This is a genomic window from Emticicia sp. C21 (genome assembly GCF_003418935.1).
Taxonomy (GTDB): Bacteria; Bacteroidota; Bacteroidia; order Cytophagales; family Spirosomataceae; genus Emticicia.
Genome location: NZ_QVMT01000014.1, coordinates 1 through 167,238, shown reverse-complemented (window position 1 = coordinate 167,238; position 167,238 = coordinate 1). Strand labels below are relative to the sequence as shown.

Annotated in this window: 138 protein-coding genes and 13 tRNA genes; 78 read left to right on the top strand and 73 right to left on the bottom strand. The window is 38.0% G+C overall.

Going from position 1 to position 167,238, the window contains the following annotated elements; genetic code table 11:
• Positions 1 to 442: 442 nt before the first annotated feature.
• Positions 443 to 514, bottom strand: a tRNA-Glu gene (locus D0T08_RS24065).
• 179 nt (positions 515 to 693) lie between these two features.
• On the opposite strand from D0T08_RS24065, the gene D0T08_RS24060 reads away from it, so the two are divergent.
• Positions 694 to 3,192 carry a M14 metallopeptidase family protein gene (locus tag D0T08_RS24060; protein ID WP_116985303.1) on the top strand — a complete coding sequence of 833 codons (2,499 nt, stop codon included), beginning with the start codon at positions 694 to 696 and terminating at the stop codon, positions 3,190 to 3,192.
• A gap of 29 nt (positions 3,193 to 3,221) precedes the next feature.
• Complete coding sequence (locus D0T08_RS24055) at positions 3,222 to 4,157, top strand: sugar phosphate isomerase/epimerase (RefSeq protein WP_116985302.1); 936 nt, start codon at positions 3,222 to 3,224, stop codon at positions 4,155 to 4,157.
• Positions 4,158 to 4,203: 46 nt separating this feature from the next.
• On the opposite strand, the gene D0T08_RS24050 is transcribed toward D0T08_RS24055, so the two are convergent.
• The 3 genes from D0T08_RS24050 to D0T08_RS24040 all read right to left on the bottom strand — a co-directional run bounded on the left by D0T08_RS24050 (position 4,204) and on the right by D0T08_RS24040 (position 7,408).
• Positions 4,204 to 5,313 (bottom strand): PepSY domain-containing protein, encoded by a 1,110-nt coding sequence (locus tag D0T08_RS24050; protein WP_116985301.1) that lies wholly within the window; start codon positions 5,311 to 5,313, stop codon positions 4,204 to 4,206.
• Between the two features lie 118 nt (positions 5,314 to 5,431).
• Positions 5,432 to 6,472, bottom strand: a complete 1,041-nt coding sequence (locus D0T08_RS24045) for a strictosidine synthase family protein (protein ID WP_116985300.1) — start codon at positions 6,470 to 6,472, stop codon at positions 5,432 to 5,434.
• Positions 6,473 to 6,511: 39 nt separating this feature from the next.
• The gene (locus tag D0T08_RS24040; RefSeq protein WP_116985299.1) at positions 6,512 to 7,408 is read right to left on the bottom strand and encodes a hydroxypyruvate isomerase family protein; all 897 of its coding nucleotides are present in this window, start codon (positions 7,406 to 7,408) and stop codon (positions 6,512 to 6,514) included.
• A gap of 79 nt (positions 7,409 to 7,487) precedes the next feature.
• On the opposite strand from D0T08_RS24040, the gene D0T08_RS24035 reads away from it, so the two are divergent.
• The gene (locus D0T08_RS24035) at positions 7,488 to 8,336 is read left to right on the top strand and encodes a family 16 glycosylhydrolase (protein ID WP_116985298.1); all 849 of its coding nucleotides are present in this window, start codon (positions 7,488 to 7,490) and stop codon (positions 8,334 to 8,336) included.
• 491 nt (positions 8,337 to 8,827) lie between these two features.
• Here the strand turns inward: D0T08_RS24035 and D0T08_RS24025 are convergent, their stop codons facing one another.
• The 3 genes from D0T08_RS24025 to D0T08_RS24015 are packed head-to-tail and all read right to left on the bottom strand — an operon-like array spanning position 8,828 to position 12,667.
• Positions 8,828 to 9,472: a response regulator transcription factor gene (locus D0T08_RS24025; protein WP_116985296.1), complete on the bottom strand. Its 645-nt coding sequence runs from the start codon at positions 9,470 to 9,472 to the stop codon at positions 8,828 to 8,830.
• Positions 9,469 to 11,430, bottom strand: coding sequence for a 7TM-DISM domain-containing protein (locus tag D0T08_RS24020; RefSeq protein ID WP_116985295.1), 1,962 nt, complete (start codon positions 11,428 to 11,430; stop codon positions 9,469 to 9,471). The genes D0T08_RS24025 and D0T08_RS24020 overlap by 4 nt, the downstream gene beginning before the upstream one ends.
• 1 nt (position 11,431) lies before the next feature.
• Positions 11,432 to 12,667 (bottom strand): nucleoside recognition domain-containing protein, encoded by a 1,236-nt coding sequence (locus tag D0T08_RS24015; protein ID WP_116985294.1) that lies wholly within the window; start codon positions 12,665 to 12,667, stop codon positions 11,432 to 11,434.
• A gap of 106 nt (positions 12,668 to 12,773) precedes the next feature.
• Here D0T08_RS24015 and D0T08_RS24010 point away from each other — a divergent pair, with 106 nt between their 5' ends.
• The 8 genes from D0T08_RS24010 to glmS all read left to right on the top strand — a co-directional run bounded on the left by D0T08_RS24010 (position 12,774) and on the right by glmS (position 21,249).
• Positions 12,774 to 13,544 carry a M15 family metallopeptidase gene (locus tag D0T08_RS24010; protein WP_116985293.1) on the top strand — a complete coding sequence of 257 codons (771 nt, stop codon included), beginning with the start codon at positions 12,774 to 12,776 and terminating at the stop codon, positions 13,542 to 13,544.
• A gap of 38 nt (positions 13,545 to 13,582) precedes the next feature.
• On the top strand, positions 13,583 to 14,161 hold the full coding sequence (locus tag D0T08_RS24005; protein WP_116985292.1) for a Crp/Fnr family transcriptional regulator: 579 nt from the start codon (positions 13,583 to 13,585) through the stop codon (positions 14,159 to 14,161).
• A 162-nt stretch (positions 14,162 to 14,323) separates the two neighbouring features.
• Positions 14,324 to 15,262 carry a ring-cleaving dioxygenase gene (locus D0T08_RS24000; protein WP_116985291.1) on the top strand — a complete coding sequence of 313 codons (939 nt, stop codon included), beginning with the start codon at positions 14,324 to 14,326 and terminating at the stop codon, positions 15,260 to 15,262.
• Between the two features lie 18 nt (positions 15,263 to 15,280).
• Positions 15,281 to 15,919 (top strand): alpha/beta hydrolase, encoded by a 639-nt coding sequence (locus D0T08_RS23995; protein ID WP_116985290.1) that lies wholly within the window; start codon positions 15,281 to 15,283, stop codon positions 15,917 to 15,919.
• 82 nt (positions 15,920 to 16,001) lie between these two features.
• A complete protein-coding gene (locus D0T08_RS23990; RefSeq protein WP_116985289.1) occupies positions 16,002 to 16,817 on the top strand; it encodes a glutaminyl-peptide cyclotransferase in 816 nt (271 codons plus the stop codon).
• Between the two features lie 205 nt (positions 16,818 to 17,022).
• On the top strand, positions 17,023 to 17,832 hold the full coding sequence (locus D0T08_RS23985) for a glycogen/starch synthase (protein WP_116985288.1): 810 nt from the start codon (positions 17,023 to 17,025) through the stop codon (positions 17,830 to 17,832).
• Entirely contained in the window at positions 17,741 to 19,216 is a 1,476-nt protein-coding gene (locus D0T08_RS23980) for a DUF4270 family protein (RefSeq protein ID WP_116985287.1), read from the top strand. Before D0T08_RS23985 ends, D0T08_RS23980 begins: the two co-directional genes overlap by 92 nt.
• A gap of 194 nt (positions 19,217 to 19,410) precedes the next feature.
• Positions 19,411 to 21,249, top strand: coding sequence for a glutamine--fructose-6-phosphate transaminase (isomerizing) (glmS, locus tag D0T08_RS23975; RefSeq protein ID WP_116985286.1), 1,839 nt, complete (start codon positions 19,411 to 19,413; stop codon positions 21,247 to 21,249).
• 98 nt (positions 21,250 to 21,347) lie between these two features.
• Here glmS and D0T08_RS23970 read toward each other — a convergent pair whose 3' ends face one another.
• On the bottom strand, positions 21,348 to 21,854 hold the full coding sequence (locus D0T08_RS23970) for a GbsR/MarR family transcriptional regulator (protein ID WP_116985285.1): 507 nt from the start codon (positions 21,852 to 21,854) through the stop codon (positions 21,348 to 21,350).
• A gap of 329 nt (positions 21,855 to 22,183) precedes the next feature.
• On the opposite strand from D0T08_RS23970, the gene D0T08_RS23965 reads away from it, so the two are divergent.
• The 3 genes from D0T08_RS23965 to D0T08_RS23955 all read left to right on the top strand — a co-directional run bounded on the left by D0T08_RS23965 (position 22,184) and on the right by D0T08_RS23955 (position 25,444).
• The gene (locus tag D0T08_RS23965) at positions 22,184 to 23,557 is read left to right on the top strand and encodes an aminopeptidase P family protein (RefSeq protein ID WP_116985284.1); all 1,374 of its coding nucleotides are present in this window, start codon (positions 22,184 to 22,186) and stop codon (positions 23,555 to 23,557) included.
• Between the two features lie 52 nt (positions 23,558 to 23,609).
• A complete protein-coding gene (locus D0T08_RS23960) occupies positions 23,610 to 24,863 on the top strand; it encodes an acetylxylan esterase (RefSeq protein ID WP_116985307.1) in 1,254 nt (417 codons plus the stop codon).
• Between the two features lie 350 nt (positions 24,864 to 25,213).
• Entirely contained in the window at positions 25,214 to 25,444 is a 231-nt protein-coding gene (locus tag D0T08_RS23955; protein ID WP_116985283.1) for a hypothetical protein, read from the top strand.
• Between the two features lie 70 nt (positions 25,445 to 25,514).
• Here the strand turns inward: D0T08_RS23955 and D0T08_RS23950 are convergent, their stop codons facing one another.
• A complete protein-coding gene (locus D0T08_RS23950) occupies positions 25,515 to 26,030 on the bottom strand; it encodes a hypothetical protein (protein WP_116985282.1) in 516 nt (171 codons plus the stop codon).
• A gap of 501 nt (positions 26,031 to 26,531) precedes the next feature.
• On the opposite strand from D0T08_RS23950, the gene D0T08_RS23945 reads away from it, so the two are divergent.
• Positions 26,532 to 27,785, top strand: coding sequence for a nucleoside permease (locus D0T08_RS23945; protein WP_116985281.1), 1,254 nt, complete (start codon positions 26,532 to 26,534; stop codon positions 27,783 to 27,785).
• Positions 27,786 to 27,868: 83 nt separating this feature from the next.
• On the opposite strand, the gene D0T08_RS23940 is transcribed toward D0T08_RS23945, so the two are convergent.
• The gene (locus D0T08_RS23940; protein WP_116985280.1) at positions 27,869 to 29,338 is read right to left on the bottom strand and encodes a sodium:solute symporter; all 1,470 of its coding nucleotides are present in this window, start codon (positions 29,336 to 29,338) and stop codon (positions 27,869 to 27,871) included.
• 205 nt (positions 29,339 to 29,543) lie between these two features.
• Here D0T08_RS23940 and D0T08_RS23935 point away from each other — a divergent pair, with 205 nt between their 5' ends.
• The 9 genes from D0T08_RS23935 to D0T08_RS23895 all read left to right on the top strand — a co-directional run bounded on the left by D0T08_RS23935 (position 29,544) and on the right by D0T08_RS23895 (position 39,178).
• Entirely contained in the window at positions 29,544 to 29,837 is a 294-nt protein-coding gene (locus tag D0T08_RS23935) for an ATP-dependent Clp protease adaptor ClpS (protein WP_116985279.1), read from the top strand.
• A gap of 74 nt (positions 29,838 to 29,911) precedes the next feature.
• On the top strand, positions 29,912 to 30,526 hold the full coding sequence (gene recR, locus D0T08_RS23930; protein WP_116985278.1) for a recombination mediator RecR: 615 nt from the start codon (positions 29,912 to 29,914) through the stop codon (positions 30,524 to 30,526).
• 38 nt (positions 30,527 to 30,564) lie between these two features.
• Positions 30,565 to 31,260 (top strand): phosphoribosylanthranilate isomerase, encoded by a 696-nt coding sequence (locus tag D0T08_RS23925; RefSeq protein WP_116985277.1) that lies wholly within the window; start codon positions 30,565 to 30,567, stop codon positions 31,258 to 31,260.
• 67 nt (positions 31,261 to 31,327) lie between these two features.
• On the top strand, positions 31,328 to 32,023 hold the full coding sequence (locus tag D0T08_RS23920) for a superoxide dismutase (protein ID WP_116985276.1): 696 nt from the start codon (positions 31,328 to 31,330) through the stop codon (positions 32,021 to 32,023).
• Positions 32,024 to 32,157: 134 nt separating this feature from the next.
• On the top strand, positions 32,158 to 34,749 hold the full coding sequence (locus D0T08_RS23915; protein WP_116985275.1) for a DNA gyrase/topoisomerase IV subunit A: 2,592 nt from the start codon (positions 32,158 to 32,160) through the stop codon (positions 34,747 to 34,749).
• Positions 34,750 to 34,844: 95 nt separating this feature from the next.
• Positions 34,845 to 35,741, top strand: a complete 897-nt coding sequence (locus D0T08_RS23910) for a DUF6454 family protein (protein ID WP_116985274.1) — start codon at positions 34,845 to 34,847, stop codon at positions 35,739 to 35,741.
• Between the two features lie 133 nt (positions 35,742 to 35,874).
• Positions 35,875 to 36,660, top strand: a complete 786-nt coding sequence (locus D0T08_RS23905; protein WP_147322841.1) for a LexA family transcriptional regulator — start codon at positions 35,875 to 35,877, stop codon at positions 36,658 to 36,660.
• A 124-nt stretch (positions 36,661 to 36,784) separates the two neighbouring features.
• Complete coding sequence (locus tag D0T08_RS23900; RefSeq protein ID WP_116985272.1) at positions 36,785 to 36,967, top strand: hypothetical protein; 183 nt, start codon at positions 36,785 to 36,787, stop codon at positions 36,965 to 36,967.
• A gap of 354 nt (positions 36,968 to 37,321) precedes the next feature.
• The gene (locus D0T08_RS23895; RefSeq protein ID WP_116985271.1) at positions 37,322 to 39,178 is read left to right on the top strand and encodes a penicillin-binding protein 2; all 1,857 of its coding nucleotides are present in this window, start codon (positions 37,322 to 37,324) and stop codon (positions 39,176 to 39,178) included.
• A gap of 47 nt (positions 39,179 to 39,225) precedes the next feature.
• Here the strand turns inward: D0T08_RS23895 and D0T08_RS23890 are convergent, their stop codons facing one another.
• The gene (locus tag D0T08_RS23890; RefSeq protein WP_116985270.1) at positions 39,226 to 40,107 is read right to left on the bottom strand and encodes a PIG-L deacetylase family protein; all 882 of its coding nucleotides are present in this window, start codon (positions 40,105 to 40,107) and stop codon (positions 39,226 to 39,228) included.
• 59 nt (positions 40,108 to 40,166) lie between these two features.
• On the opposite strand from D0T08_RS23890, the gene D0T08_RS23885 reads away from it, so the two are divergent.
• The 4 genes from D0T08_RS23885 to D0T08_RS23870 all read left to right on the top strand — a co-directional run bounded on the left by D0T08_RS23885 (position 40,167) and on the right by D0T08_RS23870 (position 43,591).
• Entirely contained in the window at positions 40,167 to 40,922 is a 756-nt protein-coding gene (locus tag D0T08_RS23885; protein WP_229239040.1) for a carbohydrate-binding family 9-like protein, read from the top strand.
• 114 nt (positions 40,923 to 41,036) lie between these two features.
• Complete coding sequence (locus D0T08_RS23880; protein ID WP_116985269.1) at positions 41,037 to 41,543, top strand: hypothetical protein; 507 nt, start codon at positions 41,037 to 41,039, stop codon at positions 41,541 to 41,543.
• 96 nt (positions 41,544 to 41,639) lie between these two features.
• Positions 41,640 to 42,263 (top strand): hypothetical protein, encoded by a 624-nt coding sequence (locus D0T08_RS23875; protein ID WP_116985268.1) that lies wholly within the window; start codon positions 41,640 to 41,642, stop codon positions 42,261 to 42,263.
• The gene (locus D0T08_RS23870) at positions 42,251 to 43,591 is read left to right on the top strand and encodes a hypothetical protein (RefSeq protein WP_116985267.1); all 1,341 of its coding nucleotides are present in this window, start codon (positions 42,251 to 42,253) and stop codon (positions 43,589 to 43,591) included. Before D0T08_RS23875 ends, D0T08_RS23870 begins: the two co-directional genes overlap by 13 nt.
• 3 nt (positions 43,592 to 43,594) lie before the next feature.
• Here D0T08_RS23870 and D0T08_RS23865 read toward each other — a convergent pair whose 3' ends face one another.
• Both D0T08_RS23865 and dinB read right to left on the bottom strand, forming a co-directional pair.
• Complete coding sequence (locus D0T08_RS23865) at positions 43,595 to 46,582, bottom strand: DNA polymerase III subunit alpha (protein ID WP_116985266.1); 2,988 nt, start codon at positions 46,580 to 46,582, stop codon at positions 43,595 to 43,597.
• 27 nt (positions 46,583 to 46,609) lie between these two features.
• Positions 46,610 to 47,800, bottom strand: coding sequence for a DNA polymerase IV (gene dinB / locus D0T08_RS23860; RefSeq protein ID WP_116985305.1), 1,191 nt, complete (start codon positions 47,798 to 47,800; stop codon positions 46,610 to 46,612).
• A 93-nt stretch (positions 47,801 to 47,893) separates the two neighbouring features.
• Between dinB and D0T08_RS23855 the strand changes: the two genes are divergently transcribed.
• Positions 47,894 to 48,688 carry a LexA family transcriptional regulator gene (locus D0T08_RS23855; protein WP_229239039.1) on the top strand — a complete coding sequence of 265 codons (795 nt, stop codon included), beginning with the start codon at positions 47,894 to 47,896 and terminating at the stop codon, positions 48,686 to 48,688.
• A 99-nt stretch (positions 48,689 to 48,787) separates the two neighbouring features.
• Here the strand turns inward: D0T08_RS23855 and D0T08_RS23850 are convergent, their stop codons facing one another.
• From D0T08_RS23850 to D0T08_RS23835, 4 genes are all read right to left on the bottom strand, one after another.
• Positions 48,788 to 52,141 (bottom strand): ThuA domain-containing protein, encoded by a 3,354-nt coding sequence (locus tag D0T08_RS23850; protein WP_116985265.1) that lies wholly within the window; start codon positions 52,139 to 52,141, stop codon positions 48,788 to 48,790.
• A gap of 150 nt (positions 52,142 to 52,291) precedes the next feature.
• On the bottom strand, positions 52,292 to 52,444 hold the full coding sequence (locus D0T08_RS27665; protein ID WP_158561339.1) for a hypothetical protein: 153 nt from the start codon (positions 52,442 to 52,444) through the stop codon (positions 52,292 to 52,294).
• Positions 52,445 to 52,744: 300 nt separating this feature from the next.
• Positions 52,745 to 55,192: a glycosyl hydrolase family 95 catalytic domain-containing protein gene (locus D0T08_RS23840; RefSeq protein ID WP_116985263.1), complete on the bottom strand. Its 2,448-nt coding sequence runs from the start codon at positions 55,190 to 55,192 to the stop codon at positions 52,745 to 52,747.
• A gap of 175 nt (positions 55,193 to 55,367) precedes the next feature.
• The gene (locus tag D0T08_RS23835; RefSeq protein ID WP_116985262.1) at positions 55,368 to 56,105 is read right to left on the bottom strand and encodes a sulfite exporter TauE/SafE family protein; all 738 of its coding nucleotides are present in this window, start codon (positions 56,103 to 56,105) and stop codon (positions 55,368 to 55,370) included.
• A 141-nt stretch (positions 56,106 to 56,246) separates the two neighbouring features.
• Here D0T08_RS23835 and D0T08_RS23830 point away from each other — a divergent pair, with 141 nt between their 5' ends.
• Positions 56,247 to 57,062, top strand: coding sequence for a mechanosensitive ion channel family protein (locus D0T08_RS23830; protein WP_116985261.1), 816 nt, complete (start codon positions 56,247 to 56,249; stop codon positions 57,060 to 57,062).
• Between the two features lie 50 nt (positions 57,063 to 57,112).
• Here the strand turns inward: D0T08_RS23830 and D0T08_RS23825 are convergent, their stop codons facing one another.
• From D0T08_RS23825 to D0T08_RS23815, 3 genes are all read right to left on the bottom strand, one after another.
• Complete coding sequence (locus tag D0T08_RS23825) at positions 57,113 to 57,313, bottom strand: hypothetical protein (RefSeq protein WP_116985260.1); 201 nt, start codon at positions 57,311 to 57,313, stop codon at positions 57,113 to 57,115.
• 143 nt (positions 57,314 to 57,456) lie between these two features.
• Complete coding sequence (locus D0T08_RS23820) at positions 57,457 to 58,830, bottom strand: cell wall metabolism sensor histidine kinase WalK (RefSeq protein WP_116985259.1); 1,374 nt, start codon at positions 58,828 to 58,830, stop codon at positions 57,457 to 57,459.
• Positions 58,827 to 59,519, bottom strand: a complete 693-nt coding sequence (locus D0T08_RS23815) for a response regulator transcription factor (RefSeq protein WP_116985258.1) — start codon at positions 59,517 to 59,519, stop codon at positions 58,827 to 58,829. The genes D0T08_RS23820 and D0T08_RS23815 overlap by 4 nt, the downstream gene beginning before the upstream one ends.
• A gap of 487 nt (positions 59,520 to 60,006) precedes the next feature.
• On the opposite strand from D0T08_RS23815, the gene D0T08_RS23810 reads away from it, so the two are divergent.
• Positions 60,007 to 60,921, top strand: a complete 915-nt coding sequence (locus tag D0T08_RS23810; protein ID WP_116985257.1) for a hypothetical protein — start codon at positions 60,007 to 60,009, stop codon at positions 60,919 to 60,921.
• A gap of 101 nt (positions 60,922 to 61,022) precedes the next feature.
• On the opposite strand, the gene D0T08_RS23805 is transcribed toward D0T08_RS23810, so the two are convergent.
• Positions 61,023 to 62,375, bottom strand: a complete 1,353-nt coding sequence (locus tag D0T08_RS23805; protein ID WP_116985256.1) for a M24 family metallopeptidase — start codon at positions 62,373 to 62,375, stop codon at positions 61,023 to 61,025.
• A 145-nt stretch (positions 62,376 to 62,520) separates the two neighbouring features.
• Here D0T08_RS23805 and D0T08_RS23800 point away from each other — a divergent pair, with 145 nt between their 5' ends.
• The 7 genes from D0T08_RS23800 to D0T08_RS23770 all read left to right on the top strand — a co-directional run bounded on the left by D0T08_RS23800 (position 62,521) and on the right by D0T08_RS23770 (position 72,762).
• Entirely contained in the window at positions 62,521 to 64,911 is a 2,391-nt protein-coding gene (locus D0T08_RS23800; RefSeq protein ID WP_116985255.1) for a TonB-dependent receptor, read from the top strand.
• 171 nt (positions 64,912 to 65,082) lie between these two features.
• Entirely contained in the window at positions 65,083 to 66,099 is a 1,017-nt protein-coding gene (locus D0T08_RS23795) for a DUF4249 domain-containing protein (RefSeq protein ID WP_158561338.1), read from the top strand.
• A 106-nt stretch (positions 66,100 to 66,205) separates the two neighbouring features.
• On the top strand, positions 66,206 to 67,276 hold the full coding sequence (locus D0T08_RS23790; RefSeq protein WP_229239038.1) for a DUF4249 domain-containing protein: 1,071 nt from the start codon (positions 66,206 to 66,208) through the stop codon (positions 67,274 to 67,276).
• A gap of 26 nt (positions 67,277 to 67,302) precedes the next feature.
• A complete protein-coding gene (locus tag D0T08_RS23785; RefSeq protein WP_116985252.1) occupies positions 67,303 to 68,433 on the top strand; it encodes a DUF4249 domain-containing protein in 1,131 nt (376 codons plus the stop codon).
• A 25-nt stretch (positions 68,434 to 68,458) separates the two neighbouring features.
• Positions 68,459 to 69,616: a DUF4249 domain-containing protein gene (locus D0T08_RS23780; protein ID WP_116985251.1), complete on the top strand. Its 1,158-nt coding sequence runs from the start codon at positions 68,459 to 68,461 to the stop codon at positions 69,614 to 69,616.
• Positions 69,617 to 69,730: 114 nt separating this feature from the next.
• Complete coding sequence (locus tag D0T08_RS23775; RefSeq protein WP_116985250.1) at positions 69,731 to 72,118, top strand: TonB-dependent receptor domain-containing protein; 2,388 nt, start codon at positions 69,731 to 69,733, stop codon at positions 72,116 to 72,118.
• A gap of 125 nt (positions 72,119 to 72,243) precedes the next feature.
• A complete protein-coding gene (locus D0T08_RS23770; protein WP_116985249.1) occupies positions 72,244 to 72,762 on the top strand; it encodes a hypothetical protein in 519 nt (172 codons plus the stop codon).
• A gap of 29 nt (positions 72,763 to 72,791) precedes the next feature.
• Here the strand turns inward: D0T08_RS23770 and D0T08_RS23765 are convergent, their stop codons facing one another.
• Positions 72,792 to 73,751: a ComEA family DNA-binding protein gene (locus D0T08_RS23765; protein ID WP_116985248.1), complete on the bottom strand. Its 960-nt coding sequence runs from the start codon at positions 73,749 to 73,751 to the stop codon at positions 72,792 to 72,794.
• A gap of 119 nt (positions 73,752 to 73,870) precedes the next feature.
• Here D0T08_RS23765 and D0T08_RS23760 point away from each other — a divergent pair, with 119 nt between their 5' ends.
• Positions 73,871 to 75,358, top strand: a complete 1,488-nt coding sequence (locus D0T08_RS23760) for a glycine--tRNA ligase (RefSeq protein ID WP_116985247.1) — start codon at positions 73,871 to 73,873, stop codon at positions 75,356 to 75,358.
• Between the two features lie 333 nt (positions 75,359 to 75,691).
• On the opposite strand, the gene D0T08_RS23755 is transcribed toward D0T08_RS23760, so the two are convergent.
• Positions 75,692 to 76,657, bottom strand: coding sequence for a hypothetical protein (locus D0T08_RS23755; RefSeq protein ID WP_116985246.1), 966 nt, complete (start codon positions 76,655 to 76,657; stop codon positions 75,692 to 75,694).
• A 292-nt stretch (positions 76,658 to 76,949) separates the two neighbouring features.
• Between D0T08_RS23755 and D0T08_RS23750 the strand changes: the two genes are divergently transcribed.
• Positions 76,950 to 78,383, top strand: a complete 1,434-nt coding sequence (locus D0T08_RS23750; RefSeq protein WP_116985245.1) for a sensor histidine kinase — start codon at positions 76,950 to 76,952, stop codon at positions 78,381 to 78,383.
• A gap of 107 nt (positions 78,384 to 78,490) precedes the next feature.
• Here the strand turns inward: D0T08_RS23750 and D0T08_RS23745 are convergent, their stop codons facing one another.
• Both D0T08_RS23745 and D0T08_RS23740 read right to left on the bottom strand, forming a co-directional pair.
• Positions 78,491 to 78,958, bottom strand: a complete 468-nt coding sequence (locus D0T08_RS23745) for a hypothetical protein (protein ID WP_116985244.1) — start codon at positions 78,956 to 78,958, stop codon at positions 78,491 to 78,493.
• A 516-nt stretch (positions 78,959 to 79,474) separates the two neighbouring features.
• A complete protein-coding gene (locus D0T08_RS23740) occupies positions 79,475 to 80,452 on the bottom strand; it encodes a DUF4382 domain-containing protein (protein ID WP_116985243.1) in 978 nt (325 codons plus the stop codon).
• Positions 80,453 to 80,752: 300 nt separating this feature from the next.
• On the opposite strand from D0T08_RS23740, the gene D0T08_RS23735 reads away from it, so the two are divergent.
• Positions 80,753 to 81,238, top strand: a complete 486-nt coding sequence (locus D0T08_RS23735) for a hypothetical protein (RefSeq protein WP_116985242.1) — start codon at positions 80,753 to 80,755, stop codon at positions 81,236 to 81,238.
• A gap of 37 nt (positions 81,239 to 81,275) precedes the next feature.
• Here D0T08_RS23735 and chrA read toward each other — a convergent pair whose 3' ends face one another.
• Complete coding sequence (chrA, locus tag D0T08_RS23730) at positions 81,276 to 82,457, bottom strand: chromate efflux transporter (protein WP_116985241.1); 1,182 nt, start codon at positions 82,455 to 82,457, stop codon at positions 81,276 to 81,278.
• 98 nt (positions 82,458 to 82,555) lie between these two features.
• A complete protein-coding gene (locus D0T08_RS23725) occupies positions 82,556 to 83,512 on the bottom strand; it encodes an isopenicillin N synthase family oxygenase (RefSeq protein WP_116985240.1) in 957 nt (318 codons plus the stop codon).
• A gap of 166 nt (positions 83,513 to 83,678) precedes the next feature.
• Between D0T08_RS23725 and rpe the strand changes: the two genes are divergently transcribed.
• Both rpe and D0T08_RS23715 read left to right on the top strand, forming a co-directional pair.
• Positions 83,679 to 84,347, top strand: coding sequence for a ribulose-phosphate 3-epimerase (gene rpe, locus D0T08_RS23720; protein ID WP_116985239.1), 669 nt, complete (start codon positions 83,679 to 83,681; stop codon positions 84,345 to 84,347).
• A 15-nt stretch (positions 84,348 to 84,362) separates the two neighbouring features.
• The gene (locus D0T08_RS23715; RefSeq protein WP_116985238.1) at positions 84,363 to 86,105 is read left to right on the top strand and encodes a glycosyltransferase family 39 protein; all 1,743 of its coding nucleotides are present in this window, start codon (positions 84,363 to 84,365) and stop codon (positions 86,103 to 86,105) included.
• Positions 86,106 to 86,156: 51 nt separating this feature from the next.
• Here the strand turns inward: D0T08_RS23715 and D0T08_RS23710 are convergent, their stop codons facing one another.
• Both D0T08_RS23710 and D0T08_RS23705 read right to left on the bottom strand, forming a co-directional pair.
• Positions 86,157 to 88,343 carry a DPP IV N-terminal domain-containing protein gene (locus tag D0T08_RS23710; protein ID WP_116985237.1) on the bottom strand — a complete coding sequence of 729 codons (2,187 nt, stop codon included), beginning with the start codon at positions 88,341 to 88,343 and terminating at the stop codon, positions 86,157 to 86,159.
• Between the two features lie 243 nt (positions 88,344 to 88,586).
• Complete coding sequence (locus tag D0T08_RS23705) at positions 88,587 to 89,462, bottom strand: DMT family transporter (protein WP_116985236.1); 876 nt, start codon at positions 89,460 to 89,462, stop codon at positions 88,587 to 88,589.
• Between the two features lie 210 nt (positions 89,463 to 89,672).
• Between D0T08_RS23705 and D0T08_RS23700 the strand changes: the two genes are divergently transcribed.
• Entirely contained in the window at positions 89,673 to 90,047 is a 375-nt protein-coding gene (locus D0T08_RS23700) for a hypothetical protein (RefSeq protein WP_116985235.1), read from the top strand.
• Between the two features lie 33 nt (positions 90,048 to 90,080).
• Here the strand turns inward: D0T08_RS23700 and D0T08_RS23695 are convergent, their stop codons facing one another.
• Entirely contained in the window at positions 90,081 to 91,211 is a 1,131-nt protein-coding gene (locus D0T08_RS23695) for a VCBS repeat-containing protein (protein ID WP_116985234.1), read from the bottom strand.
• An 87-nt stretch (positions 91,212 to 91,298) separates the two neighbouring features.
• Positions 91,299 to 91,736 carry an SRPBCC domain-containing protein gene (locus D0T08_RS23690; protein WP_116985233.1) on the bottom strand — a complete coding sequence of 146 codons (438 nt, stop codon included), beginning with the start codon at positions 91,734 to 91,736 and terminating at the stop codon, positions 91,299 to 91,301.
• A 362-nt stretch (positions 91,737 to 92,098) separates the two neighbouring features.
• On the opposite strand from D0T08_RS23690, the gene D0T08_RS23685 reads away from it, so the two are divergent.
• From D0T08_RS23685 to D0T08_RS23675, 3 genes are all read left to right on the top strand, one after another.
• Positions 92,099 to 92,395 carry a hypothetical protein gene (locus D0T08_RS23685; RefSeq protein ID WP_116985232.1) on the top strand — a complete coding sequence of 99 codons (297 nt, stop codon included), beginning with the start codon at positions 92,099 to 92,101 and terminating at the stop codon, positions 92,393 to 92,395.
• A 385-nt stretch (positions 92,396 to 92,780) separates the two neighbouring features.
• Complete coding sequence (locus D0T08_RS23680) at positions 92,781 to 94,904, top strand: 3-coathanger stack domain-containing protein (RefSeq protein WP_116985231.1); 2,124 nt, start codon at positions 92,781 to 92,783, stop codon at positions 94,902 to 94,904.
• 87 nt (positions 94,905 to 94,991) lie between these two features.
• Positions 94,992 to 95,546 carry a hypothetical protein gene (locus D0T08_RS23675; RefSeq protein ID WP_116985230.1) on the top strand — a complete coding sequence of 185 codons (555 nt, stop codon included), beginning with the start codon at positions 94,992 to 94,994 and terminating at the stop codon, positions 95,544 to 95,546.
• Positions 95,547 to 95,780: 234 nt separating this feature from the next.
• Here D0T08_RS23675 and D0T08_RS23670 read toward each other — a convergent pair whose 3' ends face one another.
• The gene (locus tag D0T08_RS23670; protein WP_116985229.1) at positions 95,781 to 96,437 is read right to left on the bottom strand and encodes a murein L,D-transpeptidase catalytic domain-containing protein; all 657 of its coding nucleotides are present in this window, start codon (positions 96,435 to 96,437) and stop codon (positions 95,781 to 95,783) included.
• Positions 96,438 to 97,413: 976 nt separating this feature from the next.
• On the opposite strand from D0T08_RS23670, the gene D0T08_RS23665 reads away from it, so the two are divergent.
• Both D0T08_RS23665 and D0T08_RS23660 read left to right on the top strand, forming a co-directional pair.
• Positions 97,414 to 98,118: an IS1 family transposase gene (locus tag D0T08_RS23665; RefSeq protein ID WP_116985228.1), complete on the top strand. Its 705-nt coding sequence runs from the start codon at positions 97,414 to 97,416 to the stop codon at positions 98,116 to 98,118.
• A 126-nt stretch (positions 98,119 to 98,244) separates the two neighbouring features.
• The gene (locus D0T08_RS23660; protein ID WP_116985227.1) at positions 98,245 to 100,707 is read left to right on the top strand and encodes an ABC transporter permease; all 2,463 of its coding nucleotides are present in this window, start codon (positions 98,245 to 98,247) and stop codon (positions 100,705 to 100,707) included.
• Positions 100,708 to 100,947: 240 nt separating this feature from the next.
• Here D0T08_RS23660 and D0T08_RS23655 read toward each other — a convergent pair.
• The 4 genes from D0T08_RS23655 to D0T08_RS23640 form a co-directional block, all read right to left on the bottom strand.
• Positions 100,948 to 101,021 (bottom strand) — tRNA-Arg (locus tag D0T08_RS23655).
• A 59-nt stretch (positions 101,022 to 101,080) separates the two neighbouring features.
• Entirely contained in the window at positions 101,081 to 101,386 is a 306-nt protein-coding gene (gene nuoK / locus D0T08_RS23650; protein ID WP_116985226.1) for an NADH-quinone oxidoreductase subunit NuoK, read from the bottom strand.
• Between the two features lie 102 nt (positions 101,387 to 101,488).
• On the bottom strand, positions 101,489 to 102,028 hold the full coding sequence (locus D0T08_RS23645) for an NADH-quinone oxidoreductase subunit J (RefSeq protein ID WP_229239037.1): 540 nt from the start codon (positions 102,026 to 102,028) through the stop codon (positions 101,489 to 101,491).
• 16 nt (positions 102,029 to 102,044) lie between these two features.
• Positions 102,045 to 103,370 (bottom strand): 4Fe-4S dicluster domain-containing protein, encoded by a 1,326-nt coding sequence (locus D0T08_RS23640; RefSeq protein WP_229239036.1) that lies wholly within the window; start codon positions 103,368 to 103,370, stop codon positions 102,045 to 102,047.
• A gap of 262 nt (positions 103,371 to 103,632) precedes the next feature.
• Here D0T08_RS23640 and D0T08_RS23635 point away from each other — a divergent pair, with 262 nt between their 5' ends.
• Positions 103,633 to 105,267: an NAD(P)/FAD-dependent oxidoreductase gene (locus tag D0T08_RS23635; protein WP_116985223.1), complete on the top strand. Its 1,635-nt coding sequence runs from the start codon at positions 103,633 to 103,635 to the stop codon at positions 105,265 to 105,267.
• Between the two features lie 59 nt (positions 105,268 to 105,326).
• A complete protein-coding gene (locus D0T08_RS23630) occupies positions 105,327 to 105,956 on the top strand; it encodes a CoA pyrophosphatase (RefSeq protein ID WP_116985222.1) in 630 nt (209 codons plus the stop codon).
• Positions 105,957 to 105,972: 16 nt separating this feature from the next.
• Here D0T08_RS23630 and D0T08_RS23625 read toward each other — a convergent pair whose 3' ends face one another.
• The 19 genes from D0T08_RS23625 to D0T08_RS23545 all read right to left on the bottom strand — a co-directional run bounded on the left by D0T08_RS23625 (position 105,973) and on the right by D0T08_RS23545 (position 119,026).
• A complete protein-coding gene (locus D0T08_RS23625; RefSeq protein WP_116985221.1) occupies positions 105,973 to 107,499 on the bottom strand; it encodes an RtcB family protein in 1,527 nt (508 codons plus the stop codon).
• A gap of 49 nt (positions 107,500 to 107,548) precedes the next feature.
• The gene (locus D0T08_RS23620) at positions 107,549 to 108,643 is read right to left on the bottom strand and encodes a slipin family protein (RefSeq protein WP_116985220.1); all 1,095 of its coding nucleotides are present in this window, start codon (positions 108,641 to 108,643) and stop codon (positions 107,549 to 107,551) included.
• A gap of 474 nt (positions 108,644 to 109,117) precedes the next feature.
• Positions 109,118 to 109,189: transfer RNA gene (locus D0T08_RS23615), tRNA-Asp, on the bottom strand.
• Positions 109,190 to 109,242: 53 nt separating this feature from the next.
• On the bottom strand, positions 109,243 to 110,763 hold the full coding sequence (locus tag D0T08_RS23610) for a TROVE domain-containing protein (protein WP_116985219.1): 1,521 nt from the start codon (positions 110,761 to 110,763) through the stop codon (positions 109,243 to 109,245).
• Positions 110,764 to 110,837: 74 nt separating this feature from the next.
• Positions 110,838 to 110,909, bottom strand: a tRNA-Met gene (locus D0T08_RS23605).
• A gap of 136 nt (positions 110,910 to 111,045) precedes the next feature.
• A tRNA-Arg gene (locus tag D0T08_RS23600) sits at positions 111,046 to 111,118 on the bottom strand.
• Positions 111,119 to 111,138: 20 nt separating this feature from the next.
• Positions 111,139 to 111,210: transfer RNA gene (locus D0T08_RS23595), tRNA-Ile, on the bottom strand.
• A 73-nt stretch (positions 111,211 to 111,283) separates the two neighbouring features.
• Positions 111,284 to 111,357 (bottom strand) — tRNA-Lys (locus D0T08_RS23590).
• Between the two features lie 117 nt (positions 111,358 to 111,474).
• Positions 111,475 to 111,547: transfer RNA gene (locus tag D0T08_RS23585), tRNA-Asn, on the bottom strand.
• Between the two features lie 190 nt (positions 111,548 to 111,737).
• Positions 111,738 to 111,810 (bottom strand) — tRNA-His (locus D0T08_RS27660).
• A gap of 157 nt (positions 111,811 to 111,967) precedes the next feature.
• The gene (locus D0T08_RS23580) at positions 111,968 to 112,282 is read right to left on the bottom strand and encodes a hypothetical protein (RefSeq protein WP_116985218.1); all 315 of its coding nucleotides are present in this window, start codon (positions 112,280 to 112,282) and stop codon (positions 111,968 to 111,970) included.
• A 685-nt stretch (positions 112,283 to 112,967) separates the two neighbouring features.
• Positions 112,968 to 113,474, bottom strand: coding sequence for an endonuclease V (locus D0T08_RS23575; protein WP_116985217.1), 507 nt, complete (start codon positions 113,472 to 113,474; stop codon positions 112,968 to 112,970).
• Between the two features lie 209 nt (positions 113,475 to 113,683).
• Positions 113,684 to 113,759: transfer RNA gene (locus D0T08_RS23570), tRNA-Phe, on the bottom strand.
• A gap of 202 nt (positions 113,760 to 113,961) precedes the next feature.
• Positions 113,962 to 114,058: transfer RNA gene (locus D0T08_RS27655), tRNA-Tyr, on the bottom strand.
• A gap of 39 nt (positions 114,059 to 114,097) precedes the next feature.
• Positions 114,098 to 114,171, bottom strand: a tRNA-Leu gene (locus D0T08_RS23565).
• A gap of 241 nt (positions 114,172 to 114,412) precedes the next feature.
• Positions 114,413 to 115,081, bottom strand: coding sequence for a hypothetical protein (locus D0T08_RS23560; RefSeq protein ID WP_116985216.1), 669 nt, complete (start codon positions 115,079 to 115,081; stop codon positions 114,413 to 114,415).
• A gap of 19 nt (positions 115,082 to 115,100) precedes the next feature.
• The gene (locus D0T08_RS23555; protein WP_116985215.1) at positions 115,101 to 116,117 is read right to left on the bottom strand and encodes an RNA ligase (ATP); all 1,017 of its coding nucleotides are present in this window, start codon (positions 116,115 to 116,117) and stop codon (positions 115,101 to 115,103) included.
• Positions 116,118 to 116,135: 18 nt separating this feature from the next.
• Positions 116,136 to 117,434 carry a PcfJ domain-containing protein gene (locus D0T08_RS23550; RefSeq protein WP_116985214.1) on the bottom strand — a complete coding sequence of 433 codons (1,299 nt, stop codon included), beginning with the start codon at positions 117,432 to 117,434 and terminating at the stop codon, positions 116,136 to 116,138.
• A gap of 917 nt (positions 117,435 to 118,351) precedes the next feature.
• The gene (locus D0T08_RS23545; RefSeq protein ID WP_116985213.1) at positions 118,352 to 119,026 is read right to left on the bottom strand and encodes a ClpP family protease; all 675 of its coding nucleotides are present in this window, start codon (positions 119,024 to 119,026) and stop codon (positions 118,352 to 118,354) included.
• Between the two features lie 325 nt (positions 119,027 to 119,351).
• Between D0T08_RS23545 and D0T08_RS23540 the strand changes: the two genes are divergently transcribed.
• The 5 genes from D0T08_RS23540 (at position 119,352) to D0T08_RS23520 (ending at position 124,294) form a co-directional block, all read left to right on the top strand.
• Entirely contained in the window at positions 119,352 to 119,756 is a 405-nt protein-coding gene (locus D0T08_RS23540; RefSeq protein WP_116985212.1) for a helix-turn-helix domain-containing protein, read from the top strand.
• A 90-nt stretch (positions 119,757 to 119,846) separates the two neighbouring features.
• Positions 119,847 to 121,451, top strand: a complete 1,605-nt coding sequence (locus tag D0T08_RS23535; protein ID WP_116985211.1) for a sensor histidine kinase — start codon at positions 119,847 to 119,849, stop codon at positions 121,449 to 121,451.
• A gap of 21 nt (positions 121,452 to 121,472) precedes the next feature.
• Positions 121,473 to 123,017 (top strand): serine hydrolase, encoded by a 1,545-nt coding sequence (locus D0T08_RS23530; protein ID WP_116985210.1) that lies wholly within the window; start codon positions 121,473 to 121,475, stop codon positions 123,015 to 123,017.
• Positions 123,018 to 123,072: 55 nt separating this feature from the next.
• Positions 123,073 to 123,762 (top strand): LytTR family DNA-binding domain-containing protein, encoded by a 690-nt coding sequence (locus tag D0T08_RS23525; protein WP_116985209.1) that lies wholly within the window; start codon positions 123,073 to 123,075, stop codon positions 123,760 to 123,762.
• A gap of 148 nt (positions 123,763 to 123,910) precedes the next feature.
• The gene (locus D0T08_RS23520) at positions 123,911 to 124,294 is read left to right on the top strand and encodes a DoxX family protein (RefSeq protein ID WP_116985208.1); all 384 of its coding nucleotides are present in this window, start codon (positions 123,911 to 123,913) and stop codon (positions 124,292 to 124,294) included.
• Between the two features lie 8 nt (positions 124,295 to 124,302).
• Here the strand turns inward: D0T08_RS23520 and D0T08_RS23515 are convergent, their stop codons facing one another.
• Positions 124,303 to 124,650 carry a ribonuclease P protein component gene (locus tag D0T08_RS23515; RefSeq protein WP_116985207.1) on the bottom strand — a complete coding sequence of 116 codons (348 nt, stop codon included), beginning with the start codon at positions 124,648 to 124,650 and terminating at the stop codon, positions 124,303 to 124,305.
• Positions 124,651 to 124,773: 123 nt separating this feature from the next.
• The gene (gene rpmH, locus D0T08_RS23510) at positions 124,774 to 124,929 is read right to left on the bottom strand and encodes a 50S ribosomal protein L34 (RefSeq protein WP_116985206.1); all 156 of its coding nucleotides are present in this window, start codon (positions 124,927 to 124,929) and stop codon (positions 124,774 to 124,776) included.
• Between the two features lie 113 nt (positions 124,930 to 125,042).
• On the opposite strand from rpmH, the gene D0T08_RS23505 reads away from it, so the two are divergent.
• From D0T08_RS23505 to gpmI, 5 genes are all read left to right on the top strand, one after another.
• Positions 125,043 to 126,464, top strand: a complete 1,422-nt coding sequence (locus tag D0T08_RS23505; protein ID WP_116985205.1) for a M61 family metallopeptidase — start codon at positions 125,043 to 125,045, stop codon at positions 126,462 to 126,464.
• Between the two features lie 62 nt (positions 126,465 to 126,526).
• Complete coding sequence (locus tag D0T08_RS23500; protein WP_116985204.1) at positions 126,527 to 128,173, top strand: amidohydrolase; 1,647 nt, start codon at positions 126,527 to 126,529, stop codon at positions 128,171 to 128,173.
• 82 nt (positions 128,174 to 128,255) lie between these two features.
• Positions 128,256 to 128,762 carry a low molecular weight protein-tyrosine-phosphatase gene (locus D0T08_RS23495; RefSeq protein WP_116985203.1) on the top strand — a complete coding sequence of 169 codons (507 nt, stop codon included), beginning with the start codon at positions 128,256 to 128,258 and terminating at the stop codon, positions 128,760 to 128,762.
• Positions 128,763 to 128,871: 109 nt separating this feature from the next.
• A complete protein-coding gene (locus D0T08_RS23490; protein WP_116985202.1) occupies positions 128,872 to 129,414 on the top strand; it encodes a hypothetical protein in 543 nt (180 codons plus the stop codon).
• A 110-nt stretch (positions 129,415 to 129,524) separates the two neighbouring features.
• Entirely contained in the window at positions 129,525 to 131,063 is a 1,539-nt protein-coding gene (gene gpmI, locus D0T08_RS23485; RefSeq protein WP_116985201.1) for a 2,3-bisphosphoglycerate-independent phosphoglycerate mutase, read from the top strand.
• Positions 131,064 to 131,105: 42 nt separating this feature from the next.
• Here the strand turns inward: gpmI and D0T08_RS23480 are convergent, their stop codons facing one another.
• The 4 genes from D0T08_RS23480 to D0T08_RS23460 all read right to left on the bottom strand — a co-directional run bounded on the left by D0T08_RS23480 (position 131,106) and on the right by D0T08_RS23460 (position 136,124).
• On the bottom strand, positions 131,106 to 133,898 hold the full coding sequence (locus D0T08_RS23480; RefSeq protein ID WP_116985200.1) for a T9SS type A sorting domain-containing protein: 2,793 nt from the start codon (positions 133,896 to 133,898) through the stop codon (positions 131,106 to 131,108).
• A gap of 269 nt (positions 133,899 to 134,167) precedes the next feature.
• Positions 134,168 to 134,374 carry a hypothetical protein gene (locus D0T08_RS23475; protein ID WP_116985199.1) on the bottom strand — a complete coding sequence of 69 codons (207 nt, stop codon included), beginning with the start codon at positions 134,372 to 134,374 and terminating at the stop codon, positions 134,168 to 134,170.
• Between the two features lie 186 nt (positions 134,375 to 134,560).
• Positions 134,561 to 135,904: a trigger factor gene (locus tag D0T08_RS23465; RefSeq protein ID WP_116985197.1), complete on the bottom strand. Its 1,344-nt coding sequence runs from the start codon at positions 135,902 to 135,904 to the stop codon at positions 134,561 to 134,563.
• Between the two features lie 138 nt (positions 135,905 to 136,042).
• Positions 136,043 to 136,124, bottom strand: a tRNA-Leu gene (locus D0T08_RS23460).
• Positions 136,125 to 136,340: 216 nt separating this feature from the next.
• Here D0T08_RS23460 and D0T08_RS23455 point away from each other — a divergent pair.
• Both D0T08_RS23455 and D0T08_RS23450 read left to right on the top strand, forming a co-directional pair.
• On the top strand, positions 136,341 to 138,620 hold the full coding sequence (locus D0T08_RS23455; protein WP_116985196.1) for a bifunctional (p)ppGpp synthetase/guanosine-3',5'-bis(diphosphate) 3'-pyrophosphohydrolase: 2,280 nt from the start codon (positions 136,341 to 136,343) through the stop codon (positions 138,618 to 138,620).
• 33 nt (positions 138,621 to 138,653) lie between these two features.
• Positions 138,654 to 139,172, top strand: coding sequence for a hypothetical protein (locus D0T08_RS23450; protein ID WP_116985195.1), 519 nt, complete (start codon positions 138,654 to 138,656; stop codon positions 139,170 to 139,172).
• A gap of 114 nt (positions 139,173 to 139,286) precedes the next feature.
• On the opposite strand, the gene D0T08_RS23445 is transcribed toward D0T08_RS23450, so the two are convergent.
• Positions 139,287 to 140,324: an SGNH/GDSL hydrolase family protein gene (locus D0T08_RS23445; RefSeq protein ID WP_116985194.1), complete on the bottom strand. Its 1,038-nt coding sequence runs from the start codon at positions 140,322 to 140,324 to the stop codon at positions 139,287 to 139,289.
• A 165-nt stretch (positions 140,325 to 140,489) separates the two neighbouring features.
• On the opposite strand from D0T08_RS23445, the gene D0T08_RS23440 reads away from it, so the two are divergent.
• From D0T08_RS23440 to D0T08_RS23405, 9 genes are all read left to right on the top strand, one after another.
• The gene (locus D0T08_RS23440; RefSeq protein ID WP_116985193.1) at positions 140,490 to 142,355 is read left to right on the top strand and encodes a carbamoyltransferase; all 1,866 of its coding nucleotides are present in this window, start codon (positions 140,490 to 140,492) and stop codon (positions 142,353 to 142,355) included.
• A 62-nt stretch (positions 142,356 to 142,417) separates the two neighbouring features.
• Positions 142,418 to 142,567 (top strand): DUF5989 family protein, encoded by a 150-nt coding sequence (locus tag D0T08_RS28110; RefSeq protein WP_255413528.1) that lies wholly within the window; start codon positions 142,418 to 142,420, stop codon positions 142,565 to 142,567.
• A 3-nt stretch (positions 142,568 to 142,570) separates the two neighbouring features.
• Complete coding sequence (locus D0T08_RS23435; RefSeq protein WP_116985192.1) at positions 142,571 to 142,936, top strand: SxtJ family membrane protein; 366 nt, start codon at positions 142,571 to 142,573, stop codon at positions 142,934 to 142,936.
• Positions 142,937 to 143,086: 150 nt separating this feature from the next.
• Entirely contained in the window at positions 143,087 to 143,548 is a 462-nt protein-coding gene (locus D0T08_RS23430; RefSeq protein WP_116985191.1) for a Fur family transcriptional regulator, read from the top strand.
• Between the two features lie 43 nt (positions 143,549 to 143,591).
• Positions 143,592 to 144,872, top strand: coding sequence for an adenylosuccinate synthase (locus D0T08_RS23425; protein WP_116985190.1), 1,281 nt, complete (start codon positions 143,592 to 143,594; stop codon positions 144,870 to 144,872).
• A gap of 52 nt (positions 144,873 to 144,924) precedes the next feature.
• Positions 144,925 to 145,503, top strand: a complete 579-nt coding sequence (locus D0T08_RS23420) for a DNA polymerase III subunit psi (protein ID WP_116985189.1) — start codon at positions 144,925 to 144,927, stop codon at positions 145,501 to 145,503.
• Between the two features lie 227 nt (positions 145,504 to 145,730).
• A complete protein-coding gene (groES, locus tag D0T08_RS23415) occupies positions 145,731 to 146,006 on the top strand; it encodes a co-chaperone GroES (protein ID WP_101725194.1) in 276 nt (91 codons plus the stop codon).
• A gap of 121 nt (positions 146,007 to 146,127) precedes the next feature.
• Positions 146,128 to 147,762 carry a chaperonin GroEL gene (gene groL / locus D0T08_RS23410; protein ID WP_116985188.1) on the top strand — a complete coding sequence of 545 codons (1,635 nt, stop codon included), beginning with the start codon at positions 146,128 to 146,130 and terminating at the stop codon, positions 147,760 to 147,762.
• An 87-nt stretch (positions 147,763 to 147,849) separates the two neighbouring features.
• Positions 147,850 to 148,728, top strand: a complete 879-nt coding sequence (locus D0T08_RS23405) for a serine protease (RefSeq protein ID WP_116985187.1) — start codon at positions 147,850 to 147,852, stop codon at positions 148,726 to 148,728.
• Positions 148,729 to 148,794: 66 nt separating this feature from the next.
• On the opposite strand, the gene D0T08_RS23400 is transcribed toward D0T08_RS23405, so the two are convergent.
• The gene (locus tag D0T08_RS23400) at positions 148,795 to 149,787 is read right to left on the bottom strand and encodes an MBL fold metallo-hydrolase (RefSeq protein ID WP_116985186.1); all 993 of its coding nucleotides are present in this window, start codon (positions 149,785 to 149,787) and stop codon (positions 148,795 to 148,797) included.
• A gap of 418 nt (positions 149,788 to 150,205) precedes the next feature.
• Between D0T08_RS23400 and D0T08_RS23395 the strand changes: the two genes are divergently transcribed.
• Positions 150,206 to 151,195, top strand: coding sequence for a YhdH/YhfP family quinone oxidoreductase (locus tag D0T08_RS23395; RefSeq protein WP_116985185.1), 990 nt, complete (start codon positions 150,206 to 150,208; stop codon positions 151,193 to 151,195).
• 55 nt (positions 151,196 to 151,250) lie between these two features.
• Here D0T08_RS23395 and D0T08_RS23390 read toward each other — a convergent pair whose 3' ends face one another.
• Both D0T08_RS23390 and D0T08_RS23385 read right to left on the bottom strand, forming a co-directional pair.
• Positions 151,251 to 152,612 carry a M20/M25/M40 family metallo-hydrolase gene (locus D0T08_RS23390; protein ID WP_116985184.1) on the bottom strand — a complete coding sequence of 454 codons (1,362 nt, stop codon included), beginning with the start codon at positions 152,610 to 152,612 and terminating at the stop codon, positions 151,251 to 151,253.
• A gap of 128 nt (positions 152,613 to 152,740) precedes the next feature.
• Complete coding sequence (locus D0T08_RS23385) at positions 152,741 to 152,962, bottom strand: PspC domain-containing protein (RefSeq protein ID WP_116985183.1); 222 nt, start codon at positions 152,960 to 152,962, stop codon at positions 152,741 to 152,743.
• Positions 152,963 to 153,179: 217 nt separating this feature from the next.
• Between D0T08_RS23385 and D0T08_RS23380 the strand changes: the two genes are divergently transcribed.
• The 5 genes from D0T08_RS23380 to D0T08_RS23360 all read left to right on the top strand — a co-directional run bounded on the left by D0T08_RS23380 (position 153,180) and on the right by D0T08_RS23360 (position 156,244).
• On the top strand, positions 153,180 to 153,374 hold the full coding sequence (locus D0T08_RS23380) for a cold-shock protein (protein ID WP_116985182.1): 195 nt from the start codon (positions 153,180 to 153,182) through the stop codon (positions 153,372 to 153,374).
• 232 nt (positions 153,375 to 153,606) lie between these two features.
• A complete protein-coding gene (locus D0T08_RS23375; RefSeq protein WP_116985181.1) occupies positions 153,607 to 154,089 on the top strand; it encodes a hypothetical protein in 483 nt (160 codons plus the stop codon).
• Positions 154,090 to 154,121: 32 nt separating this feature from the next.
• The gene (locus D0T08_RS23370; RefSeq protein WP_147322839.1) at positions 154,122 to 154,799 is read left to right on the top strand and encodes a hypothetical protein; all 678 of its coding nucleotides are present in this window, start codon (positions 154,122 to 154,124) and stop codon (positions 154,797 to 154,799) included.
• Positions 154,792 to 155,592 carry a sensor histidine kinase gene (locus tag D0T08_RS23365; protein ID WP_116985179.1) on the top strand — a complete coding sequence of 267 codons (801 nt, stop codon included), beginning with the start codon at positions 154,792 to 154,794 and terminating at the stop codon, positions 155,590 to 155,592. Before D0T08_RS23370 ends, D0T08_RS23365 begins: the two co-directional genes overlap by 8 nt.
• A gap of 1 nt (position 155,593) precedes the next feature.
• On the top strand, positions 155,594 to 156,244 hold the full coding sequence (locus tag D0T08_RS23360; protein ID WP_116985178.1) for a response regulator transcription factor: 651 nt from the start codon (positions 155,594 to 155,596) through the stop codon (positions 156,242 to 156,244).
• On the opposite strand, the gene D0T08_RS23355 is transcribed toward D0T08_RS23360, so the two are convergent.
• From D0T08_RS23355 to D0T08_RS23320, 8 genes are all read right to left on the bottom strand, one after another.
• Positions 156,245 to 156,637, bottom strand: coding sequence for a RidA family protein (locus tag D0T08_RS23355; protein ID WP_116985177.1), 393 nt, complete (start codon positions 156,635 to 156,637; stop codon positions 156,245 to 156,247).
• A gap of 71 nt (positions 156,638 to 156,708) precedes the next feature.
• The gene (locus D0T08_RS23350; protein ID WP_147322838.1) at positions 156,709 to 157,980 is read right to left on the bottom strand and encodes a 3-coathanger stack domain-containing protein; all 1,272 of its coding nucleotides are present in this window, start codon (positions 157,978 to 157,980) and stop codon (positions 156,709 to 156,711) included.
• 117 nt (positions 157,981 to 158,097) lie between these two features.
• Positions 158,098 to 158,409 (bottom strand): LytTR family DNA-binding domain-containing protein, encoded by a 312-nt coding sequence (locus D0T08_RS23345; protein ID WP_116985175.1) that lies wholly within the window; start codon positions 158,407 to 158,409, stop codon positions 158,098 to 158,100.
• Entirely contained in the window at positions 158,406 to 159,980 is a 1,575-nt protein-coding gene (locus D0T08_RS23340) for a DUF1559 domain-containing protein (RefSeq protein ID WP_116985174.1), read from the bottom strand. Before D0T08_RS23340 ends, D0T08_RS23345 begins: the two co-directional genes overlap by 4 nt.
• Before the next feature lie 93 nt (positions 159,981 to 160,073).
• A complete protein-coding gene (locus D0T08_RS23335) occupies positions 160,074 to 160,838 on the bottom strand; it encodes a hypothetical protein (RefSeq protein ID WP_147322837.1) in 765 nt (254 codons plus the stop codon).
• 99 nt (positions 160,839 to 160,937) lie between these two features.
• A complete protein-coding gene (locus D0T08_RS23330; RefSeq protein ID WP_116985172.1) occupies positions 160,938 to 161,576 on the bottom strand; it encodes a response regulator transcription factor in 639 nt (212 codons plus the stop codon).
• Positions 161,577 to 161,664: 88 nt separating this feature from the next.
• Positions 161,665 to 165,417 carry a 7TM diverse intracellular signaling domain-containing protein gene (locus D0T08_RS23325; protein WP_116985171.1) on the bottom strand — a complete coding sequence of 1,251 codons (3,753 nt, stop codon included), beginning with the start codon at positions 165,415 to 165,417 and terminating at the stop codon, positions 161,665 to 161,667.
• A gap of 207 nt (positions 165,418 to 165,624) precedes the next feature.
• Positions 165,625 to 167,076 carry a TlpA family protein disulfide reductase gene (locus D0T08_RS23320; protein ID WP_116985170.1) on the bottom strand — a complete coding sequence of 484 codons (1,452 nt, stop codon included), beginning with the start codon at positions 167,074 to 167,076 and terminating at the stop codon, positions 165,625 to 165,627.
• Positions 167,077 to 167,238 lie beyond the last annotated feature (162 nt).

The window sequence follows — 167,238 nt, the reverse complement described above, 5'->3', positions numbered from 1 at the left end:
AGTTAATTATTTTTTTCGTTAATTTGAGCATGGTTGATTCGTGTTTTGATTGTTTTGTCGTGATTACAAACTTAACACTTGTCAACCTTATTTATTTCTACCTAATTAACTTTAGACAACTTCTTTATCTATAAACCTATAAAACAAACGATACTCTGGTTAATTTTATTTTCGTATACTTAATTAGACGCTTGCTATTGACCTGAGTCACAAGTCAAAAAATTCTTTAAAAAAGTTCTTTTCTGACAATGTTATTTTTTTAAAAAATTTTTTAAAAAAAGTTTCTAAAAAAAATGCTTGATAATTTTTCAGGAGAAGAATTTCTTCGAAAAATTTGCTTTACAATGTTTAATATTTTTGCACAACAGTTAAACATTTTAAAATAAAAGCCTGACAATCGATTGATTATCAGGCTTTTACGATTTTTCGCAGAGCGATTTAGTGACCCTAAGGGGAATCGAACCCCTGTTTAATCCGTGAAAGGGACTTGTCCTAACCGCTAGACGATAGGGCCGGCTGGTTCCATTTATCGTCTGCGTTTGTAAATCGTGGTGCAAAAGTACAGCTTTTATTTTACAATGCAATACTCACTCAAAAAAAAACCAAAAAATTTTCAAAAACTTTTTTCTCGCCCGTTTTCAAATTGAAAAATCTTATATTTGAAAAATATTAAAAACCCATCCGTGATCACACATGAAAAAAGTTCACTTGTTTATTTTCTTCTTCATTAACATTCTATTTGCGAATGCCCAAAACACTAAAACCCCAGATGAATTTCTTGGTTATAAATTAGGAACAAAATTTAGTTTTCATCACCGCATTGTAGATTACGCCCGCTATGTAGCGGCACAGAATCCGACACAAGTAAAGATTTTTGACTATGGCACCACTTTCGAAGGTCGCCCTCTTGTATTAGTAGCTGTTGCTACACCTGAAAACTTATCAAAATTAGATGAAATACGCACTTCTAATCTTAAAAGCATTGGTTTGCTAGAAGGTAAGCCAACTACGAAAGTACCTGCCATTGCGTGGTTAAGTTATAATGTACATGGCAATGAGGCTGTAAGTTCAGAAGCGGTGATGCAGGTATTATATGAGTTGGTTAATAAGAGTAATTCAACTACACAAAATATCCTAAAAAATACGGTCGTTCTCTTAGACCCTTGTATCAACCCTGATGGCCGTGACAGATATGCGCAATGGTACAATAGGGTATCAAACCAAAGTTTTAATGCCACACCTTTTGCCGTTGAGCATAATGAGCCCTGGCCGGGTGGGCGTTTTAACCACTATCTGTTTGACCCGAACCGTGACTGGGCATGGCAAACACAGGAGATTTCGCAGCAACGCCTGAAAATCTATAACCAGTGGATGCCACATCTGCATGCTGATTTTCACGAAATGGGACCAAATTCTCCTTATTATTTTCCACCATCAGCTCGTCCTTATCATGAAGATCTGACAGCATGGCAAAGAGAGTTTCAACAAACGATTGGCGAATACAACAAAAAATATTTCGATAAAAACTACTGGTTGTATTTCTCTAAGGAAAACTATGATTTGCTTTATCCAAGTTATGGAGATACGTATCCATCATATAATGGAGCCATTGGTATGACCTATGAGCAAGGTGGTGGCGGCCGCGCCGGTATCGCAATTGCCAAAGAAGATGGAGATACCCTGACATTATCTTACCGTATCTCCCACCATTTCTCGGCTAGTTTGGCCACTTTGGAAGCGATTTCATCAAGAGCCGATAAAACGGTTGAAGAGTTTGTGAAGTTTTTTGAACGGAATAAGAATAATCCGGTAGGTACGTATAAATCGTTTGTTTTGAAAAGTAAAGGAAATGAGGCGAAAGTAAAAGCTTTGACTGGGTTATTGGATAAGCTGCAAATCAATTATAGTTATGCCAGCAAAGAATCTTCGGCTTCCGGTTTTGGCTATCAGAGCCTGAAAGATGAGAGCTTTAAGGTAGAGGCAAATGATTTGGTGATTAGCACCCATCAGCCTAAAGGCACATTTGTTAAGATTTTATTTGAGCCTAAAACAACATTAGAAGACTCTTTAACTTATGATATAACAGCCTGGGGTTTACCTTATGCTTATGGTCTAAAAGCGTTTGCTACTAAAGAAAAACTGTCAGTGGGCAATCCGCAATCAAGCAATACAATTCCTGTATTGACTGTTGAGGGCAAACCTTATGCCTATGTAGCATCTTATAGTTCGTTTGAAGATGTAAAATTCCTGTCACAGATTTTAGCAAAAGGTATTAAAGTGCGTTTCAATGAAAATCCTTTCGAAATGAGTGGTAGAAAGTTTGACGTGGGCTCTATCATAATTACCCGAACCAATAATTTAAGAATGGGTGATGAATTTGATAAAATCATTCAAACAGCAGCTAAAAATTTGAATATCAATTTATTGGCCACTAATTCAGGAATGGTTAGCACGGGTAATGACTTTGGTTCTGGTTCAGTAAACGTCTTAAAGAATCCTCGAGTAGCTGTTATTTCGGGTGATGGAGTCTCTCCTACTGCGTTTGGTGAGGTATGGCATTTCTTCGAGCAACAAATTAATTATCCGATTACTGTTATCGAAGGCTCTACATTCGGACGCGTGCCTCTTGACCAACTGGATGTATTGATTTTGGCTGACGGAAGTTATGATAGAATTTTTGGCAATGGTGATGCCCTGAAAAAATGGATTCAAGGGGGCGGGAAGGTGATTGCCATGGAAGGTGCGACAGGGTATTTTGCAGATAAGGATGGTTTTGGTTTGAAACGCAAAAAAGACAGTTCAGATAAAGATAAACCTGAATTAAAAACTTATAACACCAGAGAGCGCGAAAGTATTTCGGAGCAAGTGGTTGGGGCCATTTACAAAGTAGATATAGACAAAACACACCCATTGGGCTATGGTACTGATGGTAGTTATTATTTATTGGCTCGTGATCCTTATAATTTTGAATACATAAAAGACGGTTGGAATGTGGGCTATCTGAAAGACAATAGTTATGTAACAGGATTTGTAGGTCAAAAAGCCAAAGATAAAATGAAGAACACCTTAGTTTTTGGTGTGCAGGATTTGGGAAGAGGAAAAATTGTGTATCTGGCAGACGACCCTATTTTCAGAGGTTTCTGGTATAGTGGTAAGTTGATTTTTGGCAATGCAGTATTTTTAGTGTATTAACATAACCTGATTTATTATTCTATCTAACCATGCATTCAACCCGACGTTCATTTCTAAAAAATGCGGTAGTAGGCAGCGCAGCCGTTTGCGCACCTGCTTTGGCCCAGGCACAACCTGTTGCTCCTGCTGCGGCAGCCGGCAAAATTAAACTAAGTGTATCCAGCTATTCTTACTGGCACTTTAAGGGAGAGAAATTTCCGATTGAGAAAGTAATTGATGAAGCAGCTAAATTAGGACTGGAAGGCATTGATGTATTACACCGCCAGATGGCTGGAGAAGACAATGCTTATTTGCAAAAACTAAAAAAACATGCTTTTGTGAATGGCATTGCCATGACTTGTCTTTCTATCCACCAGGGTTTTGTTAATCCTGATAAAGCTGAGTTGAAAAAACATATTGACCATACCAATCATTGTATTGAATTAGCCTACAAAATGGGTATTCCTTGTATGCGTTTGAATACCGGTCGTTGGGGTACTATCAAATCATTTGATGATTTTATGGCAAAACGTGGTATTGAGCCTGCACTTCCGGGATATACCGAAGATGAAGCTTTCAAATGGTGTATTGACAGTATTCAACAATGTTTGAAAAAAGCAGAAGAATGTGGGGTGTTATTAGCCCTTGAAAACCACTGGGGCCTTGGCTCAACACCTGAGGGTATGCTTCGTATAAAAAATGCGATTGATTCTCCATGGTTAGGTTTATTAATGGATACAGGTAATTTTCTTGAAAATCCGTACGATAAATTGCAGAAAATTGCTCCGCAAACCAACTTTGTGCAAGCCAAAACCTATTATGGTGGCGGTGTTTGGTACTCATTAGACCTGGACTACAAACGTATTGCGGATATTCTGAAAAAAGTAAATTACCAAGGGTATGTTTCAATCGAATTTGAAGGCAATGAAGACCCAAATACAGGGGTAAAGAAAAGTGTAGATTTATTAAGAAGCGTTTTATATTAATCCGCTTGTTTATATTGAGCGTTCGCAGGAGAAATTTTGTGGACGCTTATTTTTTTGCCTGAGTGGCAAGTTTGTGTCTTTTCCTGCGTCTTCGCCAAAGTAAAAAGCCTGTAATTGATAAAAAGCCGGGTGTAAGACCAATAATCACATAAATTACCTTAATGATTACTCCCCCATAACTACCAATGTGCAAAGAATAAAAAGTAGATTCTATTTTATTCCAAAGGGTTTCATCAGTAATACGATTAATACTTATTAGCTCGCCTGTTTGAGGATTAAATTGAATAGAATTACTGCCTGCCCAGATAGGTGCTTCACCTTTAATTGCTCCTCTTACAAAAAATTTCTTATTGGGTTGTGTTGGTAAGTAGACATATTGCGGGATTAAATCAGACATATGAATAAATGCTTGCTGATATAAAGAATCTAAAGAATGTTTTGCTAAAGCATTAGGCTTAGTGAGTATCATTTCATTGGCCCATACTTTGGGTTCGAAAGCAAATAGATTGAGCCAGAAGCCTGTAAAAGCAATAATGATATTGAAAAATAATGCCCATACACCAACAATCCGGTGTAAATCTGAGGTGACTGTTCGCCAGCTTTTGCGATTGATTTTTATGCGGAAGGTTAATACCTGAATAACGTGCTTTTTGTAAATAATAAGGCCTGTAATAATCGATATAATTATAGAAACTCCTAAGAGTGCCACAAAGGCTGCACCTGGAACACCTACTTGTATGCTAAAATGATACTGATAAATCCATTCAATGGCGCTTGGGGTCAGATTTTGTAATTCTCCTTCTCTTAAAATTTTACCTGTAAATGGGTCATAAGTAATGAGCCCTAAATCGTAACTTGTGATGCGGGCATCATTGAGATATAGTCTAAAGTTATAGGCTTTATTGGGCGCATCGTCAGGATTTATCCAGGCAATTCCTTCAATGGCCGGATAGCGCTTGGTAATGTCTTTATAGAAATAATCGAGAGGTAGTCTTTTTTGCTGTTGTTGAACAGTGAGCAGTTCTTTATTTGCCAAATCATCAATTTCATTTCTGAATACTAAGGCCGAACCACTGAGTCCTAACAAAATCAAAAAGAAGCCATTAATCAGCCCGAGCCAACTATGTATTCTAAAAAGCTGACGATTTAATTTCATATTCTTTGGAGTGTCAGCGACTGAAACGGTACGCCGCCGCGGTCGTCGTCTAAGATAACAAAGGTCTTTTACTATGCATGCGGACTCAAGTCCACATTTGTTAATCAAATATACTTCATTACTTACGCCAGGAACAAAGCAGAACTTTATCTCCGAAAACACTTCCAATCAACATTTTATTTCGCCACACTGCTCCAACACTTGAACCTGAAAGAGGATTTCCATCATTTAGATAAATACTTTCAACCATTGGTTTCTCATTTTCAAAAGAAATTTTAACCACTTCTGATGGGGATAATTTTGAATGGTCTTTAGAGTGTGCTAAAAAGGCCAGCAGTTTTGGGTGGCAACCTACCCATAAATCGCCTGATTCATCTAATTCTATATTATCTGCCCCATTGACAGCGATTTCACTATTTTCTTTCAAACTGCCGGAAGCAATGTCTCTTTCAAAGACTTTGATTTTCTTACCAGTTGTGGCTGCCACGAATAATTTCTTCCCATCCTGACTTATATTTATACCGTTAGCGTATAAAAAGCCATCGGCCTTTATACTGGCTTTGCTCCCATCAAAATAGCACACATTACCCATTGGTATTTGCAATAAATCCTTTTTAGAACGCCATGATGATTTCTTTTCGTCATGGTCGTTTGTTAGGTAAAATTGCCTTTCTCCTACTCCAACAATATCATTCGGGCTAATAAATAATTCATGAGTGATAGTTTCTTTATGAATCAGCGTACTATCAGTAAATTGGAAAATTTCAATCGAGGTATTTAGATTTCTATGGTGATTAACCACAAAAAGTAATTTAGCTCCATCAGGTGTTTGGTATAAACTGATTCCATGGGGATGGAAATCGTTAAAAGGAAGATTTTGTGTTAGTTTTACAGGTTTTGGCTCATCTTCCTTAAGATTTAATACATAAATACCGCCATTAGGCGCATTTTCAGTAAATGTACTTGAAGAAATCAAGGCTAATCCAGTTGCTTTATCAATGGTTATATCTTCCGCTCCACTGAAACCCATTATTTCGGTTACTTTACCGGCAAAATGCGGTTCTATTTTTGTAAAAAAACCAGAATTCCATACAATTTTAAGAACAAAAGCTATTATCAATATTACTACGCCTAAGGTAATTTTTAGCCAGAGTTTCATTGGGTAAGAGTTTAAAGTTTAGATTATCAGCAGGCAATTCTACACATCACAAATCTCCACTCCCTGTTTCAATGAAGCTATTTTATCCGGGCGGGCAGGAATAAACTCTTGTGCTACAAAACCTTTATAGCCTGTGTCGACAATGGCTTCCATAATAGCAGGGTAAAATAATTCTTGTGTTTTGTCAATTTCATGTCTGCCCGGTACACCGCCTGTATGATAATGGGCTATGTATTTCTGGTTTTCTTTGATTGTTCTGATTACATCGCCTTCCATAATCTGCATATGATAGATGTCGTAAAGCAATTTAAAATTATCGGCATCAATCATTTTGCATAATTCTATACCCCAGTGGGTGTGGTCGCACATATAGTCTTTATGGTCAATTTTGCTATTTAATAGCTCCATTACTAATACCACTTTTTTACTTTCGGCATATGATAAAATTCTTTTCAAGCCCTCTGCGCAGTTTTTCATGCCCTGCTCATCAGTAATGGTTGCATCCCTATTACCGGAAAAGCAAATCAAATTGGTAAAACCTGCTTTGGCTGTTTCATCAATCAGGTATTTATGCCATTTTTCCAGGCCATCGTGATGCTCTTTTTTATTCCAGCCTTTCACAATTCCCCAATCGTTTGAGGTACTTGAAACCATCGCACAAGTCAAACCATGTTTTTTAACTGTTGCAAATTCTTCCGGTTTCAAGAGTTCAATGGATTCTAAACCGATACTTTTGGCTGATTTGCAGAGATCTTCTAGGGGTATGGAATCGTAGCACCACTTACAGACTGAATGATTAATTTTTCCTTTGAGGTCTGCCCCCATTCCGATGTCGGCGGCATCAATTCGGGAAGCAACTACTCCGGCTACAGCAACAGTAGCGGCTCCTCCAACAATTTTTTTCATAGCATTACGGCGAGAGTTTGAATTTTCCATACTTTTGGAAAGTATTTAAAATATAAGAGGTTGAATATACACAAATGTATAAAATCACTCTTTTAATCTATTCTTCCATATGAAAAAATTATTTGCATTCAGTTTTAGCCTGTCAATTCTGGCTTTGTACATTTCCTGTCAGAAAATCCAGGAAAACGATTCAGTACTAAATCCTCCTAAATACGTGATTGATGATTCGAAGCCTGTCTGGGCTGATGAATTCAACTATACCGGATTACCTGATCCAGCTAAGTGGGGTTATAATATTGGCGGGCACGGTTGGGGAAATCAGGAAAAACAATACTATACCAAAGATGCCAAAAATGCCCGTGTAGAAAACGGTGTGTTGATTATTGAGGCAAGAAAAGAAAAAATGGAAAACAACGATTATACTTCTGCCCGATTAGTCACTAAAAACAAAGCAGATTTTTTGTATGGCCGATTTGAGTTCAAGGCCAAACTTCCGAAAGGCAGAGGTACCTGGCCTGCAGGTTGGATGTTAGCCACTGAAAAAACCTATGGAGCCAGTGATTGGCCCGATAATGGTGAGATTGATATTATTGAGCATGTGGGCTTTGACCAGGATCGTATTCATGGCAATATTCATACGAAGGCTTTTAACCATACTATTAAAACCAATAAAGGAAATAATGTGGTAGTGCCAGGGGTATCTGATGATTTTCATATTTATGCCTGTGAATGGACACCAGATGCCATTAGTATTGAGATTGACGGCAATAAATACTTTACGTTTCCGAAGCAAAGTAATTATGGATGGGCAGAATGGCCTTTCGATAAGAAATTTCACATGATACTAAACATAGCTGTTGGTGGAGGCTGGGGTGGACAAAAAGGGATTGATGATAGTATTTTCCCTCAACGAATGGAGGTAGACTATGTAAGAGTCTACCAAGGAGTAAAAAAATAGATGGTATATGGTGGATAAGCGGGAAAAGCACTTAAGACGGCGTATTATCAATACGCAACTTGATGAAATAAGAAAAGCAAGAATCAGATGACTCTTGCTTTTGCTCTCGTCAAACTGCTGTTGATTATTAAAATCATCGAGCCGTTGGCTTTGGCGAACGGGCCGGTGATTTTATGGCTTATTGCCTTACGCTTTACACGCATTTACTGCAATTATAGCAATAAAAATCATCACGACAACAATTTCATCAAAATATTCGTAAAAAATCTTCTTCATACTCCTTTACTTTTTGATAAATGACCGAAATTTCCGAAAAAAGGTTGGAACTCAAGTATTATTTATTTGTTAAGTTAAGGTAGTCATCAGAAGGATATATTCATGGCTATAACAAGTGCGTGTTTACAATGCAAATATCGTAAAGGGCATGTTACCTGCCAATACCCATTTCAGGGTATTTTTAAAAAATGTTATCCGTACTGGTACGTATTAGGTTAAATTAACTTCCTTTCAACGGCATATTTTATTAAGCCGACGATGGTTTTTGTGTTGGTTTTGCGGTAAATATTTTTTCTATGCGTCTCTACCGTTCTTTCCGAAATATATAATTGTTTGGCAATATCGGCATTAGAAAACTCTTGGGCAATCAGTTTCAGGATTTCAATTTCACGATCTGTTAACCGATACGTTTCTTCTTCCGAATCATTTCTGTTAGCCAGGCTTCTCAGAATCTCGTTTGACACCTCCCGACTAAAATATACATTTCCTTTAGAAACTTCATTTATCGCTTCAATCAGTTCTCCTCTACCAATGGTTTTCAGAATAAAGCCTGATATACCGGCGTCCATTAAATCATGTACAATCGATACATCATAAGAAACAGATAATGCTAATACTTTAATCTCAGGAAATTCTTTCTTGACTTTTTGTGTCAACTCAATCCCCGTCATTTTAGGCATATACAAGTCCGTCAGTAAAATATCTACCGGATTATGCGCTAAATACGACAAGGCAATCTTACCATCTAAAAGCTTGTTAACCACCTCAAAATTATCGACATCCTGAAGCATGGCCTCGATGCCATCTATCAGTATCTGATGATCGTCAACAATTAAAATTTTGAGTTTGGCGGCAGTCATTTAGAGTTAATCAGGGGAATTTCAACAATTACACTTGTCCCTCTCCCGATTGCGGAATCAAAATTAACACTTCCATTTAAATATTCCACTCTAGTTGCCACATTTTTAATTCCAATTCCGTGATTTTTGACATCCTCCGTATCAAATCCTTTTCCATTATCTTCTACTACCAGGACCAGCTCATGTTCATGTTTTACTAGTTCTATACTTACTTTGGTAGCTTCAGCATGACGAATAATATTACTCAAAATCTCCTGCACTATCCTGTACATCATGGTTTCAATCTTCTCACTCAGCCTTTCTTTAATACCAATAATTTGCAAATCTATCTGTAAAACCCCTAACGCATTGATTTTGTTTACGAATTGTTTTAAGGCAGTAGACAATCCTAATTTAGTCAATGCACCGGGCATCATATTATGAGATATTTCTCTGATTTCTTTGATACTTTCCTCTAATAAATCTAGAGAATTCTGGATATGCTCATTTTCAACCTGCTTCTTCGCCAAAAAATTACCCAGGGCCATTCGGGCTGCGGCTAGCATCTGTCCGATTCCGTCGTGTAAATCGCGGGCTATTCTTACGCGCTCTCTGTCTTCCGCTTCCAAAATAGCCTCTGTTCGTTGTTGTTGGGCTAATGTTTTCTCTAGGAAAAGCCTTTCTGCAGTATCCTGCATAGCCTTTAAACGATAGGCCAGCAATACCATTAATACGACAATCTCTGCAATAAATGCTCCGGCAAAATATTCGATTTCAACCAGTCGGCTACCATTGAGTATTTCATAATTGCTTAAAGATGAATGGAATACAATAGTAGCAATAGGCAGATTGGCAAGCAGGAAATAGAAGGATTCTTTGGCAAAGTGCTGAATCATGATACAATAGATTGCCCCAAAGATTACATAAAACGTAGGAAACCAGAAAATCACACTCAAAATATTACTAACCAAAGCGCTATGCGAATGAAAGAGGGTATCTTTCATGATAAGATGGTCTATATATAAAAAAAGTAACATGGCGGTTAGCGTAGCAATCAGGCCCCATGTCATATAATTAAAAAAGGAGGTTTTCAATAACTCCCATTGAAGATATTTTCGGATAAATAATAAACCTGAAATCAGAAAAAGTAGTGAACAAACATACCTCATCCGGTTACCTGCTACCCCAAAAGACCCGTCGACATAAAAACGTATGAAATACCCTTGTGAAGTACATATAAACCCCAGTGCCATTAAGACATACAAACTATAATAAAAATAGAGCATGTCTTTAAAGGCAAACAATAACAGGAAAGAGAAAAAAACCACAAATAATAAGATACCCGTTACAAATCCCCAAGTATGGTAGTCAGCAGAATAATAGTAGTAATCAAAAGCATTTCGTTCCCAGACTGTTACCGGCACCCAGATTGAACCTACTTCTTTACGGAGTTTCAGATAACAGGTAATCTCCTGATTAGCCTTTAGTGCAATAGGAAAAATAAAATTCCGATGTTTAACAGGTCTGTCTAACTGGGGAGTGTCCCATGATAGGTATTGCACATTCAATATTTTGTTATCTTCAACTGCATAGAATCTTCCTTCATCATAAAGAGGCGTAGGTAAATCTATAACAAAGGTCTGATTGATATTCGTTGAATTTTTCAACTGAAATTTAAACCAGTAGGGGTTTCCTTTTGCCCAGAATGTAGGCGCATTGCCAAAAGCTCTTTTAAATTTAAAGTTTTTCGGAAACTCCAATATCTTCTCTAAAGTAAGCGCATTGCTTTTATCTTGCAGGTAAAACAAGCCTGCTGTCAGGCTTTGCTTCTGCCAGTTGCCATCATATTCGACTTTAACACTAGTTGTATCCTGCGCTAATAGCCTGAAACTAATAGCAGCTACTATAATGAAACAAATAAGTCTTTTTACCAGAACATTGGATTGATATAACCTTAAAATGGCTGGTAATCCCATCATATTAATAAAAGAAAATATACGATACAATAATGCCCGTTACTACTCCGGCTAAATCTGCTAATAGTCCTGCCACTAAAGTATAGCGGGTATGCTTGATACTGACAGAACCAAAATATAAAGCCAATATATATAGTATGGTATCAGAACAAGCCTGAAATACGCAAGCTAACCGGCCAACAAAAGAATCGGCACCATAGGTTTTCATGGCATCAATCATCATAGCTCTTGAGCCACTACCGCTTAGCGGGTGCATAAGCGCTGTTGGTAAGGCATCAGTAAAATCGGTGTTCATACCTGTTAAGCCAAATACCCATTTCATACCATCTACTATATAAGTTAATGCACCGCAATTACGAAAAACGCTAATGGCAACCAACATCCCAACCAGATAGGGCATTACTTTTATTGAAGTCTCAAAACCATTCTTAGCGCCATCAATAAAGGCGGAGAATACATCTACCTTTTTATAGAGGGCACCCCCAATAAAGCCCACAATAAAAATAAAGAGTATCATATTGCTTACTACTTTAGAAGTAGTTTCAATTTCTTCTTTCGAAAGACGGGCAAAATACCAGATTACAAAGCCGATGAAAGCAGTTACGCCTAGTAACCAGGATAATAAAGTTTTATCAAAGAAATTGATGCGTTGCTTGATACCCACAAATAACATTCCGGTAAGGGTAGCTACATAAACTGATATTAAGGCGGGAATAAAAATATCAGATGGATCGGCGGCATTGTAGATGGCTCTTTGTGCCATAATACTTAAAGGTATTAACACCGGACCAGCACTATGTAACACCATGAACATAATCTGGGCATTGGTGGCAGTATCCTTATTGGGGTTGAGTTCCTGCAGACTTTGCATGGCTTTTAAACCAAAAGGGGTTGCGGCATTATCTAAACCCAACATATTAGCTGAGAAATTCATAATCATTTGTCCATTGGCCGGGTGGTCTTTGGGCACTTCCGGAAAGAGTTTGCTGAAAAATGGCCCGATTATTCTGGCCAATCTTCTGATGACCCCAGCCTCCTCTCCCACTTTCAGAATTCCCAGGAAAAAAGTCATGACACCTGCCAATGGTAATGCTATATCCATCACTGCCAGTTTAGCAGAATCGAACATGCCATCCACTATCAATTTGAATATCTCGGTGTCTCCGGTAAATATGAGTTTGATAAGCGCAATGACAAATGCAATGATAAAAAATGCTACCCAAATGTAGTTTAATGCCATAAATTTGAGATTTTAGGGTTAGATTTGTCGGCATGATAAAGTAAACCGATAGTAATCTGATAGGTTTTCTGTCAAAAGACCAAATTTACACAAACAAATCATTTCTATGACAAAACTAGGGCTAATTTTAGGAATCTCAAGTATTACGCTCCTGCTGGCGGGCTGTACCTCACAAACCTCAACCGAAAATGCTGATAGTATAAAGGTAGATTCAACCCAGATTCTAAAGGATACTGTTACGATGACAACAGAGGAAAAAATTCCAGAATTAGAACAAAGAATGATAGACCAGGGGCTGGTTAATCTCCAGACTATTGACTCTACCATTATGGTTGAGTTGAAATATTCAACTACCGATAATTTTGTTCATACAGATGTATATGGCGATCTAACGCGCGCCTATATGCAGCAAAAGCCTGCCGAAATGTTGGCTAAGGCCAGTAAAATCTTACAAAGCAAGTATCCTAATTATAGATTGTTGGTTTATGATAGTTCAAGACCATTGACTATCCAACGTAAATTCTGGGAATTGTTAGATACCATTCCCCCTGTAAAAAGAGCTGATTTTGTTGCTAATCCTGATGAAGGTTCTATTCATAATTTTGGTTCGGCTGTTGATTTAACAGTTTATGATGTAACCAACCAAAAGCCACTAGACATGGGTACTAAATATGATTATTTCGGTGATCTGGCCTACCCGATTTATGAAGACCAGATGTTGAAAGAGGGAAGACTGACCAAAGAACAAATTGCCAACAGATTGGTCTTGCGCAATGCGATGGAAAAAGCAGGGTACATGCGTATAGATAGTGAGTGGTGGCATTTTAATGCAATATCCCGTGCGAAAGCCAAAGAATTATACAAGATTATTGAATAAGAGTATAAATCCATAATCTTCCAAAGAATCTAAAATTCATGTTTGAAGAGATTAACGCCTATATAAATCAATATACACTTTGTGACGTTGAGGAAGTAAAGTTTTTCAACTCCTTGCTTCAACATAAAATTATTGGTAAAAAGACATTTTTATTGCAAGAGGGAGAAATATGCAAATTTGAAGCTTTTATCAAAAAGGGTTGCATTCGTACCTATTATATAGACCACAAGGGAGCAGAAGTAACTCTACAGTTTGCTATTGAAAACTGGTGGGTGAGTGATATAGCCAGTTTTCATGAGCAAAAGCCCAGCCGCATGTTCATTGAAACATTGGAAGACTGCGAATTACTTCTGTTAACGCCTGAAACTAAAGAAAAACTTTTGGTACAGGTACCTAAATTTGAAAGAATGTTCAGATTGATGGTGCAACGCAATCTCACCCGTCTGCAGGAACGTTTATTCCAGACCATTGCTACGACCGCCGTCGAAAAATACCTTGATTTTATAGAACGCTACCCGACTATTCCGCAAAGAGTAGCGCAACATTATATTGCTTCTTATTTAGGTTTCTCTCCTGAGTTTTTGAGTAAGGTCAGGACTAAATTGGCGAAGAAGTAATAGCACCTTGATTTTTTCTTCCTAATATTTTCAAATTTTTCATTTCTTGTCCTAGTTCAATGTTTTTGATTTTTCAGGAGTGCAACTTTGTATCATCAAATCAACAACAACAGTGTTGAAATTTGAGATAAAGCATTTTTGAATTCTAAAATAATTATGACAATGGAAAATAAAATCTTAGGTATCCACCACATTACAGCCATCGCCGGTGATGCCAAACGCAATTTCAACTTTTATACAAAAGTTTTAGGTTTACGTTTCATTAAAAGAACCGTAAACTTTGACGACCCTCAGACTTATCACTTCTATTTTGGTGATGAAGAAGGTAGCCCTGGAACTATTCTTACTTTCTTTCCATGGGGAAGTGCTGTAAGACAAGGGAAACGTGGGGCTGGTATGGCTACTGAAATTGGTTATGCAGTGCCAGAAGGCAGCCTGAATTTCTGGGTTGAGCGTTTCAAAAAATACAATGTGATATATAACAAACCATCTGAAAGGTTCGGTGAAAAATATTTGACTTTCCTGGACCCTGATGGTTTGAAGCTGGAATTGATTGTTCCAAAAACATCTGATACCAGAAAGCCTTATGAAACCGAAGAGGTAAAAGCAGATGTAGCTACCAGAGGTTTTTATAATACCACTATCACACTTAATGATATTAAACCGACTGCCATGGTATTAACAGAGGTATTTGGTTATAAACTGATAGAGCAAGAAGCTAATCGCTACCGATATGCAACTGATGCTGTTGCGACTGCCAATATTATTGATTTGGTAGAATTGCCTAATGAAGCAAGGGGTGTTGGGGCCGGCGGTACAGTGCACCATATAGCATTTAGAGTGAAAGATGATGCTACCCAAATGGAGTTCCATGATAAAATCGAGAAATTAGGTTTTCATATTACACCTCAGATAGACCGTAATTATTTTCATTCACTTTATTTCAGAGAACCAGGTGGCGTATTATTTGAAATAGCTACGGATAATCCGGGCTTTACAGTTGATGAACCTTTGGAAGAATTAGGTACTAATTTGAAACTACCTGCTCAGTATGAGCCTCGTAGAAAACAGATAGAAGAGCATTTAGTAAAATTGGATTAATATAAGGAGGAATAAATAATGGATTTTCAAGCATTAAAATATATTTACCAGCCAGCTAAAAATGCAGGATCAAATACTCTTTTGCTCCTGCATGGAACTGGTGGAGACGAACGGGATTTACTCCCAATAGCGGATGAATTTGGCGATGATTTCAATATTTTAAGTCTCAGGGGGAATGTATCAGAGAATGGGATGCCGCGTTTTTTTAAACGCCTTGGGATGGGCATATTTGATGAGCAGGATTTAACCTTTCGTACGCACGAAATGGTTGACTTTATTAAAGGATTGGCCGAAAAAGAAGGATTTGATAGTACTAAGATTATTGCCTTAGGCTACTCAAACGGTGCTAATATAGCAGGAAGTACTTTAGTTTTATATCCGGATTTTCTGGCAGCGGCTATATTGTACCGGCCAATGCAGCCTTTTAAAGAAATCAAAGCTGATGTAAAAAACACGACTTATACTCCTGTCTTTATGAGCAATGGCCTGGTTGATCCAACCGTTAAGCAGGCCGATACAGTAAAATACGTAAATATTTTAAAAGACGCAGGGTTTGATGTAGCTAATTATAATCTGTCAACGGGTCATAATCTTACCAGAGAAGATCTGCGACTCTCGGTTGACTGGTATAAACAGCACTTTGTTAATAATCGTTAAAAAGTAAGGGGATAATAGCCAGAGTATAGTATAGGGTTGAAATAGTTTTTTTAGATTTGCGGAAAGATTTCTAAACCTAATCATGATAAAGAAACTTCTCGGAACTTATATTCTGGCTATTATCCTTTTTTCTTGCAATAATACTGAAAAATCAAGCGAAACTACCAACAAAACTGCGAGTGTTCCTTCCATTCCTTTTAAACTCGTTAATTCTTTTCCTCACGATACCACAGCTTTTACAGAAGGTCTTTTAGTGCATAACAATCAGGTATTTGAAAGTACAGGCTCTCCAGATGAGTTATCTGAAACTTCATCTGTCATTGGGATTCTTGACTTAAAGACTGGGAAATTAGATAAAAAAGTACATCTGGATAAATCTAAATATTTTGGTGAGGGTATTGCTATTCTGAATGATAAAATTTATCAGCTTACTTATCGGACAAAGACTGGTTTTGTTTATGATTTGAAGACGTTTAAAAAGATAAAAGATTTTAGTTTCAGTAATAATGAAGGTTGGGGGCTAACGACTGATGGCACCTCCTTAATTATGAGCGATGGTACATATAACCTTACTTATTTAGACCCGAATACACTATCGGTTATCAAGACACTACCTGTAAGAGAGAATGGTTATGCCAAAGAGCAGATAAACGAATTGGAGTATATAAAAGGGTTTATTTATGCCAATATCTGGCAAACCAACGAAATTATTAAAATTGACCCGGCTACAGGAAATGTGATAGCCAAAATGGACTTAGGTACAGTAGCAGCAGATGCCCGAACGCATCACGCCAAATCGCTGGAGATGAATGGCATCGCATTTGACTCTACTACCAACAAAGTATATATTACTGGAAAGATGTGGCCCAAAGTTTATGAAATAGACTTTAGCCACTGATGAATTTTAATGTGGTTTCGGGATTTTCCGAATATGCCCAAAACTAGAAGCAGGAGGCTATTTTATGTTTACCAATCGGAACGTAAAAGTAATTTATAATGGGTAATGATTTGTTTTTGAAAGATTTTATTACAAATTGTTAGTTTTTTTCGTATCTTTGCATAACTTTTTTGGAAGACACTCCCAATAAATTATTTTTATCGATATGCGTAAACTTCGTATTCTGTACGTTGCAAGTGAAATAAATCCCTTCCTTCAAGTTTCAGAAGTAGCAGAATTTCTTCGTAAACTTCCGCAAGCCATGCAAGAAAAAGGCATGGAAATCCGAATCCTGATTCCACGTTTTGGTTCAATCAATGAACGTAAAAACCGTCTTCATGAAGTAGTAAGACTATCTGGAATCAATATTTCGGTCGGAGAAGATGAAAAACCTTTGATTATCAAAGTGGCTTCTATCCCGAGTGCAAAATTGCAGGTTTATTTTTTAGATAATGAAGACTATTTCAACAGAAAATACGTTTTCTTAGATAAAGAGGGAAGTTTCTACGATGACAACGACGAAAGAACAATCTTTTTCTGTAAGGGAGTTTTGGAAACTGTGAAAAAACTCGGATGGGCTCCAGACATCGTACATTGCACAGATTGGATGACAGCTCTGATTCCACTGTATCTTAAAACAACTTATAAAAACGACCCCGTTTTTAAAGATACAAAATCAGTCTTTACTATTTATAATAACGCTTTTGAACATAAGTTCGACGAGGATATTCTGGAGAAAGCAAAAGCTATGGACGTTTCAGACGAAGCACTGGCTCATTTGCGTTCGGCAGACTTTGAAGGATTCATCAAAATTGGTTGTCAATATGCCGACTCGGTAGTAAAAGCTAACGAGGATATGAACGAAAAATTAAGTACATTATTGAATGAAATTAAAGCTAACAAAATTGAAGCAGGTATCGAAGACGACGACGTTACAGAAACGTACTTTAATCTTTACACAGAACTCGTTCCTTAAAAATAGCTGGAATTTCACACTTAAGATGCGGAACGTAGCCATTATGCTACTTTCCGCTTTCTTTTTCTCGTGTGAAGACCCTATCAATATTGCCGTTGATACCCCATCTACCGGAGGTCAGTTTTCCACCACTTTTACAGATACACTTACAGTGACCCGGTCAACTGTTATGATTGATTCTGTTGTGACTTCTGAACAAACTGGAGCCGTTGTAGGGCATTACAAAGACCCTGTTTTTGGAGATGTCTCAGCAACCATATTTACAGAGATAACCTTACCCTATGATCCAACTTCAGGTACATATTACCCTTTTGCTATAACAACATCTGACTCATTGACCTCGGTATATGATTCTATGTATGTGTATCTGGTGCATAATGGTTTTTCTTACGGAGACTCTACCAAACCCATTACACTTAATCTCCACCGTTTAACTCAGGATTTTGTTAAGAACAAAAAATATCTTAATGATGAAGCCCTGACTTATAACCCTACTCCGTTAGCGACCCAGGTGCTTACTTATAAAGATTTTAAACGTGCTACAGTAAGCACAACCGATAGTTTGATTAAGTTTAAAGTACCTGATGCAATTGGAAGAGAAATTTTTGCGCTGGCTAACAAACCAGAAGGGCGAGATATAGATAAATTCACAGCTGCCGTGAAAGGATTTGCCTTTACTGTCAACCAAAATGCATCGACAGTTTATGGTCTTTCGCTTACTGCTGGCACAAGTTATCCGTTGGTTTACTATCATGCCCCGGGAGACACTGTGGCAAAAGGCCTTTATTTATCATTCCTTGGCGGGCGTTTCAGTAATATTAAAAGTGACAGACAAGGGACTGTCTTACAAGATATTAAACAGTTCCAGTCAATTCCATCGACGGCTACCGGTAATAAAACCTATATTCAGACAGGTGCAGGTATTACTACTAAAATGAGTTTCCCGACACTTACCAATTTATTAAAGAATGGAAGTAACAATGTAGCCATTAATAAAGCAGAGTTAATTCTGGAACCAGACTTAGATCAGGTCACGGGTAATTTCTTTCCTCCTATTCAGATTGCTTTAGTTGAAATAGGAAAAGACAACCGTTTGAAAAAAACCAATAATCTGGAAGATTTTGTGGCGCTTGATGTGGCTTCGGGCACTCAATATGTGTCTGATTACAGTAAGACTAACAATAACTATAAGTTTAATTTTACTTCGTATATACAAGAGCTATTGAACAATCGCAAAACAACAGACGGTATTGCTATTGTGCCAAGTATATTGAGTACAAATTCTAGTACTGGAGCAACTACTATTGGTATCTATAATAATAATGTAGCCAGAGCGGTTTTCAAAAACATTAAATTGAATGTCTATTACTCAGGTAAAAGATAAAATTGTATAGTTGAAAGATAATATCATATAGTTTTTTTGAAGAAATGAGGAGACCGAAATCTCCTCTTTTTTATTTGTTTGTTGTATTTTTTTCATAAATTTGAATAATTATGAAGTCAATTATTGGACTTTTTTAATTAAAAACTTCTTTATTCATAGAAAACTAACATTCTACTTAAAACTTTTCAAAAACTATGTGTGGAATCGTCGCTTACGTAGGGCATCGCGAAGCTGCTCCTCTTATTATCAAAGGCCTTAAAAGATTAGAGTACCGAGGTTATGACAGCTCAGGTATAGCCTTACTCAATGGTCATGGACTCAAAGTCTACAAGAAAAAAGGCAAAGTTTCAGATCTAGAAGCCGAATTAAAAGACAAAGAGTTATTAGCACGCATTGGTATTGGCCACACACGTTGGGCTACTCACGGCGAACCTAATGACATAAATGCCCACCCTCACTATTCAACCAATAGAAAATTAGCGATTATCCATAATGGAATCATAGAGAACTATGCCTCTATCAAGCAAAGTTTAATTAATAAAGGCTATAAATTTGAGAGTGCCACCGATACAGAGGTGCTGATCAAATTCATTGAAGATATTCAGGTTAATATGTATTGCAATCTGGAAGAAGCAGTCAGAATTGCACTTCATGAAATTGTAGGGGCATACGCTATTGTTATTATAGATGAAGAAAACCCTACTCAACTCATAGCTGCCCGTAAAGGAAGTCCGCTGGTAATTGGTGTGGGTGATAACGAATTCTTCTTTGCTTCTGATGCTACTCCTATTATTGAATATACTAAAGAAGTAGTTTATTTGGATGATTACGAAATTGCTATCGTAAAAGATAACGAACTGGTAATTAAAAACTTAGCGAATGAAGATATTGCTCCTTATGTAGAAACGGTTGAACTGGAATTAGAAGCCATTGAAAAAGGCGGATATGACCACTTCATGTTGAAAGAAATCTTTGAGCAACCTCGCTCAATTGCTGATTCAATGAGAGGCCGTATCAATCTCGACAATGCCAGCTTACTATTAGGTGGTTTAAGAGATTATTTAGATAAAATAGCTAAAACAGATAGAATTGTCATAGTAGCCTGTGGAACCTCTTGGCATGCAGGCTTGGTAGGTGAATACCTTTTTGAAGAATTAGCCCGTGTGAATGTAGAAGTTGAATACGCTTCTGAGTTCCGTTATAGAAATCCGATTATCAAAGAGGGTGATATCGTAATTGCCATTTCTCAATCAGGTGAAACTGCTGATACAATGGCCGCATTGGAATTAGCAAAATCAAAAGGTGCTATTATTTTAGGTGTTTGTAACGTGGTAGGTTCATCTATTGCACGTATCACACACGCTGGGGTTTATACCCATGCAGGCCCGGAAATCGGGGTAGCCAGTACCAAAGCCTTTACTGCTCAGGTAACTGTTTTAAGTTTGATTGCGATTGCAACAGCACATAAAAAAGGCACCATCAGTCAGGATTTATATCGTGAATTACTTTTTGGTTTAGATGCTATCCCGGCTAAAGTTGAAAAAATTCTGAAAAGCGCTGAGAAAATCAAAGACATATCTAAGCTTTTCACTTTTGCTTCTAACTTCATTTTCTTAGGTCGTGGGTTGAACTTCCCTGTAGCCTTGGAGGGTGCATTAAAGCTCAAAGAAATTTCGTATATCCATGCAGAAGGATATCCTGCCGCAGAAATGAAACATGGCCCTATTGCCCTGATTGATGAAGATATGCCTGTAGTGTTTATTGCTACAAAAGATGCTTCTTATGAGAAAATTGTCTCGAATATACAGGAAGTAAAGGCGCGTAAAGGCCGTGTAATTGCTATCGTGACTGAGGGCGATACGTTGATTCCTAAAATGGTAGATTTTGTAGTAGAGGTACCAATCACCAACGATTTATTGCTTCCTTTGCTTACTTCTATTCCTTTGCAGTTAATTTCTTACTATATCGCTGTATTAAGAGGTAGAAATGTAGACCAGCCGCGAAATCTGGCTAAATCGGTAACTGTGGAGTAAGATTAGATGAAAATAGAAAGCAGTAATCGTCTATCTATGAGATGATTACTGCTTAAATCAAAAACTCCAAAAAAACATGGCTCCGAAGAGCAGTAAACTTATCTGTTAAAAACCTTAATAAAACTGCTTACCAGCCAGTTTTCATCGGCTTTCAATAACGAGGTAAGTGTGTTATCAGCAAATACTGATACTGTACTAATATCATTCACAATTTTCAAGAACTCTTCTTTTTCAGCAGTATCGGGTTTTATCCCGTCTTTCAAATCTTGCATCGCGTCAATTAATGGTCCGATTTCACGGCGGCGACGTTCTTTAGCAATCTGCTTGGCGACTTTCCAGATATCCTTTTCCGCTATGAAATACTCTTTCCGTTCACCCGGAAGAAGTTGCTTGTAAATCAGGCCCCAATCCATTAAATCTCGTAGGTTCATATTTACATTCCCCCTTGAAATCTGTAATTCTGACATAATTTCATCGGCATTCATAGATTTAGGCGCAAGCAAAAGTAGTGAGTGTATCTGTGCCATCGTGCGGTTAATACCCCACTGAGTGGCAAGTGTACCCCACGTATGGATAAACTTGTCCTTTGCCTCTTTTAACTCCATAAAACATTCTTTTTTTATAATTTTATATTTGCACGTAAGCGTTATTGTTTCAAAGTAAAATAAGAATTTTGAATTTTCAAAATATTTTGAAAAAAATAACACAAAAACTACGCCAGTCTTTTTCTGGGCATAACTAATTGATTAGCAATTATTTACATTATTAAATAATAAAGAACATCGGGCAAAATTTTACCCGATGTTTGGAATTCGGGAGGAAATAAGACAGATAGTTCAAAAACTACAAACGAAAAACCTTAAATTATTGGTATTAAATCTTATAACTTTCGGAGTAATTTCGCTTATTTCGTGTTCAAAAAAATCAGCAAACAATGTTCTCTACGCAGACCTATATCGAAAGACGTAATACCCTGAAACGCACTATTGGAAGTGGATTGATTTTAATCATGGGCAACGAAGAATCACCCATGAATTATCATGATAATACTTATCGCTACCGTCAGGATAGTAATTTTTTATATTACTTTGGCATCAGTCTTGCCAATCTGGCAGCGGTGATAGATGTAGATTCGGGTGAGGAAATTATTTTTGGAGATGAATTTTCGATGGACGATATTATCTGGGTCGGTCCACAACCAACCTTAGCTGACCAAGCCCGCAAGGTAGGCGTTTATCGTACAGAGGCTTATTCAAAACTAGCTCATAAACTGGCTAAAGCCAAGAGAGTACATTTTACGCCTCCTTACCGGTACGAAAACAAGTTTAAACTAAGCGAATGGTTAGGCATCCCAGTAAGCCAATTAAAAGAAAAGGCATCCACAGACCTTATTAAAGCCATTATAGCGCAACGTGCTCATAAATCGACTGAGGAAATTGTGCAAATCGAAGAAGCAGTGAATATCTGCCGCGAAATGCATATAGCTGCCATGCGTGAAACCAGAGCAGGACGAAAAGAGTATGAAATCGCTGCTATTATACATGGTAAGGCACTAGAATTAGGGGGAGAACTTGCTTATCCTATCATATTCAGTGTGAATGGACAAACCCTGCATAACCATTATCATGGCAATACCATGACTGAGGGAAGATTAGCCTTGAATGATTCGGGGGCTGAGAATAGGATGTTCTATGCAGGTGATATTACACGTACAATACCGGTCGGCAAGAAGTTTACAGCAAAGCAAAAGGAAATTTATAATATAGTGTTAAAAATGGAATTGAGTGCCATAGCTGCACTTAAGCCTGGTATTCAATACAAAGAGGTTCATTTATTAGCTAACAGGATATTATTAGAAGGTTTAAGTGACTTAGGTTTTATTAAAGGCAATATTGATGAAATGTTGAATGAGGGTGTGCAAGGATTATTTATGCCACACGGTCTAGGGCATGCCATCGGCTTAGATGTACATGATATGGAAGATTTGGGAGAAAACTTTGTAGGCTATCGGGACGGATTAGAAAGAAGTACCCAATTAGGATTAAAATCGCTCAGAATGGCCAAAGAATTAGAGGAGGGATATGTAATTACGGTAGAGCCAGGGCTCTATTTTATACCAGAATTAATTGACAAATGGAAATCTGAGAAAAAATTCACCAATTTTATTAATTATGAGAAATTAGAGCAGTATAAAGACTTTGGTGGCGTACGTATTGAAGATAACTGCCTGATAACTGCCGACGGCCAAAAGACCTTAGGAAAACCTATTCCGAAGACTATTGAAGAAGTTGAAGATTTGAAAAATTAATATTTATTAAGGCGCATTTCTACGAAGAATGTGCTTTATTTTTTATAACCCTATGAAAAAACTCATCTTTATTCTATCCCTAATCTCACAAAGCATGCTTGCTCAAAATGTTAATTACGATGAGGCTAAAATACCTCCTTATACCCTACCGGATATTATGACAGGTGTGGATGGTAAAAAAATTACCACTACTCAACAATGGGAAGCCAATCGGCCTGCCTTACTTCAGCTTTTTACTGAGAATGTATATGGCCCTACCCCTGCTATTGCAACAAAATTTCATTCTAAATTACTCGAAACAAATAGTAATGCTTTGGGCGGGAAAGCTATTCGTAAACAAGTATTAATCACTTTCGATGATTATCCGCAATTAAAAGGAATTAATATTCTGCTTTATATCCCTAAAAATGTCGCCAAACCTCCGGTATTTGTCGGGTTGAATTTCGAAGGAAATCATTCTATCGGGGATGATCCTGCTGTTTTTATTACTCAAAACTGGATGGTTGATTTCCAGAAGAACTCGGAAAGGGTAAAAGATAATAAAGCCTTAGAGGCATCAAGAGGTAAGGCAGTGGTAGAAACCTGGGCTGCTGAAATGATAATCGAGAAGGGGTTCGCCATAGCAACTGCTTATTATGGGGATATTGAACCTGACCATACAGAGGGCTGGAAATCAGGTTTGCGAGGCGCTATTGGTATGACAGACGACCAAAAATGGAGTGCCATGGGTGCATGGGCCTGGCAATTGAGCCGGATGATGGACTATTTAGAAACAGATGCCCATATAAATAGCAAAAAAGCTATAGTTGTTGGTCACTCAAGGCTGGGTAAAGCAGCTTTCTGGGCGGCAGCACAAGACCAACGTTTTGCCGCTTTTATCTCTAATGAATCGGGTGAAGGCGGAGCAGCTCTTAAAAGACGTTGGTACGGCGAAACGCACGAAATTATTAATGATAAATTCCCTCATTGGTTTTCGGGTAAATACAAAACCTATGGTGGTAATATTCAATCTCTTCCTTTTGACCAGCATCAGTTATTTGGTCTGATTGCTCCGCGTCCGGTTTATGTAACCAGTGCTGAAGGCGACCAATGGGCAGACCCTAATGGGCAATTTCTTTCGTTGAAAAATGCCGAGCATGTTTTTGCCCTGTATGGCAAAAAAGGATTAGGTGCTGATACTCATCCATCCCTTAATCAGCCTGTCGGCAGCCATATCCGCTATCATTACCGCACAGGCAAGCATGATATGAATGCTTATGACTGGGAGCAATATCTGAAATTTGCCAGAGAGGTGGTTAGTAATTAAACTAGTGAGTGGCGAAAACTAGTCTATTGGTTTGTATGATAGCTTTTTTCACACAATTCGATAGACTAAAATGTTCTTCGAAACTAGTTGTTTTTTTATAACATCTGGGCAAAAATGGCTTGACCACGACCTTCGACTCCAATCAGGCATCTGGTCACGAGCTTAAAAAAGTCGAACAAAAAAACCGAAAGACTCTTAAATCGGTGCCTGACCGAAGTCGAAGGCACGATTGTCCAAGAGTCTACGCCGGTTAACTCACTAAATTCCCTATAACAGTACGATTATATCGAAAATCTTCCTGAACGCTTGGAAACCATAAGATTACATCGGAAATTTAGAGCCACCCAGTCTTGGATAATAATTCATATGTATTTTTAGAGGGTATGAAGGTATTAATCACTCAAACGGAGTCGAAAAAGGTTACCAATATGGAGGGAACCTTTTTGAATGAGAACGGCGATGGTTCCCCATTAAAAGATAAAACTTTCGAGGTGAAGATAACTACTAAGGCAGGTATTGACCAAATCAATAAACTGATTGACAGGCAATTCGAAATCTACTTAGAAAAGTGTGGTATTTAAGCGTCTTTGATTTTATATTGCTTATTCAAAATTGCTTAGTGACGAAGGTTAATTTCTCTGGTCCTCGTCATTATTTTATAGATATACCTAAACTTACCCCTCCTCTTAATTCAAATTTCCCTACAGCGTAAGAGGGTGTAACATTTGCTCTAAGGAAAATAACTCTTGGATGTGGAGGAATATCAAAAATTACCTGCTGCCTAATTCCCAAAATAAAGTAGCTGTAATGTCTTGTATCACCATTAGGATAGGCTCCAAAAGTATAACCAAGACCCGTTTCACCAAAAAATTCTGATGCAATTCTTGAGGGTGCAGACTTGCATTTTACATACACTCTATTGAAAACACGTTTACGAAGATTATTTAAAAGAAAATCGTAGGTAGCTGATATAGGAAATGAAGCCCCTGCTCCGTTATTAACATTGAATCTGCTTATGCCACCACCCGGAAGGAAGCCAATCCCTCCTCTGATGCTCAAAAAGCTAGTTCTCCAACGAACTGGCAGGTATTCATAATTGACAGATAAGATCGGACTCGTTGCGAAAGTTTCGACCATAATTGCCGATGTATATCGGGTACGATACATGAGTTGCCCCTGGCTATTATTGAAAAATAGCAAAAGAAATATAATGGATAAGAAATATTTCACCAGATTAATTAGGAATAACTTTCATTCAAAGTAAGATAAAAACATACCAAAATGTGCTCAATTCAAGAAAATTTGTTTAATTCACGGCTGAACTCTTAAAAATAAACACAAAAAAAGAATTCTTAGGTACAAATCATCAACTAACTGTATTAAAAATTAATAAAAATACCTAAACTCTATATGGAACGCTTTTCAGGAATTATCGGAATCTTTCTCATTCTAAAAAGAACCTCTCAGCTATCAAGCTCTTAAAAGGCTATTTTTTAAAAAACGGCAAGTGTTGGTTTTTATTGCAACTCACACTTTCCATGCATATTTCAAATAATCATGATTTGCTTTGCTTGCCCAAAAATAAGCAGTGTTTATTAATAACAAACTTTTTCAGCAAATCTTATTTTACCAATTAACCTTTAACAAATAACCAAAAACAATTTTAAAATGAGTATCAGGTTCAGGCTTATCATTATGAATTTTCTTCAGTTTTTTATCTGGGCTTGTTGGCTCCTTACGATAGGTGCCTATTGGTTCCAGAATAAAGGCTGGTCGGGAGCAGAATTCGGAGCAATTTTTTCTACGATGGGTATAGCCTCTCTTTTCATGCCAACGCTAACTGGAATTATTGCAGATAAATGGGTGAGTGCCGAAAAATTATATGCAATTCTACATTTACTAGGTGCTGCGGCACTAATCTATATTCCTGAGGTAAACAATCCTAGTGATTTCTTCTGGGTTATTTTGTTAGTGGTTATCTTTTATATGCCCACTTTAGCGCTCTCTAATTCTATTGCTTATACTATCTTAACCAGAACTCAAACCGATATAGTCGATGATTTTCCTCCTATCAGGGTATGGGGTACAGTTGGTTTTGTAGTTGCTCTTTGGGTAGTTAGTCTTACACATAATGAAACCTCGGCCAATCAGTTTTATATCGCAGCCGGAGCAGCTATAACATTGGCTATTTATTCATTTACCTTGCCTAATTGTCCGCCATTAGCAAAGGAAACAGATAAAAAGACTTTCGGTGAATTGCTTGGCCTGAATGCTTTTCTTTTGTTTAAAGACAGTAAAATTGCTTTGTTTTTTATCTTCTCTATGTTTCTGGGAGCTGCATTACAATTAACCAATGCCTATGGTGATACCTTTTTACATGATTTCGCCACAGCAGATGCCTACAAAGATACAATAGCCGTTAAGTATCCGGCCATTATCATGTCTATCTCTCAGATTTCAGAGACCTTATTTATTCTGGCTATTCCGTTCTTCTTAAAAAGATTTGGTATTAAACAGGTAATGCTTTTCAGTATGATTGCCTGGGTATTGCGTTTTGGCCTTTTTGCTTATGGGAACCCCGGAAGTGGTTTATGGATGATTATTTTGTCATGTATTGTATATGGAATGGCTTTTGATTTCTTTAATATCTCAGGCTCGTTGTTTATTGAAACTTATACAAGTCCGAAAATACGTGCAAGCGCGCAAGGTTTATTTATGATGATGGTGAATGGTTTTGGCGCAGTTTCAGGAAGCTTAATCAGTGGATTTATTATTCAGGCATACTTTACCCAAGCTGATGGCACTAAAGAGTGGCCTGGTATCTGGTTGACATTTGCGGCTTATTCGTTAGTAGTAGCGGTGCTTTTTGCTGTATTGTTCAAGCATAAGCACGAGAAGAATATAGAAGTTCGAAAACACTGACACATACTTAAATTAATCATTCGTTCAAATACAAAGAAGCGAGATATAGAATATCCATACCTCGCTTCTTTATTTATGGCTAATTAAGCTAAAACATTCTCTTTCACCTCTTTTGCTTTATTGCTTGAGAATATCCACAAACCTACAAAGGTGATAAACCCATTGAGCATAAGTTTAGAGAACCCAAATTCAAATTCAAATAATTGAATGCTAAGTTCTTCTACAAGATATGTCAGGATTGGAGAAGCAATACAAATAAAAGGCACAAACTTATCAATAACCGGACGTCTGTTATATAAGCCGAAAGCAAATAAACCTAATAAAGGACCATAAGTATAACCCGCAATATTAAATACCGCCGAGATTACCTCCTGACTATTCAAGGCTTTGAAAATCACAATTACGATGATAAATACGCCAGTAAAGCCAATGTGTGTCCACTGTTTTAATTTTTGTCTTTCTTTTTCCGAACGGTTCTCAAATTTCAGGAAGTCAACACAGAAAGAGGTAGTAAGCGCCGTAAGTGCTGAGTCTGAACTAGCATAGGTAGCAGCTGTAATACCTAATAAGAAGGTAACTGCAGCCAAAGTACCAAAGTGATTCCCCAAGGCTAATGATGGATACAAATCATCTGTTTTAGCAGGAATCGGGAAACCCATTTGCTCTGAGTATACATATAGTAATACTCCTAAGCTTAAGAAAAGCAGGTTGACAAATACTAATACCACATAAAACCAGAACATATTTTTCTGTGCCTCGCCAATGCTTTTGCATGTAAGATTTTTCTGCATTAAATCCTGGTCAAGCCCAGTCATGGTCATGGCAATGAATGCCCCCGATAAAAAGTCTTTTACGAAGTGGTGTTTATTAGCCCAGTCCCATACAAAAATCTTAGAATATGGGCTTTCCGTAACTGATGTTATCACCTCCCCTGCTGACAGGTTTAGCTGCTTGGCAATCAAATAAATAGTCAATACGAGGGCTGTAAGCAAGAAGAAAGTTTGCAGGGTATCTGTAATAATAATGGTTTTTACACCACCCTTGAAAGTATAAACAAAGATAAGAGCCATAGCAATTAATACCGTCAACTCAAACGGCACACCTAAGTCTTCAAAAATGGCTAGTTGTAATACCTGCACCGCTACATACATTCTTACAGCAGAACCGACCGTGCGAGAAAGTAAGAAAAAAGCAGAACCTGTTTTATAAGACCAGAAGCCGAATCGTTTTTCGAGATAGCCATAAATAGAAATCAGGTTAAGCCTGTAGTACATGGGCATCAATATAGTAGCAATTACCCAATAACCTACGGCGTAGCCTAAAACCACCTGAAAATAAGAAAATTGGATTTTTCCAACAGCACCAGGTACAGAAACGAACGTTACGCCCGAAATTGATGTTCCTATCATACCGAATGCCACTAAATACCACGGCGATTGGCGGTTGGCAGTAAAAAAAGTGTTGGTGTCGGCGCCTCGGGCAGTATAGATAGAAATGGCAATCAGCACTAAAAAATAAATGACGAGAATGGTTAGGGCAAGCGTAGAACTCATGGGTGCCAGGGTTTATTAGTTTGTTTCAATTTGGTTCAAATATCAAAACTTTTTTCGCTATAACAAAACGACTCTTTGCGAAAAATGAATTAACTTAGCATAAAAATAAGCGAAATAAGTATCATTAATACCTGTTATTTTCGTTATTAATTGTATCATCAATCAACAAATTTTGTCAAATATTAAAATTAGTAAAAGTATAGAAATGGCAACATTACCGAATCCTGAAGTTGAAGTCATAGAGGAAGTAATCGAAGATATTGAGGCTATTAAATTGTGGGAACTGGTTGTATATAATGATGAAGTAAATACCTTCGACCATGTGATTGAAACTTTAATTGAGGTTTGTCAGCATTCTCCTGAGCAAGCAGAGCAATGCACCCTTATTATCCATTATAAAGGCCAATGTGGCGTAAAATCAGGAGATTTTGAAGAATTGGCTCCGATGAGAAATGAAATTTGCAGAAGAAAAATATCAGCCGAAATTATGCTGAAATAAGGTTTTTCTTCCACAGGAAAATTGTATTAAATCCATTACAATAATATCAATTACACCAAAAGGTCAGAATAACGTTGAACTTCCCCTCGAAACTAATAGAAGACGCTGTCGTTGAAATCTCAAAGCTCCCTGGTATTGGAAAAAAATCTGCCTTGAGACTGGTTTTGCATTTATTAAAAAGAGAAGAAACCCAGACGCAGCTTTTAGCCGATGCGCTGATAGCCATGCGCACCAAAACGACGTTTTGCCGTAAATGTCATAATATTTCGGACGACGAATTGTGTCAGATATGCAGTTCGCCCCGCCGCGACCAGAACATTATTTGCGTAGTAGAAGATACTCGTGATGTACTGGCTATCGAAAACACGGCGCAATACCGAGGCTTATATCATGTCTTAGGTGGAATTATCTCACCATTGATGGGTGTTGGTCCTAATGACCTATACATTGACTCTCTGCTGAAACGTATTGAACAAGCCGACGAGAATGAAAAAGTGCAGGAGGTAATTCTTGCCCTTAGCCCAACGATGGAGGGTGATACTACGGCTTTTTATCTACAAAAAAAACTGAAAGCATATCCCGTTAAAATAAGTACCATTGCCCGTGGTATCCCGATTGGAGGAGACCTGGAATATACTGATGAAGTAACCCTTGGCAGAAGTATTCTTAGCCGGATAGCTTATGATTAGCATTTCTCAAAAGTGCTACCTTTTATTTTCACAACCATATGACGAATCAAGAAAAAATTGATGCTTTTCCTAAGCCGAAAAGCTTTCCACGCATTAAAATCTGTTGTATTAACAGCATTCAGGAAGCAAGAGATGCCATCAGTTTCGGTGCATCTGCTTTAGGTTTAGTAGCTAAAATGCCAAGCGGCCCCGGCCCTATTGCTGATGAGCTAATCCGGGAGATTGTAGCTACTATCCCACCGCCTATTGCTTCTTTTTTATTAACCAGCCGTACAGATACCAAGGCAATAATTGAGCATCAGAAGTCAGTCAACAGCAATGTCATTCAGATTGTTGATGCTATTGCTTCCGGTACTTACGAAGATTTCAAAAAGGAGATACCTGCTATCAAAATTGTACAGGTGATTCATGTGGTCGATGAAAAAAGTGTTGACGAAGCGCTGTCTTGTGCTGAACAAGTTGATGCACTCTTACTGGACTCCGGCAACCCTACACTTGCAGTAAAAGAATTAGGCGGAACAGGGCGCGTACATAACTGGGCGTTAAGTCGGAAAATCGTTGAGCAATCAAAAGTTCCGGTGTTTCTGGCTGGTGGCTTGAAAGCCGAAAATATAAGGGAAGCTATCGAAAGTGTACAACCCTATGGTTTGGATTTATGCAGCAGTGTTCGAACAAACGGACAGTTGGATTTGTTTAAATTAGAAACGTTTTTTAATGAAGTTTATAAAATATAAGTCTTTATATTTGCCGAGTTAAATTTAATCCAACTGATAGCTTTTTATCATAAATCCCTGCATAAACATGAACAGAAAAGATTTCATCAAAGCCTTTGTCGGAAGCTCTTTTTTATTGAAAATGGGTGATGTATTTGCAAAACCTGTTAGCTTCGAAGGCATGTATACATTAGCTCCTCTTCCTTACGCTAACGACGCACTTGAACCACATATCGACAAAATGACAATGGAAATTCACCATGATCGTCACCATAAAGCATATGTAGATAATCTGAATAAAGCTATTGCCGGTACAGATATGGAAAAAGTACCTTTGGCGCAATTGATAAAAGATATAAGCAAATATCCTGTTGCTGTCAGAAACAATGGCGGTGGTCATTGGAACCATACATTTTTCTGGCAAATCATGGGGCCAAAAGGTGGTGGCGCTCCAAGCGGCAAATTAGCTACTGCTATCAATAGTGCTTTTGGCAGCTTCGATAAAATGAAAGAAGAATTTGCCAAAGCTGCTACCACTCGTTTCGGCTCAGGCTGGGCGTGGGTAATTGTTGGCCCTGATAAAAAACTAAAAATTACTTCTACGCCAAACCAGGATAACCCGTTAATGGATGTAGCCACTGATAAAGGAACGCCTATTCTGGCTATCGACGTTTGGGAACATGCGTATTACCTGAAATACCAGAACAAACGCGCCGATTATATCAACGCATTCTGGAATGTAGTAAACTGGGATAAGGTGAGCACAAATTTTGATGCTGCCTGAAAATAGCAGAACTTATATAAAAAAAACAGGAAAGGATTTACTGAAAGTAAGTCCTTTTTTGCATATTATAGGTAGATATATGGTATTTTTTTGTTATATTTGCTATAAAATAATGCTTTCTTGTATTGACTCCCATGAGTGACCAAAACCCTAAGTACGATCCGCTTCAACAAAAAGAAGTTATTGATGATATGTTTGAGAACTGGTTTCTCGACTATGCCTCTTATGTAATTCTAGAGCGTGCTGTACCAGCCATCGAAGATGGTCTGAAACCGGTACAGCGACGTGTAATGCACGCCCTTAAAGAAATGGACGATGGTCGCTTTAATAAAGTAGCCAACGTTATCGGCTCTACCATGCAATTCCACCCGCATGGCGATGCGTCTATCGGAGATGCTATCGTTTCAATGGGGCAAAAAAATCTTTTATTAGATACCCAGGGAAACTGGGGAGATATACGAACCGGAGATGGTGCTGCTGCTCCTCGTTATATTGAGGTAAGGCTATCGAAATTTGCCAACGATGTCTTGTTTAACGAAGATACTACCGAATGGCAGATGTCTTATGACGGCCGTAAACGTGAGCCCATTAATCTTCCGGCAAAATTCCCTTTGCTATTAGTACAAGGCGTTGAGGGCATCGCCGTTGGTCTTTCAACCAAGATATTGCCGCACAACTTTATTGAAGTATGCGAAGCCTCTATTGCTTACCTTAAAAAAGAAAATTTTCAGTTATTCCCTGATTTCCTGACCGGTGGAATGATTGATGTAAATACTTATAATGATGGTGCCAGAGGTGGAAAGGTAAAAGTAAGAGCCAGAATTGTAGAGGCAGATAAAAAGACGTTAATCATTAAGGAAATTCCGTTTGGTACTACTACCACTAGCTTGATTGAGTCTATCATTAAAGCGAATGATGGAGGTAAAATCAAAATAAAGAAAGTAGAAGATAATACAGCGAAAGAGGTATCTATTATTGTACACTTAGCGCCAAATACCTCACCTGATATTACTATTGATGCACTTTATGCTTTTACCGAGTGTGAAGTTTCAATCTCTCCGAACGCCTGTGTGATTATTGACGAAAAACCACATTTCGTGACTATCAGCGAAATCCTCCGTCAGTCTACCAATCAGACTATGCATTTGCTGAAACGCGAGTTGGAAATTAAGAAACATGAGTTGAAAGAGAAATTGCTGTATAGTTCATTAGAGAAAATCTTCATCGAAAACCGCATCTATCGTGATATTGAAGAGTGCGAAACTTTTGAGGCAGTAATCCAGACCATAGACAAAGGTTTAGACCCTTTCAAGAAAGATTTTTACAGAGAAATTGTAGAAGAAGACATCCTGCGTTTGTGCGAAATCAAAATCAAGCGTATTTCTAAATATGACTCTTTCAAGGCTGATGAATTAATGCGTCGTCTGGAACAGGAGTTGGCAGAGGTTGAAGATAATTTATTGAATCTGGTTCGCTATACCATCAGTTTCTTTAAAGACCTGTTGAAAAAATACGGCAAAGGACGTGAGCGCAGAACCGAGATAAGACAATTTGAGGCCGTGCAGGCAACGGTTGTAGCTGCCAATAATCAGAAATTGTATGTTGACCGTGAGGGAGGTTTCATTGGGTATGGGCTCAAAAAAGATGAATATATTATGGATTGCTCTGATATTGATGATATTATTGCCTTCAAACGTGATGGAAAGTATGTCATCACTAAAATCCAGGAAAAGGTATTCGTCGGTAAAGACATTATCTATTGCTCGGTTTTCCGTAAAAATGATGAACGTAAAATCTACAACGTTATCTATTCTGATGGTAAATCAGGTGCTTCTTATGCCAAACGTTTCTTTGTAACAGGTATTACCCGTGATAAAGAATACGATGTATCAATGGGTCATCCAAAATCGAAAGTCCTGTATTTTACTGCTAACGATAATGGTGAAGCCGAGACTGTCTTCGTTAATCTGACTGCCAATTCAACTGCTAAGAAAAAACAACTGGATTGGGATTTTGCGCCATTAGCTATCAAAAACAGAAGTTCGATGGGGAATCTCATTACTAAATTCCCAGTCAAAAAAGTAGTCCTTAAATCAGCAGGTAAATCTACTTTAGGAGGAGTTGACATCTGGTTCGATGCAGTTATTGGTAAACTGAACAGAGATGAACATGGTGTATATTTAGGCAACTTTGGTTCAGAAGACAGGATATTGGTTCTCTATAAGGATGGTCAGTATGAGTTGACTAATTTTGAGTTAACCAATCGCTATGAACCAAGAGAAATCTCAAAAGTAGTGAAGTTCTCCCCTGATAGGGTTATCTCCTGTTTATACTTTGAAGGAGAAAACAAAACCTTTTATATCAAGCGATTTAAAATTGAGACAACTACGATTGATAAGAAGTTTTTGTTTATCACTGATACCAAAAACTCTCGTTTATTAGCCGTAAGTACTGATAAATATCCACGTATGTCGCTCAAAACCAAAGCTGATAAAAAAGCACCTATCGAAACACAGGCTATCAATATCGATGAATTTGTAGAGGTAAGAGGCTGGAAAGCCATTGGACAGAAATTGAATGTCTACGATGTAGTAGAAGTAAAAATGCTAGACCCGAAACCTGAAGAAGTAGAAGTAAAACAGGAAACAGAACCAGTATCTGAAGGGCAGATTGAAACCCAACAGGAAGCAGCAGATAATTCTGACAATCAATTAGCTTTATTTTAATATTGCGTATACAATAATTTAATGATACAAATAAGGGGAAATTCGTTTTCCCCTTTTATATTTCTGCTCATATCAACTACCTATTCGCCAAAGCTATGCGCTACCTATTATTTGCAACGCTCTTACTTTCTCATTTACTTATACAAGCACAGACACTTGTAGATAAAATAAAGAAACTCCGGTATGATACGGAATGGCAACAGGTAGCCGCTATCCCTTTACAATTCTCGACGTATCATCCACAAGGCATGGTCAAGATTGGAGAGTTTTTCTATATGAGTTCGGTTGAAATAATCAAACGTCCGGGAAATGGAGAGCCTGGCGAAGGTGTCGGGCATTTATTTAAAATGGATTCTACAGGTAAGCTTTTAGCACAGATTACTTTAGGAGAAGGTACGATGTATCACCCCGGTGGCATTGATTATGATGGCAAACATATATGGGTTCCGGTAGCAGAATATCGTCCCAATAGTCAGGCTATTATTTATAAAATTGACCCACATATGATGCAGTCAAACGAGGTATTTCGTTTTAAAGAGCACATTGGCGGCATTATTCATAATACTGATGCTAATACGCTTTTCGGCGTTAGCTGGGGTTCAAGAAATTTTTATCAGTGGAAACTCAATACTAAAGGTCAAACAATTAATACCAATGCGTCTCCAGAAGATTTACGTATCATAAATCCGTCATTTTATATAGATTATCAGGATTGCCACTATTTAGGTAAAGACATGGTGCTTTGCTCTGGCCTCCAACGATACAGTAATAATAACCAGACTATCCGTTTGGGTGGTTTCGACCTTATCAGTTTAAAAGATTATCGTCCTATCCATCAGACTCCTATCCGTTTATGGTCTCCTACAGGCTTGCCTATGACCAGTAATCCATTTTGGGTAGAATCTATTGCCGAAAAAATCAGAGCCTACTTTGTACCTGAAGATGATAAGGCGTCTACCCTTTTCATTTATGATGCTATTTTAAAGCCATAAACGGGCTGATAACCTCCTCAATATTAAGTTATTATAAAAATTCAAAAATAATTTCCAAAAAATTTGGTAGTTTACAAGTTTGTCTTTACAATTGCCGAAGATTTCGGCAAGAGAATCCGAAAGTATCGGCACAATGAAAAATAGTACAACTAAAACGTTACTTGCTTTTAATATTGCTCACTTGAGAAAATTAAAAGAATTAAGCCAGGGAGCTTTGGCAGAGGCACTGAGTGTTCCGAGAACCACGTTGGGTTCATGGGAAGAAGGGAAATCATCTCCTACCATTGAGGGATTAACAGCTCTAGCCAAGTTCTTTGAAGTGTCGATTGATACATTGGTAACAATGGATCTCACATCAGTAACAGACCTGAAAAGCCTGCTTGAAATAGGCGGCAGACGAGTGCTGTTTCCGATGACTGTTGATAAAGAGGGGAATGATATGATTGAGTTAGTGCCTGTAAAAGCATCGGCAGGGTATCTGACAGGCTACAGCAATCCTGAATTTATTCAGGCGTTACCACGTATCTCTCTGCCATATATCGCTAATGGAAAATATAGGGGTTTTCCGATTATCGGAGATTCCATGCCACCACTAGAAAAGGGCGCGTTTGTAATAGGTAAATACCTCGAAAATATTTCAGAGATAAAAGATGGTAAAACTTATGTGATACTCACCCAGAATGATGGGCTGGTTTATAAAAGAATACATCGATTTAATATGAAAGACGGGCATCTGATGCTCCACTCTGACAACGCTTATTATATGCCGTACAAACTGCCATTTGAAGAAATTTTTGAAATATGGGAGTTTGTTTGTAGCATCAATCCTACAGACAGACAACCAAGTGATTTACTTTTTTCAGTCTTACAGAGTATCCAACACGATGTACAGACGATAAAGCTAAACATGAAGTTGTAAGCTATATCGATAGTAAGGGACTCTAGAACTGCTGTTTGATTATTAAAAAGTAGTTTGAATTTTAATGGTTCAAACTACTTTCAAAAACTTTTCCTAATAACTAACATTTAAAAATAAACCTAAAATGCAAACCGCTAAATTTCTAAGCATGAGAATTTATGAATATATGGCCGAAGGAATCGACTTCAAGATGCACGATTTCCTGCCAGCCACTAATAAAAAACAAGCCTTGAAAAAAGTGAGGTCAACGATTGCCAAGATGGGCTATCAGAAACCAACTTCGCTTAACTTAATTCCTGTTAAGTAAAAAACAATTTTATGATTGAACCCCAAAATACCTTTAGAAGAGTCAATGTAGAGAAATAGCTCAATCCACATAACACTTTTTTAATTCAGAACAATAACAACTGTCTTTCATAGCTGCTAGCTATTTCTCTTCACTCTTCAGTTTTCTTCCTTAGCTAATTATATCTTTATCTATACTTAATTTACCAAGTCTATACGTATTCTGGGTGCTTATTGCTTGCTTATACCCAAACAGCCCTACAATGCTGTATATGAGCGATTTGGCCAGATTTTGAAAATATTCTTGCATTTTATACAAGAATATTAGCCAAAACTTAGTTAAATTCGTGGTGTGCTTTAAAATCCTTATTAACGAATGCTTGAGAATCGCAAACAAATTATCCTTTTCTTCTTCTTTACTGTACTCATGATTTATGCCGTGAGGCTACTATATCTACAGGTAATTGATGACAAATATCGGTCTTTAGGTTCTACTAATGCTATCAGACGTGACGTGCAGATTCCGTTGCGTGGACAAATCTACGACAGGAATGGTAAGTTATTGGTGGCAAACGTAGAGGTATATGATATGTACGTAACTCCGCGTAAACTAAAACCCTTAGATACGCTTACATTCTGCCGTTTATTTGGTATCACCCGTCAGTATTTCGACAGTACTATGCGTATAGCTAAAGAATATTCCGTCAATCGGGCTTCTTTATTCCTGAGACAGTTATCGAAAGAAGACTATGCGAAAGTAGCCGATGCTATGGTTAACTTTTCAGGTTTTCATTTTGAGCAATCTTTTTTCCGTACATATCCAGCCCACACAATGGCCAATGCCCTTGGTTACATTGGAGAGTTGTCTAAAAAGCAATATGAAGATCAGGGAGAAGTAAAATATTATAGAAAAGGTGATTATATCGGCTTAACGGGTCTTGAAAAAGAATATGAAATGGACTTGCGAGGGCAACGGGGAATCAGGTTTACGATGGTGAATGTAAAAGGTGAAGATAAAGGTTCTTATGGCAATGGACAGTTTGATACACTAGCCGTAATTGGTAAAAACCTTTATTCAACCATTGATATGGAGGTGCAACAATTGGCCGATAGTCTTTTCCAGAATAAAGTGGGTGGTGTGGTAGCTATAGAACCTAATACTGGTGAAATCCTGACTTTAGGGTCTTATCCTACCTATGATCCTAATGAACTTTCAGGCAGACTTTTCTCTGCTAAATTCAGAGAATTATCTTTGAATCCTGATAAACCTTTACTGAATCGGGTAACTAACTCTTTTTATCGTCCGGGTTCGACTTTCAAATTGGTACAATCGGCTGTGGCTTTAGAATTAGGAGTCATCACTCCTAATACTTCATTTACGGGTTTCCCCTCTCCTATGGCTTGTCACGGACACTCGGGTTTCCATACAGCTAATCTGCATAATGCTATTCAGAACTCGTGCAATCCTTATTTCTTCAATGTATTCAAGAAGATTATTGGGAATAATGATATTTCTAATCCTTTTATTTCGGCGCGTGATGGCCTTTCGGTATGGCATACGATGATGGAGAAATTTGGTTTTGGAATAAAACTAGGCATTGATTTGCCGGGTGAAAAAGCCGGCCTATTGCCAAGTGTAGAGCGCTATGATAAAGTATACGGCAAAAATCAATGGAAATTCTCTAACATCTACTCATTAAGTATCGGTGAAGGAGAATTGGGTGTGAATGTATTGAAATTAGCTAATTTATGTGCTGCTTTGGCTAACCATGGCTATTGGGTAACCCCTCACTTAGTAAAAGGGATTGGCACAACTAAAGGAGGCGTAAAACCAGATTTAGTAAAGGTACATAAAACAGATATTGACCCTGGCTATTTTATACCTGTGGTTGATGGGATGTACGATGTGGTTGAGCATGGTACAGGCCGTGTAGCTCGTATAGAGGGTCTTGAAGTTTGTGGTAAGACAGGTACTTCGCAAAACAAAAAAGGTGGTGACCACTCACTGTTCATTGCTTTTGCTCCACGTGTGAATCCTAAGATTGCTATTGCTGTAGTGGTAGAGAATGGTATCTGGGGAGCAAGAGCAGCTGCGCCTATTGCCTCTTTGCTAATTGAAAAATATATTAAACGAGATATTAAGCGTAAAGAATACGTAGAGCAGATTATGAATACCAGCTACCGGACAATGGCAGGGCGAGCGCAACAATCCGGAGGAACACCAGAGAATTAATATTCTAAATAAAAATACCCCTTTTCGAGGGGTATTTTTATTATAGACTAATTAGAAAGTTTTAGCATCGGAAATAATCTCCTTATATCATCATCGGTAGGTCTTGATCCGTACTCACAGATTTCGAAAAATTCGGCATGTTTTACATTAGCTGCATAATTCTTACCATACCATTTTTCCAATGAAGTTCTTGCTTCTGCCGAGATAGGTACAGCTCTGGTTTTAGCCAACCATGCTTTTCTTTCTGCATCACTCTTAGGCACTTGGTCTAAATAGCCTCCTATCCAGGGTAACCATTCGTATACCTGTGAAACATGGGCATCAAGCGCATAGATTTTCTGCTCATAAACAGCAGATATATCAACCACTACATCTGGTCTAAATGGATTTGGTCTTTGAAAATTGTCATGAAAATACATGAAAACAGGGTTCTTTTTCAAAGGTGGGGTATCAGCTGCTACGTTAGGCACGCCTACCATATAGGCTGCATCTTGTACCAAAATACCTGTATATCTATGATCAGGGTGATAATCGTTCGGTCTCGGGGCAATTACTACATCTGCTCCCCACTCTCTGATTTTACGGATAATCTGCAATCTGACATTCAGATTTGGTAGCAACTCTCCATCATGATTATCTAATACATCATATTCTACACCAAATCTTTTGCCTGCTTCTTTGGCTTCGGCAAATCTTCTTTTGGCTAACATACCACCTCCCTCACTCTGATGTCCGGCATCACCATTAGTTACTGCCACAAATTTGACAGCATGGCCCATTTTTGAAAATAAGATACCTATTCCCCCTGCATCTAAATCGCAGTCGTCGGGATGGGCGCCAATCATAATAATTCTGAGGGATTTCTGTGTTTGGCTATACGCCATGGAACTTACCAGCAGAAAGGCTAGTAAAAATATACGTTTGAACATAAGTAGGTTGTTTAAAGGTTGAAATTGTTTAATAACTGATAAAAATATAATATTTTCGCATGGTTTACAATCTATTCAATCGACAAAATACACAGGCACTTATGAATACTATGCGTTCTTTTTTCTTCATACTATTTTTACTCTGTATTGGCATAACAACAAAGGCGCAACAGAACTCTGATACTGGCAAATTAACAGTTCTGAAAACAGCTGATTTTGAAGTAGATGGTAAAGCTACAAATACTAATTGGGCTAAAACCAATTGGGTGTCCTTGCCACAGCGCAGAAAGGATGGAAAAGTTTATGCAACGGATGCCAAAGTATTGTATTCAGATTCAGGAGTATATTTCCTGTTTCATTGTCAGGATTCCTTGATTACTTCTACTATGAAAGAAGATTTTGCTAATTTGTATTTAGAAGATGTGGTAGAAGTATTTCTCTGGACAGACGAAAGCATGCCTATTTATTTTGAATACGAGTTATCGCCTTATAATTATGAGTTGCCGATTCTGGTGCCTAATATGAAAGGTACATTTTTAGGTTGGCGCCCATGGCATTATGAAGGAGACAGAAAAACCCGCCATGCGGCCTATATTGAAACTAAAAACAATGCTATAGTAGGTTGGAATGCGGAGTTTTTTATTCCTTATACCCTATTGAAGCCTCTGAACAACGTCCCACCCAAAAAAGGAACACAGTGGAGAGCCAATATGTATCGGATAGATTACGACAAGAAGAGTTCGGCGTGGTCGTGGCAACTGACAAGAACTAATTTTCATGATTTTGAGAAGTTTGGTACTTTTATTTTTGACTGACAGCTAAATTCATCAATGCCTCTGCACGATAGTCAGGTCTTTCATCCGATTATCAGATAGTGTTATTTGTTTTCCTGAAAAATCTTTTACATTTGCCCAAAATAGAACGTAACGATGACTTTACAACAACTTTTTCAGCGAATTGGCGAAAACCCGAGTTTCTTGCTTTTCTACTTCCTGATTATTCCTGTAGCAGCCATTGTAGCAGGCTTTTTAGGCAAAGGTGAGGGACATCTTTCTCCCTGGAAATACCTTTATGCCGCTCTTATTTATCTGGTAAGTGTACCGGGTATTTTTGCAGTTGCTCTTAATATCTACTTTTTCCTGTTCCAAAAGGGAGATGTGATGCAGACCGACGTATATATGCAGATTCTGCCTATTGTCGTGATGCTTATTACTATATTCCTTATCCGTAGAAATGTTAATCTGGCACTTATACCAGGCTTTGATAAGATTTCGGGTTTATGGTTTATGCTCTTTGCCACTATGTTTCTGATGTGGTTGTTAGAGAAAATACATATTGTTGTTTTTTCATATCTACCTTTCCAATATCTGTTGGGGATTTTTGTAGTGCTTTTTGTTCTGATTTATATAGGTTGGCGACGCTTTGTAGCCAAGTAAGATTTTGCCTCACGCTTTTATATGAGAAGCGTAAGGCTTTAAACTTTTGCTAGTCAATACCAGTTAAATCATTGTTTTTAGCAACATAAACTGCTTATGGGAAAACCTGACTTTCAACAAGCGCTTAAAGACAATGATAAACCTGCTTCATCCAGTAAAGTACTTCTGCTATTGGCCATAAATCTTATTGGTATAGGTATTATCTTTATTTTGCCTAAAAACGTTTCTTTTATCCAATTTAAGATACAAAGTTTTTATAATACCAAAGCACGTTTAGGTAACGACTTGGATAGTGCTGCCCGATATAATCTTATCTATGCTAAAGAATGTGCCATTATCAATTTACTGGATTCAGTGATGAAAGAAGATGATATTTTTCTCTTACCTCCACAATATTATCTGGTAGAAAATGCATATAACCCCAAAAACCATATAGACCCTTACACCTGGACATATCCCAGTAAATTCAAGAATCTTGCGATGAATAAAGTGCGTTTTGTGGAAATTACTTATCCTGATTCTTTATTACAAAAAGCCACACATACATTTCTGGCCACTAGAAAAAAAGGGTTTCAACTGGTCAACTTAAATGACTCCTCTGTAGCACAAAAAGAAGCAATTATTAAGAAATTGAAGGTCTATCAGCCTTTTGGCTTTTTTATACCTCAAACAGCGGTTGATTATCTAAAACAGAAAAATAAGAAACCATGGAAACCCTAGCCATTCTGTCACATATCATTACCGGAGCAGGGTTATTGAGTATCTTCCGGCTAAAAAGGCATCTGGTTGCTTTTGTCGCATTGGCTCTTTTGTTAGGTATTGCTATCGCTTCATTTATTCCTTTTTTCTTAGAATTCGTCCATATTAACATCAATAAGATTTCCGTTTTAAGTGGGTTAATGGTATCAGTAGTGATAGGTGTCACTGGTTGTATAATCAATAGAAACTTTCTGGTAGAATTAGTTAGGATTGACAATCTGAAAATTAGACTTTATGAGATTCCTTTCTTCCTAATTACAGCTTATTTTATGTATATCAGTATTTGGAAATGTTACTTCTATCCAAATATTCCTTTTGATACCATTGTTGGGCCAGAATTGATAGCAAAAGCTACTTTTTATGAGGGTACGCTCCAAAATAGTATTTATACTGATTTCCTTACCAAAACTTATCCTCTAAGCAATCAGCCCTATTATGCGCCCTTTATTATGCTGATGCAGCTTATTTATCTATGTTTGGGCTCATTATTTGGCAAGGTCTGGCTCTCGTGTATGGTATTGGCGTTTTTCTTATACTTTTATTTCGAACTCAGCTATTACATCCACCCCATACTGGCAGGTTGGCTGCTGATATTCCTATGGTTTATGCCAGAACTCTATTCTTATACCTATTTAGTACAGACTGATTATCCGAACGCTATATTTCTCTTTATTGCTTTTACCTGCCTATACCGGTATTATTTGGATGAAATACCTAAGCAAGCCGATTTCTGGCTATCAAGTATATTTTTTGCCTTTGCCTGCTGGACTCGCACCGAAACCATTCTTTTCCTACCTGTAGTATTATTGTTTTTACACAGACAAAAATTCATTCAAAATGCCATAGCTTATAGTATTTTCCCTGTAGTTTTATTCATTAGTTGGAATTACCTCTTCGTAGGCATCATGGTACCGAAAGCTATTCCTTTAGGCAAAATTCTTCTTGATTTTAATCATTATTTCTCTCGGGGTTGGACAACTCTGGTTGGTACACACAAGATTATGTTTGACATAGCTTACTGGAACTATAGCTTTATTCTGTTTTTTATACTTCTGCTCATCAACATTGGCTTATACAGAACCAGAACCGAACTGCTCAAACTAAGCTGGGTAATGGGTATGCACATTATCTTTATGCTCATTGTACTACATATTGAAGGCGCCAACATCCCTTTTACTTTCAGACGAGGGTTCTTCAAAATTATCTTTCTCACCTTGTTTTATGCAGGTACTAGTCAATTGTTGATTAATATTTCGAGGTGGATTGAACGAATGGTGGGCGCTAGATAAACCTTAATCAGTTACCAAAAAACCTAATGAAGCATCAGATATAGGCTCTGATACACTTCTTGGGTCAGGCTTTAATTCAACTTTTCGCATCGACTCTATATTTATTGAATAGAATCCGAAATCTTCAACCACTTTGCCACTCAGATAATATATCCCTGAGCCCCGGAGCGGATGTTTTTCTAAAGAATAAGGAAAATGGACAGTATCAAAAAACTTACCTGCTAAATCATAGAAGTAACCAAAACCCATCAATTGTCCATTTTTTGTTCTTATAGATTTCCATGTTACCAGATAACCATATAAGCCTATCTCCTTATCAAACATTTCATGCAGATTATCTGAGGTGGGGGTATTTTCCAACGGTTCTGCGCATAGTTCAAATGGTGAACTAATCGTAAAATCCAGAAACTCAATCTCATCATAGATATCTTCCAGGGGGTCAAATGATAAAGTCGGCAGGTTTGTCTCGGGTTCCAGATATTCAAATAAGGCTTCCTTATAGACCGAGGGTTTATAATTGTTATGCAGCAATAAATGTGCTTCCCATAATAATTCTTTCTTCGACACTCCAAAACTTCTGAAAGCCCCTAGTCTGATTAATACAATGAGTTGCTCCAATCCTACCTCAACACGATGAGCAAAATCAGAAAATGACACAAATCGGCCATTTTTCTGTCTTTCATGCATGACCCTTTCTACAATTTTTACTTCAAGGCTCTTGACATGTACCCAACCGAGCCAGATGGTTTTTCCTTTAATGCGGGTCAGAAACTGGCTTTCGTTAATATCGGGCACTTCGATTATAGCCCCCGAACGCCTGGCTTCATGTATATAAAATTCGGTTCGGTAAAATCCTCCGAAATTATTGATAACTGCCGTAATAAATTCCAAAGGGAAGTATGTTTTCAAAAAAAGACTCTGATAACTCTCTACTGCATAAGAGGCCGAATGAGCCTTAGAAAAACTATACCCCGCAAAGCTTTCCACTTGCCGCCATACCTCTTTTGCCAGTTCGTCGCTATATCCTTTAGCTTTACAATTGATAAACCATTTGCCTACTATTTTTTCAAACTCCATCCTCGCCCTATATTTACCCGACATGGCACGCCTGAGCATATCAGATTCTCCCAAAGTCATACCGGCAAACCCATTTGCTACTTTTATTACATCTTCCTGGTAAATCATTACCCCATACGTATCTTCTAATAATTCTTTCATTTTTGGATGCAGATAGTCAATATTATATGGATTATGGTGTCGCTCTATATAGGCTTTCATCATACCGCTACTTGCTACGCCGGGCCGTATGATAGAGCTAGCCGCCACTAATGTCAGATAATTATCACACCTGAGCTTCCACATTAACTGCCTCATAGCCGGAGACTCCACGTAAAAACAGCCCATAGTTTCATTGCTTTGTAGCTTTTTCCGTACGTTCTCATCTTCCTTGAACTTTTCTACCTGATGGATGTCAATATTAATCCCGTGATTTTCGCGTACTATATCAACTGCCATTTTTATATGCCCTAAGCCTCGTTGAGAGAGTATATCGAATTTCGAAAAGCCTATTTCCTCGGCTATATACATATCCCACTGGCATATCGGAAAACCCTTGGGCATAGGCTGCAAGGCCGTATAATTATATAATGATTCCTCTGAAACAAGAATACCTCCCGCATGGATTGATAAATTCTGAGGAAAATCGTCCATTAGGGGAGCATATTTCAGAATATATCTCATATACTCATTCTCCTGTGCCTTATCGGGGTATCTCAGATAGGTGTCTACTTCTGTTTTGGGTAAGCCGAATACTTTCGCAAGCTCCCGTATAGCCGAGTTGCGCTGAAAAGTATTATAAGTAGCCAACAGACAGACATGCTCCTTACCATATCTTTTAAAAAAATACTCAATAATTTCATTGCGTTCATCCCAGCTGAAATCTATGTCAAAATCAGGGGGTGAAGTTCTTTCCGGATTGATAAATCTTTCGAAAAACAGGTTTAACTCAATCGGGTCAACATCTGTAATACCCATACAGTAAGCCACAATTGAATTAGCTCCGGACCCTCTGCCTACATGAAAATAACCCCTGTTTTTTGCATAATTAATAATATCCCAGGTCATGAGGAAATACGCCTCAAAATTCATCCTTTTTATAATATCCAGTTCATTTTCTATCCGCCTGAGAACTTCCTTATCAGATATGTCGTATCTTTTAACTGCCCCATCCAATGTAAGTTTACGGAGCAAAGCAGCATCAGTTTCTTTACTATCGGTAAATACTCGCTTGTTCTTATCAGTCTTAGCATTAAACTCAAAATTACATGCGTTCATCACCGACTCTGTATTTCTTAAGAAAAACTGACAATTGCTGAATTTTTTAAGTAGAACAGGCATATCAAAAAACACCTCATCAGGACAGGCCTCTTGGCTTTTAGACAATTTGCTTAATAAGACATTTTTGCCAATGGCTCTCAGCAAACGGTGTAAATTATAAGTAAGTTTATCATGAAAAGTGACCGACTGCATCACCAAAACTTTCTGAATAGCGGCATGTTTCTGATATTTAAAAAGCTTGGTTATTTCCCAGAACCGTACTCCGATGTACTCGTGTGCATCAAGGGTTGGGTTTGATTCGAAATGATTAACAGAATAAATAGTAAAGCTATTTTTAAATGGTGGCGCTTTTTGCGGAAATGGCTTGCCAGAATCTAGATAGCCGGATAAAAACTTATTGATTTCATACAGTCCTTTCTGTTTTTTTGCCAATGCAATGTATTTCAAATCATCACCGTTTCTGAACTCCACACCAACAATAGGTGTTATGTCGGCATTTTTACATTCCTTTATAAAGTCAAATATGCCTGATACATTATTAATATCTGTAAGAGCGAGCCTCTTGCATCCGGCAACTTTAGCTTTTGCAACCAGATCTTTTATACTAAGTGTCCCGTAATTGAGACTAAAATAACTGTGGCAGTTTAGATACATTATAGTATAGATTTGGATATTAAGTAATTATTGAGTCAATGCTAAGTGCTTCGCTTTAACGATAGAAGGTTTACTTACCTGCATGCCATTAGCCCTACCAATTATTTTTTCGCCGTGCTTATGTTTTACTTTATCCATGGCCTGATGCAAGGCGGCAAACTTGGAGGAGTTATCGAACAGGTTTATCTGAGAGTAGCCTTGTACCAGTTTGCTCAGGCGCACACCTATCAATCTGATGAGCAATCGCTTATCGTACAGATTATCAAATAAATCCATTACCTTTTCAATAATTATCTGGTCATCAGAAGTATAAAAGACATGCGTTTGGCGTGTATAGGTATCAAAATTTGAGTAGCGGATTTTTACAGTAATAGTGCCGGCACATTTTACCTGGTGCCGCAAATCAAAAGTCAGACTTTCTACCATGAAAACTAAAATTGATTTAAGCTTGACGGTATCCGTAGTGTCTTTGTCGAAAGTCATTTCTTTTGAAAATGACTTCTGGTCATGGTAAGGCACGATAGGTGTATCGTCAATACCATTAGCCCGCTCCCAGAATAATTTTCCGTGCTTACCAAATACTGCTTCCAATAATTTTACGGGCATTGCTGCCAGCGTGCCAATGTTCTGTATACCCATTGTGCGCAGTGTTTTGGCCGTAGTATTACCAATCATGGGAAGCTTATTAATGGTCAGAGGTTTCAGAAACATACTTTCATAGCCTGTCAGCACCTGCATTTTTCCGTTAGGTTTTGCTTCATTGGTAGCCACTTTGCTGACGGTCTTACTAGTACTAAGACCAAAGGTGATATTAAGCTTCGTTTCTTTAGCAATTCTTGTTTTAATTTCTTTGGCCCATTTATAGCAACCAAAGAATTTCTCCATGCCTGTAAAATCACAGTAGAACTCATCTATACTGGCTTTTTCCAGTACAGGTACCGATTCGCTTATAATTTCGGTAACAGCATCCGAAAACTCCGTGTATGAGTGGTGGTCACCTCTCACAAATATGGCATCGGGGCATAAGCGTTTCGCTAATTGTGAAGACATAGCAGAGTGCACACCAAATTGGCGGGCTTCGTAGCTGGCAGAGGCTACTACACCTCGTTCGCTCGAGCCTCCCACAACAACAGGTTTACCAATAAGTGAGGGATTTTTCAGTCTTTCGACGGATACAAAAAAGGAATCAAGGTCATAGTGAACTATGGCTTTTTCCATGGGCGTATTCATATGTGGATAAATATTTATTGGGATTCTGCAATAAATGTATGTACATTTTGTGTAGTATTGTCTCAACAAATTGTGTAGTTTATGGAAAATCAATTAGTGAATCAGCTAAAAATAGCCAGAAACATCAAATTACTAAGGCTTGGCCGGGGGCTTACTCAAGAGCAACTGGCCGATGCACTTGTTATTCCGAGTACTCGTTATGCCAATTATGAGCAAGGTACGAGGGCGATTCCTATCGATACACTATCCGCTATCTCCTCCTATTTTCATATTGCTTTAGATGCCCTGGTGAAGTCAGACTTAAGCAAGGTTGATTTAAAAGGTTTAATGAAAGTAGGCGGAAACCGATTGTTGTTCCCGATTCTGATTAAAGACGATGGAAAGTTTGAAAGCATTGAAGTAGTACCTGTCAAAGCTTCGGCAGGATACTTAAGTGGTTATGCTGACCCCGAATTTATAGAGACGCTTCCCAAGGCGTCTTTGCCGTTTATAGGCATCGGCACACACAGAGGTTTCCCGCTTACAGGAGATTCCATGCTACCCATACCCGACGGCTCTATTATTATAGGGAAATTTGTAGAAGAAATAGCTGATATAAAAAACGGCCGAACATATATCGTCGTTTCAACCACAGGCATTGTCTATAAGCGCGTGTATATAAAAGCAGAGGAGAATATATTGTCGCTGGTTTCTGACAATAAAATTTATAGTGCTTATGAAATGCCTTTTGAAAACATAATTGAATTATGGGAGTTTAGATGTTTTATCAGTACTAAAGAGTATTCAGCCGATGAATATTCTTTAGAAAATCTCTTTCAGCATATGCATGGTATTACCAGAGGAATTGAAGAACTCAAACAGAAGATTATTGGATAAGCTAAATTTTGAAAATTTGATTCAGATATATCTCCCAGATAGCAAAAAGGGTACTTACATTAAATGACAAGTACCCTTTTATTATTTCTTAAAAAGGAATCAATCCACAAACTCAATGGTATTTACGCCAAACAGTGGTTTGCCTTCTGCTTTCGGATTTTTGAATACAAAATAAATATTTTGTACGCCTGCCACATCAACCTTGATTTTTAGCGGGTTCATATTTGCCTCCTGTACGTCAGCAATACCTACTACAGTTCCGGTTGGTGAGCCTAATCTTACTTCCATAGTTCCACCTACAGTCGTACCTTGTTGCGAGAATGCACCAATGATAATAGTCTTAATACCTGTCAGGTCAATATCTTTGAAAGCTATGTAGCTGTCGTTCTCAGAAGCTATAGCTAACTCACCTCCCAATTGTTCAACATTAAATTTCGCTACGCCTTTCGATTCGTCGTAAGTAACGGCTTTAATCTTAGGGCTACGTAAAGCTAAAGATTGAGAAGTACTCAACGGGCCGATTACCTTTCCACCTTTGTCGGTATAAGTAGCCTGAATGATATAAGCTCCCTCTTTTTTACCTTTATGTGCCGAAGCTTCATAAGCCCCTGTAACCGGTTGAGAAGCTTTGCGGGTATCGTTCAATGAAAGAATGTAATCAACCATATCTCTTGCCTCTGACATCGGTATCTGCGGGTGAGCAGCCATGGCTTGTTCGCCCCATACACCACCACCACCTTTGATAACTTTCTCAGCTAACTGGTTGATAGCCGTTTGTCCACGACGGTATTTCTTCGCTACGTCCATATAAGCAGGTCCGATAGATTTTTTATCTATAGCATGACAGGCTTTACAGTCGCTTAAATCAATCAGACGTTTACCTGCGGCAAAGTTCATGTTTTCTTTATGTCCTTGCTCCAACATGGTTTTGTCGTATCCTTCCAGATAGTTGATATTTACCACTACATCTTCAGGATCGATACCTTTAGCTAAAGTACCGTCTTCTTTATCGGTTACTTTTACATCATAATTGATTTTATCTCTATCGAAGAAGAAAGTCTTGTTACCTTTCACAGAGATGTTTACGGTAGGCAGAGCATTTCCTACTTTAACTATAGTACTTTGCGATGATTTGTTTCCGGCTGCATCTGTTACGGTCAATACCACATTATATTCACCTGGTTTGGTAAAGGTAAATTTCGGATTTGGTTGTGTATTTACAGGCAAGCCTTTGCCAAAATTCCATGAGTATTTCATGGCATCTTTGTCATAATCTAAAGTTCCGGCAGATGAGAAAGCTACTGCCAATGGCGCAGCCCCTGCTTTTTTATCAGCTGCCAGGGCAATTACAGGTTTTCTGTTACCCGGATTGTATTCAATCACCGATAAAGTAGCATCTTCATTTTGAGCAAACCAGTTCATACCATAATCCAGCACAAACAAACGACCATCTTTAGAGAAAGCCATGTCCATCGGGTGTGCAAATTTAGTGCCTGGCATAAAACGCTCCATTCCCTGGTAATTACCTTCTTTATCCATACTTACCAGATAAATCCAGTCGCGCATCCACTCGTAAGCAAAGAATTTACCATCAAAATAACTTGGGAAACGCTTAGGATTCTTAGTATAATCTTCTGAATAATACACTGGGCCGGCCATCGGATTCGCTCCCCCCTTACCAAATTCAGGATACAGTTTCGATACGCCATATCCGTAGTAAAGCCACGCTTTAGTAGCAGGCATCAATTCTCTTAAACCTGTGTTATTTGGCGAATCATTGATAGGTTTTGCGGCATCATATTTCTCACCTGATTCTTTTTTAGCAAAATCATAGTGATTATAAGCGAAGTTATCGCCAGTGAAGATAGGCCAGCCAAAGAAGCCCGGTTTACGTGCCTGGTTAAATTCCACAATACCGTCAGGACCACGTTTAGGATCAGCTTTTCCGGCATCCGGGCCTACATCACCCCAGTATAAGTAACCATTACGCTTGTCAACCGCAATTCTGTAAGGGTTACGCATACCCATCGCATAGATTTCCGGACGCGTTTTTTCTGTTCCAGCCGGATATAAGTTACCTTCAGGAATAGTATAAGTACCATTATCCTGTGGTTTGATTCTCAATACTTTTCCGCGTAAATCGTTGGTATTACCTGATGAACGAAGCGCATCCCAACCTTCACGACCCGGCCCGAAATCGATTGGTGCAAAGCCTTCAGAAGCAAACGGGTTGGTATCATCACCAGTTGAAAGGAAAAGATTTCCTTTACCATCCCAGTCAATTGAACCACCTGTATGGCAACATTCATCACGTTTTACATACACACGCAATAATACTTTTTCTGACGACATCACAATCGTATCTTTCTTATCATCATACTCAAATCTTGCCAGGAAGTTATCTTTCGTTACTTCGCGGGTTTCATCTGGTGTATAGTATAAATAAATCCAGTGGTTTTTCTCGTAATTCGGGTCAGCACCGATACCCATTAAACCATATTCAAATTTGGTATATACAGGCATTTGTCCGGCTACTTTCACTTTTTTGGTAGTTGGATTCCAGACTTTCAGAGCACCCTTACGCTCTACAAACAATACTTTACCATTAGGTAAAACTGTTAATTCTGTTGGCTCATTCAGGTTGCTTGCCAGAGTAATACGCTCAAAACGATTTTCCTCCGGTGCACGTACTGAACGGGCTTTAGTATAATCCAGTTTGGTAGCCATTGCCCATTTCAAACCCTGCCAGAAATGCTCTGTAATCAATGGTTCGCTGAAAGTTTCAGGCGTATGACCATAGTTTGAATAAAAAGCTTTACCACCATCAAACTCATGGTACCATGCCATTGGGTGGAACTCGCCCATTTTACCCATTTCGTAGCTGCTTTCGTCTACTCTTACAATAAACTTCAGAATGTCTTTTTTCAAAGATTTGAAATCATAAAACTCGTCGGTTTTTTCAAAAGTATCAGGAAAATGTGCCGAAGCGGGGAAAGTTTTATCAAGGGTAATCATTTTACCTTTCTGCACGTTTGACACTCTACCACCCGGGTGGCTGGCAAAATATCCGCCCATTAAATCGTTGTACCAAGGCCAGTTATATTCGGTATCAGAAGCCGCGTGGATACCTACATAGCCACCGCCTGCCTGAATATAGCGTTCGAAATCAGCCTGCTGCGCCGGATTCAATACGTCTCCAGTAGTACTTAAAAATACAACAGCAGCATAATTTTTCAGATTGGCTTCATTAAACTTTGAGGCATCGGTAGTGGTATCAACACCAATAGCTTGTTTTCTACCTAATTCGATAAAAAACTGATTGCCCTCTTTGATAGAATTGTGGTGAAAACCTTTGGTTAAAGAAAAAACTAATATTCTTCTTTGTTGTGCAAATGTGCTTGCAGTGGCAAAGAAGAGTAATAAAATAAGGATAGGATTAAACTGTCTTTTCATTAGATTAATGAATATTTTGTATAAAAAACAAAGGTAATTAAAAAGCGAGCAATAAGTGTCACCCAGACATTAAAAAGTATTTTTTTAAGATTATATAGGAGAATTTATCGAATAATGTCTCTTAATTATCCAAAAAATATTGAGAAAAAATTAGATAATAAAGACGATATTTAAAAAGGTTCCTACCATATAGGGAACCTTTTCCAATTCTCCCTGAGTGGGCGTTACTCTGACCATTTTTCGGTCATAGAGGTCGTCAAACAAAAAGGTAGTCACCGTAGCGTCTACCTTTTCTGATGCCATCTAAGTGAAATTATTGATGTTAGCTTCCAAAAGGTTCCCACCATATTGGTAACCTTTTCTGAACTGGTAACCTTTTCCGATTCCGCTTGATTGGCTGGTAGTTTGACACATTCCCAAACTACCTGTCCAGGTCTATAATCAGTTATACCTCTTCCATCTAAATTGGCTTTCTTGTTCTTTTCTTCACCCATTGTGACAATTGTTCTATGGATTTTAATTTAATAAATTTCCGACTTAGGATTGTCTTATCAAAGAGTTTGGGGCGATTTTCGGTAAAATCAAACTGTTGGACAAAAATTATCACTTCCCAGCCATCAATACATAAGTCTTCCCAGCCTGCGTGGGTAAATCATAAACAATAGTCTCCTTAATAAAACTGGCATCTACATTGGCTTTGGGGGATACCAATGGCTCCTTGATAGCCGCTATCTGGAAGAATGGGTTTGAGTTCTTTCCATTGGCTTTTTTCATAGGTACATTGGTTTTTAACGAATGGCTCACGCGCAAGCGACAGTTCCCTCCTATCTTAGATTTAATGATTAACTCTGTTATTCTGCCGTTTTTCCAGGCCATTTTTACAATCTCAAAACCGCCTCTGGCTTTTAAACCACTTACACTACCCTCAGTCCATCTATCGGGCAATGCAGGTAATAACTGAATAGCGCCATCATGACTTTGCATCAGCATTTCGGCAATTCCGGCGGTGCAGCCGAAGTTGCCATCAATCTGGAATGGCGGGTGTGCATCAAATAGATTATCGTAAGTACCTCCTCCCTGTCGACCAGGTACTTCGGCAGGTGATAACTGGTCGGTAATCAGTTTATAGGCCCGATTCCCATCTAACAACCTTGCCCACCAGTTCACTTTCCAACCCATCGACCAACCTGTTGAGACATCACCTCTGTAAATCAAAGAAGTGCGGGCTGCCGCAAATAAATCAGGATGCTGATAAGGCGAAACCTGATTCGATGGGAATAGTCCGTATAAGTGTGAAATATGGCGATGCTGGTCTTTTGGGTCATCCAGGTCTTCCATCCACTCCTGCAACTGATTGTGTTGTCCTATCTGCATCGGAGGTATTTGCTGCAATTTAGTCTTAATCTGATTGGCAAAATCGGCATCAATTTTCAGCACTTTTGCGGCAGTGATAGCATTGGAAAATACATCAAATACCAACTGATTATCCATAGTAGCACCTGCCGCAATAGAAGACTTCGGACGACCCGCAGGTGAATTTTCAGGTGAACTACTTGGGGTTACTACCAGCCATTGGTGTATAGGTTCAGGCACCAGAAAATCATGATAAAATGTAGCAATGCCTTTCAGAATCGGATAATATTTTTGTAAAAAGGCTTTATCCCCACTATACAAATAATGTTGCCATACATGTTGGCTCAACCATGCCCCACCCATCGGCCACATGCCCCAGAAAGCCCCATCTACTGCGCCATTAATCCGCCATAAGTCGGTATTATGATGCGCCACCCAGCCATTGGTATTGTACATCGTTCGGGCAGTTTCAACACCTGTTTCTGATAATTCCCTCACCATATCGAATAATGGCTCGTGCATTTCAGTCAGATTGGTAAGCTCAGCAGGCCAGTAATTCATCTCGGTATTGATATTAATAGTATATTTACTATCCCAGGGTGGATTAACCCTATCGTTCCAGATGCCTTGCAAATTGGCAGGCTGTCCACCAGGACGAGAAGAAGAAATCAATAAATAACGCCCAAACTGAAAATACAGTGATACAAAACTCGGGTCCTCCCCTTGCGCAAAGGCTTTCAGGCGCTCGTCAGTTGGCAATTTAGCCGCCTCGGTTGTACCCAAATCTAATTTTACCCGTTTGAAAAAACCCTGATATTCTTTTATATGATTATTGAATAAAGTGCCATAAGGCATTTTTTCAGTTCTGGCTATATAATCTTCGGCTCTTTTATTTTCGTCTCCACTCACATCGTGGTAATTCACGAAATTGGTAGCAATAGATACTAATAGTGTTACGGCTGAAGCATTATCAATGGTAATACTGGTATCCCCTCTGGTGGTTCGCCCGTCATTAGGTAGTATTTTGGTGATAGTTCTGAAGCGTACTTCACCTTTCACACCCTCATGATCTTTCCCCATACCCGATAGTGATAATTGATTACGCAGGGTAGTGACTGCCGTTTTAAAAGGGCTATTCATTGACAAGGTAAAAGACAAACTCTTCGGCTTATTGGCATTCAGGCGAATGACCATTACCTGGTCAGGAATCGAGATAAAAGTAGTGCGGGTATATTTCACACCATTAGCCTGATAAGTTGTGGTTTGAATGGCCTGCTCAATGTCCAATTCCCTGCGATAATTAGTATAATTTTCATGGTTCTGAAAATCCAATTGAATATTGCCAATGGGCAAAAACATCTGTCCATGATTCTTTTTAGCGATGATATGCTTCTGCGCTAAATCCTGTGCTTCCTGACTTTTTCCCTCAAAAATCAATTGTCGGATAGCAGATAAATTAGCTGAAGCCTCCGGATTATCATTTCTACTCGGCCCCCCTGACCAGAAAGACGACTCATTCATTTGCAGGGTTTCGTGAGCTACATTCCCATAGACCATGGCCCCTACCCGTCCGTTGCCTAAGGGTAAAGCATTCGTCCATTTACTATTAGCAGGTTGTTTATACCAGAGTTTAAGATTGGTTTGCTGGGCTCGTACAGCCGTAGAAAACACCAGAAAAAGGAAGATTATTCTGTGCATACAGTAAGTCAAAAGGGTTAAGGAATGGTTGTAATACGCTTACAGCGAAGTATTATTCAGAAGCAAATATAGTATTCCTATGGAAAGATAATAATATCTTCCATAGTTTTCTGCTGAATTTCCAATTACATATTCCTATTCACTCATTCGCCATTCACGATTAGCTATTGTGATTTCAAGTCAAAAACAGCTTCATACAAGCAATTATCAACCCAAAGGCTAAAAAATAACGAAGCGTAGGAATATCAAATCGCTGGCTGCCAAAATAAGACCCTAGCAAGCCCCCGACAATAGTTGCAGCCACTGCCCATTGCAAATCTGGCGTGAGGTGGATACCTCCTTTTGATAATTGCCCGTATAAACCGGAAAGAGAGTTTACGAAGATAAATAAAGCCGATACAGCCGCTGTTTCTTTGAGTTTTGCCCAACGCATCAACAACATTAAAGGACTTAAAATAATACCCCCACCAATGCCTATCATACCTGATAGCAAGCCTATAGCTGCACCCGATAGTAAAGCTGCCCATAATGGCACAGGCCGATGAGGCGTTTCTTCGGTACGAAACTGATACAACAAACGGGCAATAGAGATGAATATACAAGCAGCTAATATCTTTTTATAAATACTATCAGGCAATGTCATAGTCCCCCCTAAATAAGCCATCGGGATACTTGCGAGTGCAAAGGGTAGAAACAAATTGATTTTAAAATGTCCTGCCCGATAAAACCCGATAAATGAAAATAAAGACACTGCCAGATTCATAACCAGAGCCGACGATTTCATCATAGAGGGCGCAATTCCGACCAATGCCATTACAGCCAGATACCCACTTGCTCCCCCATGCCCTACCGACGAATACAAAAAAGCTACAATAGCCAGAAGAAAAAGTAAAAGATAAAAGTAAGCTTCCATATATATTAGGCAGGGTCGTTATATTTTGACAAATATAACGTAATTAAACATTTTATACCAAAGAGTAGTTAGCTTGCTATACTCAATTAGTAATTCAGGACATGTTCTTTTAACTTTGCATCATTACCAATATCCACAAATATGCCAAAAGGATTCTTCCTTGACTTTTTTCATTCGGTGAGTATTATTGTTATTCTCATCGTCGCATTAGCGCTCTCACAACTGGCACGTAAAGCACTCAACCGATATGCCAGAGCAACCTCTCGTAACATCCGAATCAATGCTACTACTTTCAGTTTTCTGAAAAATGCGATAAGCTTTGTCATTTTTGCTGTAGCCATTATTCTGGTTATTCATCTGATTCCGGGTCTGGAAAAACTGGCTACTACCCTGTGGGCAAGTGCGGGTATTTTGTCAGTCGTGATAGGTCTGGCTACGCAACAAACTTTTGGTAATATAGTCAGCGGTATTTTCATTGTGATTTATAAACCTTTCCGTATTGGCGATGCTATTCAGTTGCCTAATGGTCAGAACGGCATTGTAGAAGACATTACTTTACAATTTACAGTCATTAATAATGCCGAAAACCGACACATCATTGTGCCGAACTCAGTTATTACCAGAGATTATGTGATCAACTCAACCATTATTGATGATAAAGTTTGCAATCAGATTGATGTAAAGATTGTCACAAAAGATATTGACCGGGCAATGGCTTTATTGAAAGAAATTGCCGTCAGTCACTCTGATTTTTACGATGCTTCTATTGTAGCAGTAAATGATGATACATTTCCAAAGATAACGCCTGTTCTGGTACAGGTGATTGACTTATCCGATTCGTGGATTACCTTAAGACTGAGCGTGTGGTGCAAATCTTCGTCTAAAGCCTTTGCTATGAAATCTGACCTATTGCTGGCCATCAAAAAAAGGTTTGAGGCCGAGGGAATTAAAATATAAAAATAAGGGCCACTCGATGAGTAGCCCTTGGGTTTCGTTTCAAAAGGCGGTCAGGCAGCTTTTTTTGCTTTTTTATGATGATGTTTTTTTGAATTGTCTGCTACTTTTTGCTCGTTCTTGGCATCTTTCTTCTCTACTACTTTAGCGTTTTTTTCCTTGGGGTTTTGTTGTTTTTTACCTCCTTTGGCAAATGTAACAGGGGCGAAAAGTATAGCAACTGCTAAGGCTGCTAATAAAACTGACTTTCTCATGTTTCTGATAGTTTAAAATTGTAAGGACTATTCACCTGACACCGGCGAACTTTCTGATACAAATTTCAACCATAGCCATTAAAACTAATACAAGTCAAAATTAAATGCAGGTTAAATGTTGCTTATCAGGATTAAAATCTTGCCTAATTACTATCTGCATTCGGTAACTGCACAGTCACTTTAGTACCCTCGTTTAATGCGCTCTGAATACTTATTTTGCCCTTGTGAAGTTCTACAATTTTACTACAAACCGAGAGCCCTATACCGAAGCCGGAGATATTCAGCGCATTTTTGGAACGATAGAAAGGCTCAAAAATCGATTCCAGATCTTCTTTCGGTATACCCATACCTTCGTCTTTAATCGTAACGATGGTATAAGCCTTATTAAAATCGATAATTACCTCTGCCTGTTGCATAGGCGAATATTTGCAGGCATTATCTATCAGGTTGATAAAAGTCGTTTTCAATAAAGCTTCATTACCAAAAACGATAATAGAATTTTCGTCTTCGGGTTCTTGTGCATATTTTACGGTAACACGATATTCAGGCTTACTTAGGCCTAATTCATCCTGAGCCTGAAATATAATATCATCAATACGCACTTCACCAAAGTTGATTAATGGCGACTTAAACGGACGAACAATCTGCAATAAATCGTTTGAGAGATTTATGAGGCGATTAATATCATGGCGGATATTCTGCAGAATACCTTTGTGTTGTTCAATAGTCAGATTCTCTTCGAGACTAATTTCTACCTCCGATTTTAAAGCGGCTAAAGGGGTACGCAATTCATGAGATGCATGAGACACAAAGCTCTTTTGTAGCTCAAACGACTGCTCTAAGCGAGACAGCATTTTGTTAAAAGCTGCAGCTAATAAGCCTATTTCGTTCTTGTTATCGTGCCCCTCAATACGTTGCCGAAGGTTATTAGCCGTAATGGTACTTATTTTACTGATAAATGCATTAACAGGTTTCAGTGCTCCACCAGCGAAGAAAATGCCTAATAAAATAGTAACTATAATACCTGCTACTAAACCTACAATCAACGTATCGCGTAGATTCTTTAATTTACTCTTTCCGAATTTATCAAATGCCGAAGCTAATATGACAAAGTGTTGGTGATCTGAATTATAAACCAACCCTAAGGATTCATTTTCACCATTCGAGAACTCCAGATATTTAGCTTGCCTTACCCTATCTAACAAAGAAGCGTCGTAATCAATGACGATGTCGTCGATATTACTGTATAAGAGTTCATCTTTATCCGAAAAAATCAGAATCTTCTCGTCATGCAGCGTAGTAAGTGTGTGCTTATCGATAATTCTTAATAAAGCCTTATCAATTTCATCTACTTTAATGAAAAAAGAAGCAGTAGTAAGCGCCTTGTTTTTAAGACGCTCCATAAATTCTTCTTCTCTATAGGTAGACGATTGCTGATAGATGATCCATGAAAACAACGATAATAAACTCGCAACAATAATTGAAAACTGAATCGCTATTTTGGTTTGTATTTTCATGCACTTTCTCTAATCATGTACCCTAGACCCGGGCGGGTATGAATCAGTTTAGGTTCAAAGCCTTTATCAATTTTACGGCGTAGAATATTGATATATACCTCAATTACATTCGTACCAGTATCAAAATGAATATCCCATACATTGGTTGCAATTTCGGGTTTAGAGATGATTCTGCCCTGATTTCTCACCAGGAATAACAGAAAATCGTATTCACGGGCAGTTAATCTTATCTCATGCCCTGCTCGTTTCACTAATTTACTGTCAAGAAAAATTTCAAGGTCTGCAATCTTCACTACATTCCCTACATTTTCAGGTTCAGGGTTATTATGTCTTAATGCTACCAATACTCTATGATATAGCTCTCTGAAATCGAAAGGTTTTACAATATAGTCGTCTGCTCCTGATTCAAAACCCTCTATTTTGTCCTCTATTTCGCTCATGGCCGTCAGCATCAGTATCGGTAGATTGGGCTTAAACGACCGGATACTTTTGCATACTTCAAAACCATTCATTTCGGGCAGGTTAATATCCAGAATGATTAAGTCAAAGTCTACCGACTCTGCGCGTCTTAGCCCCAAAGTACCATTATAAGCTACTTCTATTTCAAAACCTTTATTTGTTAATCCTCGTGTCAGTAGTTGAGCGATTCGCTGGTCGTCTTCAACTACTAAGATTTTTTTTGCCGACATTCCGTTCACAATCTTAAAAAATTATTCAATTTTTAGTTTGTAGATTTGTACTATTTTACTGATTAAAACAGATATTTCTCACGAATCAATCAGCATTTTAACACTTACATTTACTCAAAGATACGAATCTAAAAGCACTGTTTTCAGTCATTTATCTTTTTTTAATAAATTACTAAGTAATAATTAAGCTGTATTTCAAGGTCAAAAAAGATTTATGGTTTAAACTTGTACTACACTTAAAAGTCTTAATAGTAATTCAAAAAAACCTAAAAACATCTCTATTTTAAATCTCTGAAAATACCCTGATAAACTGGCATAAGCAGTATTTTGTTATACATAAGCTAAAATTAACCAAATAAATTACTGCTTCAATAAAAAATACCCTTAAATTATTATCTTGCTACGTATATTCCTTTTTAAAGTACCGATTCGCAATTACCTTTGCTTTTCTATTGATTTTTAAACTTTCCTAAACTATCTATTCTAAATGGACCAACAACCCACAGAACATCAAACACGTACCTATGCGGCTGGTATCAGTATTTTACTCCTGCTTTCTCTATTATGGGGTGGCTACCAATGGAGAATCGGAGGTACGCTCAAAAAAGAAAATGAAGTCCTGACTAAACGCACCGACTCCCTGAAAGTAGTAAGGGACAATCTTCAAAAAGAACTGGAAGGCATATCGTCACAGTTGGAAGCCGCTACGGCTCAAAACCAGAGCATGTCTGCCTCACTTACAAGTATCAACGAGAAATTAGCCGAAAAAGACAAGGCGCTGAATCGTCTGCAAAAAGACAATCAATCTATAGGCACTTTACGAAAACAGGTAAATGAGTTAAAAAACCTGAAAGAATCGCTTAGTAACGAGTTGGCTAGTGTTAAGCAGGAAAACGCGCGCTTAAGGGCAGATAATTCAAGACTTACTCAGGAAAATGCAGATTTAAGAAGACTCAATAGCGATAAAAATGTTAACACCTTTTTGCCGAAAGAGGAAGAAGAATCTTCTGCTTCGCTCTTGGGGGCTAATGCCTTTCGGGTAGATGTAATGAACCGCAAAGAAAAACTGATAGTAAAAGGCCGTAGGGCAAGAGAAGTAGCTATTATGTTCGATTTGCCAGAAGGTGCCAAAGGAGGAGAAGACGAAATTGTATACTTAAGTGTAAAAGATATTACTCAGAAACCTTTGAAAGACTCGAAAGCCAAGCAGGTGAATGTAAACATAAAAGGTGTAATGAATCCGGTGACGGTGCACCTGACTAAAGCCGTAGATTTTACCAGAAACCCTCAACGGGTTAATTTGAAATATAAATTAGATGAAAAATTGAAAGCAGGCGTGTATGTGGCAGAACTTTTCACCGAAAAATTATTCGTTGGCAAAGTTGAGTTCCGGTTAAGATAATTGCCTGCCGATAGAATTATCAAGCCCTTTTAGCTTTGGGATTTATATTGATAAAATAGGTAAAGATTGCCATTATCTTTACCTATTTCTTTTGTAGTCGCTTACTTTACATTACTTAAAACCCTCGGAATCGGAAGAATTTCTGTCTGACGGCCATCTATATATCGGAAGCCTTTTTCATCAAAAAAACCGTCTTCTTCCAACATAATTCTGATAGGTTTCTTCCATTCAGCCAAATCAACTGATACATTGAGTTCAATTGAATAAGCTGTATTAAAATTAAGAGGATAATCACCGCTGCCTATAGTTTTCCCTTGATTATCCCACATACCAATGGTTGGCCCGGCGGCATGTCCATGATTCCCAATCGGGTGTGTATAAATCGTGCCCCGTAAACCCTCCTTCTTCGATTGTTCCAATGCTTTCGCCAGAATCTCGTTACCTGTTAAACCAGCTTTGAAATTATCTGTCAGGTTGTTTTGTAGTTGGTTGCCTTGCTTAAACGCTTCTTTAAGATAATCAGGTATATCTGTTTCGCCCGGCTTTAATATATAGGCATGTTGCTGTTGGTCGGTATTCAGGCGCAGGTAGGTAATACCAAAATCACAATGCAATAAATCGCCTGGCATAATTACCTGTTTTTGCGGACGTTTTGAAAATGTGCGCAGATGATCAAAATTCTCAGGGTCAAATCGTTGGATATCAACTGTCGGATGAAACCAGGTTTCCAAGCCTAAATCAGTTACTCTCTGGCGCATCCACCATACCACATCGTCGGTTGTGGTAATACCCGGTTGGATAACTTTATCTGAAAAGGCTTCCTGAATAATATCATGCGAAATGCGGCATATCTGCTGATAGATAATCATCTCCCGCTCCGTACGTGTTTCAAGCCAGTTTACCGCCAGATTAGCCGCAGACACTATCTTACTCTGAAATTCAGCAGGCAATTTCTCCATCAATTCTTTCTGCTCTGTATAAGTCAGGGCGTCAGCATGGGCATAATACTTTGAAAAATTCAGTCCGATTTTCCTGGGATTCTTTTCCTTGATTACTTTTATCAAAGCATCCCACTGGTCAGGGTTTGTATTCAAGTCCCATTCACCTTTCAGCAAATTACCTACATCATAGCGAGCAATAGCCAGGCGTTCAACACCCTCCTTTGCGCCTTTATCAAAGAAAACCATAATGGTACGTCTTCTTGCCGAAAGCCATACGGATGGCAACATGGTTTTCATAACCGGGTCTTCGTTATATTCTCTCGAAATCAGTACCCACATATCAATCCCCTCTTTCCGCATCAATTGAGGTAAAAGATTGGTCATTCTGTCTTCCAGAATCTCGTCGATGACAGTCGCACGTTCGCGTTCTGATAAAATACGAGGAATAGACGTTTGGGCAAAAGCAGTAGAAATAGCAAAGTAACAAAAGGCAAGCAATAAAAATCTTTTCATGAGGCAGGTAGCTTAGTTTAGGGACCTAAATATAAACCTCATTCACTAAAAATCATTGACGAATTGAACATTTTTATACAATTCCGCTCATAGTTCTACTAATTCATATTATTTGAATATATTTGTTTAAACCTAATCCAATCCTATGAAATTAAGCTTTACTTTACTATTAACTTTATTTAGTTTATCCATACTCTTCGCACAAAACAAAACCCAGGTAGTAAGAGGGAGTGTCATTGATCGCATTACCCGTCAGCCTATTGTCGGAGCATCTGTTCAGATTACAAGCACAACTCAAGGCGCTATTAGTGATGCTTCGGGTCTTTTTTCCATTCCAAATGTCGCTATTGGCCGTCGTTCCGTTAAATGCAGTTCTATTGGCTACGAGACTTATTCAAGCGAAGAATTTATCTTAAACTCTGCTAAAGAAGTAGTGTTAACCATTGAACTAAGCGAAGCCACTGGCGATTTACAGGAGGTAAAAATAACCGCTTCACAAAACACCAGCCGCCCAGTAAACGATTTGGCATTTGTAAGTGCAAGATCATTTACAGTGGAAGAAACCGAACGGATTCCGGCATCAGTGAATGACCCGGGACGGATGGCATTAGCATATCCGGGGGTAAAGGCTGGTAGAGACGAAAATGAAAACAAAATAGTCGTACGTGGCAACTCGCCTTTTGGTATTTTATGGCGTTTAGAGGGGATTGATGTCCCCAATCCTAATCACTTTGCACAACCGGGTTCAGGTGGGGGTGGTATTACCGTTTTTAGCGCACAATTATTAAGCCGTTCTGATTTCTTCACAGGTGGTATGCCTCCCGAATATGGCAATGCTATCGCAGGCGCATTCGACATACGATTCAGAGAAGGTAACCAGCAAAAACGAGAATACAGAACCAAGATTGGTTTATTAGGGTTAGATTTCTCTACCGAAGGGCCGATTGCCAAAGGTCGTTCTTCTTATCTGATCAATTATCGTTATTCGACTTTGGGCCTATTAAGCCAGATGGGCTTTTATCTGGTTGGCGAAAGAGTATCGAATCTCTTTCAGGACTTATCGTTCAATGTGGCTTTTCATAGTAAAGATGGTAAGAAAACTACTACCCTATTTGGCTTAGGCGGACTAAGCACTGAGCATTATTTTCCAGTTGAAGACCCTGAAAAGCGGGTACTAGGCAAAGCTGATAACTGGGAAGACAGAATAAGACCTGCCAATATGGGAGCTATAGGGCTGACTCATAGCAGCAATATCAACGAAAAATCATCGATTAAATATGTAGTGGCCGTGATTGGCAGTTCTATCAAGCGTTTCTCTGATACGCTTAGCTTAAAAGATGAACGATTCAGATATGATACACAGGCATACAAAGAGTTTCGTCTGGCAGGTGCGGTGGCTTATAACTATAAATTCAGCAATAAAACCCGCTTGAAAACCGGAGCCATTCTGAACTATATTGATTTTGATTTTTTTAAAGAAACTGCTGCCCGAAAATCAGTTAGTGATGTTAATCAACCAAACGCAGGCAGACAGGTTTCAGTAAATGGCAGTGGTAGTACCCAGACAGCCCAAGCTTATGCACAGATAGTACAGAATTTAGGCAAAGGCCTGACCTTAAATGCGGGTCTTCATCTGATGCACCTGTTTCTGAATAATACTTCTTCTGTAGAGCCTCGGCTATCCCTACAATATCGCTCACCAAATGCGCATACCTTTAGTTTTGCTTATGGTTTGTATAGCCAGTTACTACCTATGAGCGCTTATTTTTATACCCGAAAAGATACAGTAGCAGGAGTAATCAGCGAATCGAAACCTAATAAGAGTTTATCATTCCCAAGGTCAAATCATTTTATTTTAAGTTACAATTATGTAACCCCAAGCCTTTGGAAATTCTCGGCAGAGGCTTACTATCAGCTATTAAATAAAGTTCCGGTAGAACCTAAGTCCGGGTCAGGTTATTGGATGCTTAACTTCGCTGATAATTTCCCTGAGTCTGCGGTAGTCAGTAAAGGCAGAGGTAGAAATTATGGAATCGATTTGTCTGTAGAAAGATTCTTCTCAAAAAAATACTATTTGGTATTGACCGGCTCCCTGTTTGATGCTCGATACCAAACCATCGATGGTCAATGGTATAATTCTGCATTCAATGATAAATTCAGCACAGCTATTACCTTTGGCCGTGAGTTTGTGTTTAAGAATGGTTCGGTCTTTCAGATTGGTGGACGGTCAATCTTTAATGGCGGTTTCAGATACACTCCTCTAGATGTCACAGCGTCTGCTAAAGAAAAAACGTATATCATGTTAAAAGGGGCAGACTACTCCTTGCAGGCGCCTGCTTATTTCCGGCTTGATGGAAGAGTTTCTTATCGTACCAATCGCCAGAAATATGCAACAGTGGTATCGCTGGATGTGCAGAATACTACCAACAAAATAAACGTAACTAGTGTGCAGTATAATAGTGTTGAAAACCGATTAGAGACCCGTAAAACCGGAAATGGTTTTGTACCTGTATTGAGTTTCCAGATAGACTTTTAATCACAACTATACAAAACCCGCTTTTCAACGCTATATTTAGCCATTTCATCTATTAAATATCCTTAGGACACATTTTAATTTCTAATCTGTCTTTGAATAATTATATTTGTCAATATTACAATTTATTTAGTCTATCTCTCCTCTTGAATGCAACTGTTCTCAAAAATATCTGTGATTTCACTCGTACTATTGGCAAGTGCTTGTGTAGTTCCGTTTGAGATGGATGTGCAAAGTGAAAAGAAGTATATGGTAATTGAAGGTACTTTGACAGATATCGATACCGACCAGACGATTAATATTCATGAAACCTACAATTTCAAAAAAAATACTTACAATGCACCCTTATTAAATCTGAAAGTTGAAGTGAGAGTAAATGACTCTGAAATCATTCATCTCAATGAAAAAGGGAATGGCATTTATGCACTCCCTGCTTTATTCCGCATACATCCTGGTAATACCTATCAATTACGCATACAGAAACCAGATGGCACTGTTTATGAATCAAGTAAAGAAAAAACGACACAGGTGCCTGCTATCGACCGGATTTTTGATGAGTTTGAAGTAACAGGCATTAAAGGCGACTTTAAGGATCTTCCTGCCAACTATATCTATTTAGATTTCAAGGATAATCCTGATGAAAAGGATTTTTATACCTGGACATGGCAATTGTGGGAGCGACAATACTATTGCTATACCAACTATTATGATTTCTCGTGTGATAGCGAGTGTTGGGAAATACTTTATAATAAAGATTTTAATGTTTTCAGCGACATCTATTCCAACGGTAAAAACACGATTGGAAAGCTGGTCAGTAAGATACCTTTTTATTCGACTGATGGCGCACTTCTTGAACTTAAGCAGCAGGCAGTATCCGAACAGGTATATCAGTATTTTAAATTGGTAAGTGAGCAGTCGCAAAACAGTGGCACATTGGTTGATACACCTCCTGCAGCTATTGTAGGGAATGTACGAAATATAAATGATTCTACCGAACCTGTAGCAGGGGTATTTTCTGTAGCAAGTACAGTAAAACAGAAATATTGGCTAGACCGTAAAAATGGACATGGAAAGGCTTCACCGATTGGAATTTTAGGCCGTATGCCTGTTCCGGCACCAAATGCCCGGCCCTATCCATGTATTGACGGCCCCGGTCGTACCCCCTTTAAACCGGAAGGCTGGATTTATTAACCATACAACTATCAATAAAATTTCCATCTGACTAATGAGTATAAAAACAAAGTGGTTTATTCTTATAATAGGTTTGTGGGTATGTTCGTGTGTTGAACCTTTTGAAATGAGTTTTCCGCAGGGTAAAAAAATCCTGACTGTAGATGCTACCATTACTGATGTAGATGAAGAACAGATTTTTACAATAACTGAATCTGAAAGCCGGAATAGTGTGGTTTATTCTTTTCCTGTCAGACAGGCTAAAGTTGAAGTAATAGTGAATAAGACAGAACGGATATTATTGACGGAAAAGACTCCGGGCATTTATGTCCTCCCGCGATCATTTAAGGTAATAGTAGGTAATACCTATCAGCTTTTTTTTGAGAAATCAGACGGGACTAAATATCAGTCGGGTGAAGAGGTAATGACCAGCGTGGCAGAGATTGATAGAGTATACGATGAATTTAGGATGGAAGGTCAGAATACAGAAGTCGGTTATGATCCTGCATCGTATGTATATTTAGATACTACAGACCCAGCCAATGAAAAAAATAACTATGTATGGACCTGGCGTCTATGGGAGAAGCAGATTATCTGCAAGTCTTGTGTAGGTGGGAGATACTTTACTTCACCTCCTCCGTTGGGTCAATGTGTCAGTGAAGAAAAATATAAGGACGTTCCTTATTTTGATTACGCCTGTGATGGTAAGTGTTGGGATATATTCTACAATACGACTATAAATGTATTCAGCGATATCTATAGCAACGGAAAAACTATTAAGGATAGATTAATAGCAAAAATACCTTATTATTCATCCGAGGGGGCATTGCTTGAGATTAAGCAGCAATCTGTTACGCCATCAGCTTACAGATATTTGAAACTACTAGCTGATCAGGGGCAAAATACCGGTAGCCTAGTAGATACGCCTCCGACAGCAGTCATTGGCAATATCAGAAATTTAGCTGATTCAGGGGAGGAGGTTGCTGGTTTTTTTAGGGTATCAGGTGTGCGCACTTTTAAATACTGGTTAGACAGGGCAAGTGCGAGAGAAACCAAAGCCATTCCAACAGGTATAATAGGACATCAGATTTATTATGAACCTAATTCATTACCGCCTGATCCACCCAGACCACCCATGGCACCTTGCGTACCGGGTAAGTATCGGACAAATGTAAGACCACAAGGTTGGATTGAATAATATTAAACCCAATTAAAATTAATAAAATGCTCAGAAGCAAAAGTTTCCTACTCCTATTGTGTATTTGTATACTATTTTATGCCTGTGTTGAACCTTTTGAGTTAGAAAGACAGAAAGAAACAAAAATACTAACAATTGATGCCACAATTACCGATTTAGCCGATGAGCAGACAGTAAAAATTACAGAATCTTATAGTAGTAGTAATGTTGTTTTTGAAATACCTGTTACGAATGCGAAAGTGGAAATTGTAATTAATAATAATGAAAGAGTGCCTCTCTACGAAAAAACCAAAGGGGTTTATGCTTTACCTATTTCGTTTCATACAAGAGTAGGCGAAAAGTATAAACTGGTTTTTGAGAAAGAAGACGGAACAAAATATGAATCAACTGAAGAACGCCAGAGTGAAGTATCTGATATTACTAAGGTCTACAACGAGTTCAAAATCGATGGAATTGAATCAAATACAGGAGATAAGCCTGCCTTTTATGTGTATTTAGATACTAATGACCCTGCCAACGAAAAGAACAACTATATGTGGTCATGGAAGCTGTGGGAAAATCAGAATGTTTGTATGACCTGTGTTGGAGGCAGGTATTTTACTACTCCTGCTCCTGCACGTTGCAGAATGGAGGCTGCTTTTTCTGAAGTAACATATGACTATGGCTGCAGTGAGGCTTGCTACCAGATATTTTATAACCCTGACCTGAATGTTTATAGTGATGTTTTTTCAAACGGTCAACCGATTATAGGTAGGCTGATAGGGAAAATTCCATACTATTCTAATACTGGCGCTCTGCTTGAAATCAAACAGCAATCTATTTCATCATCAGCTTATCAATATATGAAACTATTGGCTAATCAGGTACAGAATAATGGTAGCCTCGTAGATACTCCTCCCGCAGCTATTATTGGTAATGTAAAAAATGTAGCAAAGTCTGACGAACCTGTTGCAGGTTTCTTTATGGTAACGAGCGTTCGTTCGGTAAAATATTGGTTAGATAAGAAAAATGCAAGTGTTCTGGCATCACCTATAGGTGTTGTTGACCATCCTGTTAACTTTGAACCTTCAGCCGGAGACCCCAGACGCCCCCCGCAGGCTCCTTGCGAAGAAAGTAGAGTTCGGACGCGTTTTAAGCCTGATGGTTGGGTAAATTAGTGGAAATAAATAAAAAACTTTAGAAATGACCAGAATTAAAGGTCTTGTTTCTCTTTCGGTAATTCTGTGGGTTTGCTCATGTATAGAGCCATTTCCTTTAACTTTTAATGGGAACAAAGTTATTTTTACAGTTGAGGCTACTCTTACAGACATTGACGAACCTCAGAAAATTAAAATATTTGAGTCTATTTCTTATGAGCGAAATACCTATGCCTTGCCCGTTTTAAAGGCTAAGGTAGAGCTATTAGTAGATAAGAAAGAGAAAATTCTCCTTACTGAACAGGGAAATGGTGTATATGCTCTCCCCGCTTCTTTTCGTACCAAAACGGGTAGTACCTATCAGTTATTTATTCAAAGAGTTGATGGTTCCCAGTATCAGTCAGGCGTTGAAACGATGGTTAGTGTTTCTGATATAGTCAGAATTTATGATGAATTTGTGCTTAAGGGAATACCGAGCGGTGAATTTTATAACCCGGCGCATTATATATATATTGATACACCTGACCCGGCCAATCAGAAAAACAATTATTTGTGGACCTGGAAGCTTTGGGAACTGCAAGAGATATGTACTACATGCTTAAATGGTCGATATTTTGAAATAGCTTCGGGAAGAGACCCGAAAGGTTGCAGAAAAGAAGCCGGATTCGAAAATATATGGTTTGATTATTTTTGTAATGGCGATTGCTGGGATCTATTTTTCAGTAAAGACCTGAATGTATTTAGTGATATCTATACCAATGGTAATGTCATTACAGGGAAGTTGGTAGCAAAGATACCATATTATCTGGAAGAAGGAGGATTGATAGAGGTACAGCAGCAATCTGTTTCTCCCGATGCGTATCGTTATTTTAAACTGATAGCCGATCAGGTGCAGAGTAATGGCAATCTGGTAGATACCCCTCCGTCCGGAATCATTGGGAATGTAAAGAACATAAATAATGCAAACGAACCTGTTGCCGGTTTATTTATGGTTACAAGCATAAAAAAGAAGCGGTACTGGATTAGCCGCGAAAATGCCAAAGGCAAAGCGTTCCCTCTGGGTTTATTAGATCATACCATTATACCGGAACCTGAAGAAAACAACGATCCGGGAAGGCCCCCGCTCGTGCCATGTATTGAAGGCCCAACCCGAACAAAAATTAAACCGGAGGGCTGGATTGACAGAATTAAAAAACCTAAGTAAGAGTATATTTAAAGCTTTACTTTTCGGTCAGAAAAATACAATTTAAATATATTCTAAGAACACTAAGACAAATATCATCATATTCATTACCATCAATTGACCCATTCTTATCAAATGAAAAAACTTTATCTCATAAGTTCATTTCTCTTATTCAGCATAGTTGTGCAGGCACAGGTATATTATCGGTTCAGCGGCTATGTACGGGATACAACTGATGGTAAACCATTGGCCAAGGCCTCAATTAATATTGATTTTGGAAAATTCGGAGCCGTTACTGACGATAATGGTTTTTTTGAATTGAATATTCCCTCAGGCGAACACGCTGTAACCATAAAGTTTATTGGCTACCGCCCTGTAAGAGATGGTTTCAGAATCTTATCAGATATGAAACGAAGCTATGCTTTGGGTCGGTTAGAAAACGAACTCGAAGAGGTAATTGTATCAAGCAAGGGAGTAGAAGCCAACGTACAACGCCCATTACTTGGGGTAAATCAATTGAATATCAAAACCCTTCGTAAACTCCCAGCCGCTGTTGGTGAGATAGATATTCTGAGAGGTTTGCAGATGCTTCCGGGTGTAACCAGTGTGGGTGAAGCATCTAACGGGGTAAATATCAGAGGAGGTACTACCGACCAGAACTTACTCTTACTAGACGATATACCTATCTTCAATCCTACTCATATGTTTGGTTTGTTTACGGCATTTCCATCTGAAGCGGCATCAGGTGTTGAGGTATACAAGGGGAATACGCCTGCCCGTTTTGGTGGTAGAGCCGCTGCGGTAATGGATGTTACGCTGTCTCAACCTTCGTTAGACAAGTTTAAGATGAATGGAGGTATCAGTTTGGTTTCCAATCGTCTTACCTTAGATATCCCTGTTGTTAAGGATAAGTTAGGAGTTATGATTTCAGGGAGAGCTTCATACAATGACTTCTTATTACCATTGGCCTCAAAAAAACTAGATGATATAAAAGCCAACTTTGCTGACCTGGTAGGAAAAGTATTCTGGCGTTTGAATAGTAAAAATACGATTACGGCTTCGGGCTATTATAGCAAAGACTTTTTCCAGACGCAACTATTAGGCGGAATCGGTAATATAAACGCTACTTCTACCCAATACGATTACCGTAGTAGAAGTTTCTCGGCACGCTGGTTTTATGCGATATCACCAAAGTTAAACCTGCAAACAACTGTTGTTTCAGCTTATTATTTACCAAAAACTTTATTACCTGAACTTAATTCTGACAATAAAGTCGCATTATTATCAGATATAGACTACAAACAAGCCAAAAGCAACCTCAACTATTCTCTGAATAAACATAATATAGAAGCCGGTATCAGTGCTACCAAATACAGAGTTTCTCCGGGAGAATTACGCCCCGGTAGCAGCCGTAGTGTGTTAGCGTTGAAAACTCCCGACGAATATTCTTTAGAAACAGGTATCTATGCCGAAGATGAAATTACGCTTTCGCCTAAAACTACTTTTTCTGTAGGTGTAAGGTATTCACAATTTTATGCCCTAGGGCCATCTGATGTGCATATTTATGCACCTGGTGAACCGAAAGATGCACTATCTGTACGTGATACAGTCTCTTATGCCAAAGGCAAAGTCATTCAATCTTATGGTGGTTTTGAGCCGAGAGTGGGTTTAAAGTATTCAATTAGCGATAAGACTTCTATCAAATTAGGGTACAATATCATGCGTCAGTATATGCAGGTAGTAACTAACACCACCACTCCCCTACCTACTTCTCGCTGGAAAACCTCTGATATGCACATTCGTCCACAGGTAAGTTCATTGATGGCAGCAGGGATATTCCATAATCTACCGGGCAATGTATACGAACTTTCAGTTGAGGGGTATTATCGCATGACCAACAATATTATTGACTACAAACCCGGCGCTGATTTCTTGTTAGACTCACATCCCGAAATGCAGTTATTGCAAGGTAAAAACCGCTCTTATGGTTTAGAAGTTATGTTCTCGAAGAAAAAAGGTGAGATGACCGGTTGGGTAAACTATACTTATTCTCGCTCAATGAATCTGGTATCTGAAGGCACTACTTTTGGTGAGCAGATAAATTTCGGCAAGTGGTATCCGGCTAACTACGACCGCCCGCACTCATTCAATGCTTCGGTGATTATCAATCAGGGCAAGCACCACGATTTCTCGTTTAACTTCTCTTATAGCACTGGTCGTCCGTTTACAATGCCCGAAGGATTCATTATCTATCAGGGCACCAGTTATCCTTATTATGGGGTACGTAACAATGCGCGTCTTCCTGATTATCACCGCCTTGATTTTGCCTGGAATATTTATCAGCCAAGCATGAAAGACAAGCGTTTTAAAGGCAACTGGACATTTACTGTATTTAACCTATACGGCAAGAAAAACGCCTATTCGGTCTTTATCCGTACGCAGGGCACAGCAGTTTCAGCGTATAAGCTAGTGGTATTTGGTGCACCAATTGTGTCGTTGTCATACAACTTCAAATTTATGTAAATTGCATTTTCGCAATACTTGAAAAAAAGTCCTCTGCATAAGAGGACTTTTTTTATTGCTACGCAACCCTCTTATCAATATCTGCATCTACTGAGAAACTAACAATTTTAATCTTCTCTGATATTATGAAAAAGCTTCAATTATTATCACTCGCTCTCGTACTATGCTGCTCAAATCTGGTTTTCGCCCAAAACTTAGAAGCCAATACACAATGGTTGAGTAGCCATCTCGACAGATTAGTAAAAGAAGAAAAAGGTAAAAATCTGAATGTAAATGACAAAGAAAGTGTGCCAACTTTCAAATTTAAGGGTTGCCAGATGAACATGAATATAGATTCAAAAAAATCAAAAGATTCAGATGTTGATTTTGGCATGAGTATCTCATGGCTATTGAAAGATGTTCAGAAAGTTTCTTACGCTAAAGAAAAAGATGGTTATGAATTGAAAATGGTAGTGCCTGCCGACAGAATGAAAATGAAATTAGGCTTTGGCAACGATAATGCTTTGAGCGGTTCGTTCAATCTGAAAGATAATGATAGCGACAGCAAAACCAGCTTTACACTCCATACAGAAGATGAGAGTTTAGTGAAGGAAGTAGTACATAAATTTGAAGATTCGGTAAGAATGTGTAAAAATAGCAGATAATCAGAAGGGGGCAAATGCCCCTTTTGTTTTTAAAACTCCAGATAGGGCTCTATCTTCTGAATAGTAGCATCATCTAATAGCTTTATCCGTTTTAAATCTTCTATCGACTTAAAACTGCCATGTTGCTCGCGATAGGCAATAATTGCTCTCGCCTGTGCAAACCTTAAGTACGGATGTCTTAAATCTGCAAGAGATAATTGATTAACTTTTAATTTCTTGATATTTCCATTCACATACCCATACTTTAATAATTCATCTGCTGTTTCAGTGGGCAATCCATAAGTTTCCCGCACCTGATCCGCAATGGCAAATCCACCTAATATATCTCTGAATTTCACGATTCTTTTGGCATAACCTGAACCTATCCCTCTGATGAGTTTCAGTTGGGTAGTATCAGTTGTGTTCAAATCAAATTTAGCGAGCGCTTCCGCTTTTTTCGGAGCAACTGTCACAGGCTTTTCAGCTACAACAGGTTGAGCTATGATTTCCGCTTGCGGGGTATTGGTAGATGCCTCTTCGGCAGATGGTAGAGTAATATAAGGTTCTAATCTTTCGTAAGTTTCAGGGTAAAGCCCATAGATTTTAGCCAGATCTTCCTTTTTTCTGAATTTTCCACCCTTATTTCTGTATTTTTCAATCCGCTCAGCAATAAACTTGGGTAAGCCTAATTCTTCTAATTGAGCAACCGTTGCAGTATTCGGGTCAAAATTGAAATGCTTATACGTTTTAGTTTTATTATCAGTATAATCTGATTTAAACTGACGGTTGGTATTATACTCCTTAGTCTGATTATCGACTGCAACTGTCAGGCTATCCAGCATTTTTGGCGAAGAAATAACCAGATTCTGTGGTTTCTGGCTAAAGAAATAGTCGGCCCCCCACATCAGAAGAATTACTCCGATACTAATACCAAAAGCCATTACAACTCCCTTAGCTTCGTGGGAAGTCATACTTAGAGAAGTCCGGATAAATTTAAGCAGTCGGTTCATAAAATAGTAGTCACATACAAATTACTCAAAAATAACGAGATAGCCAATGAAATTGCAAGGTTTTCGCTAATTTTGTGAGATTTTCAATATATGGCTATAAATCTATTTAAAATAATTAAATGAGCAAACCAGCATTAACAAATTCACTGCAAGATATTATTTCCCATGCCAAAGAATATGGGTTTGTGTTTCCTTCCTCTGAAATCTATGATGGGCTTCAGGCAGTTTATGACTACGGACAAAACGGCGTTGAGCTTAAAAATAACCTGAAAGCAGCATGGTGGAAAGCCATGACGCAATTGCACGATAATATCGTGGGTATTGATGCTTCTATTTTTATGCACCCACTAACCTGGAAAGCATCAGGCCACGTAGATGGTTTCAACGACCCGATGATTGATAACAAGGATAGCAAAAAACGTTATCGTGCTGATCAATTGCTGGAAGGCAAAGCAGAAGAATATGTAGTGGCAGGGCAAACCGAAAAGGCGCAGGCTTTATTGGCTGAAATGGGCAGATTGTTAAGTGCAGAAGATTTGACAGGTGTACGCGATTTGATTATTGCCGAAAATATTACTTGCCCTGTGTCAAAAACTGCTAACTGGACAGAAGTACGTCAGTTTAACCTGATGTTTTCTACGCAAGTAGGTTCAGTGGCTGAAGATTCAAGTTTAATCTATCTACGCCCTGAAACAGCGCAAGGTATCTTTGTAAACTTCCTGAATGTGCAAAAAAGCGGACGTATGAAAATACCTTTTGGTATTGCACAGATTGGTAAGGCATTCAGAAACGAGATTGTAGCTCGCCAGTTCACTTTCCGTATGCGTGAGTTTGAACAAATGGAAATGCAGTTCTTTGTACGTCCCGGAACAGAAATGGAATGGTATAAACTTTGGAAAGAAACCCGTTTGAAATTCCATCAGGCCGTAGGTTTACCAATCGAAAAACTGAAATTCCACGACCACGAGAAATTGGCGCACTATGCAAACGCAGCCGTTGATATTGAATATGAATTCCCATTTGGTTTCCGCGAAATGGAGGGTATTCACTCAAGAACTGATTTCGACTTGCGCAATCATCAGGAACTATCGAAGAAAAAACAACAATACTTTGATGCTGACTTAGATGAAAACGGTAAGCCTTTTGGTAATTACATTCCTTACGTAGTAGAAACATCGGTAGGTGCTGACCGTCTTTTCCTGGCTACTTTCTGTAATGCATTTACTAAAGAAACAGTTGGCGAAGGAGAAAACGAAAAAGAACGTACTTATCTGAAACTACACCCAGCCTTAGCTCCTATCAAAGCTGCCGTATTACCATTAGTGAAAAAAGATGGTTTAGCAGAAAAAGGTGAAGCTATTGCGCAATCGTTAAAATCTTCTTTCAGAACAGTTTATGACGATGGTGGTGCCATTGGTAGAAGATATACCCGTCAGGATTTAATTGGTACGCCGTTCTGTATCGCAGTTGACTACCAGACAATGGAAGATGATACCGTAACTATCCGCCATCGCGATAGCATGGAACAGGAGAGAGTAAGTATCAGTGAATTGAAAGAAAAAATCGGTTATCAGGTTTCAATGGAGCGTATCCTTGAAAATATCTAAGAGCTTCGTTTTTAAATAGCTTAAAGCGGCATGAAATAAGAAATTGTTTCATGCCGCTTTTGTTTTTTCTCCTTGCCTGTTTCATCAAATATCCTGTTATCCAAACTGCTTTTCTCCCAATTATCTACCAATAGATAAAAAATCTTGTGACTTTCTTGATATTATTTAATTTTTTCACCTTTTCATACTATTTTTATAGTGATTATCCAAAATGGTATATACCATACTATTATAAGGATAAAGAATAAAATATGAAAAGCTTCTCAATAAACTAAACAAAACAAAAGGGGATAGTTTTTACAAACTAACCCCTTTATACAAATGCGATAATTTTTAGAAGAATAAGAAGCTATTTCTTACTTTAAACTCTACAGTTCCTAAATAATCGTTATTTGAGTAAACTGCTGCTTTATAAGTACCCGGTGTCATTTTCTCTTTCACATCAAACATAAAAGTTGTGTTTTGTGGATTTTTAGAAAAATCGACTGTTTGTGTGGCATGTACAGCAATCGGCATTAATTTTTCGCCTTTCATAATACTAACTTCTTTGTCTGCACCTTTGATAGGGACATTTTTATCGTCCAAAATGGTTAGATATAATGTTTGCATACTTTCGGTGCTCGTTTTTACCATTTCTGGAACTACAAAAGAAACTTTTAGTGTATGGGCCTTTTTCGCCTTCGCTGTTACTTTCGAATTTGGTTTGAGTACTTCCACTCTAAAATTATCTGCTGGTGAATCGTATATAATATCATCTACTTTCTTGTTTAATGAGGCAATACGCGTATTCAATTCGTCGCTTTGCGTTCTCAATTCATCATATTTAGCTTTCCATTCAGTATTTTCAGAAACCAAAGTAGCATTATTTGCCTGCAAATCTGTTAAGTTTCTTTCCATTAAAGCTTTAACATCGTTCAAAGCAATAATCTGATTATTCAGAATAGTCAGTTGCTCATCTTTCGATTTGCCTTGTTTTCTTAAATTGGCTGTTTCTCTGTTCAAACGTGTTACGACCTTTTCTTTTTCGGCCAATAAACCGTTGATATATTCAGTTTTGTTTACCAACTCAGCATTTTCGTCACGCTCATCGTTCAAATCTTTGGTTAACCCGTTGATTTCATCTTCAAGATTTTTCTTTACTGTATTCAATGAGTCTGATTGTATAGTAAATCTATCACGTTCATCTGCTATTTCGCTCGACCGGTAAGCCTGATATACTCCGAAAGCTGTAGCTACTGCCAAAGCTCCTACAAGTACCCCTGTAAAGGCTCTTTTCCGTGAATCTGTTAACTCTGCCATAATATTATAAGTGTTTGTGTGTAAAGCTCTTATAAGCAATTTTTATTAATAGAGAAAATAACCGTACCACAATTCTTTTCTCTATTTTTTACTTATATTTGTTATACAAACTGGGGAAAATACACCCCAGAATCTTTGTTTTCCAGTATAAGATTACTTATTGAAGTCTAAATTATATTGAGATTAGTCTGAAAATTAGGAAGAGAATTTTTAACTTTGACTTACTAAATCTCATTACTTTTCGTTTTTAAGGCTAAGACCAACGTTACATTGCTACATAAACCTATAATTTATGCGTAAACCGTTCAGATATGTAACGCTTTCGTTTATCTCCTGTATTATCCTTTTGCTGATACTTACTATCATCTCGTATGTAAAAGTGCATCAGACATTGGCTTATATGGACGATATTGAGCGTAACTATCAGGTAATGATGAAAGGAGAAGAGTTGATCTCGAAAATGAAAGACATGGAAGCGGGGCAGCGGGGCTATCTTCTTACACAGCGCAATGTATTTCTGAATCCTTATTATGATGCTTATCGGGTGGTTGGGAAAATCATTAACGATCTGGAAGATTTGGTAGAGCATAACGAACGGCAAATGTCAAGACTTACGCACCTGAAGAAATTGATTGCCGATAAAATTAAAATTACTGACGCCAACGTCAAATTAGCCAGAGCCAAGCAGCCTATCAGTCCTGACAACCTCAGAGAGGATAAAAACAAGATGGATGAGATAAGCAATACGATGAACCTGTTTCAATTAACCGAAAAGCAGATTCTGAACAATAAATATGATCTGAAAATCACTAATGATAAGAATTTACCAGCCTATATTATAGCCCTTTCTACTTTTTCAGTGCTGCTATTATTTGCTTCATTTGGCTTTCTTATCTATGAGCTTCGCAAGCGTATTAATTTCCAGAAAGCATTGGAGAATAATGTTGATAAATTACAACGTTCTAATTCAGAACTGGAACAGTTTGCTTATGTAGCTTCACACGATTTAAAAGAGCCGCTACGTAAAATAAGAGCTTTTAGTGGCATCCTGATGAAAAGACATTATCAGGCACTAAATCAGGATGGGCAGGAATCGCTTGATAAAATAGATAAATCTGCCGAGCGGATGCAATTACTTATTGATGACTTACTCACTTTTTCCCGCACAGTGAATCATCGAGACCAGGAATTTGAAGTAGTTAATTTAAACGAAATACTGGAGGAAGTAGAAAGTGATATTTCTATATCTATAGATGAAAAGAAAGTGAGAATTATTACAGAAGATCTACCTCTTATATTAGGCTTTTCGTTTCAACTCAAGCAACTCTTTTATAATCTTCTGAGTAATTCAATAAAATTTTCCCAAAAGGGTGTGGCTCCGTTAATTGAAATCACATCAGAAGAGATGTCGGGGAAAGATATATTCTTTATTGAGGGTATCAGAGAAGAAAGTACCTTCTACCATCTTTGTTTTCAGGATAATGGTATTGGATTTGAGCGCGATTATGCCGAAAAGATTTTTGTCATTTTCCAACGCCTGCATGGTCGCCAGGATTATGAAGGTACAGGTATTGGTTTAGCTATCTGCAAGCGGGTAATGGGTAATCATAACGGTTTTATCTTTGCCGAAGGTGAATTAGATAAAGGCGCTAAGTTTCACTTATTCTTCCCAAAAACACCAAATCTAGTTAGTAACAATCAGATACAAAAGCTTCTTTCTGTTTAATCTATCTTAATATTCTATTAGGTTTTGACAAAAGCGTTTAAAACAAATTCGGGGATATTGATTTTAAATCAATATCCCCGAATGCCAAATTACATTATCTAAAAATATTATTTAATCGGATATACCCAATCATTTGACCAATTTGGAGCAACATAATATGGTGAAACCATGTATATACTAGCCGAAGCCTCAGTACTATCAAGAGTCATATCAAAATTTGAAAGTACTGACGAACCAGCCCCAACAGTAATCCTATATGTTTTACTATTGAGTTGAGAATGTGAACCTGCAGACCCTGTTGATATATTAGAAATATTGGCCTTTGAAGATTGAATTTCTACTGTAATTGAATGTGGAAAATAATTTTGAACATAGGCACTTGGTCTATACACTGAACTTCCACTAATATACTGAAACCCAGATGGATTAAACCCGATATTTGCATAACCTGTAGAGTCAGATATTGTTCTTGCATTTTTTGGTCTTGTACCTCTATTAATCGCGTTTCTTGCCGCTATCGATTGTGGATCCTGATTCTTGAACACATAATTTTTAAGATTAAACGTATTAGGCATAGGAGCTTCTGTTTTTTGATCTGAACAAGAAATCAGAAGAAAGCGGCTAATAGCAATAGCCGCTAATTTTTACGAAATTAGTTTGGTTGCACTTAAATTTTGCACGTTTGATTATGTTTAAAAGTTGATAATTGATTATATGTAGCAAAGAATAGTCAAACAAAAAAACAAACCTGATTCTACAGGCTTTTTAAACAAAATTGCAGAAAAATATTAAGCATTAGCTATTAAGAAGAAGACCCCACTAACTTTAGTCACCAGCATAACAATAATATTTTCACAACAAAAGAGTACCGAATAATACTTTAGAATCTATTAGTTCTTGTCATAAAAGCAATGATGCTAAGTAGATTTAATATACGCTAAATACTATAGGCATATAATCACATCAGGCCGCTTTTAGCGGCCTGATGTGTGAGTTAAAACAATTCTACTTCAATATAAATGTGTTTCTATTCCGAAGACAGGCAACACATTTTTTTCATGGCTATTTTATATATGTACGAATAAACAGGATTACAAACCTAATAATGTACTGGCTGAAATAGACAGATTGACATCAGTGCTTGATTTAACAGCAATGCTTGATAAATCAATACTGTTTTTACTGGTCAGATTCAATAAAGCTACCAATCCGAATATTCCTCCAGTAGGTTTATTATAAGAAGCACAATGCACTTCATAATCACCTTGCTCTAAAAATGCCGCTTTGAAATTTCCGTTTGCATCTACCTTAGCACTTGTAATAGCATTTTTGAACTGAATTTTTCCATCACCTTGTCCTTGTGTTTCAGTAGCTTGGTTGAAAGTACCTTTCTTATATACATACACAACTACATTTCCCATCGTATTGGCATTGTAGTTATCTATTTTACCTGTGATATTACCTGCCGAATTACGTTCCACCATTCTGATAGATGATTGTAACTCTCCATAACTTACAAAAGAATACGTTGTCTGGCTACCTGATGTTTCGCTCTTGATAGCTTTGCGTAAATCAAAGTCTAGAACAATATCTGTAGTGGTACCCTCCTTGACAAGGAATTCTTTGGTGGTTAAATCAATTGAATTTTGTGTACTCCCCGTTAATTGTAATTTCTGTTTGGTGTTATCGGCTTTCTGCACATAACAACCCGGCGCTGCACCAGATTGGTCTTTTTCATAATCTAATACAAGCGAAATCTTATTGAAAGTACCGGTATTAAAATTGCCATCACCCAAACTTAATGAATTACCATTTTGTAGTTCCAATAGATTGACTGTTTTAGGACCTTTAAAACCGTCAAATGTTTTCCCATCTACTTTAATTGCTGTTACTGTTACAAAAACAGCTTTTACATCCGGCGAATCAATAGGAGAATCGGTAATACTAACTTTTAATGTACCAGTTGTTGAATTAGGGTCTGGATCATTAGTGGAATCTTCACAAGACATCTGGAAAAAACCTAACGTACCAATAAGCACGGCACTAAAAAACATTCTTGAAACTTTCATAAAACTTAGGAATTAGTGAAAAAATAAACTGAAAGGTACAAGTCTGTTCATAACGTATATAGATCAATTCTTATAATTCTGACAAAGTTAGCCAAAACCTTAAATAAAAATTTCATACCACTATTAATACGTCGGTTTATCCACAAACAGTGTAGATTTTATTCCCCATGGTTTTACAGAATTCCTACAAAAGTGGCCATTTAATAAGCCAATGCGCCAAATGGAACAGGATTTTTACGTTTATATACGACAAAAGCTTTTTTAAATCATTCTTATCGCTTCGGCAAACCAACTATTATAATGCGTAAAATACTATTGTTAACGGGTTTCATGAGTCTTTTAGGATTAACAGCGTCAGCCCAAAGTGCCTATAAAGTAGGTGTAGGTGTCAGGCTGAATTATGGGTATGGATTGAGTGTAAAATATAATATGACTCAGAAAAAATCGGTAGAAGGTATTGTTTATACGCGTTGGAAAGGTGTTAATATTACAGGTTTGTATCAGATCCATGCACCTGCCTTTAAAACAGCCGGATGGCGTTGGTACTATGGCGTAGGCGGACATATAGGGTTCTGGAGAGATGGACCAAGATATGGGAACCCCTGGTTTGATAATTATAATGCTTATACAGTTATTGGCGGCGATGGTATACTAGGATTAGAGTACACATTCAGAGAAATACCGCTCAATCTGAGCCTCGACTGGAAACCGGCTATCAACCTGATTGGTTATCAAGGGCTATGGCTCGATGATGTTGCTGTAACAGTGCGCTTTGCTATTAAATAAATTGGCATAAAATATATTCGGGCTTTCACAACCACGATCAGGCACTTGCCCAGCCCATAAATAAACCACCAAGAATAATTAAATAAACAGGCACAAACCGGGTCTGCAGTAGAATTAAGGTCAGGACAATAGTCATAACCGATACTAAATCCACGTACATAGGTTGAAAGAGAGAGAATGCCGCCGCAGCTGTTAAACCAGTACTGGCGGCATTTATACCTTCTAGAGAGGCTCTGATACCCCGATATTTTTTCAACTGATCCCAGAAACGGATAACAAAAAATATCAGAAAAGTACCGGGCAGAAAAATGCCAATAGTAGCTACAAAGCTTCCTAAAAGCTCGCCACTTATCCCCCAATCACGCATAGATAAAGTACCTACAAAAGATGATATGGAGAAAACCGGACCGGGAGCAACCTCGACAATAGCTAAACCGGACAGAAATTCATCGGCAGATAAATAATGCTTAAACTTTACGAATTCATTATAGAGCAGCGGTTTCAGGATATGCCCACCACCAAAGGTCAGACTGCCATTACGATAGAAATTCTCAAATAAACGAATAGGCAAAGAATGTGTAATAGCTCCTAATGCGGCTGAAGATAACAATACACCTAGCCACAAAAAGAAATTCCCCCACTCGATTATGATTGGCTCTTTCTTCATTTTTTCCTGCTCTCCAAACTTTAATGCAGTGGCAAGCCCCCCCAACAGAATCCAGATAGGTGTAATATAAGGTGACGGAAAAAAATATCCTGCAATAGCCGCAATTATCATTAACAAAACACTAACCTGTGTTTTAATTACTTTCATACCAATAGAAAAAGCCGCAAATATGATGAAAGCCACTCCCATAGGTTTAATAAAACGCGTAAGATTAGCCAACTGACCCTTTTCTATATAGGTAATACCTAAAGCAGCCAAAGTCATCAGAATGGCACCTGGTAGTACCCAGATAAGAAGCGTAATATAAGCAAGATTAGCACCACCTAAGCGAAAACCTAAAGCAGTGATAGTCTGGGTAGAAGTAGGACCGGGTAGAATCTGGCAAAGCGATTGTAGTTCAAGAAGTTCGGCTTCGGTCAGATAATTTCTTTTTTTTACGAACCTGTCCAGAAACATGGTTAAATGCACCTGCGGCCCACCGAAGCAGGTCAGTGCAAGAATCATGACATCTTTCAAAAAAATGATGTATCGAATCTGGCGGGTTTTTCGCATCAAATCTACTCGATTATTTTTGTGTGAGTAAAGAAACTCAATATAGCACAGAAAAACCAGATTTTCTGTGCTACACGCAATTTTTTGGCTACGAACAGCTATTTTTTCAAGCCCAACTCTCTTAATCTCTCGTCAAGAAATTCTCCTGCGGTCATATTTTCATAACGGCGAGGGTTGTTTACATCAATACAGCTGTCCAGACAAGTTAGGTCAGTTTCCGGACGAGCGTGCATAAAGAAAGGAATAGAAAAGCGAGAAGTTTTCATTTTCTCACGCGGTGGGTTCACAACCTGATGAATTGTAGATTTCAGTTTATGATTGGTCAGGCGGTCGAGCATATCACCTACATTGATGATAATCTGGTCTGGTAATGCCGTTACCGGAATCCACTTACCATCTAAACGTAATACTTCCAGCCCCTCTGCCGAGGCTCCCATTAACAAAGTAATCAGATTAATATCACCATGCGCTGCGGCACGTACTGCTCCCTCCGGCAAAGCATCAGGATTCTCAATCGGGAAATAATGTAGTGCTCTTAAAATACTATCACCACCTCGTACTTTCTCCTCAAAATAATCTTCTGGTAAATCCAGATATAAAGCAATAGCTCTTAGAAGTGTTTTTCCCGTATTCTCAAAAGTCCTGTAAACTTCTGTTGTATATTTCTCAAACTCTGGTACTTCTGCCGGAAAAATATTTTTATACATTCCTTCTTCGGCTTCCGGTTGCCCTACATGATAGAATTCTTTAAGGTCTGGGCGGCTATGTCCTTTAGCTGTTTCTTTTCCTTTTCCTACATAACCTCTTTGCCCGGCTAGTTCAGGAAACTCATATTTTTTCTTTAGATCATCGGCCTGATAGAAGAATTTCTGTACAGCTTCATAGAGCTTTCCTCTCAGTTCCTCTGAAAGACCATGATTTTTGATAGCAACAAAACCGATATTATTAAAGGCTTTCCCTATTTCCTGTACAAATTTAGCTTTGCGCTCAGTATCTTCAGAGGTAAAATCTGCTAAATCTAATGACGGTATTTCGTCAAGCAATGCTTGTTCCATGAGATGAAGTTTTTTTGCAAAATTAAGGATTTTTCAGCGTCTAAATTAAAAAAATGATGCGCTTTATCATAAAAAACATTGAATATCTGTGAAATGTTGTGCACAGCTGACAAATAGTCTTTTCTGACTAAGGCTTTTTTTGATGAAAATCCCCTACCTTTGCGGCATGAAAAATACGATTATTGCCCCATCAGTTCTGGCGGCTGACTTTGCTAATTTACAGAGAGATTCAGAAATGCTGAATAATTCGGCAGCGGATTGGTTTCATATTGATATTATGGATGGTGTATTTGTACCGAATATTTCGTTTGGAATGCCTGTATTACAAGCCATTCAGCACCATGCCACAAAACCATTAGATGTTCATTTAATGATTGTTCAGCCGGAAAGATATGTAGAGACATTCAGAAAATTAGGCGCTGAAATCATTACAATCCATTACGAAGCTTGCCCACATTTGCATAGAAATCTGCAACAGATAAAAGATTTAGGTTGTAAAGCCGGTGTAGCACTTAATCCTCATACGCCTGTTAATGTCTTGGAAGATATTCTTCATGATATTGATCTGGTATTGATTATGTCAGTAAATCCGGGTTTTGGAGGGCAAAAATTCATTGAGCATACTTACGAAAAAGTAAGAAAATTGAGAAAAATGATTGACGAACGTGGATTAAATACTATCATTGAAATTGATGGCGGTGTAACTACTGCCAATGCAAGGGGATTAGTAGACGCAGGTGCTGATGCGCTGGTAGCAGGCAGTTTTGTATTTAATTCGGAGAATCCGACCCAAACAATTCAGGACTTAAAAAATATTTGTGAGGCGGGTCTCTGATTCGCCTGAAATCTTATGGCAAGCCTTAGTAAATTATCTACTTATATTCTATTAGCAAGTATTCTGGTGCTTGCTTTTTTTTTACGTTTCCATAATATCGGTAAACACGGGCTTGCCGGAGATGAAAAATATTCCCTATTTGTCAGTCAGTTTGTGAGTTATGAGGGAAATAATCAACGAAATTCTGTTCGAAAACCAAATAGTCCCTATTTTACACCGCAGGAATTCTGGTCTGAGAAAAATATTCACGATTTTTTTGACTCTATTGCTCGTGTAGATACTGGGAACGGTTCCTTATATACTTACACACTCCACTACTGGTCAAAGATTTTTGGGCTTGAAGATGGTAATCTTCGGATACTTTCATTGTTATTTAATTTACTGACAGTTGTATTGATTTTTGTCTTTGTAAAAACACATTTTCAATCAGAGAAACTGGCGCTTTTAGCGGCGTTTCTATCTACTATCTCTCCTTTTTATATCAATTACTCGCAGGTAGCACGTAATTATGCCATGTTATTTTTCTTTTCACTATTAGCTACACATTTGTTTTTAGTCATTATTAAAAGGGAGAAAAATGGACAAAGAACTGTAATCTATTATTTTTATTACGGGTTATCAGCGCTTGCATGTGAATTGTGTCATATCTCAACATTTCCTCTTTTCTTAATTCACGGTTTGTATGTATTAATTTATATAAGACAATTAAGAGTATGGATTGGCTTGAGTTTAGCTATGCTGATTCCTGTGGCAGGAGTGATAGCCTGGCTAAAATCAGAGGGTGGGCAATGGCTATTTGACTATGTGCAGAATAGCGTAAAAGTTTATAATTATCTGGCACAAACTTCTCCCGATGATTATCTTTCAGTTGCTACGTTGCCAAATATTTTCAAACAGCTCAAACATGTAATTTCTTCCGCTTTTATCAGTAGTGAAGGGCTTTATCTGCATTTATCCGGTTTGAAGAATACAATAATAGCCATCGGCAGTACAATTGTTGGATTTGCTTGTTTTAGATGGATTCCATCAGACAGATTAAAAGTGGTTGTGGTAAGCACATTAATAGGTGTCTCTCTCCTGCTCTATTCTACGGCAAAACTTCAATTTCTGGTACTCTCGCTCAATATTGTTTTAATTGGTATTCTACTGAATTATGTTGCCAGAAATTTTAAAAAGCCGGATAATCATTTGTTGATCTTTCTGCTTTTATTAGTTGTGCTACCTTTTTTATTTCTGATTCTTTTCTCTTTACAAGATGGCAATACATTCAGGATTATTCCCCGATACATTGGTTACTCTTATGCGTTTGGAATTATTCTTATAGCTTTACTAATCAGGCAAATATGGTTGATGAAATCAAATTTTAAGTATGCTCTTTTCTTACTTCTGGCTATTCAACTCTATTTAATTGGTGGAATCATCCAGAATATCTGGCAAGATAATCCACCTCGTTACTTTATGAGTTTTGCTGAACCCCGACAACAAAATCCTTATATACTATCAGCCAATAAGATTCAAAGTTTGTATGCCAAAGGCGATACAGTGATTTACTGTTCTTACAAAGACCCCATGCCGGGCGGACAAGGTACGCCTCAATATTCGGTAGTTGATGCCCAGCTAACAAACTTCTATTTACCAAAAGATTCTCAAATTATTCAAAGAGTGAATCCGGCAGAGCGCGATAAGATTGTGCTTAAAAAAGCTAATGGACAGGACATATTGATTTTTGATTTGCAAGGAGCAAAGTATAGATATTAAACAAAATCCCCTTGAGCAAATCAAGAGGATTTCGTTAATCTTTCTTTTATCTTACTTCGCGCCCGGAGGGCAATGTTTTTTCAGGTAATTGGTGAACAAGGTATTCAAATGCGCTCTTGTTCCCTCCCCTTCATAAATACCATGCGAACGGTTCGGATAAGGCATATACTGGAACTGACGATTGTGTTTAATCAATTCGTTAAGCAATAGCTCTGCATTCTGATAATGCACATTATCATCACCAGTACCATGAATATATAGTAGATTCCCTTTCAGATTCTTGGCATAAGTAATAGGCGAACCTTTCAGGAAATCTTCTTTATTTTCCTGCGGCAAGCCCATATATCGCTCCTGATAAATATTATCGTATTCTAATTGATTAGCTACTGCTGCTACAGAAATACCTGTTTTGTATATTTCAGGAAACTGGAACATTAGGTTTAGGGTACACGAACCGCCCCCACTCCAACCGTGTACTGCCACGCGTTCATTATCTACATAAGGCCATTGCAAGATTTTCTTAGCCGCCATCGCCTGGTCGTGAGTATTAAGCAAACCGATTTTACGATAAATTGATTTTCTCCAGGATCTTCCTTTTGGTGCAGGAGTACCACGGTTATCAAGCGATAGATAGATATAGCCATCTTCTGCCATATTACCTACATAAAGACCATTTCTGCCTACTCCATAACGATCTATCACCGTTTGTGAGGCTGGCTCGCTGTAGACATAAAATACAATCGGGTATTTTTTTGAGGGGTCAAAGTTTTTAGGTTTAGCTATCCAGCCATCCATTTCAACCCCATCTTCTGTAGTCACTTTAAAAAACTCTACATTCGAATTTTTCTTTTTTGCCGGGTCAATTTTCTTCGAAATATCATCTTTTTCATTCAAAGGTTGGTGGTTAGGTAATGAAACCCATTCAGTAGCTGGTGGCGTATAGTAATTAGAAAAACTATGATACGCAAACTTGCCATTTGGTGAAATCTGGTAATCGTGTGAACCCTCTTCAATCGCAGGTGATACTCTTTCCGCTTCACCTGTTCCGTCTAATTTAGTACGATACAAAGCTCTTTGCGTAGCATTTGTTGGTGAAGCTGTAAAATACACATAGCCATTGGCTTCGTCTATCTGCTCAGGAGTTATGACATCATAATTACCTTTCGTAATCAAAGTCTCGCTCTTGCCGTCTCTTGATACACGGAATAAGTGTCTCCAACCATCTTTTTCGCTTACCCACACAAATTCTTTACCGCCGCTCAGCCATTCCCATCCTGCCGGATTATCATCTGTCCAACGTGAACGAATATCCACCCATGCATCATCTGTTTCCTCATAAATAGTATTAACCGCACCCGTTTTGGCATTAGCATACATCAATTTACTCTGATTCTGCTTGCGGTTCAGTTGCTGTAAAATCAATTCGTTTGAATTCCCTGCCCATTCCATGCGGGGGATATAATTCTGGCGACTATCGCCTGGCACTTTCATCCAGATAGTTTTTGCGGTTGCTACATCTACAACCCCAACTTTACAGGCCGATGGTGATTCTCCCACTTTAGGATATTCAACAGGTACTACAAAAGAATAAGTAGAATCGGTATTATTAATCATATAAAAATCACGGATGGTATTGGCATCTATCTGCCAGTACGCAATCGTCTTACTATCAGGGCTCCAACGGAATCCATCTCTGCAACCAAATTCTTCTTCGTACACCCAGTCAAACGTACCGTTGATAAGTTTTTTTGTACCATTGGTTGAAGTCAATACTTTAGGCTTACCAATAGCCAAATCTTCGACATATACATTATTTTTGCTTACATAGGCCGCTTTTTTCCCATCGGGAGAAATTTTGGCAAACATTAGGGATGATGCAGGCAGAGAAGCTCCTAACTTCTTCAATGCTTTAGTACTTAAATCCAATACCCAGTAATCTCCTCTGGTTTCGTAACGCCAAACACGTTGGGTATTCGTAAAAATCAATAATTTCTTTTGGTCATCAGTAAAGCTGAAATCTTTAACTTCTAAAGGAGTAGTACTTCCTTTAGGGGTCAATAAATCTTTGCTCACCATCACATTAGCTTGCTGAGTTGTGAGGTCGAACTTAATAATCTGTTGTTGTTCGGCTGAATAGTACCCGTTGCCATCTTTTGTCCATTTAGAAGAACGGCCGGGTTGAGCGTTAGTACCTAATGCCAGCAATAAGGCATAAAGGCATAAGAGTTTTCTGAACATAGTCTGATAAATGAAGATTGATTGGGTATTTGTCAAAAAATAAGAAAAAGAAAATCCATCTGACCTTGTTGTCAGAGAAATTAAGCTATTAGGGATTTTACAGTTATAAAAACTGATAGGTTTCAAACAATCTAGTTTAGTATAATTAAAGTGCTAAGTTATTGCTTAAATTTTTATCAGCAAACACCCATTATGGGTGATATTGATCAATCCGTTAAAATAAATTTAATTGTTGCTGTTAATTTATTTCCGGCTTGTAAGCAATATACCCAAAAGTACCAGAATTCCGCCAATAATAGTAGGGATAGTGAGCTTTTCTCCCAAAAAGCTTATGGCAATCAGCACGGCAAAAACAGGGGTAAGGTTCCCAATAATAGCCGATTTGGTAACTCCAATCAGTCGAACGGCATCATAATACCAGATGAAACCGAGTGCAGTCGCAGCTGCTCCCATATAAATAACGGCTACATAAGAAGACCATGGTGCAGAAGCCATACGCTCGAAAAGACCATGCTGCCAGGCGGGAACAAATAACAATAGACAACCAATAAAAGCCGAGAAAGCACTTAATGTCAAGGCGGGCATTGCTTTTAAAGCCGATTTGGCAGTTAAGGTATATGCAGTCCATGCCATAACTGCTCCCAGAATAAACCACTCTCCTACTCCCCAGGTGCTTTGCGCTAATAGATTACCGAAATCGCCTCTGACAATTACTAACATTGCCCCTGCAATGGATATAAGAATGCCCAGCCATTTGAGCAGCGTTACTTTTTCGCCAAAGAAAATCGCGCTTCCTAAAGTAATCGTAATGGGCGAAAAGGCAACAATGAGTGAAGCCCTGACCGTAGGCATATATTGAATACCGATAAAAAAACTGATATTATATAACACAACACCCAGTATACCAGATATAGCCGCCCACTTCCATTGGGTTGCGTTGGTTTTTGGTAGTTTTCCTTCTTGTTTATAGAGCATGAGCATCAATAAGGATGCCCCAACAGTAAATCGAAGAAAGGCGGTGGAATATGGCCCGAATGATTGTACAGCTATTTTTCCGGCTGCAAAATTAGAACCCCAGAAAAATACCGTAGCAACCAGTTTCAGATAAGTGAGACGCATGAATGAATCCAATCAAAATGTTCGATAGACAGATACCTGTCTGAATAAAATACACTTCCAAAAACTATTTGGTTCGGTTTGGCAAAATTTTCTACATTTCAAGGCTGGATGTGTATTTTATCTCACAATTTGAGTGCGTATAAAGCCATTTTTTAAGCGTCCGTATAGGGAATAATAATTGTATATGATAAAGTATTAAACGTTAAAGCTATGGAAACACCGAAAAAAGAATATTCCGACAAAAGTACTGAGATGACCACCATGGTCACCATCCTGGAGAAACTAAGAAAAAAAGGAGTTGATAAAGAATTCCGTTGGACTGATAAAGGTTTTCATCTCGCTGATGCTGAAGAGTATTTTGCACCAGAAGACCTTAAAATCATCAAAACTTATCGTTTTGAGGGTGAGTCTAGTCCATCAGAATCAGCTATTCTGTATATCATTGAGTCTAACAACGGTCAGATAGGTTATACCATAGATGCCTATGGTGCTTATAGTACCCACGAAAACGAAGAGGGCTATGATGATTTCGTAAAAGAAATTCCGGTAGTTGAAAAAGATGAAAGACTAATCTTTGAACCATGATTCAGCATTACTACCAAAAGGAAGGATTAAGTACTAGTACTTAACCCTTCCTTCATTATAAAAGACCGTCAGACCGTCTTTCCCCCCCACAATAATATCAGGCGTACCGGATTTATCTACATCAGCTATCGAGAAATAATTACCTGTTCCTTTGCCAATACCCAACGGTCCAAACGCTATTACCTGTTTGCTAAATGACTCTCCATTCCATTGATAATAGTATAATCCAATGTCATCTTTGCCGCCCGGGTCTTTGCTATCGTGGGCGCGGTATCTTTTGCCTGTAATCAGTTCCGGTTGTTGGTCTCCATCTATATCAACCCATTTGAGTTCGTGAAATTGAGAATTAAAAGGATCAATCGGGTGTTTTTTCCATGCGCCGTTGGCTTGTTGTTCATACCAGTCAAGACCATAGCCATGCCCCTGACCTACAATTAAATCACTCTTTCCGTCTTTATTGACATCTGCTACAATTACAGGCAGACTCATATCACCCAGTTTAAATTCCTCGTGCATCGTCCATTTGCCGTTTTTTCTATCCACAGGGGCTTCCAGCCAGCCGTTTGAGATAACAAAATCGCCGCGTCCATCACCATTCACATCGCCAAAGCCCAAGCCATGACCGTGCTTTTCAAAGACCTGAACTTTATCAAACTCCCCTGTCTTTTTACCTAAGGCATCTTTCTTTGCTTTGAAATAAACCAGCGGATAACCCAGATTATTCGGCACCACTTCCTCTTCTCCATCGCCGTCTACATCACATAGCCTTATGCCCTCTACATTTCTTAAACCTTCACCTACGATATGCTCTTTCCATACATTGGTATTTCCCGGATTTTCGTACCAACGTACATTATTTCCCCACCAGCCACCAGAGATAAAATCCATTTTGCCATCGCCATTTACGTCCATAGGAAGGGTAGAAAAGTCGTCCCAGTATTCTCCATGACGTTTGGCTTCGGCAATAAAAAAACGGTCAAGAAAAGCCGGACCTTTGTACCAGAAAGAGCCGGAAACAATATCAAGAGTTCCGTCATTATCTACATCAAAAACCCCTGCAGTCTCGAAAGACTCTGAGGATATATTCTGACGGCGGAATTTCAAAGGCCCTTGCTGTGCATAAGCCCATTGTACGAAGCATAACAGAAAAATGACTTTTTTCATAGATAGGTTGGAATAGGTTGTTTGAGGATTGAAATTGTTCCAATAAACGAATTATTTTTTGGAAAACACTCCTGCTGTTTGTTGATTTTATTGCTTTTTATGAAGTAGTGCTCTCAGACCTTTAATAATTTTTGTCCACCCTTTTTGTGATTTTTTAAATCTTTCTTCTGCCCTTGTACCCTGACCAACATCGTCAGTAATAGTTAAGGTTGTTTTGCCATCTTCATAGCTGAGTGAGTCAGTTACTATCGAAAAACTTGAGGTACCATCTTTGGCGTTGGCATTATTTAAACTGTATTTCAGCAATTTTTGTGGGATGAGTTCTAATATCGTTCCCGTCATTTCTATTTTCTTAATCAGAAATATCCGCCCTACAAACCTGATAGTACTACCTACTTCCCAATCAGAAAAGACCTTGCAATGAAAAAAGTATTTTCTGGTTTGCTCTGGATTAGTCAAAGCATCCCATACTTCGGCAGGAGTTGCCTTTAATACGGTTTTTCTTTTTACAATAAATTCTTTCATAATGCGTGTTATTTAGTTGTGAATTGGATTCTATTGGTTCAAACTAAAATAACGTGCCTGTGTATGGAAAAATACAAACATTCAGCTCAACAAAGATTGAAATTCAGAAAAGGATTAATTACTAGAAATTTAAGTGGCAAATGTGGGAGCATAAGGGATTGAAGGATAATGGATATTTGAATTATACAATAGTTACAATAATAAGTTGATTGAAGAAAATTAATATTATATTGAATATAAGGAGTCTATAAATAAATAATAGATGGTTTCTAAAAAATTTCAATACACAATTAAAGATTTATATTATTATTATACCCACAATAGGTAAATAAGAAGAACTATAAACAACGGGTTAGATATTTATGAATCATCAAGAAGAAATTGAACAGACACTTTGGCATAAAGGAGTAAAGAAAATTCTAATTATTGAAGGTATTGATAGAGCTTTTGAAATAATAAAAAATAATATTCTTGAAAAAAAAACTGAAGTTGAAATTTTCCGGGTTAGTAAAAAGAAAGATTTAATGATTGCTGTTGAAATCCTCGATTATACTATTGTTTTCTTCAGAATGATAGGTAGGAAAATAAGATTTAGTCCATTAAAATTGATGCAAAAAATAGTAATTATTAAACCTAATGTACGAATAATGGTGTTTTAGGGGGGCTTATTCCTTATTTTTATTACTCTTTTATATTACATTATTTAGAAAAATATCCAGAATTATTAGATGTAGTTCATTTAATTTTGAATGGTGAAGAAGTTCAACTGGGAACGTATATATCTAGTGAATATAGAATTAATTCAGATGACTATGAGCGTTTTTTTCACCATAGATTAGCAGTGTTAAAAGCTAAATCTAACCTACCAAAAGACAATTCGTTGCAGGGATAATTAAGTTTCAATGGTAACTCCTAGAAATCCCAACCACATAAAAAGACCTTCCCAAATGACCACTTAGAAAGAAATCCCGAAAAAAAATCTTTCTTCAAATCACATGTAGTAAATTTAGAATCTATTGAGATCCTAAAAATTATTTGCATGATATGAAAACTACGCAAGTTCTGTTTCTCTCTCTTTTCACCTTCTTATTCATGGCTATTTCGTTTGATGGCCAGTCACAAACACAAACCATATGCGGTGGCTCTGTTCCGGATGGATGGGTAACCATTTCAGTCAATGGCACTTGTGGTGGCACTGATATCAGTCGAACAATCGAATATCTCGGCAGTAAGTCGCCGGGACACCAAATGGGTATCTGTGGTGACCCAACGCCTGCCGGATGGGTTACGATAAGTATTAATGGTTATTGTGCCTCTGAAATTAATGGGACGAAATTCGTCGGCAGAACTATTAAAAAAGTAGAGGGATTAACCACAGAAAATGACCTGACTATTTGTGGTGACCCTGCGGCACCCGAAGGATGGGTTACCGTAGGCTTTAATGGCAATTGCTACTCATTAGATGGATTTAATTATGAGAGCAGAAACATTAAAAGAGTGGGCGGACTATCTACAGGAACTGAGCTGGATATTTGTGGAGACCTTCCGCCTGCCGGATGGGTTACCAAGAGTGTTTCAGGCTATTGCGGCCCGAGTAGTAATTATATCTCCAGAAGAATCTTAAAAATTGAGGGCATGGCTGCAGGAACCGAGTTAGATATCTGTGATGAAAATGCGCATCCTCCGGCCGGATGGCTTACTAAAAGCATCAATGGTAATTGTGGCTTTAATAGTACTTATATAGCAAGACATATCATAAAAGCTGATGGTTTACCCTCAGATACCGAATTAGACATCTGCGGTGATCTTCCACCTGCCGGATGGGTTACTTTAACTATCGGTGGTAATTGCGGACCTAATAGTGCCTATATTGCCCGACACATAAAAAAAGTCACCTGTATGCCCGTAAATTCCATTATCACCATATGTGGTGACAATTCTTTCCCTGAGGGTTGGGTCAATGTAGGCCAGACTGGTAGCATTTGTAGCTCATTTGGCGGCAATACTTTTTATGCAAACGAGATAAAAAAAATAAGCGGCTATCCTACACTTCCTGCTATAACAATTTCCGGTCCATCAAATACTACTATTTGTTCAGGCCAGAGTGTAACACTTAGTGCCAGCAATTGTTCATGGGGAACTGTCAAGTGGTCTACGGGAGCGCAAGGGGCCTCCATCACAGTATATCCAACCACAACTACCAGCTATACTGCCACCTGCTCGCAAGGTGAATGCTCAAATACTAGTAATACAATTGCTATCACAGTTACAACTGTTGATGTTCAGGTTTCTCCAAATGCCTCTGCCTGTGCAGGTAAAAGTGTTACTTTAACTGCAAGTGGCTGTAGTTTAAATTATCAATGGTTTACCTCTAATACTTCTAATACACCCATTGCCTATTCTTCTTCTTACACAACCCCTGCTTTAAATAGCCAGACTACTTATTACGTCAATTGTAAAAATGGTAACTGTGAAAGCGCTAAAAAATCAATCACTGTTAACATAATTGCTGCACCCAATCAGCCCAATTCAACAGGACAAACGATTTGCGCGGGTAAAACAGCCACTTTAACTGCGACAGGCTGCGCTGGTACCTATAAATGGTATAGTTCTAATACTTCTACTACCATTCTTGCCTCAACTGCCAGTTATACTACGCCTGTATTGAATAGCAATACCACGTATTATGTGAGTTGTACGGTCAGTTGTGAAAGTTCGCGCAAAGCAACAACAGTTACTATCGGCCCATCTCCTACTGCGCCTACTGCCTCTGCATCGGGTACAGCTATCTGCAATGGGCAAAGTGTTACATTGACTGCCACAGGATGCGGCGGAACAGTCACCTGGTCGAATGGGCTAAGTGGAAGTAGTATTTCGGTGAATACAACTGGTACTTATGCGGCCAAGTGTACGGTTAATGGTTGCATAAGCCCAAATAGTAATGTCTTAACCATTACAAGTGGTGTATCGGGTGCACCAGAGAATTTAACATTGAGCGGAACTGCAACGGCTGGCGTAAGAACTGCTAATAAAACTATAACTTCTACACAAGTCATTCCAAACGGAGTTAATACTACCTATAATGCAGGAAAAAACGTCGTATTGAATCCTCCATTTAATGCCAATACCGGAAGTACTTTTAAAATAGAGATTAAAGGGTGCGGTTGATATTTCATCTGAGAATTCAGGAACTTACTCATTCATATCTGCAACTTTTGCCCGTATGAATGAGTTTTGTTTAATAAAATCTCGTGTATGGAACATTCTCGTTTAGATATTGAGTTTATCAAAGCCCGTTATGCCAAAGCAAGAAACCAATTTAAGCCCAGGAATATAAAAATGGTTTTTATTGGTGAAGGCCCGCCGGATAATCTTGATAGATATTTTTATTTTGCCGATGTAAAGAAACATGATTCGCTTTTTTTAGAAGTCATGGGAGTTTTGTATCCTGAACAAAAAAAGGAATATCTAGCCTCTCGTCGTGCTACTTCTCTGAAAGAAGAACTTCTGGAAAGATTTCAGGAAGATGGATATTGGTTTATCAGTTTATCCGAAGTGCCTTGCAGTCTTGTTGAAGAACCTCTCGAAAACTTTCTACCTTCTCTTCTCGAACGCCTGAAAAATCAAATTGACAAGAGCATCCCGATTATTTTAATCAAGGCAAATGTCTATGATATTTGCTATGCTCCGTTAGTAGCAAATGGGTACAATGCTTATCATGAACGAATACCGTATCCGGGGAGCGGACAGCAGGGAGTGTTTCGGGAGAAGTTTAGTAGAGGTGTTAGATTGATGGGGGATTTCGTTTAATAGTTTTACAATGCAGTATTGCTAAAATATCCTTACTCTTGTGAGGGTTATTTTTAAGGTCATATATGTTTTGTTATAGTCGTTAGTAGATTAAATAACATTTACTAGTTCTCGGACTGGAAAGCATTATAAAAAATCTTCGTGTCCTAATAAATGTACTCACTATAAAGAGAAAATAGCAGTGCCTGAGAATGATATTGAAAAAGAGAGATTATAAAGTTATGTTATAAAAACTCACTTGAAAGTCCATAGTAATATGGGCTTTTTTGATTGGATTATAACCCTATCCAATTTCCTCATAAAGTTATTACTCACCGCCGGACATCCCCAACCTTCTGGAACTCCATCTGGATATGTTTCATTATCGGGAACAGCATTCCAGGAATGTAAAACGATTTGTCTTTTTAAAGCATTATTATTGGTTTGCTCCATTCCATGCATTAGGTAATTTACTTTAATCCCCCATGTACTTACTCCTCTATTTCCAATTTTGTATTTTCCAAGAGAGGAACAATAGCTTTCGGGGATATTACTAAACACTGCGGCCTCTTTGGTATCATCTTTTCCCCAGTTTTTCTTTCCACAACCATGGGCAACCAACCCCGAATCAAGGGTTTTATTATTTTTTAAATCCCAGATAAAGAATCTCTTTTTACCAGAGTGAATACTCATATCCAGCATAAAGCAAACCTCTGTATTCCAGTTTCTGGCTTTGCAATAGTTGAGTGCTTCTTTTGATTTAGCTTTTACTAAGCTATCTGAATGGTAGTAATACTCATCTGTTTTCAAAAGGCTTAAAACTGAATTTTTCAATTCTTTAGTTTTACTTTTATCACCACAGCTTATACACAGATGGAGTAGTAACAAAATAAAAAAAAATATTCTTTTCATAGAAGTAATTTTAAAAATGCTTTTTTGTCAGGTCAATACAATTAAAAAAAAATAATCCAGTATATAGCCAGTTGCTAATAGAAGTTTTTACTGAATTCCGATTCTTCTGTATAGAATGAACGCTTTAAAGCTAAATTAATTAACCAAAGTGTGGAAACTTTTAAAATAAATTATTTAGCTTTTCTTGCACGCCTGGTGATAAATCATTAGGTTATTCAAATGAAGTAATATCTGCAGTAACGCCATTTATAGCGTTATATTCCTGAATGGCTTTGATAAGGTGGTTTTAGATTTTACTATTTTGGACTCACTAAAATTTATGCTTAGCCCCTAGCTTTTTCGCTTGAGCCGTATTGTGCTGCAAATCGTAAGTGATTTGTGTGGCAAGGTATTTAGTGCGATTCCTGATATTTTTCACCCAGAGAAAGGTGGCAAAAAAGGTAGCACTATAAAACAAAAAACCCTTCAAACTGCGCTATTTGAAGGGTTTTTAAACTTTTTGTGACCGCGAAGGGATTTATGCCGGATTCGTAACGAATCCTAATGTTTTTGAATAAGGATTCATAGTATTATAATACCTTGATTATCGATAATAATAAGCACATTTAGATAATTATCTATTCTTCTGCTAGATTTATTTTAGTAAATAATCAGGTGCCATAGACCCTATCAACTATACGCAGTTATTTCCATACAGAATAAGGGTGCTTTTTTTAATTGATAATTGAAATTATTAATTTTATTAAAGTTATTAGAATCCTCATTTAGTAATGAATTCCCTTATTTTATGAGGGCTTTTATTTTGTGCTAATATCTGGACTAAACATGAGAATTGTAACAGATCTCACTTTGTTTTTTATTTAATAAATAGAGGCTTGGGTATGGGTAGTTTCCTTGATTATAGGCAATCACATAGGTTGTAGATAAAATGTATGATAATTTGAAAAGATAAAACAAGGGAGCGAACTTTACGATTATGTCTCAAATAATAATAAAGTTAGATTGCCCCCATTGTTTCAGTGCAAAAGTAGTAAAGAATGGCTTAAAAAAGAACAAGGTTCAGAATTACAAATGTTCAGATTGTAAGAAACAATTCCAATATGAATATCTGTACTGGGGAGCCAATATTAGAGTTAAGCGTCAGATTATCAGGATGTTAGTTCATGGAAGTGGAATTACAGATATTGCGAATGTATTAGGTATTAGCAAAGGGTGTGTTATCAGAACAATGCTAAAAATAGGATTGTCTATTACCCTGAAACCAAGTAAAAAGCATTATCACAAAGTGCAGATAGATGAACTACATAGTTTCGTAAGTAAGAAAGGGAAAAAGGTCTGGATTATTTACGCCTACGCTGTTGAAACTAATGAGATTATTGCGGTTACAGCAGGTAAACGCAGCAAAAGGCAAGTAAAAGACCTTTTTAAACGTCTTCAAGGGCTTACAATTGACTGGTTCTGTACCGATAGATGGGAAGCCTTTAAACAAGTTTTACCTTATGATAAACATCTAATTGGCAAGAAATTCACCAGAACAATTGAGGGTGTAAACACCTCATTAAGAAACAGTTGCAAGAGGTTAAAAAGAAGGACAACAAGCTTTTCAAAGAAGGTATTCAATCATTGGCAAGCTATTAAATTAACTATGCACTATAGAAATTATAAAACATCATACATTTAGAAATATAACCTCACATAAATCTCATCAGATATAAATTTAATCTTGTTCATCAAAACGTGCTTAGCTGTAACCAAATACATTTTTTCAGCATCATATAATATAAAGCCTTTATTAAAAAATAAAGTTATGAAAAAACAATTACCTCCTTCTGTAAATTCAACCGGGCAAACTCAGGATTTGTTTAGAAAAATCCTGGAACCCGCCATGTTGAAAAATTATTTCAAGACCGCTACCCGTAACCTGGCGAAAAACAGATTCTTCACCATTTTAAATGTCTTTGGCCTGGCAGTGGGCATGTCGCTTAACCTGCTGTACGTTGCCATGATCGTGTTCATGTATCAATTCGATAACTTCCATCCGAATAAAGAGCGCATTTACCGGATCATCACTCACGTGCAGGATCGACAGGAGGACCCGTCGCTCGCATCCGTGCCTATAGGTGCCGCTCAACTGCTGAAAGGCAATTTCGCCGGTGTAGAAAAGGTTGTTCGTATTCATCAGTCGCTTCCCCGTAATGTTCGTTATGGCGAAATGAAAATTTCTTTAGACGGATACTTTGCGGATGCATCGTATCTTTCTATGTTTAACTTTCCACTGCTGCAGGGCAACCCTGCCACTTCGCTTGCCAATCCTAATTCGATGGTTATTACCGAGGCCGCAGCTGCCAGAATTTTTGGCGACAAGGACCCAATGGGCAAACTTGTATCCATAGAGCCATATGGTGAAGTGATGGTGACAGGTGTAGCAAAAAACATGCCTAAGAACTCGCACCTAAGGGTTGAGGCGCTGGTCTCATTCGCCACGCTCATCTCTCATCATGGTGCTTCTTTTACAGACGACGAAAAAAACTGGAATAGCTTCCGCAATTCATACGCCTATCTGCAACTCTCTGACAATCTGAGTCCCTCTGCTCTTGAAGTGTTTCTGAATGGCGTTGCCAAAGAAAAATACACGAAACCTGAGTTCAAGGCTTCTTTCGAACTTCAGCGGTTAGATAAGATTGTTCCCGGGCCTGAGCTCGACAATGACATGGGCAACGAATGGAGCTACCAGGAAATGCTACTCTTTGGAGTTATACCCATCATTATATTCTTCGCAGCATGCAGTAACTACGTTAGCCTGGCTATCTCCCAGTCACTCAAACGAATGAAAGAGATGGGTGTGCGAAAGGTGATGGGTGCACGGAAGAGACATATCTTTATGCAGTTTATGATGGAAAGCACGATCATTATGCTGCTGGCTGTGATACTGTCGTATTTTTTCTTTGAGATTATTCGCGGTGAAACCCTGTCGCTTTTCAACAGCGTTGATTGGGTCGATCTGAATCCTACCCTTGGCACGTATGCCGGTTTCATAACTTTCGCCATTTTTGTTGGCTTTGTTTCGGGCATTGTTCCGGCACTTCATTTTTCAAAGACCGGTGCAGTTCAGGCACTGAAAGGGAAGGAACTGCAAACAAAAACGGGCCACCTGTTTTCGTTACGTAAGTTGGTAATTACATTCCAGTTCATTCTGTCTCTTGGTTTTACTTTTGCCGTGTTTATTATGGCACAACAGCATCGGTACTCTGTAAATTATGATTTCGGATTCGACCAGGAGAAAATACTCAACGTTGATCTTCAACAGGCTGATCCCCAATTGGTCAAAAATGAATTTGGAAAGCTTTCCTCCATTTCTATGATCTCTCTATCGTCGCACCCGCTTGGCATTGGAAGCGTACCAGGATTGTATGTAAAGCGGGTGGCCGATTCAGATTCTATAGACGCGAGCAAGATGTCTGTTGATGAAAACTTTATAACAAATATGGGGCTGCATCTTGTGTTGGGAAGGAACTTCGTCAAAAACGCCGGCGAAAACTCACGTTGGATTATCATCAATGAAGTGTTTGCAAAAAAACTGAGCCCGGATGACGCTTCCAGAGCCATTGGTCAGGAGGTCATCCTGCCCGATAAAAGAAAAGTGACAGTGGTGGGTATTCTGAAAGATTTTCATTACGCAAGCCTGCAATCACCTATTGGAAATTTCTTCTTCGAATATGCACCTGAGCATTTCAACTATGCGAATTTTCAGTTGCAATCAACCAACCAAAGCCGTGTTTTTCCGGAAATGGAAGCAGCCTGGAAATCTGTCGGGAAAGGCCAGAAGTTCAAAGCCGAATTACTCACCGACCAGATCCACGATGCCTATTCGTCTTATAACAAAATGATGAAGCTGTGGGGATTCATGGGAATCTTAGCCATCACCATAGCGTGCCTGGGACTATTGGGCACGGTTGTGTTCACGATCAAAAACCGGGTCAAAGAAGTGAGCATCCGGAAAGTGATGGGTGCCTCTTCCGGAAGCCTGGTGTACCTGTTATCCAGAGACTTCATGATGCTGCTGGGCATCGCGGGTATCATCACCATTCCAGGCGTCTACCTTTTAATGGAGTTGATGCTACAAGAGGCACAATATTATCATGCAACTATTGGTGCCTTTGAAATCGTCGTTAGCCTGGCGGTCGTGTTAGCTCTTGGACTGACAACCATCTTCTCACAAACGTTGAAGGCGGCCAATACAAATCCTGTGGATAATCTTAGGGTAGATTGATTCAAATAACCGCCACAGCACTTGCGTAATACTCTCTGCATATCCCGGGTATTCCCCCCATCGTCTTGTGCTTTATCAAAACTGCACAAAGTAGAACTCATCGGAATACGCAATGAGGCAAAGGTGATGTTCAGGCACTATGTAATATTAAATACTTATAAAAAAGATGTAAAAAACGGTATCACCATAAAACAAAAAACCCTTCAAATAGCGCTATTTGAAGGGTTTTTGAACTTTTTGTGACCGCGAAGGGATTCAAACCCCTAACCTTCTCATCCGTAGTGAGACGCTCTATTCAGTTGAGCTACGCAGCCATATCCCCGATTTGGGACTGCAAAGGTAGCAAGTCTCTTTATATTTGTCAAATACTTTTTTACTTTTTTAATTCATTTGTTGCTTCAAGGTCAATATTCTTGAAATAGTCATATATTTTCAAAATTATCGCCAATGCTACGGTTATTTCTGCCGCTGCAATCACCATTACAAACAAAGCAAACATCTGTCCCTGTAAGCGATTAGGGTCATATTGACTAAATGCAATCATATTCAGATTAACAGCATTGAGCATTAACTCAATCCCCATTAATACCAGAATAGCATTGCGCTTGGTAACAGCTACTGCCAAACCAATTGAAAACAACAAAGCCCCAATGATGAGATAATTTTGAATATATATCATTTGTTTATTTATTGAGTGATTGTGTGAATGAGTGAATAATTAATTTTAATTCTCATTTTTAATCACTCAATCACTTACTCATTCAATTACTAAATTTATAATCTAAATCTTCTCCTTCTTGGCAACATAAGCCGCCCCTATTAACGCTGCTAATAGCAATAAGCCGATGATTTCAAAGGCAAAGACATAGTTAGTCATTAATTCTATGCCTATTTTCTGAACGGTTGTACCCTGATGAATTTCTTTACCGACTAATTGGAAATTAGCGGCAAAAACTACTTTTAAAAAACCTAAGAAAAGAAGAACCGCTACAATAGCTGCCCAAAAACGATTATGATGGCTTACCAGAATTTTATTCAATTGGTCCGACTTCTGTTGCTCTTTTTTCTTGTTGGTGAGCATAATTCCAAAAATCATCAGAATCAGAATACCTCCTACATAAATCATAATCTGACTTACTGCTAAGAAATCGGCTCCGGCAAACACATAGAGTCCTGCTACACCTAAGAGTGTAACCAATAAGCTAAAAGCAGCATATAGCACATTTCTCGTGAATAGCAGATAAACTGCGCCACCAATGGTAATAGAAGCAAATGTGAAAAATGCAATTTGCAATACTAATTGTTGGTCGATATTTTTCAATAAATCTTCGATAGCTCTATTCTGGTTTTTTAGGTTGAATTTTCATTGTTGGCTTGAAAACCGGTTTCGGTTTTGGCGCCACTTCCTCAATCTTCTCTTCTTTTATTTCTTCTCGTGCAACATTTTCAACTGGCTTAGGCACAGTTTTGAATACTGGCTTGAAAGATGTTTTTGGTTTTGGCACTTCTTCCTCAATCTTCTCTTCTTTCACTTCTTCAGACGCTACATTCTCCACTGGCTTAGGTGCCGTTTTAAATACAGGTTTGAAAGATGTCTTTGGCTTTGGTGCTTCTTCCTCAATCTTTTCTTCCTTCACTTCTTCGGGTGCCGCATTTTCAACTGGTTTCTGTGCCGTTTTAAATACAGGTTTGAAAGATGTCTTTGGCTTAGGTACTTCTTCCTCAATCTTTTCTTCTTGCACTTCTTTAGATGCTACATTTTCAACTGACTTTGGCGCAGTTTTGAAAACCGGTTTAAACGATATTTTTGGTTTTATTTCCTCCTCTGTCTTTTCTTCTTTTGCTTCTTTCTGTTCTATATTTTCAACAGGTTTAGGAACCGTTTTCATGACAGGCTTAAACACAGGCCGTGCTTTTGGCACCTCATCTGCTGCTTTTTCCTCTACCTGCGGTGTTTCCTGTTCTTCCTTTTTCACTGTCTTCATCACAGGTTTAAAAACAGGCTTAGGCTTTGGAGCTTCTTCCTCTACTTTTTCTTCTTTTGTTTCCTCCGGCTCTGCAACAGTTGGTTTTACTATAGGTTTGAAGTTCGGTTTAAATGCAGGTTTTGGTACATTAGTTTCTGTACTTGGCGCCACAGGAGTCTTTGGAGCGGCTTTTGCTGCTTCTTTTTCTGCCACAAACTGTTCATATAGCTTCCGCTTTTCATCTGCCTGTTGAGGTGATAAATTCGAAAACTCAAAATTCATTTGCGTAATATCAACTACGCTGAAATCATACTCATTTGTCATGGTCAGGCATTCTGTCGGACAAACGGTTGTGCACAATCCGCAGAAACAGCACTTAGCCATGTCAATGTCAAATTTTGCAGCATATAGACGTATCGGAGAACCATCAGACGCATAACTGATGATTTCAGAAGACTTAATCGGCTCAATATCAATGCAATCAACAGGACAAATCTTGGCACACTTATCACATACAATACAATCGTCTATCTCACAATCTAGCTGATAACGACCATTATCCGGCACTAACATCGACTCGTGCGGAAACTGAAGCGTGACAATTCCAGTACTCTGTTCAAAATAATCGGGGCTCTGTATCGAAATGGGTTTTCTGCTTTCACGTGCATTCCAGAAATGTCGCAACGTGAGGCTCATGCCTTTTACAGTTGTTTTTATCCCCAATCTTATATCTTTAAAATATCCCATTTACAATCTCCATTCATTAGAGCTTAATTCTATAGGCTCTGTAGGTTAATCCTTGTGCAAATATAAACTCAAATTTGCCATTTCATTTGTAAAACCCTAATTTTGACAAAAAGATTTGTATGATTGAGGTTTATATTGAAAAAGTCTCTGCATAATTAAAAATCTGCTCATCTTTATTTAATATATATTAAAGGATAAACACCTTTCAACAATGCGACAATTATTCACGCTTACATTAGAGCCCGAATTAGCTCTTGACGATTCGGCTTTACGCCGGTTTCTACTTAAACAAGCTTCTTTGCCTGATACAACCGAAGAAGTTTATATCCAAAGACTCCGCCAATCTATTGATGCCCGTAACAGACAGGTTAAAGTCAACCTGGAAGTTGAATTATATATTGGAGAAAAACCTGCTCCGGTTATGGAGTTTCAGAAAGAATATCGGGATGTCAGCAAAAACAAACAGGCCATTGTGGTTGGAGCTGGTCCCGCTGGATTATTTGCTGCTTTGCGCCTGATAGAACTAGGTATTAAGCCAATAGTGTTAGAACGTGGCAAAGATGTACAAGCCCGCAGAAGAGATTTATCTGCTATTAATAAAGACCATATTGTTAACCCTGACTCTAATTACTGTTTTGGCGAGGGTGGCGCAGGTACTTATTCAGACGGCAAGCTTTATACCCGTTCCAAAAAACGTGGTGATGTCAGACGGATTTTAGAGATCTTGGTAGCACATGGTGCTACTTCACAGATATTAGTAGATGCTCATCCACATATCGGTACCAATAAGTTGCCAAATGTAGTAGCCGATTTACGGGAAAGCATTTTAAAAGCAGGTGGGGAAATTCATTTTAATACAAAGGTTACTGATTTAACCATTGTCAATAACCAGATTAAAGGTGTTGATACTCATGATGGACACCATTTCGAGGGAATAGCCGTAGTATTAGCCACAGGTCATTCAGCAAGAGATATTTTTGAATTATTGTTCAAAAAGAATATCCTTATTGAAGCCAAGCCATTTGCAATGGGTGTGCGCATTGAGCATCCACAATCTTTGATAGATCAGCACCAATACCATAGAGAAGAAAGAGGCATATTACCTGCGGCAGCTTATAGTCTGGTAGCGCAGACGTATTATAAAAATATTCAGCGAGGCGTATTCAGTTTTTGTATGTGTCCGGGTGGTTTTATTGTTCCTGCGGCAACAGATGAGGGTGAAATGGTAGTAAATGGTATGTCTCCTAATCGTAGGGATTCTAAATATGCCAATTCAGGTATTGTAGTAGCTATTAACGAAGCTGATTGGCAGAAAAATAAAAAACTGGGTGCACTAGCAGGTTTAGAGCTGCAAAAAGAAATAGAACAGAAAGCTTTTAATTATGCAGTAAAAAGTCATCAGTTTGCTCAAATCAATCAAAAGAAAAATCTTCAGGAAGAAAATTCAATAACTCATTGCCAGTTAGCCCCCGCTCAACGATTACTTGATTTTTTGAACGGAAAAATTTCATCATCTTTAAATGATACCTCTTATCAACCCGGACTTGCTTCTTTAGATATGGCAGAAATTTTGCCGGATATCATTGCCAAACCACTACAAGATGGGTTTAAGCAATTTGGAAAAATGATAAAAGGCTACGTCACTAACGAAGCGCAATTAATAGGTATTGAGAGCCGCACATCCTCCCCTGTCAGGATTCCACGAGATAAAGAAACACTTGAACATTTACAGATTAAAGGACTTTTTCCCTGTGGAGAAGGAGCTGGTTTTGCAGGCGGAATTGTTTCAGCAGCGATGGATGGCGAAAGATGTGCTGAGCAATTGGCTAAATTTTACGGTGCTTAAATGAAGTTTTTTGCTTACATTGCAACAACTATATATTAACCTAACGTCATTATAACACTGTGAATTTCGCTGACTTTATCAGTAAACTTTCCTATCGATTGGCTAATGAACCATTACCAGGTCATGAAGAAATCGTAAAGAAGATGTCGCCTAATCGTATGCGATTGAAAGGAGAACCTAATGAAAGCACCCGTAGAAGCGGTGTTTTGATTTTGTTCTATCCTAAAGGGGAAGACATTTATTTACCTCTTATTCTTAGGCCACAATATGATGGTGTGCATGGTGGACAAATGGCGTTTCCAGGTGGTAGGGCTGAATTGAAAGATAAAAATATTCAGGCAACAGCATTAAGAGAAGCCCAGGAAGAAATAGGCATTAAGGCATCTGATGTAAAAATTTTAGGAGACATTACTGAGCTATACATTAATCCTTCAAATCTGCTTTGCCAGCCGGTATTAGGCTATATCAATTATAGACCCGATTTTTATCCTGACGAACGTGAAGTAGCAGCGATTCTTGAAGTTCCTCTCTCTGATTTTGTAAACCCAGACACTGTGCAAACCAGATTAGTAGAAGCCAGAGGGTACAAATTTGAAACTCCGGGCTTTATTATTCAGGAACAAATCGTATGGGGTGCCACTGCCATGATGATTGCTGAATTAATCGAAATCATTAAAGATATAGGATAAAAAAACGAGAAGATAATCAATCCTCTCGTCCTTCTTTGCGATTGGCATCTGCCATCCTTACAATCTTTGGGCTAAACTTAGCCAAAATCTCTACGAGATCGGTTTGCGAAGCAATTACCGTTTCAATATTCTTATAAACCATTGGTGCTTCATCTAAATCTCCACCTATCAGTTGTACTCCTTTTTCTTCTAATACTTTTTTCAAGGCACTATTAGTTATAGAATTAAGTGCTTTAGTTCTCGACATCAAACGACCTGCGCCATGTGAAGCTGAATTTAATGATTCGCTTATACCTTTACCACGAACGATAAAGCCTGGGTCAGTCATAGAGCCAGGAATAATCCCTAAGTCATTGCGATTGGCAGGTGTTGCTCCTTTTCTATGTACAATTACTTCTGTACCATCAGCCAAATTTTCTTTCCAGGCAAAATTGTGGTGATTTTCAACCATTTTTATAGGTTGTTCACCCAACATTTTAGCAATCTTCTTATGAATTTCGTGGTGATTGGCCGAAGCATAATCTCCTGCCAGATTCATAGCAATCCAATACTCCTGCCCTTCTTCGGTATTCATATCCAACCATGCCAGATGAGCTGCCTCTTTTGGCAATTTGGTTTTCTTCATAGCTACTTTTGAATAATGATTAGCTACTGCCCCACCAAAACCTCTTGAACCCGAATGAGATAGGAGCGCCAGATATTCGCCTTTAGGTACTGCCAGCAAATCATCAGCTGAAAATACCTCTACAATACCCCACTCTACAAAGTGGTTTCCAGTACCTGAGGTACCTAATTGTCGATAAGCTTTATCTTTCAAATCACGAATGATTTTTGTGGCTGTCCATTCTGCTTTATCCATGACACTTTCATCAAACTTGTGAGCCGTTTCTCCACCCATACCAAACTTGGTATTCTCTACTAAAGCACGTTTCAGCAAATGCGGCTGACGTTTGAAAAAATCACCTGGAATATCAAAAATTGACAAACACATCCGGCAGGCAATGTCTACTTCGACCGCAAACGGAATAACCGTATTATTGGTCGTAGCTAATACACCACCGATAGGTAGCCCATAGCCTTGATGGGCATCAGGCATTAAAGCACCTGCTACAGCCACAGGCAAACTCAAAGCAGTTTCCATTTGCTTCAATGCGCCCTCTTCGATATATTCAGCGCCGTAAATCTGATATGGCAATGGAGATGTTCTTAAATCAAAAGCAACTGTTTTTTGCTTTTCTTTTTCCTCCATCTCATACACAGGCGACTCAGCAGGTAAATAAGTCTTGCCTTCTTCTGAAAGCTCGACTTTCATCCCTTTCTTTTCTAGGTCAAAAATCTCTTTTGCCAGGTTAGTTACCTTATTTTTTGAATAGGCAAATTTCTTTGGGCTAGCCAACATTTCAGCAAACATTCTTAATACCTTTTCTTTTGGATATTCAGCCTTTTGATGCAATCCGTTAGCTATTCTCAGGAAACTACCTTGCAGGTTTTCTGGTATATTCCCTAATGCTAATATTTCTTCTAATGAAATCGTTGTTTCCATTTAAAGTATTTTATGTAGGGGTTGAAAATTTTCAACCCCTACCCTATTTTTAATTTTTTACAAAAATTTGCTTCAATTGGTCGAGAATCTGTCCATTGCCTGAAACTGAAATAGTATTGATTTTATCCGCGATTTTCTCTACATATTCCATCTCTTTCAATTTCCACAAGGTTTCATTTTCTTCCATCAATTTGGCAGTGTTCAACAAGCTACGCATAGAAGCGGTTTCTTCCCTAGGCATAATGATATTGGCCTGTGCTTTTTTCTCAGCCATCAATACCTGATTCATGATATCTTTCATGTCTCCGGGTAAAATAATATCACGGATACCACAGCCTTTGATTTCAATACCCAAACCTACCAATTTGTCGGCAGTATTTTTCAATACAAAATCCACAATACTATCTTTTTTATCCAGCAATTCGTCCAAAGTTAATCCACCAATATACTCTCTTAAAGCCAATTGCAATACAACATATACTTGTTTTTCGTAGTCTTTGTTTTCATACATCGCTTTCACAATATCGGTGATACGATATTGCACAAAGGCATTTAAACGCAAGCTGGCTTTATCTTTCGTCAGAATCTCCTGTCCTGAAATCTCCATTTGCAATTGACGCATATCCGCTTTAGCTACCTGAATGCTGATGGTATTTTTCCACCAGTAATAAGTACCTCCGTCTAACACACGTACAAATTTACCATCAACAATCAAAACTCCTTTTTCGTAAGACTCTACAGTATAACTTCTCACATACGACAATAATTTAGTGCTGATTAGCTGTGGGCTAAAATCTTCAGTAATCTCGATTTTGTTTAAATCAATAGCCGTATAAGTATAGTTTTTAATACCGCGCCAGAAAGCGTATTTACCCGGACCAAAGACAGTTTTGAAGCGATTGTCTTCAAACTGAACCATCATTTCATTATCTTTTACCTCTATGACATCCAAGGCCTCTGTGATTTCAGGATGTTGCAATAGCACGTTTAGTTCAACGGGAGCAGCAAAGGCATTTCCTTTCTCATATATAAAAACTTCTTCATTTCCCCAAAACCAATAAGAACCCTCACCAAGCAATCGCTTGAAAGCCTTATTTTTCAAAACCAATGCTACCTGATTGGCATTTACTTGTATATTTTTCATGATTTTAATAATTACTTTGTTAAAAATCAGTCTTACACTATCCGATTCATTGAAACGGAAATCAGATTAAGACGGACTTCGATAATCGGTTCAATAGCCTTGGGCTAGTCTATAATTCTAAATTGTTTGTCTCTCGTAACCACGAGACAGCCACCCTATAATATATGTAGTCGCCAGCATTGAAGCAATCACCTCTATCTATCGGTATCCTCCTCTTTGCAAGTCTGTACTGAACTGTGTTTTTGCGAAGGTAAAAACACCCGAATAGTTTCAGACTGATTTACTTGTTTTCTAAATTATGGAGTGGAAGTCCATTGTGTTAACCATTACACGACAAGCCCATATTTATTAGCTTGGCAGGATTCGAACCTACATAAATTAACAGAACCCTCATTGACAGCATATTGAAAGCAATTGCTCCAATACTATGGGGCCTTAATGAAACCCTCATCAGGTTCAACTACGTTTCTATCGCGGAACATATGGGAATCGAACCCATGATTCTACCGTGACAGGGTAGGATGATAACCATTTCACCAATGTTCCATTTAAATTTCCAGGTCCGGAAACCAGACCCGGAAAGTGATTCTAACCCTAAACTAAATTTCAATTTTATTGATTTCAGCAATTGCATTGCTTCCTTCTTCAATAGCTGTAAGAATGTCAAAAATTTTATCTGACCATCCGGCCATCAGAAATACAGAACCCTCGTTAACTGTATTAACTGGAGTATTTCCGTATCCAGCCAAGTCAAACAAATACAAACGAGCATTTGGTGCTATTTTTTTGTATTCGGCCCATGCCTGAGCAATCGGGCTTCCACCATTACTGTTCCAAAGTTGACAGTCGGTAAAAATCATGATTTTATCAACTTTTTTTCTTCGGTTAATCAAATCCTGAATTACCAGATGTCCGTTGGTTGAATAACCTACCTCCCCCTCACGACGATGGAACTCCAATACGTTTGCCAGAATATTGTTTTTTGGCACGCTAATGATTTTCCACGTATCTCCAAACATACCTGTTACTACATCCTCGCAACGGTTTTGCAGCAACATGGCCAACATCAAACCGATATCAAAGTTCTGAACAGTACTTTTTGGAGAAATTGCCCGTTGCATTGAACCTGATACGTCGGCAGCAATTACTACACGCGTACGAGCATCGAAACCACGGATATTATTCGCCGAATGCTGAACGGCCGTTTCTAAAGCAGTCAGAATATTGCTTACCCGTCCGTTTTGCAGATGCTTTACCCCTCGGTAAGCTGACAAGAAACGGAAAGGAAATTGTTTAGCATTAGCTACTGCACGAGCATTGCTCAAAGTAGCACATACTTTTTCGATAGCCTCCTGGCTTACGTTCGCTTCAATAATGTTACGCAGGTTACGCAGCATAGCCATGTATCCTAGTTTTCCATTAAGAATCAGTTGCTCCCATGCCTGTGATTTTGCTTCCAGTTTATGAGTTTCTGAATCAAAATCATTCTGACCCACGGCTGACAAAGTAGTTTCCCAGGTTTGAGCTGTAACCAGTTCATCTTTAGCAATTTTGTTAAAAATGACTTGCTGTGCTTCATTTTTTGCCTTTGGGTGAACCAGAAACAAGGCATCACGCAGTTTTACATCAGTACCTGTACGGTTGTATTTGCTGAACTGGTATTCATCAAATTTATTGAAAGCCTCAGCCAGACCTTTCTGAATCTGTTTTGACAAACGGTTCAGTTTTTTGGTTTCTTTACGCTGGTTAGCCATCTGGTAGCAAGCCAGCAATTCGGTAATTTCGTCAGCACGCTGAATCACACGGCCAACCGTACGGCTTACCAGATTATCACCTTTATGGGTTTGCGCCAGCTCTGTCAGCAATACCAAAGGGATTGAACGCAGGTACATTTTTTCACGGGCATATACAGCCAGTTTTGCTACAAATTGGGCATCGTTTTTACGGATGAGCGCCTGAATACGAGCCAGACGATCATCAGCCTTTTCATAGAAAGTATCTGACAGGATACTCGTTACCACGCTGGTGTATAGTTCCATAGCTGGAGTAAGTGTATAAGCTTTAGCTCCTGCGTGATTGATAACTGTATTTTTCTCACGATTCAAAATATTGAATTTCATGGTTGAAAAAATTTTGTTTGAATAACGCCATCTCAGAACCGTTCTGAGAGGAAGTATTTGATGCACCAAACTTGTAGTCTGAGATAGAATCGAACTATCGGCCTGTTCCTTATGAGAGAACCGCTCTACCATTGAGCTATCAAACCAATTCAAGGCAAAAATCGAAAAGAGTGACGGGGCATGTCAAAGCCAGAATCGAACTGGATAGTCTTGCTGATTTTACAACTTCGCTATTCCTCCCCTATTAGCGGACGAAGTAACTCTTCTCTACGGCACTTGATGTTACCCTGATTGGATTCGAACCAATTACCCTCATCTTAGAAGGATGACGCTCTTCCAACTGAGCTACAGAGTAGTAAAAACAAATAATCATTGTAGTCTGAGAAGGATTCGAACCTTCGACCTGTTTCGTATCAGAAAACAACTCTACCACTGAGTTATCAGACCATTTCAGGGCAATAAGCGATAAGAGTCAACAGAGTTTTAGAGACGAAGTAACCCTTATCCACGGCACCTGATGTTACTCTGGTCAGGCTCGAACTGACGACTCCCATCTTAAAAGGATGGTACTCTAACCAACTGAGTTACAAAGTAATAAATAAACTATTCAGTAATCAGATAAGGACTTGAACCTCAATCTTCGGGGCCAAATCCCGATGTCTTTACCAATTAGACGATCCGATTGTATAATCACAGCATTGACTAAAAATGCTACCTCAATTGGGGTTGAACCAACGGCCATCACCTTAACAGGGTGCTGCTCTACCGACTGAGCTATGAGGTAATCTTAAAATGAGGGCAAAAAGCAAAAAGTGTGTTTAAGGATTCGAACCTTCCAGAATTTCTTCTGGTCACCAAGCGAAGTATCACTTTTTTACGGCACCTCATTGTACCCTGATTAGGCATTAGTCACAGCTTAGTCACAGCATTTGCCTAATCGGGTAATTAACCAAAGCCATTCAATGGCATTTGATTGGTTGCGATATGAGATTCGAACTCATCTTAACGGCTCCACAAGCCCTCGTGTAAACCACTACACTAATCGCAACATTTTAAAAATAAGCAAGGTAAATAGCGAAAAGAGGCTTTTAAGTGCTCTAACCACCTGAGCTAATAGACCGAAATCTATGCACGACTCGAACGTGCGACCTCTGCGTTATCAATGCGAAGTATCTCTTGTCTACGACACTTGCTTATTTTTAATTTATATACTCGGATGTTTTGCATCCATTTCATCAATGATTGAATAAGGACTTCCGCTTTCAATCAAATGAATATTCACGAATCCGTTTTCTGGTGTAATTACAGAATCTTCGGCCATAACAGAGCCTGTGTGCTTTCCTGCTCCTTTCTTATTTTCTATATTACCCGTACCTGGATTATAACTTCCCCAATCTGCCATTCTTCCATTACCGATAGGCTCAATATAATATTTTCTGCCTGTGCGGAAAGAAGTGACAATATGTCTTCCGGTCTCTTCAGAGTTTACCAAGAAATATCTGATAACATCATTTTTCATTGCATTAACTGTTAAATTTTAAAACTTCATGTACTCGGTACGGGGGTGGTCCGCCACCGCGGTTGAACCCGTAATCTCCACTGTGAAAGAGTGGCGGCTTAACCAATTTGCCCAACCGAGCGAAATAATCAAGGTAACAAGCGAGCAGTCTGCTATGGGCTCATCTTTCATGAGCACGGTTGCGTCTTAATATCGACCACTGCAATTCTTTGCAGATAGGACTTGTATCTTGCGGTAACTACCTATATCTCAACCCTTGGAACGAGGTATGACTTCTCTACGACACTTGATAGTCTGGGTAGCTGGATTCGAACCAGCGAACCGATGTCTCCAAAACACCGTTGTATAACCATTTGCATAACACCCAGATTTTAAAGAAGGCAAAGAGCGAAAAGAGCCTTTTACGTTGCTCTACCGGACTGAGCTACTGCCTGAATGACTTATTTAGTCAGGCAGATTGGATTCGAACCAATGACACACGGCTCCTAAAGCGAAGTAACTCTGTTCTACGGCACTTCTTTTTATCATTATTAAAGAACTTAATTATCAATTTGATGCTACAAAAGTTCACACCACCTACGCAGTCTTTTTGCGTAGTAAAAAATATTCTCTTAGCATTACGACAAACATCTGATAGTCAAATATTTGCAACTGAAAATATTTTCCAAAAACTTTTATTCTGTTACTACCGTATCACTTTTGTGAAGTCGTCCAGCTCTTTTAGCATAGTCGGAAAGCGATATTCTCCAGACATGCTGTGTACCATAGCGGCAGCATTTGTTAAATCCTCTCCTATGGCAGTAATAAACAATGGTTTCTGGCTTATGCCCCTAAATACCTCCGCCACGTACTTTTTATTGTTGGCAAAAGAAGTCTTAGCTACACCTATTATCGGAACCTTTATTGGTAGTGCTTCATATAAATGCGCCCCTAGTCCAGGTTTCCCATCATCATCCAGAAATACATAGCCATCTACTATTATATACTTCAGTTGTGTCAGATCCAGGTCTGTGAGAATATCCATAATACATGGCAACTCTCGTTTATAGAATGCCCCTGGCTCATAATCGGCTATATCGTTTCTAAACTTTTCAATTTTCTGGGCATATTTGGCATCATTCCAATCATTAAAAATCAATCCTACTATTTTAGCGCTACTCTGTTTATAAAAAACATCTACTGCAAGTATCATTTTACGTTTATTTAAACAATCAATATAATAGCTTTTTACTTATTTGTTACCGGACAAGGAGTCGAACCTTGGTCTTAACGTTCGTATCGTTATATCTTTCCTCTAAACGATCCAGTATTTTTTAGTCAGCAAAACATTTATTAAATGGTGCTCTGTTTATGTTGTTTGCGTTTCAAACCAGAGCATTTTATATACTTTCTCATAATTTTTGGTGGAAAAAGTAAGATTCGAACTTACATCTTTAGTGTTTCAGACTAACGCCTTGACCAACTCGGCTATTTTTCCATAATACAATCATCACTCAGCAGAGAGCAGAAGACTCGAACTTCATTCATGTATGAACCAACTGCGTAGCAGGCAGTGCCCTGCCCAGCAGGATTTACTCTCTATTATTTTTACTGAAAAATTATGAATCAAACTGCATAATCTGTCGCAGCTAGGGTAATTGCGGCAATATTGCAATTACCCTGATTCATCAACTCCATAGTGGGAAAAGCATGAATCGAACCGCGCGGCGGCCGCATGCAAGGCACAATGCAACGGTTTTACAGACCGCCCCGCTTCCACTTACGGACTATTTTCCCTATTTTTTTACAAATTCAGCTATAAAAGCTAGAATTTAGTAAGCATGATTGGATTCGAACCAATACTAAACTGCTTCTGAGACAGCTCTCTCTTCCGATTGGAGTACATGCTCATTTAATTTTGCAGAGGCAATAGGAATCGAATCGCGCGGCGACCGCCCAAAAACCTCTCGGTATTACTTATTAATTTTTGCGGAGGCAATAGGAATCGAACCTATAACACCTTTCAATATTACTTGCTTTCAAGACAAGCTCCTCGTCCATTCAGGCTATCTTTTTGTTGTTTGCATGGAGCAGGAGCATCAAGCAACTCCTGCAATTCTCCATGCGTATTGTGTTGATTTAATAGAACTGCTACATAAAATGTGGTGTAAAATCACCTTGTGTGCATCCTGGCAAAGGTATCAGATTATCTCCTTTCACATCACAACCTTCTATTTTAGCTAGCGATTGATGCCAGGTTTTGGTGTATTGCTTTTCAATTCTGGATAATTCAACCAATAAATGAAAGCCACCCCGGGTTCTCAATACTGTCAGACAATCTTCGTTGATATAGTTCTTAATCTCTGTTAAAGTTTCTGTAATATCTACTTTATCGAAATCAAGGTCAAAATATACCTTCCTGGTACACGACTTCTGTATCTCTGATAATACTTCCTGATGTGGGTTATACCCGTTATATTCTTTGGTAATCAGTTCAGCAAATCGTATTAAAGCGCTCTTGCAGGCCTTCTCCATATCACGTGGATTCAGGCTGATATATAGTGCCAAAGCCTCTTGCGGAATACCTACACCCTTATATTTATACGTACCCAATTCACATTCCAGTTGTTTCACCTTATCAAAGAGAAAATCTTTGGTAGCTGTGAATCGCTTTACCTGAGCTTTATCGCTTCCTACTGCCTGATGATACTTGCTGCGAGCCAATAATGATACATAATAGGTCTCATTTCTTTTAAGCTCCGGCAACCAGTCAATAAAGTTGAGAAAAAGCTTTTCGTCCCTGATAATCTGATAGTTCATATGGGTAATATTAAAATGGTTATTCGTTAAATTTCAACAAAAATTCCGGATTAATTACCTTAAATGAAATCCGTCCGTGTCCGCCCAAATCTCTCAAAAGAGTTTTATCCAGTTTCTCATTCAGAAGCCTGATGACGATACCCTCAGCCCACATTGCCGGTTGAATGGTTGACTTAATCTTTGACATCTCCACCAAGTCGGTAATGCTGTTCGGCAAGATAAAGTTATCATTCAATACTGGTACAGTTGGCAATTCCAGTGCTTTCATCAGTTGCATAAAATCGGCATAAGAAACGTACTCAAAAGTATCAATCTTAAAAAGGTTGAAAAAGAATACAGTATTTCCCTTCATTTTCATCTTATTGTACTGAACACCCTCCCCTACCAGCTCGCCCTGCAAAGCATAATTACCATTCAAAGACCTCAGCTTTTCCTCAATATTCAATACTTTGGCCACTTTCCAGTAGGTATTTTCGTTGTCCTCTTCAATTTCAAGATTCCTTGAACATACCCCGAATACACCATCTCTGATATAATAAGTTGCTGAGCTACCATCCAGTTTTTCGGCAATATAGCAGGCTTCACCCTTATATTTTGCCAATACATTTTGTAAAATCTGTACCCTGGTTTCATCAGTTTTAGGAATAAATGAAGGAAAACCTCCTTTCATTATACCAACCAGATTCGCAGGGATTTGTGGTTCATATTTGATAATACCCAATACGTCTGTACAATCTGCTCCCTCTTCGATTTCAAAATTTTCTGGTAGGAAACTCAAAGGGAAACAAATTCCTTGTGAGATTTGCCCACGAAGCCTGATAGTTTTGATACGAAAACTTTTTGACTTCAAAAACTCAAATTCTGGCTTATCCGGGAGCAAACTGTCGACCTCGCAATAGATACACAAATCTCCTACAGCAAATTCATCTTTTTTAGTCACAAGCTCCCAACCCAGAACTTTAGCTTTCAAGATATTATCGGCACCCTCAATTGGCTCCAGTGCGATAATTCTTTGAATACTCGCTAATTTTCTCATTGTTTTATTTTAATAATCTTATAAATACTTATCTATTCTAAATCCTTGAGCATCAACCCATTGGGTTAATAAACTCTGTGCTTTTTCGCTAATTGGCTTATTGTAGCGATATTTTGCCTGCACCACTCTCCCACTTGCCAGATTTACTTCTATAGTGGCCTGTCTTTCCATTTCAAATCCACACTGGTATTTTCGTAATGATACAATTCTGGTTCTTCCTTTTGAGCAATAAGAGCTGTAAGTAGCAACGCAATGATGCATTTTATTACCTTCGTCCATCAACTCTTTATTAGATAATAGCTCAACCATTTTGTACTGATTGGCTTTTTCTCCAACTCCCTCTATCACCTCAAAAGATTCAGAAAATAGAGGTTTCCATACTGCGAATTTTTCCATCCTTTGTTCCTTGGTGAAAGTCAGGCCTTCATGCCACAACTCACTCTGACGGATAAGCGAGTTTAAAGTTCTGCCCTTTAGCGTATAGGCTTTATTTTCATTGATTTCATGGCGAACATAGTCTATTAATTCACCAATTTTATCATAATTAAACATTCCACCTGCAATTAGGATTTGAATGAATTTTTCCCAAAAGGGTTCATCCCTCTTTTCTTTTCGACCTAACCACGAGTAGGCAATTCGATGAGCTAATAATTCATCTCCTCCCAAACTCAATACCTGTGCATGTCTGAAAGCCTCAAATACTCTAAACCCTTCAGGGCTTCTCATAAATTCAACTTTCATCTTTTGGCTTAGAGGAATGCTTGAATTCATATGTTTGATACTACCACCTTGTGCCAGAAAGATAAAATCACGGATAAAGAAAAAATCTTCCTGATAAAAAAATATATAATTCAAAAAAGCTGGAAAAGGATATTCTGCAAATAAAAAAGCCACTAATTCCTTAAATCTTTCGTGCTCGCTTTTGGTTTTTGGTTTCCATTCCTCCAGTGGACGAATCCATAAACTTCTGTATTTGGAAATCTGAATTAATGCACCTAAAAAATAGGTATCTTTAAACCACTTTGGATTTTTGCTCTCCAGTTTTTCGGTCAGAAAAACTAAATTTTCAATCCATTTTTTAAAAACTTCTTTCTTGTTTCTCTTCTGGTTATAACCCAGAAATTCCATAAAAAAACGAAATCTTGCATTACTCCAATAATTGTCTGTTCGACTTGGGTCAAGAGCTTCATTGATAATTGCCACAAAACTCTCGTTGATTTTAGCTGCTTTTTCAAGCGCTATTTTGATTTGTTGTTCGAGCGCCTGCTTTTCTTGTAAATTTTTCTGGCGTTCAAGTTTTGATATATGCTTGCCCATAATCGTTTCAATTTGAATTGTTTGAAATCAATCGGGCTAAAACAAAAAGCCCGACCTCGTTTGTAGCTGAGGTCGGGCTTTATGCGGAGCGTTCTAAACAGAACAATCTATGTGCATAAATACTTATACCTCGGCCGTTTCCCCATATCCGGTTCTCCTGTCCAATTGACAAATGACGCTCCGCCTAAATTTTCAATCCGGCATAGGAAGGTCACCTTAAATCGTTTCGGACTTAGGGAAATACTTTGATGTTGATATGTATTTCTGATGAACATTGAAAAATTATTACTTTAAAATTTTGGTTCTACAATTGATTTACTGGCGGCTTTTTGCATTAAAAAAGCCCGACTTTCTTTGAAGGCCGGGCTTTGTATATTTTGGTGTAAAACTTCTACCTCAATTTACATAAAGCCCAACAATTCCCTCTCGCAAACGATAGCATGTCTGTGCTATTAATCGGTGCTATGTGTTTTTCTGATTGGTACATTGTTCTCTTGTTTTTGATGCTGCAAAGATAGCGGATTTTATTTTTAACTTTCCAAATATTTTTTCAACTTTTTTTAAAATATTTTTTAAATCATTGATAATAAGTATTTTAAGAATTAAAATTTCTTAAAATAATCTTAAAAGCATATATATCCCTACTACTAAATAATTTTAGAATTCGAAAAGACTTAACAATTTGCTTACATTATGTTTCCAGATTTTACCATTTTGCTATGGTTATTTTTCTACCAAAAGAACAGTTAGATTTAACTGCCAGAGAATCAAAAAAACAAGTAAAACAGAATTGTATTTTTCTAATATTCAAAAACACTCATAATACGTCTATCAACTATAAAAAAAGGGTTTCCCTAAGCTTTTTTAAAGCATAGAAAAACCCCATTTCTATCGCAGCTATAAAGCTACTTTAACGATTATTTATCGCGTGTTAAAACCTCGTCAATCAAGCCATACGCTTTTGCTTCTTCAGCTTTCATCCAGTAGTCACGGTCTGAATCTGCTTCCACTTGTTCTACAGATTTTCCGGTATGACTTGCCAGGATTTCATATAACTCCTTACGAAGTTTGATGATTTCTTTAACCGTAATTTCCATGTCACGCGATTGTCCTTGTGCACCACCACTTGGTTGGTGAATCATGACACGTGCATGAGGTAATGCCGAACGTTTACCTGCTGCGCCACCTGCCAACAATATTGCTCCCATAGAAGCGGCTAAAGATGTACAGATAGTAGCTACGTCAGGACGTACATACTGCATAGTATCATACATACCCAAACCGGCATATACCGAGCCACCAGGGCTATTAATATACATTAACACGTCTTTTTTCGCATCAACCGATTCCAGAAATAACAACTGTGCTACTACCACATTGGCTACATAATCATCTACAGCTGTACCCAGGAAAATAATTCTGTCCATAATCAGACGCGAGAATACATCAATGGCAGCGAAACGCATCGGGCGTTCCTCAATGATGTTAGGCGTCATGTTAGTAACATTGTGTTTCATGTAATCATCAAGTGCCAAACCACTCATACCGAGATGATTTACAGCATACTTACGAAATTCTTCTCCAAAATGCATTTTCAATCTTCTATTTAATATGTGTCTATTTATTATTCAACACGAAAAATCTGTGTGAAGTTCGATAGTAGAACTTTCTATATTTCCGTTTTGTTCGGTACAAAGATGTCATTTCTTTCAGTAAATTGTAGTCAGAATTTCAGATATTTTATCGGATAAACTGATTTTGCAGTCTGAGGAGTTTATTAAGAACTTAGAGTGTAATATATTTATGACGAGATAAATACTTACAATTGAACACATTATAGGCTAAAAAACGTTAGTAATGCATAAATGGCTTTTTATACTTTTTCAAGAAACACCTATTAATTTTTGACTATTGCTTATGGAAATTAAAGCGATAAATATTGGAGAAAAAATTCGTCAGGCACGCCTGCAGAAAGGTTTTTCGCAGGAAAATATGGCCGATATGTTAGGGGTTTCAACCACTGCTTATGGCGATATTGAACGTAATAAAACCGAATTAACCATTGCCAGAGCCACAGAAATAGCCAATTTACTAAAATCAAATCTATTAGAATGGTTGGGTGTAGAGCTGCAACCAGTAGATTTTGCTTTGGAAAAATTACAACTGGAAAACGAAAAACTAAAAGCAGATGTAGAAAAATGGCAGTTGGCTGCTCATTACTGGCGTGAAAAATTTGAGCAACAACGTTTATTGGGTGATTTGCTACGTTTGGGAACTCAACAATCAGAACCCCAGGAAGAACGCCAAAAGATTGGCTTCTAAAAATTCATCACATTTTTAAGGGTTTTCATAACATTATCAACTCATACAGTTAATTGAACCATAGCTTTGTTGAAAAATTACGAAAAAGCTATGCAATCATTTAAACAATTCAGACGCTTCGAGTTTTGGTTTATGCTTCTGGCATTTACCATTTATATCACTCGTCGTTTGTTTCAATTGGCCGCCCAGTTCGATAGAGATGTCGAACTGGCCGAGCGTTCCACCCAAAACGCCTCTGCCGATTTGCTTCCAAGAACAGTCCATGATGTCTGGGAAAGTCTGGTTTCTTATAATCATGTTCTTAATACTATTTTTCCAACCATTGCCGGTGGCATATTTTTCTTTTTAGCCTGGGCCACCTTTCACTATCTGGCGTTTCCTCGCTGGAAATCGAAAGGACAAGAGCAAAGTTTGTTTTTTACCTACTTGTTTCTGACGGCCGTTTTTAGTCTGGCAAGTATCTTTATTTATGATTTCTTTAAACTCTACTGGCGTTTCAGGTTAGATAATGCGGGTCAAATTATTGATTTTAAAGTTTATTCCTTATTTCGTAAAGCAAGTTTACTAACTAATACCATTGCTTTACTGGCTATTATAGGCTTGTATGAATTGGCTATGCAGTTTTATTATTTTATCAAAACTAAACTGCATGAAGAACCCGAGAAGAATTACCAATATCTCGACTATTTGCTGGTGACTTTTGCTGCTTTATTTATTTTGCTATTCGCATTGTTTGCGCAATTGCCTGTCAGTTACTGGAATGGAGAGCTTCGCGATATCGTATTTATAGCTATTGTGTTTGGCACTACTTATTTAGCTCAGGAGATTTTTACTAATCGGATAATGCCTTTTATAGCTAATCCGCGCTCAAAAGAGTTTTCGGTAGGTATTACCATATTTCTGGCTATTTGTGGCGTGGGTAGTCTCATTTTTTACGCCGTTCGATTAGTTTACTGGACTGCCAATGGCTTTGTGAGAATAGGTTTTCATTTCGAAGAATTTTTCATTGTATTTTTTATTATTGTTTTTGCGTCAGCCATAATCGCTTTCTTGAAAAATGTTTTCTTCAAAGAAAAACTGCAATTACGTACGCTCTTTACGCAAAAAACAGCTGAACTTTCTTCACTCAGGTCGCAGATAAACCCACATTTTCTATTCAATGCCTTGAATACCCTTTATTCGGTTTCTCTCAAAGAGAATGCTGATAAAACGGCAGATGGTATACAGAAATTAGGTGATATGATGCGCTTTATGCTCAATGAAAATAATCAGGACAGAATTCCGCTCAATAAGGAAATAGAATATCTGCAAAACTATATTGAGATACAACGCATGCGCATTGCTGAGTCTGACAATATCGAAATCAAGGTAAATATTCAAACATCAGACAGAGATATTTTTATTGCTCCCATGCTGCTGAATCCCTTCATCGAAAATGCTTTTAAGCACGGCATCAGTTTCCGTAATCCATCATGGATTTATATTACACTCACATTTGATGATACCAGGCTATACTTTAAAGTCCACAATTCGTTGCATGCTAAATCTGAACTGGATCCTGAAAAAGACAATAATGGCATAGGGCTGGAAAATGTACGGAAACGCTTAGACCTGATTTACAAAAACCGTTATGTGCTGGATATTCAGAAAAGCGAACAGGATTTCTTTGTTTCTCTTACAATTACTTATTGGTGATACTCTTTACAATATACAATTATGAAAAAGCTTATTATTATTACTATTATTTATTTTAGTGCCTTAGTCAATTCGCAGGCACAAAGCACAGCTACTCAAAAACTAGACTCGCTATTTACACAAATAGCTAAAAACGGTGATTTCAATGGCGGCATATTAGTAGCCGAAAAAGGTAAAATTATGTTCCAAAAAGGCTTTGGTTATGCCGATTTTGCTAACAAAAAAACTAATACGATTGACTCCCGTTTCAATCTGGCTTCTATTTCTAAAACTTTTACTTCGGTTGCAATTCTGCAATTAAAAGAAAAGAAGAAAATTAAATTGGAGGATACTTTTGCCAAATACTTCCCTGAGTTTCCATTTCCTACCATTACTATTAAACACCTGCTTTCGCATACTTCCGGCTTACCTGATTTAGAATTATATGAATCGGTAGTCAATGCCAAAGCAGATAGTATTATCAGAAATCAGGCGATTATTCCTATTCTAAAAAACTGGAATCAAAAACTCTATTTCGAACCGGGAGATAAATGGAAATATTGCAATACCAATTATGCACTATTGGCGCTATTAGTTGAAAAAGTAAGTAAAATGCCATTTGCCAATTATTTGAAGAAAAATATCTTAGAGCCTGCTAATATGACTGATACGTATCTGCGAATAGGCGCTATCGAAACTCCTACAAATCAGGTGGTAAATCATAGAATGATTACCTGGTATGATGATACTTATAAAAGCGTAGATTCTATCAGATTCGGAGCCATTAAATATTGTACTTATAACTGTGGAGGCACATATGGTGATAGCAATATTATGACAACCACTGCAGATATGCTGAATTATGACCAGGCATTGTATAGTGGAAAACTACTTTCGGAAAGTAGTCTGGATGAAGCCTTTACCCCTACCCGATTGAATAATGGCACTATCTATTACGACCCATTAGGAGATGAAATGTCTCTTTTAGGTAAAAGTTCTTATGGTTTAGGTTGGGAGATTTATGAAGATGCAGAGTTAGGAAAAGCCGTGAGCCATGGTGGTCATCTCTTTGGTCTGGCAACTAATTTTTATCGAAATCTAAGTAAGAATCAAACCGTAATTATCTATCAGAATGTAGAGTTAGAAAACCTTGCGTTTTATGGTAAAATAAAGGCTTCTTTAGAGATTCTGAATGGCAAAACACCTCAGAGGATATTCTATAAAAAATCATTGGCTCGCAAATATGGTTCTACTTTGATGCACCATGGCATTGACCGGGCCGTAACTATATTTAATGAACTGAAAACTGATATTACACACTATTATGTATCAGAAAAAGAAATGAACTGGTTGGGATATGATTTACTGTTTAAAGCCAATAAAAAGCACTATTCTTTAGAGACTTTCAAGATAAACACGCTTCTATTTCCGAATAGCTTTAATGTTTACGATAGTTATGCCGAAGCACTGAATGCCAATGGTAAGCGGGAAGAGGCTATTATTATGTATCAGAAATCGATAGCGATGAATCCTGATAATAAAGGTGGTAAAGAAATGTTGAACCGTATTTTAACCAATAAACCCTGAAACTGATATAAATCAATTTAATAAAAACACTATTTTTGTTTCTAAAAACCTGCTAATGCTAACCGCCATTGCCATAGATGATGAGCCTCGTGCCCTGGAAGTAGTAGAAATGCACGCTTCAAGAGTACCTTTTCTTGATCTGAAAGCCACTTTTACTGATGCTTTTGAGGCCATTCCCTATTTGCAACAAAATAAGATTGATTTATTATTTCTCGACATAAAAATGCCTGACATTTCAGGCATTGAGTTTATTCACATCCTACAGAAAGTGCCGATGGTGGTATTCACCACTGCTTATTCTGAATATGCAGTAAAAGGTTTCGATTTAGATGCCATTGATTATCTCCTGAAACCTTTTTCTTTGGCACGCTTTACCAAAGCCTGTAATAAAGCCTTAGAAATAAGCCAATTAACAAAAGAAAGTACCCCTGAGTTTGTATTTCTGAAAACAGGTTATGAAGAAGAAAAAGTCTTCTTTGATGATATTCTATACATAGAAGCCGAAGGCAATTATATGTCCTTTATATTAAAAAATAAAAAACTACTGAGCCGTCAGAATATCAGTGAAACGCTCAACTCTCTTCCCCCAAGTCAATTTGTCCGCATCCATCGTTCGTATATTGTAGCCATCAATAAAATTCAGAAAATTACCCGTCAGGCAGTCTGGATAGCAGGTAATGAAATTTCTGTTGGAGCATCTTATGAAGATAAATTAGTGGAGATTCGGGAGAAGCTTAAAAGTTAATATCATTAAGCTACCATTTGACGGAATAATATAAATATTCTTTATATTTGACTCCATCCCAGTCTTTTACCTAAAGGTGAACACTTTAGCCCTCTCCTAAAGGAGAAGCTTGGGCGAGGATTTTTTTAACCTCAAAACCCTCTCCAGAATGAAAGAAGCCAATGCTACCGGACTAGCCATTATCCGTATCATCACAGGTTTATTGATGGTCTATCATGGACTTGAAATTTTTCAAAGTTCTCAGATGCAGGAATACGCCTCCTGGGATTCAATCAAAGATATGCCTTTTCCGGCATTCTGGGCCTACTTAGGTAAAGGAGCAGAATTAGTTGGTGGAGTTTTATTAGCTGTTGGTTTCATGACAAGGACTGCAGCTATACTTATTGCCGGAACTATGCTTTTCATCACCTTCAAAATAGGGGGTGGCAAATTCTGGTATGAAGCCCAGCATCCCTTCTTATTTGTACTGCTGGCTTTGGTCTATTTCTTCACAGGACCGGGTAAATGGAGTGTTGATAACGCAAGAAAATAATGCTCTCCTTATAATTTTTTAAGGCAGTTTTTCATCCCTTTTTCAATTTGAGCATAGTTTTCTATCACTTTGCCTACATAAATAAAAGAAATATAGTAGGGTTTTGTGAGTAGTTCTTTATTTAGCCTATAAGCTTCTTTCATTCGTCGGCGAATCTGGTTTCGGTCAACGGCGTGTTTGAACTGACGTTTAGGTACTGAAAAAAGTACTTGTGTAATTCCTTCATCTGATGGCTTACCAACAACTCTGATTGGATAAGCAAAAGCACCTTCGTTGGCAGAATTTTTTCTGTCAAAAAGGCTGTCTATTACCTTTATACTACACAGTCTTTCGTTTTTTTTGAAAGTTTTTTTCACCAATCATTCAGTTGAGTCACATACAAAGCTAATAAAAAAGCCACCAGATGGTGGCTACAATATCTTGATTATGTCGCATTTACAAATCGTAAATTTTGAACTATCAAACTGCTAAAAACGAGATTATTTGTGTTTTTTCTCGTCAGAAACAGTCAATTTCCATCTGCCACGTGCACGACGTGCAGCCAATACGCGTCTGCCATTTGCAGTTTCCATACGCTCACGGAATCCGTGTTTGTTACGACGCTTTCTGTTTGATGGTTGGAATGTACGTTTCATTATATTAATTTATTTTTGTTCTTTTAATGCAAAATAACCCGTGCCTTTCATAACGGACTGCAAAAATACGTATTAATTTTTAGAAAGCCAACACAGCGGCAAAAAATTGTTTCATGCATTATAAAATTTATTCTAAAGAACGAACCTCACATTTTATTGATGTAGAGTGTTTTATCGATAATCTCACCGGTGATAAAGTTGAATTACAATTGCCGGCCTGGCGCCCGGGGCGCTACGAGCTACAGAACTTTGCCAAAAACATACAGACTTTCGAGGTCTTTGATGAAAGTGGAGAAAAATTATCAGCCCGAAAAATCGCCAAGGACAGATGGGAAGTATTGACTCATGGGGCAAAGAGCATCGTTGCTCGTTATAATTACTTTGCCCAAATCATCAATGCTGGAAGCAGCTATATAGATGAGCATACTTTTTATGTAAACCCTGTCAACTTATGTATCTATGCCGAAGGAAAAATTAATGAATCATGCACTGTTGAATTACATTTAAGAGAAAAAGAGAAAATTGCCGGAATTAACAATATCAGTTCTTCTCAGGAAAAAGGCACTCATCTACTTCATTTTGATGATTTTTATCATCTGGCAGATAGCCCATTTATTGTAAGCCCTACGCTTAAGCACGATTTTTATAAGGTTGGTAAAGTAAAGTTCCATCTCTGGTTTGAGGGTAATTTTCAGCCCGATTTTAAGCGCATTAAAGCAGATTTCAAGAAATTCACACAAGAGCAAATCAATGTTTTTGGAGAATTTCCTGAAAAAGAATACCATTTTCTGACATGGATACTTCCTGTCCCTTATTATCATGGGGTAGAGCATAGAAGTTCAACGATGCAGGTCTTAGGTCCAGATAGTCAGAATTTTGAAGAATTATATATTGATTTATTAGGGTTGGCATCTCACGAACTCTTCCATACCTGGAATATCTGCAAGATCCGTCCAATCGAGCTTTTACCTTACGATTTCACTAAGGAAAATTATTTCCAGACCTGCTTTGTAGCTGAGGGAGTAACTACCTATTATGGCGATTTGATGCTGAGCCGCTCAAAGGTTTTTGATGAAACTCAGTACCTAAAAGAACTGGAAGCATGTTTCAAACGCCATTTTGACCATGCCGATAAGGCGTCTCAATCACTTGTTGAATCATCATGGGATTTATGGCTGGATGGCTATAATCCGAGTATACCAGACCGCAAAGTATCTGTTTATCACAAAGGAGCAATTGCTGCACAGATTCTGGATTTACATATCAGAAAAGTATCAAGCCATACACTCTCTTTAGATGATGTAATGAAACTGATGTGGGAGCAATTCGGAAAACCTTTTAAAGGTTATACAATGGAAGATTATCAGCTGATATGTGAGGAAATAGCCAACGAAAAACTAGACTGGTATTTTGATGTGTGCATTAAAGGAAATGAATCTCTCTTCGATTTACTGAATCGTTATCTGCAATTACTGGGGTTAGAAGTGATAAGAAACGAAGAGGGTATTATAAGCCTGTCAAAGACAACAAATTAGACTGATTGTTTGATAAATCAACAGGCATTTTTATACTTTGCATCACAAACTAAAACTCAAGTATGATTTTCACTTCAAAAACATTTTTACTAGGCGCTTGCATCGGTTTAAGTCTTTCGTCTCCGCTATTGGCGCAGATACAACAGGCCGATCTGGTTGTGCACAATGCTGTTGTTTATACGGTTAATAATCAGTTCAGTACTACAGAAGCCTTTGCTATAAAAGACGGTAAGTTTATTGGCGTGGGTAGCTCAAAAGATATATTAGCTAAATATAATGCCAAACAAAAAATAGATGCTAATAGAAAACCTGTATATCCGGGGTTTTATGACCCGCATAGTCATTTTCTGGGTTTAGGGCAAATGCTCAACCAATGCGATTTAGTAGATACTAAATCTTATGAAGAAATTATTGAGCGTTTAAAAAAGTTTGCAGCAGAACATCCAGACCACCAATGGATTATCGGCCGTGGATGGGATCAGAACGACTGGCCTGTAAAAGTTTTTCCGACTAAAGAATTATTAGATAAGGCCTTCCCGAATAAACCTGTACTTCTGACCCGTATTGACGGTCATGCTGCCATTATTAATTCAAAGGCTATCCAACTAGCCAAAATCTCGCCTGCCAGTAAAGTAAATGGTGGTGATGTAGAAATAATAGACGGACAATTAACAGGTATTCTGGTTGATAATGCCATGGGGTTGGTTAGAAGAGTAATCCCTAGCTCAACCGGGAAAGAAAAGCAAGCTATGCTTCTGGCCGCTCAGAAAGAATGCTTTAAATATGGCTTGACTACGGTTTCTGATGCAGGTTTGAATCAGGATGATATTGAGTTAATAGATAAAATGAATAAAGCGGGAACACTTAAAATACGTAACTATGCGATGGTGTCTCTGGGTATCCGTAATCTTGAGTATTTTATCAAAAAAGGCATCTATAAAACCGATCGCCTTAATGTGCGTTCTTTTAAACTTTATGCCGATGGAGCATTAGGTTCTCGTGGTGCCTGTTTACTTAAACCTTATAGCGATGAACCTACCAAAACCGGATTTCTATTATTGAGTCCTGCTGAATTAGAAAGAAGCCTGGCAGCTATTTACAATTCAGATTTTCAAGCCAATACACATTGTATCGGAGATTCAGCCAACCGTTTGATTCTGAATTTATATGGCAAATTATTGAAAGGTAAAAATGCACGTCGATGGAGAATAGAGCATAGTCAGGTAGTATCCAAAGAAGATGTACCTAAATTTGGCAGATATTCAGTTATTCCATCAATTCAGGCCACACATGCTACTTCTGATATGTATTGGGCTGAAGAACGTCTGGGCAATGAACGTGTAAAAACGGCCTATGCGTTTCAGGATTTATTGAAACAAAATGGGGTAATTGCCAACGGAAGTGACTTCCCTGTCGAACATGTGAACCCATTATTTGGTTTTCATTCTGCAGTGGTACGTCAAGACGATAAAAATTATCCTGACGGAGGGTTTCAGATGGAAAATGCACTGAGCCGCGAACAGGCCTTAAAAGCCATGACTATCTGGAGTGCCTATGCCAATTTTGAAGAAAAAGAACGTGGCAGCATTGAAAATGGGAAAATGGCAGATTTTGTAATATTAGAAGCCGATATTATGAAGGAACCCAAAGAAAAACTCCGCAATATTAAGGTGAGCAATACCTTTGTTGGCGGCGAGAAAGTTTATTAAATGTGCATTAAAATAGCCTTTATGCTATTCAACGAGTGCAACAATCCTATAAATTTACGAAAATTAAATTTACACAAACGCTATGGTAAAAGTACTTTTTGTTTGTCTGGGCAACATTTGCCGTTCTCCGGTTGCCGAAGGGGTCTTCAATGACCTGATTCAAAAACACAATTTAGAAGATAAAATCTCTTGTGATTCGGCAGGAACTAAAGGTTGGCATGCGGGACAACTTCCCGACCATCGGGCTATTAAAAATGCCTTAGATAATGGCATTGCCTTAACTCATAAAGGCAGAGAGATTCATGCAACTGATTTAGATGCTTTTGACCACATTGTAGTGATGGACGAAAGTAATTTTAAAGACGTGTATGAAATGTATTACAAAACAAAGAATACAACTCCCTCTACCGAAAAACTCTTCTTACTCCGCGATTACGACCCGAAAGTAACAGGCGTAAAAGAAGTCCCTGACCCATATTATGGTTCAGAATTAGATTTTGAGGAAGTTTATCATATTATACAAAGAAGTTGTAAAGCTTTATTGGATAGTCTGATTGAAAAACATAGACTGGTAGAAGAAACTATTTAAGAGTAATTGCGAATGGTGAATAGCGAATTAGCAAATATTTGAAAAGCAAATCTGCACCACATTATTCGCTGATTCGCCATTCATAATTCACGATTAAAACAATCACTAAATGCTCAATCTTCCGGATTTAGATATTGAAAGCGAGATAAACAGAGAGTTCTCAAAGGCCCAGGTAACCAAAATTGCCAACTATATCGGTGCTGATACAGAACGCTTTGCCATTTTAATGAATGTTTTCCTACGAGGTCAATACATCAATACCCAAAAAGCAGGTTGGGTTTTAAGCGAATGTGCCGATAATTATCCCCTTCTGATTATTCCTTATTTCAGGAATTTTATTCAGAAATTACAAGAACCTCATGCTACTGATTCTGTCAAAAGAAATATTATACGGGTATGGCAGTATGTAGATATACCCGATGAATACATCGACGATATTTACGACATCTGCTTTGGTTTTATTAATAGCAATGAAGCTATTGCCATCAGAGTTTTTTCTATGACTGTCTGCTACAACATTTCAAGAAAAATACCTGAACTTAAACAGGAGTTACGATTGATAGTGGAAGATGTACTGATGAAAAATCAGGATGGTTCGGCAGCTATTCTAAGCAGAGGAAAGAAGATTTTAGCAGACTTGAAGAAAAAATAAGTAAATTTGTGGAGTAAAAATTTATGAGGCTTTTGTGCCATTAACCGTACCCCAAGGCATGAAAAGTTTCTAATAAAACTACCTTAATTGAGGTTTAGGGGTAAAACACTATGAACAAGAAAGTAATTTTAATAATCCTTGATGGCTGGGGAATTCCCAAACCGGGCGAAGAATGGCGCTCTGCCATTGATGCCGCTCATGTACCTTATTTCAGAAAATTAATGCAAGAATATCCGCATAGCACTTTAGAGGCGTGTGGACGTGCAGTGGGTTTGCCAAATGGGCAGATGGGTAACTCTGAAGTAGGACATATGAATTTAGGTGCCGGCCGCGTGGTCTATCAGGAATTAGAGAAAATAAGCATAGCGGTAGAAGAAGGTAAATTAGCTAAAGAACCAGCTTTGGTTGATGCCTTTGCCTACGCAAAAACCAATAACAAAAAAGTACACTTTATCGGCCTGGCTTCTGATGGTGGTGTGCACTCTCATATTGAGCACTTGAAAGGACTATGTAGTGCTGCAAACGACTATGGTCTATCAAATGTATTTGTTCATGCGTTTACTGACGGGCGTGATTGTGACCCTAAAAGTGGCAAAGGTTTCCTGACTGATTTGCAAGCACATTTAAGCCAATCTACAGGTAAAATCGCTACAGTTGTGGGTCGTTATTATGCGATGGATAGAGATAAACGCTGGGAGCGTGTGAAGCTGGCCTATGATGCCATGGTACGCGGTGTGGGCGATAGCAAAATCACTATTGAACAATTATCAGATTCTATCCAGAATTCTTATGACCAGAATATTACTGATGAATTTTTGAAACCGATGGTTATCACGGAAAACGGTGCACCGGTTGGTTTAATTGAAGAAGGTGATGTAGTAATGTGTTTCAACTTCCGTACTGACCGCGGCAGAGAAATAACAGAGGTGCTAACGCAACAGGATTTCCCTGAATATGAAATGAAAGCCCTTCAACTATATTATGTCACCATGACTAATTATGATGAGTCTTTCCATAATGTACAAGTGATTTATGAGAAAGATAATCTGACTAATACATTGGGAGAGGTTTTAGAAAGAGCGGGTAAAAAGCAGATTCGTATTGCTGAAACAGAGAAATATCCACACGTGACATTCTTCTTCTCAGGTGGTCGTGAAGAACCATTTGCAGGCGAGAGCCGCTTGTTATGTCCATCGCCAAAAGATGTGCCTACTTATGATTTAAAACCACAAATGGCAGCGTATGACATTGATAATTCGATTCTTCCTGAACTACAAAAACATGAGGTCGATTTTGTTTGTCTGAATTTCGCTAATCCTGACATGGTTGGTCATACGGGTGTATTCAGCGCAGTAGTTCAAGCAGTTGAGGCGGTTGATAAATGTTTGGAGCAAGTTGTAGATACGGCTCTTGAAAATGGCTATACCTCTATCGTAATTGCCGACCACGGTAATGCCGATTATATGATTAATGATGATAAAACGCCTAATACACAACACTCTCTTAATTTGGTACCGTGTATTATTGTAGATAAAAACGACCGTTTTCAGGTGAAAGATGGTAAATTAGGAGACATTGCCCCTACCATCCTGACTTTGATGGGAGTGGAGATTCCACAAGAAATGACCGGAAATGTGTTGATTTCTTAAAACTTATAAATAAGTGCGAAGCGAGTAATAGCTCCGCACTTATTATTCTTTCCAGATTCTACGGACAAATTGTCTGTCCTTTGCCCTTAATACTAGAAAATATAATCCGCTCGATACATTTCTTAAAACCAGTTCGTATTTATCAGTATATTCAGTCAATTCAAAAGTGTTCGCTTTTCCGTCAGTACTTATCAATTTGAATGTGTCTATTATAAAGCCATTCTTTTCAACAATTAATTTGTCAGTAACTGGATTAGGGTAGGATCTCACACCAATATTTTCTGATTCAGTAGCTAAAGGGATCAGTTTGTCTAAAGTTATCTCTATCTCCAGGGTTTCATATTTCTCAGTTTGTTCACTTCTCAATTTAAGTTTCCGCCCCTTATCTCTTTTAGGGTCTAAAATTATACTTCCTGTGTGTTCATTCCCTCCATCTATACTAATCTTCACTGGCAAACCAGATGATGATTGTACTTTAAATTCGAATGGTTCCTGAGCCTTAGAGAATTGAGATTCATCATAAATAAGCTGTGGATAAATCCTGGTTAGTTCTATTTTTTGTTTAGCCAGTATTCTATTGTTATTATCCTTAATAGTTATTGAGGTAATACCTGCTTTGGGTTCAAAAGAAATAAATTCATTTTTAAAACTACCATTGCCGGATACCTCTACTTTTATATCTTTAATATTGGTATTGATAATCAATTTCCTCGGTAGAGCAATATCCCAGGTCATTTGGCTTGGTAAAGCTTTATAATGGAAATATTCATCTTTCTTCAATGGTTGTTTAATAAATCTTAGTAAACTATTCTGCCCTGCGGCGTATAAAGTATTTTCATCAAAGAACTCAAATCCATAAATTGCATCGGCTCCTAAAAGCGTAAATGAACTATCTATTCTTCCCTTTGGAGTAATTTTCAGAAAATTATGTATAATTTCTTCGCCATGCTCTTTTACTTCATTAGATGTATTCATAAAAATACTTCCATCTTTTTCGTATTGTCTGAAATACCCTCCCCGATAAATATTTGATTGATAATCTTTATCCGGATTCCCATTGCTATCATATTTCAGAAATTGCTGTTTTACTATATTCGCATATTCCCCGGCAGCCATCTGGTTAACAATTAATCCATTTGCATTTTTAATCGTTATTGGTAATCCACCTGTAAACTGATAAAAGCTGTAATCCAATACAATAGTTTTGAAAGCTCTATCCAATGTTCCATTGATATGGTACATATTAATATAGGATCGTGCTGGTATACCATTTTCATAGGTTTCTATCGCAATTCGTTTATCTTCCATAATAATAAAATTGCTTATTTGCTGCGCCTTAATTAAAAAGGTTTTATCAAGCCCCTGCCCTATTTTATATCTTATCAAACTATCTTTTTTTATCAACCGATACACGAAATTATTATCCCAGTCTATTACATCATTTGCTTCCAACGTATCTTTTGAAACCGTCATTTTATTCGCTTCATCAATTGTATAGAATTTGCCGTCACCTCTTACTACAAATGAATGAGTAGTCTTATACGTTTTCCAGATAGTTTTACTATCAAAAAACTCATGCAAGAGTTTATGCTTATTGTCATATACCTGCACAGCTTTCGGATATGGAGAGTATCTGATGCTGTATGGAGAATTATCGTGGGTATGACTGATAAAATCAACCAGATAGGTATTAGTAGGTAGTTTTAGAATCTGATCAGGGAATAGTTGTTTTTGGACTTGAATTATGACTCTCAAATCCTTATCAATGCTCCCGTCTGCATTCATCTTTTCAATAATACCGCTTTTATCCCGCATAATCCAATAGCTTCCATCAGCAAAAGCATGTAAAAAACTCGTATTTTTGTGAAATTCTCTATCATACAAAGTAGAGTCTATTATACCTTTTGCATTAATTTTTAAGTGTTTGTTATCATAATAAATCATATCAATGCTACCATCACTCTGCTCAAAAAAATTAACACGCTCTTCATAGGCACTTATTTTATCGAAACTTATATTCCATATTCTGGTACCATTTCTGTCTATTTTTTCGACTTTATCTCTTAACCCTTCAACACCTGTCTGATACACCAGAAAATCATTACCAACCCTTTCCAACTTGTGGGTATATGCTTCAATGCCACTAAACTTTACTGGAGAGAAGTTCTTATCAATTTCAAAATCTGCGTTTGTTTTAATTATCTCCGCATTTCGCTTGCTATCAATAAGTAATAAAAAATACTCATTCAAATCATTTGATATTATATCTGTAAGCTGTGCACCTGTGGCATTTGTAAACATAGATGGGGCAAGTGATCTGATAAATTTTCCGTTTTTATCATACATCTCATGTAACAGGTAACTATCTTGGCTAAAAAAGAACAAGACAAAATTTTCATTTTTCAGCAAGGCTATTTTTGAGATATAACGCTTATGATTACTGAATTTAAACGTTGTATCAATCACACCCTCCTGAGAGATTTTTATTAATGAATAGGATGATGGACCAATAAGTCGGGTAAGCAATATTTTATTATCAGGTGTAATAACAGAATTTTCGTACCGATAATCATAATCGGTCAGGGCTTCATTCGTAAGATATTTTAAAATTTTAGCCTCGGTATTTAAAAGGAAAGTACCGGATTCCTCTAAACCACCATTAAGTATTTTTTCGCTTGATTTAAGATAAAGTAATCCATTCGGGAATTGATTTACCAAAGGCTCCTGAACACCAAATGGCTTTAAAAGAGGCTCAGATACAAAGGTGGTATCGAGATAGAAAACCTGTGAAAAAGTGTTGAGGGATATTAATACAAGAAGTAAAACTTTTTTCATGGCACAACGCTTTTTCTTTTAAAGACTGGTTTAGCAGTCAATTAGTTGGAATGGACTCACAAAAGTACTGAACTTGTTTAAATTTGTAATTCAACTATTATAAAATGACATCGTGTAGTCTTAAAATCTCAGTGATAATCCGGTGACCATCGCTGTCACTCGTCAAAAAGGTTCCCACCGTATTGGTCACCTTTTTCCGGTTCCTTTTTAGTGGTTTGTACTTGAAAACCATTAGTGCGCTGTTGTCTTCATTCAAAAAGGTAGTCACCCTATTGACTACCTTTTTGGGTTCTGACATATCCCCAAAAACCGGGCGGGAGTCTCATAGGTTGCACCTGACAAGAAATAGCCATCTGCAACTGACCGTCCATAACTGGCCGTCCGCAACTAGCCGTTCGCCAGTAATTGCAGGCTTGTTGGTTATAGTCAGATATATAGTCAATTATACCTCCGACTTTCTTTTTCCCTTCCTTCATGGCAATAGTTATTACATGGATTATAATGCAAGACCCGACGACTGGATGTACCCTAAATTTCGGGGTTTATGAGGGGATTGGCAAGGGTTTTGGGAGATTTTGTTTAAAATCATACTGCTGGGAGGGAAACAAAAAAACCTCGCAGTTGAACTACGAGGTTTTTTATTATTTTTTTATTACAAAAGCTTAAGCGTAAACTTCTTCTGCAATTTTATTGAATTCGTCAACTTTAACAGTTTTCTTTTCTACTGTCAGATTTGCTTTCAAAAACTCGCGTACTTTCTTACCAAAAGCACGATCAGTATAACGACGCACGGCATTGTCTTTGTTTTCTTTCAATTGCTTACGAGCCATATTGTCGATGATGTCTTCTAAACCTTCGTAAGAGTAGGCACCGAAATAGTTACGCATTTCTGCTTTTACTTCTTCCACAATATCATTGTACTCTAATTTGATTTCGTTGTTAGTGGCTACTTCATTACGAATCAAATCCATACGTAAACCACGGGCAAAAGCATCATAATCTTTTTCGATGTCTTCTTCTGTAAATTTACCTTCATTAATGTTCAATAACCATTTTTTCAAAAATGCATCAGGCAATTCGATATGAATATTATCTAAAAGCGTTTTCTCTACTTCAAAATCTAATAGATAGTCGCTTTCACGCTCGTAGTTTTCTTTTACAATCTTCTTGATTTCTTCTCTGAATTCTTCTTCAGTAGTTACTTTACCAGCACCGATTGCCTTGTCAAAAAACTCCTGGTCAATATCAGCCGGGGCAACTCTGGTAATTTTTTCTACTGTAAACTCAAACTCACCTGCCAAAGCCACCGCTTCTTCTTCACTTTTGCCTGTAGCATAACCTAAATCTTTGGTATTTTCAAAAACTGACTGGATGTCAAATTTCACGCTACTTCCTTTCTCTAAGCCTTTAAAGATATGGAAAGCATCTTCACGCACACGGCCTGTTGAAATAGTGGCATCATTGATTTCAGTTTCTGATGACTCCTGTTTCAATGTACCGAATACTAAATCTTCTTTCTCTACTTCTTCTGCCTCAGTGTCTTTTCCGAAACGACGACGAATATCTTCAATCGCTTCGTTTACTCTTTCTTCAGTAGGCTCAATATCATAGTTAGTAATAGCAGGAATCGCACTTAAATCAACCGTAAAGTCAGAAGCCAATCCTAAATCATATTCAAATGAAAACTCTTTGCTATTATCCCAATCAACTTTAGACGAAAGTTCGTTGTCAGGCATCGGGTCACCAACTACACGTAATTTATTAGAAGTAATGTATTCGTTCGTATTTTTAGAAACGAGGTTAATCACTTCGTCAACTAAAATACTTTTACCGTATAATCTCTGGATATATTCTTTAGGAACCATGCCCGGGCGAAAACCTTTCACCTGTGCAGTTTTTGTATATTGCTTAATTTTTTTATCTACTTCCGGCTTGTAGTCTGCCTCTGTAACAGTTACTTTAAGTCTGCCGTTTGTAGCAGAAGTCTTGTCGAATATTGTTTCCATTATGTTGGAATATGAGGTTTATTTGATAAAATCGTCGCATTCAGAATCTATGAAACTGAATGAAATAAAGTTTTGTAGGAGCTATAACTGGTATTATTAAAAAACCCCCTGACCAGGCAAGGTTCAGAGGGTTGTCTGTACGGGCGGAGGGACTCGAACCCCCATGCCTTGCGACACCAGATCCTAAGTCTGGCACGTCTACCAATTTCGCCACGCCCGCATCGCTCATTTTCCGGTCAGTTGTAACTGAATCGGGCTGCAAAGGTAATGACTTTTCTTGTTCATGTCAACACCTTTCCAAAAAAACTTTATTTTTTTTCAAACTTTTTTTTCGGAGGGTTGAAAAGTAAAAATTTATTAATTGCTTTAAGAATTATTTGCGCTTAAGCCAATGATTGATTACATTAGTCTTTAGGAATACAATAAAAAGAAGAGAATGTTAGGAGCAATAGCAGAAAAAGTGGAAACCAGCCGTCAGTCTGAGCCAATGATAGATTTTGAGAAAGAAAGAGCAGAGATATTAACGAAATATCGTCGATTACTTCGGGCGGCTAAACCCACCCTGAAAGGAGACGATGCCAGGCAGATAAAAAAAGCATTTACGATTTCGATGGAGGCGCATAAAGATATGCGTCGCAAATCGGGAGAACCATATATATATCATCCGCTTGAAGTAGCACAAATCTGTGTAGAAGAAATCGGATTAGGTGCTACTTCTATTATCTGTGCTCTGCTACATGACGTAGTGGAAGATACAGACATGACTCTGAAAGAAATTGAAAAAGATTTTGGCCCAAAAGTGGCACGCATCATAGATGGGCTTACCAAAATATCAGGCAATTTTGAACAGGGTACTTCGGCACAGGCTGAAAACTTCCGGAAAATGCTCATTACACTTTCAGAAGATGTTAGGGTAATTCTGATAAAACTGGCTGACCGCCTGCATAATATGCGTACTTTGGGTAGCATGGCTCGCAACTCACAACTTAAGATTGCGCATGAAACTATTTTTATCTATGCCCCCTTAGCCCACCGCTTAGGTTTGTATAAAATAAAGTCTGAGTTAGAAGATCTCTATCTGAAATATACTGAGCCGGAGGTATTTAAAGATATTGCGCAAAAACTTAAAAGTACAAAATCTACCCGTGATAGATTTATTGATAATTTTATTAAGCCACTTAAGAAGAAGCTACAAGACACAGGAATTGAATTTATAATAAAGGGTCGGCCAAAACATATCTATTCTATCTGGAATAAGTTAAAAAAGCAGAATACCACTTTTGAAGAGATCTTCGATTTGTTTGCCATCAGAATTATCTTAACCAATACAACACCGGAAAAAGAAAAATCGGCTTGTTGGCAAGTATACTCAATTGTGACAGATGAATATAAACCGAATCCGGATCGTTTGAAAGACTGGATTTCTATTCCAAAAGCCAATGGTTATGAGTCTTTGCATACCACTGTGATGAGCCATACAGGACAGTGGGTGGAAGTGCAGATACGTACCGAACGTATGGACGAAATTTCGGAAAGAGGTTATGCGGCACACTTCAAATATAAAGGTAATGATACCTCGATGAATGCCCCGCTTGACCGCTGGATTAATCAAGTAAGAGAAACTTTACAATCAGGCGATAAATCGGCTATTGAGTTTTTAGAAGATTTCAGAGGTAATTTTTATAATGAAGAGGTATTTGTCTTCACCCCTAAAGGAGATTTAAAAGTATTAAGAAAAGGAGCTACTGTATTAGACTTTGCCTTTGAAATACATACTGATATTGGTAAGAAATGTACGGCCGGAAAAGTAAATAGTCAATTAGTACCTATTAGTTATACTTTACAGAATGGCGATCAGGTTGAAATATTAACCACCAAAAACCAGAAACCATCAGAAGATTGGCTTAGGTTTGTGACCACCAGCAAGGCAAAAGCCCGTATTAAAGACTTACTCAAAGAAGAAAATAAGGTATATTATAGTGATGGAAAAGAGATAATTGCTAAGAGATTTAAACTTTTAGGTCTGGAAAACAATCTCGAAACGCTTAACCAGTTAAGGGCTTATTTCAATAAAAAAGATTATAACGACCTCTATTATGCCTTTGGCAAGGCTTATATTCAGCCAGACGAAATAAAGAAATTTAAGGCAGACAGAGATGCCCGATTGAATAAGCAAGCCAAAATTGAGATAGATAACAAGGCTTTTATTGATGCCAAGAGTTTTGAGAAAGAGATTAAGAAAGTAAAAGGTAATGATACACTCTTCATTGGAGATGATTTACAGGAAATTGATTTTACCTTAGCCCGTTGTTGTAATCCGATACCGGGAGACGATGTTTTTGGGTTCCTGACCGTGAATGAGGGAATTAAAATTCATAGAAACTCTTGTCCTAATGCCCAACAACTATTGTCACAATATGGCAATAGGGTTATTAAAGCACGTTGGTCTTCTCAGGTAGCGAAAGCTTTTGTAGCAACCGTGCATCTAGACGGTATAGACCGTATGGGAATGATACAGGATATTTCTAAAGTTATCTCAAGTGAACTACATATTAATATGCGTTCTTTGGCAGTTGATACAAATGATGGTATATTTACGGGTGATATAAAGTTATATGTACAAGACACACAACATTTAGAGACCTTGATGAAGCAATTAGGTGAGATAGAGGGTGTTCATCAGGTAACACGTGTTGATGCCGAAAGCCGAATCTAAATATCCTGATATCAGAAATAACCATACTCTTCAATGAAATCATTAGCCGTCCTGTTAATTCTTGTAGTTATTAGTTTGCATACCTCTGCCCAGAATTTAGATACTCTTACTACTAAAAGAGTGTTTATCACTACAAAAATTTATAGAAATGGCTTTAAACTTTCACATAGTAAAATTTTAAGTATCTATAAAGATACCTGGCAACCTAAAGTAAAATATAAATGGGGATACTATATGAACCCGGTAGCACCTGTATTAACTATTGCAGGTGTAGGGCTGGCAGCAATAGCTTTAAAAGGACACAATGCTACTGCTATGGTAAAAGGCCGGGAGGTTCAATATAAAATACGGAGTTTACCTAAGTTATTGATTGGTATTGGCTTGGCCGGAGCAGGATTGTGTATCATGGAGTCTTCCAATGAATTAATCCAGCATTCAGCTGATATTTATAATGCCAAATTGAAGAATAAAAAACCTTTGGCTGCTTTTATCCAGAAAGTAGACTTCGGTTTTACAGAATCTAATGGTATAGGCTTAACTCTCAGGTTTTAACAGAATAAATCGATCCAGAATAAAAACGATCAGGGGATATTTGAATCAAATATCCCCTGATCGTTTTTATAGAGAAAACTCACTTTTTATTACAACAGTCAAAAATTCACTAATCTATATCTTCGGTTTATCTTCCAGAATATGATTAGTAGTGATATAATTAGCCAACGACTCGGCAAATATAATACATCCCTTTTCACTTAAGTGGCATATATCACAAAAACAGTCAACCTCCTGAGGTATCATTTTACGCATATCCAGGTAATAAGTTTTATGTTCAGTGGCTAGTTTTGTCAGAATATCATTATGGACTTCAATTCCTTTTTGGGTATTTTTGGTATCTCCCCATACCGTGACAATTGCGGCTCTGACACAATTTTTGGAAAAATATTGTGCATCAGATGGGTCACCTAAAAACTTCACATCCGGAAAAAAGGAGGTATAAGCCATTAACAATAGTTTTTCATTCTTTTTCTCCGATAAAGCAATAATATCTTCCAGATTCTTTTTATACGGCCCTGCCGTTTTTATATCACTTCCATATTGGCGATTTTCTTCGCGCACATTATCATTTTCGAGGAAAGGTGTTCTGGTAATTTTTCGGCCAATAGTAACAATTGCTTTATGCAACAGGTATGGCAAGGTAGTAATATTGAGCTCAGGATGTTTTCTTATGAGCCCGATATGATGATACCACTCCATTTGGGAGTAATCTTCTTTGAATCTCTCAGGAGCAGCATTATTGGCCCGATTCTCATTGATAGCTTCATAATAAATCACCAGATCAAACTCTTTGTCTTTCAATAAATCATACTTAATAGCATTGTCCAGAGAAGTATGTCCGGGAATAGCCACATTAAATACCCTTACGTTTTTCTTTGACAACAAACTATCCAGTCGAGTATCCATACGGCTCCATAGAGGGCTGATAACCGAACCTCCTAAGATAAGAATATCGGTGTAACCATCGTCTTTTGTTATCTCAGTTTCTAAAGGCTTCTGTAATTCTTTATAGTAATTATTGACCAGAAAACTGTTGGGATTAAAAAAAGAAAAACCTAGAAATGATAGAGCAATACGAGAGAATAATTCGAGGATAAGGTATAATAAAAAGAAAGAAACGGCTCCTAAAATAAGATTTTTAGACTTCACTGATACGCAATATTTAATATTAATAAATAACCCAAAATTAGTTAAAAATCTCTACTCAATAAAATTTTGCGATATTTAATAATAATTAATATCAGAAAGATTCTAAAATAGCTATATTTGCACTCGAATTTACAGACGGACTAAAATCTCCCGAAAAATAGATACATGACAATTTTAGGAATTTCTGCATTCTATCACGACTCCGCAGCAGCTCTCATCAAAAACGGCGAAATACTCGCAGCAGCCCAAGAAGAAAGATTTACAAGAATAAAACACGACCCGGCATTCCCTACTAATGCAGTTAAGTTTTGCTTAGAATACAGCGGCGTAACCTTGGATAAAGTAGATGCGATTGTCTTTTACGACAAGCCTCTATTAAAATTTGAGCGCTTGCTAGAAACCTACTATGGTTTCTCGCCAAGAGGTTTGAAATCGTTTCTTACCTCAATTCCGGTATGGTTGAAAGAGAAGATGTTTCTGAAAAGAATGCTTCATGAAGAGTTAGAAAAAATCGGAAACTACGATAAAAGAAAAGCTAAATTACTTTTCCCTGAGCACCACCTTTCGCATGGAGCGAGTGCGTATTATCCATCACCTTATGAAGATGCAGCAGTGCTAACTATCGACGGTGTTGGTGAGTGGGCAACCGCCTCTATCTGCTATGGTAAAGGCAATCAGATGACGATTTTAAAAGAGTTACGTTTCCCACACTCATTAGGTTTGTTGTATTCAGCAGTTACCTATTATTGTGGATTTAAAGTAAACTCTGGTGAATATAAACTGATGGGTTTAGCACCTTATGGCAACCACGGTTCCGAACAGGTAGCTAAATTTGTAGATTTAATCAGAAGTGTGCTGGTAGAAATCAAACCTGATGGCTCTATTTGGTTGAATCAGGAATATTTCAATTATGCTACCGGCCTAAGAATGGTATTTGACGACAAATGGGAGAAACTTTTAGGCTTCAAACGTCGTGAGTCGGAGAGTCTTTTGGAGCAAATCCATTGCGATTTCGCACTGGCGATTCAGGAGGTTACTGAAGAGGTAGTGATTAAAATGGCAGAAGAAGCCAAACGATTGACTGGCTCTAAAAATCTTTGTATGGCAGGTGGGGTTGCGCTAAACTGCGTAGCAAACGGTAAATTACAGAAGACTAATATTTTTGAGAATGTATATATTCAACCAGCTGCAGGTGATGCAGGCGGGGCTTTAGGTGCTGCTTTGGCTGCTAATTATATCTATTTTAATCAGGATCGTAAACTGACACCTAATACTTTAGACGAAATGCATGGTTCATATCTAGGCCCTGAGTATTCAGATATGGATGTAAAGCAGATGTCTAAAAAGTATGACGCGCACTATCAATACTATGGAAACTTTGACGAATTAGCTGCCAAAACAGCTGAATTATTGGCAGAGGGTAATGTAATAGGCTGGTTTCAGGGACGTATGGAGTTTGGCCCAAGAGCCCTAGGTGGCAGAAGTATCTTAGGTGATGCCCGCAACTCTGAGATGCAGAAAAAACTGAATCTAAAGATTAAATATAGAGAGGGTTTCCGTCCTTTTGCACCATCTGTATTAGCAGAAGATGTAGAAGAATATTTTGAGTGCGAAACACCTTCTCCATATATGTTATTAGTACATGGTGTAAATCCAAAGAGAAGAAACGCTTTTCCGGCTGATTATGAAGATTTGCCAATGATGGAAAAGTTATACTTCTTGCGTTCTGATTTACCTTCAATTACCCATATCGATTACTCTGCTCGTATTCAAACTGTTCATCAGGAAACAAATCCACGTTATTGGACACTCATTAACGAATTCAAGAAACAGACAGGCTATGGTGTTATAGTTAATACCAGCTTTAACGTTCGTGGCGAACCTATTGTTTGTACACCCGAAGATGCTTACAAGTGTCTTATGCGTACTGAAATGGACTATCTGGTAGTTGGAAATTTTATTTTTGACAAGAAATTCCAACCAAAATGGACTGAATCAGAATCTTGGAAAGACGAATATAAATTAGATTAGTTTTGCGTCCCTAAAAACTAACCAAACCATAAACAAGTCCCTCTAGGGAGGGGAATGACATCATGGATTTTATACAAGACCTTTGGAATTTCTTAAAAGAGAGAAAAAAATGGTGGCTTATGCCAATGATCGTGGTATTGTTATTAATTGGAGTACTGATTGTAATTGGCGGTGGTTCGGCTATTGCTCCATTTATTTATACGTTATTCTAAACAATGAAACAACAAAACACTAAAGAGATTGTCCTGACAATTGTAGTAGGGCTATTGGTATTCTATTTTATTTTCAAAATACAAGGGCTATTAATTGCTGCACTTGTGATTGGTGTATTGGGAGTACTTTCTAATTTTGTTGCTGAAAAGATTGCCTGGGTTTGGCTAAAATTTGCCGAAATATTGGGTAGAGTTAACTCTACTATCTTATTAAGCCTGATTTTCTTCATTTTCTTAACACCACTTGCTCTTTTGATGAGAATCTTCAAAAAAGGCGATGCTTTGAAATTGAAAAAGCCAGCTACTGCCAGCGCGTATGATGAGAGAAATCATACCTATGTAAAAAAAGACTTAGAAAATACCTGGTAAGAATTCTTTACGGGAATTTATATCAATATACAAGCATTGAATTATACTCAGTGCTTGTATATTTATTTTTAGAAAACCATTCATTTTTCTATTCTTATCTATTTTCTTTGTAACTTCACACCAAAATAATAGTCAAACATAGCGAACAATATGGTTCCGAATCCTACAAATTTTGACTCAGCCAAGCGTATTTTTACTGCTTATCTTGAAGCTAAACAGCTCAGGAAAACTCCGGAAAGGTATGCGATATTGGAGGAAATATACTCTCGTGACGACCACTTTGAGGTAGAAGACCTGTATATTTCGATGAAAAACAAAAAATATCAGGTTAGTAGAGCGACAGTATATAATACCCTTGATTTATTGGTTGAGTGCGACCTCGTAACTAAACATCAGTTTGGTAAAAATCTGGCACAATACGAAAAAGCATACGGATACAAACAACATGACCACCTGATTTGTGTAGACTGCCATAAGGTGATGGAATTCTGTGACCCTCGTGTGCAAAATATACAAAGCATGGTAGGCGATATGCTTCAGTTTAAAGTAATGCACCACTCACTGATATTCTACGGAAACTGTCAGCGTGAAAAATGTGAAAACAAAATTTAATTTTTTCTAATATAAAATAGAGACTTAGTCTTTTTAATAAGTAATGGTTGATATACTTCTAGGTTTACAATGGGGCGATGAAGGCAAAGGAAAAATTGTTGATGTGCTTGCCCCTGACTATCAGGTTGTTGCTCGTTTTCAAGGTGGACCGAACGCAGGACACACCCTTGAATTTGATGGCATCAAACATGTTCTTCACCAGATTCCCTCAGGTATTTTCCGTGCTGATTGCTTGAATATTATCGGTAATGGCGTAGTGCTTGACCCTATCGTTTTCCGTAGAGAAATTGAGGGTTTGGCTAAATACAATCTTGAGCTGAAGAAGAACCTAATTATTTCAAAAAAGACTGCCATCATTATTCCAACCCATAGATTGTTAGATGCTGCTTTAGAAAAGGCCAAAGGTGATTCAAAAATCGGCTCTACCCTGCGCGGTATCGGACCGGCTTATTCTGATAAAGTATCTCGTCAAGGTTTAAGATTGGGTGATATCCTTTCTCCTAATTTTGAAACCAGATACCATAACTTGGTAGAAAAACATAAGCAAGTTTTAGATTTTCATGAATTCTCTTATGACCTTTCAGAATCAGAAAGAGAGTTTTTTGCAGCCGTTGAATTCCTGAAAGAGTTTACGATTCTGGATAGCGAATACATTGTGAATGACGCCATTAAAGATGGCAAGAAAATATTGGCCGAAGGCGCACAAGGTTCATTGTTAGATATCGACTTTGGTTCATACCCGTTTGTAACCAGTTCTAATACTACCGCTGCAGGTGTTTGCTCAGGTCTGGGTGTTGCCCCTCGTCAGATTGGTGAGGTGTATGGTATCTTTAAAGCCTATTGTACAAGAGTAGGTAGCGGGCCATTTCCTACTGAACTAAATGATGATCTAGGCGAAGCAATCCGTCAGGAAGGAAGAGAATTCGGCGCGACCACAGGTCGTCCACGTCGTACCGGCTGGTTAGATTTACCTGCATTGAAATATAGCATTATGCTGAATGGCGTTACGCAATTGGTGATGATGAAGGTAGACGTACTGAATTTCCTGGATGAAATATTGGTATGTACACATTACCGTCTGCCAGATGGCACACTTACCGAGCAAATGCCATTTGATTTGACAGATATTACAGTAGAGCCTATCTACAAATCGTTCAAAGGCTGGAAATGTTCATTAGAGAACTTCCATACTTATAATGACATTCCTGCAGAATTGTCAGATTATATCAATTATTTAGAAGCTGAATTAGCCGTTCCGATTAGTTTCATTTCTACCGGACCAGACCGCGAAGCTGTTATTTTAAGAGAAGCAGTAGTATCTTAAAATTCAATACTAAGTAGAGACGTATCGCAATACGTCTCTACAAAACAACAAAATGAATCATATCCTTGCCCAATATCTTTTTAATAAAGAAACACTTTATAAAAATCCACAGACTGAAATAGCTTCTGAAAAAGAAATTGTAGCTCAGAAAAAAGAAGCCGCTTTGCCAGAACAAACTCCGGCAATTGCATTAACTCCAAAAGTTACACCTACCCCACCTCCTACTCCGGTAGTTGAAGTTCCTAAAGCTGTCAAGCCAGTTGTTGTTCCTTTAAAACTCAATCATCCTTTTTTAGTAATTACTGATGTAATTTCGGATGATGAGAAAGCTTTATTAGGTAAAATTCTGGGAGCAGTTGGTTTGTCATTGTCACAAATAGATTTAATAGAAATACAAAAAACACAGCACATAGATTATCCTTCTTTTATTGCACAAAAAGTTACTACTAAATTTATCAGTTTTGGTGTAGGACTTAGCAGACTCAACTGGGATATAATGTTAGTACCTTATCAAATCAAAAATGTATCGGGTATTGATTTTTTATTGGCAAACGATTTACGGGCAATTGCAGCCGATACAACATTAAAGAAAAACCTCTGGGCAGCTTTGCAAAAAATGTTCGGTAAATAATCCTTCTTGTCTATACAACACCTCTACAGAGCCTACGCATACATTTTTCAATGACATGTCATACTATTTAACAATTTTGTCAGTATTTACTGAAAATTTGTCAGAAAACTGTACCTTTGCGGCTCGTTGGCAAAAATCTTGTTGGCTTGTCAGCAGTCTTGATATCAGACACGTTTGTCTGGTTTTAAACGTACATATTATTAAAACCATAAAAAATCAAAATAACTATGTCAGTAAACGTTAAGCCCTTAGCAGACAGAGTACTAATTGAAGCTGCTCCGGCGGAGGAAAAAACGGCATTCGGAATTATCATTCCCGACACTGCTAAAGAAAAACCACAAAAAGGTATCGTAGTAGCAGTAGGTCCTGGCAAAAAAGACGAGCCGCTATTAGTAAAAGTAGGAGATAGCGTACTTTACGGAAAATACGCAGGAACTGAAATTACCGTTGAAGGCAAAGAGTATCTTATCATGCGTGAATCAGATATCTACGCAATCGTTTAATTTTTCGAACTTTTAGTTCGCCATATAGTGTGGACTGTAGAATTATCTCTTTCTACATTTATTCCATTTCTATTCAATCATTCACTCATTCATTCACTAATTAATAATTAGTAAAAACAACATGGCAAAGCAAATCATTTTTGATACAGAAGCAAGAGAAAAATTGAAGCGTGGCGTTGATACACTTGCTAACGCTGTAAAAGTAACATTAGGGCCAAAAGGTCGTAACGTAATTCTTGATAAAAAATTCGGTTCACCAGCTATCACTAAAGATGGTGTAACTGTAGCAAAAGAAATCGAACTGAAAGATTCGATTGAAAACATGGGAGCGCAACTTGTGAAAGAAGTAGCTTCTAAAACTGCAGACCAGGCAGGTGATGGTACAACAACTGCTACTGTATTGGCGCAGGCAATCTACACAATCGGTGCTAAAAACGTAGCCGCTGGTGCAAACCCAATGGATTTGAAACGTGGTATCGACAAAGCTGTCACAGCTGTTGTTGACGCATTGAAAGGTCAATCAAAACCAATCTCTACTTCAAAAGAAATCGAACAAGTTGCTACTATCTCTGCTAACAACGATTTCGAAATCGGCCAGATGATTGCTCACGCAATGGAGAAAGTTGGTAAAGAAGGTGTAATCACTGTAGAAGAAGCTCGTGGTACTGAAACTGAAGTAAAAACTGTAGAAGGTATGCAGTTTGACCGTGGGTATTTATCGGCTTACTTCGTAACTAATCCAGAGAAAATGGAAGTTGAATTAGAAAAACCTTTCATCTTAATCTCTGAGAAAAAAATCTCTTCAATGAAAGAGTTACTTCCGGTATTGGAAGGTGTAGCACAAACTGGCCGTCCGTTGTTAATTATCTCTGAAGATGTTGATGGAGAGGCTCTTGCTACATTGGTAGTTAACAAAATCCGTGGTGCATTGAAAATATGTGCTGTGAAAGCTCCAGGTTTCGGTGACCGTCGTAAAGCAATGTTGGAAGACATCGCTATCCTGACTGGTGGTACTGTAATTGCTGAAGAGCGTGGATTCAAATTAGAAAATGCTGACCTATCTTACTTAGGACATTGCGATAAAATCATCATCGATAAAGATAACACAACCATCGTAAATGGTGCTGGTGATCAGGAACAAATCACAGGTCGTGTAAATCAAATCAAAGCACAAATCGAATCAACTACGTCTGATTACGACCGTGAGAAACTACAAGAACGTCTGGCTAAATTGTCAGGTGGTGTAGCTATCATCTATATTGGTGCTGCTACAGAAGTAGAAATGAAAGAGAAAAAAGACCGCGTTGATGACGCCCTTCATGCAACACGCGCTGCGGTTGAAGAAGGTATTGTATCAGGTGGTGGTGTAGCGTTAATCCGTGCACAAAAAGCTCTGGAAGGCTTAAAAGGTGCTAACGGTGACGAAACAACTGGTATCGCTATCATCAGATCTGCTATCGAAGCTCCATTACGTACAATCGTTGCTAACGCAGGTGGCGAAGGTTCAGTAATTGTACAAGCGGTTAAAGGTGGCGAAGGTTCGTTCGGTTACAATGCTCGCGAAGACAAATATGAAGATATGTTGGCTGCAGGTATCATCGACCCTACTAAAGTAACTCGTTTAGCATTAGAAAACGCTGCTTCTATCGCAGGTTTATTATTAACTACAGAAGCTGTAGTTTCTGATATTGCAGAAGAAAAAGCTCCAGACATGGGTGGTCATGGCCACGGTGGTGGAATGGGCGGCATGATGTAATCAAATGCTAAGAACATACAAAGAAGCCCTCGAAGAAACTCGAGGGCTTTATTTATACATGAACTTTACCTATTAAACACAAATAGAATGTTTGCTAAAGCTTATCAAATCGCCAGCAACTATACCCAACCTGTTCTTATTTCAACCTTACGATTTGATGGAACAGTGGAATGTAGTGTGGGAACATTTGTGATTGTAAATGCTGAGGGATGGATTATAACTGCTGCCCATATATTTGATATTATGCTTACTCATCAGCGAGATACAGTAGAAATTAATCAGTATAATCAGGAAGTAAGTGAGATAGAAAACAATCGGCTTATATCAATTCATGATAAAAAAAGAAGAATAGCAAAATTAAAGTTTAATCCGAAGTGGATAAGAACTTATTCTTACTGGTGGGGTGCTGATATGCATGGAATTGATAATATTCATTTACTAACCGAAAATGATATAGCTATCGGTAAGCTGACTAATTATAATCTACAATTCTGCCCACAATATCCTGTATTTAAAAAACCAGATAATTTAGCCATAGGAACAAGCCTTTGTAAATTAGGGTATCCTTTTCATGAAGTAAACGCTACTTTTAACGAAGCCACCAATGCATTTCAGATTGCACCTAATGCTTTACCGATTCCCCGTTTCCCGATTGATGGGATTTTTACCAGAGAGGTATTACAATATAATTCCGGCAATACCCCTTTCGAAGTAAAATTTATTGAAACCTCTACTCCGGGGTTCCGCGGACAAAGTGGCGGACCTATCTTTGATACAGCAGGTAATATCTGGGCTATCCAAAGCCGAACAGCTCACTTGGCCTTAGGATTTTCGCCGAAAGTGGTGATTGACAATAAAGAAATTACTGAACATCAGTTTATTAATGTCGGGATGGGTGTGCATGTAGAAACAATTCTGAAATTTTTAGATGCTAATAAAGTTCAATATGAAATAAGCGAATCTTAATCACTTACCGTGGCTAATGTCCTGACTTCCTCTTCATTCCCCTTCAGGGACGGTCGGCGGCTGCGGTTAGGGGCTAAGCACCTCTCCTACTTTCAAGACTTTTAAATCTCCTTTAATTTCGCCCTGGTCTTCCAATTTATGGAGTACTCGCAGAGGGTCTCCCATGGGTTCATCAGATAAATCGAAAGTGCCATAATGCATCGGTATCATTACTTTGGCGTGCATATCATGAAAGGCTTTTACAGCATTTGTCGGTGAGACATGGCTTTGGCCCATAAAAAACTCTGGTTTATAAGCGCCTACTCCAATAATGCAATAATCAATATTCGGGAAGATTTTACCAACATCTTCAAAATGACCTCCATAGCCTGAATCTCCGCTAAAATAGATAGTTTTTCCAGCGCTCTGAATCACATATCCACCCCATAAACGCACATTGGTATCTGTCAGAAAACGTCTTCCCCAATGTCTTGAAGGTACATAATAAATTTTTACAAAATCATCTGTTTTATATTGCTGATACCAGCCCGCTGCTTGAATTTTATTGCTATGAGTAAAAGTTCTGATAAGCGTATCCACTCGTAAACCCGTCAAATAAGTGACATCAGGGTTATTTCTGGCTAATAATTGCAGACTTTTTTCATCACAATGGTCTCTATGGTCGTGTGAAACCAGAATATAATCCAGACTACGCAAATCTTCTGCCGGAACTGGTAATGCTGATTGTCGTTTTATTAATGAAACGTCAAATAGTACAGGGTCTATCAACATAGTAATTCCTGCCAGACGAATAAAGAAAGAGGCATGCCCTAACCACACAATACAATCTTTTTTTGAATCAAGAAAGCCCTGATTCTGTAAGACTTCTGCTCTCCATTTATCTGTTTTCTTCTCTGACTTCTGCGGATTCCTCGTGAATTGCCATCTTAATACTTCTCTGAATGAGTCAACAAATGGAAATTCATAATTAATGAATCTTCTTTTATCGTTGATTGGGGTTCCGTTCCATTCAAATGGTAATTTGAGTGTTGGTAAGTCAGGATTGGAGGTATATGGCATGTGGTGAAATTGATTTCTCTTTATAATTTAAAGTTTTTTGTAAAAGTTCCAATTTAGATATTGTTATAGATTACATGACTGGCTTAACAACTGAAACTACTGTTTTGGCTTAGTCCTCGGCTTTTACTTTTTTGAGCTGCAAAAAAGTAAACAAAAAACCAGCCATCATTTAAATTCGTACAATTAAAAATCCGTTAATCTTTTTCAATTTCCATAGGCTTTTTCTCGATTTTTAATCGTAGACTAGCCGTCCGCCTCAACAGGAAATGATGTTTTAAGGCTACCATTTTTAGTTGTTATTACTTTTCTTTTTAAGTACCGATATCTTATCAAATTGTATTTTAATGACTTTAATTAATCGTTTCTATCTCTTCACAATAAACTTTTCTACATATTTGCTGAAATAATACTGAATATTATGCCGACTTTTCAAGCTTTTTATGTGAGTGAAATTGGGGATAAAACATTTTCAAGACAGATTATTGAACGTTCTACTGATGATTTGCCTGTCGGAGAGATAATGATACGGGTAAAGTATTCATCACTCAATTATAAAGATGCTCTCTCCTCTAGCGGTAACCGTGGTGTTACGCGTAATTACCCACATACCCCTGGTATTGATGCAGCAGGAATAGTAGAAGAATCCAGTTCGGATGAGTTTTCAGTAGGTGAACAAGTCGTTGTGACAGGTTTTGATTTGGGCATGAATACTGCAGGCGGCTTTGGACAATATATTCGTGTACCAGCCAAATGGGTTGTAAAATTACCAAGGGGCTTGCGTCTGAAAGAAAGTATGATTTTTGGCACAGCCGGACTAACAGCGGCATTATGTATTGATAAACTCTTACAAAACGGATTGACACCCGGAAAAGGAAAAGTAATCGTGACAGGTGCAACCGGAGGTGTAGGTACTATGGCAGTCATGATTCTAGTTAAATTAGGTTTTGATGTAGTGGGTGTAACAGGTAAATCAGAAGGAGAAGCCTTTCTATTAAATTTAGGGGCAAAAGAAGTTGTTTCTCGCGAAGCTGTCAACGACCAATCAGGTAGGCCTATGCTGAAAGGTATTTATGCAGGTTGTATCGATACTGTAGGGGGTAATATGTTGGCTACTATCTTAAAATCGATGCAATATAATGGTGTTGTCAGTTTGTGCGGTTTGGTTCAATCACCTGAGTTGCCAACTACTGTTTTTCCATTTATCCTACGTGCGGTTTCTATGTTTGGAATTGATTCTTCTGAATGTGATATTGAATGGAGAAAGAGAATGTGGAAGAATCTTGCAAAGAAATGGAAGCCGGAAGGTATTCAGTCTATTACCAAAACAATTGGTTTAAAAGGTCTGAATAAAGAAATCAAAAAGATATTGAAAGGTGGGCAGATGGGGAGAGTGGTTGTAAGATTATGAAAGAAAAGGCTCTATTTTCATTAAAATAGAGTCTTTTCTTTGTTTTATATCACTACTACAACCCATATTTATCAATCAAATACACCAAAGCAGCCATAGATGCGGCACCTAGTTGTAATTCTCGTTCGTTTACCGCATCTAATTTATCATTTTGTGCATGATGGAAATCGAAATAGCGTTGAGAATCCGGTTTGAAGCCGATTAATAATGTACCTAAGTTGCCTAGTGGGCCTATATCTGCGCCACCGCTGCCTCTTCCGATTTCAGCTAGGCCATAAGGAGCTAACAGGTTTTTATATACTTCTATTTTGGCTATTTGTTTAGCAGTACCTACCATACCAAAGCCTCTTGGAGTAAAACCTCCATTATCTGATTCAATAGCAGCAATATGATTTTCGCCATTTTGCTTAGCTAAATCCGCATATTTAGTACCACCTCTTAACCCATTTTCTTCATTCATAAACATAACAGCTCTGATGGTACGTTTTGGTTTAATACCCAAGGCATTCATGGCACGTAATACTTCAATAGCCTGCACGCAGCCCGAGCCATCATCCTGTGCGCCTTCGGCTAAATCCCAGGAATCAAGGTGACCGCCAACTACAATAATTTCATCTGGTTTTTCTGTACCGCGTATCTCCCCTACTACATTGTGCGAAGGTGCATCTGCCAAAGTCTGGCAGTTTTGCTTGAAATAGAATTTCAGTTTTGGGTTTTCCTTCAATAATTTACTTAACAAATTCGCCCCATTAGTACTGATGGCTGCCGTAGGAATCATTGGGATTCCAGGTGCATAGCGCATACCACCTGTATGAGGATTATCGTCCTGCAAAGTAGTCATGGAACGAACAATTGCCCCAACAGCTCCATACTTAGCTGCTTCCGATGCGCCATTTCCTCGCTGATTAACTGCTCCTGCATAAGCTTCAAAAGTATTAATTTTGGTTGGGTCCATCGGGCGATTAAACAACACTATTTTGCCTTTTACTTTAGCCTCCCCTAATGTTTTCAACTCTTCAAAGCTTTTCACCTCTATTATTTCTGCTTTAATACCTGCTGTTGGAGTGGCTACTGAACCTCCTAAGGCTACAATCGGCACTTTTGTTTTTACTTTTCCATTCTCAATATAGGCATCTTCCTTAACTCCACGTACCCAATGTGGTACCATTACATCTTGCAGAAACACTTTCTGAAAGCCATAATCCTCCATCACTTTTTTGGTGTATTGCACAGCTTTTGCGGCACCTATAGAACCACTTAAACGTGGGCCTATGGTTTTGCAAAGATAGGTAAGCGTTTTATAACATTCTCCGTTGGTCAGAATTTCGTCATAAATTTTTCTGATTTGAAGCGAATCAGCATTTTGTGCAAAGCTCGAAGATGCACAGAAAAGCAGGAAAAAGAGGATTTTCTTCATAGTGCCTGTTTAGAAGTGTTTAGATATTTCGTTTTTTCAAAAGTACATTTTTTGAGCAAAATATCCAACGGAATGCTTCTAACAAAACTATATTGTATATATAAAGGGAGAATAGTAAAGGAGTGGGTTTAGAACTCCCACACAGTAGGATTTTTGTGTCGGCGCAGATGTTTGCGTACTTCCATCCAAAAAGCTAGTACTAAATACAGGATAATCGGCGAGCCAAAAGTAAAGAAGGAGGCATAGATAAAATAAAGCCTTACGCTACTTGCCGAGAAGTTAAGCTTTTCCCCCAAGCGAGAGCAAACTCCAAAAAGTTGGTTTTCTACGAGGTATCTTAGGCGATTCATTTTGTTTTTTAAGAGATAATTCTGCAAAATTATAACGAATCTACTAATAATCTCGTAATTAACAATAAAACAACAAAAAAATAATAAAAGCCTTTGCTTTTTTGTGCAAATAAATATAAGTTTTGTCCAAATATATTTTTTACAAAACTTGTTTTATCATTAAAATTATGTACATTGCAAATCAATTCTTCATTTTCTCATAATTTTTTTAATTTCAATGCAAACAGGTGTAGTTAAATTCTTCAACGAAACTAAAGGCTTTGGTTTTATCGTTGATGATGCTTCAGGGCAAGAAATCTTCGTTCACGTGACTGGTCTCGGCGGCAGAAAGATTCGTGAAAACGATCATGTTGAATACGAAGTTATCGAAGGTCGCAAGGGTTTGAACGCAGTCAACGTGAAAAAAATATAATTTTTTTTCTGAGTACGATTGTTTCAGTTCCACAACCTCACTATTCTGGCTAATAGTGAGGTTTTCTTTTTTTTAGCAACGTAGTTTTCCTCAATTCATCAGGGGTTTTTACGCATTTAGCTAAACGGTATACTATTAATTAAATACTTAATTATATATTTCGATTGTATTTTGATATTTCACTCAAAATCTCCCTATCTATCTAGTTTATAATCTAAAACACCTTACTATCATGGCACTCAAATGGCCCTTTGATCGTCAAAAATCAAAACAACTTGGGAACGGGTTTTCCTTAGCTGAAATTAAAGATTTTGCTACTAACTTTAATCGTGAAGTTAAAGCCAATTCAACTAAAGAAAAAAACTCTCTGGCATCAAAATTCTTAATGGATGGAGAAGTCAGAAAAGGAGAGTTTTTTGGTATCGAAAGAATTAACGAATTGCTCGAACTAGCCGAAAAGTCTGGAAGAGGAGTATCGGGTCTAAGAATCTATTATGGCTTGGCCTATGAAAACTTCAAAGATCTGACTGAAGAATCAGAAATTTCTAATGTCCCGATAAAAGATGCAAAAGATTCGGAATTAAGGCCAAGATTATTCCTGGTGCCAGTAGATGAAGATGGAAAAGATATAGAAATTGATCATACTGGCTTTAAAGATACCCCTGATGGCAGCGGACTTGGGAATGGTTCGCCTCAACCACCTTTTGGGAAATAAAAAAATGAATTGGGAAACGAATGAATGGATTAATGCTTTTTTCCACGGTTTCAGAAGTAAGTATTCTTATTCCTGTGGCAATAATTCTTCTTAAAAGAAAATATTTAAGCACAGAATTAAGAATACTTACCGCTTACGTAGTTGTTACACTCATCAGAAACTTTTTTGGCGTAACCTCAGATATTCTGTACTTTGCAGGGACAGGTAAAAACTTTAATACACTTTTTTTTTATAACTGGCATTCTATTATAGGGTTTTATATTATTGCCTTTTTGTATTTTCGTTTAGTAAATCATAAATACTGGAGAGTCTTTATTATAGTAGCCTGCTGCATTTTTACTTTTTTTTCTGCTTTAGAAATTCCATCCGGCGCGATTACTCATATTACTACGGGCTCTTTTAATAATTATACCTATACTGCTTCAAGCCTGATAGTTCTTGTCATTGTACTGGCTTATTTCTATCAGCTTCTGCAAGATTTGAAAGTTGAAAATATTACTAAATTTCCCTACTTTTGGGTGAGCGTAGGCCTATTATTCTTTTTTGGTGGGAATTTATTTGTAAACTTATTTCTTATAAAAGCTGCCAAAAGCACCACTCAAGTGTCTTGGGGTATTATTAACTCTGCGCTTAGTATTTTATTTCATTTTACCATCTCTCTGGCATTCTGGTATAGTAATTCTTTGAATAATACTCAGCAAAATGAGTGACCTACAGTTAATATTTTTAGGTTCATCCGGTCTTATTGTACTAATAATCTTTAGTATTCTGTTTGTGGTATATTATAAACAGAAGCAGGCTGAACAAAAAATTGTAGTGCAAGAGCTAAAGGCAGAAATGCAAAGACAATTGCTTGAATCATCTTTGGAAGTACAAGAGGTAGAACGGCGAAGAATAGCCAAAGACCTGCACGACGAAGTGGGCGCTATGCTATCAGTGACAAAAATGAGCTTTAATCAATTATTAAAAAAATTGAATACTTCGGCTGAATTGACTGAGCATGGGAAAGCCACAAAAGAATTTTTAGAAGAATCTATCAGTCAGGTAAGAAGAATTTCACGTGAGTTGGTACCCAGCACCCTGGAAGACTTTGGTCTTATATCTGCCATAGACGAATTTATACAGAAAATTCATATAGCCTCAGGCGTTTTATTTATCTTTAATCATGAGGGTATTGAAGATAGTGAGCGGTTTGATAAGAAAATAGAACTGACTATTTATAGGATAGCGCAAGAACTGGTAAATAATTCACTAAAACATGCGGAAGCACAGGAAATCTCCCTTAAGCTTTCAGCAGGCAATAGTAAACTTACGTTTATTTTCACCGATAATGGGAAAGGCTTTAATTTACAAGCAGTAAAGCAAGACCCAAAATCGGGTTTAGGCTTAAGAAATATAGAAAGCCGCCTTAGCGTGGTAGATGGTACTTTTACTATTAAATCGAGTATAGGACAAGGTACGCATACAAAAATAGAAATCCCATTACTTAAACATTATTCCTGATATGTCAAATATAAGAATTGCAGTTGTAGATGATCATAGCTTGTTTAGAAAGGGTATGATTTCAATTCTTGAACAAATTTCTGATTTTGAAGTAGTAATGGAGGCTACCAATGGACTAGAATTTATACATAAATTACCGGGTATCCCTGTTGATGTGGTCTTGATGGACTTACAAATGCCTCAGTTAGATGGTACTAAAACCACTGAATTAATCAGGCAACAATTTCCTAATGTAAAAGTGATTATCTTAACAATGCATGATGAAGACAAATATATTCTGCATTTGATGGAAATTGGCGCCAATGGTTATTTGTTGAAAGATAATGACCCCGAAGAAGTAGAGAAAGCCATCAGGAAAGTGATTGAGACAGATATTTATTTCAGCGATTTTGTGAGTAAGGTCATGCTTCGCAAAATGACCCGTAAAAATCAACAGGAAAATAAGATATTCAATTATAAAACCGACTTGTCAGACCGTGAAAAGGAAGTGCTTGTCCAGATATGTGAGGGGCTTACTACGATGGAAATAGGCGACAAGCTAGCACTAAGCCCCCGTACAGTTGAGGGCCATCGATTAAGAATGATAGAAAAACTGGGTGTAAAAAATACGGCTGGTCTGGTGGCTTTTGCTATCAAGAACCATCTGGTTTAATTACTTCTCTTCTAATACTGCCGTAAACTCGATTTCAACCAGATAATCTTTTTCAATAAGCGCACTTACTTCAACCATGGTTGTACAAGGTTTAATTGAGCGAAAAAGCTCGCCATGGGCTCTACCAATGGCTTCCCATTGCGAAATATCAGTGGTAAAAATGCGTGTGCGAATTACATCTTTCAGGTTTGCGCCCAACTGCTCCAATACCTTTTCTGCTTTTAAGATAATGAACTTGGTCTGAATATAAACGTCATTTTTACCCACTAATTCGCCACTGTTATCAGTAGCTACTGTGCCCGTTACTTCAATTAGATTACCGATTTTTACGGCTCGAGAATAACCGACAATATCCTCCCATTTAGCTCCGGTAGAAATGTTTGTACGACTCATAGATTAAAAAAGGCTTTTTTATGCAGCAAAGTTAGGAGAAAAAAGCCCTTTTGCAAATTATGTAATGATTATCAATTACAGGGGTTGGCCGAAAGCTTTGCATCAAAAGAAGCTCCGTTTTCTACTTTAAACCCAGGCCTAAGTAAGATAAATTTCCCTGTTTCGTAGGTAATGGAAGAGTCAGTAATGGTATTATTTGCCTCTATCAATATCTTTGACTTTTTAGTACTATTGCTATCTAAATCGTCATTAACGCTACTTAAAACAATCGACTGGGCACAAGGATTAGCGTGCTTTGCATAAGCAAACTGCCGTATTTCGGTAATAGTACCTGCCAGAAAACTGAAATTTAAAGTGGTAGAATTATTGGGGTTAGTACAGAGTTCTCCACAAGGAAAACCATAGGTACTAAACGAAAAGGTCCCAAATGAGTATTTGCTTTCGTCAGGGCAATTTAAACTGTCAAATGGGCATTCATTTTTAAATTGCTTCTCTCCGTATAAAAATCTGAAACGGGTATCATTAGTATATATCCCCATGCCAAAGTTATTCTGATTGGTCATGGCTACCCAGTTTTCAGTAGCATTATTCCAGAAATTTTCATGGTTTGGCGCACCCGGAGGTATATTCGTTCTGAAAAAAACAGGCTGATTGGTAAATGGCTGGGTCTCGTTGTAAGTCTGCCATCTTTCTGCAAAAGGATAATTGAGATTAATAAATATATTAAGCGAAACACCAGTATTAGAATTACTGACAAAATAAGGGATGTTCCGGGTCTGTTTCACTGAGAAATGAGTCGAAATGCCTTCTAAACTCACCCAATATTCGTTATAAGCGCCAGTATCTATTTTTTTGTAAACACCCAAGCTATCCTTCACAAATCCCCATTCCCATAATTTAGCTTTGAAATATAAAACTCCTGTATTCTCATCAAAGCTGATCTCCTCAGGTAATCCGCCAAGATTATCGGTATTAGTTATGTAATTGTTATAAAAACTTCCTTGAACCAACCCGTTCCATTCACGGGTAGCACCTCCAGAAAAAGGGAATACATCTGTAAGATATTTAGAATTAGTATAAGGTTTCCAGGTATTCGGTTGGTCAGGATAAATACGCGTTTCAAAACCTGCCTGTCTGCCTGCGTCATGATTATTAATCATGTTGACTCCATCGGGTAATCGGGCAAAATAGCTGATTGCTCCTCCCATACGTTTATCAAAGCCAATTTTCACAATTTGATTATCAAGAAAATATCTCAGACTATCTTCTGAAAAAGTGGTTTGCGAAAACACGTGGGCGTGCACTAAAGACAAAAAGACCAATGGAAAACATTTTCTGAACATTTTCTTCGTGTGTTTTAGAGCTGAAAAAGGATTAGACGTAGGTCGGTTTCCCTATAAAATTCAATTAATCGGTCGGCAATTCAAGGCTGCTATTATATATATACGCAGTGTAAAGTTTTATCGCTTAATATTGCTGAGCAATTTTCTACGTCTGCGTGATATGGAGAATTGCTCAGCACTTTTCAATAAAATGCACATATCCTTACAACTAGTACTGAGCCATTCAATTGCTGCAAAATTGACGATATGGCTCCTGTTTACCCTAAAAAAATTGTAATCTTTTAGCTTCTCCTCAAATATCTGCAGGGTCCGTGAGCTTAGTGTTTTTCTGTTACCATTCAGGTAAACCATGGTGTAATTACCTTGAGACTCCAGGTAAAGAATTTCCTGCGGACTGATGTCTTTTTTACTGATTCTGATTGTTTTCATAGCCTTGATGGATATCTATACGTAAAAACTACTCCTCTAAAAGCTAAATCGGTACCTTGCCAGTCAGACCCGGCCTCTAATTTCAGATAGTAATAAAATTTACTATTATCAATTACTAAAGTCTTGTCAAAAACAACTTCTTTTTCCTGAATCCCGCTTCCGCTAGCGCTGACTATACTAGCCACTGTTGTTCCTACAGCATTGGTTTGTTTTTCGACACTATAAAAAGTTAATGTCATACCTCCCCCTGTATTCTGGATAAAGTGCATGGTCATTTTATCTACCAATGCTCCATTAGTTAATTCAATAGGAGCAAAGGCATAAGCATCTGCACTTTTGGTATTATTTGCAAAGGAAATGAGCGCTTTTTCTACTACTCTGTTAAACACTGAACTAGGGGTACTACTTGAAAGAATAGGATGGAATCCTAATGCAGACACATTATAGTATGAAGTATTAACCACTGTCTGACACTCCACCAGAAATCCGTTTTCATCTGTACAGAGGGGGCGTTCACCAGGACCGGCAAGGGCTAAAGATCTGAGACCAAAACCTGAAACCGTATTTGTAGCAGTTAGTCCTGATGCCGATATATTTCCGCCTACTCTCAACTTGAAAGTCGTGGAGGCCCCTGGAGTAATACCAATATTCACGACTCCATTTTTCTGAATCACCATCGCATTGCTTTGAGACACTGCACTTTGCCCATTGCCTATATAAAGCAGAGGGTCTGTACTTACCCAGTTTGTTGCACTGGCAGTACCAATAGGTGAGTTATAATAGCCCAACGCCACAGAATAATAGGCATTACCTATTGTACCTGTGCCTATAGAAGTACTATAATTACCCGAAGCACGGGTGTTTGCTCCGATAGCAACTGCACGAACAGACCCATCGGCAAAAGCAAATGAGCCAAAAGCCATACTCCCATCACCGGATGCATGAGCACTTTCCCCGAAAGCAATTGTATTTGATGTTCCATCTGAAATAGCGCCTAATCCAAACGCCATATTTCCGTATCCGGTTGATGCACGCGAATTTTCCCCAATAGCAATCGTATTTGATGTTCCATCAGAAATTGCTCCTGTACCAATAGCCACGTTACCTATTCCGGATGCCCATGAGTTATAACCCGTTGCAAAAGAATGAAGGCCTATATTGTTAGCATCCCAGGCATTGCCACTAACCGAACCACATCTGAATGCACTTCTTGAAGGTATCCACATCATACGTGTTCCTCCACCTGCAACTGGTGCTATTGGTGGATTAGTAATATTCGTAGCCGCATACGGAACAAGTGTACTATAGCTTGACCAGAAACCTCCGGTATTGGTATTTTGTATTTCATTGCCTCCTACACCAGCTAATGTCCACAAACCTGAACCGCTTGCAGGGGTTTGCCAGGTTGCTCTGCCTATAGCATCGGAAGTCAGTACTTTTCCTGCCCCCTCCCCTATGTTCATTAATCGCAGAGGAACACGGGTTTTAAAGCTATCTGTTCTGGCTTCAACAAATTGCGCTTTTACTTGAAGCGACACTATTGATAGAAGAAGTAGAAGTATTTTTTTCATGGCCTACTCTGTTATTTGATTGATACAAAGCTAAGCCATAAAAAAGCACAATGCACCTACTAAAGTTAGTAGGTGCATTGCCTTTAAACCCTCTTATTTTTTATAATACAATTGCTTTTTCCCTGTTTTTAAATCAGTCAGTAACAAGGCGCCCCGTTCAATATAATACTTTGAATTGGCCACATCTGTTACCTTTCCATTCACCAAAAGCCTCCAATAAAATGTTTTATCTTTTGTATACCATCTTGCGCCAAGTGCCTTTGCTTCTGCAATCATTTGATTACCTCCACCGGCTGATTTGCCTGAACTGTTTGGCCCGCTCACATAAGAACCTGAACCTCCGTCATCAATTGTACCATCTGCATTCAGCACAATAACACTGCTTGATCCACCATAAAAACCGCCACTACTTGAGTAGTTTTCCTGAATTTCCCATTTACCTACCAGATTAGGGTCACGGTATAATCCATCTGCGTTAGGAGCATTGGTTACACTTGTATTCGCGTTTTGCTTGCTGAATGTTCCACTTAAGATTATTTGTCCATTATAGCTAATCTCTTGTCTGATTTGTCCGTTAGCCAACTGCATTGAAAAATTAAAGCTAGTGCCATCTTTATAGGTCAAAGTTCCAGCAGCAGTTGTGGCATTTATACTGCCTTTCAATATATAATTATCTTTAGCACTGTTAGCGAATACAATCAATTGCCCATCGACACTATTATTCGTTAATACTTTTAATTGCATTTCAGCGGGAAGGCTTCCATTGACGTTTTGCACATTGCCACTCCAGTCTCCGGTAAAAGATTGAGCCATAGCATAATGACTAATAGATAAAAGGATAAAAAGTAATTTCTTCATCTAGTTGAATGCTGTTTTTGGATGGAATATTGAGTTTTAAGGACTTGCTAAATTAAATCCTTTACACATAGAGGTAGTCGTATAAAACATTATCTTAGATTAGACTATCTGTCGTTTTACAGCTTTTGATATGGCTTCAGTGGCAGAATTTACATGCAGTTTTCGATAGATATTTTTGAGATGGAAATTAACTGTTGAGATACTTATCTTGCATTCGTCAGCAATGAGTTTATAACTCATACCTTTTACGAGGCAGTCTAAAACCTTTTGCTCATTGGTTGATAGCTCTTTATATTCTTCTTTGGCAAAAGTATGGTTTTGCTGTTGAAACATAGTCCATACCTTACGGGCAATTACAGGAGGCATCGGTGAACCTCCCTGCGATACTTCAATAATAGCTTCTACATATCGCTCAGGACTTGAATCTTTCAGAATATAGCCACTTGCTCCGGCACAGATAGAAGAAAAAATACGTGCATTGTCTTCAAATACTGTCTGCATTAGAATCTGTACGTCCGGATACTCGGCTTTTATTTGCTGCACTGCTTCAATACCTGTGATACCCGGCATCTGAATATCCATCAAGACCACGTCAGGCTTATCTTTACGAATAACTTTAACAGCTTCGTTGGCGTTAGGATAGGCGCCCGTAAGAAGTAACTCCTCTGCTACTCTGATGGTTTCAGCCAACAATTCCCTAATTTCCCGAATATCTTCAAAAATGGTTACACGTATCATAAGTAGTAGAAAGAGTTTCCGTAAAATTCATGATAATACCTATGCAGAACAACTACTAAAATAAGTAGGATAAGAACTGTGCACAAAATCATTGCAAGGCAAAAGTCAATTCTATTTTTGTTCCTTTGCCTGCTTCTGAACGAATTTCTACTTTCCCTCCCAAAGTTTCGGCTCTCTTCTGAAAGTTAAGCAATCCATTCCCTTGATGTAATTCTTTGGTATCAAAGCCTTTGCCATTATCTATAATCAGCAGTTCACCCTGTTTCTCAAAGGTTGAGGGAATTAATCGAAAATCAATTTTTACCTCACTGGCTTCTGAGTGTTTGGCAATATTATTAATGGCTTCTTTAAAGAATAGATATAAATTGCGCCTCTGATGCGTAGATAAAGGTAAAGCATGTATGTTATCGGCAATTGTCAGATTGAGTTCTATTTGTTTGGCTGATAGCATTTCTTTCGCAAATTGTACCATGCGGTCTATCCATTCGGCTGAATCATCATTCTGAGGATTCATGTCATAAACCGCTTCTCTCACCTGTCGCATCATTTCCCTTGAACGGGTACTGATTTTACTGAAAAGTTCGGAAGTTTCAGGCACAGATTTCTGGAATTTCATCCGGTTTAACTCTGAAAACATGGTTAGACTACTTAATGAGGCCGCTAAATCGTCATGAAGATTAGTCGAAATCTCGTTTCTTAACATTTGTTGCCTTTGTTGTTCTTTCTGGCTACGACGCAGCTTATCTCCAAAAGCCACCGAGAACAAAACAATTTCAAGCATCGAACCTATCATGAGATAGTATTCCTGATTCATGGCCGGGATAATATTCAGGTTTTTCAAAGCTACTATAATGGCTGCTATTGATATACTCACCATAGCTAAAGCATAAAGCCAGATGATACGTATATTGCGGGAAATATAGTCATATACTATATATGCCTGTATAAGTAATAAGATAAAAGTAAGACCGATGCTAATAAAATTTGCATGCCATTCGTAATGGAAAAGGAGGATAAGACTAAATACTAAAATTGCATATGAAAACCATTGGACAGGTTTAATTAAACGAGGCAGATTGACTCTTAAATTTAAAAACTCAATGGTAAAATAAATCATGAAGAAAGTGGAGATATTCAGAAATACCAGATGTCCTCTATCGTTTAACCATGAATTTGACCAGATATATTGGTAGAAAAATCCATATAATACTGCCTGTAATCCTCCAAAACACAAGACATACAAAATATAATAAACCAAAGATCGGTCTCTGATAACCAGCCATAAAAAGAAGTTGTACAAAACAATCAGAAATATAAAACCGAAGTAAATCCCCCAGATTATCTTACGATTCGACATGGCTTGAAAAAGCTCAGACTCCTGCCAGAAATAAATGGGAAACTTTAAATCCTCGGTACTTTTGCATTTCAGGAAGATAACATACTCTTGGTTTTCAATCATATCAATTTTAAAAATTGGATTAGAATCTTTAATTGTATTGAGGTGGTAGGGATAATGGTCTCCCAATTTCTTAGAGTTAATAATCCGATTATTCTCTACCACAAATAAATCTACTTCATTGACCCTGCTATTAGCAATTTCCATAAGCCATTGCCTGTCTTTCAAATTCATGACACGCATCATCAACCATACGGGTTTATTAGAATAACCAAAGTTTGGAATGTCATTTCCGGTAGGTTTAAAACGCTTCATAAAGGTATTATCCTCTAATACGGGTCGTGCATATCGGTTATCTTCATCAATAAATGCCAGGCAACGGTTACCAACAAAAACCTGATTTTCTTCTTTCTTTAAAGTGAAGTTGGGTGTAAATATACTCTTGGTAATATTGTCAGGATAAAATCTGTTAACACCATTCACCCCACCAAAAAATAACTCTCCGTCAGGAGCTTGAAAAGAACTGTAGCCATTAAACTCGTAGGCTTGCAAACCATCATTCAGATTAAAAGCAGTGAATCTTTGTTGGCGCGTGTCAAAACGGGCAATTCCTCTGTTGGTACTTAACCAAAGATTATTATTTTTATCTATTTCAATGGCATAAATAAAATTATTGGGCAGACCATCTTCAGTTGTATAAATTTCAGTTTTCTTATCTTTTACTGAATACCTTATTAATCCCTTACTTGTACCAATCCACCAGGTTGACTGGTCTTTTGATAATTGCATACAAATCGGAATGCCATCCTGAATGATTTTTGAGACAGTAAAACTTCTGAAATTATCTTTTGTTTCCAATTGCCAAAGGCCTTCATTATAGATACCTACGAAGTATTTCCCTTCTCTTACTTTCCTGATTAATGAAATTCGCTTGGTTGGTAGTAATACTTTCCCCTGAAACTGTTGTTTGTGCTTATCAATGAAATAAATGCCCCCCTCTGTCCCCAGGATCATATCTCTCTTATCTTCTTCAATATATCGGATAAAGTTTGAGAGGACAGGGTCTTTTCCAATTCTATTATTCAATTTTTGGATATTGGTGCCTTTCATTGAAGCCAAGCCTTGTGAGGTGCCTATCCATATCTTGCCTAAAGAATCTTTTTTCAGATATCTTACTGTATTGGAAGGCAGCGGATTTTGCGCATCATTATTATAATAGCTCTTTATGATACTTAAATCTTTATCATTCAATATCCAAAGACCGCTTTGTTGCGTACCCATCATTATCTGCTGTTTCGCTTCATCTTTAATAATAAATCTGACAGAGTAATTCAATAATTGCTTAGGAAAATCTTTAGGGAATGGAATTCTGAAACTGTTTAGGCTATTGGGTAGAATCTGGATCCGGTCAATACCATAGGGGTCTGTATTTACCCAGATAATGCCATCATAATCGACATAAACCTGGCTTATCTCATTGATATAGAGGTTATTTTTGTCCAGAAATCCCTCGTTTTTGATTTGTGCAAAACTCTGGCTGTCTATCGAATACCTCAATAGTCCGTATTTTTCTGTTCCTAACCACAAATTACCTTTGCCATCGGTATCCAAATCAAATACTACATGAATGGGTTTGCCTTTTTCATATTCGCTAATCAGCTTTATATCCTTGTTCCTATAATCAAAGCGCACTAAACCTTCAGCTGTAGCAATCCATAAGATATTATTTACCGGAAGAATCTTAATAATCTCAATGGGCTTACCTGCTTTATTAAGTGGATGATTCGAGAAGAAATACTCAATATTATCTTTTTTATGAGCCGTTGTATCCAGCCTGATAATGGCATCCGAACTATGAATCCATAGCTTACCCTGGGCATCAAACTGAGTAGAATTAACCGTGCGAAAATAGCTTGTTTTAAAGGATTGATTAGGTAATATGAGTTTTTTACGACCTGTTTTAACATTCAGTTTAACCAGACCTTCAACGGCCGACCAATACCAAACCATACCGTCCATGGCTTTAATCGGAAAAACTTCACTTTTGGCAACTCTCCCCTGCTGGTCGGTGATCGTATATTTACTGAAATTATTAGAAACGTAACTATAGCGATTCAAGGCACTTTCAGTGCCTATCCATAAATCACCGTTTTCGTCTTCAATTATTTTCTTTATTTCAATACCATCAATGCCATTGGCCTTCTTTTGCGAGGGTCTGAAAACTGTAAAAGATTCACCATCCCATATATTTAATCCGTCTTGCGTACCAAACCACATCGTTCCTCTCGAATCTTTCAGCATGGCAAATACTGACCCTTGCGAAAGACCTTTTTCAGTGCCATAATGATCGATTTTATAGTTCAGTTTTTGGGCATAAACCTGATTAAGCAGAAACAATCCTGATACAAGAAACCACTTGAGCAGTAAAGGCTTTTGGGTTGGCATAATAGGTGGCTAATTTTCGAGATTCAGGTTCATTAGCAAATAGCTGATGGAAATTACAAAAAAGTGTTTTTCTTACCAAATGAAGGTCATAAAAAAGCGCCCTCGACCTCTAAGGAGGTGTCAAGACAGGAAAAGAAAAAGGCCAATACTTGTGAGTATTGGCCTTTTTCTGTATTAGCACCCCTTTAGGGGCGGGGGGCTTAATGTCTATTTAGCTCCATTCTCTCCTGCCATTTTCTGTATTTGCTGGCGCTCGTAGAAGTTGATAAAATCTTCTAATTTATCAACAGGAATACGACGGGCTATAATCTTCTTATCCTTATCTAAAATATAATTTGTAGGCGTAGAATATACGTCAAAATTATTTCTGAAATAGTACCTACCTTTTGCATCCCATAAATTCAGCAATTCTCCGGTTTTATAGGTATTTACAAAACTGCTTATTTTCTTCTTATCGTATACAATACTCACATTATAGATAGTCACCTTTCCTTTATTGGCATGGTAAAACTCCATCAGTTTAGGCGCCGAATCTTTACAGTGTCCGCACTCAGGGTCATAAAAATGTACAAGTGTATACTTGGTTTTACTTTGCATAGGTGTGTATTCTCTGCCCAATGAATCAGTTACGATTAACTCAGGGAATACCTTACCTGTCTGTAAAGGCTTTAGAATATCAACTCTTTCTTTGAATTTCGCTCTTTGAGTTGAATCCAGCCATGGTGCATTTTTCAGATAATAGTTTTCAGCTAAGTGCACAAATACACCATCAAGCCCTACTATTTCGTTGTTTTCATATTTGTTGGTAATTTGCCACAATACAAATCGATAAACTTCCTGATTTGGTTTAGCTAATTTCAATACTTTATCAGCATCTCTGTTGATTGAGTCAGTTACCTGATACACCAGATCTTTAAAATAACGCTCAACACGACTATGCAAGAAAGGTGAACGCAACAGGCGATCGTCAGCAAAATCTATATTATCGAAGAAATGTCCTTTGTAGTAATTGAATAAATAAGTAGAATCAGGGCGTCCATTGGCTTTTTTAGGTAATACTTTTGGTAATTCAGGCTCCATATTACCTTTGATTACTTTTGCGGCAAACGAACCTTCATTAGCTTTGGTGAAATCCTTCATATAAGTTTCCACATCTGCCTGAACTTTCTCCATTTGCTTACGGGTTGCTTCTTGCGAGGCAGGGTCGGTCTTCCCTTTAGAAGCATTAGAAATAGCCTCTGCTTCTTTGCTTTTATCTTGTAAAAACTTACGATAAGCAAAAAGCAAATCGTTTTCTTTTGAGCCTTTAAACTTTACATGTCCTACAAAATCTGTTGTATCACTCTCAATTTCCATAAATTGCTCTTTGCCATCCACAGCAAAATCATAATATTTTGATGGAGACAGAACAATCAGGTAAATGCCCCCTTTTAAAGGATCTTTACCCTGGAAATTCAACAGGCCATTTTCTACCTTTGCTGAATCGACTTTAATATATTGATTGTAGCCAAAGAAATGAGCCAGGTGGCAAGTTTTGCCTTCTTGTATCCCTTTCATACGAACCTTGATTGAGTGTCCAGGCTGTTGGGCAAAAGCTCCACTGATTGATAAGAAAAGTGAAAGGATAAGTAAGGGTGTTCGGTAATGTTTCAAAAACATATTTTTATTTTTTAGTCTATGTCTATTAATTAACAAAGAGGTTATGTTCTTAAATGTATGATGGCATTTGGTTGAAATAGAAAATGAATATTTTCATCAAAAACCATTGAATAGTTAGCTTCTTTGAAAACTTGGTAGTGCGACGATGAAATCTAGCGATTT

Coding starts and splice junctions, on each gene's coding strand:
- D0T08_RS23520 (WP_116985208.1), top strand. CDS start 123,911: ATGAAAGAAGCCAATGCTACCGGACTAGCCATTATCCGTATCATCACA.
- D0T08_RS23450 (WP_116985195.1), top strand. CDS start 138,654: ATGAAATCATTAGCCGTCCTGTTAATTCTTGTAGTTATTAGTTTGCAT.
- D0T08_RS23780 (WP_116985251.1), top strand. CDS start 68,459: ATGACCAGAATTAAAGGTCTTGTTTCTCTTTCGGTAATTCTGTGGGTT.
- D0T08_RS23980 (WP_116985287.1), top strand. CDS start 17,741: ATGAAATTAAAGCTAACAAAATTGAAGCAGGTATCGAAGACGACGACG.
- D0T08_RS23670 (WP_116985229.1), bottom strand. CDS start 96,437: ATGAAAAGAATATTTTTTTTTATTTTGTTACTACTCCATCTGTGTATA.
- gpmI (WP_116985201.1), top strand. CDS start 129,525: ATGAACAAGAAAGTAATTTTAATAATCCTTGATGGCTGGGGAATTCCC.
- D0T08_RS23685 (WP_116985232.1), top strand. CDS start 92,099: ATGAATCATCAAGAAGAAATTGAACAGACACTTTGGCATAAAGGAGTA.
- D0T08_RS24000 (WP_116985291.1), top strand. CDS start 14,324: ATGGAAAATAAAATCTTAGGTATCCACCACATTACAGCCATCGCCGGT.
- D0T08_RS23380 (WP_116985182.1), top strand. CDS start 153,180: ATGCAAACAGGTGTAGTTAAATTCTTCAACGAAACTAAAGGCTTTGGT.
- dinB (WP_116985305.1), bottom strand. CDS start 47,800: ATGGAAAAAGCCATAGTTCACTATGACCTTGATTCCTTTTTTGTATCC.
- D0T08_RS23865 (WP_116985266.1), bottom strand. CDS start 46,582: ATGTATCTAAACTGCCACAGTTATTTTAGTCTCAATTACGGGACACTT.
- D0T08_RS23390 (WP_116985184.1), bottom strand. CDS start 152,612: ATGAAGAAAATCCTCTTTTTCCTGCTTTTCTGTGCATCTTCGAGCTTT.
- D0T08_RS23660 (WP_116985227.1), top strand. CDS start 98,245: ATGAAAAAACAATTACCTCCTTCTGTAAATTCAACCGGGCAAACTCAG.
- D0T08_RS23320 (WP_116985170.1), bottom strand. CDS start 167,076: ATGTTTTTGAAACATTACCGAACACCCTTACTTATCCTTTCACTTTTC.
- D0T08_RS27665 (WP_158561339.1), bottom strand. CDS start 52,444: ATGGCATCAGAAAAGGTAGACGCTACGGTGACTACCTTTTTGTTTGAC.
- D0T08_RS23435 (WP_116985192.1), top strand. CDS start 142,571: ATGAAACAACAAAACACTAAAGAGATTGTCCTGACAATTGTAGTAGGG.
- D0T08_RS23455 (WP_116985196.1), top strand. CDS start 136,341: ATGTTAGGAGCAATAGCAGAAAAAGTGGAAACCAGCCGTCAGTCTGAG.
- nuoK (WP_116985226.1), bottom strand. CDS start 101,386: ATGATATATATTCAAAATTATCTCATCATTGGGGCTTTGTTGTTTTCA.
- D0T08_RS23675 (WP_116985230.1), top strand. CDS start 94,992: ATGGAACATTCTCGTTTAGATATTGAGTTTATCAAAGCCCGTTATGCC.
- D0T08_RS23765 (WP_116985248.1), bottom strand. CDS start 73,751: ATGAACCGACTGCTTAAATTTATCCGGACTTCTCTAAGTATGACTTCC.
- D0T08_RS24020 (WP_116985295.1), bottom strand. CDS start 11,430: ATGATGGGATTACCAGCCATTTTAAGGTTATATCAATCCAATGTTCTG.
- D0T08_RS23790 (WP_229239038.1), top strand. CDS start 66,206: ATGAGTTTTCCGCAGGGTAAAAAAATCCTGACTGTAGATGCTACCATT.
- D0T08_RS23840 (WP_116985263.1), bottom strand. CDS start 55,192: ATGCACAGAATAATCTTCCTTTTTCTGGTGTTTTCTACGGCTGTACGA.
- D0T08_RS23440 (WP_116985193.1), top strand. CDS start 140,490: ATGACAATTTTAGGAATTTCTGCATTCTATCACGACTCCGCAGCAGCT.
- D0T08_RS23465 (WP_116985197.1), bottom strand. CDS start 135,904: ATGGAAACAATATTCGACAAGACTTCTGCTACAAACGGCAGACTTAAA.
- D0T08_RS23925 (WP_116985277.1), top strand. CDS start 30,565: ATGACGAATCAAGAAAAAATTGATGCTTTTCCTAAGCCGAAAAGCTTT.
- D0T08_RS23870 (WP_116985267.1), top strand. CDS start 42,251: ATGGAAACCCTAGCCATTCTGTCACATATCATTACCGGAGCAGGGTTA.
- D0T08_RS23935 (WP_116985279.1), top strand. CDS start 29,544: ATGGCAACATTACCGAATCCTGAAGTTGAAGTCATAGAGGAAGTAATC.
- D0T08_RS24005 (WP_116985292.1), top strand. CDS start 13,583: ATGTTTGAAGAGATTAACGCCTATATAAATCAATATACACTTTGTGAC.
- D0T08_RS24055 (WP_116985302.1), top strand. CDS start 3,222: ATGCATTCAACCCGACGTTCATTTCTAAAAAATGCGGTAGTAGGCAGC.
- D0T08_RS23750 (WP_116985245.1), top strand. CDS start 76,950: ATGCGTAAACCGTTCAGATATGTAACGCTTTCGTTTATCTCCTGTATT.
- D0T08_RS23745 (WP_116985244.1), bottom strand. CDS start 78,958: ATGCCTAATACGTTTAATCTTAAAAATTATGTGTTCAAGAATCAGGAT.
- D0T08_RS23740 (WP_116985243.1), bottom strand. CDS start 80,452: ATGAAAGTTTCAAGAATGTTTTTTAGTGCCGTGCTTATTGGTACGTTA.
- D0T08_RS23535 (WP_116985211.1), top strand. CDS start 119,847: ATGCAATCATTTAAACAATTCAGACGCTTCGAGTTTTGGTTTATGCTT.
- D0T08_RS23700 (WP_116985235.1), top strand. CDS start 89,673: ATGGAAACACCGAAAAAAGAATATTCCGACAAAAGTACTGAGATGACC.
- D0T08_RS23350 (WP_147322838.1), bottom strand. CDS start 157,980: ATGTTCAGAAAATGTTTTCCATTGGTCTTTTTGTCTTTAGTGCACGCC.
- D0T08_RS23915 (WP_116985275.1), top strand. CDS start 32,158: ATGAGTGACCAAAACCCTAAGTACGATCCGCTTCAACAAAAAGAAGTT.
- D0T08_RS23385 (WP_116985183.1), bottom strand. CDS start 152,962: ATGAATCGCCTAAGATACCTCGTAGAAAACCAACTTTTTGGAGTTTGC.
- D0T08_RS23895 (WP_116985271.1), top strand. CDS start 37,322: ATGCTTGAGAATCGCAAACAAATTATCCTTTTCTTCTTCTTTACTGTA.
- D0T08_RS23820 (WP_116985259.1), bottom strand. CDS start 58,830: ATGAAAATACAAACCAAAATAGCGATTCAGTTTTCAATTATTGTTGCG.
- D0T08_RS23990 (WP_116985289.1), top strand. CDS start 16,002: ATGATAAAGAAACTTCTCGGAACTTATATTCTGGCTATTATCCTTTTT.
- D0T08_RS23550 (WP_116985214.1), bottom strand. CDS start 117,434: ATGGGCAAGCATATATCAAAACTTGAACGCCAGAAAAATTTACAAGAA.
- D0T08_RS23610 (WP_116985219.1), bottom strand. CDS start 110,763: ATGAAATTCAATATTTTGAATCGTGAGAAAAATACAGTTATCAATCAC.
- groES (WP_101725194.1), top strand. CDS start 145,731: ATGTCAGTAAACGTTAAGCCCTTAGCAGACAGAGTACTAATTGAAGCT.
- D0T08_RS23940 (WP_116985280.1), bottom strand. CDS start 29,338: ATGAGTTCTACGCTTGCCCTAACCATTCTCGTCATTTATTTTTTAGTG.
- D0T08_RS23325 (WP_116985171.1), bottom strand. CDS start 165,417: ATGCCAACCCAAAAGCCTTTACTGCTCAAGTGGTTTCTTGTATCAGGA.
- D0T08_RS23800 (WP_116985255.1), top strand. CDS start 62,521: ATGAAATTAAGCTTTACTTTACTATTAACTTTATTTAGTTTATCCATA.
- D0T08_RS23950 (WP_116985282.1), bottom strand. CDS start 26,030: ATGTATCGTACCCGATATACATCGGCAATTATGGTCGAAACTTTCGCA.
- D0T08_RS23735 (WP_116985242.1), top strand. CDS start 80,753: ATGCGTAAAATACTATTGTTAACGGGTTTCATGAGTCTTTTAGGATTA.
- D0T08_RS23695 (WP_116985234.1), bottom strand. CDS start 91,211: ATGAAAAAAGTCATTTTTCTGTTATGCTTCGTACAATGGGCTTATGCA.
- D0T08_RS23490 (WP_116985202.1), top strand. CDS start 128,872: ATGCTCAATCTTCCGGATTTAGATATTGAAAGCGAGATAAACAGAGAG.
- D0T08_RS28110 (WP_255413528.1), top strand. CDS start 142,418: ATGGATTTTATACAAGACCTTTGGAATTTCTTAAAAGAGAGAAAAAAA.
- groL (WP_116985188.1), top strand. CDS start 146,128: ATGGCAAAGCAAATCATTTTTGATACAGAAGCAAGAGAAAAATTGAAG.
- D0T08_RS23985 (WP_116985288.1), top strand. CDS start 17,023: ATGCGTAAACTTCGTATTCTGTACGTTGCAAGTGAAATAAATCCCTTC.
- D0T08_RS24010 (WP_116985293.1), top strand. CDS start 12,774: ATGACAAAACTAGGGCTAATTTTAGGAATCTCAAGTATTACGCTCCTG.
- D0T08_RS23625 (WP_116985221.1), bottom strand. CDS start 107,499: ATGGAAACAACGATTTCATTAGAAGAAATATTAGCATTAGGGAATATA.
- D0T08_RS23855 (WP_229239039.1), top strand. CDS start 47,894: ATGGAAAATCAATTAGTGAATCAGCTAAAAATAGCCAGAAACATCAAA.
- D0T08_RS23905 (WP_147322841.1), top strand. CDS start 35,875: ATGAAAAATAGTACAACTAAAACGTTACTTGCTTTTAATATTGCTCAC.
- D0T08_RS23375 (WP_116985181.1), top strand. CDS start 153,607: ATGGCACTCAAATGGCCCTTTGATCGTCAAAAATCAAAACAACTTGGG.
- D0T08_RS23910 (WP_116985274.1), top strand. CDS start 34,845: ATGCGCTACCTATTATTTGCAACGCTCTTACTTTCTCATTTACTTATA.
- D0T08_RS23665 (WP_116985228.1), top strand. CDS start 97,414: ATGTCTCAAATAATAATAAAGTTAGATTGCCCCCATTGTTTCAGTGCA.
- D0T08_RS23395 (WP_116985185.1), top strand. CDS start 150,206: ATGCCGACTTTTCAAGCTTTTTATGTGAGTGAAATTGGGGATAAAACA.
- D0T08_RS23850 (WP_116985265.1), bottom strand. CDS start 52,141: ATGAAAAGACAGTTTAATCCTATCCTTATTTTATTACTCTTCTTTGCC.
- D0T08_RS23900 (WP_116985272.1), top strand. CDS start 36,785: ATGCAAACCGCTAAATTTCTAAGCATGAGAATTTATGAATATATGGCC.
- D0T08_RS23430 (WP_116985191.1), top strand. CDS start 143,087: ATGGTTCCGAATCCTACAAATTTTGACTCAGCCAAGCGTATTTTTACT.
- D0T08_RS23825 (WP_116985260.1), bottom strand. CDS start 57,313: ATGAGAAAGTCAGTTTTATTAGCAGCCTTAGCAGTTGCTATACTTTTC.
- D0T08_RS23885 (WP_229239040.1), top strand. CDS start 40,167: ATGGTTTACAATCTATTCAATCGACAAAATACACAGGCACTTATGAAT.
- D0T08_RS23420 (WP_116985189.1), top strand. CDS start 144,925: ATGAATCATATCCTTGCCCAATATCTTTTTAATAAAGAAACACTTTAT.
- D0T08_RS23640 (WP_229239036.1), bottom strand. CDS start 103,370: ATGAGCCTCACGTTGCGACATTTCTGGAATGCACGTGAAAGCAGAAAA.
- D0T08_RS23530 (WP_116985210.1), top strand. CDS start 121,473: ATGAAAAAGCTTATTATTATTACTATTATTTATTTTAGTGCCTTAGTC.
- D0T08_RS23400 (WP_116985186.1), bottom strand. CDS start 149,787: ATGCCATATACCTCCAATCCTGACTTACCAACACTCAAATTACCATTT.
- D0T08_RS23405 (WP_116985187.1), top strand. CDS start 147,850: ATGTTTGCTAAAGCTTATCAAATCGCCAGCAACTATACCCAACCTGTT.
- rpe (WP_116985239.1), top strand. CDS start 83,679: ATGAAAAATACGATTATTGCCCCATCAGTTCTGGCGGCTGACTTTGCT.
- D0T08_RS23680 (WP_116985231.1), top strand. CDS start 92,781: ATGAAAACTACGCAAGTTCTGTTTCTCTCTCTTTTCACCTTCTTATTC.
- D0T08_RS24025 (WP_116985296.1), bottom strand. CDS start 9,472: ATGACTGCCGCCAAACTCAAAATTTTAATTGTTGACGATCATCAGATA.
- D0T08_RS23480 (WP_116985200.1), bottom strand. CDS start 133,898: ATGAAAAAAGTTTTACTTCTTGTATTAATATCCCTCAACACTTTTTCA.
- D0T08_RS23425 (WP_116985190.1), top strand. CDS start 143,592: ATGGTTGATATACTTCTAGGTTTACAATGGGGCGATGAAGGCAAAGGA.
- D0T08_RS23965 (WP_116985284.1), top strand. CDS start 22,184: ATGTTCTCTACGCAGACCTATATCGAAAGACGTAATACCCTGAAACGC.
- D0T08_RS23725 (WP_116985240.1), bottom strand. CDS start 83,512: ATGGAACAAGCATTGCTTGACGAAATACCGTCATTAGATTTAGCAGAT.
- D0T08_RS24050 (WP_116985301.1), bottom strand. CDS start 5,313: ATGAAATTAAATCGTCAGCTTTTTAGAATACATAGTTGGCTCGGGCTG.
- D0T08_RS23500 (WP_116985204.1), top strand. CDS start 126,527: ATGATTTTCACTTCAAAAACATTTTTACTAGGCGCTTGCATCGGTTTA.
- D0T08_RS23575 (WP_116985217.1), bottom strand. CDS start 113,474: ATGATACTTGCAGTAGATGTTTTTTATAAACAGAGTAGCGCTAAAATA.
- D0T08_RS23360 (WP_116985178.1), top strand. CDS start 155,594: ATGTCAAATATAAGAATTGCAGTTGTAGATGATCATAGCTTGTTTAGA.
- D0T08_RS23875 (WP_116985268.1), top strand. CDS start 41,640: ATGGGAAAACCTGACTTTCAACAAGCGCTTAAAGACAATGATAAACCT.
- D0T08_RS23835 (WP_116985262.1), bottom strand. CDS start 56,105: ATGGAAGCTTACTTTTATCTTTTACTTTTTCTTCTGGCTATTGTAGCT.
- D0T08_RS23960 (WP_116985307.1), top strand. CDS start 23,610: ATGAAAAAACTCATCTTTATTCTATCCCTAATCTCACAAAGCATGCTT.
- D0T08_RS23345 (WP_116985175.1), bottom strand. CDS start 158,409: ATGAAAACAATCAGAATCAGTAAAAAAGACATCAGTCCGCAGGAAATT.
- D0T08_RS23330 (WP_116985172.1), bottom strand. CDS start 161,576: ATGATACGTGTAACCATTTTTGAAGATATTCGGGAAATTAGGGAATTG.
- D0T08_RS24045 (WP_116985300.1), bottom strand. CDS start 6,472: ATGAAACTCTGGCTAAAAATTACCTTAGGCGTAGTAATATTGATAATA.
- D0T08_RS23355 (WP_116985177.1), bottom strand. CDS start 156,637: ATGAGTCGTACAAACATTTCTACCGGAGCTAAATGGGAGGATATTGTC.
- D0T08_RS23580 (WP_116985218.1), bottom strand. CDS start 112,282: ATGAAAAATGATGTTATCAGATATTTCTTGGTAAACTCTGAAGAGACC.
- D0T08_RS23830 (WP_116985261.1), top strand. CDS start 56,247: ATGCCAAAAGGATTCTTCCTTGACTTTTTTCATTCGGTGAGTATTATT.
- D0T08_RS23970 (WP_116985285.1), bottom strand. CDS start 21,854: ATGGAGTTAAAAGAGGCAAAGGACAAGTTTATCCATACGTGGGGTACA.
- rpmH (WP_116985206.1), bottom strand. CDS start 124,929: ATGAAACGTACATTCCAACCATCAAACAGAAAGCGTCGTAACAAACAC.
- D0T08_RS23525 (WP_116985209.1), top strand. CDS start 123,073: ATGCTAACCGCCATTGCCATAGATGATGAGCCTCGTGCCCTGGAAGTA.
- D0T08_RS23370 (WP_147322839.1), top strand. CDS start 154,122: ATGCTTTTTTCCACGGTTTCAGAAGTAAGTATTCTTATTCCTGTGGCA.
- D0T08_RS23810 (WP_116985257.1), top strand. CDS start 60,007: ATGGACCAACAACCCACAGAACATCAAACACGTACCTATGCGGCTGGT.
- D0T08_RS23715 (WP_116985238.1), top strand. CDS start 84,363: ATGGCAAGCCTTAGTAAATTATCTACTTATATTCTATTAGCAAGTATT.
- D0T08_RS24015 (WP_116985294.1), bottom strand. CDS start 12,667: ATGGCATTAAACTACATTTGGGTAGCATTTTTTATCATTGCATTTGTC.
- D0T08_RS23920 (WP_116985276.1), top strand. CDS start 31,328: ATGAACAGAAAAGATTTCATCAAAGCCTTTGTCGGAAGCTCTTTTTTA.
- D0T08_RS23560 (WP_116985216.1), bottom strand. CDS start 115,081: ATGAACTATCAGATTATCAGGGACGAAAAGCTTTTTCTCAACTTTATT.
- D0T08_RS23555 (WP_116985215.1), bottom strand. CDS start 116,117: ATGAGAAAATTAGCGAGTATTCAAAGAATTATCGCACTGGAGCCAATT.
- D0T08_RS23705 (WP_116985236.1), bottom strand. CDS start 89,462: ATGCGTCTCACTTATCTGAAACTGGTTGCTACGGTATTTTTCTGGGGT.
- D0T08_RS23815 (WP_116985258.1), bottom strand. CDS start 59,519: ATGTCGGCAAAAAAAATCTTAGTAGTTGAAGACGACCAGCGAATCGCT.
- D0T08_RS24060 (WP_116985303.1), top strand. CDS start 694: ATGAAAAAAGTTCACTTGTTTATTTTCTTCTTCATTAACATTCTATTT.
- D0T08_RS23945 (WP_116985281.1), top strand. CDS start 26,532: ATGAGTATCAGGTTCAGGCTTATCATTATGAATTTTCTTCAGTTTTTT.
- chrA (WP_116985241.1), bottom strand. CDS start 82,457: ATGCGAAAAACCCGCCAGATTCGATACATCATTTTTTTGAAAGATGTC.
- D0T08_RS23755 (WP_116985246.1), bottom strand. CDS start 76,657: ATGGCAGAGTTAACAGATTCACGGAAAAGAGCCTTTACAGGGGTACTT.
- D0T08_RS23340 (WP_116985174.1), bottom strand. CDS start 159,980: ATGAAAAAAATACTTCTACTTCTTCTATCAATAGTGTCGCTTCAAGTA.
- D0T08_RS23890 (WP_116985270.1), bottom strand. CDS start 40,107: ATGTTCAAACGTATATTTTTACTAGCCTTTCTGCTGGTAAGTTCCATG.
- D0T08_RS23505 (WP_116985205.1), top strand. CDS start 125,043: ATGCATTATAAAATTTATTCTAAAGAACGAACCTCACATTTTATTGAT.
- D0T08_RS23805 (WP_116985256.1), bottom strand. CDS start 62,375: ATGAAAAGATTTTTATTGCTTGCCTTTTGTTACTTTGCTATTTCTACT.
- D0T08_RS23540 (WP_116985212.1), top strand. CDS start 119,352: ATGGAAATTAAAGCGATAAATATTGGAGAAAAAATTCGTCAGGCACGC.
- D0T08_RS24040 (WP_116985299.1), bottom strand. CDS start 7,408: ATGGAAAATTCAAACTCTCGCCGTAATGCTATGAAAAAAATTGTTGGA.
- D0T08_RS23760 (WP_116985247.1), top strand. CDS start 73,871: ATGAGCAAACCAGCATTAACAAATTCACTGCAAGATATTATTTCCCAT.
- D0T08_RS23995 (WP_116985290.1), top strand. CDS start 15,281: ATGGATTTTCAAGCATTAAAATATATTTACCAGCCAGCTAAAAATGCA.
- D0T08_RS23620 (WP_116985220.1), bottom strand. CDS start 108,643: ATGAAAAATATACAAGTAAATGCCAATCAGGTAGCATTGGTTTTGAAA.
- glmS (WP_116985286.1), top strand. CDS start 19,411: ATGTGTGGAATCGTCGCTTACGTAGGGCATCGCGAAGCTGCTCCTCTT.
- D0T08_RS23475 (WP_116985199.1), bottom strand. CDS start 134,374: ATGAAGGAAGGGAAAAAGAAAGTCGGAGGTATAATTGACTATATATCT.
- D0T08_RS23880 (WP_116985269.1), top strand. CDS start 41,037: ATGACTTTACAACAACTTTTTCAGCGAATTGGCGAAAACCCGAGTTTC.
- D0T08_RS23770 (WP_116985249.1), top strand. CDS start 72,244: ATGAAAAAGCTTCAATTATTATCACTCGCTCTCGTACTATGCTGCTCA.
- D0T08_RS24035 (WP_116985298.1), top strand. CDS start 7,488: ATGAAAAAATTATTTGCATTCAGTTTTAGCCTGTCAATTCTGGCTTTG.
- D0T08_RS23495 (WP_116985203.1), top strand. CDS start 128,256: ATGGTAAAAGTACTTTTTGTTTGTCTGGGCAACATTTGCCGTTCTCCG.
- D0T08_RS23710 (WP_116985237.1), bottom strand. CDS start 88,343: ATGTTCAGAAAACTCTTATGCCTTTATGCCTTATTGCTGGCATTAGGT.
- D0T08_RS23690 (WP_116985233.1), bottom strand. CDS start 91,736: ATGAAAGAATTTATTGTAAAAAGAAAAACCGTATTAAAGGCAACTCCT.
- D0T08_RS23785 (WP_116985252.1), top strand. CDS start 67,303: ATGCTCAGAAGCAAAAGTTTCCTACTCCTATTGTGTATTTGTATACTA.
- D0T08_RS23775 (WP_116985250.1), top strand. CDS start 69,731: ATGAAAAAACTTTATCTCATAAGTTCATTTCTCTTATTCAGCATAGTT.
- D0T08_RS23335 (WP_147322837.1), bottom strand. CDS start 160,838: ATGAAGAAATTACTTTTTATCCTTTTATCTATTAGTCATTATGCTATG.
- D0T08_RS23545 (WP_116985213.1), bottom strand. CDS start 119,026: ATGCATTTTGGAGAAGAATTTCGTAAGTATGCTGTAAATCATCTCGGT.
- D0T08_RS23365 (WP_116985179.1), top strand. CDS start 154,792: ATGAGTGACCTACAGTTAATATTTTTAGGTTCATCCGGTCTTATTGTA.
- D0T08_RS23635 (WP_116985223.1), top strand. CDS start 103,633: ATGCGACAATTATTCACGCTTACATTAGAGCCCGAATTAGCTCTTGAC.